Origin of the sequence: Candidatus Poriferisocius sp., assembly GCF_965204015.1 — a bacterium.
Taxonomy (GTDB): Bacteria; Actinomycetota; Acidimicrobiia; order Acidimicrobiales; family Bin134; genus Poriferisocius.
Window position 1 is genome coordinate 513,615 of sequence record NZ_OZ241965.1, and the last position, 230,686, is coordinate 744,300.

Annotated in this window: 214 protein-coding genes, 4 tRNA genes, 3 rRNA genes, 1 pseudogene and 1 riboswitch (2 of these 223 only partly in view); of the genes and pseudogenes, 63 read left to right on the forward strand and 159 right to left on the reverse strand. The window is 64.8% G+C overall.

Annotation, left to right across the window (positions count from 1 at the left end; all coding sequences use genetic code 11):
* Window positions 1–1,072: the 5' portion of a DUF1214 domain-containing protein gene (locus tag ACOGJC_RS02385; RefSeq protein ID WP_419846916.1), read on the reverse strand. Its footprint begins 44 nt before the window's first position; 1,072 of the gene's 1,116 nt are visible here — the first part of the coding sequence; the start codon lies at window positions 1,070–1,072; its stop codon lies beyond the left edge, outside the window.
* 97 nt (window positions 1,073–1,169) lie between these two features.
* On the opposite strand from ACOGJC_RS02385, the gene ACOGJC_RS02390 reads away from it, so the two are divergent.
* The 5 genes from ACOGJC_RS02390 (at window position 1,170) to ACOGJC_RS02410 (ending at window position 5,827) form a co-directional block, all read left to right on the forward strand.
* Complete coding sequence (locus ACOGJC_RS02390; RefSeq protein WP_419846917.1) at window positions 1,170–1,745, forward strand: M48 family metallopeptidase; 576 nt, start codon at window positions 1,170–1,172, stop codon at window positions 1,743–1,745.
* A gap of 86 nt (window positions 1,746–1,831) precedes the next feature.
* Entirely contained in the window at window positions 1,832–3,037 is a 1,206-nt protein-coding gene (locus ACOGJC_RS02395; RefSeq protein ID WP_419846918.1) for a DegT/DnrJ/EryC1/StrS family aminotransferase, read from the forward strand.
* Window positions 3,038–3,061: 24 nt separating this feature from the next.
* Complete coding sequence (locus ACOGJC_RS02400) at window positions 3,062–4,147, forward strand: Zn-dependent alcohol dehydrogenase (protein ID WP_419846919.1); 1,086 nt, start codon at window positions 3,062–3,064, stop codon at window positions 4,145–4,147.
* A 41-nt stretch (window positions 4,148–4,188) separates the two neighbouring features.
* Window positions 4,189–4,986, forward strand: coding sequence for an SDR family NAD(P)-dependent oxidoreductase (locus tag ACOGJC_RS02405; protein WP_419846920.1), 798 nt, complete (start codon window positions 4,189–4,191; stop codon window positions 4,984–4,986).
* A 46-nt stretch (window positions 4,987–5,032) separates the two neighbouring features.
* Complete coding sequence (locus ACOGJC_RS02410; RefSeq protein ID WP_419846921.1) at window positions 5,033–5,827, forward strand: SDR family oxidoreductase; 795 nt, start codon at window positions 5,033–5,035, stop codon at window positions 5,825–5,827.
* A gap of 10 nt (window positions 5,828–5,837) precedes the next feature.
* Here the strand turns inward: ACOGJC_RS02410 and ACOGJC_RS02415 are convergent, their stop codons facing one another.
* The gene (locus tag ACOGJC_RS02415; protein ID WP_419846922.1) at window positions 5,838–7,049 is read right to left on the reverse strand and encodes an aspartate aminotransferase family protein; all 1,212 of its coding nucleotides are present in this window, start codon (window positions 7,047–7,049) and stop codon (window positions 5,838–5,840) included.
* A gap of 62 nt (window positions 7,050–7,111) precedes the next feature.
* Between ACOGJC_RS02415 and ACOGJC_RS02420 the strand changes: the two genes are divergently transcribed.
* Window positions 7,112–8,173, forward strand: coding sequence for an LLM class F420-dependent oxidoreductase (locus ACOGJC_RS02420; protein ID WP_419846923.1), 1,062 nt, complete (start codon window positions 7,112–7,114; stop codon window positions 8,171–8,173).
* Here the strand turns inward: ACOGJC_RS02420 and ACOGJC_RS02425 are convergent.
* A complete protein-coding gene (locus ACOGJC_RS02425) occupies window positions 8,166–9,356 on the reverse strand; it encodes a cytochrome P450 (protein ID WP_419846924.1) in 1,191 nt (396 codons plus the stop codon). The two genes, ACOGJC_RS02420 and ACOGJC_RS02425, sit on opposite strands and share 8 nt — an antisense overlap.
* Before the next feature lie 52 nt (window positions 9,357–9,408).
* Here ACOGJC_RS02425 and ACOGJC_RS02430 point away from each other — a divergent pair, with 52 nt between their 5' ends.
* The gene (locus ACOGJC_RS02430; protein ID WP_419846925.1) at window positions 9,409–10,230 is read left to right on the forward strand and encodes a sugar phosphate isomerase/epimerase family protein; all 822 of its coding nucleotides are present in this window, start codon (window positions 9,409–9,411) and stop codon (window positions 10,228–10,230) included.
* Window positions 10,227–11,426 (forward strand): acyl-CoA dehydrogenase family protein, encoded by a 1,200-nt coding sequence (locus ACOGJC_RS02435; protein WP_419846926.1) that lies wholly within the window; start codon window positions 10,227–10,229, stop codon window positions 11,424–11,426. Before ACOGJC_RS02430 ends, ACOGJC_RS02435 begins: the two co-directional genes overlap by 4 nt.
* A gap of 9 nt (window positions 11,427–11,435) precedes the next feature.
* Here ACOGJC_RS02435 and ACOGJC_RS02440 read toward each other — a convergent pair whose 3' ends face one another.
* Complete coding sequence (locus ACOGJC_RS02440; protein ID WP_419846927.1) at window positions 11,436–12,251, reverse strand: alpha/beta fold hydrolase; 816 nt, start codon at window positions 12,249–12,251, stop codon at window positions 11,436–11,438.
* A gap of 62 nt (window positions 12,252–12,313) precedes the next feature.
* On the opposite strand from ACOGJC_RS02440, the gene ACOGJC_RS02445 reads away from it, so the two are divergent.
* The 3 genes from ACOGJC_RS02445 to ACOGJC_RS02455 all read left to right on the forward strand — a co-directional run bounded on the left by ACOGJC_RS02445 (window position 12,314) and on the right by ACOGJC_RS02455 (window position 16,255).
* Entirely contained in the window at window positions 12,314–13,360 is a 1,047-nt protein-coding gene (locus ACOGJC_RS02445; protein WP_419846928.1) for an ABC transporter ATP-binding protein, read from the forward strand.
* Between the two features lie 99 nt (window positions 13,361–13,459).
* Window positions 13,460–15,058 carry an ABC transporter permease gene (locus ACOGJC_RS02450; RefSeq protein WP_419846929.1) on the forward strand — a complete coding sequence of 533 codons (1,599 nt, stop codon included), beginning with the start codon at window positions 13,460–13,462 and terminating at the stop codon, window positions 15,056–15,058.
* Between the two features lie 27 nt (window positions 15,059–15,085).
* Entirely contained in the window at window positions 15,086–16,255 is a 1,170-nt protein-coding gene (locus ACOGJC_RS02455) for an epoxide hydrolase family protein (protein ID WP_419846930.1), read from the forward strand.
* A 27-nt stretch (window positions 16,256–16,282) separates the two neighbouring features.
* Here the strand turns inward: ACOGJC_RS02455 and ACOGJC_RS02460 are convergent, their stop codons facing one another.
* The 5 genes from ACOGJC_RS02460 to ACOGJC_RS02480 all read right to left on the reverse strand — a co-directional run bounded on the left by ACOGJC_RS02460 (window position 16,283) and on the right by ACOGJC_RS02480 (window position 19,468).
* Window positions 16,283–16,645, reverse strand: a complete 363-nt coding sequence (locus tag ACOGJC_RS02460; RefSeq protein ID WP_419846931.1) for a carboxymuconolactone decarboxylase family protein — start codon at window positions 16,643–16,645, stop codon at window positions 16,283–16,285.
* 21 nt (window positions 16,646–16,666) lie between these two features.
* Entirely contained in the window at window positions 16,667–16,852 is a 186-nt protein-coding gene (locus ACOGJC_RS02465; RefSeq protein ID WP_419846932.1) for a carboxymuconolactone decarboxylase family protein, read from the reverse strand.
* Window positions 16,853–16,943: 91 nt separating this feature from the next.
* Entirely contained in the window at window positions 16,944–18,461 is a 1,518-nt protein-coding gene (gene betC / locus ACOGJC_RS02470; protein WP_419846933.1) for a choline-sulfatase, read from the reverse strand.
* A 44-nt stretch (window positions 18,462–18,505) separates the two neighbouring features.
* Window positions 18,506–19,390 (reverse strand): DMT family transporter, encoded by an 885-nt coding sequence (locus tag ACOGJC_RS02475; protein WP_419846934.1) that lies wholly within the window; start codon window positions 19,388–19,390, stop codon window positions 18,506–18,508.
* A gap of 4 nt (window positions 19,391–19,394) precedes the next feature.
* Window positions 19,395–19,468, reverse strand: a tRNA-Val gene (locus ACOGJC_RS02480).
* Between the two features lie 50 nt (window positions 19,469–19,518).
* Between ACOGJC_RS02480 and ACOGJC_RS02485 the strand changes: the two genes are divergently transcribed.
* Entirely contained in the window at window positions 19,519–20,886 is a 1,368-nt protein-coding gene (locus ACOGJC_RS02485) for a protoporphyrinogen/coproporphyrinogen oxidase (RefSeq protein ID WP_419846935.1), read from the forward strand.
* A 47-nt stretch (window positions 20,887–20,933) separates the two neighbouring features.
* Here ACOGJC_RS02485 and ACOGJC_RS02490 read toward each other — a convergent pair whose 3' ends face one another.
* The 3 genes from ACOGJC_RS02490 to ACOGJC_RS02500 form a co-directional block, all read right to left on the reverse strand.
* Complete coding sequence (locus ACOGJC_RS02490) at window positions 20,934–21,701, reverse strand: hypothetical protein (protein WP_419846936.1); 768 nt, start codon at window positions 21,699–21,701, stop codon at window positions 20,934–20,936.
* 147 nt (window positions 21,702–21,848) lie between these two features.
* Complete coding sequence (locus ACOGJC_RS02495) at window positions 21,849–23,063, reverse strand: cation:proton antiporter (RefSeq protein WP_419846937.1); 1,215 nt, start codon at window positions 23,061–23,063, stop codon at window positions 21,849–21,851.
* 3 nt (window positions 23,064–23,066) lie between these two features.
* On the reverse strand, window positions 23,067–23,555 hold the full coding sequence (locus tag ACOGJC_RS02500; protein ID WP_419846938.1) for a cation:proton antiporter regulatory subunit: 489 nt from the start codon (window positions 23,553–23,555) through the stop codon (window positions 23,067–23,069).
* 171 nt (window positions 23,556–23,726) lie between these two features.
* On the opposite strand from ACOGJC_RS02500, the gene ACOGJC_RS02505 reads away from it, so the two are divergent.
* Together ACOGJC_RS02505 and ACOGJC_RS02510 are read left to right on the forward strand one after the other, a co-directional pair.
* Window positions 23,727–24,002 carry a hypothetical protein gene (locus ACOGJC_RS02505; RefSeq protein WP_419846939.1) on the forward strand — a complete coding sequence of 92 codons (276 nt, stop codon included), beginning with the start codon at window positions 23,727–23,729 and terminating at the stop codon, window positions 24,000–24,002.
* Window positions 24,002–24,289, forward strand: coding sequence for a hypothetical protein (locus ACOGJC_RS02510; RefSeq protein ID WP_419846940.1), 288 nt, complete (start codon window positions 24,002–24,004; stop codon window positions 24,287–24,289). The genes ACOGJC_RS02505 and ACOGJC_RS02510 overlap by 1 nt, the downstream gene beginning before the upstream one ends.
* A 40-nt stretch (window positions 24,290–24,329) precedes the next feature.
* Here the strand turns inward: ACOGJC_RS02510 and ACOGJC_RS02515 are convergent, their stop codons facing one another.
* Together ACOGJC_RS02515 and ACOGJC_RS02520 are read right to left on the reverse strand one after the other, a co-directional pair.
* Complete coding sequence (locus ACOGJC_RS02515) at window positions 24,330–25,067, reverse strand: maleylpyruvate isomerase family mycothiol-dependent enzyme (RefSeq protein WP_419846941.1); 738 nt, start codon at window positions 25,065–25,067, stop codon at window positions 24,330–24,332.
* 58 nt (window positions 25,068–25,125) lie between these two features.
* A complete protein-coding gene (locus ACOGJC_RS02520; RefSeq protein ID WP_419846942.1) occupies window positions 25,126–25,374 on the reverse strand; it encodes a CBU_0592 family membrane protein in 249 nt (82 codons plus the stop codon).
* Between the two features lie 143 nt (window positions 25,375–25,517).
* Here ACOGJC_RS02520 and ACOGJC_RS02525 point away from each other — a divergent pair, with 143 nt between their 5' ends.
* The 4 genes from ACOGJC_RS02525 to ACOGJC_RS02540 all read left to right on the forward strand — a co-directional run bounded on the left by ACOGJC_RS02525 (window position 25,518) and on the right by ACOGJC_RS02540 (window position 28,857).
* Entirely contained in the window at window positions 25,518–25,649 is a 132-nt protein-coding gene (locus ACOGJC_RS02525) for a hypothetical protein (RefSeq protein ID WP_419846943.1), read from the forward strand.
* 479 nt (window positions 25,650–26,128) lie between these two features.
* Entirely contained in the window at window positions 26,129–27,235 is a 1,107-nt protein-coding gene (locus ACOGJC_RS02530) for a hypothetical protein (protein WP_419846944.1), read from the forward strand.
* Window positions 27,236–27,312: 77 nt separating this feature from the next.
* A complete protein-coding gene (locus ACOGJC_RS02535) occupies window positions 27,313–27,801 on the forward strand; it encodes a hypothetical protein (protein WP_419846945.1) in 489 nt (162 codons plus the stop codon).
* 114 nt (window positions 27,802–27,915) lie between these two features.
* The gene (locus ACOGJC_RS02540) at window positions 27,916–28,857 is read left to right on the forward strand and encodes a DUF6226 family protein (RefSeq protein WP_419848182.1); all 942 of its coding nucleotides are present in this window, start codon (window positions 27,916–27,918) and stop codon (window positions 28,855–28,857) included.
* Between the two features lie 77 nt (window positions 28,858–28,934).
* Here the strand turns inward: ACOGJC_RS02540 and ACOGJC_RS02545 are convergent, their stop codons facing one another.
* On the reverse strand, window positions 28,935–29,288 hold the full coding sequence (locus ACOGJC_RS02545; RefSeq protein WP_419846946.1) for a hypothetical protein: 354 nt from the start codon (window positions 29,286–29,288) through the stop codon (window positions 28,935–28,937).
* Between the two features lie 424 nt (window positions 29,289–29,712).
* On the opposite strand from ACOGJC_RS02545, the gene ACOGJC_RS02550 reads away from it, so the two are divergent.
* From ACOGJC_RS02550 to ACOGJC_RS02570, 5 genes are all read left to right on the forward strand, one after another.
* Window positions 29,713–29,892 carry a hypothetical protein gene (locus tag ACOGJC_RS02550; protein ID WP_419846947.1) on the forward strand — a complete coding sequence of 60 codons (180 nt, stop codon included), beginning with the start codon at window positions 29,713–29,715 and terminating at the stop codon, window positions 29,890–29,892.
* On the forward strand, window positions 29,889–30,203 hold the full coding sequence (locus ACOGJC_RS02555; protein WP_419846948.1) for a hypothetical protein: 315 nt from the start codon (window positions 29,889–29,891) through the stop codon (window positions 30,201–30,203). The genes ACOGJC_RS02550 and ACOGJC_RS02555 overlap by 4 nt, the downstream gene beginning before the upstream one ends.
* An 877-nt stretch (window positions 30,204–31,080) precedes the next feature.
* On the forward strand, window positions 31,081–31,632 hold the full coding sequence (locus ACOGJC_RS02560) for a VanZ family protein (protein WP_419846949.1): 552 nt from the start codon (window positions 31,081–31,083) through the stop codon (window positions 31,630–31,632).
* Between the two features lie 279 nt (window positions 31,633–31,911).
* Window positions 31,912–32,202, forward strand: a complete 291-nt coding sequence (locus ACOGJC_RS02565) for a helix-turn-helix domain-containing protein (protein WP_419846950.1) — start codon at window positions 31,912–31,914, stop codon at window positions 32,200–32,202.
* Between the two features lie 2 nt (window positions 32,203–32,204).
* A complete protein-coding gene (locus tag ACOGJC_RS02570) occupies window positions 32,205–33,551 on the forward strand; it encodes a HipA domain-containing protein (RefSeq protein WP_419846951.1) in 1,347 nt (448 codons plus the stop codon).
* On the opposite strand, the gene ACOGJC_RS02575 is transcribed toward ACOGJC_RS02570, so the two are convergent.
* Window positions 33,552–33,625 (reverse strand) — tRNA-Cys (locus ACOGJC_RS02575).
* 28 nt (window positions 33,626–33,653) lie between these two features.
* Between ACOGJC_RS02575 and ACOGJC_RS02580 the strand changes: the two genes are divergently transcribed.
* The 3 genes from ACOGJC_RS02580 to ACOGJC_RS02590 all read left to right on the forward strand — a co-directional run bounded on the left by ACOGJC_RS02580 (window position 33,654) and on the right by ACOGJC_RS02590 (window position 35,156).
* Window positions 33,654–33,974 (forward strand): hypothetical protein, encoded by a 321-nt coding sequence (locus ACOGJC_RS02580; protein WP_419846952.1) that lies wholly within the window; start codon window positions 33,654–33,656, stop codon window positions 33,972–33,974.
* A gap of 44 nt (window positions 33,975–34,018) precedes the next feature.
* Window positions 34,019–34,627: a hypothetical protein gene (locus tag ACOGJC_RS02585; protein WP_419846953.1), complete on the forward strand. Its 609-nt coding sequence runs from the start codon at window positions 34,019–34,021 to the stop codon at window positions 34,625–34,627.
* Between the two features lie 76 nt (window positions 34,628–34,703).
* On the forward strand, window positions 34,704–35,156 hold the full coding sequence (locus tag ACOGJC_RS02590; protein ID WP_419846954.1) for an ASCH domain-containing protein: 453 nt from the start codon (window positions 34,704–34,706) through the stop codon (window positions 35,154–35,156).
* 37 nt (window positions 35,157–35,193) lie between these two features.
* Here the strand turns inward: ACOGJC_RS02590 and ACOGJC_RS02595 are convergent, their stop codons facing one another.
* Complete coding sequence (locus tag ACOGJC_RS02595; protein WP_419846955.1) at window positions 35,194–35,571, reverse strand: GNAT family N-acetyltransferase; 378 nt, start codon at window positions 35,569–35,571, stop codon at window positions 35,194–35,196.
* A 136-nt stretch (window positions 35,572–35,707) separates the two neighbouring features.
* Window positions 35,708–35,947, reverse strand: coding sequence for a DUF1778 domain-containing protein (locus ACOGJC_RS02600; RefSeq protein ID WP_419846956.1), 240 nt, complete (start codon window positions 35,945–35,947; stop codon window positions 35,708–35,710).
* 145 nt (window positions 35,948–36,092) lie between these two features.
* Between ACOGJC_RS02600 and ACOGJC_RS02605 the strand changes: the two genes are divergently transcribed.
* The 4 genes from ACOGJC_RS02605 to ACOGJC_RS02620 all read left to right on the forward strand — a co-directional run bounded on the left by ACOGJC_RS02605 (window position 36,093) and on the right by ACOGJC_RS02620 (window position 39,704).
* Window positions 36,093–36,497, forward strand: coding sequence for a hypothetical protein (locus tag ACOGJC_RS02605; protein ID WP_419846957.1), 405 nt, complete (start codon window positions 36,093–36,095; stop codon window positions 36,495–36,497).
* Window positions 36,498–36,873: 376 nt separating this feature from the next.
* Window positions 36,874–37,623: a hypothetical protein gene (locus ACOGJC_RS02610; protein WP_419846958.1), complete on the forward strand. Its 750-nt coding sequence runs from the start codon at window positions 36,874–36,876 to the stop codon at window positions 37,621–37,623.
* A 191-nt stretch (window positions 37,624–37,814) separates the two neighbouring features.
* Complete coding sequence (locus ACOGJC_RS02615; RefSeq protein ID WP_419846959.1) at window positions 37,815–38,567, forward strand: hypothetical protein; 753 nt, start codon at window positions 37,815–37,817, stop codon at window positions 38,565–38,567.
* A gap of 270 nt (window positions 38,568–38,837) precedes the next feature.
* Window positions 38,838–39,704, forward strand: a complete 867-nt coding sequence (locus ACOGJC_RS02620; protein WP_419846960.1) for an HNH endonuclease — start codon at window positions 38,838–38,840, stop codon at window positions 39,702–39,704.
* A gap of 108 nt (window positions 39,705–39,812) precedes the next feature.
* Here the strand turns inward: ACOGJC_RS02620 and ACOGJC_RS02625 are convergent, their stop codons facing one another.
* Window positions 39,813–40,274, reverse strand: coding sequence for a hypothetical protein (locus tag ACOGJC_RS02625; RefSeq protein ID WP_419846961.1), 462 nt, complete (start codon window positions 40,272–40,274; stop codon window positions 39,813–39,815).
* 173 nt (window positions 40,275–40,447) lie between these two features.
* On the opposite strand from ACOGJC_RS02625, the gene ACOGJC_RS02630 reads away from it, so the two are divergent.
* On the forward strand, window positions 40,448–40,681 hold the full coding sequence (locus ACOGJC_RS02630) for a hypothetical protein (RefSeq protein ID WP_419846962.1): 234 nt from the start codon (window positions 40,448–40,450) through the stop codon (window positions 40,679–40,681).
* A gap of 451 nt (window positions 40,682–41,132) precedes the next feature.
* Here ACOGJC_RS02630 and ACOGJC_RS02635 read toward each other — a convergent pair.
* A tRNA-Cys gene (locus ACOGJC_RS02635) sits at window positions 41,133–41,206 on the reverse strand.
* Between the two features lie 81 nt (window positions 41,207–41,287).
* On the opposite strand from ACOGJC_RS02635, the gene ACOGJC_RS02640 reads away from it, so the two are divergent.
* The 4 genes from ACOGJC_RS02640 to ACOGJC_RS02655 are packed head-to-tail and all read left to right on the forward strand — an operon-like array spanning window position 41,288 to window position 44,861.
* Entirely contained in the window at window positions 41,288–41,983 is a 696-nt protein-coding gene (locus ACOGJC_RS02640) for an alpha/beta hydrolase (protein ID WP_419846963.1), read from the forward strand.
* Between the two features lie 3 nt (window positions 41,984–41,986).
* On the forward strand, window positions 41,987–42,937 hold the full coding sequence (locus ACOGJC_RS02645) for a DUF7065 domain-containing protein (protein ID WP_419846964.1): 951 nt from the start codon (window positions 41,987–41,989) through the stop codon (window positions 42,935–42,937).
* Window positions 42,938–42,961: 24 nt separating this feature from the next.
* Entirely contained in the window at window positions 42,962–43,939 is a 978-nt protein-coding gene (locus tag ACOGJC_RS02650) for an LLM class flavin-dependent oxidoreductase (protein ID WP_419846965.1), read from the forward strand.
* Window positions 43,932–44,861, forward strand: coding sequence for a hypothetical protein (locus tag ACOGJC_RS02655; RefSeq protein WP_419846966.1), 930 nt, complete (start codon window positions 43,932–43,934; stop codon window positions 44,859–44,861). Before ACOGJC_RS02650 ends, ACOGJC_RS02655 begins: the two co-directional genes overlap by 8 nt.
* A 48-nt stretch (window positions 44,862–44,909) precedes the next feature.
* Here ACOGJC_RS02655 and ACOGJC_RS02660 read toward each other — a convergent pair.
* The 9 genes from ACOGJC_RS02660 to lgt all read right to left on the reverse strand — a co-directional run bounded on the left by ACOGJC_RS02660 (window position 44,910) and on the right by lgt (window position 51,923).
* Window positions 44,910–44,982: transfer RNA gene (locus tag ACOGJC_RS02660), tRNA-Gly, on the reverse strand.
* Between the two features lie 49 nt (window positions 44,983–45,031).
* On the reverse strand, window positions 45,032–45,634 hold the full coding sequence (locus tag ACOGJC_RS02665) for a DUF4202 domain-containing protein (RefSeq protein ID WP_419846967.1): 603 nt from the start codon (window positions 45,632–45,634) through the stop codon (window positions 45,032–45,034).
* A gap of 8 nt (window positions 45,635–45,642) precedes the next feature.
* On the reverse strand, window positions 45,643–45,870 hold the full coding sequence (locus tag ACOGJC_RS02670; RefSeq protein ID WP_419846968.1) for a hypothetical protein: 228 nt from the start codon (window positions 45,868–45,870) through the stop codon (window positions 45,643–45,645).
* Window positions 45,870–46,232, reverse strand: a complete 363-nt coding sequence (locus tag ACOGJC_RS02675) for a hypothetical protein (protein ID WP_419846969.1) — start codon at window positions 46,230–46,232, stop codon at window positions 45,870–45,872. Before ACOGJC_RS02675 ends, ACOGJC_RS02670 begins: the two co-directional genes overlap by 1 nt.
* Entirely contained in the window at window positions 46,229–47,059 is an 831-nt protein-coding gene (locus ACOGJC_RS02680; protein WP_419848183.1) for a DNA-formamidopyrimidine glycosylase family protein, read from the reverse strand. Before ACOGJC_RS02680 ends, ACOGJC_RS02675 begins: the two co-directional genes overlap by 4 nt.
* Window positions 47,056–48,291 (reverse strand): trans-sulfuration enzyme family protein, encoded by a 1,236-nt coding sequence (locus ACOGJC_RS02685; RefSeq protein ID WP_419846970.1) that lies wholly within the window; start codon window positions 48,289–48,291, stop codon window positions 47,056–47,058. Before ACOGJC_RS02685 ends, ACOGJC_RS02680 begins: the two co-directional genes overlap by 4 nt.
* Complete coding sequence (gene metX, locus ACOGJC_RS02690) at window positions 48,281–49,537, reverse strand: homoserine O-acetyltransferase MetX (protein WP_419846971.1); 1,257 nt, start codon at window positions 49,535–49,537, stop codon at window positions 48,281–48,283. The genes ACOGJC_RS02685 and metX overlap by 11 nt, the downstream gene beginning before the upstream one ends.
* Window positions 49,538–49,588: 51 nt before the next feature.
* Window positions 49,589–49,732, reverse strand: a riboswitch (SAM-I-IV-variant riboswitch).
* A gap of 52 nt (window positions 49,733–49,784) precedes the next feature.
* A complete protein-coding gene (locus tag ACOGJC_RS02695; protein ID WP_419846972.1) occupies window positions 49,785–50,951 on the reverse strand; it encodes a DEAD/DEAH box helicase in 1,167 nt (388 codons plus the stop codon).
* A gap of 63 nt (window positions 50,952–51,014) precedes the next feature.
* Entirely contained in the window at window positions 51,015–51,923 is a 909-nt protein-coding gene (gene lgt / locus ACOGJC_RS02700) for a prolipoprotein diacylglyceryl transferase (protein ID WP_419846973.1), read from the reverse strand.
* A 74-nt stretch (window positions 51,924–51,997) separates the two neighbouring features.
* Between lgt and ACOGJC_RS02705 the strand changes: the two genes are divergently transcribed.
* From ACOGJC_RS02705 to ACOGJC_RS02715, 3 genes are read left to right on the forward strand one after another with little or no spacing between them, the layout of a single operon-like run.
* Window positions 51,998–52,453, forward strand: coding sequence for a nuclear transport factor 2 family protein (locus ACOGJC_RS02705; RefSeq protein WP_419846974.1), 456 nt, complete (start codon window positions 51,998–52,000; stop codon window positions 52,451–52,453).
* A gap of 40 nt (window positions 52,454–52,493) precedes the next feature.
* Entirely contained in the window at window positions 52,494–53,279 is a 786-nt protein-coding gene (locus tag ACOGJC_RS02710) for an SDR family oxidoreductase (RefSeq protein WP_419846975.1), read from the forward strand.
* Window positions 53,280–53,304: 25 nt separating this feature from the next.
* Window positions 53,305–54,189 (forward strand): 3-keto-5-aminohexanoate cleavage protein, encoded by an 885-nt coding sequence (locus ACOGJC_RS02715; protein WP_419846976.1) that lies wholly within the window; start codon window positions 53,305–53,307, stop codon window positions 54,187–54,189.
* 12 nt (window positions 54,190–54,201) lie between these two features.
* On the opposite strand, the gene ACOGJC_RS02720 is transcribed toward ACOGJC_RS02715, so the two are convergent.
* The 3 genes from ACOGJC_RS02720 to ACOGJC_RS02730 all read right to left on the reverse strand — a co-directional run bounded on the left by ACOGJC_RS02720 (window position 54,202) and on the right by ACOGJC_RS02730 (window position 59,771).
* Window positions 54,202–55,815, reverse strand: a complete 1,614-nt coding sequence (locus tag ACOGJC_RS02720) for an alpha-amylase family glycosyl hydrolase (protein ID WP_419846977.1) — start codon at window positions 55,813–55,815, stop codon at window positions 54,202–54,204.
* 36 nt (window positions 55,816–55,851) lie between these two features.
* Window positions 55,852–56,946 carry a Zn-dependent alcohol dehydrogenase gene (locus ACOGJC_RS02725; RefSeq protein ID WP_419846978.1) on the reverse strand — a complete coding sequence of 365 codons (1,095 nt, stop codon included), beginning with the start codon at window positions 56,944–56,946 and terminating at the stop codon, window positions 55,852–55,854.
* Window positions 56,947–57,038: 92 nt separating this feature from the next.
* On the reverse strand, window positions 57,039–59,771 hold the full coding sequence (locus ACOGJC_RS02730) for a vitamin B12-dependent ribonucleotide reductase (protein WP_419846979.1): 2,733 nt from the start codon (window positions 59,769–59,771) through the stop codon (window positions 57,039–57,041).
* Between the two features lie 344 nt (window positions 59,772–60,115).
* Between ACOGJC_RS02730 and ACOGJC_RS02735 the strand changes: the two genes are divergently transcribed.
* Window positions 60,116–60,850, forward strand: a complete 735-nt coding sequence (locus ACOGJC_RS02735) for a dihydrofolate reductase family protein (RefSeq protein WP_419846980.1) — start codon at window positions 60,116–60,118, stop codon at window positions 60,848–60,850.
* Window positions 60,851–60,880: 30 nt separating this feature from the next.
* Here the strand turns inward: ACOGJC_RS02735 and ACOGJC_RS02740 are convergent, their stop codons facing one another.
* The 9 genes from ACOGJC_RS02740 to recA all read right to left on the reverse strand — a co-directional run bounded on the left by ACOGJC_RS02740 (window position 60,881) and on the right by recA (window position 70,058).
* A complete protein-coding gene (locus ACOGJC_RS02740; RefSeq protein WP_419846981.1) occupies window positions 60,881–61,183 on the reverse strand; it encodes a hypothetical protein in 303 nt (100 codons plus the stop codon).
* A 93-nt stretch (window positions 61,184–61,276) separates the two neighbouring features.
* Window positions 61,277–62,341 (reverse strand): succinyl-diaminopimelate desuccinylase, encoded by a 1,065-nt coding sequence (gene dapE, locus ACOGJC_RS02745; protein WP_419846982.1) that lies wholly within the window; start codon window positions 62,339–62,341, stop codon window positions 61,277–61,279.
* 78 nt (window positions 62,342–62,419) lie between these two features.
* Window positions 62,420–63,244, reverse strand: coding sequence for a 2,3,4,5-tetrahydropyridine-2,6-dicarboxylate N-succinyltransferase (locus ACOGJC_RS02750; protein ID WP_419846983.1), 825 nt, complete (start codon window positions 63,242–63,244; stop codon window positions 62,420–62,422).
* 49 nt (window positions 63,245–63,293) lie between these two features.
* A complete protein-coding gene (locus ACOGJC_RS02755) occupies window positions 63,294–64,418 on the reverse strand; it encodes an aminotransferase class I/II-fold pyridoxal phosphate-dependent enzyme (protein WP_419846984.1) in 1,125 nt (374 codons plus the stop codon).
* Complete coding sequence (gene hflX / locus ACOGJC_RS02760; RefSeq protein WP_419846985.1) at window positions 64,403–65,755, reverse strand: GTPase HflX; 1,353 nt, start codon at window positions 65,753–65,755, stop codon at window positions 64,403–64,405. Before hflX ends, ACOGJC_RS02755 begins: the two co-directional genes overlap by 16 nt.
* Window positions 65,748–66,551, reverse strand: coding sequence for a diaminopimelate epimerase (gene dapF, locus ACOGJC_RS02765; protein WP_419846986.1), 804 nt, complete (start codon window positions 66,549–66,551; stop codon window positions 65,748–65,750). The genes hflX and dapF overlap by 8 nt, the downstream gene beginning before the upstream one ends.
* A 50-nt stretch (window positions 66,552–66,601) precedes the next feature.
* The gene (gene miaA / locus ACOGJC_RS02770; RefSeq protein WP_419846987.1) at window positions 66,602–67,585 is read right to left on the reverse strand and encodes a tRNA (adenosine(37)-N6)-dimethylallyltransferase MiaA; all 984 of its coding nucleotides are present in this window, start codon (window positions 67,583–67,585) and stop codon (window positions 66,602–66,604) included.
* Window positions 67,552–68,964, reverse strand: a complete 1,413-nt coding sequence (gene miaB / locus ACOGJC_RS02775) for a tRNA (N6-isopentenyl adenosine(37)-C2)-methylthiotransferase MiaB (protein ID WP_419846988.1) — start codon at window positions 68,962–68,964, stop codon at window positions 67,552–67,554. The genes miaA and miaB overlap by 34 nt, the downstream gene beginning before the upstream one ends.
* A 77-nt stretch (window positions 68,965–69,041) precedes the next feature.
* Window positions 69,042–70,058, reverse strand: a complete 1,017-nt coding sequence (recA, locus tag ACOGJC_RS02780; protein WP_419848184.1) for a recombinase RecA — start codon at window positions 70,056–70,058, stop codon at window positions 69,042–69,044.
* Window positions 70,059–70,272: 214 nt separating this feature from the next.
* Between recA and msrB the strand changes: the two genes are divergently transcribed.
* A complete protein-coding gene (gene msrB, locus ACOGJC_RS02785) occupies window positions 70,273–70,683 on the forward strand; it encodes a peptide-methionine (R)-S-oxide reductase MsrB (protein WP_419846989.1) in 411 nt (136 codons plus the stop codon).
* A 1-nt stretch (window position 70,684) separates the two neighbouring features.
* Window positions 70,685–71,461: a glucose 1-dehydrogenase gene (locus ACOGJC_RS02790; RefSeq protein ID WP_419846990.1), complete on the forward strand. Its 777-nt coding sequence runs from the start codon at window positions 70,685–70,687 to the stop codon at window positions 71,459–71,461.
* A 35-nt stretch (window positions 71,462–71,496) separates the two neighbouring features.
* On the opposite strand, the gene ACOGJC_RS02795 is transcribed toward ACOGJC_RS02790, so the two are convergent.
* The 8 genes from ACOGJC_RS02795 to ACOGJC_RS02830 all read right to left on the reverse strand — a co-directional run bounded on the left by ACOGJC_RS02795 (window position 71,497) and on the right by ACOGJC_RS02830 (window position 81,432).
* Window positions 71,497–72,735, reverse strand: a complete 1,239-nt coding sequence (locus ACOGJC_RS02795) for a competence/damage-inducible protein A (RefSeq protein ID WP_419846991.1) — start codon at window positions 72,733–72,735, stop codon at window positions 71,497–71,499.
* Window positions 72,736–72,766: 31 nt separating this feature from the next.
* Window positions 72,767–73,348 carry a CDP-alcohol phosphatidyltransferase family protein gene (locus ACOGJC_RS02800; RefSeq protein WP_419846992.1) on the reverse strand — a complete coding sequence of 194 codons (582 nt, stop codon included), beginning with the start codon at window positions 73,346–73,348 and terminating at the stop codon, window positions 72,767–72,769.
* A gap of 16 nt (window positions 73,349–73,364) precedes the next feature.
* On the reverse strand, window positions 73,365–74,612 hold the full coding sequence (rimO, locus tag ACOGJC_RS02805) for a 30S ribosomal protein S12 methylthiotransferase RimO (protein WP_419846993.1): 1,248 nt from the start codon (window positions 74,610–74,612) through the stop codon (window positions 73,365–73,367).
* A gap of 10 nt (window positions 74,613–74,622) precedes the next feature.
* Window positions 74,623–75,666 (reverse strand): calcium/sodium antiporter, encoded by a 1,044-nt coding sequence (locus ACOGJC_RS02810; protein ID WP_419846994.1) that lies wholly within the window; start codon window positions 75,664–75,666, stop codon window positions 74,623–74,625.
* Between the two features lie 30 nt (window positions 75,667–75,696).
* Window positions 75,697–78,159, reverse strand: coding sequence for a DNA translocase FtsK (locus ACOGJC_RS02815; RefSeq protein ID WP_419846995.1), 2,463 nt, complete (start codon window positions 78,157–78,159; stop codon window positions 75,697–75,699).
* A gap of 74 nt (window positions 78,160–78,233) precedes the next feature.
* Window positions 78,234–79,892, reverse strand: coding sequence for a ribonuclease J (locus ACOGJC_RS02820; RefSeq protein ID WP_419846996.1), 1,659 nt, complete (start codon window positions 79,890–79,892; stop codon window positions 78,234–78,236).
* Complete coding sequence (gene dapA, locus ACOGJC_RS02825) at window positions 79,885–80,778, reverse strand: 4-hydroxy-tetrahydrodipicolinate synthase (RefSeq protein WP_419846997.1); 894 nt, start codon at window positions 80,776–80,778, stop codon at window positions 79,885–79,887. The genes ACOGJC_RS02820 and dapA overlap by 8 nt, the downstream gene beginning before the upstream one ends.
* A gap of 9 nt (window positions 80,779–80,787) precedes the next feature.
* A complete protein-coding gene (locus ACOGJC_RS02830) occupies window positions 80,788–81,432 on the reverse strand; it encodes a transcriptional regulator (RefSeq protein WP_419846998.1) in 645 nt (214 codons plus the stop codon).
* Window positions 81,433–81,674: 242 nt separating this feature from the next.
* Here ACOGJC_RS02830 and ACOGJC_RS02835 point away from each other — a divergent pair, with 242 nt between their 5' ends.
* A complete protein-coding gene (locus ACOGJC_RS02835) occupies window positions 81,675–85,187 on the forward strand; it encodes an RCC1 domain-containing protein (protein ID WP_419846999.1) in 3,513 nt (1,170 codons plus the stop codon).
* 24 nt (window positions 85,188–85,211) lie between these two features.
* On the opposite strand, the gene ACOGJC_RS02840 is transcribed toward ACOGJC_RS02835, so the two are convergent.
* From ACOGJC_RS02840 to rpsO, 4 genes are all read right to left on the reverse strand, one after another.
* Window positions 85,212–85,940 carry an SURF1 family protein gene (locus tag ACOGJC_RS02840; RefSeq protein ID WP_419847000.1) on the reverse strand — a complete coding sequence of 243 codons (729 nt, stop codon included), beginning with the start codon at window positions 85,938–85,940 and terminating at the stop codon, window positions 85,212–85,214.
* A gap of 58 nt (window positions 85,941–85,998) precedes the next feature.
* The gene (gene dapB, locus ACOGJC_RS02845; RefSeq protein WP_419847001.1) at window positions 85,999–86,769 is read right to left on the reverse strand and encodes a 4-hydroxy-tetrahydrodipicolinate reductase; all 771 of its coding nucleotides are present in this window, start codon (window positions 86,767–86,769) and stop codon (window positions 85,999–86,001) included.
* A gap of 65 nt (window positions 86,770–86,834) precedes the next feature.
* Complete coding sequence (locus tag ACOGJC_RS02850) at window positions 86,835–89,459, reverse strand: polyribonucleotide nucleotidyltransferase (protein ID WP_419847002.1); 2,625 nt, start codon at window positions 89,457–89,459, stop codon at window positions 86,835–86,837.
* Between the two features lie 160 nt (window positions 89,460–89,619).
* Window positions 89,620–89,889 carry a 30S ribosomal protein S15 gene (gene rpsO / locus ACOGJC_RS02855; RefSeq protein WP_419847003.1) on the reverse strand — a complete coding sequence of 90 codons (270 nt, stop codon included), beginning with the start codon at window positions 89,887–89,889 and terminating at the stop codon, window positions 89,620–89,622.
* A 181-nt stretch (window positions 89,890–90,070) separates the two neighbouring features.
* On the opposite strand from rpsO, the gene ACOGJC_RS02860 reads away from it, so the two are divergent.
* Window positions 90,071–90,928, forward strand: a complete 858-nt coding sequence (locus ACOGJC_RS02860; protein WP_419848185.1) for a ribokinase — start codon at window positions 90,071–90,073, stop codon at window positions 90,926–90,928.
* Between the two features lie 27 nt (window positions 90,929–90,955).
* On the opposite strand, the gene ACOGJC_RS02865 is transcribed toward ACOGJC_RS02860, so the two are convergent.
* The 23 genes and pseudogenes from ACOGJC_RS02865 to ACOGJC_RS02975 form a co-directional block, all read right to left on the reverse strand.
* Entirely contained in the window at window positions 90,956–92,065 is a 1,110-nt protein-coding gene (locus tag ACOGJC_RS02865; protein WP_419847004.1) for an LLM class flavin-dependent oxidoreductase, read from the reverse strand.
* Window positions 92,066–92,070: 5 nt separating this feature from the next.
* Window positions 92,071–93,024, reverse strand: a complete 954-nt coding sequence (locus tag ACOGJC_RS02870) for a bifunctional riboflavin kinase/FAD synthetase (RefSeq protein ID WP_419847005.1) — start codon at window positions 93,022–93,024, stop codon at window positions 92,071–92,073.
* 67 nt (window positions 93,025–93,091) lie between these two features.
* On the reverse strand, window positions 93,092–93,964 hold the full coding sequence (truB, locus tag ACOGJC_RS02875; RefSeq protein WP_419847006.1) for a tRNA pseudouridine(55) synthase TruB: 873 nt from the start codon (window positions 93,962–93,964) through the stop codon (window positions 93,092–93,094).
* A 34-nt stretch (window positions 93,965–93,998) separates the two neighbouring features.
* Window positions 93,999–94,370, reverse strand: a complete 372-nt coding sequence (gene rbfA / locus ACOGJC_RS02880; RefSeq protein WP_419847007.1) for a 30S ribosome-binding factor RbfA — start codon at window positions 94,368–94,370, stop codon at window positions 93,999–94,001.
* 2 nt (window positions 94,371–94,372) lie between these two features.
* Entirely contained in the window at window positions 94,373–94,666 is a 294-nt protein-coding gene (locus ACOGJC_RS02885) for a DUF503 domain-containing protein (RefSeq protein WP_419847008.1), read from the reverse strand.
* 8 nt (window positions 94,667–94,674) lie between these two features.
* Entirely contained in the window at window positions 94,675–96,504 is a 1,830-nt protein-coding gene (gene infB / locus ACOGJC_RS02890) for a translation initiation factor IF-2 (RefSeq protein WP_419848186.1), read from the reverse strand.
* Between the two features lie 795 nt (window positions 96,505–97,299).
* Window positions 97,300–97,464: pseudogene (locus ACOGJC_RS02895) on the reverse strand (translation initiation factor IF-2 N-terminal domain-containing protein); the annotation flags it as partial.
* A 130-nt stretch (window positions 97,465–97,594) separates the two neighbouring features.
* Entirely contained in the window at window positions 97,595–98,761 is a 1,167-nt protein-coding gene (nusA, locus tag ACOGJC_RS02900; protein ID WP_419847009.1) for a transcription termination factor NusA, read from the reverse strand.
* Window positions 98,758–99,240: a ribosome maturation factor RimP gene (rimP, locus tag ACOGJC_RS02905; protein WP_419847010.1), complete on the reverse strand. Its 483-nt coding sequence runs from the start codon at window positions 99,238–99,240 to the stop codon at window positions 98,758–98,760. The genes nusA and rimP overlap by 4 nt, the downstream gene beginning before the upstream one ends.
* A 165-nt stretch (window positions 99,241–99,405) precedes the next feature.
* Entirely contained in the window at window positions 99,406–100,854 is a 1,449-nt protein-coding gene (gene proS, locus ACOGJC_RS02910; RefSeq protein ID WP_419847011.1) for a proline--tRNA ligase, read from the reverse strand.
* Between the two features lie 2 nt (window positions 100,855–100,856).
* On the reverse strand, window positions 100,857–102,080 hold the full coding sequence (gene ispG, locus ACOGJC_RS02915; RefSeq protein WP_419847012.1) for a flavodoxin-dependent (E)-4-hydroxy-3-methylbut-2-enyl-diphosphate synthase: 1,224 nt from the start codon (window positions 102,078–102,080) through the stop codon (window positions 100,857–100,859).
* Window positions 102,081–102,140: 60 nt separating this feature from the next.
* Window positions 102,141–103,412: a M50 family metallopeptidase gene (locus tag ACOGJC_RS02920; RefSeq protein WP_419847013.1), complete on the reverse strand. Its 1,272-nt coding sequence runs from the start codon at window positions 103,410–103,412 to the stop codon at window positions 102,141–102,143.
* Window positions 103,413–103,448: 36 nt separating this feature from the next.
* A complete protein-coding gene (gene dxr, locus ACOGJC_RS02925) occupies window positions 103,449–104,642 on the reverse strand; it encodes a 1-deoxy-D-xylulose-5-phosphate reductoisomerase (protein WP_419847014.1) in 1,194 nt (397 codons plus the stop codon).
* Between the two features lie 30 nt (window positions 104,643–104,672).
* Complete coding sequence (locus ACOGJC_RS02930) at window positions 104,673–105,953, reverse strand: phosphatidate cytidylyltransferase (RefSeq protein WP_419847015.1); 1,281 nt, start codon at window positions 105,951–105,953, stop codon at window positions 104,673–104,675.
* A gap of 24 nt (window positions 105,954–105,977) precedes the next feature.
* The gene (gene frr, locus ACOGJC_RS02935; protein ID WP_419847016.1) at window positions 105,978–106,553 is read right to left on the reverse strand and encodes a ribosome recycling factor; all 576 of its coding nucleotides are present in this window, start codon (window positions 106,551–106,553) and stop codon (window positions 105,978–105,980) included.
* A 24-nt stretch (window positions 106,554–106,577) separates the two neighbouring features.
* On the reverse strand, window positions 106,578–107,321 hold the full coding sequence (gene pyrH, locus ACOGJC_RS02940) for a UMP kinase (protein ID WP_419847017.1): 744 nt from the start codon (window positions 107,319–107,321) through the stop codon (window positions 106,578–106,580).
* 2 nt (window positions 107,322–107,323) lie between these two features.
* Window positions 107,324–108,115: a translation elongation factor Ts gene (gene tsf / locus ACOGJC_RS02945; RefSeq protein WP_419847018.1), complete on the reverse strand. Its 792-nt coding sequence runs from the start codon at window positions 108,113–108,115 to the stop codon at window positions 107,324–107,326.
* Complete coding sequence (gene rpsB / locus ACOGJC_RS02950; protein WP_419847019.1) at window positions 108,112–108,999, reverse strand: 30S ribosomal protein S2; 888 nt, start codon at window positions 108,997–108,999, stop codon at window positions 108,112–108,114. Before rpsB ends, tsf begins: the two co-directional genes overlap by 4 nt.
* Before the next feature lie 138 nt (window positions 109,000–109,137).
* A complete protein-coding gene (locus ACOGJC_RS02955; protein ID WP_419847020.1) occupies window positions 109,138–109,677 on the reverse strand; it encodes a peptidoglycan DD-metalloendopeptidase family protein in 540 nt (179 codons plus the stop codon).
* A gap of 129 nt (window positions 109,678–109,806) precedes the next feature.
* A complete protein-coding gene (locus tag ACOGJC_RS02960) occupies window positions 109,807–110,715 on the reverse strand; it encodes a tyrosine-type recombinase/integrase (protein WP_419847021.1) in 909 nt (302 codons plus the stop codon).
* A 75-nt stretch (window positions 110,716–110,790) separates the two neighbouring features.
* A complete protein-coding gene (locus tag ACOGJC_RS02965) occupies window positions 110,791–111,942 on the reverse strand; it encodes a DNA-processing protein DprA (RefSeq protein WP_419847022.1) in 1,152 nt (383 codons plus the stop codon).
* The gene (locus ACOGJC_RS02970; RefSeq protein ID WP_419847023.1) at window positions 111,932–113,464 is read right to left on the reverse strand and encodes a YifB family Mg chelatase-like AAA ATPase; all 1,533 of its coding nucleotides are present in this window, start codon (window positions 113,462–113,464) and stop codon (window positions 111,932–111,934) included. The genes ACOGJC_RS02965 and ACOGJC_RS02970 overlap by 11 nt, the downstream gene beginning before the upstream one ends.
* A gap of 106 nt (window positions 113,465–113,570) precedes the next feature.
* Window positions 113,571–113,936, reverse strand: coding sequence for a c-type cytochrome (locus tag ACOGJC_RS02975; RefSeq protein WP_419847024.1), 366 nt, complete (start codon window positions 113,934–113,936; stop codon window positions 113,571–113,573).
* A 2-nt stretch (window positions 113,937–113,938) separates the two neighbouring features.
* Here ACOGJC_RS02975 and ACOGJC_RS02980 point away from each other — a divergent pair, with 2 nt between their 5' ends.
* Entirely contained in the window at window positions 113,939–114,067 is a 129-nt protein-coding gene (locus tag ACOGJC_RS02980; RefSeq protein WP_419847025.1) for a hypothetical protein, read from the forward strand.
* 7 nt (window positions 114,068–114,074) lie between these two features.
* On the opposite strand, the gene ACOGJC_RS02985 is transcribed toward ACOGJC_RS02980, so the two are convergent.
* From ACOGJC_RS02985 to ACOGJC_RS03090, 22 genes are all read right to left on the reverse strand, one after another.
* Window positions 114,075–114,419 carry a YraN family protein gene (locus ACOGJC_RS02985; protein WP_419847026.1) on the reverse strand — a complete coding sequence of 115 codons (345 nt, stop codon included), beginning with the start codon at window positions 114,417–114,419 and terminating at the stop codon, window positions 114,075–114,077.
* A 34-nt stretch (window positions 114,420–114,453) separates the two neighbouring features.
* Window positions 114,454–114,798, reverse strand: a complete 345-nt coding sequence (gene rplS / locus ACOGJC_RS02990) for a 50S ribosomal protein L19 (RefSeq protein WP_419847027.1) — start codon at window positions 114,796–114,798, stop codon at window positions 114,454–114,456.
* A 73-nt stretch (window positions 114,799–114,871) separates the two neighbouring features.
* Window positions 114,872–115,594 carry a tRNA (guanosine(37)-N1)-methyltransferase TrmD gene (gene trmD, locus ACOGJC_RS02995; protein WP_419847028.1) on the reverse strand — a complete coding sequence of 241 codons (723 nt, stop codon included), beginning with the start codon at window positions 115,592–115,594 and terminating at the stop codon, window positions 114,872–114,874.
* Window positions 115,591–116,058 (reverse strand): ribosome maturation factor RimM, encoded by a 468-nt coding sequence (rimM, locus tag ACOGJC_RS03000; RefSeq protein WP_419847029.1) that lies wholly within the window; start codon window positions 116,056–116,058, stop codon window positions 115,591–115,593. Before rimM ends, trmD begins: the two co-directional genes overlap by 4 nt.
* A gap of 19 nt (window positions 116,059–116,077) precedes the next feature.
* Window positions 116,078–116,416, reverse strand: coding sequence for a KH domain-containing protein (locus ACOGJC_RS03005; RefSeq protein WP_419847030.1), 339 nt, complete (start codon window positions 116,414–116,416; stop codon window positions 116,078–116,080).
* Window positions 116,413–116,976, reverse strand: coding sequence for a 30S ribosomal protein S16 (rpsP, locus tag ACOGJC_RS03010; protein WP_419847031.1), 564 nt, complete (start codon window positions 116,974–116,976; stop codon window positions 116,413–116,415). Before rpsP ends, ACOGJC_RS03005 begins: the two co-directional genes overlap by 4 nt.
* A 138-nt stretch (window positions 116,977–117,114) precedes the next feature.
* Window positions 117,115–118,548: a signal recognition particle protein gene (gene ffh / locus ACOGJC_RS03015; protein ID WP_419847032.1), complete on the reverse strand. Its 1,434-nt coding sequence runs from the start codon at window positions 118,546–118,548 to the stop codon at window positions 117,115–117,117.
* 71 nt (window positions 118,549–118,619) lie between these two features.
* Window positions 118,620–119,648 (reverse strand): signal recognition particle-docking protein FtsY, encoded by a 1,029-nt coding sequence (gene ftsY / locus ACOGJC_RS03020; RefSeq protein WP_419847033.1) that lies wholly within the window; start codon window positions 119,646–119,648, stop codon window positions 118,620–118,622.
* Complete coding sequence (locus ACOGJC_RS03025; protein ID WP_419847034.1) at window positions 119,648–121,069, reverse strand: S1C family serine protease; 1,422 nt, start codon at window positions 121,067–121,069, stop codon at window positions 119,648–119,650. The genes ftsY and ACOGJC_RS03025 overlap by 1 nt, the downstream gene beginning before the upstream one ends.
* 16 nt (window positions 121,070–121,085) lie before the next feature.
* Entirely contained in the window at window positions 121,086–124,580 is a 3,495-nt protein-coding gene (gene smc, locus ACOGJC_RS03030; RefSeq protein ID WP_419847035.1) for a chromosome segregation protein SMC, read from the reverse strand.
* Window positions 124,581–124,646: 66 nt separating this feature from the next.
* Window positions 124,647–125,492: an Fpg/Nei family DNA glycosylase gene (locus ACOGJC_RS03035; RefSeq protein ID WP_419847036.1), complete on the reverse strand. Its 846-nt coding sequence runs from the start codon at window positions 125,490–125,492 to the stop codon at window positions 124,647–124,649.
* 22 nt (window positions 125,493–125,514) lie between these two features.
* Window positions 125,515–126,225, reverse strand: a complete 711-nt coding sequence (rnc, locus tag ACOGJC_RS03040; RefSeq protein ID WP_419848187.1) for a ribonuclease III — start codon at window positions 126,223–126,225, stop codon at window positions 125,515–125,517.
* Window positions 126,222–126,521 carry a phosphopantetheine-binding protein gene (locus ACOGJC_RS03045; protein ID WP_419847037.1) on the reverse strand — a complete coding sequence of 100 codons (300 nt, stop codon included), beginning with the start codon at window positions 126,519–126,521 and terminating at the stop codon, window positions 126,222–126,224. Before ACOGJC_RS03045 ends, rnc begins: the two co-directional genes overlap by 4 nt.
* A gap of 100 nt (window positions 126,522–126,621) precedes the next feature.
* Window positions 126,622–127,617, reverse strand: a complete 996-nt coding sequence (plsX, locus tag ACOGJC_RS03050) for a phosphate acyltransferase PlsX (protein ID WP_419847038.1) — start codon at window positions 127,615–127,617, stop codon at window positions 126,622–126,624.
* 33 nt (window positions 127,618–127,650) lie between these two features.
* The gene (rpmF, locus tag ACOGJC_RS03055) at window positions 127,651–127,830 is read right to left on the reverse strand and encodes a 50S ribosomal protein L32 (protein WP_419847039.1); all 180 of its coding nucleotides are present in this window, start codon (window positions 127,828–127,830) and stop codon (window positions 127,651–127,653) included.
* Between the two features lie 70 nt (window positions 127,831–127,900).
* Window positions 127,901–128,398, reverse strand: coding sequence for a YceD family protein (locus ACOGJC_RS03060; RefSeq protein ID WP_419847040.1), 498 nt, complete (start codon window positions 128,396–128,398; stop codon window positions 127,901–127,903).
* A gap of 18 nt (window positions 128,399–128,416) precedes the next feature.
* Complete coding sequence (locus ACOGJC_RS03065; protein WP_419847041.1) at window positions 128,417–129,007, reverse strand: hypothetical protein; 591 nt, start codon at window positions 129,005–129,007, stop codon at window positions 128,417–128,419.
* The gene (gene coaD, locus ACOGJC_RS03070; protein WP_419847042.1) at window positions 129,000–129,479 is read right to left on the reverse strand and encodes a pantetheine-phosphate adenylyltransferase; all 480 of its coding nucleotides are present in this window, start codon (window positions 129,477–129,479) and stop codon (window positions 129,000–129,002) included. Before coaD ends, ACOGJC_RS03065 begins: the two co-directional genes overlap by 8 nt.
* A gap of 27 nt (window positions 129,480–129,506) precedes the next feature.
* On the reverse strand, window positions 129,507–130,031 hold the full coding sequence (rsmD, locus tag ACOGJC_RS03075; RefSeq protein WP_419847043.1) for a 16S rRNA (guanine(966)-N(2))-methyltransferase RsmD: 525 nt from the start codon (window positions 130,029–130,031) through the stop codon (window positions 129,507–129,509).
* Window positions 130,028–130,663 carry a GNAT family N-acetyltransferase gene (locus ACOGJC_RS03080; RefSeq protein WP_419847044.1) on the reverse strand — a complete coding sequence of 212 codons (636 nt, stop codon included), beginning with the start codon at window positions 130,661–130,663 and terminating at the stop codon, window positions 130,028–130,030. The genes rsmD and ACOGJC_RS03080 overlap by 4 nt, the downstream gene beginning before the upstream one ends.
* A 15-nt stretch (window positions 130,664–130,678) precedes the next feature.
* The gene (gene recG, locus ACOGJC_RS03085; protein WP_419847045.1) at window positions 130,679–132,820 is read right to left on the reverse strand and encodes an ATP-dependent DNA helicase RecG; all 2,142 of its coding nucleotides are present in this window, start codon (window positions 132,818–132,820) and stop codon (window positions 130,679–130,681) included.
* Window positions 132,817–134,472 carry a DAK2 domain-containing protein gene (locus tag ACOGJC_RS03090; protein ID WP_419847046.1) on the reverse strand — a complete coding sequence of 552 codons (1,656 nt, stop codon included), beginning with the start codon at window positions 134,470–134,472 and terminating at the stop codon, window positions 132,817–132,819. The genes recG and ACOGJC_RS03090 overlap by 4 nt, the downstream gene beginning before the upstream one ends.
* 131 nt (window positions 134,473–134,603) lie before the next feature.
* On the opposite strand from ACOGJC_RS03090, the gene ACOGJC_RS03095 reads away from it, so the two are divergent.
* Both ACOGJC_RS03095 and ACOGJC_RS03100 read left to right on the forward strand, forming a co-directional pair.
* Complete coding sequence (locus tag ACOGJC_RS03095) at window positions 134,604–134,852, forward strand: cold-shock protein (RefSeq protein ID WP_419847047.1); 249 nt, start codon at window positions 134,604–134,606, stop codon at window positions 134,850–134,852.
* Window positions 134,849–136,507 carry a phosphoenolpyruvate carboxykinase (ATP) gene (locus tag ACOGJC_RS03100; protein WP_419847048.1) on the forward strand — a complete coding sequence of 553 codons (1,659 nt, stop codon included), beginning with the start codon at window positions 134,849–134,851 and terminating at the stop codon, window positions 136,505–136,507. Before ACOGJC_RS03095 ends, ACOGJC_RS03100 begins: the two co-directional genes overlap by 4 nt.
* On the opposite strand, the gene galE is transcribed toward ACOGJC_RS03100, so the two are convergent.
* Window positions 136,504–137,523 (reverse strand): UDP-glucose 4-epimerase GalE, encoded by a 1,020-nt coding sequence (galE, locus tag ACOGJC_RS03105; protein ID WP_419847049.1) that lies wholly within the window; start codon window positions 137,521–137,523, stop codon window positions 136,504–136,506. The genes ACOGJC_RS03100 and galE overlap by 4 nt on opposite strands.
* A gap of 26 nt (window positions 137,524–137,549) precedes the next feature.
* Complete coding sequence (locus ACOGJC_RS03110) at window positions 137,550–139,109, reverse strand: hypothetical protein (RefSeq protein WP_419847050.1); 1,560 nt, start codon at window positions 139,107–139,109, stop codon at window positions 137,550–137,552.
* A gap of 92 nt (window positions 139,110–139,201) precedes the next feature.
* On the opposite strand from ACOGJC_RS03110, the gene ACOGJC_RS03115 reads away from it, so the two are divergent.
* Window positions 139,202–139,438, forward strand: a complete 237-nt coding sequence (locus ACOGJC_RS03115) for an Lrp/AsnC family transcriptional regulator (protein WP_419847051.1) — start codon at window positions 139,202–139,204, stop codon at window positions 139,436–139,438.
* A gap of 18 nt (window positions 139,439–139,456) precedes the next feature.
* Here ACOGJC_RS03115 and ACOGJC_RS03120 read toward each other — a convergent pair whose 3' ends face one another.
* From ACOGJC_RS03120 to ACOGJC_RS03135, 4 genes are read right to left on the reverse strand one after another with little or no spacing between them, the layout of a single operon-like run.
* Window positions 139,457–139,843, reverse strand: a complete 387-nt coding sequence (locus ACOGJC_RS03120; RefSeq protein ID WP_419847052.1) for a hypothetical protein — start codon at window positions 139,841–139,843, stop codon at window positions 139,457–139,459.
* The gene (locus ACOGJC_RS03125) at window positions 139,840–140,640 is read right to left on the reverse strand and encodes a PIG-L family deacetylase (RefSeq protein WP_419847053.1); all 801 of its coding nucleotides are present in this window, start codon (window positions 140,638–140,640) and stop codon (window positions 139,840–139,842) included. The genes ACOGJC_RS03120 and ACOGJC_RS03125 overlap by 4 nt, the downstream gene beginning before the upstream one ends.
* The gene (locus ACOGJC_RS03130) at window positions 140,640–141,776 is read right to left on the reverse strand and encodes a CaiB/BaiF CoA transferase family protein (RefSeq protein WP_419847054.1); all 1,137 of its coding nucleotides are present in this window, start codon (window positions 141,774–141,776) and stop codon (window positions 140,640–140,642) included. Before ACOGJC_RS03130 ends, ACOGJC_RS03125 begins: the two co-directional genes overlap by 1 nt.
* A 59-nt stretch (window positions 141,777–141,835) precedes the next feature.
* Window positions 141,836–142,186, reverse strand: coding sequence for a metallopeptidase family protein (locus ACOGJC_RS03135; protein WP_419847055.1), 351 nt, complete (start codon window positions 142,184–142,186; stop codon window positions 141,836–141,838).
* Window positions 142,187–142,264: 78 nt separating this feature from the next.
* Between ACOGJC_RS03135 and ACOGJC_RS03140 the strand changes: the two genes are divergently transcribed.
* Window positions 142,265–143,731 carry an ATP-dependent helicase gene (locus tag ACOGJC_RS03140; protein ID WP_419847056.1) on the forward strand — a complete coding sequence of 489 codons (1,467 nt, stop codon included), beginning with the start codon at window positions 142,265–142,267 and terminating at the stop codon, window positions 143,729–143,731.
* On the opposite strand, the gene ACOGJC_RS03145 is transcribed toward ACOGJC_RS03140, so the two are convergent.
* Complete coding sequence (locus ACOGJC_RS03145) at window positions 143,728–145,908, reverse strand: cation:proton antiporter (protein WP_419847057.1); 2,181 nt, start codon at window positions 145,906–145,908, stop codon at window positions 143,728–143,730. The two genes, ACOGJC_RS03140 and ACOGJC_RS03145, sit on opposite strands and share 4 nt — an antisense overlap.
* Window positions 145,886–146,680, reverse strand: a complete 795-nt coding sequence (locus tag ACOGJC_RS03150; RefSeq protein ID WP_419847058.1) for an exodeoxyribonuclease III — start codon at window positions 146,678–146,680, stop codon at window positions 145,886–145,888. Before ACOGJC_RS03150 ends, ACOGJC_RS03145 begins: the two co-directional genes overlap by 23 nt.
* A gap of 41 nt (window positions 146,681–146,721) precedes the next feature.
* Between ACOGJC_RS03150 and ACOGJC_RS03155 the strand changes: the two genes are divergently transcribed.
* Window positions 146,722–150,417 carry a multifunctional oxoglutarate decarboxylase/oxoglutarate dehydrogenase thiamine pyrophosphate-binding subunit/dihydrolipoyllysine-residue succinyltransferase subunit gene (locus tag ACOGJC_RS03155; protein WP_419847059.1) on the forward strand — a complete coding sequence of 1,232 codons (3,696 nt, stop codon included), beginning with the start codon at window positions 146,722–146,724 and terminating at the stop codon, window positions 150,415–150,417.
* On the opposite strand, the gene ACOGJC_RS03160 is transcribed toward ACOGJC_RS03155, so the two are convergent.
* From ACOGJC_RS03160 to ACOGJC_RS03185, 6 genes are read right to left on the reverse strand one after another with little or no spacing between them, the layout of a single operon-like run.
* Window positions 150,414–152,036 (reverse strand): SulP family inorganic anion transporter, encoded by a 1,623-nt coding sequence (locus ACOGJC_RS03160; protein ID WP_419847060.1) that lies wholly within the window; start codon window positions 152,034–152,036, stop codon window positions 150,414–150,416. The two genes, ACOGJC_RS03155 and ACOGJC_RS03160, sit on opposite strands and share 4 nt — an antisense overlap.
* Before the next feature lie 38 nt (window positions 152,037–152,074).
* Entirely contained in the window at window positions 152,075–153,277 is a 1,203-nt protein-coding gene (locus ACOGJC_RS03165) for an amidohydrolase family protein (protein WP_419847061.1), read from the reverse strand.
* A gap of 25 nt (window positions 153,278–153,302) precedes the next feature.
* Window positions 153,303–153,815 carry an HD domain-containing protein gene (locus ACOGJC_RS03170; protein WP_419847062.1) on the reverse strand — a complete coding sequence of 171 codons (513 nt, stop codon included), beginning with the start codon at window positions 153,813–153,815 and terminating at the stop codon, window positions 153,303–153,305.
* Complete coding sequence (locus ACOGJC_RS03175; protein WP_419847063.1) at window positions 153,767–154,687, reverse strand: site-specific tyrosine recombinase; 921 nt, start codon at window positions 154,685–154,687, stop codon at window positions 153,767–153,769. The genes ACOGJC_RS03170 and ACOGJC_RS03175 overlap by 49 nt, the downstream gene beginning before the upstream one ends.
* On the reverse strand, window positions 154,684–155,307 hold the full coding sequence (locus tag ACOGJC_RS03180) for an NUDIX hydrolase (RefSeq protein ID WP_419847064.1): 624 nt from the start codon (window positions 155,305–155,307) through the stop codon (window positions 154,684–154,686). The genes ACOGJC_RS03175 and ACOGJC_RS03180 overlap by 4 nt, the downstream gene beginning before the upstream one ends.
* A complete protein-coding gene (locus ACOGJC_RS03185; RefSeq protein ID WP_419847065.1) occupies window positions 155,243–156,958 on the reverse strand; it encodes a CTP synthase in 1,716 nt (571 codons plus the stop codon). Before ACOGJC_RS03185 ends, ACOGJC_RS03180 begins: the two co-directional genes overlap by 65 nt.
* 136 nt (window positions 156,959–157,094) lie before the next feature.
* Here ACOGJC_RS03185 and ACOGJC_RS03190 point away from each other — a divergent pair, with 136 nt between their 5' ends.
* From ACOGJC_RS03190 to ACOGJC_RS03215, 6 genes are all read left to right on the forward strand, one after another.
* A complete protein-coding gene (locus tag ACOGJC_RS03190) occupies window positions 157,095–160,607 on the forward strand; it encodes a helicase-related protein (RefSeq protein WP_419847066.1) in 3,513 nt (1,170 codons plus the stop codon).
* 371 nt (window positions 160,608–160,978) lie between these two features.
* Window positions 160,979–161,371, forward strand: a complete 393-nt coding sequence (locus tag ACOGJC_RS03195; protein ID WP_419847067.1) for a TA system antitoxin ParD family protein — start codon at window positions 160,979–160,981, stop codon at window positions 161,369–161,371.
* Complete coding sequence (locus ACOGJC_RS03200; protein WP_419847068.1) at window positions 161,364–161,957, forward strand: zeta toxin family protein; 594 nt, start codon at window positions 161,364–161,366, stop codon at window positions 161,955–161,957. Before ACOGJC_RS03195 ends, ACOGJC_RS03200 begins: the two co-directional genes overlap by 8 nt.
* A 194-nt stretch (window positions 161,958–162,151) precedes the next feature.
* Window positions 162,152–162,946, forward strand: coding sequence for a DUF1883 domain-containing protein (locus tag ACOGJC_RS03205; RefSeq protein ID WP_419847069.1), 795 nt, complete (start codon window positions 162,152–162,154; stop codon window positions 162,944–162,946).
* Window positions 162,947–163,162: 216 nt separating this feature from the next.
* Window positions 163,163–163,297, forward strand: a complete 135-nt coding sequence (locus ACOGJC_RS03210; RefSeq protein ID WP_419847070.1) for a hypothetical protein — start codon at window positions 163,163–163,165, stop codon at window positions 163,295–163,297.
* Between the two features lie 200 nt (window positions 163,298–163,497).
* Entirely contained in the window at window positions 163,498–164,052 is a 555-nt protein-coding gene (locus ACOGJC_RS03215) for a hypothetical protein (RefSeq protein WP_419847071.1), read from the forward strand.
* 270 nt (window positions 164,053–164,322) lie between these two features.
* Here the strand turns inward: ACOGJC_RS03215 and recN are convergent, their stop codons facing one another.
* The 13 genes from recN to tyrS all read right to left on the reverse strand — a co-directional run bounded on the left by recN (window position 164,323) and on the right by tyrS (window position 180,717).
* Complete coding sequence (gene recN, locus ACOGJC_RS03220) at window positions 164,323–165,909, reverse strand: DNA repair protein RecN (RefSeq protein WP_419847072.1); 1,587 nt, start codon at window positions 165,907–165,909, stop codon at window positions 164,323–164,325.
* 15 nt (window positions 165,910–165,924) lie between these two features.
* Window positions 165,925–166,767 carry an NAD(+)/NADH kinase gene (locus ACOGJC_RS03225; RefSeq protein WP_419847073.1) on the reverse strand — a complete coding sequence of 281 codons (843 nt, stop codon included), beginning with the start codon at window positions 166,765–166,767 and terminating at the stop codon, window positions 165,925–165,927.
* Between the two features lie 4 nt (window positions 166,768–166,771).
* On the reverse strand, window positions 166,772–167,032 hold the full coding sequence (locus tag ACOGJC_RS03230; protein ID WP_419847074.1) for a hypothetical protein: 261 nt from the start codon (window positions 167,030–167,032) through the stop codon (window positions 166,772–166,774).
* A 43-nt stretch (window positions 167,033–167,075) separates the two neighbouring features.
* Window positions 167,076–167,864, reverse strand: coding sequence for a TlyA family RNA methyltransferase (locus tag ACOGJC_RS03235; protein ID WP_419847075.1), 789 nt, complete (start codon window positions 167,862–167,864; stop codon window positions 167,076–167,078).
* A gap of 5 nt (window positions 167,865–167,869) precedes the next feature.
* The gene (locus ACOGJC_RS03240) at window positions 167,870–168,637 is read right to left on the reverse strand and encodes an HAD-IIA family hydrolase (protein WP_419847076.1); all 768 of its coding nucleotides are present in this window, start codon (window positions 168,635–168,637) and stop codon (window positions 167,870–167,872) included.
* A 14-nt stretch (window positions 168,638–168,651) separates the two neighbouring features.
* The gene (locus tag ACOGJC_RS03245; protein ID WP_419847077.1) at window positions 168,652–169,668 is read right to left on the reverse strand and encodes a 2-oxoacid:ferredoxin oxidoreductase subunit beta; all 1,017 of its coding nucleotides are present in this window, start codon (window positions 169,666–169,668) and stop codon (window positions 168,652–168,654) included.
* Window positions 169,661–171,538 carry a 2-oxoacid:acceptor oxidoreductase subunit alpha gene (locus ACOGJC_RS03250; protein WP_419847078.1) on the reverse strand — a complete coding sequence of 626 codons (1,878 nt, stop codon included), beginning with the start codon at window positions 171,536–171,538 and terminating at the stop codon, window positions 169,661–169,663. Before ACOGJC_RS03250 ends, ACOGJC_RS03245 begins: the two co-directional genes overlap by 8 nt.
* Before the next feature lie 114 nt (window positions 171,539–171,652).
* Window positions 171,653–172,702, reverse strand: coding sequence for a class I fructose-bisphosphate aldolase (locus tag ACOGJC_RS03255; RefSeq protein ID WP_419847079.1), 1,050 nt, complete (start codon window positions 172,700–172,702; stop codon window positions 171,653–171,655).
* 87 nt (window positions 172,703–172,789) lie between these two features.
* On the reverse strand, window positions 172,790–173,683 hold the full coding sequence (locus tag ACOGJC_RS03260) for a tetratricopeptide repeat protein (protein WP_419847080.1): 894 nt from the start codon (window positions 173,681–173,683) through the stop codon (window positions 172,790–172,792).
* 320 nt (window positions 173,684–174,003) lie between these two features.
* A 5S ribosomal RNA gene (rrf, locus tag ACOGJC_RS03265) occupies window positions 174,004–174,120 on the reverse strand.
* An 85-nt stretch (window positions 174,121–174,205) separates the two neighbouring features.
* A 23S ribosomal RNA gene (locus ACOGJC_RS03270) occupies window positions 174,206–177,302 on the reverse strand.
* A 235-nt stretch (window positions 177,303–177,537) separates the two neighbouring features.
* Window positions 177,538–179,053: ribosomal RNA gene (locus ACOGJC_RS03275) — 16S ribosomal RNA — on the reverse strand.
* Together the 16S, 23S and 5S rRNA genes form the textbook arrangement of a ribosomal RNA operon.
* 371 nt (window positions 179,054–179,424) lie before the next feature.
* A complete protein-coding gene (gene tyrS / locus ACOGJC_RS03280) occupies window positions 179,425–180,717 on the reverse strand; it encodes a tyrosine--tRNA ligase (protein ID WP_419848188.1) in 1,293 nt (430 codons plus the stop codon).
* 35 nt (window positions 180,718–180,752) lie between these two features.
* Here tyrS and ACOGJC_RS03285 point away from each other — a divergent pair, with 35 nt between their 5' ends.
* Window positions 180,753–181,253 (forward strand): hypothetical protein, encoded by a 501-nt coding sequence (locus ACOGJC_RS03285; RefSeq protein WP_419847081.1) that lies wholly within the window; start codon window positions 180,753–180,755, stop codon window positions 181,251–181,253.
* Here the strand turns inward: ACOGJC_RS03285 and ACOGJC_RS03290 are convergent.
* The 26 genes from ACOGJC_RS03290 to pheS all read right to left on the reverse strand — a co-directional run bounded on the left by ACOGJC_RS03290 (window position 181,250) and on the right by pheS (window position 214,535).
* A complete protein-coding gene (locus ACOGJC_RS03290; protein WP_419847082.1) occupies window positions 181,250–182,005 on the reverse strand; it encodes an ABC transporter ATP-binding protein in 756 nt (251 codons plus the stop codon). The two genes, ACOGJC_RS03285 and ACOGJC_RS03290, sit on opposite strands and share 4 nt — an antisense overlap.
* Window positions 182,002–183,900, reverse strand: coding sequence for a branched-chain amino acid ABC transporter ATP-binding protein/permease (locus ACOGJC_RS03295; RefSeq protein WP_419847083.1), 1,899 nt, complete (start codon window positions 183,898–183,900; stop codon window positions 182,002–182,004). The genes ACOGJC_RS03290 and ACOGJC_RS03295 overlap by 4 nt, the downstream gene beginning before the upstream one ends.
* The gene (locus ACOGJC_RS03300; protein ID WP_419847084.1) at window positions 183,897–186,074 is read right to left on the reverse strand and encodes an ABC transporter substrate-binding protein; all 2,178 of its coding nucleotides are present in this window, start codon (window positions 186,072–186,074) and stop codon (window positions 183,897–183,899) included. The genes ACOGJC_RS03295 and ACOGJC_RS03300 overlap by 4 nt, the downstream gene beginning before the upstream one ends.
* A gap of 32 nt (window positions 186,075–186,106) precedes the next feature.
* Window positions 186,107–186,685: an NUDIX hydrolase gene (locus tag ACOGJC_RS03305; protein ID WP_419847085.1), complete on the reverse strand. Its 579-nt coding sequence runs from the start codon at window positions 186,683–186,685 to the stop codon at window positions 186,107–186,109.
* Between the two features lie 7 nt (window positions 186,686–186,692).
* A complete protein-coding gene (locus ACOGJC_RS03310) occupies window positions 186,693–187,313 on the reverse strand; it encodes a DNA-3-methyladenine glycosylase (RefSeq protein WP_419847086.1) in 621 nt (206 codons plus the stop codon).
* A gap of 24 nt (window positions 187,314–187,337) precedes the next feature.
* Entirely contained in the window at window positions 187,338–188,402 is a 1,065-nt protein-coding gene (locus tag ACOGJC_RS03315) for an NAD(P)/FAD-dependent oxidoreductase (protein ID WP_419847087.1), read from the reverse strand.
* Between the two features lie 5 nt (window positions 188,403–188,407).
* Entirely contained in the window at window positions 188,408–189,346 is a 939-nt protein-coding gene (locus ACOGJC_RS03320; RefSeq protein WP_419847088.1) for an ABC transporter permease, read from the reverse strand.
* 4 nt (window positions 189,347–189,350) lie between these two features.
* On the reverse strand, window positions 189,351–190,892 hold the full coding sequence (locus ACOGJC_RS03325) for a sugar ABC transporter ATP-binding protein (RefSeq protein ID WP_419847089.1): 1,542 nt from the start codon (window positions 190,890–190,892) through the stop codon (window positions 189,351–189,353).
* A gap of 57 nt (window positions 190,893–190,949) precedes the next feature.
* The gene (locus ACOGJC_RS03330) at window positions 190,950–192,077 is read right to left on the reverse strand and encodes a sugar ABC transporter substrate-binding protein (RefSeq protein WP_419847090.1); all 1,128 of its coding nucleotides are present in this window, start codon (window positions 192,075–192,077) and stop codon (window positions 190,950–190,952) included.
* A gap of 103 nt (window positions 192,078–192,180) precedes the next feature.
* Complete coding sequence (locus ACOGJC_RS03335) at window positions 192,181–193,743, reverse strand: helix-turn-helix domain-containing protein (RefSeq protein WP_419847091.1); 1,563 nt, start codon at window positions 193,741–193,743, stop codon at window positions 192,181–192,183.
* Between the two features lie 102 nt (window positions 193,744–193,845).
* Window positions 193,846–194,874, reverse strand: coding sequence for a dipeptidase (locus ACOGJC_RS03340; RefSeq protein ID WP_419847092.1), 1,029 nt, complete (start codon window positions 194,872–194,874; stop codon window positions 193,846–193,848).
* Between the two features lie 43 nt (window positions 194,875–194,917).
* On the reverse strand, window positions 194,918–196,492 hold the full coding sequence (locus ACOGJC_RS03345) for a hydantoinase/oxoprolinase N-terminal domain-containing protein (protein ID WP_419847093.1): 1,575 nt from the start codon (window positions 196,490–196,492) through the stop codon (window positions 194,918–194,920).
* Complete coding sequence (locus tag ACOGJC_RS03350) at window positions 196,489–197,556, reverse strand: DUF917 domain-containing protein (protein WP_419847094.1); 1,068 nt, start codon at window positions 197,554–197,556, stop codon at window positions 196,489–196,491. Before ACOGJC_RS03350 ends, ACOGJC_RS03345 begins: the two co-directional genes overlap by 4 nt.
* A 29-nt stretch (window positions 197,557–197,585) precedes the next feature.
* Complete coding sequence (locus tag ACOGJC_RS03355; protein ID WP_419847095.1) at window positions 197,586–198,362, reverse strand: aspartate/glutamate racemase family protein; 777 nt, start codon at window positions 198,360–198,362, stop codon at window positions 197,586–197,588.
* Between the two features lie 124 nt (window positions 198,363–198,486).
* Window positions 198,487–199,440, reverse strand: a complete 954-nt coding sequence (locus ACOGJC_RS03360; RefSeq protein WP_419847096.1) for an ornithine cyclodeaminase family protein — start codon at window positions 199,438–199,440, stop codon at window positions 198,487–198,489.
* Window positions 199,437–202,643, reverse strand: coding sequence for a bifunctional proline dehydrogenase/L-glutamate gamma-semialdehyde dehydrogenase (locus tag ACOGJC_RS03365; protein ID WP_419847097.1), 3,207 nt, complete (start codon window positions 202,641–202,643; stop codon window positions 199,437–199,439). The genes ACOGJC_RS03360 and ACOGJC_RS03365 overlap by 4 nt, the downstream gene beginning before the upstream one ends.
* Window positions 202,644–202,835: 192 nt before the next feature.
* On the reverse strand, window positions 202,836–204,227 hold the full coding sequence (argH, locus tag ACOGJC_RS03370) for an argininosuccinate lyase (RefSeq protein ID WP_419847098.1): 1,392 nt from the start codon (window positions 204,225–204,227) through the stop codon (window positions 202,836–202,838).
* Entirely contained in the window at window positions 204,224–205,441 is a 1,218-nt protein-coding gene (locus ACOGJC_RS03375; RefSeq protein ID WP_419847099.1) for an argininosuccinate synthase, read from the reverse strand. Before ACOGJC_RS03375 ends, argH begins: the two co-directional genes overlap by 4 nt.
* Window positions 205,438–205,941 carry an arginine repressor gene (gene argR, locus ACOGJC_RS03380; RefSeq protein WP_419847100.1) on the reverse strand — a complete coding sequence of 168 codons (504 nt, stop codon included), beginning with the start codon at window positions 205,939–205,941 and terminating at the stop codon, window positions 205,438–205,440. Before argR ends, ACOGJC_RS03375 begins: the two co-directional genes overlap by 4 nt.
* Window positions 205,938–206,858 (reverse strand): ornithine carbamoyltransferase, encoded by a 921-nt coding sequence (gene argF / locus ACOGJC_RS03385; protein WP_419847101.1) that lies wholly within the window; start codon window positions 206,856–206,858, stop codon window positions 205,938–205,940. The genes argR and argF overlap by 4 nt, the downstream gene beginning before the upstream one ends.
* A complete protein-coding gene (locus ACOGJC_RS03390; RefSeq protein ID WP_419847102.1) occupies window positions 206,855–208,039 on the reverse strand; it encodes an acetylornithine transaminase in 1,185 nt (394 codons plus the stop codon). Before ACOGJC_RS03390 ends, argF begins: the two co-directional genes overlap by 4 nt.
* A complete protein-coding gene (gene argB / locus ACOGJC_RS03395; protein ID WP_419847103.1) occupies window positions 208,036–208,917 on the reverse strand; it encodes an acetylglutamate kinase in 882 nt (293 codons plus the stop codon). Before argB ends, ACOGJC_RS03390 begins: the two co-directional genes overlap by 4 nt.
* Window positions 208,914–210,071 carry a bifunctional glutamate N-acetyltransferase/amino-acid acetyltransferase ArgJ gene (gene argJ, locus ACOGJC_RS03400; protein WP_419847104.1) on the reverse strand — a complete coding sequence of 386 codons (1,158 nt, stop codon included), beginning with the start codon at window positions 210,069–210,071 and terminating at the stop codon, window positions 208,914–208,916. The genes argB and argJ overlap by 4 nt, the downstream gene beginning before the upstream one ends.
* Window positions 210,068–211,093 carry an N-acetyl-gamma-glutamyl-phosphate reductase gene (gene argC / locus ACOGJC_RS03405; protein WP_419847105.1) on the reverse strand — a complete coding sequence of 342 codons (1,026 nt, stop codon included), beginning with the start codon at window positions 211,091–211,093 and terminating at the stop codon, window positions 210,068–210,070. The genes argJ and argC overlap by 4 nt, the downstream gene beginning before the upstream one ends.
* A gap of 54 nt (window positions 211,094–211,147) precedes the next feature.
* On the reverse strand, window positions 211,148–213,505 hold the full coding sequence (pheT, locus tag ACOGJC_RS03410; protein WP_419847106.1) for a phenylalanine--tRNA ligase subunit beta: 2,358 nt from the start codon (window positions 213,503–213,505) through the stop codon (window positions 211,148–211,150).
* Window positions 213,506–213,539: 34 nt separating this feature from the next.
* Entirely contained in the window at window positions 213,540–214,535 is a 996-nt protein-coding gene (gene pheS / locus ACOGJC_RS03415; RefSeq protein WP_419847107.1) for a phenylalanine--tRNA ligase subunit alpha, read from the reverse strand.
* Between the two features lie 120 nt (window positions 214,536–214,655).
* Here pheS and ACOGJC_RS03420 point away from each other — a divergent pair, with 120 nt between their 5' ends.
* Window positions 214,656–216,353, forward strand: coding sequence for an N-acyl-D-amino-acid deacylase family protein (locus ACOGJC_RS03420; protein ID WP_419847108.1), 1,698 nt, complete (start codon window positions 214,656–214,658; stop codon window positions 216,351–216,353).
* Here ACOGJC_RS03420 and ACOGJC_RS03425 read toward each other — a convergent pair.
* Together ACOGJC_RS03425 and ACOGJC_RS03430 are read right to left on the reverse strand one after the other, a co-directional pair.
* Window positions 216,350–217,522, reverse strand: coding sequence for a hypothetical protein (locus ACOGJC_RS03425; RefSeq protein WP_419847109.1), 1,173 nt, complete (start codon window positions 217,520–217,522; stop codon window positions 216,350–216,352). The genes ACOGJC_RS03420 and ACOGJC_RS03425 overlap by 4 nt on opposite strands.
* 15 nt (window positions 217,523–217,537) lie before the next feature.
* On the reverse strand, window positions 217,538–217,846 hold the full coding sequence (locus tag ACOGJC_RS03430) for a hypothetical protein (RefSeq protein WP_419847110.1): 309 nt from the start codon (window positions 217,844–217,846) through the stop codon (window positions 217,538–217,540).
* A gap of 468 nt (window positions 217,847–218,314) precedes the next feature.
* Between ACOGJC_RS03430 and ACOGJC_RS03435 the strand changes: the two genes are divergently transcribed.
* The 3 genes from ACOGJC_RS03435 to ACOGJC_RS03445 all read left to right on the forward strand — a co-directional run bounded on the left by ACOGJC_RS03435 (window position 218,315) and on the right by ACOGJC_RS03445 (window position 219,747).
* Complete coding sequence (locus ACOGJC_RS03435; RefSeq protein WP_419847111.1) at window positions 218,315–218,998, forward strand: HNH endonuclease; 684 nt, start codon at window positions 218,315–218,317, stop codon at window positions 218,996–218,998.
* 122 nt (window positions 218,999–219,120) lie between these two features.
* Window positions 219,121–219,327: a DUF2191 domain-containing protein gene (locus ACOGJC_RS03440; RefSeq protein WP_419847112.1), complete on the forward strand. Its 207-nt coding sequence runs from the start codon at window positions 219,121–219,123 to the stop codon at window positions 219,325–219,327.
* Window positions 219,328–219,747, forward strand: a complete 420-nt coding sequence (locus ACOGJC_RS03445) for a PIN domain nuclease (RefSeq protein WP_419847113.1) — start codon at window positions 219,328–219,330, stop codon at window positions 219,745–219,747.
* 99 nt (window positions 219,748–219,846) lie between these two features.
* On the opposite strand, the gene ACOGJC_RS03450 is transcribed toward ACOGJC_RS03445, so the two are convergent.
* From ACOGJC_RS03450 to ACOGJC_RS03470, 5 genes are all read right to left on the reverse strand, one after another.
* On the reverse strand, window positions 219,847–224,343 hold the full coding sequence (locus ACOGJC_RS03450) for a DEAD/DEAH box helicase (RefSeq protein ID WP_419847114.1): 4,497 nt from the start codon (window positions 224,341–224,343) through the stop codon (window positions 219,847–219,849).
* Between the two features lie 136 nt (window positions 224,344–224,479).
* Window positions 224,480–224,641 carry a hypothetical protein gene (locus tag ACOGJC_RS03455; protein ID WP_419847115.1) on the reverse strand — a complete coding sequence of 54 codons (162 nt, stop codon included), beginning with the start codon at window positions 224,639–224,641 and terminating at the stop codon, window positions 224,480–224,482.
* 43 nt (window positions 224,642–224,684) lie between these two features.
* Complete coding sequence (locus ACOGJC_RS03460) at window positions 224,685–225,353, reverse strand: ribonuclease HII (RefSeq protein ID WP_419847116.1); 669 nt, start codon at window positions 225,351–225,353, stop codon at window positions 224,685–224,687.
* Window positions 225,354–225,366: 13 nt separating this feature from the next.
* Window positions 225,367–226,716, reverse strand: coding sequence for a hypothetical protein (locus ACOGJC_RS03465; protein ID WP_419847117.1), 1,350 nt, complete (start codon window positions 226,714–226,716; stop codon window positions 225,367–225,369).
* 13 nt (window positions 226,717–226,729) lie between these two features.
* Window positions 226,730–227,824, reverse strand: coding sequence for an NAD(P)H-dependent glycerol-3-phosphate dehydrogenase (locus tag ACOGJC_RS03470; protein ID WP_419847118.1), 1,095 nt, complete (start codon window positions 227,822–227,824; stop codon window positions 226,730–226,732).
* 88 nt (window positions 227,825–227,912) lie between these two features.
* On the opposite strand from ACOGJC_RS03470, the gene cofC reads away from it, so the two are divergent.
* From cofC to ACOGJC_RS03485, 3 genes are read left to right on the forward strand one after another with little or no spacing between them, the layout of a single operon-like run.
* The gene (cofC, locus tag ACOGJC_RS03475; protein WP_419847119.1) at window positions 227,913–228,488 is read left to right on the forward strand and encodes a 2-phospho-L-lactate guanylyltransferase; all 576 of its coding nucleotides are present in this window, start codon (window positions 227,913–227,915) and stop codon (window positions 228,486–228,488) included.
* On the forward strand, window positions 228,485–229,213 hold the full coding sequence (locus ACOGJC_RS03480; RefSeq protein ID WP_419847120.1) for a PIG-L deacetylase family protein: 729 nt from the start codon (window positions 228,485–228,487) through the stop codon (window positions 229,211–229,213). The genes cofC and ACOGJC_RS03480 overlap by 4 nt, the downstream gene beginning before the upstream one ends.
* A gap of 19 nt (window positions 229,214–229,232) precedes the next feature.
* Window positions 229,233–230,204, forward strand: a complete 972-nt coding sequence (locus ACOGJC_RS03485) for an NAD-dependent epimerase/dehydratase family protein (protein WP_419847121.1) — start codon at window positions 229,233–229,235, stop codon at window positions 230,202–230,204.
* Here ACOGJC_RS03485 and ACOGJC_RS03490 read toward each other — a convergent pair.
* Window positions 230,201–230,686 carry the 3' portion of an alpha/beta fold hydrolase gene (locus ACOGJC_RS03490; protein ID WP_419847122.1) on the reverse strand. The gene runs 420 nt beyond the window's last position, so only the last 486 of its 906 coding nucleotides appear in the window; the start codon falls outside the window, past its right edge; its stop codon occupies window positions 230,201–230,203. The genes ACOGJC_RS03485 and ACOGJC_RS03490 overlap by 4 nt on opposite strands.

Sequence of the window (230,686 nt, forward strand, 5' to 3'; positions counted from 1 at the left end):
GCTCCACGCCTGCGGTGGGCAGGAAGAACCGCCAGAAGATGCTGCCGGTGGGGCGGCCCTCGGTGTCCAGCCAGTTGTACACGCCGGGGTCTTCGTGGGCGATCACCATCTTGAAGGTCCCGTCGGCCTCCAGGGTGGTGTTGGCCCGATTGCGGCTGGTGATGCGGTTGCCGTAGTCGTAGGTCTGCCCCGCAGCATTCCACAGGCACACATTGCCGAATTTGCACTCCGGCCAACGCCCGGTCATCACCAGAGCCTCGTCGGGGCCGAGCACATAGCGCCCCAAGGTGTAGTAGGCGTCGAAGGCCGCGAAGCCCATGGTGCCGGGCGGCTGCGGATCGGGCAGAACGTTGGGCTCGCGGCTGACCCACGTCGGCATGGGGTAGGTGCCGGGGATGGGCTGCTGGAGAGTCTTGCCCAGCAGGTGGTTATTGACCCGGCCGATGGCCGCGGCCACCGTCTCGTCGTTCCAAAGGGTGGCCGGCCCCACCGGCGACAGACACTCGATGGTGAGGGGGATGTGGAGCGACTCGTCAGCCGCGGCCGGCTTGGGAACCTCGAAGTAGTGCCGGGTGGTGATACGGCCCGCATCGGCGGGCAGGTCTAGCCAGTTCCGGTCCCGGGGATCGCCGCCAAGGAACACCTCGTAGTTGCCGTCGGCGTCAACGTCGATGTCGTCGTCGTTGAGTACCCCGCCGGTGCCGGTGGCGTATCGGCCTTCGGATGAGCCCAGCTCGACCGTGAACGACGTGTAAACCGCTCCGGCCAAGTTGCCGGTGACCCGATAGGCCAGATCCCCGGTCACCGGGGCCTCGAAGTACACCGCATCGGCGTTGTCACCGGTGAACTTGCGGGTGGGCGACACGATCCGGCGCCACACCGGGCGCTCGGGATCGAACTCGGCGTGGGAGAACAGGGCCGACTGGAGGATGTGCAGCACCAGACGGTGGCTGTCGGCGATGTCCTGCTCACCAGACACTCCCCACTCCTCGCCGCAGAAGCGTTTGCTCACCTCGCCCAACGCATCAACCATCTCCGCCCACGCGGCCTGGGTCTTGGTCTGATCAGCCATTTCTATCTCCCCCTTTGGTTTTGGCCGGACGTTACCGCAGCCGCTTGGCTACCCCACCATCCACCAAACCGTCACTCCCCGTCGGTATGGTCGAAACGTGAATTCGGCCCTCGTGGACACAGTGATCGACACTGCGGCGGTCACTGCCGTCGAAGCAGTTCCTGCGGCGCTGCCGCCGCTGCCGATCCGCGTTATCCGCAGTCCAAGGCGTCGAAAGACGGCCGCGGCCAAGATCCTGCCCGACTGTATTGAAGTGCGGGTTCCTGCCGGGATGACCCCCGACGCCGAGGCCGAGATGGTGGCCAGCCTGGTGTCCCGCCTCGAGCGCAAGCGGGCGGCCGAGGCCGGCGGTGTGAATTTGGCCGAGCGGGCCGTCAAGCTGGCCTCCCGCTACGGCCTGCCTCATCCGGAGTCGGTCACTTGGGCCGAGCAGAACGACCGCTGGGCGTCATGCACATCGGCCCGGGGCACCATCCGCATATCCACCCGCCTGGCCCGCGTACCGGGTTGGGTGCTCGACGCGGTCATCGTCCACGAGCTGGCCCACCTCAGCGAGCCCAATCACAGTCCCGCCTTTTGGGAGCTGGCCAACCGCTACCCCCGCCAAGAACGGGCCTCCGGCTTCCTCGAAGCCATGTCCGCCGGCCACTCCGACCCCTGCCACACGGTCTGAGGCGGCCAAAGGGCTGAATCGCAACGGGCCTTGACCCGGCCCTCTGATCGCAGCCCGAGTTCGTGAGTGAGGCAGACTGAGGGCCGATGGGTGAGCGGATCTTTTATGCGGCCAGTGTGCATGATGAGGCCGAGATCGATGCGGTGGTTGAGGTATTGCGGGGAGGGGCGGGGGCGCTGTGGCCGGGGCGCAATGTCACCGCCTTTGAATGGGAGGTAGCCAAGCGGTTCGGCAAGCACCGGGGGCTCATGTGCAACTCGGGGTCCTCCGCGCTGTATCTGGCGGTGGAACTGGCCGACTTGCCGCCGGGCAGCGAGGTCATCACCGCGGCGGTGACCTTCTCCACCGACGTGGCCCCGCTGGTGCGGGCCGGACTGGTGCCGGTATTCGCCGATGTGGACCCCGACACCTACCAGGTCGACGTCGACTCCATCGAGAGCCTCATCGGCCCCGACACCAGAGCCATCTTGGCCCCCAACCTCATCGGCAACGCCCCCGACTGGGATGCCATTCGGGCCATCGCCGACCGCCACGGGCTGTTCGTGATCGAGGACAGCTGCGACGCCTTGGGGCCCACGCTGAGGGGCACGCCCACCGGCACCCGCAGCGACCTGACGGTCACCAGCTTCGCCTCCTCGCACATCATCACCTGCGCAGGCAACGGCGGGATGGTGCTGCTCGACGACGAGGACCTGCGAGACCGGGGCTTGCTGCTGCGCCGCTGGGGCCGCCGATCCGAGCTGCACTTCTACGGCTCCAAGCGCCGGGACCGGAACTTCTGGGAAGACCTCGACGGCATTCACTACGACAACCAGTTCATCTTCGACGAGCTGGCCTGGAACTTCGAGCCGTCCGAGATCGGCGCCGCCTTCGGTCGCCAACAGCTCGACAAAGTGCCCCAGAACTTCGCCCGGCGCACCCGCAGCTTCGATCTCTACACGGAGTTCTTTTCCGCCCACGCCGACCGCTTCCGCCTCCCCCGCCAGACCGAGGGGTTGGACACCGCCTGGCTGTGCTATCCGCTCACCATCGCCCCCGATGCGGGCTTCGTGCGGGCCGACCTGCAAGCCCATCTCGACGGCAACGGCGTGGACACCCGCACCGTGTGGACCGGGAACGCCACCCGCCAGCCGTTCATGGCCAGCGTCGACTTCCGCCAACCCGACAACGGCCTCCCCCACGCCGACGCCATCATGGAGCGAGGCGTAGTCCTCCCCATGAACCACTCCCTAGACGACGAAGACATCGGCTACGTGATCAGCCTGATAGAAACTTTCCTGACCACTACCTAGTTCCCAACAATCAAGGAGAACCCCATGCGCGGCGCCGTTTTGCACACCAGTCCTGGCGAGTTGGTCGTCGAGAATCTGACCGTCGACAAGCCCAATCCCAACGAGGTGCTCATCAGCACCACTCACGCCGGGCTGTGCCACTCCGACCTGCACTTCATGGACGGCCACTGGCCAGTGGCCCAGTCGATGGTGATGGGCCACGAATCGGCCGGTGTGGTGGCCGCAGTGGGCGAAGACGTGACCTATGTGAAACCCGGCGACCACGTCATCACCTGTGTGTCGATGTGGTGCGGGGTGTGCCGCACCTGCCTTCAGGGCAAGCCCTACCTGTGCCTCGACGCCGATTCCATGCGCTCGGGCCGGCCCACCCCGTCGCTGCGCTTTGACGACGGGCGAGGCTGCACCGCCTTCGCCGGACTGGGCTCGTTCGCCGAGGAGCTGCTGGTCCACGAGCGGGCAGTGGTCAAGATCCGCGACGACATGCCGTTAGACCGGGCCGCGCTTATCGGGTGCGGGGTCACCACCGGGCTGGGCGCGGTAATGCGCACCGCGGCGGTCCCCGCCGGATCCAGCGTGGTTGTGATCGGCTGCGGCGGAATCGGCCTATCGGCCGTGCAAGGGGCCCGCATTGTGGGAGCCACGCCGATCATCGCGGTGGATCTGGTGGCCTCCAAGCTGGAGATGGCCCGCACGCTGGGCGCCACCCACACGGTGGACGCCTCGGAGGTCGATCCGGTGGCCGCAGTCCACGAAATCACCGGGGGAGGCGCCGACTACTCATTTGAGGCCATTGGCCTGAGCGCCACCGCCGAGCAGGCCTGGGCCATGATCGGCATCGGCGGCACGGCCACGGTGATCGGGATGCTGCCCATGACCAGCCAGGTGACCATCCCCGGCGGCGAGATCATCTTGAGCGAGAAGAAGCTCCAGGGGTCGCTGATGGGCGGCAACCGCTTCCGCTTGGACATGCCCAAGTTCATCGACCTGTATCTGGACGGGCGACTCAAGCTGGACGAGATGGTGTCGGCCACCATCGACATCACCGAGGTGAACGATGGCTACGCCGCCATGAAGGCGGGCGAAACCCTGCGCTCGGTGATCGCCTTCTGAGCAACCCCTCCCCTGCTGCATCATCGAAAAGGAGCACGACAATGGGACAACTGGACGACCGGGTGGCGGTGGTCACCGGCGGCGGCGATGGCATAGGACACGGCATCTGTCGGCGGTTCGCGGCCGAAGGGGCCAAGCTGCTAGTCACCGACATCGACAACGACGCTTCCGAGCGGGTGGCCGGCGAGCTGCGCGAGGAATTTGGCGCCGATGCCCGGCCGATGCGAGTGGACGTGGCCGAAAAGGACGAGGTGTTGGCCATGGTGGAGGCCGCGGTCGCGAACTGGGGCCGCCTGGACGTGCTCATCAACAACGCCTGGGGCGGCGGTGAGCTGTGCCGGGTGGAGGTCAAGACCGACCAGCTCATGAACGACGCCATGCACGTGGGGCTTTATGGCCCGCTGTGGGCCATGCAGACCGCCTTCCGGGTTATGCGGGACCAGCAGTACGGGCGAATCGTGAACCTGTGCTCGCTCAACGGGGTGAATGCCCACATGGGCACGCTGGAGTACAACTGCGCCAAGGAGGCGCTGAGGACGCTCAGCCGCACCGCCGCTCGGGAGTGGGCCCCCTACGGCATCGTGGTGAACGTGATCTGCCCGGGGGCCAAGACCGCGTCAGCCCGCCGGGTGGAGCAGATGATGCCCGATCTCATCCGCAACGCCGAGGCGGCCAACCCCATGGGCCGGATGGGCGACCCCGAGGGTGACATCGCCCCGGTGGCTCTGTTCTTGTCGTCGGAAGACGCCCAGTACCTCACCGGCAACACGCTGTATGTGGACGGCGGCAGCCACATCAACGGCGCCAACTGGGCCCCCGACATGCCCGAGAGTGAATAAGTGCTGTGACATTCCGACGCCGCAGGCATCGGACCGAAGGACTGTTGTGAACAAAAACATGTCAATGGTCGGCAAGGTGGCCATCGTCACTGGGGCGGGGCCGGGGTTGGGGCGGTCGTGTGCGCTGGCCATGGCCGCGGATGGCGCTGACTTGGCCCTGGCGGCCCGCCGGGCCGAGCCGCTTGAGGCGCTGGCCGCTGAGGTGGCCGCGGCTACGGGTCGGCGGGTGCTGGCGATTCCCACCGACATCGCTCACCACGACTCGGCCGCGGCTCTGGCCGACACTGCGGCCGCTGAGTTGGGCCGAGTGGACGCGGTGGTGAATGTGGCCACCGCCGGCGGCGCCCGCGCCGCAGTGGCCGACATCGACTGGGGCGACTACCGCTACTCCTTCGAGCTAAACGTGATCGGCACCCTGGAGGTGAGCCGTCGCGCCGCCGAGCACATGAAGGCCACTGGCGGAGGCTCGATCGTTCAGATCAGCACGCTTAGCACCCATTCGGTCCCCGAGAAGATGGCCATCTACACCTCCACAAAGTCGGCCATGCACACCGCATCCATGGTTATGGCCCGTGAGCTGGGCCCCCACAACATCAGGGTGAATATCGTCACGCCGGGCTACATCACCGGCGACAATCTCGATCGGCTGTGGGGAAACATCGCCGAGCAAACCGGCAAGACCGCCCAGCAAGTATCGGACCGGGCGGCCCGGGCCGCGGCACTCAACCGCCACGTCGACCCCGAAGACATCGCCGAAGCCGTGCTGTTTCTGGCCTCCGAGCGGGGCCGGGGGGTGACCGGCCAGGAGATAATCGTGGACGCCGGCCAGGTGATCGGCTGAGCCGGCTGGTCTAGGCCTGCTCTTTGGACAGAACGTCGGCCATGGTGTCGAACAGGATCCCGATCTCGTGGTCGGTGATCACCAGGGGCGGGCACATGGCCAAGCCGGTGCCGACTGGCCGTAGCACCACTCCGGCGTCCAGAAGCCGCATCCGGGCGGCCGCGGCGTCGTAGCCCAACTCGGCGGCATATACCGCTCCGGCGCCCCGGTAGCTCTGGATGATCCCGTCAGCTTGGAGGGCGGCGAGACCCTCGGTGAGCTTCTCAGCCAGGTGCGGCACCCGCTGCACAAGCTCTTCTTTTTCCATCAGGGCCAGATTGGCCACTCCGGCGGCCATACAGGCGGGGTGCCCGGCGTAGGTGTACCCGGTGCGCAGCGTGTATCCGGGCTGCTCCAGCACATCGCATACCGCCCGGCTGGCGATCACCCCGCCCACCGGCTGGTAGCCGGAGGTGACCCCTTTGGCGAACGTCATCAGATCGGGGGTCACACCGTAGTGCTGGGCCCCGAACCATTCTCCGGTGCGGCCGAACCCACAGATCACCTCGTCGAGGATCAGCAGCGCCCCGTGCTGGTCGCACAGCCGCCTCAGCCCCTCCAGATAGCCGTCGGTCGGCGGATATACGCCCCCGGCCCCTTGCAGCGGCTCGGTAATGACGGCGGCCACCCGGCCCTCGTTGGCAGCCATGGTGGTGCTCACCGCCTCTATGTCGTCGCGGGGCACCTCGATGAAATGGGGCACCAAGTCACCCCACCCCTCCCGGTTGCCGGCGATGCCCTGGGCCGTGGTACCCCCGAAGTTGGTGCCGTGGTAGGCGTCGGTGCGCCGGATGATCACCTGACGATCGGTATCGCCCTCTAGCTGGTGGACAGCTCGGGCGATCTTCAGCGCGGAATCCACCGCCTCCGACCCCGATCCGCAGAAGAACACCCGCCCATCGGGATGGGGCGACCGCTCCACCACCATTGAGGCCAGCTCTTCGGCCGGTTCGTTGGTGAACGGGGCGAACGTCTGGTAGGCGTCCAACCGCCGCATCTGGTCAGCCACCGCGTCGATGATCTCGGCCCGGCCGTGGCCCACCTGGCAGTACCACAGGCTGGCCAGGGCATCGAGGTACCGCTTCCCCTGGTCATCCCAGAGAGTGCAGCCCTCAGCGCGCACGATGGTGATGAAGTCGTCGGCCGCGGGCGGAGTGAACCCATGCAAGAACTTGGAAGGCACCGCCGAATTCTACCCACGGCCAATTCACTTACAGGCCACCGGGAGTGGGATAGTGCGGGCATATGAAGCTGGGAATCGGTGTGGACATATGGAACCAGGCCAGGCTGGACACCTCGCTGGCCCAAGAGCAGCTGGCCAGGGTGCAGCTGGCCGAGCGACTGGGATACGACTCGGTGTGGTCGGCGGAGATCTACGGCGTGGACGCCATCACTCCCTTGGCCTGGATCGCGGCCCACACCCGCCACATCCGCCTTGGCACTGCGGTGTGCCAGGTGGCCGCCCGCCCGGCGGTGACCGCCGCCATGCAATTCGGCACCTTGGAGGCGCTGGCCGGGCCGGGGCGGGCCATCTGCGGGTTGGGACTGTCGGGCCCCCAGATCGTGGAGGGATGGTACGGCCAGCCGTGGGGCAAGCCCAATGCCCTACTGCGCGACTACGTGTCGATCATCAAAAAGGTGTTCGCCCGAGAGGGCCCGTTGTCCCATGACGGGTCACAGATCAGCTTGCCCTTTACCGGCGAGGGCGCGCTGGGCGTGGGCAAGCCGCTCAAGTCGATCCTGCACATGAACCCCGACATCCCGGTGTTCTTGGCCACCGGCGGGCCGGCCAACACCGCCCTTATGGCCGAGCTGGCCGATGGGTGGCTGCCCCTGGGCTACACACCGGGCAGCGCCCACCTCTACACCGAGGCCATCCAGAAGGGGCTCGACCGGGCCGGGCGCACCTGGGACGACATCGAGATCCAGGCCGGGGCCCGGGTTTCCATCACCGACGACGTGCAGGGGGCCATCGACGAGGCCAAGCCCCAGTTCGCCTTCCTGGTGGGGGGCTACGGCACTCGGGAGTACAACTTCCACCGCGACGCCATGGTGCGGAGGGGTTTCGGCGAGGCCGCCGAGCGCATTCAGGAGCTGTTCATGGCCGGGCGCCGGGACGAGGCGGTGGCCGCGGTGCCCGACGAGTACATCGACGACGGAGCGCTGATCGGCTCCCGCCAGCGCATCAAAGAGCGCTTCGCCCGCTGGAGCGACACCAAGGCCACCGGCCTCACCATCCGAGCCGACACAGACGAGGAGCTGGCCTACATCGCCGAACTGGCCGAGGCCCGGCCCCGGACTACCTAGGAATCAACTTGGCCGGAATGGGCAGATGCGACATCCCGCCGGGCAGCGGCGGATAGGTCACGCCCTCCACCACGAACATCTCGGCCACCCGATCGCACAGCACGTTTACCGCGCAAGTGGCCTCGATGCGGGCCAGGGTGGCACCGGGGCAGATGTGGGGACCGCCCCCGAATCCCAAGTGATCGCGGGGGTCGTCGCGGTTCAAGCGGAACACGTCGGGGTCGTCGTACACAGTCTCATCCCGGTTGGCCGATCCGATGCCCACCTCCACCCAGTCGCCAGCGTGCATCTCTACCCCGTCGAGCGCGATGTCATGGGTGCAGCGCCGGGTGGTGGCCTGCACCGGGGCGTCGTGGCGCAGCGATTCCTCCACCAGCGGGGCCACCAGATCACGGTCGGCCGATACCCGCTCGAAGAGCTCCCGGTCGCGCAGCAGCCGGTGGGCCAGGTGTACCAGCAGCGCCCGAGTGGTGTGGACCCCGGCCATGACCATGAACTGAAGCTGGGTGACGATCTCGGTGTCGCTCAGCGGCACCCCGTCGATCTCGGCGCTCATCAGCCCGATGATCACGTCGTGGGGCCGCTCGTCCCCGGCGGCGGCCGACGACCGGCGCTCGGCTAGCGCATCGCGGAAATAGTCGAGGATGGGCGGGCCGGTCGGCTTGATCCCCGGCGTGCCCGGGCGCTGCATCAGCGTCCCGTCGAACGACCATCCCATGAACTTGTCGCCTGCCTCGGGAGGAAGCCCCATGAGGTCGGCCAGCGTGGCGCTGGGGATGGGCATGGCGTAGCCCGCATGCAGGTCACCCTCCCCCGCGGCCAGCATCGGGTCGACCAGCCGGTGGCAGGTTCGGGTGACGAACTCCTCGGTGTTGCGCAACCGGTGGGGGGCGAAGTTGGAGTTGTACAGCCGGCGGATTCGCCCGTGGCGGGGCTCGGGTATCTCGCTCAGGAACAGCTCCTCGGGCGGAACCATCTCGGTGCCGGCCAGCCCAGCCATGGCGGCCAAATCGGCCACGAACGTCTCCACCTCTTTGAGGGCGGTGTCGATGTGGCGGCGGGTCGAGAGGTACCAGCCCCCCTTGGGCGATGGGCAGATGGGCTGTTCTGTGCGTATGCGGGCCAGCGTGTGAAACGGGACTCCGTCGACTTCATGAGACGGGTCGCGGGCGTCGAACTCCATGGGTGCACGGTAGTTGGGCTCTTGTCGGCCATGCCGCGTCTAGTCTCGGCCCGTGAACCATCCGCCTTATCTGTGTACCGGCACGCTGGGCCGGATCCCGTGGGAGGAAAAGGCTCGGATTGCCTCCGACGCCGGATTCGCCCGGCTGTCGATCTATGGATGGGAGCACCGCAAGCTGCACGAGCGGGGATGGGACGACGGTGCGGTGCGAGAACTGCTGGACAACCTCGATCTGCGAGTGGCCGAGTACGACGGCGTGGTGATGACCATGCGGTCCCCAGAGGGTGCCGAGGAGGCGGTTGATGCCGCCGCTGCTCTGCGGGCACGGTCGATCACCGTGTTGGAGCACTCCGATTGGACCCCCGGTGAGAACATTGCCCAGGCCGCGGCCACCTTGGCTGAAGTCAGCGACCAAGCCGCTGAGCACGGCATCCTGGCCTTAATCGAGCCGTTCGCCTGGTCGCCGCTGAATGACCACCGGGTGGCCGCTGAGATTGTCGAGCGGGCCGACCGGCCCAACGCGGGGCTGCTGCTCGACACCTGGCATCTGTGGCGGGGACCGGAGCGCGGGCGGCTGGACCCGGCCATCGACCCGGCCATGATCAAGGAAATCCAAGTGGGCGACACCGGGCCTGAGCCCGAAGGAAACCCGACGGGCGAAGAGCTCAACTACGAGTGCATTCACCGCCGCTTGATGCCCGGCGAGGGCCACGGAGACATCGCCGGGATGCTGGCCGAGTTCGCCGAGCGGGGGGTGGACGCCCCGCTCGCCGTCGAGGTGTTCTACCAATCGCTCGACGGCATGGAACCGGCTGAGGCGGCCCGCCAGTCGATGGCCTGCTTCGAGGAATTGAAAGCTAGATTGGCCTTGTGAGCACTGAAGGAATCCCCCAAGAAGTCGACGACGCCATCGACGCCTTATTGGCCGAGCACGACCCCACCACCATGTCGGTGGAGGAGTTCCGCGGCTACCAGTACGACGCTGGCCTGGCCTGGGTGCACTTCCCGGTGGGCTTCGGCGGCCTCGAGCTGGCCCCCCGTTTCCAGCGCCATATCGAGACCCGTTTGCGCAACGCCGGTGCCGGTTCTGCTGATCCCGGCATCTTTTTCTTCACCCTGGCCGGGCCAACCATCGTGACCCACGGCACCGACGAGCAGAAGCGCCGCTTTTTGCGGCCCATGTTCACCGGCGAAGAGCGCTGGTGCCAGCTGTTCTCCGAGCCGGGCGCGGGCAGCGACTTCGCCGGTCTGGCAACCCGGGCGGTGCGCGACGGCGAGGTGTGGACCCTAGACGGCCAGAAGGTGTGGAATACCCTCGCCCACCTGGCCGATCGGGGCATGCTGGTGGCCCGCAGCAACCCCGAATCCCCCAAGCACAAGGGCATGACCTACTTCGCGCTGGACATGCACGCTAAGGGAGTGGAGGTGCGGCCCCTGCGCCAGATCACCGGCGAGGCCGAGTTCAACGAGGTGTACATGACCGGCGTACAGGTGCCCGATGCCGACCGGATCGGCGGCGAGGGAGAAGGCTGGGGGGTGGCGCTCACCACGCTGATGAACGAGCGCACCGTGATCGGGGGCGGCGGTTCACCCAAGCGGGGCTCAGGCAGCATTGCCGAACTGGTGCAGGTGTGGGCTGAGTTGCCCGACGAGCAGCGCACCTCAGCCCGTTTGGACCGGGTGATGAAACTGTGGAGCCAGGCGGAGACGCTGCGGCTCACCAACATGCGGGCCTCGCAGAATCGCCGGGCCGGCAATCCCGGTCCGGAGGGCTCGGTGGCCAAGGCCATCCACGCCGAGCTGAACAAGTCCATCTTCGAGGAGTGCGTGAACCTCCAAGGGCCAGCCGGCTCGGTGGACTTCGACTACACCTTCCGCCGTCCTGACGTGGTGTCGGAAACCGGTGCCGAGAACGGCTTGGGCCACGCCTTCCTGCGGTCCCGGGCCAACTCCATCGAAGGCGGCACCACCGAGATCATGCGCAACATCCTGGGCGAGCAAATCCTCGGCCTCCCCGGCGAGCCCCGGGTGGACAAGGCCATCCCCTGGAACGAGGTCCCCCGGAACTAACTTCGGCCATTACCCCACTTCGACGGGGGAACGGCCAAACCTGCGGTCGAGCCAGCCGATTACCGTTTGAGCCACGGCTTCGGGCTGTTCAGGCAGCAGTGCGTGGCCGGCATTGGGGATGACCACTACCTCCACCCGGTCGCCGACGGCTTCGACGAGAGCGTCGGCGTTGGCCGGCACGGCCAGGCGGTCGTCGGCGGGCTGCACCGCCAGCATGGGGGCGCGGCCTCCGGCCCACCAGTCCCCCACCGGCGTGGACACGGTGGCCTTCTCCTGCTGGTGGGCCAGCTTTCCGTACCATCCGTCGGCCCACACACTGGCGTCGTTGCCCGGCGCGAAGAACGCCCGGCCCACCGCATCGAGACGGGCTTCAGGCGGGTTGCGGGGGTCGAAGATCGTCCGCAAAGCCACGGCCATCTCGTCGGTGACCGGAATGAACCCACCGCAGGCCAAAAGCACCAGGCTCTCCACCAGTTCGGGGTGATTGGTGGCGGTCATGCGGGCGATCCGGTTGCCGTAGGCGTGCCCCACAACCACTGCGGGGCCGTCGCCAAGCTCCGCAATCACCGCGGCCACATCGGCGGCCAGCGTGGCCAGGGTCTCCTCCCGGTCGGGCACCGCGCTAGCCCCGAGACCCCGAGGCTCAGGACAGGCCACCCGATAGCCGGCGGCAGCCACATCGGCGGCCAGATCGTCGAAATCGGCCGCCCCCCGGCCCAACGACGGCAGCATCACCACCAGCGGACCCTCGCCTTGGACGTGGACTTCGATCGGTCCGTATTCGGTGGGCACCATCACAATCCGGGACTGTAACCCAGAGGCCATGAGGCCGAGCAGGCCAGTACATGTAACCGGCCTCTGATATCGCCGGTTAGCCTGTCGGCCAAGTGTCAGTCGCCGATTCCGCTGCTCCGCTGCTGTCCGTCGAGGGCGTGTACAAGTCTTTCGGCGCCACCCAGGTGCTGGTCGACTTCAATCTGACGCTGCATGCCGGCGAGATGCTCTCGCTCTTGGGACCGAGCGGGTGCGGAAAGACCACGCTGCTGCGGCTCATCGCCGGCTTGGAGCAAGCCGATCAGGGCAAGGTAGTGCTGGACGGGAATCCGGTGGATGGCCACCGCTCCTGGATCCGGCCTGAGGATCGTCAGGTGGGCATGGTGTTCCAAGACTGGGCGCTGTTCCCCCACCTAGATGTGGCCGGCAATGTGGGCTACGGGGTCCCCCGACGTCAGCGAATCGCAGAGGTGGCCAAAACGCTGGAGTTGGTGAACTTGCCGGGAATGCAGGAACGCGCCCCCGACACCCTCTCGGGCGGCCAGCAGCAGCGGGTGGCGCTGGCCCGGGCCATCGCCCCCAAGCCCAAAGTGCTCTTGCTGGACGAGCCCTTCTCCAATCTGGACGCCGCTCTGCGGCGCGAGGTTCGCACCGAGGTGCGCGAGTTGCTGCGCGATGCCGACATGACCGCGGTGTTCGTGACCCACGACCGAGAAGAGGCATTGGTGCTGGGCGATCGGGTGGCGGTGATGGATGAGGGCCGCATCGTGCAGTCCGGATCGCCGTCTGAGGTCTACCACCACCCGGCCACACCCTGGGTGGCGGCGTTCGTGGGCGCGGTGTCGATGTACCCCGCGGAGGCTGCGGGCGCCACAGCCGAGACCGATTTCGGGACTGTTCCCCTCCTCGAACCTCGTCAGGGCCCGGTTGAGGTGGCGGTGAGGCCCGAGGACGTGGACTTGCGTGCGGTCGAGGGCGAGGGTGCCACCCACACCGTGGAGAACTTCGAGTTCCAGGGTGCTGATGCCGTGGTTACCGTGGCCAACCCCGATGGAATCCGTCTCCGCGTGCGAGTCAGCGGCACGCAGAGCTTCTCCTCCGGGGACCGGGTCGCCCCCTCCTACATCGGCCCGCCTGCGGTGGCTTTCGCCCGCGGCTGATCCCAACCATCAATCGACGGCAGCAAACTCCAGACTGCTTCGCAATAGGTGTAAAGCAAGCTTTACCTTTCTGGGCTCCTGTGGATAAAGTCGCTCTTTGTGCGGTCGCCGACAATCCATTCCCCGGCACTGCTGAAGGTCGTCGCCATCGTGGTGACCGTGGGATTCGCCTTTCCCGCCGGCTACTTGGTGTGGCGCAACTTCACTTTCCACAGCGATCCGCTGGGCGTGCTGTTCTCCCAGCGTACCCAGGGACCGTTGCTGCGCACACTGCGACTGGCCGTGCTGGTCTCGGCGTCCACCGCGGTATTCGGCACCGCTCTGGCCTGGTTGACCACCCGGTGCGACGTCCCGCTCAAGCGCATGTGGCAGGCACTGCTGCCCCTTCCGCTGGTGTTCCCCACGTTCATCGGCGCCGCGGCATTGATCCGGACCCTCAACCCCGGTGGTCTGCTGTCCGACTGGCTGGACAACCTGGGTCTGGTGTGGGACGTGGAGATACGGGGCCTATTCGGCGCGTGGCTGGCGCTCACGCTGTTCACCTACCCCTATGTGTACCTGCCCGTTGCCGCCCGGCTTCGGCGCCTGCCCGGGTCGGCCGAGGAGACCGCTCGATTGCTGGGCGACAGCCCGCTAACCGTCATCCGCAGAGTGGTGCTGCCTCAAACGGCGACTGCCATCAGCGCCGGCACCCTGCTGGTGTTCCTCTACGCCATCAGCGACTTCGGCGCGGTGCAACTCATGCGCTACGACACGCTGAGTCGGGCCATCTACACCACTCGGCTCAACAATCAACCAGTGTCGATGGCCCTCAGCGTGATCCTGCTGGTGCTGGCAGCGGTGGTGGTGCTGGTTGAGCGGGGCGCAACTCGGCGCTATGAGCACGCCGCCCCTGTGCGGTCGAGAAGCCCGGTGATCTATCGCCTGGGGCGGGCAAAGCCCCTCGCGGTGGCGTTCCTGGTCGGTGCGGTGGCGCTGGCCCTGTTGGGGCCAATGGCATCGCTGGCCGACTGGACCATCGACGGCATCAGGCTGGAAGCCTCCGGTGGACGGGACCTATTAGTGGGGTGGCAGGACGTGTGGTCGCCCACTTGGAACACCGCCTACGGCAGCATCTTGGCGGCGGTGGTCTCAGTGGCCGTGGTGCTGCCCGCCGCCTATCTGGTGGTGCGCCACCGGTCCCGGGTCGGCACGGTGGCCAACGCGGTCATCGTGTCGGCATTCGCACTTCCTGGGATCCTCATCGGGCTGGCGCTGTTGTTCTGGACGCTGAAAACCGACGCGGGCAGCTACCTTCGCAACACCCTGGTATTGCTGGTGTTCGCCTACATGGTGCGCTTCGGAGGCCAGACCATGCGCACCTCCCAAGTGGCGGTGGCCGCAGTGTCGACCCGGCTGACCGACGCGGCCCGCACCCTGGGAGCCAGATGGGTGCGCCGCTTCCGGTCGCTGGAGCTGCCGCTCATGGCCCCCGGGCTGTTGGCCGGAGGCGGGCTGGTGATGCTGTCGGTGATGAAGGAGCTGCCCATCACCCTGCTCATCGCCCCGTTCGACTTCCCCACCCTCACCACCAAGGCGTTCAACAGCATCGAGGAGGCATTCGTGGCCGAGGCCGGCATCTGGTCGGGCGTGCTCGTGGTGCTGTCGGCCGTGCTCACCTGGATCTTCGTCGTCCGCCGCGCGGATCATTTCGATTAGGCGAGCCTGACGTGACACGCTGCGGGAATGAGCATCGAGCCGTTTGAGATCGACGTCCCCCAAGCCGACCTAGACGACCTGCACCGGCGTCTGGCCATGACCCGGTGGCCCGACTCTGTGCGGCCCGGTTGGGAAGACGGGGGCGACGTGGTCTACATGCGGGAGCTCTGCGAGTACTGGGCCGACGGCTACGACTGGCGGGCCCGGGAGGCCTACCTCAACGCCTTTCCCCAGTTCACCGCAGCTGCGGCCGGCGAGCGAGTGCACTTCTACCATGTGCGCTCGCCGGAGCCCGACGCGCTGCCCATGGTGATGATCCACGGGTACATGGGCTCGGTGGTGGAGTTTCGGGAGATGGTGGGCCCGCTTTCCGATCCGGCCGCCCATGGCGGCGATCCGGCCGACGCCTTCCACATCGTGGTCCCGTCGCTGCCCGGCTACGGCTTCTCCGGTCCCACCACCAACCCCGGTGTGGACATGCACCGCTGTGCCGACGCCATCGCCGGGGTCATGGAGCAACTGGGGTATGAGCGCTACATCGTGCAGGGTGGCGACTGGGGGGCGCTGGTCACTCGGCGAATGGCCGAGGCCTACGGCGACCGGCTCATCGCCGCCCACTTCAACATGCTCTTCGCCCAGCCCACCGCTGAGGAAGCCGCGGATCAGGCCAAGATGATGGAAGGGGTAACCGAGGCAGAGCAGGCGGCCATGGCCCGGTCGCTGGAGGTGATCACCGGGGGCACCGGCTACATGGCCATGCTGAGCACCAAGCCCCAAACACTGGCCATGGCCCACAACGACTCCCCCGCCGGTCTAGCCGCGTGGTTCATCGAGAAGTACCAGCACTGGTGTGATCTGGACGACGGCGACCTGGAGAGCGTGTTCACCAAAGACCAGCTGCTCGACAATGTGATGCTGTATTGGATTACCGGCACCGCGGCGTCATCCGGGCGGCTGTATCTGGAGTCGGCCCGGGCCGGGACCTCGGCGGTAGATGCCTGGGCCGGCCAGGTCACCGTGCCCACCGGCCACGCCGTCTACCCCCGAGAGCTGCTGCAAACGCCGCGGGCGTGGGCCGAGCGCCGCTACAACATCGTCCACTGGGCCGTGCAGCCCAAAGGCGGCCACTTCGCCCCTTTCGAGCAGCCCAAACTGTTCACCGAAGACTTGCGGGCCTTCGGCCGCTTGTTTCGCTGACGCGCCGCCGGTCGGCGGCAGATGGGGCTAGGCGAATCGGGCGGAGCGCATGGCCAGGATGTCGTCCTCGCCCTGGCCGTTGCCCTCCATCGCTTCGAGGGCCTCTTCGGGGCCCTTCATGCGCAGCGGACACGAGACCGAAACGTCCATCACCTGGTTGATGCGTCCGAAGGCGATCCAGCAGCCGATGGACAGCGTCATGTCCACCATCAGCTCGTCGCCGTAGTGCCCGACCATGCGGTCCATGAACGCTTGGTCTATGGCCAGGTGGTCGGTGGCGTACTTCTCGCAGTACTCCAGAGCGTCCCGCTCGGCCTCGCTGTAGCCGTCGTATTCGTCCCGATTGCCGACGTGGAGGTAGTCGTCTTCGGTGAGATCATGTTGCGCCAACGACGCAACCCGGGTGTCCAGTCAAACCACGCAGTGGTTGATCTGGGCGATCCTCATCCGCAGCAGCTCCCGCAGCCGCACCGAGAGCTTGCTCTTGTTGTACACCGCCGCACTGAACGCCGATGCCGGAGCAGTGAGCTCCGGGCACATCATCCACAACCGATGGAGCTCCTCCGCGGGGCCATCGGGGATCTTGATACGGGCCATGCCTCCTCCTTGGCTGGGGTGGCCCCACAGTACCGCCCTCATCGCTCCTGTTCATGCTTGGCTTGGTGCTCGACCAGCAGACTCACAAGGTTCAGTCAAGTTCGGGGTAGCGGCTGCGGGAGCCGGCCTCGGCCCAGTCCATGTGGTCGCGCACGTATTGGTTGGCCGCGTCTTGGACCGGCGAGTAGTCCCATGAGATGCGGCTGTCGTCGCCCGTGGCGGCATGCACCAGCCGCCGGGCCCGCTGGGAAGCCAGCACACGCTCCCTAATGGCCTCGCTGTCCCAGCGCTGGGCTGTTTCGGCAGCGAATCTCGCGGCCAGCTCTGCATGGTCGGGATCGTCGGCCAGGTTGGTGAGCTCTTGCGGGTCGGCGTCCACGTCGTAGAGCAGGGCGGGGTCGGTGTCGCAATGGATGTACTTGTTGCGGCCCCGGCGGATCATGAACATGGGGTGGGAGGTCATCTCCGCGGTGTACTCGGCGAGGGCCCCATCACCGGGGTCGCTCCCCCCGGCGGCCACATTCCACAGGCTCCGCCCAGCCAGAGGGACCGCCGGCTCGACCGGAGTCCGGCCCCCGGCGGCGATGTCCAGCAGGGTGGGCGCCAGGTCGAGCAGTGAGCAGGCGTTGGGGACCGTGGTATTGGCTACCCCAGGACCGGCCATGATGAACGGCACTCGCAGTGACCGCTCGAAGAAGCTCATCTTGAACCACAGCCCCCGCTCCCCCAGCATGTCGCCGTGGTCGCTGGTGAAGATCACCACCGTGTTGTCGAGTTCTCCGATCTCCTCCAGCGCTCGGACCATCCGCCCCAGCCACGCATCGATGTAGCTGGTGTTGGCGTAGTAGCCGTGGCGGGCGTTACGGCACTGCTCCTCGGTGTAGCCGACGGTGTCGGCCTCGATGCCCCGGCGGATCCGTTGGCTGTGGGGATCGAGTGATTCGAAATCCACCGGCTCGGGCAGGTCGATGGCGTCGTGGTCGTAGTGGTCCCACCACTCGGGGCGGGCCACATAGGGATCGTGGGGGTGGATGAACGCCGCCGTGAGGAAGAACGGCCGGTCGTCGTTGTCGCGGGCCAAGTCGTAGAGCTTGCGGATGGCCGCAAACCCCACCTCCTCGTCGTAGTCGAGCTGGTAGGTGGCCAGGGCCTGGCCAGCCTCCGCCAGGCTGTCCATGCTGTGGTACCACTTGTCGATCCGCTGGTGGGGATTGGTCCAATCGGGGGTCCAGGCGAAGTCAGAGGGGTAAATCTCGGTGTTGAGCCGCTCACCGAACCCGTGGTGCTGGTCGGGCCCGATGAAGTGCATCTTTCCAGCCAGCACCGTGCGGTATCCGGCCAAATTGAGGTAGTGGGCCAGCGTGGGGATCGACGCCGGGAACTCAGCCGCGTTGTCCCACGCCCCGATGGCCGACGCCAACTGCCCCGACATCATCGAGAACCGCGACGGCGCACACAGCGGAAAATTGCAGTACGCCGCGTCGAACCGAGCTCCCCGCTCAGCCAAGGCATCCATCGCCGGTGTTTTAACCAAAGGATGGTCATAGGCACCAGTGAAATGCGGCGCCAACTGATCAGCCATCACCACCAAGATGTTCGGCTTGGCCATAGCCCGCGACGCTACTTCCCACACCCCCTCTGGGGATAGAGCCTCTAGTGGGCTGTGGCGGCTCGGGGGCGGGTGGTGGCGATGGTGCCGTAGCAGACGCCTATGAGGACGATGACCGCGCCGACGGCGGCGACCGGGCGGGGCAGTTCGTTGAAGAACGCGGCGGCCCATATCGTGCCGGCCACGGTCTCAATTGGGGTGAACAGGGCCACGTCGGCCACCGGGGCAAAGCGAGGGGCGTTGGACAGCGCCAGCCGGCCGAAGGGGTTGAACGCCAGGCCCATGGCGGCGATCGACAGGTAGGCCCGAACGTCGAGCGAGAGCGGCGATGCCCAGTACACCAGGGCCAACACCGTCATCACGCCGCCAATGGACAATCCCACCAGCCGGCTCATGTCGGGATACCGGCGCCACATGGTCAAGCTCACCGCAAGGCTCATTATGACCACGATGCCCAAGAGGTCGCCGGTAAGGGTGGGCTCCCCCACCGAACTGGACACAATTGCCCCGATGCCCGCCATGGTGATTGCGATGGCGATGGCCATCGTCCGGCTGATGCGCTCCCTCAGCCATATCCAGGCGCACACCGCGGACATCAACGGCACTGCGGCCACGATGGCCACCACGTTGGCCACTCGGGTCTGGGTGACGGCAATGACGAAGCAGAGTTGGCTGCCCCCGGTAAGCGCCCCGATGACTAGTTGCTGCCATGGGTGGCGGCGGAACGCCTCCAGCGGCCAGCAGCGGTCCACCCGATGGCTCAACCCGGTGTAGAGGGGCACGGAACAACAGGCCACCCAGAACGCCACATCAATGCCGTCGGCCTCCGAGAGCCGGATCCACAGCGAGTCGGTGGACAACAACAGCATCCCCACCCCGGCGAGCAGCCAGCCCAGCCGCCGTCGATCACTGGACTGGGCGACATCCATTCGGTGGGCCGTAAGGGACTCGAACCCCTGACCCCCTGCGCGTCATGCAGGTGCTCTAGCCAACTGAGCTAACGGCCCGGAATGTGCCAGGCTAGCAGCATCAGTAGCGAGTACGGGGAGCCGCTCGGATGAGCACGAGGCGGGTCGTCATTGTCGGCGGGGGGTTCGCGGGGCTCAGCGCGGCCTACACGCTGAAGAAGCGGGGCATCACTCCCCTCCTGCTCGAGGCTTCCGAGCGCGCGGGCGGACGCGGCAAAGGCGAGAGAGTCGAAGGGTTCTCCCTGGACATGGGGGCATTCGTCTTCACCACCACCTATGACACGGCCTTCCGCATCTGCGAGGAGCTGGGCCTCCCGCTCGTGGAGTCGACGATGATCTTCGGCCACTACCGCAATGGGAAGTGGGTCACCACGACGCCCGACCAATCGCTCCTGAATTTCATTCGGCAGCTGCCTGCCGCCTTGGCCATGGGCTTCCTCTCCCCCTCAGGTCTGCGGGCCGGCTCCAAGGTGATGCGACAGCTGTATCGCCAGGAGGAATACCTGAGTTTCGCCAGCGACAGCCGCCTCGCCGAGATCGACGACGACGAGACCTACGGCGACTACCTCAATCGACACAAGGTGCCCGAGAAGCTGAAGATCTCCCTCAGCGGCCCCCTGAAAATGGTGTTGGGCGACGCCGGGCCCGCAGGCCAAGCGCTGATGCGGGCCTATATCGGAGAAACGATGCTCAGCGGCGGCAAGGTGTACATGCCCGAGCGCGGCATCGGCTCGTTCAATACCGCGCTGGCCGACGCCTGCTCCGATGCGATACGGGTGTCGAGCCCCGTCCGGAGAATCACCGTGGCCGACGGCGCGGCGACCGGCGTCGTGGTAGACGGCGAGACCATCGAGGCCGACGCGGTGATCTGCGCCGTGCCCGGCACGCAAGTCTCTGGCCTCATCCCCGAGCTGCCCGAAGAAACCCGCCGCGCCCTCAGCACCGTTGACTACTCAACCGGCTGCCGGATGGTGATAGGCCTCGACCGCCGCCCGCTCCCTGCGGGCTGGCACGGCGCGCTCTACCCAGAGGACGACAACACCCCGCTGCTAATGGACCGGACCACCTTCCTGCCCGCCTGCGCGCCTCCAGGCCACAGCATCCTCGACCTGCTCATCGGCCTCGACCGGGCCAAAGAGCTCATCCCGCAAGACGACGAAGAGATAAAGCGCCAAATGCTGGGCGCCGCCCGCCGCAACGCCCCTCCCGGCTCCGCTCTGCCCGGCGACGACGAGGGCCTCTTCTTCCGCGTGTACCGCTGGGAGGAGGCCTTGTGCATGGGCAAACCCGGAATGCTCGCCGAGATGGCCAAGATTCCGGGGCAACTTGCCGGGCGCATCGACAACCTCTACTTGGCCGGCGACTACATGGCCATCCCCTCAGTAAACGGCGCCCTCTCCAGCGGCCACCACGCCGCCACCCAAGCCGCAGACGCGCTGGGATCCCCCGCCAACTAAGCAAGGCGACCCACCCACCCCCTGCTATAACGCGGAAGCCCTCAGTACTACGTTCCGACCTCGATCCAGAGCTGGCAGTGGTCACTGCTGCCCCATTCTTCGGGAGAGTTCATTGCCCGCACGGTGACTTCCTCGTGGAAACCGCGGGAGACGAACACGTAGTCGAGTTGGTTCTCAGCAGTCTCCGGGGACTTGCGGACCGTGTGATAGGTGGGGACGTTCTTGGTGTTCGGCTCCAGGCCATGGGGCGTGGGGCTTGCCTGTCTTCCACCGGGATACTGGGGACCCAGGAACTCCAGACCGAGGGCGGCCATTCTGTCGAACACGGTGCCGTCCCGAGCTGCCAGCGCCAGCCGGTTGTCTTCGGTAGCGCCATAGAACATGTTCAGATCACCCGCGGCCAGAATGCGGTGCGTGCTCGGGTCGGTGCTGCCAATGAACGCCGACAAGTCCGACAGGATCCTGTGCGCTGATCCGTCAGAATGCCCGACGCCCCACTTCGTGTCGGTTGACGAGTGCGGCATTACCCAGCGCGCGTACATGGAAACGACGATGAACGGCTCGGCGCCCTGGGGGTTGACCCGGGCAGCAGCAATTGTGCTCACGTCGCTGACCGGAATCTCGTCTGCCTCGGGTCTCATCATCGGACTGACTGGCTTGAACCACTCGACCTCAACCCGATCCGACAGCTTCACCACCATCGGCCATCGGTCGTATAGATCACCAGGCCGGTCTACCTTGTCGATTTCAACCTGGCTGGCAACGTCTTCTGGAACCTGACCAGCCTCCTGAAGCAGAGCGACGTCTGCTCCCATTGCTACAAGCTCACGCCACGGCGCATGACGCTTGGCGATGTTCCAGCAGACAATCTTCGTCGTCAACCCAACCCCCGAACTATGAAACCGCCAAGAGGGTAGTTCGCCACTTGCGTTCCTCGGACTAGGTGGCCGGTGCGTTGGTCCTCAGCGGCGCCTGCGAACTCCTTGCACCAGGCGAGATGTCCGCTCCCACCGGGAGCGGTGGTGCCTGGTTGGGACTCGGAGGGTTAGGGAGTCGGAGAACTGGTAGAACACGGCGCCGACCAGGGTGAGGATGATGACGTAGGTGGCGGCCAGTGCGCCGAGGTCGCTCTCGCGGGTGATGCCGAGCTCGGCGATGACGATCGAGAACTCCCCGTGGGCGATGAGGGCGGCCCCGGTACGGACCCGGCCGGGTTTGCCGATGCTGGCTCGACCTGCGGCGATCCATCCGGTGGCGAACTTGGTGGCGATGGTGACGGCGGCGATGACGACCGCGGCCACGGCGACATCGGGGACGAGGTCGAGGTCCACTTGCAGGCCGAAGAACACGAAGAAAACCGCGGCAAAGAGGTTGCGGAGCGGCAACAGCAGCCCGCGGGCATGCGAGACGATGTCACCCGACAGTGCGACGCCCACCACGAAGGCGCCCACCGCCGTAGACAGGTTGAGGCGTCCGGCGATGCCAGCGAAGAGCAGGGTGCCGCCGAGCAGGGTCAACAACAGCGCCTCGCTGGATTGGCTCAACGCCATGGCACTCAGCCGGTCGCCGAAGAAGTAGGCAGCCGCGAGCACCGCAATGACCACGAGCAGGGAGACGATAACGGTGACGGTGGTGCTGAGCAGCGAGCCGCCGAAGAGCACGCCCGACACGATGGGCAAGTAGATCACCATGGCCAGGTCTTCGATGACGAGCACGCTGAGGATCACCGACGTCTCGTGGTTGCCGATGCGGTCGAGGTCGGCGACGAGCTTCGCCACGATGCCCGACGAGGAGATATAGGTCACGCCACCGAGCAGGACGGCGACGATCGGGTCGAACCCCAGCAGCAGTCCAGCCACGAAACCGGGCGGGAAATTCAGGGCGATGTCGACGATCCCGGCCAGCGTTGACCGTCGCACGTTGTCGATCAGCTCGTGGGCGGAGAACTCGAGTCCCAGCATCAGCAGCATCAAGATGACGCCGATCTCGGCGCCCACCTCGATGAACTCCTCCGACGCGGGCAACTCGACGAGACCGCCCTCGCCGAGGGCAAATCCCACCAGCAGGTACAGCGGAAGCGCGGGCAGGCCGATCCTTCGGGCCAGGCGGGCGACGATGGCCAAGACCAGCACCACCGCCCCGAGCTCGATCACAAACAGATCGCCGCCCGTGTGCATGGGCTAGCCCGATTCGTTCAGCAGCTTGGTGGCCGCCTTCACGGCGGTCGGAACGCCGACGACCACTGCCGTACCGCCGGGTTCGAGACGGTCGGCACCGCCCGGGATGGGGATGGACCCCGAGTCGGTGACGAGCGCTACAACGCCCGCCCCGGTTTTCGCTCTCAGCTCGGCCTCGGCCAGGGTGAGCCCGGCCAGAGACGACTTCGGGTCGATAGTGATCCACGAGATCACAAGGTCCTCCAGGCGATGCACTGCGTCGTCGAGATGCTCCAGCACCGGGTTACCGCCCAGCAGCTCACCGAGGGTGTGCCCCTCGTCCTCGGTCAACACGACGCTCTCGCAGGCGCGGTCAACGTCCCGCTCGTCATAGACCACCAGATCGCGCCGCCCGGTCTGATGAACGACCACGCCGACACAGCGGCCCGCGTTCGTCTCCAGTTCGAAGCGCACCCCCACACCGGGCAAATCAGTCTCAGTCGCCTTCCCCACCGAACTCTCCTCCCAGTCGTGGACAAGCCCGCAGCAACAGCAATCTTGGCAGAACAGCGCCACCAAAGGGGCCGATCAGCTCACGGTGGTCATCATCGCCTCACTGTCACACCCTCACAGTAGAGTGCCCTCCACTATCGGCCAGTAGCGGCCCCACCCAACCCATTGTCAATGTTTGTTGACATCAACCCGATGGACCGTTACCTTGAATTGGCCGCTATCGCACCAAGCGCCCGCAAACACGGCATCAGCGACGAAGACATGACCCACGCTCTAAAGCACTACCTGTTTCCGATCGCTACAGATGACCCTGAAGTAATCATCTATGTCGGACCATCCAGAACCGCTGAACCATTGGAAATCGGTGTTCTGGATGATGACGACGGCCTTGCGGTGATACATGCGATGCCCGCCCGGCTGAAACTCTTGAAAGGAGTGTGGAACTGATGGGCAGTCAAGAAGAACGGTGGGCCGAGAAGCTGGCTGCTCTTGAGAAATGGGCGGAGGAGGTCGATCCCGCTGATCTGGAGATCATTGACTCCTCATCGCTGAAACTGGTGGGAAGGCTCGCTGACCAACGCGACGAAACCGCGAGAGAACTGGCACAAGCAGTTGCCTCCGCACGAAAGGACGGCTGGTCTTGGGCGATGATCGGCTTCATGCTCGGCGTCACCCGCCAAGCAGCCCAGCAGAGGTACGGCGCTCACGTCGCTGAACTGGCACAATCGCAATAGACCGCCAGCGCCGACGGCAAGATCGACGGCTCCAGTGGCCTCAACCGATGCGGTTGACCAACTTCTCGACGCCGTCTCCGCTCAATTCGGGGAGTGCGATAGGCCGGTTGGTGACCACCAACAAGATCGCCTCTGCCGGTCCCGACACCAACTCCCCGTCACCGGCCGACCAGTCCATATCAGTGGCCTCGAATCGAAGGCCTTCGGTGCGCTTCCTGGGCACGAAGCCGAAGGCACGGCCGCCGGAACAGAAATCGAGTGCGGCTCGCAGACCCTCAGGGTTCAGCGTTGCTGAAAGGCCGAGCGGCCGCTCGATATCGCGGGTGTGGACAAGGGCATCGGTCAACGGCGCGATGGGGCCGATAATCGGCGGGGCAATCTGCTTGCTGGCCAGTTGGCGGTACTCTGCGAGAAGTTGGCCGGGGTCTTGCGAGCCGTAGTCGCGCGCCACGACCGCGGCGTAGGCGTCGAAGCTCCTGGCCCGAAACGACCGCCACAAGAAACGGCCAGCTGAGATATCCAAGATACTGACGAGGTGCCCAACCACATCGCGCACCCGCCACTTCTCACACAACGACTGCACGTTCCACTGCTCGTCGCCCAGTCCCTCAAGAGCGCCGATCAAACGCTGGCGCTGCTCTCCAACAGCCTCAAACAAAGCCGCCCTCTCCATCGCTGAACCATACAGAAAGGCTTGGAGCACGGGATTGGATTTGAACCCGTCGATGCCGTGGCGCAGACCGAGCGCGAACGAGGTCAACAACAGCCCAGGTGTCATGAGCAGATTCGGGGCACATGCCCGCCTAGTGGCGGATCGACCACCCGGGCGCTCAGGCTTACGGGGATGCTCCCGCCCGTCGCCAGCCCGCAAGCGCGGACAAGGCCACGGCCAGCCACGCTCCTTCGAGGATCACAAACGGCACGAAGCCGATCATCGCCGAGGCGAGGCAGGCCAGCGCAGCCCCGATCGCATTCATTCCCTGATAGATCGCCGAATTCGCGGCGAGAGTCCCCTTGAGGTTGAGGGCGAACGCGACAAGAAGAAGGGAGACTCCCACCGTCGCGATAGCTGTTTCAGGATCCATGCACGTCACCTCCGTTCAAATAGGCGCACTCGGTCGGCAAAAAGGCCGGGCGACAGTTCATCGACTAGCCAGAGCCGCGGTCAGGATCGTAAGACGCCAGCGCTCCACGCGCCCGTTTTGTCGCCGCAGCCACGCCAGCCGTCGTGCAGTCGCAGGAACAAGCCACCGGGGAGGTCGCCGAGCACGACCCCGTCGTAGCCGGCTTCAGGGCAGAGTGGTTCGGACACATAGAGCTCACCGCGCATTGCCGCCGTGACCCCGCCGCTCGCGACTAGCGCGTAGTCCTTCCCGAGAACCCGTCCTAGCCGCTGCGGTTGGCCAACATCTCACCGCCGTCGCCGCTCAATTCGGGTAGTGCGATTGTCCGGTTGGTGACCGCCAACAAGATCGCCTCCGCTCATAAGGTGATGTCTGAATATTGAGCGCTATCAGGCACCGAGTCGATGCAGTTACCAACTGAACCTGAATATCCCCCCCATCGGTCACCTCGATGACTGTGGGTTGGGTGCGTTGGGCTTTGGCGATCCTGATGGCCGTCGTGGTGCTGTCAACAGGGTGTGGCAGAGGCAGCTCTGAGCGCCTGGAAACGACAGGCCAGAGCGAGGTTTCGCCACAGGCTTCTGTCGAGCCTGACACGCCTCAAGGCGAACCTGAATCGACCAGCGTCGCGCCGCGACCGGAGGAAACCGCTGTTCCGCCGGTATCGACTCCTCGGTCCGTTGAGGGGCTTGTTCTGTGCGAAGACGTTCCCGAGTTGGGGTCTCGCGTCGAGGGCAATCTCGGCAGCGGCTTGAACGTCGATGACGACGCGATGGACGTGGTCCTCGATTATCGGCGAGAGCACCAGGAGAGCCATGGGGGACTGTGGATCGACCGGGACAACGGCGGTGCGATTGTATTGGCGGTCACCGACGATCCTGAGATGCATCGCCAGGAGCTTCAAGACCGTCTGGCGGGACTGGATGCGGTCTTCGATGTGATCCAGGTCGAGTTCACCACGGCTGAGCTCGCTGAAGTCCGGGAAATTCTGACTTCATTCATGGGACCGGAATTCGGCCTCTTGGTCATGGGGACCTCAGGGTCCCAGAACCGAGTCAGCCTGGAATTCTACGACCCGCCTGAAGGTGCGCTGAAGATGTTCGCAGAGCTTGTGGATCCACGCACGGTCTGCGTCACCATCACCCGTTCCCCCGAGCTCCCCGACGGGCCGCTCGCGCTTATTCCCGATCTCGAGGCAGAAGACCCGTTGGTCACCTGCGCCGGCATTCCGCCCGTTCCCTTCTCGAAACTCAGCAATCCAGTGCCGATCGACGATGTCGACCATCCCGCAGTGGAAGCACTGCGCACGCTCGTGCAACAGCGCAGTGTGTGGGAGTTGCCCGATGGGGATTGGCAGGTGATCAACATCGACGAAGACCACGCAACGTTTGCAGTAACCGCCTCAGAGGGTTTCGGCACCGCGAGATTCGAGCGCACCTCACGAGACAACTGGGTAATCGTCGGATCGGGTACCGGCCCTCCATGCGAGCCGGTGGTTGTGCTGCCTGAAGGGCTGAACCGGGTGGCCATCCGCCTCGACCGCAACTCGCCTCCCAATCCGGAAGATGCCGCGATTCACGTCTTAGTCACCGAGGAGAGTTGCGCCAGCGGGCGAGAGATGGGCGATGCGCTGCTCGGCCCCCAAGTGATCGAAACCGACGAAGCCGTCCTAGTCGCGTTCGCCGCCGTCAGCCCCATCGGCCCAGCCGAATGCCCCGGCAACCCATCCACACCGGTCACCATCCAGCTATCCCAGCCCCTAGGCCAGCGAACCCTCTACGACGGCCTCCACGTCCCTCCGAAACCCCTAACTATGGAATAAGGGCTGGTCATCGGATCCAGAATTCTTCGGATGATGTCCCACCCAACTGCTGCACGGTTGCAGCTACTTTGAGTTGCGTGCGTTGGCTGCTCGCTGGGTTGTTGGTCATCGCCGCCGCTGGTTGCGGCAGCGCCACCAAGACTGCCCACCAGCCTGACCCCACTCCCCCGCGCGCCATCGCAGCGACCCCCACCCCGACGGCGTCATCTTCACCGACGGCAACCCAAACAGTGATCCTCGAAACGCCATCAGGGCTGGCTTGTTACACGGACGAAGTCGCCCACAACCTGTACGAATACGGCCACGGATTCAGCTCAGAGGACGACATCGAAGGTTTCCTAACGTTAGAAGAGGCCGTGTCTGACTGGTGGGACGACAGACCCGACGTGTTCAGGAACCAAGAAAACCCGCTAACGCAATCCCCGATGGGTCAGTCAACGGTCGCTTTCCGCGACGAACATGGCAACGCCCAACTGCTTCTTTACGGCGAACAAGCAAGCAACGGCGTATGGAACATCGCCAGCGCCGAATTCTGCTGGACCCCATCCAATTACATCCCTCGCTAACCGCCGGCCCGCAGCAATAGCCAGGCAAGTTCGCCGCACTGAAATCCTTGTGCGGGCTGATTCGTGCGAGGTCATGATGGTGCAGTGCGTTCTGTGGAGGAGCTTGTGGCTGCGGTGGATGCCGCATTCGTCGAGACGGGACGCGGGCTGGACGGGTGGCCCGATCCCCACCCTGATCGCATGCCCCTGGAAGAGGAGTATTCACGGGTTACGAACCCGCAAAGGTGGAGAATCTTGGCCGCCCGAGCCGAGGCCTGGTTCGCGGCTATGGCCGCAGCGGGTGTAGCCGAGATAGAAGAAACCGCCGTAACTTGGCGGGAGCAGCCGAGAATCCCTGTGGACCACACCTTCCGAGCCGTACCCCTGGCCTCGGGCGCAATCCCGCTCGTGGTCGCTTGGAACCGCATCGAAGAGGTGGACTGGCCTGCTGTCGTGCTAGGTGTCGGCAACCCCGCCGAAGTTGTGACCATTGTCCCCGACTGCGCGTGCGACGCCTGCGACTCCGGGTCCCAGGACGCCCTTAACGAACTCGACGAATACGTGCTCGGCGTAGTGACCGGCTCATATCGCAGACTCCGGCGAGGCAGGCGGGAGATCACCGTCTTCTCGAAGGACCATAGGAGCTGGTCGGGCTTCGAAAGGCGTCGATTGAAACTCTGGAAATTGCTACCAGGCCGGTTTGTGGGGGTCCCGACTGCCGCCACCCCGGAAATGATCGCCACCGGCTACTACACCACCAAGGCAAGCGACTTCCAGAGCAAGCCCAAATGGCTCCGCGCCCTTGTCAAAGCCATCGCCGACAAGCTGGTCAACGACGGCAGCAGCCCAAAGAGGCTCCGCCGCAAAAGGAGCCGCCGCAGGAAGGTTGCCAAGAAGGTGGAACAGGTCTTGGCGAATCCAAAAAGATGGCACCAACTTCAAGGCTCACCCTGGCTCAACGACAACCAGGAGCATGGAGGCGAAGTGATTGAGGGTATTGCCGAACTACCTGATCTCATCGAGGGCCCGAGCTTGACCGAAGTGCTCGCAGAGGTGAGAGACGAAGAGCGCTACTAGATGCCACAGCTACCCTGAGCTATGCGTGAACCAATACGACTTGATCGGTAGGTGCCGAGACCGACCAAGAGTAGGAGCTAGGAGTCTCGCCCGCCCTCGTCCACAGGAGGACTCTCGTGTGCCGCGTCCGTATCGCGGATGGCGTCGAGCAACTCCCGGTGCCGCAGCTCATCGACTTCCTGCTTGAGTTGTAATCGGCGGAACAATCGGAACGGAATCAGAATTACGCCCCAGACCACGTACCACAACATCACCCCGATCCATGTCACAGAAATCACCAGCACCACCACCACAGGGGCCACCGGCACAGCCCAACGTCGCTTGGGCATTCCCCCGTAAACGGCCGGGATTATGCGTTTGGCCGAACCCTCGAAGCTCAACGGGGATTCCATGATGACCTGCTCAGAAGGCAAGCGCTCCTGACTGCCCATGCCTCCAGGCTAGAGCACCAAAGCCAGCATGACCGGACCCCGTTTTTTGGTCCGCCTGACTCCCACAAACCGGGACCAACAAACAGGTGACAAATCACCTGGACAAAAAACGGGGTCCGGTCACACAGACTTGTGGCACGAGTACGGCTCAAGAGCCGGGCTGTCCTACCAAGAGTTCAAGCGGCACTTCGATGGCTTGGAAGTGGGCACGGCGCTAACGCTGGCCCAGCAACGACCATTCACGAGGAGTGTGCCTCTCCAAGACCTGCGGGCCAAGCCAAGTCGCATCCGGCCTCCCCAGAGCTTCGCCTACATCGATGCCCGGACCGGCGATCGACTTCTACGAATGGCCGCTTAACCTCCAAGGGCGGCATTCGAACCCCCAGCGGCATTGAAAGCTGCCCCGATTCCCTATACTGAGTTTGTGGCTCGCAAGATCTGGACGGTGGCGGAGTTTGAGAAGCTCACTCCTGCCGAGCAGGATGCTGAGTTCCAGGCCAGCATCGTCACCGACCTCAGCGAGGTTCCTCCCGAGTTCCTCGACCGCATCCGCAGCCGCCTCCTAAGCCGGACTTCCCCACCCAACCCTTCCAGCTCCGCTTGAGCGGCGACCGAAGAGCGGTCCGGGTCACCTCGGACTTCTTCCGTGATCTAGACAGGGCACTCCCGAGCGAGCGTGGTCCTGCTGGACAGCCTTCGGCAATCGATTTCCAGACTCTAGAGCTGCTTCGCATCGTCGAGCACTTTGCGGTGTCATTTGACGACTTACCCGAGCTGTTTCCAGATCGCGCCGACTACCGGCTTTTCATCGCGGCCGGCATGCTCGTTCCCCGATTCTCAGTGATCGGCCAACTTGCCTCCGATGGTGCCGTCGAACTCGTTCAACTTGAGATTGACCTCGACGCCCCTTGGTAGAAGCCATAGTCATTGCCGGGCTGGGTTTAGCGGGTTTTGATGTAGAAATCTCGGGCTTCGGTACTCTCTGCATGGATCAACAGACCCCGACATCCGATCTCGGCACACCATCGCAGCAACAGCCGCCCTCGTTGCCTACAACATCCGACTAGCCAGGGAATACGGGTAAGCCGAACTCGACGACACCCCCACCGAAACAGCCGCAGAACCAACCAACACCGACCCCGACAACGACACAGCACTCCCCCAACAACGACCACCACCCTGAACCCCCCTGATCACGCCCACACGATGCTGACGGCATAAACCGTCAGTATCACCGCGCCCGAAAACAACTCCACACCGCGACCAACGCCCAGCCGGGCCGCGACCAACCCTCAAGACCCCCGCCAACCACCCCAAAACCCCCCTCAACCACCCCAAAACCGCACAATCAGCCTCAAATGGCTAACTACAGACCACACAAATGGCTAAGACCCCGTAAGAGGGGTGTTCGCCACCTGATCTGACCTGGGCCTACCCGGATGGTTATCGGGGACTCCACCTAAGAGAAGGGGGGTGCTCCACCTAAGGAAGGGAGAGTAGCCGGCAGTGAAAGAGTCGGTGCAGTGGGTTCAGGATCGCCTAGGGCTGTGACCTGGGAAAATGGCTCCAATTTGAGGACCCTTTGTCCTGAAACCTGCTCGAGCTACTGAAGGCTGTTCGCGCTGGTCGGAACCCAGGAACGAAGTGATGTCCTCCACTACTTTCAGGTTGTCTAGCGAATTTCTCGAAATTTTCGGCTCGGCTTCTGGCTCCTGTTCGCACCAGCACCGATCGAGATGTGCGACGCCTATGGCTCTCGACCGTGGCTGTCTTTGCTGCATAGGCTCCTGCGGTGCGTCCCTTCACCTCGATCCGCGAGCAACGCCTATGGCTCTCGACCTTGGCTGTCGTCGCCGCGATCTACGCCACCCTCGGCCTTACCGGCCGCCTGGCCAGCACCCTGCGAGAAGCAGGACTGATGTCCGCATTCTTCGCAATCGGTATGGTGCTGACCGGAGTGGCCATCGTCGTCCAAGGGCTGCGATCGCGACCTGGAAGTGCTGAAATCGCTGTCGCTCTGGGAGTCGCGACGGTCTATTTCATGGTGTTTGTTCGCATGAGCAGTCCCGAAGAACGCACCCATCTGATCGAGTACGGCATAGTTGCACTGCTCATCCATGCAGCCCTCAACGAGCGCGCGACGCGGAGTCCGCAAATGCCTGCCCCCGCGGTCCTCGCTGTCACAATCGCGGGCGTCCTCGGCGTGCTCGACGAACTCATCCAAGCACTGCTGCCCACTCGGGTCTTTGACCCGCGCGACATTCTCTTCAATACCTTGGCGGCCATCTTGGCGGTGGGCGCAATCAAGGCCCTCCGGTGGGCAAGACAACGTGCCGGCAACTGAGGGTCAGCAAGCCTATTGGGTCTTGCAACCAGTGGACCCCTGAGGATGCAAACCAGTCAGTTGCGCCAGGAATTCGCTGCGTTGACGGCGCCAGCGTCACGATGCCGCCACCTGAGGGTCGGCGCTGCCGACAGCCTCCGCCAGTTTTAGAGAAGACTCGGTGTGTCCTGCCACTCTTTGACACTGTTCGGTGTCAAAGAGTGGCAGTAACCGTTCGGTGGCACGATGTTTTTGACACCGTTCGGTGTCCGACAGAAGGGAACCGGCTAGAATTTGCCTATGTCTGCGGATGAGAGTCCAGAAGCCGGTGTGCCGGTGTTCACTCCGTCTGATTTCGGTCACGCTATCCGGCATGTCCGCAAGGACAGGAGCCTGACCCAATCTGCGTTTGCCGCTGAACTAGGGGTGTCGCGCAAGTGGTTGTCCGAGGCGGAGAGGGGCAAGCCCGGCATTGAACTGGGCATTGCCCTCGCCGTATTGCGCGAAGCCGGCTACATGTTCGTGATGGTCAAACGGCCCGAACCTGAGTTTGATTTCGAGGCTCACCTGCAGTCGCTGACGGAGGACTAGCGGTGGAACTCGCTGTGCTGATCGGCGGGAAGGTCGCCGGTTCGCTCGACCTCTCCGAAAAACAGCCGTCGTTCGAGTACGCGCCCGCATACATCCAAGGAGGCGGGCCACCCCTGTCAATCGGAATTCCGCTGTCGAGGGCGCGTGCAGAGGGGGAGGGGCTTCGCCGGTGGCTAGAGGGCCTATTGCCCGACGACACCGACACGATCCGCGGTCTCCGGCGGGAGCACGGCCTCCAGGGCGGGGACTACCTGCGGGTGCTTGGCACCTCGATGGGGGTGGACTGCGCCGGGGCGATCCAATTCTGCCCGCCCGAGAGGATCGAGTACCTGCTCTCGGCAACCGGCGACGAAGAGCCGATAACTGAGGGGGAAATCGCAGAATGGCTGGAGCGGATACGCACCAATCCTGGCAATCGGGCCTTCCGCGCGGGCCGGGCCGATTCTGGTTTCAGCTTGGACGGGGCACAGCCGAAGGTCGCAGTGCGCCGCTCACCGGGTGGCGGGTGGATTGTGCCAGACGGGCCTAGACCCACCACCCACATCATCAAGTTGGCGAGGCAGGACAGGTTTGCGAACGAGGCCGTGACAGAGCACCTGGTCATGGAAACAGTCCGCCATATGGGAGTGACGGTAGCTCGCACCAGACCGGCCCGTTTCGAAGGTGTGGAGGTGCTGGTCGTCGATAGGTACGACCGCAGCAGCGACGGCACCTTTCGCATCCACCAGGAAGATCTCTGCCAAGCGCTCGGATACAGGCCGGACATGAAATACGAAAGTGATGGAGGCCCTGTCCCCGAAGAGATCGCCCACGAATTGCGACGGGCCGACCCGGCTAACGCCGAGGCGAACATGAGGCAGTTCAGAAACGCATTGCTCTGCCAGTGGCTCGTAGCCAGCATCGACAGCCACGCCAAGAACCACTCGGTGATGCTCCTCGGGCAAGGCACCATGCGCCTAGCCCCAATCTACGACCTCAACAGCTGGCTGCCGTACCGCAAGGACACCCCCGTGTCGATGCTCCGCATGGCCATGGGCATCGGGAGCGATGTCACCATTGGGAGCGCGGACCAGCCCGAGGCCATGAGGCTCACCGCCGAGAGGCTCGGCCTCAGCCCCCTAGAAACCGCCGAGCGGGCAGTCGAGCTTGCCACGCAGCTCCCCTGGGCACTTGACGAGGCCATTGAAGCGCTCCCCCCTCCAATGGCAGACCTGCCGGTAGTCGGAGTGCTTCGCGACGGGTTATCGGCCCGCATCCCCAAGTGCAGGGAAGTGGCCGAGTCGGCCGCCAGCCAGGCACGCCCACGGGCTGGCCGCGGAGGCAGCACCGTGGCCTCCATTGGCCCCTAGAGCGCCGGAGGGGATTTGAACCCGTGAATCATGGCTTTGCAGGCCACTCCCTTAGTCCGCTCGGGCACCGGCGCGGGTGCGGCCGCCGGAGCGGCGATCTACGTGACGGCAAAGGGTCTGGAGTGCTACAGCGAAATGTCCGCCGATGTCGATTACGGACCCGGCATGGTCGACGAGGGTGAATTCGAGGGATTCTCCACATTTGGAGAGGCCGTCTCGGACTGGTGGGAGAACGGACCCGGCAAGTGCAACAGCCCAAATGAGCCGCTAACCCTTTCCTCCATGGACGGCAGCAAGGCCGGCTTCCGCGACAAACAGGGCAACACCCAACTGCACCTCTACGGCGAACAAATCATCAACGGCCAATGGGCCATCAGCAGAGCCGAGGTCTGCCACAACCCATCGACCTACATCCCCCACTAACTGAAGGCGACAGGAGTTGACGGGTTGACGATTAGAGTGAGCGTATGGCTGATTCACTATCGGACCTGAAAACTCTCTACACGTCTGACCTTGAAGAGGAGCGGAATCGAGATCAGTTTCACTCCAGCGAGCAACTCCTGAATGAGCGCGTAGACATGTTGGTTGACGCGTTCCACGAGCGTCTATCGGACGCTCGACACGTCATCGAAGAGATCAGCGCAGATGAGGCCTGCGAACTCGGCGCTAAGGCAGCCGAAGTGGTTGTAGCCAGCGCCAGGTGGTCGCGGCTGGTCGGCGACCGAATCGACACCTCAGAAGCCTCGAGAGTCTTAGGCGTCTCCCGACAGGCCCTTTCAAAGCGACAGGCTTCTGGGTCTCTGCTGGGCCTCCCCGGACACAACACCACCTGGTATCCGACGTGGCAGCTAGACATCGAAAACGAATCGATCCGACCCGAAGTCCGTGACATCATCGGAGCGTTCCGAGACGCCCTAGGCGAAGGAGCCGACCCATTCCTGATCGCCTCATGGGCCTCCACAACCCAGCACGAAGACCTCAACGGCCTATCCCCTGCTGAGTGGCTCGCCGACGGCAAAGACATAGAACAACTCCGTCAAGCTGCCCAGCGAGCGGCGGAAAGTTCTGCCCAATGACCGACTGGTCCTGCTACTACTCGAAAAATCGACGAAGCTTGTGGCCAGGCATTCTGCCGGGAGGGTTTGAGACGAAATGACTGAGGACATTGCAAAACTCGATCAAGACCGGATGATTGTCCTGTCTCTCAAGCCAAGATTCGCTGAAGCCATCCTTGCCGGCACAAAGACGGTCGAGCTGCGCCGCACAACGCCCAAGATCGAGGTTCCGACACTGGCGCTTTTGTACGCAAGCACCCCGTTGCGAGCACTGCTCGGCACATGCATCATCACGAGCGCCAATTCGGCCCCCCTCTCAGACTTGTGGCGCGAGTTCGGCTCAAGAGCTGAGCTGTCCTTCCCCGAGTTCAAGAGCTACTTCGACGGCGTGGAAGTGGGCACGGCGTTAACGCTGACCCAGCAGCGACGTCTGACTAGGAGAGTGCCTCTCCAAGACCTAAGGGCGGAACCAATAGCCTTCCGACCTCCCCAGAGTTTCGCTTACGTCGACGCCCGGACCGGCGATCGACTTCTACGAATGGCCGCTTAGCCTCCGAGGGCGAGAACTCAAATCCCCAACCCAAAGTTCACCCGAGCAGAGTCTTGTGGATGTCCTTCATCAGGAGGACAAGGTGGAGGTCGTCAGTAGGCGATGGTTCAAACTCTGGCATTTGCCGGAGGTAGAAATCTCGGGCTTCGGTGCTTTCAGCATGGATCAACAGCCCTCGACATCCGATTTCAGCACCCAATGTCGCGGCACGAGCAATCACATCCTGCACCAGTCTGCTGCCGATTCCCCGCCTCTCGTGGCGAAGGTCCACACCGAGCCTGGCCAGTAGCGCGACCGGCTGGGAATACCGGCCCACACCACGCCTCCACCGATTGGGCAGCTCAACTGCCTTGACCGACGCCATGCACCAGGCGTAGTACGCGACCACCTCGTCCTGGCTGTGCTGGTTGACCACGAAGACCCTCGCCATATTCGCGGCAGTGGACTGACGAGCGTGCTGACGAAGCCACCCAGTCTGCTCCGATGAACGGCATTCGAAAACGTCAATCCGATGCCCTGCTGTGAGCGGTGCCGGCTGCTGATAACGCGGGTCAGTCGACAAAGAAGGGAGATGGCTTGGCCATCAGCTCCCGCAGTTCGGGAATGTCTCGGGCGGGCCGGTCATTGAGGGCTTCCCATGCCTCCCAATCTTCAGGGCTGAGCACAAATTCAGTGCGATCAGCGAACACCTGCCCAGACGCGTCCTCCGCGGAGACCGCTGCAACACCAGTGAGATTCGAGGACTCCTGGTCAGCCTGCTCATCCTGTTCCCACTGCTTTTCAGCGCCCATCGCTCCCACCTCCGATCTTGTCTGGTTCAAGGTGCAGCCACCCTACCGCCAGTCAGATTGAAGTGCAATGAATTATCACGAAAACTTGCAAATGGTGGCCCTGACAGGCTGCGCAATTCCCGGGGAGGTTCATTAATGTTGCGCGGTGGCCTTTCGAATTGAGCGGACCGACAGCACTCTTCGGATTGTGCTTACTGGATTGGACCGCATGTCCAACTTTCGCCGCATCGTCGAGATCGACCGAGCCAACATCACCGAGGCAGCTGTCATCCAGCGCCATGAGGTTGAGTCCCGCATCGACCACCGCCTAAACGGAATCGGATCCCACTCCGGTGAGCGCTATCCGGGATGGCGCCGAGTCGGGCCTCACCTCGGCCGGGACGTAATCGGCCCACAGTTCTGGGCCACGGCTCGCAGCGGGCCCGAACTGCCCCTGCTCGTGCTGGACTTGACCAATCACAAGTTCAAGAGGGCTGTACTCGAAGTGAGCGACCCCGAACTGATCGACGCACTCCTCGCATGGGGAACATCACCGGGCCGAGACTCATAGCCGTCGCGTCCAATTGCGGGCAATAGGCGAATTGCCCTCAGAGGGCTTCTAGCCACCTGATCTGACCTGGGCGCACTCGACCAATTTTCAGAGGCTCCACCTAGCGGAAGGGGGGGTGCTCCACCCAAGGAGTCAGCGTAGCCGGGAGACTTAGGTATCCAAGAGGCTTTTTCGCAGAAATACCGGCTCTACCTGCGAAAACAGCCCTGAGCCGGTGGGTTGTCCCGCAAGGCACTTTCTCAAACTGGTCTTCCCGGCGGTGCTCCGATTGGACTGGACCTAGCGAGTAGTCTCCGAACGGGTGATACCGATACGAAGCCGATGGCATCCGAGCAGGCTATGGATCGGATACGCGTCGAACGCGGGGCGGTTCGTCATGCCGATAGCCAAGTTCTTCTATGGGGACACCCACAAGTGGTATTTCCGCTCCGCCGCGGCCGTCTTCGTGGCTTCCTACGTCACCGCCGTTGCCGCCCATTTCGACGACAAGCACCGCTGGATTCTCTACCTCATCGCGTTCGGCGTGGTCACTGGGGTGTATTGGCTGTTGTACGCGCCTGCGAAATGGGTTCAAGCAGACAACTTGCAATCAGAAAGCGATTTCGTGAATCGGAACAATCGGTCACGGCTGCTAGTGGATCTAGGCGGCGGCACATACCAATATGCCGAAGAGTTGTTGCACTACAAGGTTAAGGAGATTTTGCACAGCGGCACGGTTTCGGAACATCCACATGTGCCCTCAGAAGTGCGCGTGCTGCACTTCTACTTGTTGGACGAAGGAAGGTGGTCTGAAAGAGGTCCCTATGGATACACGAAGCAATGGAAGCCACCGGGATTCTGGCGCGGGAAAAAGGAGTTCGGGACCTTCCGCGATGCAATTCACCGAGAGATTGCAGACAGCAGGACCGGCCTCCCTCTGTCCACGCGCCTAGGGGCTGCCAATAGGGATCATTGGGGGTATCAGGTTGGAGAACTTGTCAAGGCCATGCTGTATCTGGACGATCACTCCCCCAGGTGGAGAAAGAGAGCGCAAAGGTGGGATGACGGCGGCTGGGCCAGAATCGTCCTACGAAAGCCACGAACGCTTGTTTCCCGAACTTTTGGCCGAAGCCCGCGGGATGCGTAGCACCTTCGTGGTCTCCTGTTTGATCGCTCTAGCGGTCTAGCTGCCTCGCTTTCGCCGAGGTCTATCGGGAGTCCCGTTCGTGGACGGCGACGAGGCTTTTTGTATGCGGTCCCCGTTCCTGGTGCCCTTGCCGCTGTGAGGAAGCTGACCGGGCGCAACCGGCCCTCTTTGACCGGCATAGTATGTCGGCCGTGGCGCGGGCAGCACCGTCGGACCCAGTAGGCGACCCGCACTGCGGGCGCAGCGCCTCAGAGCGCATTGGCTTCACGGCGAGGGGGCAGTCGTGGGATGTCGAGTGGGGCAACCATGAGGTGTTCGGCACTCCGGCGTTCTGGGTCAACCGGACGGCGATAGAGGGATACGAGGAGCGTCTCGCAGACAGGGCCACCGGCGGCGACATCGAGTCGGTAGTCGTGTTCGGATTGCTCGGGGGTTCGGGAATAACCGCTGAGGTGGCTCGCGCAGCCCAACGCGTCGTGCTTGCTCTCCTTGCCGAAAACTCTGGTGCGACGGCAGAAGACATCGAAGAACTGCTGCGGGAGCCGCTGCCGGGTGATCTGGGCCGATACAGGTTCCCGAGGCAGCGGTCTCAGCGCATCGTCGCAGCAGTGGACCGGCTCCGCTCCGAACCCCCGCCCGACGACCCGCTCGAATTGAGTCGCTACCTGAGGGGGCTGCGAGGAGTCGGCCCCCAGACCTCTGCCCACATCGTCCGCAACCTGACCGGCAGCGCCGAGGTGGCGATTGTCGGCGTATGGCTGGTGCGGGCCTTGACCTGGGTCGGCATCTTCAAACCGGAATGGCGCGTTTCTCGACACTACGACAGATTTGAAGAAACGTTCCTCCAGTACGCAGCATACGGCAACGTCCAGCCGGGAGCATTAGACCTGTGCATCTGGGAGAAAGCCCGAAGCGTCGATCCCTCGTACTTCAGCTTGGAATAGGTCCAATGGGGGCTGGAGCGGATTGATGGCGGGATTGTCAGGCGAACCGGCGGAGCTGCCGGTGTCCCCGCAGCTACCTGTGTCTCCGGCCCATTAGGTGTTGCCCCTGGGCGCAGCACGGCAAACTAGACGATCCCAACCCCATAGGAGTTCGAGATGAACGCGATCCCCAGCAAATCCGCCGACCGGAAGGGATCGTCTGAATCTAGGGCTTGGATAGTGCGCGCTGGCCGCGAGGGGGAAAGAGTCGCGCACAACCTTGAACACGGTGTGGCGAGTATCGGTTGGGACGAGTGGGTTGCCCCTGACCTCTCATCGTTTGCGGACAGGAACGCCTATGGGGAGTACATCGAGCAGGAATTCCAGCATCACACAGTCAGTGAAAGAGCAAGCTCCCGCGATCAGGTTTGGCGTTTCTACCACGACATCAGCGTGGGCGACCTCGTGGTCATGCCATTGAAGAACCACGGCACTGCCGAGGACTGGATCGCAGTCGGCCGGGTGACCGGCACAGCAGCCTACGACCCATCCCAACCCTATGGTGCCCATCACCGCCGATCTGTGCGGTGGCTGGCATCAAGCGTTCCCAAGGCTGCTGCGCCTGACGACCTGCAAAGCTCAATCGTGTACTCGCGTAGGACCGTCACCGAGCCGAGGGCCAGCGGTGCAGCCCGAATGATCCAGGAATTGGCCGACGAGTATTTCGACGCTGCGCCAGATGATGCCCAAGACACAGAACATGACCCAGGCAACCATCAGCATTCCTCCCTGTCGGGCGACGAGGCCGGTGCATTCGACAAAGACGGCGGTTTCGTGGAAGGGGCCACCAAGTTGGTCCCAGTTGTCGTGTACGAGCGGGACCCGGAAGCCCGCCGGATTTGCGTCAAGCATCATGGCGCGAAGTGCCAGGTGTGCGGCATCGACTTCGGCGAGGAGTACGGGGACTTTGGAAACGGCTTCATCCACGTCCACCACAAGACCCCTGTGGCCCGAGCAGCCAAAGACGGCGAATACAAAGTGGACCCGAAAGACGACCTCGTGCCGGTGTGCCCCAACTGCCACGCCATGCTCCACCGCCACCCCGACAAGCCATGCACCGTAGAAACGCTGAAGGCCATCCGGGAATCACTGCAATAGACGACGACCGTCCGAGCGCCTCGCCTGCGAAGAGGAGGTTTCCCAAGAGCCAGGCACCCAGCACGCCAAGCTGCCGCACGACACTCAATGCTCAGACTGTTCTGCTAGCTAGAGCAATGGGGTTAGCAGCCAGAGGACGCCACCCGTAGCCACGGCCAACTCAAGGGCCACGGTGACCTTGACCCGCTCCAAGACCTTCTCGTTGTCTTGATTTTGGGAGGCCAACTTCGTCGCTAGTTCGATCTCCACATCCCTAGCACTTAGACCGTCTGTAACGAACTGCACGAGAGTGCCCGAGTCAGGGCCAGATTCCCATCGGTTGGCGAAGACTCCTGCGATTACCACGAAGGCGACCAAGAGCAACCCGAGGGTCAGGAGATCGCCAACCGACTCCTCGCCTGAAGGCACATCTGCTACAGCCAAAAGAGCGCCAAGCGACATGACCGCTCCGAGGATGAGCCTGGAGTTCAGTTTCCAGGACTTCAGGGAGTCATATTGCAAGTTGCATCGGTCTCGAAACACGTCCACGACGAGTGGCGCTGCGCCTGCGGTCGAGTTCCTGTCGGACATGATTTGCTCCTCTCCCGGAAGGGACACCATTTGGGCGTTGGGAGAGTAACCGGGCGCGGAACCCTCCTTAGCTCGACTGGGTCGACCAACCTCGCCATTCGGCAACAGGCCGCATCGCATAGCGAAGGGGAACACCATTAAGACAGATTGGAAGGTGCCTGCCAGTCGGGCTGGTGCCGCTGCCGCGTCGGTGCCAGCCGGTGGTGGTACGGTGCGGCATGGGCTGGCTCTACCTCTTGCCGGTGCTGTGCCTCGTCGCCGCAGTGGTGATCGACACGGCGTGGCGCAGGTTGATCCGATTTCGCTGCGATCGCTGCAACCGCCTACAGCCAGCCGCCAAGCTGTCCGAACGGGGCGGGTGGTCCGACTGGTGCGAGGACTGCGGACAAACGATCAACGCGGCCTGAGTGTGCGAAGGGGTCCGCCCCATTCATCTATGAGAGTCCTGTTCTTCGCGTCTCTTTCTTTGTGTCCGAGTTGGAACATTTCTTTCCAAAGAGACGGCAGTCAGCGCCGTCCTTTCCAGTAGTTGTCTCTGGGCTTCACTAATTCTTTGATATGGCATTTTCCCAGTAAGGGAGACATGTGACGGCAGTGCCCTCTCATCGTCCGCTGCTGCTGTTCGGGGCTTGTACTTGCAGGAACGCCATGTGTGTTTTTCGCGAGCTTCCGCGCTGGTTTCCGGTTTTTGTTCTTCCAACTCGGTCTGTGTTTTCGCCGGTTCGTAGGCGTGCTGTCGGGGGGTAAGTGTCACAGGTGGTTCCCATACTTGCCCGCTCATGTCAGCCAGAGAAGAAACCACACAGCAGAACCGAAGCGCCCATCACGGCCCTTTACACAAAAGAACTGACAGTCCTGAGCGCCGGACGGGATTTGAACCCGTGAATCATGGCTTTGCAGGCCACTCCCTTAGTCCGCTCGGGCACCGGCGCGGGTCTGGCTGTAGGAACAGCCAGCGTGGACAGTGTATGGGATCGGGCTGAGCATTCCACATGGCGTTTAGGGTGTCGGCCATGAGCGATGGCGGCGTCCGGTCCCCGTTGGAGTTGCTGGACGTGATGGGGATTGTGGAGGCGGAGACCAGTGAGGGGCTGCGCCATCTGGAGGTGTACTGCCCGGACGGGCTGTTGACGCTGCTGTGGCATGGGCCTCGGGATGCAACTGATGTTGTGGTGACCTTGGGCGGGGCCATTGGGGGGTTGCTGGGGCCGGCTCGGGCGCTGTACTTGCGGTTGGGCGAGAACTTGGGCGAGGAGGGCGTTGCGGTGATGCGGGTGCACTACCGGCGGCCGGGGATCATCGAACGGTGTCTGCTGGATGCGGCGGCGGCGGCTGATTTGGCGGCTCGGGAGCAGGGGCGGCGGTTCATCTTCATGGGGCACTCGTTTGGGGGCGCGGTGGCAGTGCAGGCTGGCGTCGCCCTTGGGGAACACACTGCGGGGGTGGTGGGGCTGGCCACCCAGTCGGCGGGGTGCGAGAACGCCGCCGCTTTGGGGGGCACTCCCCTGCTGTTGATGCACGGCGGGCAGGACCAGATTCTGCCAGTGCAGGCCAGCGAGGCGGTGCGAGCCTTGGCGGGGGGCGGCGAGCTCGTGGTGTATCCCGAGGCCGATCATGGGCTGGCCTCGGTGTCCGATGAGATCGCCACTACGCTCGCCGAGTGGATTCCGGCCCGGTTCGCCGAGCATGCCAACAGACAAGGGAGCTAATTCGTGGGAGCAGCTGAAGACGCCTTGATCGGGCCGGAGGACGACAATTTCCACCCGCCGTCGAACCACCCGTGGGAGACCGAGACGTGCTGGTATGCCTTTTGCGTGCCCGAGCGCAACCTAATGGGCTACCTCTACACCTGGATCCGCCCCAATCTGGGCATCGCCGGGGGCGGCACGCTGGTGTGGGACGACACCGCGTATCTGCCGTGGGAGGTGCCGTTCTTCGACTACAACCACAGCATCCCGCTGCCCGAGGGCCTCGACCTGCGCGACGCCACCCTGCCCACCGGGATGCGGGTGAAGGTGATCGAGCCGCTCACCAGCTACGAGCTGGGCTACCGCTACCCCTACGGCGACATGTTCGAGGCCGATCTGCGCTTCGACGCCCTCACGCCGCCCCACGTGTTCACCCGGGGCGAGCCCCCGTTCACCATTGCCAGTCACATCGACCAGCCCGGTAGGGTCACCGGGCGCATCCGCCTCCACGGCACCGACATCGACGTGGACTGCTGCGCCATGCGAGACCGGTCGTGGGGGCCCCGCTCCGACCTCCAGGGCTTCCGCATCGGATACGCCTTTGCCACCACGTCTTCCCAGAGCGCCTTTCTGTGCTACTCGCTGCCCAAACCCGACAGCGACCCCATCAACGCCGGCTACTACCTGCGCGACGGCGTGCGGGCCGACATAGTGAGCGGCGAGCGGCGGGTGGAGCGAGATCCTCAGCACGGATACGCCACCGCTTTCGAGATCGAGGCGGTCGACGAGATGGGCCGGGAGCTGCGGGCCACCGGCACGCCGGTGAGCCGCATCATCTTCAACCCCTATCCCAAGATGCTCACCTGGGTGAGCACCACCGCCTGGGACTTCGACGGCGGCACCGGCTGGGGCGAGGACCAGGACTGCTGGCGCCCCGACCAGTGGTCCGCCTACCGCCGCAGTCTTCGCCAATAGCCCGGCACCAGTAGTCTCTCCGCCATGTTCACCTGCCGATTTGAGCTGCGAGTCCCCCCGTTCGCCGATGTGACCCATGCGCAGTTGCACCGCGAGTACCTGGACATGGTGTCGTGGTGCGACGACAACGGCATCGCCACCGTCATCGTGTCGGAGCACCACGGGGCTGATGACGGGTTCATGGCCTCGCCGCTGGTGCTGGCCAGCGCCGCATTGGCCCGCACCGACAACATCATGGTGGCCATCTCGGCGCTGCTGCTGCCGTTCCACAACCCCATCCGCATCGCCGAGGACATCGCGGCCATCGACCTGATGGCGCCGGGGCGCCTATCGGTGACCATGGGGGTGGCCTACCGGGAATTCGAGTTCGACATGTTCGGCAAGGACCGCACCCGCCGGGGGCGCGACACCGAGGAGGCCATCAAGCTGATCCTGCAGTGCTGGTCGGGCGAGCCGTTCGAGCACGAGGGCCGCACCATCTGGGTCACGCCCAAACCGGTCACCGAGCCCCATCCGGTGCTGATGGTAGGCGGGTCGGTGCGGGCGTCGGCCCTGCGGGCGGCCCGGCTGGGCCTGCCGTTCTCCCCCTCCACGCCCGACCAGTCGCTGGCCGACCTCTACTACGAAGAAGCGGCCCGGCTGGGCTACGAGACCCCGTTCGCCATCGTGCCTGACGGCCCGTCGATGGTGATGGTCACCGAGGATCCCGAGCGCACTTGGGCGGCCATCGAGCGCCACGCCCTGTACGACGCCGGGCTGTACAACAGCTGGCAGTACGACGACCACCACAACCTCACCGCGGTCGACGCCGACGACGTGGCCGGGCTGGCCGCCAGTGGCCAGTGGGATGTGCTCACCCCCGAGCAGTGCGCCCAACTCGTGCGGGACAAGGGCAGCGCCATGCTGCACCCGCTGGTGGGCGGCATCGACCCGGCCATCGGCTGGGAGAGCCTGGAGCTGACCAAGAACCGGGTCATGCCGCTGCTGGCTGCCGATGGCTGAGTCCGGTGAGCGCCTGCTGAGTGCCGAGGAACTGGCAAAGCTCAGCCAGCCGCCCCGGGCTGAATTAGTTGAAGCGCTGGCAGAAAACCCCGAAGCCGCCGTCGAGGTGTTTCGGCGCATCGACCGGGCCTACCGGAACTTCATCGACGGATTCGGAGCGTGGATAGCCCAAACCCAGCGCTTCGTTGCCGACCGCTATGGGGCCGACGGATTGGCGCAGGTGGGCTCAGCCGACGACGCCTATCGTTCTGCGCTTCTGCATGGGCTGACCGACGAGGACGTCATCGGCCGTCACCGTCCCGACCGGGCCGACCGCATCGCCGGGCTCATCGAATCAGGCGACCACGAGGCAGCCTTGGCCGCCTTCGACGATTTAGCGGCCAGCTACCGCCGGATTCACGACGTGGAACGGGACCGCGTGGCATCGGTTTTGTCGCAGGTCTACCGGGCCTGGGGGCCCGACGTGCTGGAGGAAAGCATCCGCTTCGCCGGGGAGCAGACCCTGCTGGGATGGATGCCCCACGACGTGGCCCGACCGGCCGAGGTGCGGGTGCGGCAGTGGGCCGGAATGCAGAAGGGCAACTTCGCCGACATCACCGTGACCGAGACCGACGACGCCTTTGTGATCACCGTCCATCTGTGCGGCACCTGCGGCCGCCAGGTGTCGGACGGCTGCTACGGCGAAACGCTGGACCTAGCGGTGGTGGCCGAGGACCATCCCCTCACCTACGGCAAGGGCCCCGCTCCCATCTACCGCACTCACGTGTCGGTAATGCACTTCTGGGTGCCGATGGAGCGCACCGGGGTGCCGTGGCCGGTGATCCAGTGCCCCGCAGGCATGGACGCGGGACCATGCCGGATCACGCTGTTCAAAGACCCGGCGGCCACTCCGCCGGAGGCTTACGAGTTCGCCACGCGCTGACCAGCGCAAAGGCCCAGCGAAAGGGCATCGGGGCAATCAACAACTGGGAGCGGATGACCGGGCTCGAACCGGCGACCTACACCTTGGCAAGGTGTCGCTCTCCCAACTGAGCTACATCCGCAGGACGGCCCAGCATAGCAAGCCGCCATAGGGGTACTCACAGCAATAGATCAGCTGCCAGCCGCCTCCAGCAGGGCCGCGGCCCGGTCGCCCAAGTCCAGATCTTGGGCCACTCGGCGGCCGGCGGGGCTCATCTTGGCCAGGGTCTTGGCCAGGACCTCGACCATGTGGTCGTCGCCCAGCTTGTCGGCCAATGCCTCGAACTGGGTTTCGAGGAATACCAGGCACAGGGCGTCTTCGTGGGTTTGCACACGGGGGTCGGTGCTCAAGCCCTGCTTGGCCACGATGGCCGACACCTCGGCGGCAAAGTCGTCGTCATAGCCCACCGCGGTGACGATGTCGGCCACCTCGGCGGCGTGGCGCTTGCCCTGGGCGGCCCGCCACCGCAGATAGCCGGCTCGGCCTTCTGGGTAATCGGTGCGAGGAAGCGCCCAACGCCGCAGGTGGTGGGCCCGGGCGGCCACCAGTTGGGCGTCGTCGGCATCGGGGTCGAGGCGCTGCACCCACTCGGTCATCAGCTCGGCGTGGGCCTGCTCTTTGGGCCGGGACTTGCCGTCGATTTCAATGGTGAAGGGATCGTCGGCGTTGGCCGCATCGATGGCTGCCAACGCGGCGCTTAGCCGGTTGCTCGGGGCCGCAGCGTCAGAGCCCATGGCGAAGGTCAGGAGTCGGCGGGGGGACGCAAATCCACCCGCAAGACGAGAAAACCGTCCTCGATGGCCCCGGTGGCGTCGCCGATAATGGCGAAGTCCTGGAAATCCTCCTGGGCCCGGCGGATGAACAGGGTCCGCTCCTCGCCGCCCACCGGCGGCAGCGGGCGGCTTCTCACCGCCTCGGCCCGCTCCCGGAACCGGTTGATCATCGCCTCCACGTCCAATTCGTCGGCCATCAACCGAGCGTATCTTCTGGCTCTGGGCTGTCCGACGAATCGCCGGCCCCCAGTCGGGGACTGTCTCCGGTGCGCACCCAGTAGATCAGCGTTCCCAAGAGGGCTATCACAGCCACCGCGATCAACAGGGCCATCACCAGCCGAACCTCGTCGTCGGAGTCAGACGGTGACGGGGTTTCGGCCGGCTGCTCCTGGGCGACCGGTTCAGACGATCCGGAGGCCGCCGCGCCTGATCCCCATGCCGCAGTCCCCCACAGCAGCAACAGGATCAAGCCATAGACCAGCAGCCGCCTCGCAGACTGGCCATGAGCACGCACGGTGTCCAGTCTCGCGCAGTGCAGTGCCGCCGCGGGTCCGCTCACCGCTGGTGTTGGGGACAGGAGTAGGTGGTGCGCCCGCCGATGGTCCGCCGGTCCAACAGCTCGCCGTCTCGGGGGCACGATCCGCCCCGCACTCGAGCCAGATGGAGGTCGCCGGTATGCGATCCTCCCCGATCGGCCAACTCGGCAACCGTGGAGCGGATCGCTTCGGCCAGCCGCCCTTGTTCGGCCCTGCTCAGCGAGCCCGCCTCCCGGGCCGGGTCCAGACCAATGCGCCACAAGATCTCGTCCACCAGCAGATTGCCCAGTCCGGCCACTCGCCGCTGGTCGAGCAACCGAGCCTTCAGCGCGGTTCGGCTGTTCTCCAGAGCCCCAGCCAACTGATCCGCGGTCAGCGCAAAGGCGTCGGGGCCCAGCCGAGTGTCATCGGGGTCCAATTCCACGCCGCCCAGGCGCCGGGGATCGACTATGACCAGGGTCCCCCCGTCGGCGAAGCCCAGCTCGAACCGCCGCCACTCGGGAACTTCCCGGGCACTGGAATACTCCAGCTTCTCGATGACCGCGTGGTCGTCCACCACCAGCCTCCCGGTCATGCCGAACCGAAGGCCCAGCACCGCGCTGGCCTGTTCGTCGGGATCGCCGAAGTCCATCATCAGGAGCTTTCCAATCCGGCGCACTCCGACAACGGTGCAGCCGTCCAACGCCAGACCAAGCGCGGCAGCATCGGCGCCCCCTTTGATGAACCAGCTATCGGGGGCATGGACGAGGGAGACGGTGCGGCCCACGGTGGCCGCCGCGGCCCGGCGGTAGTACTCGACCTCGATGATCTCAGGCAGTGAAACCGACCTCGATGTACTCGGCGGTCTCAGGCCGTGGCTTTGTCGGCGGCGTGCAGCAGGTCGGCCACCACATCGTCGCCGTGCTCCAGGCCCACTGACACCCGGATGGTGCCCGGCCCGATGCCCGCGGCCGCCAGCTCTTGGGGCGTCAACCCGGCGTGGGTGGTGGACGCCGAGTGGGTGACCAGGGTCTCGGGTCCGCCCAGCGACGTGGCGACTTGGGCCAGCCTCACCGCCTCCACGAACCGCTCCCCCGCCTCGTGCCCCCCGGCCAGGTCGAAGGCCAACAGCCCGCCGAACATGCGCATCTGCCGCTTGGCCAGCTCGTGTTGGGGGTGGGAAGCCAGGCCGGGGTAGCGCACTGTGTCGACTCCAGGGTGGTTCGACAGCGCCTCAGCCAGCTGTTGGGCCGTTGCGCTCTGGCGCTCAAGGCGAACCCCGAGGGTGCGCAAGCCCCGCAGGCCGTTCATGGCGTCGAACGGAGCGGCGTTGGCCCCCTGCAAGATGGCGAACGCCCACAGCGAGGCGATCAGATCGGCGCTGCCCGACACCACCCCCAGAGTGGCGTCGTTGTGGCCGCCCAGGCCCTTGGTGGCCGAGTGCACGCTGAGGTCAATCCCGTAGTCCAGCGGTCGGGTGATATTCGGCGGGGCGAAGGTGGCGTCCACCGCCTTCAGCGGACCTCGGATGGCGCCCAGCTCCTCCAAATCGACCAAGTCGAGGCAGGGATTGGCCGGGGTCTCGGCGAACACCAGCATGGTCCGGCCCGGCCGCACCGCGGCCTCAAACGCCCCCGGCTCGGTGCCGTCCACAAAGGTCACGTCGATACCGAAGCGGGGGCACACCGCCTGGAGCAGGAATTGAGTGCCGGAGTAAAGCTGGCGCTGGGCCACGATGTGGTCGCCCGCCGAGCACAGCCCCAGGATCACGCAGCTCACCGCGCCCATTCCCGATGCGAAGGCCCGGGAGGCCTCAGCCCCCTCCAACTCGGCCATGGCCTCCTCGAAGGCCGCCACCGTGGGATTGCCGTTGCGGGTGTAGTAGTGGCTCTCCGACGGGTCAAGCGCCATGCGCCGGCCAGCCTCAAGCGACGGAATGCGGAACGTGGTGGTGGGGTGTAGCGATGGGGCCAGCTCCGCTCCGCCCGAGCGCCGGCCGGCCAGCACGGCCAGGGTGTCGGGGTGGGTGAACCCCGCCGGATCGGGCGCAGCCACGGCTTCTCGGCTGTTGCCCGCCTCGTCCCAACCAGCCTCAGCCGACACTGCTGCCCACCTTCTCCAAGAAGTCCTTAATGGCCTGGCCCACCGCCTCGACTTCCAACAAGAAGCCGTCGTGGCCGTGCGGGCTCTCCACCAGGGTGTACACGCACCGGCCGCCGGCTGCCACCACCGCATCGTGGAGCTCGACCTGTTGGCGGGGCGGGTACAGCGTGTCGCTGGTGATGCTCAGCGAAAGCACCGGCGAGGTGATTCGAGAGACCGCCGCGGCGATGCCGCCCCGGTCCCGGCCGATGTCGTGCAGGTCCATCACCCGGTTGAGCACCAGATAGGTGTTGGCGTCGAACCGCTTGACCAGCTTCTCCCCGTGGTAGTCGAGGTACGACTCCACCTGGAACCGGTCCCACGGGCCGTACACCGAGTGGATGTCGAACAGCTCCCGGCCGAAGCGGTCCTCGAACACCTCATCGGACCGATACGTGATCTGGGCCAGCGACCGGGCGATGGCCAACCCGGCGTGAGGGCCTTGGCCGGGCGGGTTGTCGTAGTAGTCGCCCCCCCGCCAGTTGGGGTCCAGCGCCAAGGCGGTGCGGCCCACCGCCGACCAGCCGATCTGCTGGGCGCTGGCCGCCATGCAGCCGGCCAGCGAGCACACCGACCCCACCCGGTCGGGGAACATGACCCCCCACTCGAGGGCCTGCATGGCCCCCATGGAGCCCCCCACCACTGTCAGCCACCGCCGGACGCCGAGATGGTCGGCCAGCCGGCGCTGGGAGCGCACGATGTCGCGCACCGTCACCGTGGGAAACGACGAGCCATACGGCGTGCCGGTGTCGGGGTCGGGCGATGCCGGACCGGTGGTGCCCTGGCAGCCGCCCAGCACGTTGGCGCACACCACAAACAGCTCATTGGTGTCGAGGGCTTTGCCCGGACCGACCATCTCTCCCCACCAGCCGGGGGTGGGATGGCCGTGGCCGGCGACGCCTGACACGTGGGAGTCGCCGGTCAGAGCGTGGCAGATGAGCACCGCATTGGATCCGTCGGAGGCCAGCTTCCCCCAGGTCTCGTAGGCCACGGTCACCTTCCTCAGCGCTCCACCGCCCTCCAACTCGAAGGAGTGGGGGCGCGCCAAGGTGAAGAACTGGCGGTTGCCGGGAGGGTCGCCGGGCAGCCACGCCCCGGTTACCGGCAATTCGGCGCTGTAGCCCCGGGGATGGACCGCCGGGGTCACGCTATCGGCCGGCTCCGCGGGAGGACGCTGTTCGCTACTGAGGTTCTCGTCTGTCGGCATGGTCCTCCCTTCGTCTGTCTAGGGGAGGGTCACTGTCTCCGCAGCGGTCAAGCACGGACACTTGGTTGCGCCTGGCTGAGCCAGAAGCCACATCCCCCGCCGAAGCGGGTGAGCACCTTGGGTGTCCCTCCCAGGTTGCTGGACTCCCCATCCGAGCACGCTGACTCGGGCGGCAAGCCGCTCTTGATGTATCCCACCAGGGTAGCGGAGCCCAGATATCCGGCTCAACCTTTTATGGGCCAACGGATCAGACGGGCTCAGCCACCGGATCCCATCGGTCTAGGGCATCCAGCCGATCGTCGTTGGAGAACATCTCCACGATGGGGACGTCCAACGACAGCCGGCGCTGGAGTCTCTTGACCTCGAGCTCCTCGTTCCACAGCGACAACGTGACGGCCATGCCCGTCTCCCCGGCCCGGGCGGTGCGCCCCGAGCGGTGCAGATAGGTCTTGTGGTCGGGCGGCGGGTCGTAGTGGATCACCACGTCCACATCGTCGATGTGCAGTCCCCGGGCGGCCACATCGGTGGCCACCAGCGCCTGGATATCACCGGAGGCGAACCGGGCCAACGACTGCTCCCGCGCCTTTTGGCGGAGGTCGCCGTGGATGGGCTCGGCTCGCACGTTCTCCGCTTTGAGTTTGCGGCTGAGCCGGTCGCATCCGTGGCGGGTGGCGGAGAACACCAGCGCCCGGTTGGAGGCCCGGATGATGGCCGCAGTCACCTTGACCTTGTCCATCTCATGGACGGCCACGAACCGGTGCTGCATCTCGTCCACCGTCACCTGCTTGGACTGCACCTCGTGGCGCACCGGATCGCTCTGGTAGCGCCGCACGAGGGCGTCCACCGCCCCGTCGAGGGTGGCGGAGAACAGCATGGTCTGGTGGCGGGACTCCACATGGCGCAGAATCCACTCCACCTGGGGCAAGAACCCCATGTCGGCCATGCGGTCGGCCTCGTCCACCACCACGATCTCCAGCTTGGCCACCGACACTGCTTTGCGGTCGATCAGGTCGATGAGCCGTCCGGGGGTGGCCACGATGATGTCCAGACCGGCCTCGATCCTTTTGATCTGGGCTTCGATTGGCGCCCCGCCGTAGACCGGAGCCAAATCGAGGCCACGGCACCGGGCCAGCGGGCGCAGCTCCTTGGCCACCTGCACGGCCAGCTCCCGGGTGGGAACCAGGACTAGGCCGCGCACCCAGTGGGAGTCGGCCCGGGAGAGGTTCTCCACCATGGGCAGGCCGAAGGCCAGGGTCTTGCCCGACCCGGTCTTGGCCTTGCCGCACACGTCCAGGCCGGCAAGGGCGTCGGGAATGGTAAGGGTTTGAATGGGGAACGGAGCGTGGATGCCCCGCTCCTTGAGCGAGGCCACCAGGTCTGAGGCCACGCCCAAAACGCGGAATTCTTCTGTCATCTGTGATCCGGGCTGCGAAAGGAAGCGGAATGATCGCCAGCCCGCGTCTTCAGGATACCGGGTTCAGGTCTCCAAAGAGATGTTTTCGGCGGGCTCGTCTTTCGACTCCGGCTGTTCAGGCGAGGCTTCTTCGGGCGCCAACTCGTCGGAAGACGGCTCGTCGGGAGCCTGTTCCCCGGATTGATCACTGCCGTTTCCACCCCGGCCGTAGATCAGGTAAGCCACCGAGCCGAGGATCAGGGCCAGCATCACCCAGATGTTGACCCGCACTCCGGCCAGCTCGCTGGCGAAGTCAACCCTGATGAACTCGATCCACAGCCGGCCAAGGGAGTACCCCAGCACGTACAGCCCGAACAGGCGGCCCGGCTTCAGCGTGAAGCGCTTGCCTATCCACAACAACGCTCCGACCAATGCCAGATTCCAGATGCACTCATACAAGAACGTGGGGTGGAAGGTCTCATCGTCGAGATATTGCAGCCGGCGGTGTTCGGGATCGATCTCCAGCGCCCACGGCAAGTCGGTGGGCCGCCCGTACAACTCCTGGTTGAACCAGTTTCCCCACCGTCCGATGGCCTGGCCCAGAGGCAGGGCGGGGGCCACCGAATCAGCAATATCGGACAGCGGGATGCCCTTTTGGCGGGCGTATACCCACATGACCGCCGCAGCGGCGGCAACCGCGCCGGGTATGCCCAAGCCCCCCTCCCAGATCTTCCAGACCTCGCCCCAGTTGCCCTGGTAAGTCTTCCAGTCGGTGATTACGTGATAGATCCGCGAGCCGATCAATCCGGCGATCACCGCCCACACGGTTGTCGAGCTGGCCAACTCGGGGGAATGGCCCCGCTGGATGAACCGGCGGGCGAACAGCCAGGCCGCGGCCAAGACGCCGAGGGCAATCATGAGGCCATAGGCCCGCAGTTCCAGGGAGCCGATGTCCAAGCTGTTGGAGCCGGGACTGGGAATCGATGCTGGCATCACCGCTCCACTCTGCCACGCGACGGCCCCGGTCACTTATCCCAGGCGGCGGGCGATCTGATTAGATTCTCCCCATGATCGACAGTGCGCGACAGATTGAAAACCTCATGTACACCTACGCCGAGCGGATCGACGCCGGAAACTTGGAGGGGGTGGCCGACCTGTTCGCCCACGGCCGGATCGTGGCCTCCCCCGACGCACCGGTGGAAACAGTGGTGGCCGGGCGCGACGAGGTGCTGGGGATGTACCAGGGCTCCACCCGCCTATACCCCTGCGGCACGCCCCGGACCAAGCACGTCACCACCAACGCCATCATCGATGTTGACGACGATGCCGGCACCGCGGCGGCCCGCTCTTACTACACCGTTTTCCAGCAGCTCGACGACTTCCCGCTCCAGCCCATCATCACCGGCCGCTACCACGACACATTCCACCTCATCGACGGCCAGTGGTGGTTCGACCAGCGGACCATGCTGGTGGACCAGTTGGGCGACCTCAGCCGCCACCTGCTGTTCGAACTGAAGCTGTAACCGCCGCGACGGCCTCGCCCATCACCGAAAGACAGCACCTATGACCGACTTGACCCCAACCAATTTGTTCGGCCTTGACGGCAAGATCGCCCTGGTCACCGGGGGCGGCCGAGGCATCGGAGCAATGATCGCCGAGGGCCTTTTGGGCGCCGGGGCCCGAGTGATCATCTCCTCTCGCCGACAAGAGCAGCTTGACGAGGCGGTAGCAGAGCTGTCGGCCATCGGCCCCGTGGAGGCCATCGCCGCCGACTGCTCCACCGAACAAGGCTGCGTGGGGCTGGCCGAGGCGGTCGGCGAGCGCACCGATCGGCTGGACATCCTGGTGAACAACGCCGGGGCCACCTGGGGGGCGCCGATGCAGGAGTTCCCCGACTCAGCGTGGGACAAGGTGATGAACCTCAACGTGAAGGGGGTGTTTCAACTGACGGTGGCCCTGCTCCCGCTGTTGGAGGCGGCGGCCACCCCCGAAGACCCGGCCCGGGTGATCAATCTGGGATCGGTGCAGGGGCTCCAGGCCCCCGACATCGAGAACTACTCGTACTCGGCCAGCAAGGCCGCGGTCCACCACATGACCCGGGTGCTGGCCAAGAAGCTGGGGCCCAGCCACATCACGGTCAACGCCATCGCCCCGGGGGCGTTCTACACCAAGATGATGGCCTACACCCTGGACACTTTCGGCGATGAGATCGCGGCAGCCACCGCACTGGGGCGGCTGGGTCAACCGGAGGACATGGCCGGGGCGGCCGTGTTCCTCTCGGGACGGGGCGGGTCGTATCTCACCGGAGCGGTCATCCCGGTGGACGGCGGCTACTCCACCACCCTGTAGAGAGCCTGTAGAGAGATAGCCGCCAATGTCTCCTGTGTTCATCGAGGTCCGGGCCAACGAGTACACCGGCCGAGAGGCCAACCCCAACGTCCCCTGGTCGGTCGACGAGTTGATCGCCGACGCGGTGGCCTGCGCTGAGGCCGGGGCGTCGGTCTATCACTTCCACGGCCGGGACCCCTCGACCGGGGCGCCGGTGTGGGATGCCGACACGCTGGGGGCGGTCATCGTTGGGGTGCGCGAGGCCTGCGACTTGATCCTCATGCCCACCCTGGGGGCCTCCACCGTGCCCGACCCCCACGCCCGGCTGGCCCCGGTGTTGGAACTGGCCGCCGATGCGGCCACCCGGCCCGAGCTGGCCCCCATCGACCTGGGCAGCTTCAACATCGACCCCTATGACCCGGCGACCGGCGCCTTCGGCAACCCCGACATCGTGTACATCACCCCGCTGCGGGCGCTTCGTGAGATGGTGGCCGCGTCGGCCGAGGCCGGGATGAAGCCGATGGGCGCGCTGTGGACGGTGGGATCGGCCCGGCTGCTGGCGGCGTTTCTTGACACCGGGGACATGGCCGCGCCGGCCTATGGCGAGGTGACGCTGTCGGACTCGTGGCTGTCAGGTCATCCGGCCACGGTGGACGGCATCGACGCCATGACCCGCTTTCTGCCCGACGACGGCCGGGCAGTGTGGGGCTGTTTGGCCTACGGGGCCGATCTGCGGCCCCTGGCCCCTGAGGTGATCGCCCGGGGCGGCCATCTCATCGCCGGGCTGGGCGACTATCCGTACCTGGAACTGGGAACTCCCACCAACGCCGACGTTGTGGCCGCGTTGGCCGGCTGCATCGCGGACTCAGGGGCTGAGCTGGCCACCGTCGGCAAGACTCGGGCAATGCTGGGCCTGGCTCCTGCTTCCTGAGCCTCGATCCGGTCAGGCCGCGTCCGGCACCCGGACCAGAAGCACGCCTTCGGGAGCATCGAGGCCGATGGCCGACTCGGCCACCGCCCCAGCAGACCGCTGGGAGGAGAACGCCAGCCGCCACTGCCCCGGCGGCAGCTGGAAGTCGGTGGCAATGTCGCCCACGTTGAGAGCGCACACGCAATCGCCCCGGCGGAATCCGATCACCGGTGCCGAGCGGTCGGTCAGCCACTCCATCTCGCCACCATGGAGATCGCCGAGCTCATGGCGCACGGTGAGGAGCTCCTGATACTTAGAAAGCACTGAGCCGGGGTCGTCTCGCTGGGCCGACACCGTGTCGGCGTCGGCTCGGTGCACGGGTAGCCACGGCTCGGCGCCATCGGTGAACCCGCCCGTCGGCCCCGGCGACCACGGCATCGGTGTGCGGCATCCGTCCCGGCCATCGGCGGAGTTCTGGTTCCGGATGGCCACCGGGTCCAGGCGCTGATCCAAGGGCACGTCCACATCTTCGAGACCCAGCTCATCGCCCTGGTAGAGGAATGGCAGGCCGGGCAGGGCGAACAGGAGCACGCAGTGGGCCAGCGACCGCGCCCGGCCCAGCCCGCCGCCCCCCAACCGGGTGGGCGCCCGGGGGTCGTCGTGGCTGCTGATGGCCCACGACAAGTCTCTCGGTGCGGCGTCGAGCGCATCTCTGAACGTGGACCACATGGCCGCCGGTTCCCAGGGAGTGTGCATGGGGGCGAAATAGAAGGCCCGGTGCAGCCCGTCTTGGTTGGCCACATACCGGCTCACTTGATTGGGATTGTTGTCCCTCAGGTAGACCTCTCCCAGAAGCAGGGCGTCATAGCGCTCCGCGATAGCCCTCCACCGGCGGTAGATGGCGGTGGTGCCAGATTGGTCGAGGTCGTAGCGATGGTCGTAGCAGCCGAACGCCTGACGAGGGCTCATGTCGGGGGTGACCGGAAACCGCTGCGGGTTGTCGGGCATGAGCATGTTCTTGACCAGGCCATGGGCCACGTCCACCCGGAAGCCGTCCACATCGCGATCCAGCCAAAACGTGAGCACGTCGTCGAACTCCCGCACCAGTTTGGGGTTGGACCAGTTCAAGTCGGGTTGCTCGGGCAAGAACAGATGCAGGTAGTACTGCTCGGAAGCCTCGTCGAAGGTCCAGGCCGATCCCCCGAAGTGCGAAACCCAGTTGTTGGGGGGTCCACCGCCCAAGGCCGGGTCCCGCCAGTGGTAGAAGCCCCGCATGGAGCTGTCCGGATCGGCCCGGGAGGCTTGGAACCACGGGTGCTGGTCGGAGGAGTGATTGGGAACCAGGTCGATCAGCACCCGGAGTCCCAGCCGATGGGCCTCCGCGATGCAAGCGTCGAAGTCGTCCAGCGTGCCGAACAGGGGGTCGACCCCGGTGTAGTCGGCCACGTCGTAGCCGAAGTCGCACATGGGCGACGGGTAGAAAGGGGTGATCCACACGATGCCCACCCCGAGCCAGGCCAGGTAGTCCAGCTTCTCGGTCAGGCCGGGGAAATCGCCGACCCCGTCGCCGTTGCCGTCGGCGAATGAGCGGATGTACACCTCATAGCCCACCTCGCGGTCCCACCAGCGCACGTTGTCTTGGGCCATGACCACCGAAGCCTTGCTGTTTGCTGGTGTTCTTGCTCAGTTGAAGCCGATGACGCTGCGCACCACGTCCCCGGCCTTCATGGCGGCAAAGCCGTCATTCACGTCGTCCAGCGTGATGGTGGCCGACACCATCTCGTCGAGCATCAGCCGGCCGTCGAGATAGAGGTCGACGAGACGGGGCATGTCCACCCGGAACACGTTGGATCCCATCAGCGACCCCTGGAGCCGCTTCTCGGACATGAACAGCTCCTGTCCCTCGATCTCCACCATGGTTCCCGGTGGGATCATGCCCATGACCGTGGCCGTCCCCCCGCGGCGGATCATGCCGAATGCCTGCTGGGCGGTGAGGGCCAAGCCAATGGCCTCATAGGAGTAGTCCACGCCGCCGCTGGTCAGCTCCAACACCTGCTCCACCGGGTCGCCGTCGGCGGGATTGACGGTGTGAGTGGCGCCTAAGCGCAGTGCGGTGTCGAGCTTCCGGGGCTCGAGGTCCACCGCAACGATGGTGGTAGCGCCGGAGATGCGGGCGGCTTGGATCGACGATATGCCGACCCCGCCGCAGCCGATCACCGCCACCGAGGAGCCGGGCTCTACCCCGGTGGTGCGGAACACCGCGCCGGTTCCGGTGGTGACCCCGCAGCCGATGAGCGCGGCCCGGTCCAGCGGCATGTCATCGCGCACCTTCACCACTGCGTTCTCGTGTACCAGCATCTGCTCGGCGAACGACGAGAGATTGGCGAACTGGAACACCTCCTGGCCGCCCCGGCTGAGACGGGCGGGCTCGTCCTCAGCGCGGACGCACTCGGTCCGGCTCCTCAGGCACATGTAGGGCTGGCCGCTCAGGCACAACTCGCAGCGGCCGCAGAACACCGACAAACAGCAGATGACGTGGTCGCCGGGCTGCACTTCGCGCACGTCGGGCCCCACCGCCTCCACGATGCCAGCGGCCTCGTGGCCGAGCACTACGGGACGGGGTACCACCCAGCCCTCGGTCTCCATGAAGTGCAAGTCGCTGTGGCACAGCCCCGACGCCGCCGTCTGCACCAGCACCTCGCGGCCGATTGGGGCAGCCACGGCCACCTCGTCCACCACCAAGTCTTCGTGCCCGTCCAGAAACAGCGCTGCTCTCATGAGTTCCTCCTCAGTCTGACCCAGGGCAAGCTTCGCCAAACTACCAACGGGGGGCGCCTAAATGCCGAAGCTCTTGTGACGCTATGCGCCGGTCAGGAGCAACCGGAGGTGGAGCCGCAGTCGGGGCAGGCGTGGCAGCTTCCGGCTCGGACCATGAGCACACCGCAGTCGAAGCACACGGGGGCAGCCGAGTCGCGGGGGGTTTGCCGGGTAAACGGCGACGGGGGGTCGGGCTCCACGACGTCGCCGGAAACGGTGACCGGAACCTGCTCCTCCACCCCGGGCAGGGTGGGCTGGATGCGCTCGTCGGTGGTGTAGATGGCCAGGCCATGGCGCTCCTCGGGCTCGAGGTACTCCACCGCCAGGCGGCGGAACAGGTAGTCGAGGAGGCTGGTGGCGATGCGGATGTCGGGGTCGTCGGTAATCCCGGCCGGCTCGAAGCGCATGCCGGTGAATGCATCCACATAGGCCCGCAGCGGCACCCCGTATTGCAGGCCATGGCTGATGGCCATGGCGAATGCGTCCATCACTCCGGCCAGCGTGGAGCCCTGCTTGGACACACGGATGAATATCTCACCGGGGCGGCCGTCCTCGTACTCCCCGACGGTGGCGAAGCCCTTGCATTCGGCCACCCGGAACTCAAAGGTCCGGCTGGTGCGGGACCGGGGCAGCCGGCGGCGCTCAGGCTGCGGCGATGCCGGCGCCGTCGCCGAGCCCGGGGTCTGGTCGGGCTGGGCAGCCGAGGCGTCGGAGACCGACAGGGGCTGGCCCAGCTTGCAGTTGTCCCGATAGACCGCCAGAGCCTTGACCCCCATCTGCCAGGCGTCCACCAAGAGCTGCTCGATCTCCGCCGCAGTGGTCTCCTCAGGGACGTTGACCGTCTTGCTAATTCCCCCCGAGAGCCAGGGCTGCACCGCAGCCATCATGGCCACATGACCGTTGGGAGAGATCACGTTGTCGCCCATGGAACAGGCGAATACTGGCAGATGGGCAGCATCCAGATGAGGGGCGCCCACCACCGTGCCCTGCTGGTGGACATGAGCCTCGATGTCGGCAACCTGCGCGGGGCTGTAGCCCAGCCGGTATAGCGCCCGATCCACCGTTTGGTTGACGATGGGCATGGTGCCGCCGCCCACCAACTTCTTGGTCTTGACCAGGCCCAAGTCTGGCTCGATGCCGGTGGTGTCGCAGTCCATCATGAACGAGATGGTGCCAGTGGGGGCCAGCACGGTGGCCTGCGAGTTGCGGACGCCGACCGTGTCACCCCACTCCACCGCGGCGTCCCACGCGGCTCGAGCCGCGTCCAGCACCTCTGACGGCACCGGCTCGCCTTCCAGTCGGCTCAAGGCATCGCGGTGCATCCGCAGCACCCGCCGGGTGGGCTCCTGGTTCTCGGCGAACCCCTCGAACGGTCCAAGGCGGGCGGCCATGCGGCCCGAGGTCTCATAGGCCACCCCGGTCATCAGCGCGGTGACGGATGCGGCCAGGCCTCGGCCCTCGTCTGAGTCATAGGCCAAGCCCAAGGCCATCAGCATGGCTCCCAGGTTGGCGTAGCCCAGACCCAGCTGGCGGAACCGGCGGGTAGTGGCCCCGATCTGCTCGGTGGGATAGTGCGACGGGCCGACCAAAATCTCCTGGGCGACGGTCATCACCCGAACCGCCGCGCTGAATCCCTCCACGTCAAACGTGCCGTCGTCGTCGATAAACGACAACAAGTTCAAGCTGGCCAGGTTGCAGGCCGAGTTGTCCAGGTGGAGGTACTCCGAACAGGGATTGCTGGCGGTGATGCGACCGGTGTTGGCCGCGGTGTTCCACCGGTTGATGGTGGTCTCGAACTGCACCCCGGGGTCGGCGCACTCCCAGGCGGCCTCGGCGATCTGAGCCAGCAGGCCCCGAGCCGACACCGTCTCCACCACCTCGCCGGTGGTGCGAGCTGTCAGATGCCACTTCTCGTCATCGGCCACCGCCGACATGAACTCGTCGCTTAGCCGCACGGAATTGTTGGCGTTCTGGTACTGGATGGAGTGAACGTCGGCGCCGTCGAGATCCATGTCGAATCCGGCGTCCCGCAGCGCCCGGGCCTTGCGCTCTTCGACGGCCTTGCACCAGACGAACTCCTCCACGTCGGGATGGTCGGCATCGAGCACCACCATCTTGGCCGCCCGACGGGTCTTGCCCCCCGACTTGATGGTGCCGGCCGAGGCGTCGGCGCCCCGCATGAAGCTCACCGGGCCACTGGGGGCGCCCCCGCCGCTCATGCGCTCTTGCCGGGACCGGATGCGGCTCAAATTGACACCCGCCCCCGACCCTCCTTTGAAGATGCGGCCCTCTTCCCCGTACCAGTCGAGGATCGACTCCATGGTGTCGTCCACTGACAGGATGAAACAGGCGGACGACTGCGGCACGGCGCCGGAAACCCCGAGGTTGAACCAGACCGGCGAGTTGAACGCGGCGCGCTGGCGTACCAGCAGCCAGCGGAGCTCGTCGGCAAACGCCGTGGTCTCCTCCGGCTCGGCCAGGTGCCCCGACTCGGTGCCCCACGCCACCAGCGTGTCCACCACCCGGTCGATGACCTGGCGCAATGAGGTCTCCCGCTCCGGGGTCCCCAACCCGCCCCGGAAGTACTTCTGGGTCACGATGTTGCCCGCGTTGACCGACCAGTCAACCGGGAACTCCACATTCGTCTGCTCGAAGGCGACCTCGCCGTCGGCGCCGGTGATTCGGGCATCGCGGCGATGCCATTCCACCTCGTCGTAGGGATGGACATCGACGCGGCTGAAGTAGCGGCCCAGGCCGATCCTGGTGCGATCAGATGCCAGAGCCATCAGCACTCCTCAAAGGAATGCGGCTCTGTTGGGCGCATTCCACCTTCGTATTTTATTGGAAACGGTGTCGATTGAGGCTGCGGCGTGAGCGGCCAGGTCAAAGGGGCCTCATCAAGAGGCATGCCAACCCGTCTAATCGGCGGGCTGAACCCCCCAAGGAGTCGCCTGAACCCCACTATGGTCGTCGGCGTCAGCCACCATTCCGGCCCCCCACGCCGCAGCAGAAGCTCACCGTAGAGCATGCAGCCTGTGGACAGTAAGGAGAAGAAATGGGATTCCCTGTGGATTTCAGGTGAATTTCTGGAGACGTGACGGCTGGAGTCGCCTGCTACGGTCGGCGGCAGGTGGATCAGCTGCTCCCTCGGTTTGTCTCCGACGTCAATCCGGTCGCTCTGTATGCGTCTGATCGCCGCGATCCGCACCCTGACCGCCCGTGGCTGATGCTGAACATGGTCACCTCCGCGGACGGCGCAACGTCGAGCGGCGGCGTGTCCGGGAGCTTGTCGAGTCCCGAGGACCGAGAGGTGTTCGCCGCTATCCGAGCGGTGGCCGACGTGATACTGGTCGGAGCGGAAACCGTGCGACGCGAGAGCTACGGGCCGCCGAAGATCCGCCCGGAGTTGGCTGAGGGCAGAGCGAGCCGGAGCCAAGCACCGAGACCGCGCCTGGCCGTGGTGAGCCGCTCCCTGGATCTGGACTTCGCCGCCCCGCTGTTCGACGACAATCCCTCGCCGATGCTGTTCACCGTGGCCGACCCGCCCGCTGATCGGCTGGCCCGGGCCGAAGCGGTGGCCGCAGTCCACCGCCTGGGCGCCGACCGGGTGGAGTTGGCCGAGGTCTTGCGCCAGATTGGACAAGCGGGCGCCCGGGTGGTTTTGGCCGAAGGCGGGCCCAGCCTCAACGCCCAGCTCTTGGCCGCCGGGCTGTTGGACGAGGTGTGCTGGACGATCTCGCCGACGCTGGCCGGCGGCGACTCCCCTCGGATGGCGCAGGGCGCCCCGCCCCGGCGCGATCGGCTCCGGCTGGTGCGGGTGTTGGCCCAGGACCACACTCTGTTCTTGCGCTATCTCAGTCATTGACCGACCCTCAATGCCACCGCGCCCGGCTGATCAGCGGTTGACGGAGCTGACCGGCAAGGCGGTGTCGCCCGCGATCACATAAGCCGGCACATAGGCCGGCTCTGACTGGGACAGCCCCGCGGCCGGAGCCTCGGGGGACAGCGACCAGTGGAGCTTGGCGGCCAGAAATGAGCTCGCCCACAGGAAGAGAAAAAACGCGGACACCATCAGCGCCCTTCGGAACCAGTACACCTTGGCCGGCAATCGCCGGGACACCGGCGGCTCACGGCGGTCGTTGGTCACCAACACCAATGCGGGCTCCAAAGCGGGCTGGGCCATTGGTTGATCAAACATGGGTAAAGCCATGTGACCATTGTCCAGACCGCGGTGACAGTTGGTTGGAAAACGGCTGTCTAGCTGGACGTTTGCAAATTCCAGCCCGGTATTTCACTGAGCGGTGAGCAGCGCCTCCAAGACGCGGTGGTAGGCCTCCAGCGCGGCCCTGTCCACCCGTTCCTCAGCGGTGTGGGCCAGAGTCGATTCTCCGGGCCCGAAGTTGGCCGCGGGGATGCCCCGCGCCGCGAAGAAGGCCACGTCGGTCCACCCCAGCTTGGACTTGATCTCCAGGTCGTTGTCGGCGATCAGCCGTTGCAGCACTGGGTGGCCCAGCCCCGGAGGAGCGGCCGGGGCGTGCTCGGTCACCTCAAATCGATCGTCGTCGCCCAACACGGGCGTCAACATCTCCCGCAGGATGTCCTCGGCTTCGTCGGGGCTGCGATCGGGAGCGTAGCGATAGCCCAGCGTCACCTCAGCCCGGTCGGGCACAACGTTTCCGGCCACGCCGCCCTCCACCGCCACCGCCTGAAGCGACTCCCGAAATTGGCACCCGTCTATCACCGGGGTGCGGGGTTCGTATGCCTCGGCCAGCTTGAGCACCGATCCCAGTCGGTGGATGGCATTCACTCCCATCCAGGGTCGGGCGGTATGGGCTCGGGCGCCGGCCAGCGTCACCACCGCCCGCATCGATCCTTGGCAGCCGGCCTCCACCGCTCCGCCGGTGGGCTCGCCCAGAAGGGCCACGTCGGTGGCCAGCAGGTCGGGGCGGACGTCGAACAGCTCCCGCAATCCGCTGTCGGCGACTCGCACTTCCTCGCGGGCGTAGAACAGCCACGTCACATCCACCTCTGGCTCGACCACCGCGGCGGCCAGCTCCAGCATCACCGCCAGCGCCGACTTCATATCGGCGGCTCCGAGACCCCACACCACGTCGCCGTCGATACGGGCGACGGCGTTGTTGTTGGGAGGCACTGTGTCGCTGTGGCCGCCGATCAGCACCCGCTGGGGTCGGCCCAGATCGGTCCGGGCCACCACGTTGTCTCCCACGCGTTCCACGGTGAGTCCCGACACCGCCCGCAGCCGCTCCTCGATGAGATCGGCGATTGTGCTCTCGTGGTAGGACACCGAGGCGATGTCGATCAGCTCGGCCGTTTTGGCCAGCAGATCAGCGCTCATGGCCTGCCCTGTCAACGATTTTCGCCGAACCAGACGTCGCCGACCCATTTAAGAGGCCTGCCTGTGGATAACCCATGTCTAAGTGGCCGCGCCGTGCTCGCGCAGTACATCGTTCAACTGGGCCTTGTCGTGGCGCTCGCCGGCCTCGAGATGCTTGATCACCAGCACGCAGGGCATGCCGAAGGTCCCCCCGTCGAAGGTGCGGGACCGGGTGGCCGACACCGCCACCGTCCAGTCGGGCACCACGCCGCGGCCCAGCTCCTCGCCGGTGGCCGCGTCGATGACCGGGATCGAGCCGGTGAGCACGCAGCCCGCGCCGAGCACCACGCCGTCGCCGACGCGGGCGCCATCGGCCACGATGCAGCGGCTGCCGATCAGGCAGTCGTCGCCCACGATTACCGGGGCGGCCTGAGGGGGCTCCAGCACACCGCCGATGCCCACGCCGCCGGAGAGGTGGACGTTGGCCCCGATTTGGGCGCACGAGCCCACCGTGGCCCAGGTGTCGACCATGGTGTTGGCCCCGACTCGGGCGCCGATGTTCACGTAGCTGGGCATCATGATCACGCCCCGGTCCAAGAATGATCCCCAGCGGGCCGATGCCCCGGGCACGACCCGGACCCCGGCGGCCTGATAATCGGTCTTGAGGGGGATCTTGTCGGCGTACTCGAACGGACCCAACTCCATGGTCTCCATCTCGGCCATGGAGAACAGCAGCAGGATGGCCTGCTTGAGCCATTGGTTCACCACCACTTCGCCGTTGCCGTTCACTTCGGCCACCCGGGCCTCGCCGGCGTCGAGCAGGCCGATGGCCTCGGTCACCGCGGCCCGGGCATCGGGGTCGCCCTCGGTGATCGGGGTCCGGTCATCCCACAGCGCCTCGATCCGGGCTTGCAGATCGCTCATGAGTTCAACCTCGCATTGTTCATCGTCATTTCCTCACGGTATCGCCGCATCAGGCCGCCATACGCTGTTCAAGCAGGTCGATTTGGGCGTCGGGGGCCACCGCAGCCACCCGGACGTGGCCCGCCCCTGCTGGGCCGTAGAACTCGCCCGGGCTGACCAGGGCCCCCATTTCCTCGGCCACCCGGCGGGCCAGGGTCCAGCCGTTGCCGTCAGGAGACGCCACCCACAGATACAGCCCGCCTCCGGGGAGGGCCACCTGCGGGTCATAGGCCATAAGGAGCGACCGCAGGCGGTTCAGCCGTGAGGTGTACACCGCCCGCTGGGCATCGACGTGGGTGTCGTCATTGAAGGCGGCCACCGCAGCAGCTTGCGCGGGGCCGGGAATCATCATCCCGGCGTGCTTGCGCACCTCGGACAAGTAGCCCACCAGCTCGGGATCGCCGGCATAGAACCCGGCCCGGATTCCGGCCATGTTCGACCGCTTCGACAAGGAGTGCACCGCCATCACTCCCTGGGCACCGTGATGAAGGATGCTGGCACCGGCATCGGCGCCCCAGGTGAATTCGATGTAGCACTCGTCGCTGAACACCGGCACCCGGTGATCTCTCCCCCATTGGGTAATGGCCGCCAGGTCTTCGAGTCCACCCGCAGGATTGCCGGGCGTGTTGACCCACAGGCACAGGGCACGAGCGGCATCGCTTGGATCCACCGCATCGAGGTTGAGGCACCACTGGGCGTCCACCGGCACCGCGATGGCCCGACAGCCGGCCAGTGCCGCGCCCATGGCGTACGTCGGATAGGAGATGGCCGGGTACAGCACGGTGTCGCGGCTGGGATCCCGCAGCTTCAGATAATGGGGCACCGACGCCACGAGTTCCTTGGTGCCCACACATCCGGCGATGGCGACCTCGGAAGTGTCGACGCCGAATCGGCGGGCCAGCCAGCCCATCGCCGCCTCCCGGTAGCCAGCCGAGCCCAGCGATGCCGGGTAGCCCCGCTCGGCGCCGGAGGCCGACAGCGCCTCAACCACCGCCGACGGGGGCGGGTCCGACGGCGCGCCCACCGAAAGGTCGACACAGCCACTGTTGAAGGTGTCGGCCACCTCCCGCAGCTCGTCGAGGCTGTCGTAGGGATAGGGCGGGGGAACGAAACCGGCCACTATCCAATTACCCACTCAGACAATCGAGAAGCCGACGCCTCATCAAGGCGGGCCTGGATGCGATAGCCGACATCGTCGGTGTCGGTGGCCAGCACATGGCCGGCCCGCTGCACCGCGGCCAGCACCTCACCTCGGGCATAGGGAACGTGCAGCTCGACGATGATCCCGCTGGAGCGCAGCTCGTCGGCCATGGCGGCCAGCAGCTTGTCGGTTCCCTCGCCGGTGGCCGCCGACACCATGACGGCGTCCTTGTCGGCGCCGAGGGGGATGTCGCGGCCGGCCATCAGGTCGCTCTTGTTGTACACCAGCAGCTCGGGAACCGCCCCGGCGCCGATCTCTCGCAGCACTTGTCGCACCGCGGCGATGTGGGCATCGGGGTCGGGTCCAGCGGCGTCCACCACGTGCACCAACAGGTCGGCCTCGGCCACCACACTGAGCGTTGACCGAAACGCCTCCACCAGCTGGTGGGGCAGCTTCTGGATGAAGCCGACGGTGTCGGTCAACAACACCCGCTCCCCGCCGGGCAGCTCCAGTCGGCGGGTGGCGGCGTCGAGGGTGGCGAACAGCCGGTTCTGCACCAGCACATCGGAGTCGGTGAGCCGGTTGAGCAGTCGGGACTTGCCCGCGTTGGTGTAGCCCACGATGGCCACCGCGCTCTGGGCCGACTGCCGTCGGCTCCGGCTCTGCACGTTGCGGTTCTTGGCGATGTCGCGGAGCTGGGCCTCCAGCTTGTGGATGCGGCGCTGGATGCGGCGGCGGTCCACCTCCAACTGGGTCTCGCCCGGTCCCCGGGTGCCGATCCCGCCGGCCTGCTGGCTGAACCCGCCGCCCCGGCGCAGGCGGGGCAGTCGATAGCGGAGCTGGGCCAGCTCCACCTGAGCCTGGCCCTCTTGGCTGCTGGCGTTCTGGGCGAAAATGTCCAAGATCACCGCGGTGCGGTCGATGGCCGTGCGGCCGAGGATCTTCTCCAGGTTGAACTGCTGGGCCGGGCTCAACTCGTCATCGAACACCACGGTGTCGGCGTCGACCCCCTGGCACACTTCCAATATCTCGTCGACTTTGCCCTTGCCGATGAACGTGGAGGGATCAGGCGCTTTGCGGCGTTGGACCAGACGGCCAACCTCGTCGGCGCCCGCGGTGTCGATGAGCTGGGACAGCTCGTCGAGGTCGGCCTCGGTGCGGTCTGGGTCGGCACCTCCGAGGGTGACGCCCACCAGCACGATCTTCTCCCGAAAAACCCGCTCGATGAACGCGCCCGACTCCCCGCCATGGGTTCCAAATCCGCCTCGGTGGGTCTCCGCTTCGCCGCCGTGGCCGGAGCGTCTCCGGGAGCGCCTCCCGTTGTCACCCATAGTTCACCGTCGCGATGTACTCCGCCGGACCGACCAGCACCGCGGTGTCACCCAGCTCCACGGTGACATCACCACCGGGCATCGACACCGACACCACCGGTCCGACCATTCCCCATTGGTGGGCCGCCTGGGCGGCGGCACATGCTCCGGTTCCACACGCCTCAGTCACCCCGACCCCTCGTTCCCACACCCGCATATCGATTCCGCCTGAGGTGGCGCTGATGAACTCCACATTGATTCCGCCAGCCACGCGGGAGAGCTCGGACCCGTTCCTGGCCACGTCGATCTGATGCACGTCATGGACTCCCACCACCAGATGAGGGTTGCCCACATCGGCGGTGGAGAAGTGATCAGCGAATCCGTGATTGCGGAGGTAGTCGGCGACCTCTCCCACCTCGAGGTCAGGGCCTCTACCGATCGGCCCCATGTCGACTCGAGCCTGCACCACGGTGGGATCTTCGGTCGATTCAACGCTCACGGTTCGAATCCCGGCATCGGTGCCAATGGAGAGCTCACGGTTGGAGCCGCGGTCGTCGTGTAGGACGAACGCCTGGGCGAGACACCGGATGCCGTTGCCGCTCATCTCGGCCCGGGTCGCATCGGCATTGAACAGCACCATGGTCACATCGGTGTTTGCCCCAGCATCGCCGGGCAGGCCGAAGATGAACCCGTCAGCACCCACACCGCGGGTGCGGTGGCAAGCGGCTTCGGCCAGCGCCGGGGCGTCGGCGGGCAGCGCATCGGCCAATGCGATCAAAAAGTCGTTTCCCAAGCCGTGGTGCTTGGTCAGTTGCATCGTCCCAGTCTGACAAGTTCTGCCCGCCGTTCCGCGCACCATTTGCACGTTCACTCCTGAGCAGTGTGCGTAGGCATGCGGGAGAGGGCCTCGTCAGCCAGCGACTCGGCGTCGGCATCAGCATCCAGCCAGACGATACGAGGGTCGCGCCGGAACCAGCGCTCTTGGCGGCGGGCAAACTTACGGGTGCGGGCCACAGCCAGCGCCACGGCCTCATCCAGCGACATTTCGCCGTTGAGATGCTCGAAGAGCTCCTTGTAGCCCAGGGCCTGCGACGCGGTGCGCGACAGCGGCGGGTGGCGGTCGACCAGTGCCTCCACCTCGGCCAGAAACCCGGCCTCCATCTGCTGGTGGTAGCGCTGCTCGATGCGACGGTCGATCTCGGCTCGAGACAGCGACAATCCGAATTGGGCGATGCCGCGGGGTGGGTACGTGCTCAGCCCCGGCCCGTACGAGGAAAACGGGCGGCCGCTGCCCACGGTCACCTCTAGGGCCCGGACGATCCTCCGTCGGTTGGTGGGCTCCATGCGGGCCGCGGCCACCGGATCGAGCTCAGCCAGACGGCGGTGCAGGGCTTCGGTGTCGGCCTCCTCTTCCAGGGCGGCTGCCGCCTCGGGATAACGGCCGGGAATCTCCAGATCGTCGATCACCGCCCGGTGGTAGAGCCCGGTGCCCCCCACCAGCACCGCCCTCCGGCCCCGCTCGGCAATCTCAGACCGAGCTTGGCGGGCCGCTGCTTGGAACATGGTCAGGGAGTAGTCCTCCGACGGGTCGGCCACATCGACGAGGTGGTGGGTCACCTCGGCCCGCACCGCGGCAGTGGGCTTGTCGGTGCCGATGTCCATCTCCCGGTACACCTGCATGGAGTCCACCGAGATGATCTCGGTATTGCCCAGCCGGCGGGCAATGGCCATCCCCACAGCCGACTTGCCGGTAGCGGTTACTCCGACAACAGCCAGCGCGCCCGACGCGCCACCGACTTCGGAGGACGGGACGCTGCTCAGAGCGCGGCCACCGGGATCCGGGTTCGCCACCGGGGTGGGGCAGTGACCTCGGCCAACTCGCCCCGCAGATGGTGGGCGCCCGCTGATGTGACATCGACGGCCGCGAACGTTCCCGGCTTCAGCTTCTGCGGGGAGGGGAAGTGGACCAAGCGGTTCTGGCGGGTCCGGCCGGTGAGCACTTCGGGATCTCGTTTCGACGGGCCTTCCACCACCACCTCTTCGCGACGGCCGATCCGGGCCTGATTGCCCCGGCGGCTAGAGCGCTCGACCACTGCCCGGAGCCGCTCGAAGCGGTCCCCGACCTCGTCGGGGTCGCAGAACTGGTCGGCCATGTCGGCGGCCTCGGTCCCTGGTCGAGGAGAGAAGATGAAGGTGAAGGCCGAGTCGTACTCGGCTTCGGCGGCCACCAACAGGGTCTGCTCGAAATCGTCTTCGGTTTCGCCGGGGAAGCCCACGATGATGTCGGTGGACACCGCCAGGTCGTCCACCGCGTCCCGAGCAGCCCGCAGCCGCTCCAGATACCGCTCTGCGGTGTAGCCCCGGTGCATGGCGGCCAGCACGCGGTCGCTGCCCGATTGCAGGGGCAGGTGCAGGTGCTCGCACACCGCGGGAACCTCGGCCATGGCCTCGATGGTCTCAGGCCGCAGGTCTTTGGGGTGGGGGCTGGTGAACCGGATCCGCTCGATGCCCTCCACCGCACCCACGGCCCGGAGCAAATCGGCGAACAATGGGCGTAGCGGCACCCGCTCGCCGGCCTGGCGGCGATCCCGCTGAAGATCGCGGCCGTAGGAGTTCACGTTCTGGCCCAACAGCGTGATCTCGGTGACCCCGCCCTCGACCAGATCGGCGGCCTCGCCCACCAGCAGTTCCAGCGGGCGGCTGATCTCTGCTCCCCGCACCGAGGGCACGATGCAGAATGCACACGAGTTGTCACAGCCCACCTGGATGGTCATCCACGCCGCGTAGGGGGCGTCGCGGCGCACCGGCAGCGCTGAGGGGAAGCTGTCGCGGTCGTCCTCAACCGCCTCCTCCAGGATCTCGATGACGGGCCCGTCGGCCGCCGACCCGATCAGCTCGGCGGCCCGGTGTACGTTGTGGGTGCCGAACACCACGTCCACGTGGTCGGCCCGCTCCTGGATCAGCTCCCGGTCTTTCTGAGCCAGACAGCCGGCTACCGCGATCTGCATGTCGGGACGGGCCTGCTTGAGCCGCTTGAGGTGGCCGAGCTGTCCGTAGAGCTTGTTGTCGGCGTTCTCCCGGATGCAGCAGGTGTTGAGCACGATGACGTCGGCCGACTCCATGGCGTCGGCCGAGGTCATCCCATCGGCCTCCAGCAGTCCGGCGATGCGCTCGGTGTCGTGCTCGTTCATCTGGCACCCGTAGGTGCGGATGAAATAGCTGCGGCTCACCCCGCCAGGCTACCTGTCGGCCTCCAGTGGCCCACTAACCGGTTTGTGAGCCCACAAACCGGTTTGCGGCGGGCCTCCTAGCCGGTTTGGGCGGCGGCGTCCTCGGTGGCCTCGGCAGCCTCGGCGTCATCCTCGGCTGGGGGGTTCACGGTGTTCCACACCCGGTCAGTGATCTCCACCATGATCTCGGGATGCTCGGCCAAGAACGCCTTGGCCTTCTCCCGGCCCTGGCCGAGGTGCTCACCCTCGTAGGTGAACCAGGCCCCGGACTTCTCGACAAAGCCCAAGTCGACGCCCACATCCAGCAGCGAGCCCTCCCGGCTGATGCCCTTGGAGTACATGATGTCGAACTCGGCCTGCCGAAACGGCGGGGCCACCTTGTTCTTGACCACCTTCACCCGGGTGCGGTTGCCGATCACATCCACCCCCTGCTTGAGGGACTCGATGCGGCGGATGTCGAGGCGGACCGACGAGTAGAACTTGAGCGCCCGGCCGCCCGGCGTGGTCTCGGGCGAACCGAACATCACGCCGATCTTCTCCCGAAGCTGGTTGATGAAGATGCACACCGTCTTGGACTTGTTCAAGTTGGCGGTGAGCTTGCGCAGGGCTTGGGACATGAGGCGGGCTTGCAGGCCCACATGGGTGTCGCCCATGTCACCCTCGATCTCAGCCCGGGGGGTGAGGGCGGCCACCGAGTCGATGACGATCACGTCGAGCGCACTCGACCGGATCAACATGTCAGCGATCTCCAGGGCCTGCTCGCCAGTATCGGGCTGTGAGATCAACAGCTCGTCCACGTCAACACCGATGGCTTTGGCGTAGATCGGATCGAGGGCGTGCTCGGCGTCGACGAACGCGCAAATCCCCCCGTTCCGCTGGGCCTCAGCCACCGCATGCAGCGCCAGGGTGGTCTTGCCCGAGGATTCCGGGCCGAAGATCTCCACCACCCGGCCCCGGGGCAGCCCCCCGACGCCCAGCGCCAAGTCGAGGGCCAATGCCCCAGTGGGGATGGTCTCGATGGCCATGGTGCCCTTCTCGCCCATCTTCATCACGGCGCCTTGGCCGAATTGCTTCTCGATTTGGCCGAGGGCCATCTCTAGTGCCTTATCTCGCTCCACATCTCCTCCTTAAGGTCATGGGTATCGCGGCTGCGAGTTCACGGGGGAACGTTGAGCCACACTCTAAAGACGACCAGTGACAGTTTGTCCCCGAGTAATGACATCAGCGTAGTTACGATGCCCGAATTTCACAAGCACCCCGCCGCTCCTGCCTGCCTGTTTCCCACAAAAATCCGATACGGTGAGCGGTATGTCAGAGATAGCGTTCAGCGACGAGGAACTGCGCGAGCGGCTGACCGCCGAGCAGTACCACATCACCCAGCAAGCCGGCACCGAGCGGGCCTTCACCGGTATGTACTGGGACTGCAAAGACGAGGGCGTGTACCGCTGCCGGGTGTGCGACGCAGTGCTCTTCTCCTCGGAGGCCAAATACGACTCAGGAACCGGCTGGCCGTCGTTCTACGAGGAGGTCGGCGAGGGCAAGGTAATCCGCCACGTCGACCAGAGCCACGGCATGGTCCGCACCGAGGCGGTGTGCGCCGCATGCGGCGCACACCTAGGCCACATCTTCCCCGACGGCCCCCACCCCACCGGCGAGCGCTACTGCATGAACTCGGCATCGCTTAGGCTCGACCGCGATCTCACCGGAGAGGAGAACTGAAATGGGAAGACTGGACGGCAAGGTGGCCCTCATTTCCGGGGGCGCCCGGGGCCAGGGCGAGGCCGAGGTGCGGCTGTTCGCCGCCGAGGGCGCCAAGGTGGTGTTCGGCGACGTGCTCCACGATGAGGGCGAGGCGGTAGCCGCCGATGTGGGCCCCAATGTCCACTACATCCCCTTAGACGTAACCGACGAGGGGGCGTGGCAGAAGGCGGTGGACGAAACCATCAACCGCTACGGACCGCCCAACGTCCTGGTGAACAACGCCGGGATCCTCCTGTTCGGGGTGTCGATGGTGGACACCTCCCTCGACGACTACATGCGGGTGATCAACGTCAATCAGGTGGGCGTTTTCTTGGGCATGAAGTACACAGTGCCGGCCATGATCGAGGCCGGCGGCGGGTCGATCGTGAACATCAGCTCCACCAACGGGCTGGCCGGCTACGGCGGCACCGTGGCCTACACCGCCTCCAAGTTCGCTGTCCGGGGCATGACCAAGAACGCCGCCCTGGAATTGGGCAAATACGGCATCCGGGCCAACTCCATCCACCCCGGAGGCGTGGACACCGCCATGACCGCTCCCGACACCCTGGGCGACGCCATCTCCGACGAGGACCGCGAGGCAACCTACGCCATGCTCCCCCTTGGCCGGGTGGGCCAACCCGAAGAGATCGCCCGCCTAGCCGTCTATCTCGCCTCCGACGAATCCTCCTACAGCACCGGCGCCGAGTTCGTCGCCGACGGAGGAATGCTCTGCGGAGTAGTCAATCCCGAGGTCTAGAACAAAGAGCAGGCCCCTCAATCCTCAAGAGGGGCCTATCTGCCAGCCAGAACCCTCATACGGAGGTTGTTGAGGATTGAGACGGTGGTGAACTGGCGGGTGCGCTCGCGGTCGAAGGGGAACTTGACCTTGGTGGCCTCGACCTGGCCGTTTACCAGGGTGGCCATCCAGACGGTGCCGGGGTCCTCTCCGTCTAGGGGGTCGGGGCCGGCCACGCCGGTGACAGCTATGGCGCAATCGGCTCCCAGCAGCTTGGCGGCGCCGTGGGCCATGGCGGTTACGGCCTCCTCGCTGACCACCGGGCCTTCGGGTACGTCTAGTAGGTCGAACTTCACGTCGCTGGCGTAGGACACCAGGCCTCCTCGAAACACGTCGCTGGCGCCGGGCACGGCTGTGAGGCGGGAGCCGATCAACCCGCCGGTGAGCGATTCGGCTAGCGCCAGCGTCCAGCCCCGGCTCCGCAGAGCATCAAGCACGGCGGACTCCATGGTCTCGTCGTCGACCCCGAACACGATGTCGCCGATGATGCCCCGCACGATCTGCTCCTCGTTGGCCAAGATCTCGTCCACCTCGACCTCGCTGGGGGCTTTGGCGGTGAGCCTTACCTTGAGGCCCTCCATGCCGGAGGCCAAAAAGGCGATGGTGCACTCGCCGGTTTCGTCCAGCCGCTCGATCTCCTCGTGCAGCTTCTCGGCCAGCCCCGACTCGGAGTCGCCCCAGGTGCGCAGCGTGCGGCTCTTGATCACGGCAGTGATCCCGGCCCGGAGCTTGAGGTCGGGCAGCACGCACTCCCCCACCATCTGCTGCATCTCCCAGGGCACGCCGGGCACGGCGTATACCGCCTTGCCGTTGGTCTCCACTTTGAAGCCGGGGGCGGTGCCGGGCATCACCGGCAGCACCTCGGCGCCGTCAGGCACGTCGGCCTGGCGCAGGTTGTTCTCGGGCATGGCCCGGCCCCGGCCTCCGAACACCCGGGAGATGCGCTCCACAATGTCGTCGCGTCGCACCAGCTCCACCCCCAGAGCAGCGGCGATTACGTCCCGGGTGATGTCGTCTTGGGTGGGGCCGAGCCCGCCGCACATGATCACCGAGTCGCTGCGCTCTAGGGCCTGTTCCAGCACCGCCTGCATGCGCCCGAAGTTGTCGCCCACCTTGACCTGGTGGTGCGAGTCGATGCCGGCCATCGCCAGCTGCTCGCCGATCCACGACGAGTTGGTGTCGACAATCTGGCCGAGCAACAGCTCGGTTCCAACCGCGATTACTTCACAATTCACGCAGGGAGGCTATACCGCCGCCCGCCCTCGGCTATTGGCCTGAGGCGGCAATGGCACCGGCTCGCCCGTCGGCCCAGTAGCGCCAGCCGGAATAGAGGGTGATGACCACCGCCAGCCAGATGGCCAGCGACACCGCCCAGTCGACGTCTTCCAGCGGGGGCAGGGCGGCCACCGTGAGGGCCACCCCCTGCATCAGGGTTTTGAGCTTGGCCGAGTGGCGGGCGGGAAGCGAGAGGCCATCTCGGGCCCATCGAGTGCGGGCCGCGCTCATCAGGAGCTCCCGCGCCGTGATGATCAGCACCGGCACCCAGAACAGGCGGTTCACGGCCACAAAGCACCAGGCCGCACCCAGGATCATCACCTTGTCGGCCAATGGGTCCAAGAAGGCCCCCCACCGGCTCTCGCTGCCCGACGACCGGGCCACCCAGCCGTCGTAGTAGTCGCTGGCCCCTAGCACCCAGCCCACGGCCACCACCGCCCACGACGTCCCCGCGCTGTCGGAGGCAGCCAAGATCAACACATACAGCAGGGGCGAGAGCAGTATCCGCCCCAACGTGATGAGGTTGGCGGTCAACCGCAGATCGGCCCACGTGTAGGCCCCCACTCCGCTCATGGCAACACCGCCTTGCTCACCGCGACACCGCCTCGGCCACCAAGTCGGGACCGTGGGCATCGATCACTCGCACGGTGTGGAACTGGCCGACGGCCAGATGTTCGGGCACCGAGACGATGCCGTCGATCTCCGGGGCTTCTCGATAGCTGCGGGCCATGCCGGGGGCGTCCACCAGAACTTCGACCTCCCGGCCGATGAGTTGGTCACGCTTGGCCGCGGTGATCTCGTCTTGGATCTCGGCTAGCTCCCGACGACGCTCAGCGGCCAATTCCGCAGGCACCTGATCGTCGAGGGTGGTGGCGTAGGTGCCGGCCTCGGCGGAGTAGGTGAAGAACCCGCACCAGTCCAACCCCACCTGGGCCACAAACTCCAAGAGCGCGTCGTGGTCGGCCTCGGTCTCTCCCGGATAACCCACAATGAAGTTCGACCGGAACACCGCTTCGGGCTGACGCTGGCGTATGTCGGCAATCCGAGCAGCGAAGCGATCGCCGTCGCCCCAGCGGCGCATCTTGGCCAGCAATGGCCGGGATACGTGCTGCAAAGACAGGTCGAAGTACGGCACACCGGTGGCGCAGATGGCGTCAATCAACGAGTCGGTGAGGTCGGACGGATACAGGTACAACAGGCGCACCCAGCGGACCCGGCGGCAAAGCGACTCCACCAGCGGAATGATCCCCCGCTCCCCCTGGCCCTGATCGCGACCGTAGGAAGCCAGGTCTTGAGCCACCAGCACCGCCTCTCGCACCTCGAGCGCCTCAACTTCAGACAAGATGGCCTCGGCCGAACGGGAGCGCTGGGGGCCCCGGAAGCTGGGAATGGCGCAGTACCCGCAACGCCGATCGCACCCCTCGGCGATCTTCACGTAGGCCCATGGCGCCTCAGCGGGCGGCCGGGGCAGGTTCAACAGGTCGAACTCGGGCAAATCGGTCGCCGAGGGCTTCGCCCCGATGCTGACCGGCACGCCGAAGCCGGCGACCCGATCGGCTTCGGGCAGGGCCTCGGCCAGCTCAGCGCCGTAGCGCTCCGCCATACATCCGGTGACCACCAACTCGGCATCGGCGGCGGTCGAGCGCAGCGCCAAAATCGTTTCCACCGACTCCTGGCGGGCCTCCTCAATGAAGGCACACGTGTTCACTACCACCAGATCGGCTTGGTCGGGGGCTCCGGCAGAAACCATCCCGTCGCGGACCAAAAGACCCGTGATCTTGTCGGAGTCCACCTGGTTCTTGGGACACCCCAGCGTCTCAATCCAAAACCGGCGCACCGTACCGAGATTAGGTGGAATCGAGGCCAGAACCACCAGCGCCAGCCGCCTGCTCCACCACCACCGCGGGCGCAGGATCCAAAGCCTCCTCCTCATGGTCGGAGATCAGAAACGGCAGCGACACCAGATACACGGCCAGCAACAGAGCGCCCTCCCACCACCGCTCCAAGCCGTCTCCCCGGAACATGAACAGCCAGGCGGCAACGGAGATGCCCATCATGATCCACACCGCCAACCCCGACAGGTTCCCGTCGACCAGCGGCCCGGGCCCCACCAGCGCCACCACGGCGCTCACCAGCAGGCTGTTGAACGTGTTGGATCCCAAGATGTTGCCCACTAGCAGGTCGGCCTCTCCCCGGCGGGCCGCCTGCACTCCGGTGATCAGCTCGGGCAGCGAGGTGCCGAACGCCACCAGCGAAAGCCCCACGAATCCCGAGCCCAGGCCCACCTCTTGGGCGATGTCCACCGCACCGGTCACCGCCAGCTGGGCACCGACCACGGTGGCGGCCAGCCCCAGCACGGTGCGGACCAGCTCGGCGGGCTGGCTGATCGGCTTGTCGGTATGGACGATGTCGGCGGCGCTGCCGTCGTAGGCCGGCCGCCACAAGATGGCGGTCATGGCCACCACGAAGGCCACCAGCAAAACGACGCCCTCCCAGCGCTCCAAACCATCCTGCACTAGCACCCAGAACAACCCCGCGGCGGCCACCGACACCACGCCCTCCCGCCACAGCGTGCTGTTGGCCACCCGGATGTAGCGGCCCCCCACGGCCACCGCCGCCACCAGGGCGGAGAAGCCCAGCACCAAGCTCAAGTTGGCCACGTTGGAGCCGACGATGTTGCCCACCCCCAAATCGACGTTGCCGTCGGCGGCGGCCAGGCCCGACACCAGCATCTCGGGAGCGCTGGTGCCGAAGCCTATGACCAGCGCCCCGATCACGATCGGCGAGATTCCCCGGGCGAAGGCCAGCCGGGATGCCCCGATCACCAGTTGGTCGGCACCCACCGCCAACACAAGTAAGCCTCCAGCCAGGAGCACCGCTGCTAACGCCACAGGAGGAGACTACCGACGCTCAGTCAGAATTCATGAAGGGAGTTCTTCGGGGGCCATCAACACCTCACGGGCCTTGGACCCCTCAGATGGCCCCACCACGCCCCGCTGCTCCATCAGATCCATCAGCCGCCCGGCACGGGCGAATCCCACCCGGAGCTTGCGCTGAAGCATCGACGTGGAGCCGAGCTGGCTCTCCACCACCAGCCTCATGGCCTGCACCAAGAGCTCGTCATCATCGTCGCCGCCACCGGCCGCGGCCGCCGACGGGGCGGGAGCCAGTGGATCGTCGTCGCCGTCTCCCCCGTCAGAGGTCACCTGTGTCGGCGTGCTGCTGTTTCCCATGGCGGCGGCCTGACGCCGCCAGGCGGCCACCACGCTGCGGACCTCGGCCTCGGTCACCCATGCGCCCTGGATGCGCTGGGCTGAGGTGGAAGTGGGGCTGAGCAGCAGCATGTCGCCCCGACCCACCAGGCGCTCCGCCCCCTGCTGGTCGAGGATCACCCGGCTGTCGGTTTGGCTGGACACCGAGAAGGCCAGCCGGGCCGGTATGTTTGCCTTGATCACACCGGTGATCACGTTGATGGACGGCCTCTGGGTGGCGATCACCAGGTGGATTCCCACCGCCCGGGCCTTCTGGGCGATCCGGCAGATGGAATCCTCCACGTCGCGGGGAGCCACCATCATCAGATCGGACAACTCGTCCACCACCACCAGGATGAGCGGCATCCGCTCCTTGGGCTCGGAGTCGTCGATCCCCAGTCGGCGGTCATTTTCGAAGACTCCCTGATCGCAGGCCTCGTTGTAGCCGTCGATATCGCGGACGCCCACCGAGGCCAGCACTTCATAGCGGCGGTCCATTTCCCGGCACGCCCAGGCCAAAGCGTTGGCCGCTTTCTTGGGATCGGTGACCGGCTGGGTGAGCAGATGGGGCACATGCTCGTACTGGGCCATCTCCACCATCTTGGGGTCGACCAGGATCATGCGCACCTGGTCGGGGGTGGAGCGCATGAGCACTGAGGTGATCATCGAGTTGATGCACGACGACTTGCCCGCCCCGGTGGCCCCGGCGATGAGGATGTGGGGCATTCGAGACAGGTCCATCATCACCGGCTTGGCGTTGATGTCCCTCCCGATGGCTACCTCCAGGGGATGGGTGGCCTTGCCGGCTTCGGCCGACGCCAGAATCCCGCCCAGCGATACCACTTGGCGGTCGCGGTTGGGCACCTCCACGCCGATGGCCTGACGCCCGGGGATAGGGGCCAGAATGCGGACATCAGGCGAGGCCATGGCATAGGCGATGTCCTTGCTGAGGCTGGTGATCCGGCTGACCTTGACCCCCGCGGCCAACTCCAGCTCATAGCGGGTCACGGTGGGGCCTATGACCATTCCCACCAGCTTGGTGTCCACATCGTGGGCCGCCAGGGCCTGCTCTAGGGCGGCGCCCTTGCGTGATGCCTCCTCCTGGTTGATCTGCCGGGGGTCAGACCCGGTGAGAAGATCGAGCGAGGGGAGCTTCCATTTCGACGACTTGGGCTTCGATGACCGGGATTTCTTGCCGGAGACGACAGTCGGTGCCTGCCAATCGGGCTCGGAATCCGAAGACGATGGCTCGGGCGCTGGCTCGGGCGCCGGCGGCGATGGTGGGGCGCTTGACGCCGGCTCGGGTTCGGGGAGCGGGGCGGGGATCACCACTACATCGGCGGCGGACAGCTCCGACTTTTCAGGACCCGGGACCTGCTCTGCAGGCGGATTCGGCGTTGGTGCATTGGCAGTGAACGAGCAGATAATCCGGCTCAGCGCGGCTTTGACTTTGGCGCCGTCCACCTTGCGGGCCCAAGCCCGCAATGACACCCGAGTGAGCACCACCGCGCCCAGCAGTCCGAATGCACCCATCACCAAGCTGGCGCCCCACCCGCCCATGGCGGCAGTCAGAGGGCCCCCTATAGCGAGGCCCAGCGCCCCGCCCGCGCCCGACAAATCGTCAAAGTCGGCGATGCCGGGGCGGCCCAGCGTTATGTGCAACAGGCTGGTGATCGAAAGCAACAGCAATGCGGTGCCGATCCCCAAGCGCACGGCCAGCACCAGCTCAGACCGGGCCGGATTGCTCTCCGCATCGAAGACCGCGCCGTCTTGAGCGCCTTCGTCGGGGGCATTTCCCGGCCGGGGGCCCCGCAGCAGCATGACCCCGATCCCCACCAGCGCGATGGGCGCCACTGCCCGCACCGAGCCGATCAGCGCTCCGGCGGCAATTCGCAGCCCCGCGCCGAACGGGCCGGCCACATCCGCCCAGATACCGCAGGCAGCCACCAGTCCGGCGAGAATGAAGCCCACCGCGATGATGTCGCCGCGGTGGGTGGCCCAGACCGCGGCCGACGCCTGCCTCAGCTTGCTGTCAGACTTGGACTCGGCCTTGGAACGAGCAGCGGTCTTGGCCTTGGCACCGGTCTTCGCGCTGGGCTTGGAAACGGGTTTACGAGCGGTTCGAGCAGCCACAACAACCACAAACGTACCACTGGCAACACCAGCAACCAACGGTTTGCCCCAAGAGAATCGGCAGGGCGCGGCGCTTATACCTCGATGATGATGGGGACGATCATTGGGCGGCGGCCGGTGTTGTGGTTGACGAACTGGCCTGCGGCCCGCCGCACCGCCCGCTCCAGCCCATCGGTTTCCCCGGAGGCCAAGTGGCCTTCCACCACAGCGGCCACTTCTTCAGAGCCGGCCAGCTCGAGATCCTCGACTTTGTCGGCCCCGACCCAACCCTTGCTCTCCAAGCGGGGACGAGCCAGCAAACGGCCCTTGGCGCGGCTCAATACCACCACCACATTCACCACTCCTTGGCCGCCGAGGATGGACCGCTCGCGAAACAGTTCCTGCCCGCTCTCGATCAGCCGCCCGTTCACGTAGTAGTAGTCGCCGGAGGTGACCTGCCCTCGGTTGACCAGTCCGTGGTCGCTCAACTCCACCTGTTGGCCGTCGCGGGCCAACACCACCCGATCGGGGGGCATGCCCATCCCGGTGGCCAGCGCGGCGTGGGCCGCGAGGTGGCGGCTCTCACCGTGGACCGGCACGAAGTACTCGGGGTCGGCCACGGTGTGCAGAGTGCGCAGTTCGTCCTGCTTGCCGTGGCCGGTGGTATGGACATCCAGTTGGCCGCTGTGGACCACATCTGCCCCCCGGCGCACCAGATTGTTGATCATGCGGGCCACCCGGGCCTCATTGCCGGGTATCGGACTGGAGCTCAGCACCACAGTGTCTTCGGGGCCGATGTTGATCCAGCGGCTGTCGCCGGTGGCGGCCATAGCCAGGGCCGAGCGGGTTTCCCCCTGAGAGCCGGTGGCCACCACGCACACCTGCCCAGGTGGAAAACGCTCGCACTCGGACACGTCGATCACCGAGTGGTCGGGCAGCCGAAGCAGGCCCAGCTCCCGGGCCAGGGCGAAGTTGCGCTTCATGGACAGCCCTAGCGTGGCCACCTTGCGCCCCGAGTCCACCGCGGCGTCCGCCACCTGCTGTACCCGGTGGATGTGGCTGGCGAACGCGGCCACTACCAGTCGTCGATCGGGATGGGCGGCGAATACTCCTCGCAGCACCTCTCCAACCTCGGTCTCCGACCGGGAGCTGCCGGGTATCTCCGAGTTGGTGGAGTCGCACAGCAGCAGCCGCACCCCCTCGTCGTGGGCGATGGACCCGATGCGGGCCAGATCGGTGCGCCGACCGTCAACCGGGTTCAGGTCCAGCTTGAAGTCGCTGGAATGCAGGATCACCCCCTGAGGAGTTCGGATGGCGGAGATGAGCCCGGAGGGAACCGAGTGGGTGACCGGTATGAACTCGCAGTCGAACGATCCGATGCGATGGCGATCGTGGTCGCCGATAGGGATGAGGGACGTACGGTCGATCGCATCCCGCTCCTCGAGGCGGTGGCGGATCAACCCCAAGGTGAACGGCGAGGCGTATACCGGAAACGACAGCCAGTCCAGCGCATGAGACAGCGCGCCGATGTGGTCCTCGTGACCGTGGGTGCAGATACAGCCCACAATGCGATCAGCCCGGTCGCGCAAATACTCCAAGTCGGGCAGCACGAAATCGGCGCCGGGCATGTCCTCGTCGGGGAACAGCACCCCGCAGTCCAACAGAAGCACCTCGCCACCGCATTCAATGGCCGCGCAGTTTCTCCCGATGTCGCCCAGCCCGCCTAGAAAGGTGATCTGAACCGATTCAGGCATGGGCTCCCAGTCGGGTGCCGGCCAACACGCTGGCCGCGGCCTCGGCCAGGTCGTCGGGCTCGACGTCCAGGGGCGGTCGGCACCGCCCGACGGACAGCCCGATGAGTCGCATCATGGCCTTGGCGGGAATGGGATTGGGCGCAGCCAGCCCGGTCTCAAAGTCATACGACGGGATGAGGCCGGCATTTATCCGACGGGCCGCCGCGATGTCGCCGGCCTCAAAGGCCGCAATCATCTCGGCGTGCTCGGCACCGCTCCAGTGGGCGGCCACGCTGATGAACCCCACCGCACCGACAGCCAGCAACGCCAGGTTGAGGCTGTCATCGCCGCTGTACACCTCGAAGCCGTCTGGAGCTTGGGCGATGAGCTTGGCCGTCTCGGCCGGATCGCCGGCCGCATCCTTGAGGCCGACCACGTTGTCCACCCCATGGGCGAGATCCAGCAGCGTCGCGGTGTCTACCTTGCGCCCGGTGCGAACAGGAATGTCGTAGATGACCACCGGAAGGCTGGTGGCCGCGGCCACTGTCTGGAAGTGGCGGGCCAGACCGGCTTGAGAGGGTCGGTTGTAATACGGAGCCACCAGCAAAACGCCGTCGGCCCCAGCCTCGGTGGCCCGCTCGGTCAGCTCAACCGCCGCGGCCGTGTCGTTGCTGCCGGTCCCGGCCACCACAGGGACATCCACGGCCGAGGCGACGGCGGCGATGAGATCGATCTGCTCGTCGTGGGTAAGCGTCGGCGCCTCGCCGGTGGTTCCCGCCACAACGAGGCCGTCGTTTCCGTTATCGGCCAGCCACCGGGCCAACTGGGCGGCCGCGTCCAAGTCGAGCGAGCCATCATCGCCAAATGGAGTGACCATGGCGGTCAACACCCTGCCGAATTGAGCCATGGACCCTCCTTACGCTTCGGCGGCCATCTCGGCCGCCCGGTCGATGCCCAGAGTCGCCAGGAGATCCTCGTGCAACTCGAACCACACCTCATGGTAGGAATCCAAAGACGGCTTCGTAAACCAGTCGAGGTCGCCGCCCACCACCCGATTCAGGGCGTTGTCGAGCCGCCCGCCGTAGTGGCCGAAGCGGTCTAAAACCTCGGACAGCTGAGCGACGACGGGCTGGACACGCCGATTGATCTCGGCCAGGCGGCCTATGACTTCGTTGTCGTAGTCCGGGTCGGAGTGGTCGTTCAGCGTCTGGTCACCCCGCACCTGGAAGTCGGTGCAGGCCGTCTTCAACTCGGGATCCAAGACCAGAAACGAGCGGTACAACCCATGAATCTGGGACCGCGCCCCGGATGCCTCCACCTCCGCGGCTACCAGCCGCTCGCCCTCGACCCGGCCCGCGCCCAGCAGCATCCACCCCTTGGCCCGGCTGCCGTCCCGATAGCGCACCCACCCCTGCTCGGCCAGCTGTTGCAGCGCCGCGCCCGCCTGCTCAGTCGACACCCCCGCAGCCTGGGCAATTGCCCCCTCATCGGCCATGCCCTTGGTCCGCAGAGCATGCAGCGCCCGCATCACCAGATCATCTGCCCCCGGCAAACGGCTCACTAGCCCACCCTACTCCAGCCCCCCTCCACAGCTATCCCCATATTCCACCAGCGAGCCGCTCTCCCCCGCCGTTGACACCCCAATAGGCATTTTCGAGCCGGCTGGCGGGTCGGTAGCGTGGTGAAGATGACGGCGGGGGTCCCACAGGTGTCCAGGCAGGAATCGGGGCCTGATGCCGCGGCGAATATGTCGGCGGGGCTCCCAAGCTGGGCCGACAATTGACCGGGCCGGCGCGGGGCGTGATGCAGAAGCTGCTTGCCGCGGTCCTCGCCGTGCTGTTGGCATCGTCTGGAGTGGCCGCTATAGCGGCCAGCCCCGCGGCCGCCAACACCGCGGCCGATAGATGCTCAGCGGTCCACCAATTCGGGGCGACCCCGGTTCCGGTGGCCAAAACCGCCGACGGAACCACCGTGCTGGCCCATGTCGAGTGGGGCTACGACCCGTCAATCGGCTGCTATCTGGTGCTCGATCAAAACGCCATCACCACGCTTCGAGCCGATGCCATCGCCTTCACCCTCCCGACTGGGCCCGTCGACGCCATATCCCAGCGGTGCTCGGCGGTCCACCGCTTCGGGGCGACCCCGGTCCCGGTGGCCAAGACGGCCGATGGAACCGGCATATTGGCCTACATCAGATGGCTGCCCAACGACACCGGGGCCTGCTATCTGGTGCTCGACAACCAGGCAACAACCCTGCTGCGAACCAAAATTGCCGAATCCCAGCCCGAGTCCGAGCTTCTCGTCCAGCAGAACCCCTTGTCGGTCGGCACCTGGCACTCGTGCGCCATCCGGGAAATCGGCACCGTCGACTGCTGGGGCAACAACTGGGCCGGACAACTCAATGCCCCCAGCGGCCGGTTCACCGCCGTCGCCGCGGGAAGCGCCCACACCTGCGCCCTGCAAGCCAACGGCACCATCACCTGCTGGGGCAGCAACACCAGCCGGACGAACGCCCCCAGCGGCCAGGCCGATGCCCCCCGGGGCCGGTTCACCGCCGTTGCCGCCGGCGCCTGGCACTCGTGCGCCATCCGAGAAGACAGCAGCGCCCAATGCTGGGGCCTCAACGACAACGGCCAAGCCTCACCACCCAACGGCCGGTTCACAGCCATCACCGCGGGAAGCGCCCACACCTGCGGCCTGCAAGCCGACGGCACCATCACCTGCTGGGGATCTGACTTCTACGGGCAAGCCTCCCCACCCAACGGCCGGTTCACCGCCATCACCGCCGGCTGGGCTCACACCTGCGCCCTTCAATTCGACGGCACCACCACTTGCTGGGGCCATAACTGGGCCCGACAACTGACCGCACCCGCCATCCAGTTCACCGCCATCACCGCGGGCTGGGCCCACACCTGCGGCCTGCAATTCGACGGCACCATCACCTGCTGGGGCCACAACAACAGCGGGCAGACAGCCACCCCCAGCGAACAGTTCACCGCCATCGCCGCTGGCGGCTACCACACCTGCGGGATCCGCCCAGACGGCATCACCCAATGCTGGGGCAACAACTTCTACGGCCAGCTAGACGCTCCGGTGATTCCCGAGAACCAGTACAGCCCAATCGCCGTCGGCGCCGAACACTCGTGCCGCATCCTGAACACCGGCACCCTTCAATGCTGGGGCAACAACACCTACGGGCAGGCGAGCGCCCCCAGCGGCCAGTTCACCGCCATCGCGGCGGGCAGTTGGCACACCTGCGGACTCCACCAAAACGGCGCCGCCCAATGCTGGGGCAACAACGACGACAACCAAACCGACGCCCCCGACGGCCGATTCACCGCCATCGCGGCGGGCAGCGCCCACACCTGCGCCCTCCGAGACGACAACACCGCCCAATGCTGGGGATCCGACTACTACGGCCAAGCCACCGCCCCCGACACCCGATTCACCGCCATCGCGGCGGGCAGTTGGCACACCTGCGGACTCCACCAAAACGGCGCCGCCCAATGCTGGGGCAACAACGACGACAACCAAACCGACGCCCCCGACGGCCGATTCACCGCCATCGCGGCGGGCAGCGCCCACACCTGCGCCCTCCGAGACGACAACACCGCCCAATGCTGGGGATCCGACTACTACGGCCAAGCCACCGCCCCCGACACCCGATTCACCGCCATCGCGGCGGGCAGTTGGCACACCTGCGGACTCCACCAAAACGGCGCCGCCCAATGCTGGGGCAACAACGACGACAACCAAACGAACGCCCCCGACGGCCGATTCACCGCCATCGCGGCGGGCAGCGCCCACACCTGCGCCCTCCGAGACGACAACACCGCCCAATGCTGGGGCGAATTCACGCCCCCGCGCGGACCCGAGCCCAACACCCCGCGCATCCCCGTTTCTGCCGGACAAACCCACTCTTGCCATCTGCGGGCCGACCAGACCGTTTTGTGCTGGGGATCTGATCTCTACGGTCAGCTCCAAGCTCCCGCCGGCCCGATCCTGGCCATTTCGGCTGGCGGTTACCACTCCTGTGCCCTTCGAGGCGATGGCACGATTGCGTGCTGGGGCAACGACAGCGACGGGCAGTCGACAGCACCGGAGGGCCAATTCACGGCGGTGGCCGCCGGCACCTGGCATTCGTGCGGACTCAGCAGCAACGGCGCCGTCGAATGCTGGGGCCGAGACGACGATGGCCAGGCTGACCCGCCCAGCGGGAAGTTCACCGCGGTGTCGGCCGGATGGGCCCACTCCTGCGGCATCCGAGAAAACCGGGCCGTCGAATGCTGGGGCAACGACTGGGCCGGACAGCTCGACACCCCCGACGGCCAGTTCACCGCGGTGTCGGCGGGATGGGCCCACTCCTGCGGTATCCGAGAAGACCGCGCCGTCGAATGCTGGGGCGACCGGCGGGGCGACCGGCTGAGCGCGCCGAGCGGGCCCTTCCTGGCCGTGTCGGCCGGTGAGCTGCATTCCTGCGGCATCCGAGAAAACGGCGCCGTCGAATGCTGGGGCGCCAACGACGACAGCCAAGCCGACGCCCCCGACGGCCACTTCACGGCTGTTTCTGCCGGAACCTGGCATTCATGCGGGTTGAGAACCAATCAGACCGTGGAATGCTGGGGAAGGTACGTGAGGCCGATCCAGGGAAATGTGGATGTGCATGTCCACTATTGCGCCGCACAGAATGCGAACTACACAGAAGCAGATCTACTCTACGAAATAGACAGACTCAACAGGACTGTAGCCACGTTTTATGCCGAACAGTCATCCAACATGGTGAAACTGAACTTTGTGCTGGGCGATATCGTCTCCCCCAATATCGATTGGGAAAATCTGTTCATTGGTGATTGGTACAAGGAAGATAAGAACCCGTGCTGGCCTGAAGTACGAAACTTCAACCACCAACACAACCTGATAATGGTAGACATCTCTCCGGGCAATGGGGCATACGGATTAGCACCGATACCTGGCAACTGGGCCATCTCAGCTACCGTCGAAAAGTACTTTTCCGCCTTGCCGGATTGTACTTTTGAAGATTCAACCGACCGTGTGCGTGAACAAACCAGAGACAACAGTTGTCGCACAACGGCCTACGTCCAATTTTTCTCCATCGTCGCCCATGAGCTGGGTCACTCCCTGTTTGGTTTCGGACATCCCCGTGACTGCTCAATCATGGACAACATCCGTATGCCAACTTGCGAAAACGAGCAAACCATCGAAACCAGTGGAATAGGGTGCATGGATCGTCGGCAACTGGGCTGGCCGGAACCCGACAATTGCCCTAGCACGTTGGTCAGCACCTCTGAAGGCTGAACGCCTCCACGGGCCTCCCCGCCGTCAGCTCCGTGACGTGTTGCGGCGCAGGATCAGGGGGTAGCCGATGGCGGCGATGGTGGCGAACACAAACCACTGCACGGCATAGGCCAAATGCGAACCCTCGCCGAGGTCGGGGGGCGGGACGGGAATGGGCAGGTCGCCCGCAGACGGACTCTGGGATTGGAGCTGCACGTAGACCGGGAGCAGGTTGGCGTCGAGTTGCTGGGCGAGACGGGCCAGATCGGGACGGGCCATTTCGGCCAGCACGCCGCCAGCCGGATCGGCCTGTTGTAGTCCCGCGGCGGTGACCGTGGCCCGCAGCAGTCCGCTCACCTCCACCTGCCCGCCGGGAGGCGCAAAGTCCGCCGGGGAAGCGCCCGTACCCACCCCGTGGGGAATCCAACCCCGGTTGACCGCCACCGCAGCGCCGGAATCAAGCCGCAACGGGGTGAGCACCCAATACCCGGCCGAACCCTGGTGGGTGCGGTTGCGAATCAGCACCTGTTCGGCCAGCAGGTAGACGCCGGTGGCCCGGACCGGGCGGAACTCGATCTCGCCTCCCCGCTGGTAGGGGTCGTTGGCCCCCACCAAGGCCTGGATCTCGACTACAGCCATCTCACTGCGGCTGGTGATGACGCTGTTGCGATCCCGGCGCTCCGACAGTCGATGGAGCTGCCAGAAGCCCGCGGTCACCATGGCGGCCACCGCCAGCAATACCACGATGTGAAGCAGCAGGCGCCGGGGCGACATCACTGGGCTTGGTGACTAGATGTCCAGCAGGGCATTGACTGGACTCAGCGACGCACCACTAGATGTCCAGCAGGGCATCTAGGCCGACGATGAGCCCAGAGCGACCTGAGGCGGCCTTCACTGCGGCCAGCACACCGGGCATGAACGAGGACCGGTCGGTGGAGTCCTGGCGGATGGTGAGCGTCTGGCCCTCGGCACCGAGGATCACCTCGTGGTGGGCCACCATCCCTCTCATCCGCACCGCATGCACTCGGATGCCGGCGGGACCCTCCGCCCCCCGCACACCAGCCAGCATCTCGTGCTCAGTGGGATCGGGGGCCCACGTGTCCGACGCGGCGGCCATCTTCTCCACAGTTAGCCGGGCCGTGCCCGAGGGGGCGTCGATCTTGGCGTCGTGGTGCAATTCGATTACCTCAGCGGTGTCGAAGTAGGGGGCGGCCAGCTCGGCAAACCTCATCATCAACACCGCGCTGATGGCGAAATTGGGGGCAATGATGCAGGCCCGATCAGCACTGGTGAACGCGGCGTCGAACTTCACCAGGTCTTCATCGGTGAACCCGGTCGTTCCCACAACGGCGTGCATTCGCTGCTCTGCCAGCCAGATCAGGTTGTCGCGGGCGGCCTCCGCAATGGTGAAATCCACCACCACATCAGCCTGGGCATCGGCCAGAGCTTGGCGGTCGCCAACCGCGACGGCCCCTCCTGAAGCAGCGCCCACCCGATGAGGGTCGACGGCAGCCACGAGCTCCAAATCAGGGTCATCAGCCACCGCCTGGCAAACGGTGGCCCCCATCCGGCCCCCCGCCCCGAACACCCCTACCCGTAGCATGAACGAGACGTTATAGGCCCGGCCGGGGCATTACGGCTTCGAAAACGGGCCAGCCGAGGGCCGGATTAGCGCGAAGAGCGGTCCCGGTCGCGGCCGCGGCCCCCTCCGCCTCGACGGTGAGAACCCCCGCTCGGTCCGAGATCACCGAACTCGTCGCGCAGCTGGGCTTCGAAATCAGCCTCAAAGGAAGCCGCCTCGGCAGGCCCTTCCCAGTCACCGCGGCCCCGACCACCCCGGTCGTCGGAACGGCGGTTGTCACGGTCCCGACGGTCATCCCGACGACCCCGGCTGTCATCGCGGTCCCGGCGGTCTCGACGGTCGTCACGGTCCCTGCGGTCATCACGGTCCCTGCGGCCATCTCGGTCCCTACTGCCCCGATCATCAGAACGGCGATTGTCGCGGTCCCGGCGGTCTCGACGGTCGTCACGGTCTCGGCGGTCGTCACGGTCCCTGCGGTCACCTCGGTCCCGGCTGGCCCGATCCTCAGACCGGCGTTCCGAGCCGCTATCGCTGCTGCTGTCGTCGCCGGTCAGCTTGAGGCTTATCTTGCCGTTGGGATCGATGTCCTCCACGACAACCTCTAGATCATCGCCCAATGCAACGACATCCTCGACCCGATCGATCCGACGGCCTCGGCCGAGCTTGGATATGTGCACCAAACCGTCGCGGCCCGGAAGGATGTTCACAAAGGCCCCGAACGACGTAATGTTCACCACTTTCCCGCTGTACACCTCACCAACATCGGCGGTGGGGGGGTCAAGGATCAAGCGGATCTGACGCTCAGCCTCGTCGACGCAGTCTCGGTCGGGCGAGGAGATGGTGACGATGCCGGCGTCCTGGGCGTCGTCCACGTTTACCTCGGCCCCGGTCTCGGCCTGGATGGTGTTGATGACCTTGCCCTTGGGCCCGATGACCTCGCCAATCTTGTCCAGCGGAATCTCGAACTTGATGATCTTGGGAGCAGTGGGGCGAACATCGTCCCGGGGGGCGTCGATGGCCCCCGCCATGACCTCCAAGATCTTGAGCCGAGCATCGCGGGCCTGATTGAGCGCACCGGCGAGCACATCGGCGGGCAGCCCGTCGATCTTGGTGTCGAGCTGGAGGGCGGTCACGAAGTCGGCCGTGCCCGCCACCTTGAAGTCCATGTCGCCAAAGGCATCCTCAGCGCCCAAGATGTCGGTGAGCGTGGTGTATTGGCCCTCGTGGAACACCAGTCCCATGGCGATGCCGGCCACCGGCGCCTTGATGGGCACGCCCGCGTCCATGAGCGACAGGGTTGACGAGCACACCGAGCCCATCGAGGTGGACCCGTTGGAGGAGAGCACCTCCGATACCAGGCGCAAGGTGTACGGGAAATCGTCCATTGAGGGGATCACCGGGACCAAGGCCTTCTCGGCCAGCGCCCCGTGTCCGATCTCCCGGCGCTTCGGGCCCCGCATGAAGCCGGTCTCGCCGGTGGAGTACGGCGGGAAGTTGTAGTGGTGGATGTAGCGCTTCTTGTCGATGGGGTCGATCCCGTCGATCATCTGGTCCATCCGAGCCGTGCCCAGGGTGGTGATGTTCAGCACCTGGGTCTCTCCCCGCTCAAACAGCCCGGAGCCATGAGCGGTTTCCACAACCCCAACTTCAGATCCGAGGGGCCGGAGATCTGCCGCCCCCCGCCCGTCGATGCGCACGCCGTCTTGCACGATCCGGGTGCGAACGATGCTCTTGGTGAGCGAGCGAACAGCCGCAGAGATCTGCTTGTCAGCCCCTTCGACTTCGGCGAACCGCTCGGCCAGCGCCTCGGCGATCTCCTCTTTGGCGTTGGTCTCGGCCTCTTGGCGCTCAGCCTTGTCGGCGATGGACATGGCCGCAGCCAGTTTGTCGGTGCCCGCCTCGGCCACCGCAGCCTCGATTTCGGGGGTGTAGTCCACCTGGAGCTCGTACTCCATGGGGGGCTTGACCCCGGCGGTGGCGATCAGACGGCGCTGGAGGCCCACCGCTTCTTTGATCCACTCCTTGGACCGCTCCAGTCCCTCAGCGAGGGCGGTTTCGTCCACTTTGGGGGTTCCGTTGCTGTAGAGCTCCCAGCCGGCCTCGGTTCCGTTGGCCTCCACCATCATGATGGCCACGTCGCCGTCATCCAAGACGCGGCCGGCCACCACCATTTCGAAGGTGGAATCGGCGCCTTCGGCATAGGTGGGATGGGGAATCCACTCCCCATCAGCACTGTGGGCCACTCGTACCGCGCCGATCGGGCCGGCGAACGGTATGCCCGAGATGCTGAGGGCGGCCGATGCCCCGTTGATGGCGATCACGTCGTAGGGGTTCTCCTGGTCGGCCCCCAAGACCGTTCCCACAACGTGGATCTCGTTGCGGAACCCGTCAGGAAACGAGGGCCGCAGCGGTCGGTCGATCAGTCGACAGGTCAAGATGGCCGATTCGGGGGCCCGACCTTCCCGCCGGAAGAACGAACCGGGGATCTTGCCCGCGGCATACATCCGCTCTTCGATGTCGACGGTGAGGGGGAAGAAATCCGCGCCCTCTCGTACACGACGGGCTGCCGTCGCGGTCACCAAGATGGTGGTGTCGCCCATGCGGGCCACAACGGCCCCGTCGGCCTGGCCGGCCAGACGACCTGTCTCAAAGGACAGGGTTTTGTCTTCCGCGCCGCTTACCGCGGCTGAAACGGTGATGGCTTCCGCCATTTCTTCTCCTCTCCGGACCACGCGAGGCCCGAGCGGGCCGAAATGGAGCCAGTTCCCAGTTGGAGAGGCCCAGCGCAACTCGGCCCCTTCAACTGGCAGCTGGCCTCTCGTGTGGCCCGCTTATGTATTTTCTCTATGTCGCCAGGGCGATGCCCGCTTCTCAGCGGCGAAGTCCAAGTTCGGCGATGATGCCGCGGTAGCGCTCCACATCATTGTCCTTGACGTAATCGAGCAGCCGTCGCCGGCGGCCCACCATCATCAACAAGCCTCGCCTGCTGTGGTGGTCCTTGACATGCACCTTCAAGTGCTCGGTGAGGTGGTTGATCCGCTCTGTGAGCAGAGCAATCTGCACCTCGGGCGAGCCTGTATCGGTGTCATGCAGGCGGTGCTTCTCAATGGTCGCGGTTTTGGGCGCTAGTGTCTCGGCCATCCCTACTCAGTGTGTCCGTCGGTCAGAAAACGGGCTACTGCACTGCACCATATTGTCTGAGGCTGTGCTCGTGCCCGGGGGACCTGTTCAAACTACCACCCCAATGACCAAAACACCTACCTGAGAGCATTTAGGCCTGAGAGCATTTAGGCCTGAGAGCATTTGAGGGATACTGGTGTCGATGAAGGTTGTGTCCTTCGGAAGCCTCAACTACGACCTGTCCATCTGGCTCGATCGGCTGCCCGGCCCCGACGAAACGCTGAAAGCCCAACGAATGGAGGCGTTCTCCGGAGGCAAAGGTGCTAACCAAGCCACGGCCGCGGCTCGACTGGGGGCCGAAACGCACATGGTGGGCTGCGTGGGCGACGACGACCGGGGCCGCTGGCTGCTTGACGTGCTAGACGACAGCGGCGTGGACACCGGACTCGTCCGCATCGTTGAGGAACCCACGGGCACGGCAGTGCCGCTCATCTCCCCAGCGGATGTCTCCATCGTCATCGTGGCCGGGGCCAACGCCAGCACGGGAGTGGCCGACGCGGTTGCCGCTGCGCAGGTGATCGCCGCGGCCGACGTGCTCCTCTTGCAAGGCGAGGTGGGCGCTGCGGGCGCCAGAAGGGCAGCCCAGGCCGCCCGATCGGGGGGCACCACCGTTGTGTTCAACCCGGCTCCTGTGGATCCTTTTCTCGTAGAGGCCGTCATACCGCTCACCGACGTCTTGGTGGTGAATAGGGCCGAGCAATCCCAGATTGATGCGATCGGCCCCGAAACCGGCCATTGCGACACCGTCGTCACTTTGGGCGGCCGAGGAGCCCAGGTCGACGATGTAGTGATTCCCTCCTACCCCGCGAAAGTGGTCGATCCCACCGGCGCGGGCGATGCCTTCTGCGGCGCCTTGGGTGTCGCCCTGGGCGAGGGACGCCCCCTTATCGAAGCCGTCCGCTTTGCCAACGCGGCCGGCTCTCTGGCGGTGGCCACGCCCGGCGCCCAGCCCTCCATGCCCACTCGAGCCGCGGTGGACGCTCTGCTCGCTATCCCTTGAGGGCGGGATCAACCGGTGAGGACGCGGTCAGCCCCTGAGAGCGGGCAGGACGTGGGTGGCGGTGAGGCGGATGCTCTCCATCACCTTGTCGTGGGGGATGGCGTAAGGGTTCATCATGCACAAGAGCAGGTCGACGCCGAGATCAGCGAAGCCCTGGCAGAGCTCGATGCACTGGTCGGGATCGCCAGCGACGGCCACGCCCTGTTCCACCAAATCCTCGATGTTGAAGGTGGTGTCCCAGTCGGCGTCCGCGGTCATGCCGGGCAGATACCGCAGATAGTTCCAGTCGCCGAGTTCGGCCCCCTCTTCCTGGAGCATCTCGGCCACGCTGCCCACCAGCTTGAACGCCACGGTGGGGTACCACCAGAACGACTCCCGGGCGTTTTCGTAAGCCTCGGCGGTGGTGGGAGCGCAGTGGAACATGGCGAAGGTGGCCACCCGGTCGTTCACGAACCCGCCCACCGGATTCTGGCAAGCCGCCACCGCCTCGCGATAAAGGTTGACCCGGAGCTCCAGTTCCTCGAGTGACACCCCGGCGCTGAACGACAGCAAGCCCATGCCCATCTCCCCCACTAGTTGGTGGGTTTCTCGGCTGCCCGTTGCCGCCCACATGGGGGGATGGGGCTTTTGCACCGGCTTGGGCAGCACCCGGCGGCGGGGCATCGACCAGTGCTGGCCTTCGAATTCATACTCGTCGTTCGACCAGCAACCCGCGATGTGCCCAACCGCCTCGGCCCACATCGCCCGGGTCTCCCGGGGGTCGATCCCAAACCCCTCAAGTTCGGCCCGGGTCGTCGAGCGGCCGGTGCCGAACTCCACCCGCCCCCCGCTGACCAGATCCAGCGTGGCGGCCGACTCGGCACTGCGGACCGGATGGTTGTAGGGGTCAGGCGCCAAGCGCACGCCATAACCCAGCCGAATCTGCTCGGTGAGGGCGGCCACTGCTCCGTAGAGCACCTCAGGATTGGAGCTGTGCGACATCTCTTCCAAGAAGTGATGCTCGACCGTCCAGAAACTGTGATACCCAAGCTGGTCGGCCAGCACGGCCTGCTGGATCAGCTCTTGATAGCGAAGCTCTTCGCTGTCGTGGTGCCAGGGCCGGGGGACGGGGATCTCCGAGAAGAGAGCGAGCTCCATGTCGGCTAGCGGGATGGTTCCGCAGTCAAGATCTCCCGACTGAGGGCAACGTCAATGCGGAGTTGCTTCACCAGGGAATCGATGCCGTCGAAGCGGTGTTCGCTTCTCAGCAGCTCCACGAACTCAACCCTGGCCTCCTCGCCGTACAGATCTCCCTCGAAGTCGAGGAGATGCGCCTCCAACAGCGATTGCTGAGCGTGCTCATAGAACGTGGGTCGTCGGCCGATGTTGATGGCCGCCATGTGACGGGATCCGTCGGGACGGGTGTACCAGCCGGCGTACACCGCATCGGCGGGCCAGGCCATGACCATAGAAACCGGGATGTTGGCGGTGGGGAACCCGATGGTCATCCCCCGCCGATCGCCCAAGACCACCTTGCCCCTGATCTCGTGGTAGCGCCCCAGCATGGCCGCCGCGGTGCGAACATCGCCACCGGCCAACGCTCGGCGCACCGCAGTGGAGGAAACCGGCTCGGGCCACTTCTCGTCATGGTGCAAAAGCGTCACCGCGTGGACGGCGAAGCCCATCTCCTGGCCGAAATCTCTCAAGGTGTCGATGTTCCCCAACCGAGCCCGCCCGAAGTGGAAGTCCTCCCCCACCACCACGCTTCGTACTTTCAACCGGTCCACAAAGACCTCGCGCACGAAGTCCTCAGGCAATGTGTGGGCCCGATCGGGGGAGAACTCAATCAGGTACACGTATTCGATGCCCGCCGCCTCGAGCAGCTCCAGCTTCTGATCGAGCGAGTTGAGCAGCTTGGGAGCGTTCTCGGGCCGCAAGACCAGCGCCGGATGGCGGTCGAACGTGACCACGGCGGGCGCCACGCCCAGCCGTTCTGCCTCCGAAAGGAGTTGATGGATGACAGCCTGGTGCCCGACGTGGACACCGTCGTACACCCCGATGCTGGCTGCGGTCTCTTCACTGCCGTCTAGGCGGCCAAAGTCTTCGATGACCTGCACCGGGTTGCACGGTAGCGGCCACAGCCTCGAACTGGACAATCCCGGTCGGCCCGACGTCGCCAGCGAACTACCAGGGGATGACCACCGCCGGTTTGACCAGGCCGGGCGTATGGGGCTCATAGACGGCTAAGAGCTGGCCCTGGGACCCAAGCACCGCCCATGGGCCGTTGTTCTCCACGCTCAGGTCTTCGGCCGCCATCACCTGTCCGCTTCCCACCCTTCGCTCAATCGACTCGTCCACCGACACCGCGGCGTAGTCGCGAAGGGCCTCGGCCATCGGCAACAGCGCGGGAGAGGTAACCGGTCGGGCCTCGTCGATCGAAAACGAGCCGATGGCCAAGCGGCGCAAAGCCCGCAAGTGCCCTCCTCCCCCCAGAGCTGTGCCGATATCAGCGGCCAGCGAGCGGATATATGTCCCCGAGGAGCAGCTCACCTCGATCCGGTAAGTCCCGGCGTCGGGGTCCACCGGCCCGACTTTCAGCTCATGGACGGTGACCGGGCGGGGTTCCCGCTCCACCTCCACCCCCTCGCGGGCCAACTCGTGCAGACGGCGTCCACCCACCTTCACGGCCGACACCATCGGCGGAACCTGCATGATGTCGCCCACAAACCCGGAGGCGGCTTCAGCCACCTGCTCTGGGGTGACTGCGGACATGTCGAACACCCCGGTGACCTCTCCGGCCGCATCCAGCGTGGTGGTCTCGGTGCCCAGCACTAGCTCGCCCACATATTTCTTGGGCAGCGGAGTGAGAAACCGCAGCAGCCGGGTGGCCCGTCCCACCCCCAAGATCAACACCCCGGTTGCGTCGGGGTCGAGGGTCCCGGCGTGGCCCACCTTGCGGGTGCCGAAGACTCCCCGGGCCTTGGCCACCACATCGTGGGAAGTCCACCCCGCTTCTTTGTCGATGACCGCCAGCCCGTCGACAGAACTCCTGCTCATTGATCGAAGACCGCCAGCCCGTCGGCCTGAATCACTATTCGTCCTCGTCGGCCAGATCACGCAAGATCTGATCAACCCGCTCACCGGCTGAAATGGAGGGATCGAGGGCGAACACAAGATCGGGCACCCGTCGAACCGCCGAGGAGCGGGCCACCGCCTGCTTGAGTTGGAGTCGGTGCTCTTCCAAAGCCTCCAACGCGGCCGGTGCTTCCTCGGCGTCCAACGCGCTCACGTACACCGTGGCCCGGCTCAGCTCGGCGCTGGTCTCCACCCCGGTGACGCTGACCAGGTCCAACCGCTCGTCATCCAAATGGGCCAACTCGGAGGCCAAGATCTCTCTCAGCAGCTCGCCGAGCCGAGCTGACCGTGAGTAGTGGGTGGGGCGGGACGCCCGGCGGCGAGCCATGCCTATTCCTCGGTGTTGAGCCAGTGCGAAGAGGAGCCCACCACCTCGATCTCGGGCATCGACCACATATACCGGTCCACCTCATCGGCCAGGGTCCGACACTGGCCAGGCTGGCCCGACACCACTGCCACGCCCACCTCGGCTCTCTGCCATAGATCGTTGTGGCCGGTCTCTGCCACCGAGACTCCGAATCGATGGGCTAGACCCGATAGCACCGGCTTCAGTGCCGAGCGGCGCTCCTTCAGCGACTGACAACCCGGGATGTGCAAGTCATAGACCACGGCGAGAACGTGCATCAGCCTGATCAGACTCGAGCGACTTCCCGCTCCTCAAAGGTCTCGATGATGTCGCCCTGTTTGAGATCTTGGAAGTCGGACAGACCGATACCGCACTCGTAACCAGACTGCACTTCGCGCACATCATCCTTGAAGCGCTTGAGAGACGACACCGTGCCTCGCCAGATGACGGCGCCATCCCGCAAGAACCGGACTTTGGAGCCCCGGGTGATGGCTCCGTTGAGCACGTAGCAACCGGCCACAGCCCCCACCCGGGGGATTCGGAACACCTCTCGCACCTCGGCATCGCCGGTGACAACCTCGGTGAACTCCGGAGCCAGCATGCCCACCATGGCGTTCTCCACGTCCTCGATCAGGTTGTAGATGATCTCATAGGTGCGGATTTCCACCTTCTCCAGTTCGGCCAGCTCTCGGGCCTTGCGATCAGGTCGGACATTGAAGCCGATGATGGTGGCATTGGAGGCGGCGGCCAGCTGGATGTCGTTGGCGGTCACCCCGCCCACTCCTCGATGGACGAAGGCCAGCTTCACCTCTTCGCGCCCCAAACGCTGGAGGCTGTCCACCACCGCCTCGAGTGACCCGTTCACGTCGGCCTTGACGATGAGGTTCAACGTGGCGGTTTGGCCGGCCTGGATCTGGCTGAAGATGTCTTCCAAGCGCGCCCCGCCTGCGGTGGCCGCGGCATCCCGGCCCAGGCTGGCAATCCGCTGGGAATGCTCCCGCGTCTGGGCAACCTTGGCCGCCACCTTCTCGTTGGGTGCTACAACGAAGGCATCACCGGCATTGGCCACGTCGGACAGCCCCAGTACCTGTACCGGTTTCGATGGATTGGCCTCCAAGATCTGGTTGCCCCGATCATCGAGCAATGCCCTGACACGACCCCAAGAGGCACCGGCAACCACTGGATCCCCTCGCTTGAGGGTGCCCTGCTGAACCAAGAGGGTGGCTACCGGGCCCCGGCCAATGTCCAAATTGGACTCCAGGACCACACCCCGGGCCCGCCCCTCCGAGTCGGCCCGCAGATCCTCCACTTCGGCCACCACCGCAAGCTGCTCGAGCAAATCGTCGATACCCAGGTTCTGGAGGGCGGAGACCTCCACCATGATGGTGTCGCCCCCCCACTGCTCAGGCACCAGCTCATGCTCGGAAAGCTGCTGCATGGCCCGATTGGGATCGGCATTGTTGCGGTCGATCTTGTTGACCGCAACCACGATGGGCACTTCGGCGGCCCGGGCGTGATTGATGGCCTCCAGGGTCTGGGGCATCACCCCGTCATCGGCCGCCACCACCAGAATCACAATGTCGGTGGCATCGGCACCCCGAGCCCGCATCGCGGTGAACGCCGCGTGGCCTGGCGTATCGATAAAGGTCAGGAGCCGGCCATCTTTCTCAACCTGGTAAGCCCCGATGTGCTGGGTTATGCCCCCAGCCTCGCCCTCGGCCACATTGGCGCTGCGGATCTGATCCAACAGCTTGGTCTTCCCGTGGTCAACATGTCCCATAACGGTGATGACCGGTGGCCGGACCGGGTAATCCTCTTCGAGATCGTCTTCTTCGAGGTCGGCCTCAAGCAGCTTGAGCAGCTCGTTCTCCTGTTCTTCACCAGGATCCACCAAGCGGATTTCGGCACCGATCTCCGCCGCAAAGAGCTCGATCATGTCGTCGGTGAGCGATTGCGTAGCCGTGACCATCTCGCCTTGCTGCATGAGAAACCGGACCACATCGGCGGCCGTCTGGTTCAACTTGGGCCCCACTTCCAACGGTGTGGAAGATCGCTCGATCACCACCACCCCAGTGGGCGCAGCCGCATCCGTTGGGGTGTAGTCCGGGATATTCATGGGCTGGAGGTCTTCGGCCACCCGGCGACGACGCCGACTCTTGCGACGCCTCTGCTGAGGACGCTGAGGACCGCCCCGACCTCGCCCTCCCGGGCCTCCAGCACCGCTGGGAGGAGCACCTAGTGCACCGGCGGGGCCGCGTGTTCCTATTGGTGCAGGAGGTCGGCCCGGTGCACTCGTGCTTGGCCCCTGAGAACCACCCGCTGGTCGGACCGGACCGCGAGGACCTCTACGAGGACTGGGGGCCGGGCCCCGACCACCCCGCCCAGGGGGCGGCGGAATGGGCTTGCCCGAAGAAGAGACCGGTGGCTGGCCCGGAGGGGGTGGAATGGGCTTGCCCGAGGGGGAGAGCGGCGGACTGGTGGGGGGGGCAGAAGCGGCCGGCATCTCGGCTGCGGGCATCTCGGCCGCGGGCGCCTCGGCGGCGGGCGTCTCGGCCGCGGGTCGTGGTGCTGGCCGGGGTGGCGCTGGGGGGGCCTCGGGCATTGAAGGCTCTGACGGAGGCGCAACGGGGCGAGGCCGAGGGTGCATCCCCCCACTGGAGGTCACCACTCGTGCCGGTTTCGGCTCGGGCTCGGGTTCAGGCTCCTCCGCAACCGGCTCCGGCTCAGGCTCAGGCTCGGGCTCCTCCGCAACCGGCTCCGGCTCAGGCTCAGGCTCGGGCTCCTCCGCAACCGGCTCCGGCTCAGGCTCAGGCTCGGGCTCCTCCGCAACCGGCTCCGGCTCGGGCTCAGGCTCGGGAGGGCGAATCAGGCCGTCACGATGGGCCCGCCGGCGGACGCGGTCCGCCTGAGCATCCACGATGCTCGATGAGTGGCTGTTGACGCCGATCCCCAACTGCACACAGAGATCAAGCGTTTCCTTGTTCGTGAGGCCGAGCTCACGAGCAAGCTCGTAAACCCGAATTTTTGCCGGCAAAAAGCTCTTTCTTGGTCTGTCCGCGAAGCGCGGCCAACCCATTTGGGTCGGATTTTCATTTTCTCACGCCCAGCCATCAGATTTCGAAGTCAATCCAAGGCATGGGCAACTACTTCAGAGAAGGCGAATGATCTGGCGCCCCTCCACCTCCTCAAGCGGAGCGCCCTCGTGGCTACTGCTCCGGGGAAGGAACGCTCTCCGGAGCCTCCTCCACCTCCTCAGCCGGGGCTATTTCGCTGCCTTCCGCAGCCCACTCCTCGGCCGATAGCTCGGGGCCCCCCTCGGCGGGTCGCCACACTTGCTCACCAGTTGCCTCGTCTACCACCCATTCGCCCTCAGCCCACTCCATTTCCTCGTAAGCGGCTTCTTGGGCCAACTGGGTCTCGCTCTTGATGTCGATCCGCCACCCGGTCAGCCGAGCGGAAAGCCGGGCATTCTGACCTTCTTTGCCGATGGCCAGCGAAAGCTGATAGTCGGGCACCACCACCTCGGCCACACCGGTTTCCTCATCGATGTTGACCTCTTTGATCTTGGCCGGAGACAGCGCCTTGGCCACAAAGTCAGCCGGGTCGTCGGCGAAGGGAACGATGTCGATCTTCTCCCCCCGAAGCTCGTTGACCACCATGCGCACTCGAGCACCCCGAGCACCCACACAAGCTCCCACCGGGTCCACATTCGAATCGTTGGACGACACTGCGATTTTGGTGCGATGACCCGGCTCCCGAGCACAGGCTTTGATCTCCACCACACCATCGGCAATCTCGGGCACTTCCAACTCGAACAGCCGCCTGATCAGTCCGGGATGGGTGCGGCTGACCACAATCTGGGGTCCCTTGGCCGTCTTCCGCACCTCCACGATGTAGGCCTTGAGCCGGCTGTTGGCATCCGGACGCTCGAAGGGCACCTGCTCAGCTTGGGGCAAAAGGGCCTCTACCCGTCCCAAGTCCAACAGGGTGTAGCGGGCATCGTTCTGCTGGATGATTCCGGTGACGATGTCGCCCTCCCGGCCGGCGTACTCCTCGTATTTCAGCTCCCGCTCCACCTCGCGGATCCGCTGCATCATGACCTGTTTGGCTGTCTGCGCGGCGATGCGGCCAAAGCCATCCGGCGTGACGTCGAACGGCTCCCCCACCGGCTCCCCGTACTCATCCAGCTTCTGGGCGAACACCTGGATGTCGGCGGTCTCGGGATTGATGGTGACCCAGGCGTATTCCTCGCTGTTGGGCATCCGCTTGTAGGCCGACTCAAGGGCGTCGGCCAGCGCGGCCAGCAGAGCATCCACGGAGATGCCTTTGTCGGCGGCCAGCGCTTGGAGGGCTTCTAACATGTCAGGGTTCATCGGCTGCTCTTCTCCTTCAGTTTCTTCTCCGCCATCGGACCCCACTCAAAAACGGTCTTGGCCTTGCCAATATCGCCATAGGCCACTCGACGGGGAGCCCCGTCTTGGTCGACGGTTACCCCGTCGTCGTCGCTGTCCATCAGCACACCCTGGATCCGGCGCACGCCATCGATGTGGGGCCCGAGTTTGATGCTCACCGTCTCACCCACGGCCCGGGCGTAGTGCTCGGGCCGGCGCAGCGGGCGTTCCAAGCCCGGACTGGAGATCTCCAGGGTGTATCGGCCCTGGATCAGGTCCTGATCGTCCAGCAAGCGGCCGGCCACCTTGGAGACGTCGGCCACCTCGTCCAAGCTGACCCCGCCCGGCTTGTCCACGATGATGCGCAGCATCCCGCCGCCGTACGTCAGGTCGTATACCTCCAAGCCCCTCCCCTGGAAAACAGGGGCAAGCAAGCCGTGCACGTCGTCTGCCACTGACATCTTGCTCACCCCTTTCCCAGGCTGGCGCTGGACCGTTTCTTGTCGCCCCCCAAAGTCAGAAGGCGTGGGCCCCAGCCCACGCCTCACCCGGCAAAAGAGATCGACGATATGTCTCCAAGCTTACCCGGTTGAAGCCGCTATGTCGTTACAGAGACGAAGCGTTTCTCAGTAGCTGCGGCCGCAGACAGCGATCAGATCGGACTCCTCGCCGCTCTGGGGCAGGGATCCGTCGGGACGCTGCAAACACCGCACGGTGACCGCTTCTTCGGCGAGCGTGGCCTCGCCCTCCGGGCCGAGTTTCGCCCACGGAATGCGAGCAAATCCGGTGGCTGCCGCCTCCCGCACCTCGGCCACGGTGGCTGCATCGACGATCTGCGAGTCCCGCCAAGCGGTGGCGCCCGCCAGAATTCGCTCTTGAACGTCGTCCAGCAGCGATTCCACCTGCTTGGGCGCCCCCGAGAGGCCGACCGTCTGCTTTGCGGCCTGCCCATTGCCCTGCCTTTCACCCTGCTTTTCGTCGCCAATCCGGGAGACCAGGGTGGCCTGATCCTGCTCGAGGTCCCGCGGTCCGATCTCCACCCGGACGGGCACGCCCTTCAGCTCCCAATCGGTGGCTCTGCGGCCGAACCCGGTCCCCGTCCGGTCGTCCACCTTGGCCCGAACTCCGGCCGCGGTGAGCGCTTCGGCCAGCTTGTGGCAGGCATCCACAACCCCGTCGGCCTCGCGAACCGCGATAACTGCGACCTGTATGGGCGCCAATCGGGGCGGAACCACCAAACCCTGGTCGTCGCCGTGGGCCATGATCAGCCCGCCCACCATGCGAGACGACACCCCCCAGGAGGTCTGCCACACATGGGCCTGGTTTCCCTCGGCATCCAGGTAGGTGATGTCGAACATGGTGGCGAAGCTCTGGCCCAGCTCGTGGGATGTCCCCATCTGGAGGGCCTTGCCGTCGCGCATCATCCCTTCGAGGCACATGGAGTTGATGGCCCCGGGGAACCGCTCGGCCTCGGTCTTGTACCCGATGAGCACCGGGATGGCCAGCACCGACTCCATGAAGTCTCGATACACTTCGTGGAGGATCATGGCGGCGTAGTCGCGGGCTTCTTGGCGGGTGGCGTGGGCGGTGTGCCCCTCCTGCCACAAAAACTCGGTGGTCCGCAGGAATATCCGGGGGCGCATCTCCCAGCGGACCACGTTGGCCCATTGGTTGATCAGCAGCGGCAGGTCGCGATGGCTCTGCACCCATTTGGAGAAGTAGGCGTTGATGATGGTCTCGCTGGTCGGACGCACCACTACCGGTTCGGCCAGTTCTCGGCCCCCACCCTGGGTGACCACGGCCAACTCGGGGCTGAAGCCCTCCACGTGGTCGGACTCCCGGTTCAAGTAGCTCTCGGGAATAAAGAGCGGAAAGTAGGCATTGTCGGCCCCGGCCGCCTTGATGCGCTGATCCACTTCAGCTTGCATGCGCTCCCAAAGGGCATAGCCGTAGGGGCGGATCACCATGGTCCCCCGCACCGGTCCGTTGTCGGCCAATTCTGCTTTGTTGAGAATGTCCTGGTACCAGCGGGGGAAGTCCTCGTGCTGCGGGGTGAGCACCCCTTGTTTGGCCATCCTCACCCTCTCTTGCGAATCAATTCGATCTTCTCACTTGCCTGATTGGCATCGTCGCCCTGCTCGGCCAGCAGACGGCTCCGGTCGCGTTCCGCCTCCCGGGCGGCGGCCACCGTATCGGCTTTGGCCAAAGCGGCCTCGGCCCCATGCTCGTGGATCAACTCGGCCCACTCCACCAGTGAGTCCACCATGTTCTCCTCGGCCACGACGGCAACGTTGCGGCCCTTCACAAACAGGTGGCCCCGCTTGTTGCCCGCCGCAATGCCGATATCGGCGTCGCGGGCCTCGCCGGGTCCATTCACCACACAGCCCATGACGGCCACCTGAAGGGGGATCTCCCGGTCGCCGAACGCCTCTAGGGCCTGTTCGGCCACGGCATACACGTCGATCTCGGCCCGACCGCAGCTCGGACAGGCGATGAGGTCGACGTTCTTGCGCTCCCGCAGGCCCAGCGATTCCAGAAGCTGGCGGCCGGCCTTAGCCTCTTGCACCGGGTCGGCGGTGAGGCTGTAGCGGATGGTGTCGCCGATGCCCTCGGCCAACAGCGTGCCGATGCCCACGGTGGACTTGATCAACCCCACCGGAGGCGGCCCCGCCTCGGTCACCCCCAAGTGCAGGGGGTGGTCGGTGACCTCGCTCAGCTGGCGGTAGGCCTCGATCATCAGGGGCACACTGGACGCCTTGACCGAGATCTTGACGTCGTCGAAGTCCACATCCGCGAAGTAGTCGAGCTCCATCTGGGCCGACTCGACCATGGCCTCGGGCGTAACCCGGTCGCCGTACTTGCGATACAGATCAGGGTGCAGCGATCCCCCGTTCACCCCGATGCGGATGGGGACCCCCCGGTCCCGGCACTCCGAGGCCACCGCCTGGATGTGCTCGGGCTTGCGGATGTTGCCCGGATTCAGCCTCAGGCACTGGACTCCGGCATCCAATGCGGCCAGCGCCATGCGGTACTGGTGGTGGATGTCGGCCACGATGGGCACGGGAGAGCGAGGCACGATCTGGGCCAGTCCTTCAGCGGCCTCGATCTCGTTACAGGTGCAGCGCACGATGTCGGCACCGGCTGCGGCCAGGGCGTAGATCTGCTGAAGCGTGCCCTCCACATCCGCGGTGCGGGTGGTAGTCATCGACTGGACGGTTATGGGCGCACCGCCGCCCACGGCCACATCCCCCACAAAGATCCGCCGAGTTGGGCGGCGCTCGAAGGCTGCCTGGACTTCCACGATCTCAGCTTCGCATGTCTGGCCCACAAGAGGCGTATTTCCCCACGGCCATCACAACCCTCAACTCGGTACCTCCACGGGATCAGTGAAGTCCAGATAAACCGACCCGATGAAGACAAAGCCCAGAATCAAGATCACGGCGTAGGCCACCGGCACCATCTTGGAGACGTCGGCGGTGTATCGACGACCTCGCCAAGACCGGAGGCGTTCGTAAGTGGCTATCACCACATGGCCTCCGTCGAAGGGAAGAAGCGGAATCAGGTTGAAGACCCCGATGAACACGTTCAACAGGGCCAAGAACAGCAGCAAGTTCCCATAGCCGTTCTCCGTGAGATCAGCGCCGATTCGAAGGGCGCCGAAGATCGAGATCACGCGGTCCTGATTGTCGGCGGGCACCCCAGTGGCGATGCCGCTGTCGGAGGGAGCAGCGCCTTGTTGGACAGGCTGATCGGCCACATCACGGAAGAAGTTGTTGAGCCCGCTGGGCGAGAAGAACCTGCCGATACCCAGAACGGACTCTTTGACCAGGAAGCCGAACTCGTCCAACGTCTCGGGAACCGCCTCGAGGTAGCCGACCTCCACGGTTTGGCGTGACTGGGCCGTCCCCGAGGCGATGCCGACATACCCCCGGCTGGCGTCTTCTGGATGGGCGCCGAGCGTCAGCACGCGCACCAGCACATCGCCGCCGCGTTGGACCCCCAGGATCGCCGGCGATCCCGGTTCGGGCAGGGCCTCCGCCATGTCAACCATGGTGGTCACCGGGCTGCCATTGACCGAGACAATGCGATCTCCCGGCATCAAGCCGGCTCGGTCCGCAGGCGTGCCCGGCATCACCCCGGTCACCGTCCAATCAGGGGAGGGAACGGTCTCAGTCCTTCCCCCCACCACCAGAAACGAGAAGATCAGAACCAGCGCCAATAGGAAATGGACGGTCGATCCGGCCACCGCCACTGACATTCGCCGCCAGTAGGGTTTGCTGCGATAGGTGCGGTGCTCATCGGCCGGGGGCACCTCCTCGAGATTGTTCATCCCTATGATCCGCACGTAGGCACCGACGGGGATCGCCTTGAGGCCGTAGACCGTCTCTCCTCGGCGCATCGACCACAGCCGCGGTCCGAATCCCAAGAAGAACTCGGTGACCTTCATACCCGCGGCCCGGGCAGTGACGTAGTGGCCCATCTCGTGCAAAAAGATCATGCCGATGACGGCCAACACCACAATCAGCATCGGCAGCCCCCAAGCCACCTGCACCAATACGAGCAGGGCCGCCACCAGCGCCAGTCCTCCCCAGCGATCTCGGGAGGCCTGCATCCTGGCAAGCGGAGTGTTCAAAGACCCCTCACTCCGAGAGTGACGCGAGGGCATCTATCAACCGCGGGCGTACTGGTAATCGATGACCTGTTCGGCTGCTGATCGGGCCCTGCCGTCGATCTCCATGACCGCCTCCAGGGAGTCGGCCTCGGTGCCGTCGTGGTCGCCGAGGACCGTCTCCAAAACCTCTGGGATTGCCGTCCATCGTATCCGCTCATCGAGAAAAGCCTGCACGGCCACTTCGTTGGCCGCGTTCAACAAGGCGGGTGCGGTCTCGCCCATGCGACCGGCGGCGTAGGCCAGCTCCAGGCAGGGAAACGCCTCGGTGTCGGGGGGCTCGAAATCCAGCCGGCTCAACTCGGCCCAGTCGATGCGGCCAAACGGGGTGGCGATGCGGTCGGGGTAGGCCATGGCATAGCCGATGCACAATCGCATGTCGGGCAGCGAGAGCTGGGCGATAGTGGCGCCGTCGGTGTACTCCACCATGGAGTGGACCACCGACTGGGGATGGACCACTACCTCGATGCGGTCATAGCCCATTCCGAAGAGCTCGTTGGCCTCGATCACCTCCAAGCCCTTGTTCATCAGGGTGGAAGAGTCCACCGTGATCTTGGGCCCCATGCTCCAGGTGGGATGGGCCAGCGCATGCTCCACCGTCACATCGGCCAGCTCGTTGCGAGTCCGGCCCCGAAACGGCCCTCCGCTGGCGGTGAGCACGATGCGGTGGACGCGTTTCATTCCCGTTTCAGAGGCCATGCCCGCTTCGGAAGTAAACACGTCGTTGGCCCGCAGGCATTGGTGGACGGCGCAGTGCTCACTGTCCACCGGGAGCAGCTCGGCACCAGGAGTCCGGCGGGCCCTCTGAACGACCGGCCCAGCGGCGATCAGCGACTCCTTGTTGGCCAGGGCCAGCCGCCGGCCAGCCTCCAGGGCCGCCAGTGTCACCGGCAGCCCGGCAAACCCGACCACCCCGTTGACCACCACATCTCCCATAGCGGCAGCCTCGGCGAGAGCCGCTGGGCCGCTGGCCACCTCGACCCCCGGCAGCGCGTCGCGGACCTCGGGAACTTTGTCGGCTGCGCCCACCACCACAAGACGAGGGCGAAACTCCCGGGCTTGGGCAATCACCTGGTCGATCGAGCGGCCTGCCCCCAAGGCCACCACATCCCAAACACCGGGCTCGGCCCGCACCACATCCAAAGTCTGAACGCCGATCGAGCCTGAAGAGCCAAGCAGCGACAGAGAAATCATGATCTCATGGCGTTGGGATCGCCCGAAGGCTCAAATGATTTCGAGCATGAGGGCAGTGAAATACGTGGCCGGCAACACGAGCAGCAGGGCATCGATGCGGTCCAGCATCCCACCATGGCCGGGGAGCAAAGAACCCATGTCCTTGACCCCCAGATCCCGCTTGATGGCCGATTCCATAAGGTCGGCCAACGGAGCCACAACGGCAACCACGATGCCCAAGACGACGCCGTCGGAGCGAGATCCAGATCCGTCCCCGAAGGGGCCGATCTCCAGAATGGAGATGAACACCAAGGCGGCTGCGATGGTGGCGATGGTGCCGCCGATAAGGCCCTCAACCGTCTTGTTGGGGCTGGCCTTTGACAGCGGGGTGCGACCCGCCGCCCGTCCGACGGCGAAGGCGCCGACGTCATGGGCCACGGTCAAGATCACCGCGCTCAGCACAAACTCGCGGCCGTCGGGCATGTCCAAGAGCAGCCCGCCGAAAGCCCCGGCCACCCCGATGTAGACAATCCCAAACAGGGTGACCCCGAGGTTGGCCAACGGGCGGTCGCGCCCCACTCCCCCCACGTACCACAGGCCTGCGCCGAACAGGGCGAACACCAACACCAGCACGATGCCGTCGGCTCCTCGCCAATAGGCAGCCAGCGGCATAGCCACCACTGCGACAAAGCCCAACAGCGCGGGCGGCTGGTAACCAGCGTGCCGCAAGCTGGTGAACCATTCGGCCGCGGCCAGCAGCAGGGCGATGGTGAGGACGGCGAGGGTGGCCTCCTCTCCGCCAGCGATAGCCCCGAGGACGATGCCGCCCAGCACCAAGCCCACCACGATGGCGGTAATCGTGTTGCCCTCACGAGGCGGAACTCGCGATTCGGTCATCGGAGATGGCGGTGGGGCCAACAGCGTCTCCGAGGTCGCGCCGATGCCGGGCATATCGGTAGTTTCCTGAACGTCCAGGGACAGGACTTCGTCCACCCGGTCAACCGACGGGAACTCCACTGCCTCGGTGGGCTCGGGATCCTCGAAGACGCTTGCGCTCTCGGATTGATGGCTGACTGAGGCCATCTCCGGCTGGTCTTCGGATGGGGAATCATCGGTGTCTTCGCGCCATCGAGGGGCGGCGTCCGCCAGGGTGTCCCAGTCGTCCTCGGCGGCCTCTTCATCAGCCGCTGACTCACCCCAGTGAGGCAGGCCGGATTCTTCCTCGTCCTCATCGAATAAAGAGGTCAGATCGTCCAGGAACATGGCCTGCTCGTCGTCCGGCGACCCTTCGGAGGGATCATTCGGTCTTTGGAAAGGATTGTCGTCGTCCACTGGCCCCTCCGGGTGTTTGGCAGATTAGATCTCGAGCAACTCTTGCTCTTTGACGCCCAATGCGTCGTTGATGAGCTGCTCATGGTCGTGGGTTAGATGGTCGAGTTCTTTCTCGGCCCGGGCGGCGATGTCCTCGGACACATCGCCCCCCTTGCTGAGCTGGTCAATCTCGTGACGACTGCTGCGCCGGGTGTTCCGAATGGCCACTCGTCCATCTTCGGCCATCTGCTTGACCAATCTGACCAATTCGCGACGGCGCTCTTCAGTCAGCGGTGGAAAGGTGAGGCGCACCACGTTGCCGTCATTGCTGGGATTGAGCCCGAGGTCAGCCTGGATGATGGCCCGCTCAATCGCTGAAATGGAACCCTTGTCAAAGGGGGAGATCACCAGAAGCTGTGCCTCGGGAACACTGAAGCTGGCGAGCTGCTGAAGCGGCACTTCGGTGCCGTAGTAGTCCACCAGAAATCTCTCGAACAGCGCAGGAGAAGCTCGGCCAGTCCTGACGGTGGCGAACTGCTGGCGAGTGTGATGGACAGCGGAGTCCATGCGGCCTCCGGCCTCGGCCACCACCAAGTCGGTCAAGTCATCGCCGGTCGTCATTCCAGCAGCATTCCCAGGGATCCCTCACGACACCAGAGTACCGATCGGCTGGCCATCGAGTATGGCAAGGACGTTTCCCGGTGCCATGAGATCAAACACCACAATAGGCAATTCGTTGTCCATGCACAGCGAAACGGCGGTGCTGTCCATGGCCTTCAAACCCTGGGACAGCACATCCAGGTATCGGACCTCGTCCAATTTCTCGGCACCAGGATCAATCCGAGGATCGGCGGTGTAGACCCCGTCTGTGCCGCTATGGGTGCCTTTCAGCAGAACGCCAGCCTCTATCTCCACCGCCCGCAATGCCGCCGCAGTGTCGGTGGTGAAGAACGGGTTGCCGGTTCCGGCGGCAAAAATAACCACCCGGCCCTTTTCCAAGTGGCGGATGGCCCGTCTCCGGATGTACGGCTCGGCTACTTGGGCCATGCCGATGGCGGTTTGCACTCGGGTGGGCTGACCTAGCCGCTCAAGGGTGTCTTGAAGGGCCAGGGCGTTGATGACCGTGGCCAGCATCCCCATGTAGTCGGCTTGGGCCCGGTCCATGCCCGAGCCCGCTCCGGTCATCCCTCGCCAGATGTTGCCCCCGCCCACCACGACGGCCACGTCGACATCGAACTCCGACCTGACCTTGACAATCTCCGACGCAATCTGAACGGCGATCTCTCCGTCGATGCCGTAGCCGGCCTCTCCAGCAAAGGCCTCTCCGGAGAGCTTCAAGACGATCCGGTCCCACCGTCCCGATCGTTTGGATTCGCCGCCGTCGACCACCGCTAACTGCCGATGGCCGCCAGCTCGAACCGGATGACGGCACCGTCTCCCAACCGGGACTGCACGGTCTCCTTCTCTCCGAACATGCCCTGCTCCAGCAGCACTCGCTCGGCGTACCACGCCCGCAGGCGGCCGGTGACGATCTTGTCCCAGGCCTGTTCTGGCTTGCCCTCGGCCTTGGTCATCTCCGTCAGCGAAATCCGCTCCCGCTCCACTTCTTCGGGATCGACATCGTCGCGGTGCAGAACCGAAGGCTTGGCAAAGGCGATGTGGAGGGCGATCTCGTGGGCCAGTTCTTGGCTCATGCCGCGGGCCTCGACCACCACCGCGCTGGTCCCTCGGCCATCTTGGGTGTGGAGGTAGGTGTCCAGGATGTTGCCTTCGCCAGCCTGGATCTTTACGACCTTGCCCAACCGGACATTCTCCTTCTTGGCCAGGCTCAGATCCTCGATGTCCCCCTTGCGGGCTTCGACCGAGTCTTCGCCCTCAGCGAGCACGAGTTGGACCAACTCGTCGGCCAAAGCGGTGAAATCGTCAGCCTTGGCGGAGAAGTCAGTCTCGCAGCGAAGTTCCACGATGGCGGCGGCATCGCCGTCTACGGCCAGCGCCACCGCTCCCTGGTCGCTAGCCCGATCAGCCCGAGCAGCGGCCTTGGCCATGCCCTTTTCGCGCAGCCACTGGGTGGCAGCTTCCATGTCGCCATCATTCTCAGTGAGGGCGCGCTTGCAGTCCATCATCCCGGCACCAGTGGCCTGACGTAGGGCTTTGACGTCTTGGGCGGTAAATGAACTCACACTTGCTCCTGGGGTTCGGCTGGCTCGGCCTCTTCGGCAACCTGCTCCTGAGATTCGGTTTCCTCGGCGGCAGCGGGCAGATCGGCGGTTGGTGCCGGGGTCGGCTCTTCTTCCACCGCCGCCTCCGCCGTTGCTGGCGGCCCAACATCGGGCTGGGCCGCAACTTCGATCTGGGCCTTGGCGGCGGCATTGCCCTGAGCGATGAACCGGCCCTCGAGAACGGCATCGCTGATGATCCGACACATCAACTCACCAGAGCGGATGGCATCGTCGTTGCCGGGAATCACGTATTGGATCACATCGGGATCGCAATTCGTGTCCACCACTGCGATCACCGGCAGCTTCAGCTTGTTGGCCTCTGCGACGGCGATGTGCTCCTTTTTGGTGTCAAGCACGAACACCGCATCGGGCGGTCGGGTCAAGTCCCGGATGCCGTTGAGATTGCGCTCCAGCTTCACCAGCTCCCGGGTGATGAGAAGGGCCTCTTTCTTGGGCATGACGTCCAACTCGCCGGAACTCCGCATCCGCTGGAACTCCTTCATCTTGCCCATGCGCTTGGAGATGGTCTCGAAGTTGGTCAGCAGACCGCCCAGCCAGCGCTCGTTCACATAGGGCATGCCCACACGCTCTGCGTAGCTCTGGACGCTGTCTTGAGCCTGCTTCTTGGTGCCCACGAACAGAACCTGTCCGCCTCTGGCCACAAGATCGCGCACAAAGGTATAGGCCGACTCGATGTAAGCCAGCGTTTGGGTGAGATCGATGATGTAGATGCCGTTGCGCTCTCCGAAGATGAACCGCTGCATCTTCGGATTCCATCGGCGGGTCTGGTGTCCGAAGTGGACCCCGGCATCGAGCAGCTGACGCATGGTCACGACAGGCGCCATGGTGATTCTCCTCTCCCAACGGTTCAGCGAAACCCGGGGTCAGCACCTGACGGCGACCGTGGGATGCCCCGGGCGGTGATTTTTCTTCGGCCGGGAACTGCTTCCTGGCCGGGTCAAACGATAGCCGCTACACGTCCATTAGCCATAGGCAGAAAGCCGACTTCGACCATGAGGGTCGCGGTGGGATACCAGCCGCACATGGCCGGTGGTCAGCACCGACCCCGGATCGAGATAGTCGTCGCCTGCCCTCACACTGAAGAAGAACCGCGCCGAAGCGGTGCCCAACAACTGTCCAGCCACCAACCAGTCGCCCTCCGCGACGGCGATCCAGCCCAGATATCCGTAAGAGGTGCGCAGCCCATCGCGGTGCAGCACGGTGACAAACCGGTTGTGGACCACAGTGCCGGCGAACACCACCTCGCCGTCCGCGGAAGCCCACACTGGCTGGCCGGGCTCGGGATCGTACTCAAAGCCTCTATTGCCCGGTGCCCCCACGTGGGCCGGAGGCCGAAAGTGGTCTACCACCTCGGCATCAATTGGGGGCCGGTACTCCTCCGGCGCCTCGCCTTGCAGAACAGAATCGCCCTCAAGCGGCGGCGCCTGCTCGGGCACCGTCGGACTGGCTAGAAAGACCAGCCCGGCCACGGCCGCCCAACCGATCCGCAATCCCCACACCATGGTTTTTCCTCATGGGCTTCGAGATGAAGGGGGGAAGTGGCAATCAGGCTATCAAGCACCTCGGCGGAGGGGGAAGCGACTGTCGGTCAATCAAGCACCTCGGCGGAGGGGGAAGCGACGGCGGGTCAATCAAGCCCGAGGATGGCTGTTTTTCATCACGTTGCGGAGCCGTTCCCGACTGACGTGGGTGTATATCTGGGTGGATCCCAGATCGGCGTGGCCCAGTAGCTCCTGTACATGCCGTAAGTCGGCCCCACCGTCGAGCAGGTGAGTGGCGAAGGTGTGGCGCAAGGCATGGGGGTTGGTCTGAACGCTGGCCCGGCGATCCACCAGCCGGCGAACAGCCTGGGCATTCATCGGGCGGCCCCGCAGGTTCACGAACACCGCGTCTTCGGCCACCGACGGGTCGGCCATCTCTTCTCGGCCGTCGGTTATCCACTCCGACAAGGCGGCCGCGGCCGGCTCGCTCAGCGGCACAATGCGCTGTTTCGACCCCTTGCCGTTGACCGTGAGCCGCCGACGCTCCCAGTCGATATCCCCGGCGCGGATGGCGCACACCTCGCTGACCCGCAGGCCACTGCCGTACAGCAGCTCCAACACTGCGATGTCCCGTTGGCAACGAGCCCGGCCGTCGTCGGCCACCGCCGCCCGCGGCTGGTCCAACAGGATGCCCAATTCCTCTGAACGCAGCACTCGGGGCAGTCGGCGCTCCCGTATCGGCACCATGGTGCCGACCGTGGGGTCGGCGGAAACCCGGCCGGTGCGCTCTGCCCATCGGAAGTAGCGACGCAGCGACGACGCCTTCCGAGCCACCGTCTTGCGGGCATAGCCCTGTGCGCTCAGATGGGCCAGGTACCTCCGGATGGCACGGAGGTCGACTTCTTCTGGACCCGTTTCCCGGGCCGAGGCCCGAGAAGCGCCCCCGCCTGATTGCCCAAGCCAGTCGGCGAACGCGGCTACCTCTCGGCAGTACATCGCCGCGGTGTCTTCGCTGACCGAGACAGCCGATGCCGCAAAGGCTTCCAGATCCCATCCCATCTGCGTTTAAGACTACCGATGAGGGCTACAGCCCCAACGCCAATCTCATCGGGGCCAGCCTCATCGGGGCCAACCTCATCGGGGATGGCCCACCCGCTCGATCCAGCGTCCTGAGACCGCCACCCAACCGGCAGCCCGCAGCCCTTCCACCGCTCCGGCCACCTGGGACATCTCCAGCCCGGTGCGCGCCCGGATCTGTTCGGCGTCGGCGGGCTGCCAGCCCAGCGCTTCCAATACCTGATGACCGACAACGCCAGGGCTCGGGCGCGGGTCAAGCGGTCTTGCCTCCGCGCCGGAAATGCCCAGAGCCAACAGCACATCTTCGGCCCCGCGACAAGGTGCGCATCCGTCGGCCAGGAGATCGAAACAGCCATCTGATGCCGAGCTGCGAACCGGGCCGGGTACAGCCAAGACCGCCCTGTCTCGGGCAGCCGCCTCGGCCACGGTGTGCATGGCCCCTCCCGAAGCGTGAGATTCCACCACCACAAGGACATCAGCCAAGGCCGCGATAATGCGGTTGCGGGCCGGGAACCTCCACCGCTCGGGAGGCGCCCCCAACGGGGCCTCTCCCAGCAACACTCCTTGATCGGCCACCGCCTGCCACAAAGCCCGATTGCGCTGGGGGTAAACCCTGTCCATCCCATTGCCCACAACCGCAATGGGGGGTGCGCCCCGTGCTTCGATGGCGCCGGCATGGGCGGCGGCATCGATGCCCAGAGCCAGGCCCGACACCACGCCCACCCCGGCCGTCGACAAGTCACGGCCCAACTCGAACGCCAGATCGCTGCCGTAGCGGGTACACCGACGAGTGCCGACTATGGCGACCCGGGGGCCGCCAACAACCTCGGGATCCCCTTTATGGAACACCACTGCCGGGGGATCCAGGTCGTCCGCCAGCGCGGGCAGATATCCGGGAGTGCCCAGCGCAGCCACACCCACGCCATGCTCTCGGTGCCGAGACCAGAGTCCGACCACATCGAGGACGGCCGCATACCTGCACCATTGCTCATAGCGATCCCGCCTTCCGGCCACTTGGACCAGCTCAGGGCAAGCCGGCCCCAAAAGACGGGTCCAAATCTCGGCCGGTCCGTCGAGGGCGAGCATCGCCCTCAGACGGGCCGGCCCGACCGCGGGCAACGAGGCCAAGGCGACCAACCACGCTTCCACCGGCAGCTCTTCGGCTTCTTCGCAGGAAACCGGGGTCAACCTTGTTGGATCACCGAGCATTGGCCACGCTCCAGGGATCATGGGCCACGGTGACCGGCTCGGTACGCATGAACAGCGCTTGGGCGACGACTTCCCCGGTCAGCGGGGGTTCCTCCCCGGCCAAGTCGGTCAACGTCAGAGCCACCCGTCGTATTCGCTGGAAGCCCCTAGCGGTGAGCCGACCGTCGGCGATGGCCTTGCTCAGCAGATCTTTGGCATCTGGGTCCAGCGGCGCCAGTTCATCCAGATCGCTGTCCCGCAATTCGCTGTTGGCCGCCACTCCCCGTTGGCGAGCGGCTGCTCGTGCCTGGTCCACCCTGTCTTTGACTTCGGCCGAGGACTCCCCGGCGGGAGCATCGAACAGATCGCTGACCTCGGGACGTCCGACATGGATTCTCAGGTCGAACCGATCCAGCAGAGGGCCGCTCAGCCGCCGGGCATAGCGCAGACGGGCCAAGGGAGTGCACCGGCACATCCCCGGCTGTCCGAGCTCTCCACACGGGCACGGGTTCATCGCCCCAACCAACAGGAATCGAGCAGGAAACGACGCCACAGCCGCCGCTCGGTTGACCCGGATGATTCCCTCTTCGAGGGGCTGGCGCAGCGAGTCCAGGGCTTGGGGAGCGAACTCGCCCATCTCGTCCAGGAACAGCACCCCGCCGTGAGCGCAGCTGACCGCACCGGGACGCAGCGTGCGACTCCCGCCGCCCACCAGAGCGATCATCGAAGCCGAGTGATGGGGCGCTTGCCACGGGGCCTGGCGAACCAAACCGGAGGAGGGCAGATCCAGTCCGGCGGCCGAGTGAACCATGGTGGCTTCAATGGCGGTGCCCTCATCCAATGGCGGGAGAAGTCCAGGGAGCCGCCGGGCCAGCATGGTTTTTCCCGCACCCGGCGGGCCGATCATCAGCAAGTGATGCCCTCCGGCTGCGGCCACCTCCAAACCCAAGCGAGCCATGTGCTGACCTCTCACATCGGCCAGATCCACGGCCTCTTCCCACTGTCTCCCCGATTCCGACGCGGGCAAGTCGGGCCAGGGTTCCTCGCCTCGAAGCGCGGCGATCAACTCCCGAAGCGTTTCCGGCGCCCGGATCTGGGGCCCGTTTGCCAGTGCTGCCTCGGCGGCGCTCTCCGGGGCCACCACAACTGCATTGCTGTTCAGACAGCGCACTTGGGGGAGCACTCCGGGTACCGCCCGGAGACGGCCATCAAGCCCCAGTTCGGCCAAAAAGGCCGTATCAGCCGCCAAATCAGCACGAAGCTGGTCATCGGCGACCAACACGCCGATGGCGATGGCCAAGTCGAGCCCTGGACCCTCCTTGCGTATGCCTGAGGGCGCCAGATTCACGGTGATGCGGCCCGGGGGCCATTGGACGCCGCTGGACAACAGGGCGGCCCGAACCCGGTCGCGGGCCTCTCGACAGGCGGCATCGGGCAGGCCCACCACGGTAAAAGTGGGCAGACCCACCGAGACGTGGACCTCCACCGACACTGGGTGTCCGGTGATGCCGGCAAGGACGGAGGCAGGGATGGTGGCAAGCACGGTTGGCGCTTTCCCGAGGATGATTCCTCGTGCCTGGAGGGTGGCCATCACGCTGACCACGAGCGTGGGCTAGACCATAGCGATAGGCAGTGACAACTGCCCCCCGTCAGAGAACCTCGTTGATGTAGCGGAGCACGGCGTCGATCTCGCCCGCCGACAACAGCCCTCCGAAGGCCGGCATGCGGTCTCTCCCCTCAGCCACGACCGCAGCGGCATCGGCGAGATCGGGATACGCCTCCACCAGCCGGCCCCGATTCAACCGGGGGCCATTGCCGGTCCCGCTGCCATCGCCGTCGTGACACGATGAGCACCGGTCGATGTACACCGACCGACCGGCCACCAGCGCCGGATCCGGAGTTCCGTCGGGTCCGGGCCCCACCTCGGGGGAAGATGCCGACCCGCAACCCGCCGCGATGGCTAGCAGCAAAGCCAGTGCCGCCAGCCAATGGGCAATAGCTTTCCCTCTGGCCACCAGTGGGAACATACTGGGATATCGGCTTTGACCCCACACGGAAGCATCGGCGCACCCGGTTCGACTACTGGTATGTGGCCGTCGGTCTGCTGGTCTGCGTGGGGCTGATCCTGTGGGCCCTGCTGGGCTAGTGGCCACCTAGAACGCGGCCTCAAGCACCCGCAGATCTCGGCCCACGACCTCGGCAACATCAAATCGAAGCCGCACTGCTCCCGTGCGCTCCTGCTCAGACAGCCACTGAGCGGCCAACCGGCGTATTCGCCGCTGCTTCTGCCAACCAACCGCTTCGGCTGGCGAACCGAAGGCGTTCGAAGACCGGGTCTTGACTTCGCACACGACAACCACAGGCCCACGCCGCACGATCACATCCAACTCGCCGCGGCTGCACCGCCAGTTGCGTTCAAGAATCTCGAACCCATGGCGGAGATACCACCGCACCACACGGTCTTCTCCCCAACGGCCCAGCGCCTGCTTGTATGCCATGCCCCCACCGTACGCATGGGGAGTGACAGTTGGGCTAGAAGCGCTTTTCCTTGACCCGGGCGGCCCGGCCGATGCGGTCGCGCAGGTAATAGAGCTTGGCCCGGCGCACATCGCCGCGGGCGCCGACATCGATCTTGGCGATGATGGGCGAATGGACAGGAAAAGTACGCTCCACTCCCACTCCGAAGCTCACCTTGCGAACGGTGAAGGATTCCCGGATCCCGCTGCCCTGGCGGCGGATAACCACACCCTCAAAGATCTGAACCCGCTCGCGGTTGCCCTCAACAACCCGGACGTGCACCTTGACGGTGTCGCCGGAACTGAAATCAGGAATGTCGGATCGTCTGGTTTCGCGATCAACGATGTCGGTGGGATTCATGGCACGCCTCGTGTGAGTACTTCAGCGCCCAACTCAGGCTTTGGGGCGCGACGAACAATCATACTCGCCTTGATCAGGCGAGGCCGAACTCTTCCAAGAGCGCTTTCTCGTTTTCGGTCAAACCACCGCGGGCGTCGATGAGGTCCGGTCGCAGGGCTTTTGTTCGGGCCAGCGACTGGGCCTTTCGCCAGCGATCCACCCGACCGTGGTCTCCCGACCGCAGCACTTCGGGGACCGGCCAGCCCCGGAATTCGGCAGGCCGGGTGTAGTGGGGATACTCCAGCAGCCCATCGCTGAACGAGTCATCGGCGGCCGAGAGCTCGTTGCCCAGCACACCGGGAATCAGCCGGCCCACCGCCTCGATGACCGCCATCGCGCCCACCTCTCCGCCAGCCAGCACAAAATCGCCCAGTGACAGCTCACCGTCGACCAGGTGGTCCCTCACTCTCTGATCCACTCCTTCGTAGCGACCACACAGCAGCGAGAACCCGTCTCCGCTGGCCAACTCCTGGGCCACCGCTTGATCGAATCGACGACCAGCCGGCCCCAGCAGAAGCAAGGGTCGAGGCGGATCGGCCTGTTCGACCGAATTGAACAAAGGCTCCGGCATCATGACCATGCCCGCACCTCCGCCGAACGGGGCGTCGTCAACCGAACGGTGGGGGTCTCCCGCGCCCTGCCTAAGGTCGTGAACCCGCACCTCGAGGCGGCCCTGCTCCACCGCCCTCCCGATCACCCCGAAATCCAAGAACACCTCGAACATCGAGGGAAAGATGGTGAAGATATCGACTCTCATGAGTCGTCGAACAGGCCCGCGGGGACATCCACAATCAATCGATCTCCCGTGTGCTCCAGCAAGAAGGTAAGGGGCACCAGGGCCCCGGACTCCAAGACCAGCAAGTCGCTGGCCGGATTGGCTTGTACGGCTTCAACCCGGCCCCGCTCTGTGCCGTCGTTTTCGCACACCATCATGCCGATCAGGTCATGGACCCACAGCTCATCGGGGTCGACAATGGGCTCGGCTTTCAGCGCCTGGCCTCTCAGGGATTCGGCGGCCTGTCGATCCCGGACCTCGGCGAATTGCACAATCCAGCGATGCTGAAATGGTCGGGCTCCTGCCACGGTGAACTCTCCGGGATCAGCGCAGAGCACTGATCCCGCTTCCAGCCGCTCAGCACGGTTGGTCCACAGCGTGACCACGACCTCGCCCCGGATCCCATGAGCCCGGTCGATGCGGCCAACCTCGAGCAGAGGAGGCACGCTCGGCGCTTTCGGACGTTTAGTCGACGAACTCGACGTCGACGAAGCTTCCGTCTTTGCTGGCTGCGGCCCGCACAATGGTGCGGATGGAGTTGGCCACTCGACCGCGGCGGCCGATGACCCGTCCCATGTCGCCTTCGGCCACGGTTACCTCCAGCGCCACCGTACCCTGCCGTTCGACCACCTCAACCTCAACCTCATCGGGATTCTCCACCACCGACTTCACCAGGTATTCCAGAACATTGCGGGCGGTTGGCACTCCGATGGTGTTGATGTCGCCCTGCTCGTCGAACTCGTCGTCGTCGTAGCCATCGTCGTCGAATTCCTCGTCCTCAACTCTCAAGTCGGTGTCGCTCACGATTCCCCGCCCTCGGCTTTCTCGGTGTCTTGCTCCGCAGCATCGTCTGTTTCGGTTGCTGCGTCCGCAGCCTCGTCGGTCTCGGTTGCGGCGTCCGCAGCTTCCTCAGAATCAGTCGCGGCGTCCTCGGCCTCGTCAGTCTCGGTCGCGTCCTCGGCTTCCTCGCCGGCATCGGTTGCGGCGTCCGCAGCTTCCTCGCCCGCTTCCCCCGATTCCGGCCCGGCAGTGGCGTCACTCGGTTCGGCTGAAGCGGCCGTGGTCACTATCGCAGGGCGCTGATCAGCCACCTGCGCTGGCCCTTCAACACCGGTGAACTCCGCCCACGCCCCGGAGATAACCAGGAGCTTCTGCACCCGCTCGCTCGGCTGGGCGCCATGGCGCAGCCAGTGCAGCGCCCGCTCGTTGTCGATCTCCACCAGCGACGGCTCTTGGCGGGGGTTGTAGGTACCCACGATCTCAATGAACCGCCCATTGCGGGCCTTGCGGGAATCAGCGGCCACGACGCGATAGGTGGGCTGCTTCTTCTTGCCCATCCGCATCAGCCGGAGTCTTACTGCCACGAGCCAGTCAGCCCTTCTGTCTTCTTGGATCCATTAGGCATCCTGAGCCCAATTGGCCCCTCATCAGTGCCCGTGCAGGCACGAACCGGCGCCGGCCGCCGGAATAGGGAAACTCTACCCGTCGAAAATCCCTGTGGGCTACCTCAGGGAGGAGAGATCGAATTCGCCGTCCTCCAAGCCCGGCAAGGTCAACTTGGACTTGCCCGACTTCTTCTGCTGGCTGCCCGGCGGGGTCACCCGACTCCCCTTGCGGCCCTTCTTGGGCTTCTTTCGGCCCGAACCTGGCCCCTTGCCACCGCCCATCTTCTTCATCATCCGCTGGACCTCGCTGAACTGCCGCAGAAGCTGGGAGACTTCAGAAGGACGGGTTCCCGAGCCGGCGGCGATCCGCTGACGGCGAGAGCCGTCGATGACGCGGGGGGTAGCCCGCTCTTGGGGGGTCATCGAGCAGATGATGGCCTCCACCTGGGCGATTCGCTCGTCCTCTATCTCGGCTTTGCGCAACTCGGGGGGAGCCCCGGGGAGCATCCCCACCAGGTTTTGGAGCGAGCCCATCTTCTTGAGCTGGCGCATCTGCTCTAGGAAGTCCTCCAGCGTGAACTCGCCTTCCAGCAGCTTGGCCGCGGTCGCCTCCGCCTCGGCCTCCTCGTACACCTGCTCGGCCTTCTCGATCAGCGTGAGCACATCGCCCATGCCGAGGATCCGGCTGGCCACCCGGTCGGGGTGGAACAACTCGAACTCGTCGATCTTCTCGCCGGTCGAGGAGAAGGCGATGGGCCGACCCACCACCTCTTTCACCGACAGCGCCGCGCCTCCCCGGGCGTCCCCGTCCACCTTGGTGAGGATCACGCCGTCGAGTTCGAGAACGGCATGGAACGTCTCGGCGGTGGTCACCGCGTCTTGGCCGGTCATGGCGTCGACCACCAAGAAGGTGTAGTGGGGTTCGATGGCGTCGGATATCCGCCCGACCTGATCCATCATCTCGTCGTCGATGGCCAATCGCCCGGCGGTGTCGCAGATCACCACATCCCGGTTGGAGGCCAAGGCCTCGGCCACACCCCGTCGGGCCACTGCGACCGGATCGGAAGGCTCGCTGAACACCGGAACCCCGATGCCCTCACCGAGGGTGCGGAGCTGCTCGACCGCCGCCGGCCGCTGCAAGTCGGCCCCCACCAGCATCGGGTTGCGGCCTTGTTGTTTGAACCAGGAGGCCAGCTTGGCCGCGTTGGTGGTCTTGCCCGAGCCCTGGAGCCCGGCCAGCAGCACCACCGTGGGGGGTTTGGCTGGATGGGTAATCTCCAGGGACTCGCCGCCCAGGGTGGCGATCAGTTCCTCGTGGACGAACTTGATCACCTGCTGAACGGGGTTCAGCGCCCTGTGGACCTCGGCCCCCACGCACCGCTGGCGAACCCTCTCCTGGAAGCCGCGGACCACATGGAGGTTGACGTCGGCCTCTAGCAGGGCTAGGCGAATTTCCCGCAGCACCTCGTCGACATCGCTCTCCCGCAGCGTCCCCAAGCCCCGCAGGCGCTTGAATATGCCCTCGAACCGGTTGCTCAGCGTGTCGAACATGGGCTGCCCAGACTACGCGCTAGCGGTACGGATTAGACATCCGACAGAAAGGGAACCGCTAGGAGGGCCCTCTAGGAGAGCAAAGCCTCGACGAATTCAACGGCGTCAAATTCGACCAAGTCTCCGACACCCTCCCCCAGGCCCACCAGCTTTACCGGGACATCCAGCTCATTCTGCACGGCCATCACGATGCCGCCCTTGGCCGACCCGTCGAGCTTGGTAAGCACGACACCGGTCAGCTCAGCCGTCTCGGTGAACCGGCGGGCTTGGGTCAAGCCGTTCTGACCGGTACTGGCGTCGATCACCAGCAAAACCTCGGTGACGCGGCCCGGCCCTTTGCCGGCCACCCGATAGATCTTGGCCAGCTCATCCATCAGGTTGGTGCGAGTGTGCAGGCGTCCGGCGGTATCGGCCATGACCAATGGCACCCCCGTGGCTGAAGCGTGCTCGATGGCGTCGTAGACCACCGAGCTGGGATCGGCGCCCTCAGCCCCCCGCACCAGCTCGGCACCAGACCGGTCGGCCCACTGGCCAAGCTGCTCGACGGCTGCGGCTCGAAAAGTATCCCCCGCCGCCAGCACGACCTTGCGGCCGCCCTGCGCCTCTCGGGCGGCCAGCTTGCCGATAGTGGTGGTCTTGCCCGCGCCGTTCACCCCCACAAAGAGCCACACCGCAGGGTCGCCATCGGCCCGCAGTTCCAGATCCCTGCCTCCCAGGTCTTCGACCATCTGGGCCTTGAGCAGGGCTACCAGCGCGTCGGCGTCGGTGACCTTCTCCTCCTTGGCCCGCTCCTTCAGCCGATCAAGCAGCGCGGTGGTAGCCCCCATCCCGGCGTCGGCCAGAATCAACGCCTCCTCCAGCTCCTCCCAAGTGGCATCGTCCACCCCCCGGGAGACCACCGACGACAAGAAGCCGGTAAACGCCCCTCGAGCCGAGGACAATCGGTTTCGAAAACTGGCCCGCTCGATTTCCGACTCAGGCTCGGTTTCCGACTCAGGCTCTGGCTCGACAGCAGGCTCAGGCTCCAATGCAGGCTCGGACTCGAAAGCAGGCTCGGCAATGGCCGGTTCGCTCCTCTTCGGCCTTCGGCGAAGCGCCATTATTCCTCAGGCTCTTCAACGGGCAGAGAGCCGATCACCACGGTGAGCGTGATGGGCTCGCCGTCGCGCACCACCCCCAGCTCCACCTCGGTCCCCGGTGCCCGGAACTGAACCTTGGCGGCCAGCTCGGTGAACGTCGACACCACCTCATCGTCGATGAGAACGATCAAGTCCCCTGCCATCAACCCGGCACGGTCAGCGGGAGTGTCGTCATGCACCTCAATGACGAGGGCGCCCGGTTGGCCCATCTCGGGATCGGTTCCCGAAACGCCGAGAAACCCCAACTCGGTGCTTTCCCCCGCCAAGATGCGCTGGGCGATGTTCAGGGCGATATCGGATGGTATGGCGAAGCCCAAACCGATGTTGCCAACAATCGAGCCGTCCGTCTGAATGAGGGTGTTCATGCCGATGACCTGCCCGAAGCGGTTGGCCAAAGCGCCTCCTGAATTGCCGGGATTGATGGGAGCATCGGTTTGGATCATCTCCACGAAGGCGCTCTCACCGGTTCCCTCTCTGACCGCCCGGCCTACGGCGCTGACAATCCCCGAGGTCACCGACTGCTGCAAACCGAACGGACTGCCCACCGCCACGGCAAGCTGTCCCACCTCAACGGTGGACCGGTCGGCGAACACCGCCGGGGTGAGCGCGATATCGGCGTCAACCTTCACCAGTGCCACATCGATAGCCGGTGCGGAGCCCACCACAATTCCCTCCGCCCGGGTGCCGTCCGCAAACTGAACCCTCACCTCCTCGGCTTCACCCACCACATGGGCGTTGGTGAGGATGTGGCCCGACACGTCGTAGATGATTCCCGAACCCTGCCCGACGATCAGCGGCCGATCCTCAAGGCCTTCAGGCAATTCCTCCGGGGGCTCCAGTTCACTTTCGGGAGGCATCTCGCCCTCCGGACCCAATTCGGGCAGATCTAAATCGGGAAACTCAGCTATTTGTTCTTCAGTGGCAACCGCCTCGATGAGAACCACCGAGGGGATAACCGCTCGGGCCACCTCCACAACGGGGTCGACGGGTACGACCGACTCGGTGGACTGCTCCGATGGCACTTGATCCGCGGGCGGCACCACCAGCGGGGCCTGAATAGTGGGCGGCTGGCCCGAAGGGGCGCTCACCACCTGCGGCCCCGAGATCACCACCACCTCAGGGGGAGGGGTGTCCTGGTTGAAGAAGATGCTCCCCACCCCGATTCCTATTCCCACCAGGCCGAACACCGCCAGCAGCACCGATGCCACCAGCATCGTCACCGCGGGATTGCGGGATCGGTACGGCGGATCGTCTGGCGGTATCGAGGCAACCACTTCCACGGCGCGGGGCACGGGCAAGTTGCTGGATTGGTCGGCTGGGCCTTCCAGTTCCCACCCCAAGGGATCCCACTCCGACCGCGGATCGTCGGGCTCGTTGCTCATCGTGTGCGCTGAGTCCTCAGCTCTGTTGGAGAAGTACCTTCGATTCCGAGGCTACCACCACTTTTTCGGAAAGCACCTTGGAGCTTCCCCCCGGCTTCATCGACACGCCGTAGAGGCAGTCGGCGGCCTCCATGGTGCGCTTTTGATGGCTCACAATCAGAAGCTGGGCATCGGCCCGGAACTCATCGATGAGCTGGAGGAACCGGTGCAGGTTCACGTCGTCGAGCGCGGCCTCCACCTCGTCCATGACATAGAACGGCGAGGGCCGGCTCCGGAAAACCGCAAACAGAAAAGCGAGCGCGGTGAGCGAGCGCTCCCCGCCCGACAAGAGGCTCAGGCGCCGGATGTTCTTGCCCGATGGTCGGGCCTCGATCTCCACCCCGGTGTCCAGCAGGGCATCAGGCTGGGTGAGCCGCAGCTTGCCCTCGCCGCCGGGGAACAGCGTCTGGAACAGTCCGGCGAAGTTGCGCTCAACATCGGCGAAGGCGGCCGAGAACACACTCACGATTTCCTCGTCGATCTTGCGGATCACTTTGCGGAGGTCACGGCGGCTCTGGCGGATGTCGTCGATCTGGCCCTGGGTGAAGTCGTGGCGCTCCAACAGCGCCTCGTACTCCTCCAGCGCCAACGGGTTCACCGGCCCCATGATGCGCAGCTCTTGCTCCAATGCCCTTATCCGGTCGACGGGCGCCACGCCCGGCTCCAAGGGCGGGCAATCGGTGGCCACCGCTTCACCGGGTTCGCAGTCCAACTCCCGACGGCACCGGTCAACCGAGGCTTCCAGCCTGACTCCCGCCTCGGCCAACTCGATCTCCACGCTGCGGTCCTTCTCCTGGCACTGCCCCAGCCGGGCCTCGGCCTGAGCCCGCTGGCCTCGCAGATCCTCTAGCTCCCGCACGGCTGCCGCGGCCGCTTCTGACTCCTCGGCCCGCCGACGGCGCAGATCTTCTAGCTGCCCCCCCACCGCTTCGAGCCCGTCGGCCACCCAGCCGGCCAACTCGCCGATGACGGCCAGCCGGGTATCGAGGGCCTCTCGACGAGAGGTGGCCTCAACGCGGGCTTCCGCCATCCGGCTCAGCCGGCGTTCGATGTCGCCGCGCTGCGCGGTCAGCAAGCGGCGTCGCTCATCCAACCCCGCCGACTTCACTTGGAGCTCGGAGCGAAGGCTGCTCACCGCCTGCGACTGCCGGGACAGCTCGTCGCGGGCTCGATTCATGCTCTCGGCCCGCTCAGCCTGCTCCGCTTCCTGGGCTTCGAGCTGAGGCAGCTCTTGGCCCAGCTCGTCGGCCCGTCGGTGGTCCTCAGCGATCTTGTCCTCCAACTCGCCTCGACGAGGCCCAAGCGCGGCGATCTCCACCTCGGCGTCGCGCAGCTTCCGTTCGGCGGCATTGGCCCTACTCCTAACACCGGCCACTGCCCCAGACTGGGTCTGAACTCCTTGTCGGGCTTGGTCGGTGGCCTGCACGGCCAGCTCGAGCCGGCTATCAGCCGAACTCAGTTCCTGCTTCACGGCATCGACTTGGTGATCTGCCCGAGCCGACTCCCGCTCAGCCTCCTCGAGCAATCCCTTTGTGGCCCCCGAATGGCGCACGCCTACCCGCCAGCCCGACGGGGAGAACCGGTCGCCCCGGCGAGTGACAACCACAGCGGACGGATCGGCAACCGCCGCGGCGACCGCCTCCTCAGCGGTGTCCACCACCCCGACCCCCCCGACCAAGACATCCAAAAGGCCATCCACACCCACCGTCGAAGACCGCACATGTGAGCGAAGGGGTGTGCCAATAACCGGAGCAGACGGTGAACTGCCCAACGCGCCCAGGGCCAACACTGCACCGCCCACGTTGTCGGCCTCCAGCGTGGCGATGGCCCGCATAGCCACCTCGGTGTCGGTGGCCACCACCGCGGCCACCGCTTCGCCGGCCGCGGCCTCAAATGCCGCCTCCCATCCTCGGTCGATGTCCACAACCTCTAACAGGGTGCCGACGACGCCCTCGATGCCAGCCAGCCGTTGGGCGCCGGACAGGTCGCGGGCCTCGTCCAGGGCCAACGACAGCGCCTCTCGCCGAGCCCCCCACGCTTGCTGATCGCCCACGGCATCAGCCAGAGCCGCCCTCGACCGTTCTCGGGCCTCCCGAGCCTCCTCGCATTCCTGCTCGGCAGCCGCGAGCTCCTGTTGTTTTATCTCTTGAGCCGCCTCGGCATCAGCGGCCTCGACCCATGATCGGTCCAACTCCCCAGCGAGTTCCTGGCGACGCGACTCCAATTCCTCCAGACTCCGCCCCAGCCGGTCCGCCTCGGCCCGATCCCGCTGGATCGATGCCTCCAGCGCCCTCATCTCGCCTCTCAACCGGGGGGCATCCGACCCGGTAGCCGGCAGATCTTGGCCCCCCCACTCATCGTCGAACGACAGCCGGAGCTTCTCCAACTGCTGCTCGGCATCGGCAACCGCGGCGGTATCAGGCCCCAGGGCCACCGCCTCGGCATCCACTTCGGTCAGCTCTTTGCCCAATCGGTCTGACTCGGCTTCCAGCGTGGCCACAACGTCTTCGTCCACTCCGGCGCTGCGGTCGCGCTGCACCCGCAGAGTTCGCTCCGACAACAGTGCGTCCAGCCCCCGTAGGCGCTCGTTGAGCCCTTCGAACCGCATCAGCGCATTGCTGATGTCCTGCCCATCGGCGGCCGACAGCCGGGCTTCGGCCACGGCCACGTCTCGATCCAGGGCCTCAGCTTGCACCGTTAGCCGCTGTATCTCTTGGCGATTGGCCGCCTGGTCCTGGGTCAGCTGGCCAACCCGGTGGCGAAACTGCCTTATCTCCTGCCCGGCCAGGTACCGGCGAAGGGCGCTCAGCTCCGCCAGTAGACCGCCGTGGCGGCGGGCGGCCTCGGCTTGGCGCTCCAGCGGCCGAAGCTGGCGGCGGATCTCCCGCACCACGTCGGACAGCCGGGTGAGGTTGGCCTCGGTCGCCGCCAACCGCCGCTCGGACTTTTCCTTGCGGCGGCGATACTTCAGCACGCCGGCAGCCTCCTCGATTACCGCCCGGCGATCCTCGGGCCGGGCGCTCAACACCCCCTCGATCTGGCGCTGGGACACGATCACATGCTGTTGGCGGCCAACACCGGTATCGCTGAGCAGCTCTTGGATGTCGAGGAGACGACAAGGCACACCGTTGATGGCGTAGGTGCTGTCCCCGCTGCGGAACAGCGTGCGGGTGATGGTTACCTCTTCGAACTCGATGGGCAGTAGGCGGGCGGTGTTGTCGATGCTCAGCGACACCTCCGCTCGACCCAAGCCCGGCCGGGCGGTGGTTCCCGCGAAGATGACATCGTCCATCTTGGCCGAGCGCACCGCAGTGGGGGCCTGAGCGCCCAATGCCCAGGCCACCGCATCCACCACGTTGGATTTGCCGCTCCCATTGGGACCCACAATCACCGTCACACCCGGCTCAAAGACCAGCGTGGTGGAGTCGGCAAAGGATTTGAACCCTTTGAGGGTCAACGCCTTCAAAAACACTCATTCGACCCTACCCAGCGGCGGGCCGCGATTTGTGGAACTAGCGGACCGGAGGCCGGTCGCCGGTCAGATCTGGCACTGCTCGCAGTAGTACGTCCAGCGGCGGCGGAAGCGGTACTTCTGAATGGGGCGGTGGCAGCGGGGACAGGGACGCCCGTTCCTTCCCGCCTGCTTGAACACGTTTAGGTACTCCTCGTACCCCCCGGGCTGGCCGTGGACATCCAAGTAGTGCCCGTCTTCCAGCGTGGCGCCTCGATGCTTGGCCGCGTCATGCAGGGTCTCCACCATCGCCCGGTGCAACCGGCGGACTTCCTGGGGCCCCAACGAGTTGGTCAGGCGGTCGTACCGCAACCCGGCCGTGAACAGAATCTCGTCGGAGTACATCTCGCCCAGTCCGACCACCACCCGGTCATCGGTCAGCACCGCCTTCAGCTTGGCGTCTTGGGCCAGGAGAATCTGGCCAAACATCCGCCACGGCACCGGCTGATCAAGAGGGTCGATGCCCATCCTCTCAAGCTCGGGGACTTCCTCCACCAACTTCTCGGTGTTGGCCAGGAACAGCTCGGCATCACCAACCCCGTCGACCAACCGAAGCTGACCGCTCTTGGTGAATGTGATGGACAGCACGGTGTTGGGCTCGGTCTGGTCTCTGTTGGCATGACGCCGCAACTGGCCGCCGGTTCCCAGATGGGCCACGATCACATCCTCGCTGTCCAAGCTCATGATCAAGTACAGGCCGCGACGGCGCACACCGGTGATCTTCGCCTTCTCCAGGCGGCCGGCGAATTTCTTCGCCCCGCCTGATCGCTTCGTCACCCGGGTGTCCATGACTTCCACCGACTTGATGCGGAGGCTGGACAGCTCTCTGTCCAAGTCGCGGCGGATGGTCTCGATCTCCGGCAAGGCGATCATCGAATGGCTCCTGTCAGTGGGGTCATGGGGCAGTTCCCGTCGTCGCGACCGTCAGAGTCTGCCAAGCTGAGGCCGCCGCCGCCTGCTCAGCCTGCTTCTTCGATCGGCCCTCGCCTCGACCGCTTTCTTTGCCGTCGACATGCACGACAGCCAAAAACCGCTTCTCGTGGTCGGGACCTTTCTCGGTGAGACGGTACTCGGGCGCGTGCTGCCGGTTTCGGGCGCAGTACTCCTGGAGCCGGGTCTTGAAGTCCCGTATGCCGGGACCCTGGGCCGCAACGGCAATCCGCTCGGACAGCCACCCTCCGACCAACTCAACCAGCACCTCCCAGGGAGCATCCAGGTAGACGGCGCCGATCACCGCCTCCATGGCGTCGGAGAGGATCGATGGCTTTTCCCGACCGCCGGACCCGTCTTCACCGCGTCCCAACCGCAGGGCCTCCCCCAACCGCAGCTCAACGGCCAGATCGGCCAGCGCCTCGGCTCGGACGACCTCGGCACGCAGCGGGGCCAGCTGCCCTTCGGCCATCTCGGGGTAGGCGGCATATATGTGGTCGGTCACCACCAGAGCCAGCACGGCGTCACCCAAGAACTCCAGCCGCTCGTTGGACGATGCTCCCTCGTGGTCGGCGCACCATGAGCGATGAGTCAATGCCTCCACAAGCAGACTGGGCTGCGCGAATGCGTAGCCGAGGCGCTCGGCCAGAGCGGCGAGGTTGGGATCGGCAGTCAGGAGCTTCGGCTCAGCCGGCCGTGGACATAGTCGACGGCGTCGCGCACCGTCTTGAGATCTTCCAAGTCCTCGTCGTCGATGCTGAACCCCACCGTCCTCTCGCTCAACTCCTCTTCCAGGGTTTCCACCAGCTCGATAAGGGCAAGAGAATCGGCGTCGAGGTCATCGGCAAACGCCTGGCCTTCCGTAATGCGGTCGGGGGAGATCTCCAAAATGTCGGCCAGGCACTCTCGCACGAGCAACAAGACTCCCTCGCGGTCCAGCGGGCTCTGTTCGACATGGGTTTCAGATGGCACGGCTTCTCCGGGGCTGTTCAGCAAACGGCGCCCGAAAAGTATACGCCAGCTTCTTCCCTTTCCCGCCCACTGGACGCACAGATGATTGGGTCAGAAGCGCCTATTCGGTGCGCAAAACCCGGCGCAGAGAGCTCACGGTGTCGCGTTCGGCCAGCTCGTGGGCCACCTGTACCGCGTTGGCCAGCGCCTTCGGGGAGGAAGCTCCGTGGCTGATAATGCTGACGCCGTTCACACCGAGAAGGATGGCGCCACCCACCGAGTCGGGACTGAACTCGTCGTAGAGCGGGGCGAGCGCCGGGGCCAAGAGCCTGGCCCCCTCCCGAGCCTCTTCGGAGGACTCGAACGCCCCCATCAGGGCGCCGATCAACTGCTTGGCCACCCCTTCGGCGGTCTTCAGGGCCACATTTCCGGTGAAGCCGTCAGTGACGATCACATCCACCAGGTCTTCCAGCAGGTCCCGCCCCTCCACATTGCCGGCGAACACCGCGCCGGTCCGAGTCTGCCAATCCCCATCACCCAAGAGATCGAATGCCTGCTTGACCAGGGGCGAGCCCTTGCCGGCCTCTTCCCCATTGGACAAGAGTCCTACCCGGGGCTGTTGAACCCCCCACCGGTCGCGGCAATACACCGCCCCCATCTGGGCAAATTGCACCAGCCACTCGGCGGTGCACTCCGTGTTGGCCCCCGAATCCAACATCACGTTGGGCCAAGCCCGACCGGGAACAATGATCGGAGTGGCAATAGCCGGACGGGCCACTCCCCGGATTCGCCCCATCCTCAACAGCGAGGCCGCCATGGCCGCTCCGGTATTGCCGGCGCTGACCATGGCCGAGGCCCGTCCGTCGCGCACCGCTTCGGCCGCCCTTACCACCGAGGAGTCCTTCATTTTCCGCACGCTGGCCGCTGCCTCGGCACCCATGGCGATCACCTGCGACGCGGGAACCACCTCGAAGTCACGGGCGTCGGCCAGCTGGTCGGGTTGGCCCACCAGCAAGATGGGAATGCCCCGCTCGGCGGCGAGGCGGGCCCCGGCAAGCACCGACTGGGGGGCATCGTCACCCCCCATCGCGTCTACTGCAACCGGAAGCGATGCCAAAGGGCGCCCTTCGAAGGGTCCGGACAGGGCGGCTTATGCCACCTCAACGGCTTCACGCCCTGCGTACCAGCCGCATACATGGCACACTCGGTGCGGCCGCTTGACCGCCCCGCACCGGGGGCAGGTGCTCAATGACGGCGCGGATACCCGCCAAGCCGATGCCCGACGGCTACGGCCCTTGGCTTTGGATGTTTTCTTCTTGGGTACAGCCATCGAACAGACCTACTTGTGGAGGAAGAATGCCGCGCCACGAACGAAGCCGGCGCGGGCGCAGCCCGTAATTCTACTGGCCGGTGCGCAGCGCGTCTAACGCAGCCCAGCGGGGATCTTTCGGGCGGTCTTCTGGGGAGGGCTCAGGCTGATTCATCGGATAGTCATCGGGGGCCGGACCGGCGCAATCCTCTGAGCACAGCGGAGCGATCGGCAGAGCGAGAACCAGGCAGTCGCGCACCATCGGGGTCAGGTCCACCTCGCCGTCTTGTATTGGGTAGGTCTCGTCATCAGCTGGTGCACTACCGAACATCTCCCGCAGATCCTGCTGCACCGTCTGCTCAATGGGCTCCAAGCACCTCCGGCACGACCCGCGCCACCCGGCGGCCAGCGAGCCGGTTACCTCCAGTCCACTGACCACCGATTCCAGATGTAGCTGGAGATCGACCGGCCCGTAGACCGCAGCATCTGAGGTGGCCAATCCGTCGACTTCAACCTGCATCGAGAGCTCGCGATGAGCTCCGGGACGGCGCAGCATTTCCGCCACCGGCACGAGCAGCTCGCTCGACATAACGCCTCCTCCCGGGGCTCAGCCCACGGTGTCTTGATCGAAGAAGCCGTCGTCGGGCTCCGGTTCAGGATCGGGGCCATAGGCCCGAACGAGATCGGCCAGCGGATCGCCTTGAAGCCGGGTCCGGGCCTCTTTCACCGTGTTCAGAATCCGCTCGAGGGCGTTCTCAAAGCTCCCCAACTTGGTGTCGCAGTAGTCTTCGGTCTCGAGACGCAGCCGGCGAGCCGTGGCTTCGGCTTCCTCCACCATGCGCCGGGCCCGCTGCTCGGCCGCCTTGACCACCTCCGTGCGCTGCACCATGGCCTCGGCCTGTGATCGAGCGGCCACCAGTATCTCGTCGCCCTCCCGATGGACCCTCTTCAAGAAGTCCTCTCGCTCCTTCAACAGCCAGCGGGCGGCCCGCATCTCCTCGGGCAGCCGGTCGAGGCAGTTCTGAAGCAACTCCAGGACCTCATCTTTGTTGATCATGGAGGATGCCGAGAGCGGCATGGGACGGGCCGCGTCCACCAGCTCTATGGCCCGCCGCAGCAGCAGGTCGAACTCGGGATCTACGAATGTCCCGGTGGCCGAGTAGTGAGTTGCCGTGGTGTTGGGATCGGGGTCAGTCATCTCGATACCTCTCGATAAGTCGTTTGGCCACCGGTGGGGGAACCATGGAGTCAATCTGCTGCCCGAAGCGGGCCAACTCGCGGATCAGCTTGGAGGCCAAGAATGAGTGCTTGCTGGCTGAGGGGATGAACAGGGTGTGCACCCCGGAAATGGCCTGGTTCATCTGGGCCATCTGAAGCTCGTTCTCGAAGTCGGAAACCGCTCGGAGACCCTTCACGATGAAATCGACCCCTTCATCTTGGGCCAGGTCCACCACCAGCTTGGCGAACATGGTGGTCCGCACGTTGGGCAGGTGGGCAAAAGACTCCTCCAACATCGCCTCGCGCTCTTCTAACTCGAACAAAGGGGCCTTCTGGGGATTGCGCACCGCCGCCACGATCACTTCTTCGAACAGACGCGCCGCGGTCTCCACGATCTCCATGTGTCCGTTGTGTATGGGGTCGAACGATCCGGGGAACAGGACTCGCGTCACTGAGGATTCTCCTGAGGTCTGTGGTTGCTATCGCCGACAGGCAATCACCACAACGGTACCCGCGTAGCGCTGCTGTTTGATGACATCCCAATCGGGTCCGGGAACCACCGCCTGATTGGACTCTGCCATTACGGTGTCCGCGGGAATTCTGGACAGCAATTCTGGCCACGCATTGAACCGATAGGGCGGATCGCACAACGCCACGTCGTAGTCGCCATCCAGCCGGGGCAGTTCCGCCATGACGTCGCCGGCCACCACCCGGCAGCGGTCGTTGAACCCGACCGCGTCGATGTTGGCCCGCAACGCGGTCAGCGCCGCCGGCGCCGACTCCACAAACGTGACCGAGGCCGCGCCCCGCGACAGAGCTTCCAACCCCAGCGCCCCTGAACCGGCGTACAGGTCCAGCATGTCGGCGCCCACCAGACAGCCTTGGCTGTGCAGCGAGTTGAACACCGCCTCCCGGACTCTGCTGGTGGAAGGACGCACATCCATGCCTTCTGGTGAGCTCAACCGACGGCCCCGGGCCTCCCCAGCGATGATCCGCAGCGTCATGGCTGCTCAGGTGGGTGGGGTTCTCGAGCCATGGGGGTGATGAGTACCCCGTCGCCCAATGTGAACTCGCCGAGCGACTCGAATCCGTGACGACGGTAGAAGCCCACGTTGGCCGGGTTGCTCGACTCCAGATAGGCCAACTCGCCGGTCCGGTCGCACCGTTCCAGCATCGGCGCCAGCACCTTGCCGCCCAAGCCCTTGCTCTGCTGGTCGGGCGACGTGCCCAACACCGCCAAGTACCAGTGGGGCTCGGACAGGCGGGCCTGCTGCATCTGTCCCAGAGCCTCCATGCGAGATGGGGCCAGATCGCCCAGTAAATCCGTCATCATGGCCATGAAGTCCGCTTGCCAATCTGACACCTGGTTGGAGTCGTCTCGTGAGCCAGTCGAAACGGGCTCCTCGTTGCGGGGTGGCTGCCAATAGGCGACACAGCCATCGGCCCGAGTGCCGTGCAACTCCGACCCGGCGGCCATGTGGTCCAACATGAACTCCCACCAGTGCTTGAGGGAGGCCCTGCGGGCAGCATCGTCGGGGAACACCCATTTCATGAGCGGATCCTGTTCGAAAGCATCAGCCCAGATGCTCGCGATCTGCTCTTTGCGCTCCAAGCCCATTCTTACGATCTCCAACACGATTACTCCCGGGTGTCAGCTCTTCATCAGGTAGTCGGCATCATCATCGCCCAGCAACAGCTCAACCTCAGCACGCAATTCCGAATGCCGTTGCAGGTCGGGGTCGTCATCCAGCATCTCCCCCGCCGCCTGCCGGGCCCCCACCACCCATTCCTTGTCCCGGCGCAGAGAGGCAAGCTGCAAGTCGTTCCGGCCCTTTTGGCGCTCGCCCAAGATGGTGCCCTCCCCCCGCAATTCCAGATCGGCCTCGGCCAACTCGAACCCGTCGGTGGTCTCCACCAGAGCCCGAAGCCGCTCGGCGGCAATTCCCACCGCGTCAGCGGCCAGCAGGCAGCAGGTGGACTCCTGGTCGCCCCGGCCCACACGTCCTCGGAGCTGGTGAAGCTGGGCTATCCCGAACCGATCAGCGTCCACGATCACCATGACGGTGGCATTGGGCACATCCACCCCCACTTCGATCACGGTGGTGGCCACCAGCACGTCGATGGCCCCGCTCCGGAACAGTTCCATCACCGACTCCTTCTCCGCCGGCGTGAGCTGACCGTGGAGCAGCCCGATCCGCAGCCCGGCCAGCTCCTCGGCTTGCAGGCGCTCGTACGTCTCGGTGACCGACCGGGCTTCGATGGTGTCGGACTCCTCGATCAGCGGACACACCACATAGGCCTGGCGGCCATTCCCCACCTCGGCTCTGACCTGCTCCCAAACCTCGGCTTCTTCGGCCGAGGTTCGGGGCCACCGGGTGGCGATCGGCGTGCGCCCTGGGGGCATCTCATCCAGCGTCGACACATCCAGATCGCCGTACACCGTCATGGCCGCGGTGCGGGGAATGGGGGTGGCCGTCATGACCAGCACATCGGGAGATGTGGCCTGAGACCCCTTGGCCCGCAGTGCGGCCCGCTGCTCGACGCCGAAGCGGTGCTGCTCGTCCACCACCACCACCCCGAGAGAGGCGAAGTCCACCCCCTCCTGGATGAGGGCATGGGTGCCGATCACGATGTCGGTCTCCCCCGAAGCCAGCGAGTCGTGGAGCCGAGCCCTCTCGGCGCCCGGGGTTTGATTGGCGAGCAGCGCCACCCGCAGGGGCCGCTCGGCCAACAGCGAATCGGACGCCGGCACGGCCAGGTCGTCGAGCAGAGAGCGAACTCCCAGGTAGTGCTGGGTGGCCAGCACCTCGGTGGGGGCCATCAGCGCGCCCTGGTGGCCTCCCTGCACCGCGGTGAGCATGGCCGCCACCGCGACCACGGTCTTGCCCGCCCCCACATCGCCCTGCAAGAGGCGGTGCATGGGCACCGGGCGGGCCATGTCGGCGGTCACCTCGCCGATCACCCGGCGCTGGGCGCCGGTCAAGGGGAACCCCAGCGAGCTGGTGAACCGCTCGACAAGCTCGCCGCTGGTGTCGTGACTGATTCCGACCGCAGCCCGTTCCACGGCCCGCTTCCGCATGATCAGCTTGAGCTGGAGCCGAAGCAGCTCATCGAACACCAGCCGATTCCGGGCGGTGTACTGGGCGTCCATGGACTCCGGGCGATGGATGCCGTCGATGGCCTCATGGCGTCCGATCAAGTTGTGATATCGCCGCAGCGACTCGGGGACCGGATCGCTGATACCCCGAGATTCTGAGCGCCGCAACGCCTCGTCCACCCACCGCCTGATCTCCCGGGTCTGGAGTCCGGCCTTGCCCGACTGGGGGTAGACCGGCACGATGCGCCCGGTCTCGTCGCCCACCAGATCCACGATGGGATTGGTCATCTGGTTCTGGCCCCGATAACGGTCCAGCTTGCCGAACACCACCACCTCCTGGCCTTGAGAGAGCTGGCGATCCCGCCACGGCTGGTTGAAGAAGACCAGTCGCAAGCGCCCGGTATGGTCGCTGATCGTGACCGCGACCATCGAGCGGCTCCCTCGGAGCTTCTTCGAGAACACGCTGTCCACCTGGGCCATCACCATGGCCTCGACGCCGTCTTCGAGATCGCTGATAGCCGCTTGGTTGGTCCGGTCGATGTAGCGGCGGGGGTAGTAGGTCAACAGATCCAGCACCGATTCCACATCAACCGAGGCCAGAGCCTTGGCCTTGGCGGTACCCACTCCGCCCAGCACCTCCACGTCCATCTTGTGGAAGTCGGCCATGGTGAGCGCAGGCCGGTGGGTGTCGGTCATTCCACCCCGAAGTAGAACGGATAAAGCGGTTGGCCTCCCTCGTGGACCTCCAACTCAACCTCGGGACGATTATCAGCCAACCATGCGGTCACTTCCTCGACATCGGCAGTTGTGGCATCGGCACCTGCGATGACCGTCACCAGTTCGTGGCCGTCGTCGATGAGCTCGGCCACCAGCGCGGTGGCCGCCTGAGCTGCGCTTGGGGCCACCACCCGCAACCCGCCGCGATCAAGTCCCAGCCACTGGCCGGCCGCTATGGATCCCAACTCGCTCTCGGTGTCTCGCACCGCTTGGGTTACTTCGCCGGTCACCACGTCTTCGGCTGCTTCAGCCATGGCCGATTGATTCTCATCGGCACCGGCCGACGGGTCGTAGGCCATCAACGCGGCCAGCCCTTCGGCGATCCCCCGGGTGGGAACGACCCGCACCACCGAATCGGTGCAGTCGTCCACTCGCTCGGCTACCGGCACGATGTTCTTGTTGTTGGGCAGAAGCACGATCTCGTCGGCGTCAAGCTGCTCAACGGCCTGCACGAAGTGCTCGGTGGAGGGGTTCATGGTCTGGCCCCCGGCGATGATGGCCCGCACCCCCAACGACTCGAAGAGCCGGCGCACGCCCGCTCCCACCGACACGGCCACCACCCCGGTGGTTACCGGATCCCCCGGCACGGTGGTGACCGTTCCGCCGATCTCGGCCTCGACCAACGACTCGACATGCTCGACTTGCTCGAACAAATCGGTCACCCGAATGTCGAACGGCCGGCCGACGCCGATACCCGCCTCGATACTGCCGCCGATGTCGTTGCTGTGGATGTGGCAGTTCCACAGACTGTCGCCACCCACCACCACGATGGAGTCGCCCAGGGCTTCCCAAGCCGCCCGAAACTCCCCGATGCGGTCATCCTCGGCCTCCAAGAAGAACATCACCTCATAGCGGGTGCCGTCGGCGTCGTCGACACCGTGGGCATCGTCGGCCCCGGCCACCGCCGCACCCACCCCCGCGGTTGGGTCCACCGGCGGCGGGTCGGGCAGCGGGCGGCCATCGACCGCAGTGGCCATGGCGTCCAGGAGCAGCAAGAACCCCGCTCCCCCGGCATCCACCACATTGGCCCGGGCCAACTGGGGCAGCAGCTCCGGCGTGCGCTCCAGCGAGGCCCGCCCGGCCTGCTGACACCCCTCGACCAACGAGATGAGCTCATCAACGCCCTGCTCCACCGCTTCGGCCGCCGCGGTCGCCACGTCGCGCACCACGGTCAGGATGGTTCCCTCCACCGGGGCCGACACCGCTTCGTCGGCCGCAGCCGACGCCTTTTTCAGTGCGCTGGCCAACACCGGGGGATCCACGTGGCCCGCGACAGCCACCGAATCAGCCATCCCCCGCAAAATCTGCGACAGGATCACCCCGGAGTTGCCCCGGGCCCCCATGAGCGATCCGTGGCTTATGGCGCCGCACACCTCGGCCATCCCCTCACCGGCGGCGGACACCTCGGCCACCACCGTCTCCAAAGTCAGCGCCATGTTGGTGCCGGTGTCGCCGTCGGGAACCGGGTACACGTTGAGCTGGTTGATGACATCGCGATGCATGCCGAGGGCGTCTCGGAACCACTCCATCGTGGCCCGCAATCCCTCAGCTCCAAGACGGTCTGCCGTCATGCCCCGCGATGCTACTTAGTAGTCACCGCTCGACTCGCGAACCATGATCCAGTGAACAGTGCCCGACTCGCGAACCACCATGACCAGCCATTACCCTGCACTAACCCCGATCACTGTCAGAAAGAGTCCCCGTGCAGGGTGTGATCAAGGCTTATGACCCATCAACCGGCATTGGCGTGGTGGTTCGCGACACCGACTTGGCCGAATTCGATTTGGCTCCCGATGCGCTGGAGGGGTCGGTGTTCCGGATGCTGCGCCAAGGCCAGCGAGTGCTGTTCGACGTGGAGGGGAATGAGGCCACCCGCCTGCGGTTGGGCTCGGAAGTGGACATGGGCACGCCGTCGTTCCTCACTCCAACCGGTGATCCGGAGCAAGCGTGACAACTCCGGTCGCCGACCAGCTCCGTGTCCGCTTTGGCCTCGATTCGGTGGACGTTCGGGCCGGGCTGACCCAAGAAGAGCTGTTTGAGGCGGCCATCGCCGGGGACCGGGGCCGCACCCGCACCGACGGCGGCGAAAACGACCAGAAGGCGTTCGCCACCGCCCTGGGCTCAGATGGTCCGCTGATCTTCTATTCCGATCCCACCTGCACCGGCCGTCCCGTGCAGGACACCTTCGCGGTGGCCTGGCCCGAGGTGGTGGATGATGTCTGGTGGAAGGCGGACTTCAACCAGTTCGACGCCGACCGCTTCCCGGCCCTGCTCGAGCGGGTTCTCGCCCACCTCAACACCAAGCAGGCCACCCTGTACACCGCCGACGTGTTCTGCGGCTGGGATCCGGAGTTCGCCATCCCCTACCGGCTGGTCAGCGAGTACGCCACCCACGCCTTTTTCGCCAACATCATGTTCCCCAAGGGCGTGCGCGACGACGCCGATCGCGAATCGGTCGGTTGGACCATGATCAACGTGCCCAGCTTCCGGTGCGATCCCGACCGCGACGGCACCCGCACCGATCGGGCCGTGATCATGGACTTGCGCAACCGGCTGGGGCTGGTGCTGGGACGGGCCGACTACTGCGGCGTGGTCAAAAAGACCATGTTCACGGTGATGAACTTCGTGCTGCCCGACGCCAAGCAGCTCACCATGCACTGCTCGGCCAACGTGGGCCACGACGGTAACAGCGCCATCTTGTTCGGCCTCTCGGGAACCGGGAAGACCACCCTGTCGGCCGACCCCGACCGCAGCCTGATCGGCGATGACGAGCATGTGTGGACCGAATCGGGAATCGCCAATTTCGAAGACGGCTGCTACGCCAAGCTCATCGACCTGAACAAGCAGGCCGAGCCGGTGATTGCCGCCGCTTTGTCGATGGGGGGCACCCTGATCGAAAACGTGCCTCCCCTGCCCGGGAGGGAGCTGGCCGACACCGATCCCCAGGAGCTCGACCTCACCGACGACTCCATCACCGAGAACACTCGATTCGCCTACCCGCTGGACTGCAATCCCGATGTGGCCTCCGGCGCCAAGGGACCCCACCCCCGCACCATTGTGCTGTTGACCGCCGACGCGTTTGGCGTGCTGCCCCCGGTGGCGCTCCTCGACCGAGATGAGGTGATGTACCACTTCGTGATGGGGTTCACCTCCAAGCTGGCCGGCACCGAGGTGGGTGTGGTGGAGCCCCAAGCCACCTTCAGCGCCTGCTTCGGAGCGCCGTTCATGTCGCACAAGCCGTCGGTGTACGCCGAGCTGTTGGCCCACCGCATGGATGCCCATTCGGCTCGCTGCATCCTGTTGAACACCGGCTGGTCGGGCGGGCCTTACGGCGTGGGAGACCGCATGTCCATCGCCCACACCCGGGCGCTGCTCGACGCCGCCCTCGACGGCGAGCTCGACGCTACCGACACCGTCAAGCTCCCCATACTGGGGCTTAGAATCCCGGTGTCGTGCCCCGGAGTGCCCAACGAGGTGTTGAATCCCCGCAATACATGGAGCGATCCCGACGCCTACGACGAGGCCGCCGTTCGCCTGCGCGACCTGTTTCGCCAGAACTACGAGGAGCAGGACTACGCCTCACTGGGCATAAAGGGGATGCTCTAACTTCGATACCCCTGCGGATGGGCCGACTGCCAGGCCCAGGCGTCTCGACACATTTCAGCCAGAGTCCGAGAAGCCGACCAGCCCAGCTCCGAACGAGCTTTTGTGGGATCAGCCCACAACTCCGGAACATCGCCGGCGCGTCGCTCGAGCTCTTCGTACGGCAAGGAATGGCCGGTGGCCTCCCGCATGGCGGCGATCACTTCTCGCACCGAGGCGGCCCGACCGGTGCCCAGGTTGTAGGTGTGAACCTGCCCGGCTGATGACTCCAGGTTTTCCAAGGCAACCAAGTGACCTTCGGCCAAGTCCATCACGTGGATGTAGTCGCGCAACGCGGTGCCGTCGGGAGTGGGATAGTCGGTGCCATAGAGCGGCAGATTGGCGCGGCGTCCCACCGCTACTTGGAGCAGATAGGGCATCAGATTCCCGGGCACCCCTTCGGGGTCTTCCCCAATCAACCCGCTGGGATGGGCCCCTACCGGGTTGAAGTAGCGGAGCAGGGCCGCCGACCAGCGGGGGTCGGCCCGAACCACGTCGGCGACCATCTGCTCGATCACCAGCTTGGTGGAGCCGTAGGGGTTGGCCGGTCGGGTTGGCGCCGTTTCCGGGACCGGCAATGTGTCGGGCAGCCCATAGACCGTGGCCGATGAGGAGAACACGATTCGACGCACCCCGCAGCTCTCCATAACGGCCAAGAGCACGGCGGTCGACCCCACGTTGTGCCGGTAGTACCCAAGCGGATCGGCCACCGACTCGGGCACGGACTTGAGCCCGGCAAAGTGCAGCACCGCGTCGGGGCGCACCTCGGCCATCACCTTCTCCACCGCGGCCTCGTCCCGACAGTCGGCCACGTCGAGGCGAGGGCGGCGGCCGGCTATCTCGGCCACCGCGTCAATAGCCGCCGCCGAGGAGTTGGCCAGGCTGTCCAGCACCGCCACCTCGTATCCGGCCTCCAGCAGGGTGACACAGGTGTGGCTGCCGATGTAGCCCGCCCCCCCGGTCACCAGCACCGTCGCCATAGTGGGCACGGTAATCTACGAAATGCCTACCCCGGACCTCTCAGAATGCGGGTCTTGCCGTACATCGAGCCGAACAGCAGACGGCCGTCATCGTCCACCGTCACCCCCGCACCGATGGTGTTGAACTTGGAGCCTCCCAACACGTAGTGGAACCGCGACTCCCCGGTGGCCCAATCGGCCGCCTCGATCGTCCAGCGGCCGTCGCGCACCCCACAGGTGTAGACCAGCCCGCTCTCCTCGGCCACGAAGGGAACCGAGTTGGGTGAGGAGATGTCGAGGTTGACCCACGCCTCCTTCAGCTCTCGGGCCACCGGATCCCACTCGTACTTGTGGAGGCCGTGGGGCTGGTACTCCGGCTTGTGGCCCAGCATGAAGCACAGCATCCGGGCGGCCTGGGCGGGAAAGCCGTCGGGGATGGTGGCCGGCTCGTTGTTGACGGTCATGGCGCCGTAGCCCGACACGGTGATCGACTGCTCGGTCTTGATCTCGGCCAGATCGGGGTTGCCCATGTTGGCCGGCCCGATGCCGGCGATGCGCCGATCGGGCGCGTTGGGCAGTTGCTCCCAGTCTTCGGGAATCTCGTCTCGCCACAACAGGGTGATGTTGACCACCTCGTCGCCGTCGCCGATCACCACGAATCTGTCCTCGTCAGGGCCGAAGCCCATCAGCGAGGGCGTGGTTCCCGACCCGCAACCGTCCCCGTTGCGGTAGGGCACCGTCCAGCAGCCGTGGGCGGGGTCGTCGGTCAGCTCGGAGCCCGTCCAGCGCAGCTTGTGGTGGTGGTCGTTGGACGACACGTAAATGCCGTTGTCGCTGTCCACGCAGATGCTGGTGCGGACCCAGCCGTACCCCGTATTGCCCCGCTCGGCTGCCCGCCGGGCACAGTACTCCGCGGCGGTCTCGGCCCCTCCGGGGAGCTGGAGCGCGTGGTAAGCGGTGAAGTCGCGCTCGAGCACGACAACCCAGCCGTGATCGGTGGACATCACCAGCTTGCCGTCGAAGGTCATGTTCATCCCTACGAAGAAGCCCTCGATGTGGTCAGGCTTGTTCCACCGGTCCCGCTCCACGATGGGCGACGCCGTATCGGACGGATCGGTCTCCACGTAGGCCACCGCGTGGTCCTTGCGGCCGAGGAACAGGGTGTGGTCGCAGTCCAGCAGTGCATAGACCCCGTCGATGCCGGTCATGAACTTCATGGACATCTCGATGGCGTGTTCGACAGCCTCCCAGCCGTCCTTTTCGTCAAAACCTCGGAGATATTCCTCCAACTCTGCGACGGGGGTGCGCCCCTCCCCCCCGACGATCTCGTGGTCGGCCAGCATCTCAAGGGTCTCGTAGTCGAGCTTGGCGATGTTCTGGCGGCCGTTGCTCCACACCACCCGGCGGCCGTCGGGATAGGGCCCCGAGGTCAAGTGGCCGAAATGGCCCGGGCCGAGCCAGGCGTACTGGAGGTCGGCCGCCTCGTCGAGCGTCTCGGTGGGGCCCTCTGGCCCTCGCCAGGGCACGTTGTCCTGCTGGTCGCACCGTCCATGGGCGATGCCGTAGGAGGATCGGGCCAGATAGGGATTGGCATGGGCGCGGTTCATAGGCCTACATCATTGCGCCGCGTCCAGCCCGCCATCCCACCGGAGCCGATCTTTGGTTACGATGCGGGATAACCAACCGGAGGTGTAGTCACGTGGGTGTCAGCTCTTATGTTCTGATCCAAACCGAAATGGACAAGGCCCGTCAGGTGGCCGAGGCCATCCGCGAGATCGACGGCGTGGTGATCTCTGAGATCATGACCGGCCCGTACGACGTGATCGCCAAGGCCGAGGCCGAGTCCATGGACCAGCTGGGCCGCTTGGTCGTGAGCCAGATCCAGATGGTGGACGGCATTACCCGAACCCTCACCTGCCCGGTCGTAAACCTCTGAATCAGCCCCGATTCTCAGTCAGCTGAGGATCATGGCCCGGATGGCCAGGCCGGCCAGAAAGAAGCTGCCGCCGGCATAGAGAAGCTCGCGTCGGTGGGCGAGCTGCATTCGATAGGCGTAAGTGATGGCCACCGCGGCGATGGCCGCGAAGCCGTAGAGGCGATGGAGGTCGCCCGGATCGACCCCCGAGCGGTTTTCCAGCACCACGCCCACGATCACCTGGGCGAAGATGGTGCATTGGGCCGCGGTGATGAACGCCCACAGCGGCCAGCCCCGCAGCCCGGGGCGGAAGTGGGCACCCAGGGCCCACCCCCCGGCCGCGGCATTGGCCAGCATCACCACCCAGGAGAACCAGTCATGGAAGCCGGCCAGTTGCGTGGCGGCGAGAACCGAGGCGGTGCTCACCTGAACAAGTCGGTGGCGAAGTCGCCTGTGCGGGGCGGTCCGGGAGCCACGAACCACTCGGTGCTGAACGCGTCGGCGAACTGCTCGTCGGTCATGGTGCCGAAGAACGACTCGGCGGTGATCTGGCTGGTGTGGGCCAACATGGCGGCTCGCTTGCGCTCCAGATAGGCGCTCACGTCTACTGCGTGGGTGATGTCGGCTTCCTCGGTGCCGAAATCGTCGCCTTCGAACCGCTCCAGTTGCTCGGCGTCCATCTCCTCCAACGCCTCGGCAAACGACTCCACCTCGGCCATCTGGCGCTTGATCTGAGTGCGGTTCATGGTGACGTAGAACACCTTTTCGACCCCGGCCTGGCGGGCTGCTTCCACCCCCACCCGGTGTACTTGGATGTGGTCGGGGTGGCCGTAGCCGCCGTGATCGTCGTACACGGTGAGCACGTCGGCGGACTCCTCGGCCAAGATCCCGGCCACCCGATTCACCGCCTCGTCGAAATCGGCCTGCCAGAAACAGGCCGGGTTGTCGTTGGCCTCGTCGCCGGCCATGCCCGAGTCTTCGTAGCCCAAGAACTCCACCCGGTGGGCGCCGATGATCTCGGCGGCGTCATAGGTCTCTTCTGCTCGCCGCTCGCCCAGCGATTCGCCCGGGCTCAGCGCGTCGGGAGCCACCTCGCCCTGCTCTCCCCTGGTGGCCACCACCAGCACCACCCGGTGGCCCTCGTCGGCCGCCTTCATCATGGTGCCCGAGGTGGCGATGGCCTCATCGTCGGGATGGGCGTGGAAGTTCACCATGGTGCCCACTATTTGACGGCCCCCGATTCTTGTAGCGCGGCCACCCCAGCGATGTCGAAACCCCAGTCGGCCAGCGCTTCGGCAGTGTGCTCACCCGGATGGGGGGCAGGACGGGCAACCTGGGGCGGCGTGCGGCTGAACCGAGGTGCCGGGCCGGGCTGGGGAATTCCCCCCACTTCGACGAACGTGCCCCGAGCGGTGTTGTGGGGATGCTCCGGAGCCTCGGCCAGGCTGAGCACCGGCGCGAAGCAGACGTCGGAGCCGTCGAGGATCTCGCACCACTCATCTCGGGTCTTGGCCTTGACCGCCTCGGTCAACCGGACCCGCATCTCCGGCCAGGTGGAGCGGTCGTTCTGGTCTATCCCTTCGGCATCGATGCCCAGCTTGTCCACCATCTCGGCGAAGAACTGCGGCTCCAGCGAGCCCAGCGAGATGTACTCGCCGTCGGCGCACTCGTAGACGTCGTAGAACCAGGCCCCGGTGTCCAGCAGGTTGGTGCCCCGCGACCCCCACGCTCCCAGGCCGTGCATGCCGTAGATCATGGTGATGAGCAGGGCCGAGCCCTCCACCATGGAGGCGTCCACCACCTGGCCCCGGCCCGAGGTGCGGGACTCCAGCATTCCGGCCACCATCCCGAGGGCGAGCAGCATCCCTCCTCCGCCGAAGTCGCCGGCCAGGTTCACCGGCGGCACCGGCGCCTCTCCGGCCCGACCGATGGCCCCCAGCACCCCCGACAGGGCGATGTAGTTGATGTCGTGGCCAGCCATCGACGCATACGGACCGTCTTGACCCCACCCGGTCATGCGCCCGTACACCAGCCCCGGATTGCGGGCCAGGCATTCGTCGGGGCCGATACCCAAGCGCTCGGCAACGCCGGGGCGGAATCCCTCGATCAGTCCGTCGGCGCCCTCCACCAGCTTCAGCACGGTCGCCACTCCGTCAGGATGCTTGAGGTCGACGCCCACACTGCGGCGCCCTCGGTTGAGCACGTCGAAATGGGGGGTGTCGGGAATCTCGTCGCGGACCCGGTCGGCGCGGTCGATTCGCACCACATCGGCCCCCAGATCGGCCAGCATCATGGCGGCGAACGGCCCCGGCCCGATGCCGGCGATCTCCACCACGCGAATGCCATTGAGCGGTCCCATGCTGCCTCCTGAGCTCTCCACCGCTCGGACAGTACCCGCGTTTTCCCCGACTTCCCTGATCAGGCCCAGCCCAACTCGTCGAGGCGGTCGTCTTCAATGCCGAAGTGGTGGGCCACCTCGTGGATGACGGTCACGCGCACCTCCTCCACTACCTCGGCCTCGCTGGCGCACCCCTCGCAGATCGGCAGCCGATAGATGTAGATGCGGTCGGGCAGCACCATCTCTCCCCCGCCGTAATCGACCCGATCGGTAAGCGGGATTCCGTCGTACAGCCCCCAGATATCCGGGTCGTCCCCCTCGTCCTCCACCAGCACCACCACGTTCTCCATCATCTCGGCCAGATCATCGGGAATGGTGTCCAGCGCTCGCCCCACCAGCTCCTCAAACCGCTCCTGCGACACCGCAACCATGGGCGCCATCCTCCCACGGAGCGCGAAGCCTCTAGCCAAGCTGACGGGAATTGTCGCAGGCGTCTGTACCTTGGTGAGGTGACCAGGTTGGAGGGGCTCTTGGAGGGGCTGAACGAGCGGCAGCGGGCGGCGGTGGAGGCGCCGGCGACTCCGCTGTGCATCCGGGCAGGGGCGGGCACGGGCAAGACCAGGGTGCTCACCCGCCGAATCGCCCACCAGGCTGACATCGGAGCCATCGACCCCAAGCGCACGCTGGCTCTCACATTCACCCGCAAGGCGGCCGACGAACTGCGAGACCGCCTGGCTGGGCTGGGGTTGAGCGGCTCGGTGAACGCGGGCACCTTCCACAGTGCGGCGTTCGCCCAACTGCGCACCCGTTGGGCCGAGCGAGGGGTCCGGCCCCCCGAGCTAGTCAAAGACAAGCGAGGCTTGGTGGCCCGGGCGGCAAAGCGGGCCGGTATGCGGCTGGCCAAGGCCGAGGTGCAGGATGCGATGACCGAGATCGAATGGGCCAAGGCCCGCCGCATCGCCCCCGACGGCTACCCCGCTGCGGCGGCCAGCCTTCGCCGGCGGCCTGCTTTGGATCACGCCAGGATCGTCGACCTGTACCAGCGATACGAGGCTGAGAAGACCAAGCGGCGGGTGGTGGACTTCGACGACCTGCTGATTCTGGCGCTGCGGGATCTGTCCGACGACGCCGACTACGCCGAAGCCCGCCGGTGGACGTACCGGCATGTGTTCGTCGACGAGTTCCAAGACGTGAACCGGCTCCAGTTCGACCTGTTGCGGGCTTGGCTGGGGGATCGCAACGACCTCTGCGCAGTGGGCGATCCCAACCAGGCCATCTACAGCTGGAACGGCGCTGACTCGGGCTATATCGAGAAGTTCGCCGACTGGTTCGACGGAGCCGAAGTGCTCGATCTGGTGGACAACTACCGCTCCACCCCCCAGATTCTGGCCGCGGGCCGGGCGGTGCTGACTTCGGAGACGACCCCACTGATCTCTCACAACCTCGACGGTCCCCGGCCGACGGCGAACACCCACGTTGACGACTTCGACGAGGCTGTGTCTATTGCCAGAGCCCTGCGCGACGCCAAGGGCCCCGAGACGGCTTGGTCTTCAATGGCCGTGCTGGCCCGCACGAATGCCCAGACCGCCAAACTGGCGACCGCCCTGCACCAGGCAGAGATCCCCTATCGGGTTCGCGTCGACGCCCATCGCACCGAAGACGACGACGGTGCCAGCCCCACCGACGGAGCCGACCCGCCCACCGGGGCCGACGCGGTCGACGTCGCCACCTTCCACGCCGCCAAGGGGCTGGAGTGGCCCATCGTCCACTTGGCCGGAATGGAGCAGGGCCTAGTGCCCATCAGCCGGGCTCAGACACCGGCCAAGATCGCCGAGGAGCGGCGGCTGCTCTACGTGGCCATCACCAGGGCCCAGCGAGAGCTGCATTGCCACTGGGCTTCGCAACGGGCTTTTGGGGAGCGGACCGCCGACCGCTCCCCCTCCCCTTATCTCAACAACATCCTTAGTGCGCCCTAGAGGTCGAACGGGATAAGCACCACCACCACAGTGGCGTCGCAGTCTCGGAGCACTTGCTCTACGCGGTGGCCCAGGAACGGCCGGTCACCGACGCGGCGGAGGTTGGCGCCCATGACCACCAGATCGGCTTCTATGTCTCGGGACAGCTTCAATATCTCGTCGGCTGGCGAAGTGCCGTCCATGACGACCGTCCGCGTTGTTGCCCCCAGTTCAGTGGCGAGCGTCTCGGCTTGGGCTACCACCTGCACGCCGACGACAGAGCCGGTGCGGGCCATGATCCGGCGGCTGAACAGCGACGGTAGCCCGGCGGGTTCGCTCCGAACGGTGTTGACGTGGGTGAGGTGCAGTTCGGTGCCGAGTTGGGCGCTGAGGTTGAAGGCCACCTCCTGGGCGGCCCGCGACACCGGGCTGCCGGTCACCGGCACCACCGCCCGGCTGTACGCCCCCGGCAGAGGCCGGTCGAGGTTTCTCGCCCGGCGCACCACCACCACCGGGATCGGGCTCTCCGACAAAACCCCGTCCACCAATGGCGAAATCACCTGCATGGTGTCGGCGTAATCCTGAGCACCCAGTCCGATGACGCCGAATCCCAGCCGACTTTCGTCGATGATGGCCCGCACCGGGTCGTCGTGGCGCACCCGGCGGTGCTCCAAGGCCCGGTCGTGCAGCACGTTGCGCAGTGGCGTGATGTCTATCTCGGCATCACGGTCGGCCACCGTGAGCACGGTGGCCCCGGCCTCGATCGGCCAGGCGAAGTGCAGAACCTGGGCGGCAGCGATGGACTCCGGGCCGCCCCGGCTGGGCAGCAGGAGCCGAGAGGTTCGCACCACCAGATTGCGGCTCAGCGCCTGCTCCCGGCCCAACCGCTCCTGCTCGTCGGGAGTGCCCTGCCAGTTGTTCACCACCCCTCGCAGCGTGGCCGAGGCAAAGAGCGAGGTGAGCACCGGCACCAACACGATCACCGAAAAGGCAGTGGGGCTGAACACCCCGACGCTCAACCCCACCGTGGCGATAACGATCTCCAGCGTCCCCCGGGCGTTCAGTCCAGCACCCAAGGCCAGTCCCGCCCGGTGAGTGCGGCCAGCAAGTCGGGCACCGCCGTAAGCCCCGGCAAACTTGAAGACGATAGCCACCGCGAGCACGATCAAGGCCCACCAAAGGGCCTCGGCGTTGTTCAACAAACGGAGATCTACCTGCAAGCCGGCGGTGGCGAAGAAAACCGGCGCGAACAGAGCGTTAGTCAGACCCTCCAGGTGGTGAATAACGTCCTCGTGCTGGAACCGGGACCGGTGCAGCACCACCCCGGCAACAAACGCCCCCAACACCGCCTCCACCTTCAGCCACTCAGTGGCCACTCCGAATCCCAGCATGGTCACTATGGCCACGGCCAGTGCTGCGGCCAGGCTGCCCCCGGTACGCCGCACCTGCCGCAACAGCAGATCCACCAGCCGCTGGCCCACAGTCAGGGCCAACACCCCGAAGGCCGCAATCCCCCCCAGCGTGGCCAACACCTGTCCAGCCGACACTCCGCCTGAGGTGGCCAAGCCGGTGAACACGCCCAACAAGATCCAGCCAACCACATCGTTGGCCATACCCGCGGCCACGGTGATCTGGCCGAAGTCCCGGCGCATCAGGCCCAGTTCGCTAAGGATCTTGGCTACAACCGCCAAAGACGACACGGCGAGCGCCAGGGCCACGAACAGCGTGAACGTGAGCCGTTCGGCATCCTCGCCCAAGAAAAGTGAGGGCAGCAGCAAGCCGACAACGATGCCCCCGATCAACGGCACCACCAGGCTTCCGGTGGTGACCAGAAGGGCTGGCCGCCCCAATTTGGAAATGAGCCCCAAGTCGGTCTCGAACCCGGTCACCACCAACAGCAGAGCCACCCCTACCCAGCTGACCGCGGCCAGCAGGGTCCATTGCGCGCCTTGGCCGATCTCCGGCAAGAACCACTCGAAGCCCGACTTCCACACCACCCCGAACACCGACGGCCCCAACACCAGACCGGCCAGAAGCGCTCCCACCACCGAGGGCATCCCCACTTTTCTCATCACCAAACCGAAGAGATGGGAAACAGCCACCAGCACCAAGATGTTCACCCAAAAGACCAGGAGGTCGAACCCTCCCGTTTCGGCGGCAAAGACCATGACGGACTCAGTCGCCCCCGGCGGCTTCATCCCAGTCGAAGTCCACCACCACCGGGGCGTGGTCCGACGGCTTCTCCCCCTTGCGGGCGTTGCGGTCCATGAGTGCAGTGGTCACCCGTTGGGCCAGCGGTTCGGTGGCCATCACCATGTCGATGCGCATCCCCTGGCGCTTGTGGAACCGTCCGGCTTGGTAGTCCCAGAAGGTGTAGAGGCCGTCGTCGGCCCACCGCCGGCGGAACACGTCCACCAGTCCCCAGTCCTCGACCGCGCCAAACGCGTCGCGCTCGGGCTGGCTCACGTGGGTGAGGCCCTCGAAGGCAGCGATGTCCCAGACGTCGTTGTCGGCCGGGGCCACGTTGAAATCGCCGGCCACCACCACCGGAGCGCCGGAATCGGCGTTGGCCTCCAGATGGGACCGGAGCCGGCCCAGCCAATCGAGCTTGTAGTGGTAGTGATCGTGGCCCAGCTCCCGCCCGTTGGGGATGTAGGCGCTGGCCACCCGCACTCCCCCACACGTGGCCCACACGATGCGGGCGTCGGGGTCGGCTTCTCGGCTGTCGGCGAAGCCATTGCCGGGGTCATCCAGCCCCACCCTGCTCAAGATGGCCACTCCGTTCCACCTCCCCTGGCCGTGATGGGCCCACTCGTAGCCCATGGCCTCAAAGGCCAGGCCGGGAAAGGCCTCGTCGGCCATTTTGGTCTCCTGCATGCACAGCACATCGGGGTCGGCCAGCTCCAGCCACTCTTGAACTCTGGGCATGCGGGCGTTCAGCGAATTCACATTCCAAGTGGCCAACCGCACCAGGAGAACCCTAGTGCTTCAGAAGTCCATAGACTTTCCCCATGGCTCCCGAAGCCGAGCAGATCGTCGGTCAGAACGCCTGGCTAGTGGATGAGATGCACCGCCAGTACCTGGCCGACCCAAAGTCGGTCAGCGAGAGCTGGCAAGACTTCTTCTCCGACTACCGCCCCGACCGAGTGCTGCCCGACCAGGCCGCCCCATCGGAGATCCTCCCGCCCGCCCCCGAGCCGGACGAGACCCCGGAGCCCTCGCCCGGCGCTCCGCTGCGAGGGGCGGCCGCCCGCATCGCCCGCAACATGGAGGCCAGCCTGGCCGTCCCCACCGCCACCAGCTTCCGGGAAATTCCGGCCAAGCTGCTCGACGTCAACCGCCGGATCATCAACGGCTATCTGGGGCGCACCGATGGGCGCAAGGTGTCGTACACCCACTTGATCGCCTACGCCGTAGTGCAAGCCATCGCGCACCACATGCCGGTGATGAACTCCACCTTCGTGGATGCCGACAACGGCCCCCGGGTGGTGCGCCATCCCCACATCGGCCTGGGCATCGCCGTAGACGTGGAGAAGGCCGACGGGTCGCGCTCCCTTCTGGTGCCGTGTTTGCCCGAGGCCGACACGCTGGACTTCCCCAACTTCGTCGAGCTCTACGACACCATGATCCGCAAGGTGCGGAGCAATGACTTGAGCCCCGACGACTTCGCGGGCGTCACCGTCAGCATCACCAACCCCGGCACCATCGGCACGGTGCAGTCGGTGCCCCGGCTCATGCCCGGCCAAGGGGTCATCGTGGGCGTGGGCACCATCGACTACCCCACGGCCTATCAGGCCGCCGACTCCCGCACGCTGGCCGATCTGGGGGTGTCGAAGGTGATCACCCTGTCGTCCACCTACGATCACCGCATCATCCAGGGCGCCGAGTCGGGGATGTTCCTGGGCGCGGTCCACGAGCTCTTGCTGGGCAAGCACGCCTTCTACGAGGACATATTCCGGGAGGTGGGCGTGCCTTACGAGGCGGTGCGCTGGCGGCCCGACATCTTGCCCCTCGATCGGGAACAGGCGGTGATCACCAAGCAGGTGCAGGTGAACGCGCTCATCAACATGCACCGGGTGCGGGGCCACCTGATCGCCGACCTCGACCCGCTGTCGGCCAACGAGCCCGAGATGCACGCCGAGCTCGACCCGGCCACCTACGGCCTGACCATCTGGGACCTCGATCGGGAGTTCCTCACCACCGGGCTGGGCGGCATCGACATGGGCCAGCCCGACGGCAAGATGCCGCTGGGAGAGATCCTGCACGTGCTCCGCAACGCCTACTGCCGGACAGTGGGCGTGGAGTACATGCATATCCAGGATCCCGACGAGAAGCAGTGGATCCAGGAGCAGGTGGAAGGGACAGGCGCCCCGGTGGGACTGGGAGAGAAGCTACACATTCTGGATCGGTTGAACGCGGCGGAAGCCCTAGAGCGATTCTTGGACACCAAGTACGTGGGCCAGAAGCGCTTCGGGATCGAGGGGGCCGAGAGCGCCATCGTGGTGCTCGACGCGGTGCTGGGCAAAGCCGCCGACCTTGGCATGGCCTCGGCGATCATGGGCATGGCCCACCGGGGGCGCCTCAACGTGCTGGTGAACATCGTGGGCAAGGACTACGCCCAGCTCTTCGGCGAGTTCGAGGGGAACCTGGACGAGTCGTCCACCCAGGGGTCGGGCGATGTGAAGTACCACCTGGGGATGACCTCGGAGTTCGAGAGCATGGCCGGAAACCGCATCCCGGTGGAGCTGGCCGCCAATCCCTCGCACCTGGAAGCGGTGAACCCGGTGGTGGAGGGCATGGTCCGAGCCCGCTTGGACCACATCGGCAACGACCAGGGCGAGCACAGCCCGGTCAGCGGGCTGGTGCGGGGCCAGGCGGCCAGCGAGGAGAACCGCTACCCGGTGCTGCCCCTTTTGGTACACGGCGACGCGGCCTTCGCCGGCCAGGGGGTGGTGAGCGAGACGTTGAATCTGTCGCTGATCCAGGGGTACCTGACCGGGGGCACGGTGCATTTGGTTATCAACAACCAGGTGGGGTTCACCACCACCGCCGAGGCGGCCCGCTCCAGCTACTACTGCACCGACGTGGCCAAGATGATCCAGGCCCCCATCTTCCACGTCAACGGCGACGATCCCGAAGCCTGCGCCCGAGTGGCCCTGTTGGCGCTGGCCTACCGCAACCACTTCCACAAAGACGTTGTGATCGACATGTGGTGCTACCGCCGACAGGGGCACAACGAGGCCGACGACCCCAGCTACACCCAGCCGGAGATGTACCGGCGGATCGAGGGCCACCGCTCGGTGCGAAAGCGGTACGTGGAGTCGCTGGTCAAGCGGGGGGACATCACCCTGGAAGAGGCCGAGCGGGCCATGGACGAATTCCGGGCCAAGCTCCAAAAGGCGCTGGAGGAAACCCGGGACCGCACTTCCGATGATTCACCGGGAGAAACCGTTGGATCTGCGAATGCCGCCAGCAGGGACCTTCTGCTTTCGATTTCGGAAGGGCTGGCCGACCCCACACCCCATGTTGCGCCCCCAGTGGACACCGGCGTGTCGGAAAGGCAGATCAGGAGGGTGTTCGACGTGCTCACCTCGGTGCCCGACGGGTTTGTGCTCCACCCCAAGCTGGCCCGCCAGTTCGAGGCCCGAGACAAAATGATGGCCGAGGGCATGGTGGACTGGGGGCTGGCCGAGGCGCTGGCCTTCGGCACCCTGCTTGATGAGGGAACATCGATCCGCCTGGCCGGCCAGGACTCTCGCCGGGGCACGTTCTCCCATCGCCACAGCACCCTGGTGTGCAACCAAACGGCCCGGGAGCACTGCCCGCTGGCCGAGTTGGCCCGCGGCGGGACCAAGTTGTGGGTGTACGACTCGCTGCTGTCGGAATATGCCGCGTTGGGTTTCGAATACGGCTACTCGGTGGGCGACACCAGTGCGCTGGTGCTCTGGGAGGCCCAATTCGGCGACTTCGTCAATGGTGCGCAGATCATCATCGACCAGTTCGTCATGTCGGCCGAGGACAAGTGGAACCAGCGCTCGGGGCTGGTGATGCTTCTTCCCCATGGTTTCGAGGGTCAGGGGCCGGAGCACTCCTCGGGGCGGATCGAGCGGTTTTTGCAGTCAGTGGCCGAGAACAACATCCGAGTGGCCAACCTGTCGACTGCTGCTCAGTACTTCCATCTGCTCCGAGATCAAGCGAAGCGCTCGAAGCGCAAGCCGCTGGTGCTGTTCACCCCCAAATCGCTGCTGCGCCACCGAGACGCCCGGTCACCGGTGGGCGATTTGACCGATGGCTGGTTCTCCCCGGTGCTGTCTGATCCCGGCGATGTCGATCCCCGGCAAGTCACTGGTGTTGTGCTGGCCAGCGGCAAGATCAGCCATGAGGCCATTGCGGCGCGAGACCGGCTGGGCGCCCCCGCCGCGGTGGTGCGAGTGGAGCAGCTCTACCCTTGGCCGGCGAGCGCCCTGGCCGAAGCGCTCGGCCACTACCCTCAAGTGGAGAAGATCGTCTGGCTCCAAGAGGAGCCCCAGAACATGGGGCCGTGGAACTATGTGAAGGGCCACCTCCACGAGGCGTTCGCAGACCGATGCGACATCGTTCGGGCCAGCCGCAGCGAGTCGTCCAGCCCGGCTACCGGCAGCGCCGCCGTTCACACCCAGGAGCAGGCCGAGCTCATTGCCGGAACCTTTGACCTGCTGGATTCCTAGTCCTCGAGAAGCCGCCTGGCCGCCTCTCGGGCTTCGTCCAGATCTTCGACGATCTGGTCTTGGGGAACCCGCTGGAGAGCGTCGAGGGACCACAGGGTCCGTGCGGGCAAACCTGAGAGGGACATCACAATGCACTCGGTGTCCTGGTCGATGGCTACGTCGATGAGCTGCTCAAGAACCAACGCCGCGCTGTCGTCCATGTAGATGGTCTCGGAGAAGTCAAAGATCACCACCTCATGGTCCCGGATGTCCACGCTGACGGTGTTGGTGATCTTGTTGGACGACGCCACCGAGAAGCTGCCCCGGAAGGCAACCATGCCGACTCGGGCGGCGTGGGGATCTGCCTCTGCTTCAGATGGCGTGATCTCGCCTTCGAAGAACACCTGGTCCAAGATCGGCACAGAGACCACGTTGTCCATCTCCAGGCGCTCGAACTGCCGAGAGCGGGTCATGCCGGCGATGATCAGCCCGATGGCCACCGCGGTGATCAAGTCGACGAACACCGTCAGGCCGAACGTGGCGAACATGATGAACAGGTGCTCTCGGTGCAGGCGGGTGACCCGGGTCAAGAACCGCCAGTCCATGATGTCCCAGCCCACCTTCATCAAGATGCCGGCCAGAGCGGCATGGGGAATCTCCTCCACGTACGCTCCCAGGCCGAGAACCAGGGCCAGCAAGATCAAGGCTCGCAGCACGCCAGAGACCCGACTGTGGCCGCCGGCCCGGATATTGACCACTGTGCCCATGGTCGCCCCAGCCCCCGGCGTTCCACCGATGAATCCGACCATCATGTTGCCGATGCCCTGGCCGATCAGCTCTCGATTGGGCTGATGGCTGGTGCGGGTCATCGAATCGGCCACCAGCGAGGTGAGCAGGCTGTCGATCGAGCCCAACAGCGCGATGGTCAGCGCCGGTTGCACAGCCCGGGCCAGTACATCGCCCGATAGTTCGGGCAGCTCGAAGTCGGGCAATCCGGTGGGCACATCTCCGATCACGGGGGTGTTGTCCAGCCACAGCAAGCTGAGCAGCGTCCCGATGACCAACGCCATCAGCATTGAAGGAACGAAGGCCCGGAGGCGGAGGGGCCAGAAAATGCAGACGCCCAGCGAGACTGCGGCGATGGCCAGCGAACTGAAGTTGACATCGCCGAACACATCGGGCCAGGAGCGAACCGCGTCGATTGGCCCACCGAGCTCCACTTCTGCCCCCAAGAAGGGCAGGGTCTGCACCAAGATGATGATCACCCCGATCCCGGACATGAACCCCGACACCACCGAGTACGGCGTGTACACCACGAAACGGCCGATTCGCAGCAACCCCAGGCAGATCTGCAACAAGCCCGCCATGATGACGATGGTGAACGCCTCTTCGAGGCTCTCGGCATGGCTGGTTACCACCACCGCCATGGCCAGCGCCATCGGGCCGGTGGGCCCGGAGATCTGAGCCCGGGTGCCCCCGAAGACCGCGGCGAACAGACCCAGACCGATCGCCCCGTACATGCCCGCCATCGGTCCCAGCCCGGATGCCACGCCGAACGCCAATGCCGTGGGGAGCCCGACCACCGCAGCGGTGATGCCCCCGAACGAGTCTTCGCGAAAGCTGTGCAGGTTGTAGCGCATACACCAGGCCATTTAGGCCTAGCTGAGCTTAGGCCATTTCAGTCAATGTCAAGATTGAGAAGTCGGGCGGCGTTGCCCCGCACCAGCTTGTGGACCACGTCGGGGGGCAGGTGGCCCATCATGTCCTCGGCCACCTTTTTGGTGTGGGGCCACGTGGTGTCGGTGTGGGGATAGTCGGTCTCGAAGGTCACGTTGTCGACCCCCACCTCGTCCAGTGACTTCAACCCGTGGTTGTCGCGGAAGAAGCAGCCGTAGATCTGCCGGTAGTAGTAGGTGGACGGCGGCTCGGGGACGATGTCTCGCACTCCGCCCCAGGCCCGGTGCTCCGACCAGACGTCGTCGCAGCGTTCCAAGATGTAGGGGATCCACCCGATCTGGCCCTCGGAGTAGGCCAGCTTGAGCTCGGGAAACCGCACCAGCACCCCGGAGAACAAAAAGTCGCTCATCGACGCGATTGCGTTGTTGAAGCTGAGCGAGGCCGCCACCGCCGGCGGGGCGTCGGGTGAGGCGGCTGGCATGACCGACGAGGAGCCGATGTGCATGCACACCGCGGTGTTGGTTTCTTGGCAGGCGGCGAAGAACGGATCCCAATAGTCGGTGTGGATGCTGGGCAGGCCCAGATTGGGGGCGATTTCTGAGAAGCACACCGCATGGCAACCTCGGGCCGCGTTGCGCTCCACCTCGGCCTTGGCCAACTCCACATCCCACAGCGGGATGATGGCCAGCGGGATGAGCGCCCCGTTGGAGTCGCCGCACCACTCTTCGATCATGAAGTCGTTGTAGGCCTGTACGCAGGCCAGGGCCAGCTCCTTGTCTTCGGCTTCCAAGAAGGTCTGTCCGCAGAACCGGGGAAATGTGGGGAACGACAGCGACGCCTCCACGTGGTTCATCTCCATGTCTTCCACCCGGGCCTTGGGGTCGTAGCACCCCGGGCGCATCTCGTCGAAGGTGATGGGCACCGCTTCCATATCGTCGCGGTCGAAGCCCACCGCGGCCACGTGGCGCTTGTTGGGATAGACGAGATCCTCGTAGAACCAGACGTCGCCCCACGGCCCGTCTTCTACATCCAGCTCGTAGGTGTACATCTTGGGCCCGCCGGTATAGGTGATGGGCCCCACCCGGCGGCGTTCGACCCGCGGCCCTCGCTCCTTGAAGCGCTCGGGCAGCCAGCTCTGCCATAGGTGGGCGGGCTCTACCAAGTGGTCGTCCACGCTGATGATCTTGGGAATCTCGGTGCGCACGGCTGAAAGCCTACTGGCCAGGTGTTCAGTCTGCGGCAGCCAGAGCAGCGGCTACTTCAGGAAGCAGGGAGGATTTGGCAAGGGGGAGGTGGTGTTCCGCCGCCCACACCACCGTCAGTTTGGTGCTGCCTGCCTCCCGCAGCATCGCCGCACCCAGACGGGGATGGTCTTGGTAATCGGCCCACCGACCCCGAAGGCCTCGGGGATACACCTTCCCCATCAGGGTGGCGCCCACCCGGGCCCGGGTTCCCAGTCCGGCCTGGATTTTGCCCACGTCGTGGAGGGCCGCGGCCATCCGCTGGGCATCGTCGGCCAGCGCGGGGCATCGGGCCGAGCGCAGGGCGTGGCTGCGGTCAGCCGCACTCATCTGCCGGTAGAGCTCCGCCTCGGCGCCGGTGAGCAATCCCAGCAGCCAGGCCTCTTCTGCGGGATCGGGCCCTCGATCGACGATCGACTGGAAGAAGCGCCGAACCAGGTGGGCACCGGTGATCACCGGTTGAGCACCGCCCGGGGATGAGCGGCCCGATAGGCCTCCCACAGCTTCTCCTTGGAGACCATGGTGTAGACCTGCGTGGTGCTGATGGAGGCGTGGCCCAATAGTTCCTGCACCGCACGGATGTCGGCCCCGTGGTCCAGCATGTGGGAGGCACAGGAGTGGCGAAAAACATGGGGTGAGACTTTGGCGCCCAGCCCCACCTGCTGGGCCCTTTTCTTCGCCATCCCCCAGGCCCCTTGGCGCGACAGGCGGCGTCCCCGTTGATTGAGCCATACCGCTTCTTGATCGTGCCGAGATGCCCAGCGCTCGGGCTCCATCTCTCCCCTTCCCGCGGGGACCAGCCAGGCGGCCAGCGCCTCTTGAGCGCATCGGCCGAGGGGCAGGATCCGCTCCTTTTGGCCCTTGCCCACAACCCGCACGGTGGATTCGCCCATGTCCAGATCGTTCAGCGACATCCCCACGAGCTCGCTGATTCGCATCCCGGTGCCGTAGAGCACTTCCAACATGGCCCGATCTCGGCGAGACACCCGGTCGACGCCGTTCACCGTGTCCAAGATGGTGTCCACTTCGGCCTCGCTGAGCGCCTTCGGCACGCTGGTGGGCACTCTGGGGAGTTCTATATGGGAACAGGGATCGTCGTTGCGTAAACCATCCACCACCAGAAACTGGTGAAACGTCCGCACTGCGGTCATGGTGCGCTTCACCGATGCCGGCGCCATTCCCCGGGTTTGCAGCTGGCGCAAATGGGCCAAGATGTCTTCCTCGCGGGCCGTTTCGGGGGTGCGGCCCCGGGCGGTCAAAACCTCGCAGTAGCCGCTCAGATCTCGGCGGTAGGCCTCACAGGTGCGGGGGGCGCGGCCCCTCTCCAGCACCAGCCAATCCAAGAACTCCTCAACACCGATTCGTGCGCTCACCCCAAACGCTCGCGGGCCAGCATCAGGCCGACGATGGACTTGGCGTCGGCCAGCTCGCCGGAGGCCACGAGATCGGGCACGTCGGCCAGCTTTATGCGCTCGATGGCCATGTGCTCCTCTTCGATGCCGTGGGGATGGCGGTTGGTGTCGGCCAGTTCGGTGGCCAGATAGCAATGGGTGACCTCGTCGCAGAACCCCGGTGAGTTGTGGAAGACGGCCAATAGCTCAAGATGGCCGGCTTGCTTGCCGATCTCTTCTTCCAGCTCCCGCCGGGCGGTGAATTCGGGGGGCTCATCCTGGCTGTCCAGCTTCCCGGCGGGGATTTCCAGCAACTCCCGATTCACCGCTGCTCGGTACTGGCGGATCATGATTACCTCTTCGCCGTCGAGGGGCACGATCACCGCAACACCGGGGTGGCGGATTATTTCCCGCTCATAGATCGAACCGTCGGGGGCCTTGATCTCGGCAACGCTCAGCGACACCACCCGTCCCTGCCATGCCTGGCGTTCTCCGACCGGCGTGAAGCCGCCCTCATCGGCCACCGTGGCGCGACCTCTAACGGTGAGCGGCGGGCGAGGCGTCGGCCACTGCCTCGACCTGTTCTGGGGCTTGTCCGTCATCGGCCCCAGATATGGACAAATCGCATTGATCAGCCATCAAGCTGCTCTCCCGACGGTCCAGCGCGGCTTTCACCAAGCCGCAGAACAGCGGGGCAGGCCGATCGGGGCGGCTCTTGAATTCGGGATGGGCCTGGGTTCCCACCCACCAGGGGTGGCTTTCCAGTTCGATGAACTCCACTAGGAGTCCATCGGGTGATTCCCCGGCCAGCACGAAGTCGGTGCCCTCGAAGCGGCTGCGGAGCTTGGGATTGAACTCATAGCGGTGGCGGTGGCGCTCCGACACCACTTCGGCGCCGTATACCTCGGCAACTTTGGTACCTGGTCGAAGCTTGGCCATGCACGCCCCCAGCCGCATGGTGCCGCCCTTGTCGGTGATGCCGCGCTGGGATTCCATCAGATCGATGACCGGCCACGGCGTGCTGGGATCGAACTCGCTGGAGTGGGCGTTGGCCAGGCCCAAGACGTTGCGGGCGTAGTCGATGGTCATCACCTGAAGACCCAGGCACAGGCCCAGGCAGGGGATGCGGTTCTCCCGAGCGTAGGAGGCGGCATTGACCTTGCCCTCGATTCCCCGCTCGCCGAACCCGCCGGGGATCACAATGCCGTCCAGCCCGCTCATCAGGCTGTCGATCATCAGGCCCTCCACGCTCTCGGCCTGAATCCACTCGATCTCCACCGACGCCCCGTGATGGATGGCCGCGTGGTTCAGTGCCTCCACCACCGACAGATAGGCGTCTTGGAGCGTCACGTATTTGCCGATGAGGCCGATGCGCACGGTGCGCTGGGCCAAGGAGATCCGCTGATTCAGCATCTGCCAGTCGGTCAGATCAGGTTCGGGAACATCGAGGCGCAAGATGTCGCACACCACGCCGTCGAGGCCCTCGTCGTGAAGCACCAGGGGGATCTCATAGATGCTGTCGGCGTCGGCCGCGTTGACTACTGCCGAAACATCAACGTCGCACAGGCTGGAGATCTTGCGCTTCAACTCGTCGGAGATGGTCGATTCGCTGCGGCACACGATTGCATCGGGCTGAACACCCCGGCTGCGGAGCTCGGTAACCGAGTGCTGGGTGGGCTTGGTCTTCTGCTCGCCCGTCGGGCCGATGAAGGGCACCAGGGTGACGTGGATGTAGCAGACGTTGCCCCGCCCCACATCCAGGCGCACCTGGCGGATGGCCTCCAAGAAGGGGAGGATCTCGATGTCGCCGACGGTGCCGCCGATCTCGGTGATGACCACGTCCACATCGTCGGACACCAGGCTGGAGATGCGATTCTTGATCTCGTTGGTGACGTGGGGGATCACCTGCACGGTCTTGCCCAAGTACTCACCCTGGCGCTCTGATGCGATGACCGAGGAGTAGATGGAGCCGGTGGTGGCGTTGGAGAGCTTGGTGAGACTCTCGTCGATGAAGCGCTCGTAGTGGCCGAGATCAAGATCGGTCTCGCCGCCGTCGTCGGTAACGAACACCTCTCCGTGCTCGAAGGGGTTCATGGTGCCGGGGTCCACATTGATGTACGGGTCCAGCTTCTGCATGGTCACCCGGAGTCCCCGTTGCTTGAGCAAACGCCCCAGTGATGCGGCGGTGAGTCCCTTACCCAGCGAACTCGCCACACCACCAGTCACAAAGATGTGTTTGGTCACGCCTGCCAAGCTTAGCGGGGACCAGCGACGACTGGTGGACCCGTCAGATCTATCCCGGCGGATTCTTCTCTGACCAGAGGGTTAGTCTTGACCGCCGAGGAGGTGGCAAGTGGTTCGCTTAAGTGATTTGCGGTCGGGATTGCGCGTGAGCGGTCTAGACCCCGACGGACCTGCCGAAATTGAGAGGGTCGAGCTAGAAGCGCCGGGCCTGGTGACCCAAGATGGTGACGAGCCGCTGCGCATCGTCTACAAGACATCCAGTGGCAGATTCGGCGAGAAGGTTCTGTTCCATGCTCACGATCTGGGCATCGTTGAAGACGAAGGCTGGACATTCGACAGCGACCCGCAGCAGTTTCTGCTGGCGGCCGAGGCTCTGCGTATCCAGCGGGCGCATTTATTTGATCCTTTTCAAGCCACGAGAGCCAGCGACATAGAGCCACTTCCCCATCAAGTGGATGCCGTCTACAACCACATGCTGCCCCGCCAGCCACTGCGATTCCTGCTAGCTGACGATCCAGGAGCTGGCAAAACCATCATGGCCGGTCTGCTGATGAAGGAACTGATGCTGCGCGGCGACTTGGACCGCTGCCTGGTAGTAGTACCTGGAAGTCTGTCTTTGCAATGGCAGGACGAGTTGCTTTACAAGTTTGGCTTGGAATTCGAATTGTTCGACCGCAATATGGTCGATCGCAATCCGGCTGCCGACCCTCTGGGCAGACACCCTCTGCTTATTGCCCGAATGGATATGCTGGCTCGCAACGAAGCTCTGCAAGACCTGTTGGACAACAGCGAATGGGATTTGCTGGTTGTAGACGAAGCGCACAAGATGTCGGCAAAGGCTGTCGGCCGGGACGCAAAGAAGACGAAGCGCTACCGCCTGGGTGAGCGATTAGGGCCGTCGACCCGAAACTTCCTCCTAATGACTGCAACCCCTCATAACGGATACGAAGGAGACTTCCAGCTATTTATGGCCCTGCTAGACAGCGACCGCTTCGCTGGCGAATGGCAACGGGGAAACCACAACAGCAACCGACCAGACGACCTCATGCGGCGCATGATCAAGGAGGACATGAAGCGTTTGGACGGCACACCTCTGTTCCCCGAACGCAGGGCCGATAGCGCGAAGTACAACCTTACCGAGACAGAGATGCAACTGTATGAGGCCGTTACCCAGTACGTAAGCAAGGGGATGAACCGAGCCGAACGCCTCCAAGCAAAGAAGGACGGTCGCCACTACAACGCAGTTGGATTTGCTCTCACTCTACTTCAGCGCCGCTTGGCATCTTCCCCCTTAGCCGTATTGCGGTCGTTAGGGCGCCGACGTGAGCGGCTCACCGGACGCCTAAAGCAGGTCTCTGCCTCCACAGAACTTCTGGACGAGGGCCCGAACGAAGGACTGTCCTCGTATGGCATGGACGATATGGGTCCTGATTTGGACGACTTCATGGAATTCGTCGATGAGGAGCTTGACAGCAGCCAGCGAGAGCGATTGGAGGGTGAGGTATTTTTGGATGAGGCCTCATTCGCGCAGACAGTCGAAGAGCTACGTTTCGAAATTGATGAGCTTAAGGACCTAGAGCAACAGGCCAGGGAAGTCTACGAGTCAGGTATCGACCGAAAGTGGGAACAACTGGCCCTGATGCTGCAAGAGGACGAAGCCATGAGGGATCTGAAATCCCATCAACTGAAGAAGCTCATTGTGTTCACCGAGCATCGCGACACCCTGGATTGCCTAGTGGACAAATTGAGTCTCTTGTTGGAAAAGCAGGGTGAAGTAGTGCGCATCCACGGCGGTATCCCGATGGAAGAACGTCGTCAGATTCAGGATCAATTCACCCACGATCCCAATGTGGTAGTGCTGGTTGCCACCGATGCTGCTGGGGAAGGCATCAACCTCCAGTGTGCCCACTTGATGGTGAATTACGACTTGCCCTGGAATCCCAACCGCATCGAGCAGCGCTTCGGGCGTATCCATCGCATTGGGCAAACAGAGGTGTGCCGAATGTGGAACATGGTGGCCCTGGGTACACGTGAGGGGGATGTCTTCGATCGACTCTTCGACAAGTTGGAGAATCAGCGCAAAGACTTGGGGGGCAAGGTGTTTGACGTCTTGGGTGAAGCGTTCGCAAACACTCCACTTCGCGACCTCATCATCAGGGCTATCAAAGTGGAGAATCCCCAGCTGGAGCAGAACCTCCTCGCGACGGAGATCGACGACGCCGTGATCACACAAACGAAGGAAATCATCAAGAGGCAGTCCTTGTTACACAACAGTGCTTTGGACGAAGCGGCCTGCGAGGAATTGCGAGACGACATGGACCGCGCTGCTGGTTACCGGCTCCAGCCCAGCTACATACGACGCTTCTTTCTCAGAGCCTTCAAGGACCTGGACGGGGATGTTGTAAAATGTGAAGGCCAGAGATTCAAGGTAAATCGGGTACCTCCTTCGATTGTGAAACGTAGCCAATACGGACACGGTCAAGTCCAGAAAAGGTACGAGCGCATCTGTTTCGATCGACAAGAGGTGACAGAGCCCGGTAAGCCGCCTGCCGCGTTGTTAGCTCCGGGCCACCCCTTACTGGACGCAGTCATCGGCGGTGTCAATGATCGATACGGCTCGCTGTTGCAGAAAGGGACCGTACTCATTGATCCGGATGACCATGGAACTGAGCCGCGTCTCCTGGTGTTTCTGGAACATGAAATTCGTGATGCCACCATCACACCTGCTGGACAACCGCGGGTTGTATCCCGGCGATTCGAATACGTGGAGGTTGCGCGCGGAGGGGGGCCGGCAGATGCCGGGCGGCACCCCTATTTGGACTGCCGAGCACCCGAACCGGAGGAACAAGAACTGTTGGCGGAGCTGGTACGGCGGGAAACCAGTGAAGCCTGGCTAACACAACGGGCACTGGATGCCGCCAAGCGGTACGCCTTGGAGAATAATGCCCACCAGCATCTCGATGAGATCAAGGGTCAAGTTGAAGAACAGGTTGATCACATCTGGAATGCTGTTCTGGATCGGCAATTTGAAGAGATGACATATCAAGGTAAGCAGAAAGAAAAGTTCCTGAGAAAGGGCCTCCATGGGCAAGCAGAGCAGGCTAAACGTCGTGGTGAGGAGGCCAAGGAGCGGATTCAGCGGCGAAATAGAGAATTGGAGCGTCAAAAACATCTCTCCCTCGGTCCCCTTGGCGAACTTGGCATAGCTCTCGTGGTACCCGCAGGTCTGGTCACTCAACTACGGGGGGAGACTCCGACCGATCACGCAAAAGACACACAACGGGTCGAGCGTCTGGCGATTGATGCCGTGCTGGAGGCTGAGCGAAGTATGGGGCGAACTCCCCGAGAGATGCCCCACAACAACAAGGGCTACGACATTGAGACCCGGGTAGGTAATGACCCACTGCTGTTCATCGAGGTCAAGGGCCGGGTAGCCGGAGCAAAACACTTCGGTATCACCGCGTCAGAGGTTCTGTTCGCGCTAAACACCGCCGAACAGCACATTTTGGCCCTGGTGGAGGTATGCGAGGACGACACCACCACCGTCCGATACTTGCACGACCCCTTCACCGAACGATTGGCAGAACCCGGCTTCGGGGAGCACCGCCGGGAATTGCGCTGGAAAGACTACTGGGAACTGGCCGGAGCGCCGGCGTAAGGACAGGCCATTTGCGTCACGTATTTCGGCTCTCCGCGGTGAAGCGGTGACGTCGGGTTCTGGTTTTTGTGACTGGTTGAGTTTGGCGAGGTCCTTGTCCGGCTGCAAGCAGGATTCTAAGTCGGTACTTGTGAAGCTTGGTGAGGTCCAAGGGCGCTCGCCGTGCTCCAGCGCCTGTTCTCCAAATTCACCCACCAGACCCTCACCGGAGAAATCGAGTTGCCCAAGGCTTCCAAAGTGGCCGTCAGCGTTCCCGGCCAGTTCCCCGAGCCCCGGTCCTGGCCAGCAGAGGTCGAGGGAGGGTCAAGCCGCCCCCCTGCTCCACTGCGACTGGCGTAGCGGACTGCTACGATGTGATTGGAGGTTCTGCTATGGCTTTGAGCATCCCCATCCGCATCGACAACGACATCTATTTATCGGCCAAGGCAGTCGCCGAAGTGATGGACCGCAGCGCGGCGCAGCAGGTGGCGCACTGGGCGCGGCTCGGACGCGAGTTGGAGGAGGAGCGGGGCGCGGCGCACCAGCGGATCGCTGCGGTGTTAGCCGGGGAGATGCACTACGACGATCTCGATGACCCCCGCGACAGGGCGATCGTGCGGGCTGTGTGGGCAGACCAGACGAAGCAGTGGCGGGAGAGCCTCGACCTAGAGGCGCAGTTCGTCTCCGAGGGACGCCCGTATGTAGCCGCCGGTGACGACGGCGAGCCTGTCGTGCGCCGCCCGGCCGCCGCGGCGGAGCCTGCCGCGGTAAGCGATGGTGGCTGAAAGACAAGCCGGCGAGCCAGCCCTAGTGGTTGTGGCCGGACCGAATGGGGCGGGCAAGACCACGTTCGCCGCGGCGCTCGCCGCGCGCACCGGGTTGGAGTTTGTAAACGCCGATGAGATCGCCGCTGAGCGGTGGCCGGGGGAGGAGGAGACCCGCGCCTATGAGGCGGCCGAGGCAGCTGCGTCGCGGCGGACCGAGTTAATCAACGGGCGGCGCTCATTCATCGCGGAAACGGTGTTCTCGCACCGGTCGAAAGTCGATCTAGTCCGATCCGCCGCAGAGGCTGGGTACGCGGTGGGGTTGCACGCGGTAATGGTGCCAGAGGAATTCGCGGTGTTGCGGGTAACGAACCGTGTTGAGATCGGCGGACACAGCGTTCCGGAAGGGAAGGTGCGGGAGAGGTACCGGCGGCTGTGGGCGCTCGTCGCGGAGGCCACTGAATTCTGCGAGGAGGCACTGTTCTACGACAACACGTCGCCCTCAGAGCCGTTCCGGCTCGTCGCCGAGTTCCGTTTCGGAGCCGCGGTGGGCCCAGCCAGCTGGCCTAGCTGGGCACCGGCCGAGATTGTCGCCCTCAGCACCTGACCATAAATCGCATTACAGCTTGACCGAGACGGAGACGGGCGGGGCTGCATGTCCTAGCTACTTGACGAGAGGGGTGAAGTGGTGAGTCTCTTAGCAAGCGACCGATTGCATTGCTATGCCCAGAGTCGTCGGGTGGAATCAAGGCCCGCCTAGGCTTTGCTGCTGTTGTCACCCCTGCTGGGTATCTTTTGTCCGTGTCAGATTTCCTACACTCAGACCTGGGGTTTCGAGCGAGCGGCGACTTGCTAGAAGTATCTCTCAGTAACGCTGCAAACGTCAGATTGCTTGACTCCCACAACTTCAGCCAGTACCAGCGGGGCTTGCAGCACAAATATTACGGCGGTCTAGCCCGCGAGACCCCCGTCCGCATCCCTATCCCTCACGCTGGTATCTGGCACGCTGTCGTTGATATGCAGGGTCTTGCTGGTTCGACCAGGGCCGGTTTCCAAGTGATTCCCCGCTCGGCGCTTGAACCCTTGCCGCCTATACCTAGAGCCATGCCTACCCGGCCCACGATCACCGACGTAATCAGCAACGCTTCTGAGATGGAGGAGGCAACTTCGGAAAAGAAGTTCGACATCTTCATCTCCCATGCAACCGAGGACAAGGAAGCGATTGCAGGTCCACTCGCGCTCTCCCTCAGAGAAAGAGATGTCAGTGTTTGGTACGACGACTTCGAACTGCGAGTCGGCGACAGCCTTCGCAGGAGCATTGATCGCGGAATCGCCCAAAGCAGATTCGGGCTTGTCATCTTGTCCAAGGCATTCTTCAACAAGGACTGGCCGCAGTATGAACTCGACGGCCTCGTCACAAAGGCAAACAGCGACAGACAAATCTTGCTCCCCATCTGGCATGAGATATCCAAAGATGAGGTCATTCAACGCAGCCCATCGCTAGCAGACAAAGTGGCCTTACGCACTTCAGTCCACAGCATTGACGAGATCGCCGACCAAATTGCTGGTGTCATAGCTGACCGTCTCAACCGATAGCCAATACTGCCCAAGGTGAGTATCCATCCTCTGGCAGGTCACCTCGATTAGGAGGTAACCAAGAAAGTGATGGATCTAGACAGGCCGTCTAAGAGGTCTAGGCGGCGCTTCAGCAAGGAGTTCAAGGGGGACGTGGTGGCGTTGATTTTCGACGGGCAGCGCGCCGATCCTGGGGTTTGGTAGGACGCGGCTGCACAGGTCGATTTCATATGGGCGATGGCGCCACTCGTCTGCATCAACATCGTGCTGGCCAACCACATGAGCTACAGCTTGTGGCCGGGCGCTGTGACGCCCGCCGACGACATGAACCGACTCTCCCGCAGCACGGAGATAGCCTGCGGCCTGAATTAGCGGCCAGCTAAGGAATGAAAGGAAGGCAGATGAATTCCAGCGAAGGCACCAGCAGCGGAATAGATGGCGGTCGCCTTCAGGGGATCGCCAGAGCGGTGGACAGGCTCGACCAAACCGTTGCCGCCGCTCCGCCCTGCCAGACGACACGGAGAGTGGGCGGCAGGCCAGGGACGTGCTGCGAACGACCCTACGCAACAGGGATGTACGGCAAACTCGCCATGGCAGTGATGCTGGTAGCGCTGGCGTTACCAGCCTGCACTTCCACCCCGTCCGATCCCTCGCAGACAGTGGATAGTTTCAAGCGGTGCTTGCTTGCCGAAGGAGAATTCAGCCACTTCTCAGAGAGACTGGAGCGAGAGCAAACCAACATGGAAGACGATCTGGATTTCAAGGCAACGGGCGATCCATCTGTGCGCTTGCACTCCGTAACGAGGGCGGCCAAGTACGCGGCAGGCGGCATCGGCATCGGCGACCTAATCGCTGAACGATGCCCTGGCGAACTGGCCGACCGGTTCACCGAGAACCGCAATCGACTCATTGGGCTCTTGGAGGGCCTCCAGGCAGCCTGTCGCACAATGATGGACGGGCCGCACCCGCCCGCCTTTGACCCTAAGCCATGCACGACTCCCACCGAGGAACTGACCCGCTGGAGGGCGTGCTATGCGATACACAAATACGGCGAGTTCGAAACCGAGTTCGCACGAGGGGGATTCTGCGCTGGGCGCAACGAGCTAGGGCGCTCCCCCGAAGCCTAGAGCGCGCTGTTGACGACGAAGACGCGCAGTGCTGCTCGACGATGCCCTTCTGCCCTTAATCGGCACTACGCGAAACAGTGAAGATATGTGCGGGCCGGGCCGTCAGCGTCTGACAAGCCCATATAGCAAAAGTACACAGCAAAAATGGAACTACTGTCACCCAGGCGACCATCGTGGGTGGCGTTCGGTTTATGACCTAAGCGCCGGTGTTGGATACCCCTTCTTTATGCCCCGATTGTGTGATGTTCCGCAATGAAGCTCATGGGGTTCTTACATTGTGCTGCGGGATTGGGACATCTCGAGGAGTTCGGAGGCATGGCGGCGGGCGCTCTCGCTGTCGGGCGACCCGGAGAGCATGCGGGACAGCTCGACCACCCGGTTGTCACCTTCCAAAGGCTCGGCCGTCACCGTGGTGGCAGCCCCATCGTCGTGTTTGGCAATTCTCACCTGCTGGTCGGCGCAGGCCGCTACCTGGGGCAAATGGGTTACCACCAGCACTTGGTGATCGGCGGTCAAGCGGGAAAGCGCCCGGCCCACCGTCTGGGCCACCTGGCCGCCGATGCCGGCATCCACTTCGTCGAATACCAGCACCGGGGGGCCGGCACTGACCACCAGGCGCAGAGCCAGCATGACCCGAGCCAGCTCTCCCCCCGATGCGACCGACGTGAGCGGAAGGCCGGGCGCGCCGCTGTTGGCGGCCAGCAGGATGTCTACGTCGTCTCCGGGGTCGTCGCCTACCTCTACTTGCACCTCGGCTCGGGCCATGGCCAGCTCTCGCAGATTGGCCGTCACCTCTTCGCCCAGTGCCTGGGCCGCCTGTCGTCGGGCCGCGCCCACTGTGGCCCCGGCTTCGGCCACCACGGTGGTGCGGCGATCGAGTTCCCCATCCAGGTCTTTGGCCAAGCGGTCGAAATCCTCCAGTTCGGCGAGGCGGGAGGAGAGATCGCGGTGGAATTCCATGACCTCGGCCACGGTCTCCCCATACTTGCGGCGAAGATCCACCAACAGCTCCCGGCGCTGGCGGACCTCGGCCAACCGGACTGGATTCTCATCGATGGACTCCCCAGCCCGGCGCAGCTCGGTCGAAAGATCCGCTGCCTCGGCAACCAAGTTGACCAAGCGCTCATGCTCGCTCTCCAACGGCGGTCGGCTATCCAACGCAGCCGCGATCTGGGCCAGTCCAGCCCCCACATCGCCATCGGCGCCCAAGGCCCTAGCCGACTGCCGGGCCGCGTCTCGACTGGCCGCGGCATCGGCTAATACCGCCTCTTCGGCTTTGAGACCTTCCTCCTCGTCGGGGTTCTCCAGACCGGCCTCATCCAATTCGCCTAGCTGGAATCGGCATAGCTCAATCTCCCGCGCTCGGGATCGCTCGTCGCCACCCAACTCGGCTCGTCGCCGATTCAGATCGGCCAGCGCGGCCCGAGCCTCCATCAGCGGCACCAAGTCCACATCGCCGAATCGATCCAGCGCGGCCCGCTGATGGACACGGCGCAGCAGCGACTGGTGGTCGTGCTGCCCGTGCAGATCCACCAGCTCTGCACCCAGTTCGGCCAGAGTGGCCGCCGATGCCAGCCGCCCGTCGACGTAGGCCCGAGCCCGACCGTCAGCGGGCACCACCCGCCGAAGCACGACCTCATCTCCCTGGTGGTCGAACCGGCCCTCCACCGTGGCCTCGTCAGCACCGAACCGCACTAGCGCAGAATCGGCTCGTCCGCCCAAGAGCAAGTCCACTGCCGTCACCACCAGGGTTTTCCCCGCCCCTGTCTCCCCAGTCAACGCAGTCATGCCCGGTTCCAAGACCAAATTGAGCCGCTCGATCACCCCTAGGTTCTCTACCGCTAGCTCAGTGAGCACGGAGCTCTTTCCCTGTCACCGATCGGCCAAGCCGAAGGAGGACTTGAGTGCTTGGTGGAACCCCCGTTGACCCAGGGTGACCAATCGGGCCGGATGATCGGACACCGAGACAGTCAGCTTGCCACCTTCGCCTAACTCCCCCAATGAGCGGCCGTCCACCGCAACCGCAGCAGAGCGATCGCCCAACACTTCGATCACCAATTCGCTGGAGGGAAGCAGAACCAGGCTGCGGTCGAACAAGGTGTGGGGGGCAACTGGCGTCAGGATCAGCGCGTGCATGGTCGGGGCCAGAATCGGTCCACCGGCCGACAGCGAATAGGCGGTGGAGCCGGTCGGCGTAGCCGCAATTAGCCCATCGGCGGCGTAACTGGTGAAGAAGTCACCGTCGATGTGAACAGCCAGGTTCACGGTGCGTCCGCTGTCAACCTTCTCAACGATGGCCTCGTTGAGGGCGCTCACCTCCGTGCCGTCGTCAAGACGACAGCTCAGTCGGATGCGCTCTTCGATCTGATAGTCACCCGCAAGGAAGCGCTCGACCGCGTCAGAGGCGGCATCCGGCTCGATCCCAGTGAGGTAGCCCAACGAGCCATAGTTGACTCCGAGCACGGGCACCCCATCATCGGCCACCGCGGTCACGGCTCGGAGCATGGAGCCGTCTCCCCCCAAGCTCACCGCCAAGTCCAGCTTCTCGCCAATATCGTCGTCCTGATGGGCAAGGTCAGTGCGTCCCACCGCTTCAGCCGATTCGAGAGCTAGACGGATCTGATGACCGTCACGGTCCAACCGGTCTATGAGTTCAGCCGCCAACTTCAAGGCTTCCGGCCGGTCAGCGTGAACAAAGAGGGCAATTGCAGCCATAGAGCTATGACGCAACCGGCTGGATGCCGTTCGGGGAGAAGCTAGTGCCAGCTGCTATCACCTCGTCGATCACAATGGAACCCACTTCGCTGGCGGGAACATCAAAATATGCGGCTATGGCATCCCTAGCGGCTTCCTCCACGTCATGAAGGCGGCGAGCTTGAGAGAAAACCCAATCCAACTCCCTCACCTGGATACCCCACCATTCGTCACCCTCGCGGGCAACCACCTTGAACGTGCTGTTTGGGGTTGGAATGTCAGCCATTGCTGCTCCCGGACGACTCCTGCGCTCGTCTCAATATACCTCTCTAAACTTGGGCCACCACTTGGGCGGAATCCACTGATGAGGGCGGGCCACCGCGCTCCAAGTGCAGGAAGAACTCCGTGTTTCCCTGCGCACCCTTAAGCACCGAGGGGGCAGCCCCCTGAGCCGGGACGCCGAATTCTGAGGCTGCCACTAATACCCGATCGATTGCAGCCCGCCATTGCTCGGGGTCTCGGATAACGCCGCGACCCTTGTTGACCAATTTGCGTCCCACCTCGAACTGGGGCTTAGCCAGAACCACTACTGGCGCTCCCGTGGCCGCCAACTCAGCCAGACTGCCCATGACCGAAGTCAACGAAATGAAGGACACATCGGCGGTCACCAGGTCGAACGGCGCCCCTATTTCGGCAGGATCGATTTCGCGAACATCGGTGCGTTCGTAGAGGGTCACCCGGCGGTCTTCGGCCAGGCGCTCGTGCATTTGGGCTCGGCCCACGTCGATAGCCACGACTTCGGCTGCACCTCGCTGCAACAGGCAGTCGGTGAATCCCCCGGTGGACGATCCCACGTCGCAGCAGCGCAATCCCGCCACATCCAATCCGAAGGCGGCCAGCGCACCCTCCAGCTTCTCGCCGCCCCGGCTCACATAGCGGGCTGGCGGGCCCGATAGCTCCAAGGCATCGCCGGGCAGCACTAGGCGGGCCGCTTTCTGGGCGACTGCTCCGTTCACGGTGACCTGGCCAGAGACCACTGCCTCCCGGGCCCGGTCCCGGCTCGTGACCAAGCCGCGGCGGACCAACTCTGTGTCCAGCCTCCGGCGCGATCCCTTCATCCCACCTATTCAAATCCCATCTGATCGACCAGTGCGGCCAAATCGGTGGCGCAGTGCTGCGGCTCTGGGGACACCGGCAGATCGTCGGGTCCGGTCACCCCGCTCAGCACGAGGGCGAACTCATAGGCCAGCGCCTCAGCGAATAGGCCGTCGGAGTCGGGGCGGTCCCCCACCACCACGCCGGCGTCGCCGATTCTGCTGCGCACGCAATCCACTATGGGCTGGTTGGGCTTGCCTGCCATTGTGGGTGCCGCCTCGGCGGCAGTCGCCACCGCGGCCAAAAGAGACCCGCCCCCCGGCTCCAGTCCGCGCTCAGTGGGGTAGCTGGGGTCGTGGTTGGTGCCGATCAGGCGAGCGCCACCGCGAACTGCCCGCATGGCCCGACTGAGGGTGTCGTAGTTGAAGCCTGGGTCCATGCCCACTACGACCGCGTCAGCAGGGCCCGATGAGCAGACCTCGGCACCGGCTAACTCCACCGCCTCGTCGATGCCGGGACCCCCCACCACCAGCACCCGCTCTCCTGGGTGGATCAGCTGGGCCGCCGCAGTGGCCGAGGTGATCACCGATCCGGTGGCGTCGATCCCGCAGTCGGCCAGTTTGGCCTCCTGGTCGGCCACCGTTAGCGCAGACATGTTGGTGACGAACACGACGGGGTCGCCTGATTGTTGCAAGCGCCCGACGGCCCTAGCCGCACCGGGCACCGGGGTTCCGCCCACCCAGATCACTCCGTCCAGATCGAGTACCCAACCCCCAGGGGCGGCACGCTCTGTCATGGAATGGACGTTGCTCAGGAGACTTCCCAGGTGGGCCGGGAATGCAAGAGGGCCTCGAGGTCGCCAGGGCCGGACTGCTCTTGGGCCATGGCGAGCTGCTTGCTGGCCTCGCCGGCGTATTCCGAGCGCTCGACGGCCCGATACACCCCGATGGGGGTGGGCTCGAACGGACCGGCTGAGAGCCTCGACAGGGCGAAGGCCAGGCTGGGATCCTGGCGGGCCTCGTCGTGCACCAGCAGGGCCGACTCGCCGACGTCGGCCACGTCGACCACCTCGGCACTCCCCTGCGGGTTGATAACCACGCCCTTCTCGTTGTTCTCGCCGAAGCGGATGGGCTTGCCGTGCTCAAGGTGAATGAGCATGGAGGCCCGCTTGTCCTTCTTGGTGATGGCTCCGAATGCCCCGTCGTTGAACACGTTGCAGTTCTGGAAGACCTCCACGAAAGAGGCGCCGGGGAAATCGTGGGCCCGCCGGAACATTTCCATCATGTGCTGGCGGTCCATGTCGTGGGTGCGGGCCACAAAGCTGGCCTCGGCCCCGATGGCCACTGATACCGGATTGAACGGCTCGTCGATGCTGCCCGCCGGGGTCGACTTGGTGACCTTGCCGATCTCGCTGGTGGGCGAGTACTGGCCCTTGGTCAACCCGTAGATCTGGTTGTTGAACAACAGGATGTTGAGGTTCACGTTGCGTCGCAGGGCGTGCAGCAGGTGATTGCCGCCGATGGACAGCATGTCGCCATCGCCGCCCACCACCCACACATGCAGCTCCGGGCGGGCCATGGCCAGTCCGGTGGCCAGGGCGGGGGCCCGCCCGTGGATGCCGTGCATTCCGTAGGTGTTCATGTAGTAGGGGAACCGGGCTGCGCAGCCGATTCCCGAGACGAACACGGTGTCCTCTCGGCGAACATCGAGCTCGGGCATGAGGATCTGCACCGCGGTGAGAATCGAGTAGTCACCGCAGCCGGGGCACCAGCGGACCTCTTGATCGCTGGTCCAGTCGGCCTTGGTGGTTGTGGGCACGTCAGTCATCAAGGACTCCGTTGATGTGGCGGTGAAGTTCAGCGGCGGTGAAGGGAACCCCCTCCACCTTGGCGACCGATTGGGCATCGACCAGGAACTCGGCCCGGATGATGCGGCAGAACTGGCCCAGGTTCATCTCCGGGACCAGCACCTTGGGGTAGCGGCGGACGATGTCGCCCAAGTCTTTGGGCAGCGGGTTCAGGTGGGTGACGTGGGCATGGGCCACCTTGCGACCCTCGGCCCGGGCTCGCATGACCGCGCTGGTGATGGCACCCCAAGTAGAGCCCCAGCCCAACACCAGCAAGTCGGCATCGTCGGTGTCGCCGTCCAGCATGGTGGGTGCGATGTCGTTGGCTATATGGGCAACCCGTTCCTCGCGCAGCTTCACCATGTAGCCGTGGTTGTCGGGCTCGTAGTTGATGTTGCCGGTGCCGTCTTCTTTCTCAATGCCGCCGATGCGGTGGGTGAGGCCGGGCGTGCCGGGCACCGCCCAGGGGCGGGCCATGGTCTCGGGGTCGCGCAGGTAGGGCCAGAACACCTCGGTGCCGTCTTCCTCGGTGTGGTTGGGCCCCGTGGCGAACTCCACCGTGAGGTCGGGCAGAGTCGACACGTCGGGCAGAAGCCAGGGCTCGCTGCCGTTGGCCAGATAGCCGTCGGACAGCAAGATCACCGGTGTGCGGTACTTCAGGGCGATGCGGGCCGCCTCGATAGCGGCAAAGAAGCACTGCGACGGGGAGTAGGCGGCCACGATGGGCACCGGCGACTCGCCGTGGCGGCCGTACATGGCCTGCATGAGGTCGGCGCTCTCGGTCTTGGTGGGCAGCCCGGTGGACGGCCCGCCCCGCTGGATATTGATCACCAGCAGGGGAAGCTCGAGGCTGACAGCCAGGCCGATGGTCTCGCCCTTGAGGGCGATGCCCGGACCGCTGGTGGTGGTAATTCCCAGATGGCCGCCGAAGGATGCCCCCAAAGCGGCGCACACCGCGGCGATCTCGTCCTCGGCCTGGAGGGTTCGCACGCCAAAGTTCTTGCGCTGGCTCAACTCGTGGAGGATGTCGCTAGCCGGGGTGATGGGATACGAACCCAAGAACAGGGGGACCTTGGCCTGCTGGCTGGCGGCGATCAGGCCCCACGACAGGGCGGTGTTCCCGTTCACGTTGGTGTAGGTCCCCGGGTCGAGCGCGGCCGGTTTCACCTCATAGGTGAAGTCGAACAGCTCGGCGGTCTCGCCAAAGGCCATCCCCGCCTTGAACGCTGCGGTGTTGGCGTCGGCGATCAACTGCTGGCGCTTGAACTTGGCCGAGATCCAATCCAAGGTGGGCTGGGCCGGTCGGCTGTAGAGCCACGACAGCAGGCCAAGCGCGAAGAAGTTCTTCGACCTCTCGGCGTCGCGGGGCTTCACCCCCAAGTCCTTGCAGACCTCCTTGGTGATAGTGGTCATCGGGACCTTGAACAGGGTGTAATTGTCCAGGCTGCCGTCATCCAGCGGGTCGCTCTCATAGCCGGCCTTGGTCAGGTTGCGCTCCACGAAGGCGTCTTGGTTGACGATGATGGTCCCGCCGAACTCCAGGTGGACCAGCTCCTTGCGCAGGGCGGCGGGGTTCATGGCCACCAGCACGTTGGGCGCGTCGCCCGGGGTGGTGATGTCGTGGTCGGACACCTGCACTTGGAAAGCCGACACCCCGGCAAGCGTTCCCTGCGGCGCCCGGATCTCGGCGGGAAACTCCGGCAGCGTGGCCAGATCGTTGCCGAAGAGCGCGCTGGCACTGGTGAAGCGGTCTCCAGTGAGCTGCATTCCATCGCCGGAGTCGCCCGCAAAGCGAACCACCAGACGGCTCAGCTCCTGCGTCCCGACGGTACGCGGCACGGTGTCAGTCACGGAATCCTCCTTGATCCCAGATGGCCCCTCGCTTAAGCGACGCCGAACTCCGAGGTTACCCAGTGAGCCGCCACAAGTGGCACATCCTCACCCAAAAGCAGACCGGCTGCCTGGCTAGGCGACGGTGACTGAGTCGGAGAGGTAGACGTCTTGGATGGCGTTGAGGAGCTCTACGCCCTCGGCTACGGGGCGTTGGAAGGCCTTGCGGCCGCTGATGAGGCCGAGGCCGCCAGCGCGCTTGTTTATGACCGCGGTGCGCACGGCTTCGGCCAGATCGCTGGCGCCTGACGATGCGCCGCCAGAGTTGATGAGGCCGATGCGGCCCATGTAGCAATTGGCCACCTGCCAGCGGGTGAGATCGATGGGGTGGTCGGTGGTGAGCTCGTCATAAACCAGCTTGTGGGTCTTGCCGAACCCGAGAGCGTTGTAGCCGCCGTTGTTCTCGGGAAGCTTCTGCTTGATGATGTCGGCCTCGATGGTCACCCCGATGTGGTTGGCCTGGGCGGTGAGGTCGGCCGCCGCGTGGTAGTCGGTGCCCTCCACCTTGAATTCGGAGTTCCGGAGGTAGCACCACAGCACGGTGAACATTCCGAGCTGGTGGGCCCGGTGGAAGGCCTCGGCCACCTCCTGAATCTGGCGGGTGGCCTCTTCTGAGCCGAAATAGATGGTCGCCCCAACGCCGGCAGCACCCAGGTCGTAGGCCTGCTCCACCGATCCGAACATCACCTGGTCGAACTTGTTGGGATACGTCAGAAGCTCATTGTGGTTGAGCTTGACGATGAACGGGATCCGGTGGGCAAATCGCCGGGAGGTGGCCCCCAGCACGCCGAAGGTGGAGGCCACTGCGTTGCAGCCTCCCTCGATGGCCAACTCCACGATGCCGGCGGGATCGAAGTAGCGGGGATTGGGAGCAAACGACGCCGCTCCCGAGTGCTCGATGCCCTGGTCCACCGGCAGGATTGAGACGTAGCCGGTGCCGCCCAACCGGCCGTGGTCGAACAGCGACTGGAGGTTGCGCAGCACCTGGGGAGACCGGTCGGTCCCCGCCATGACCCGGTCGACGAAATCAGGGCCGGGGAGGCTCAAATCCTCACGGGGAATGGTCTTGGATTCATGCGACAGGAGCGATTCAGCCTCGTCGCCCAACAGTCCTTGGATGTCCATGGTCGCCTACTCCTTCGAACCATGTGCGGATAATTCTCACCTTACCGGCGAGCAGAAACGACAAGGGGTATCCCCAGGGGTTTTTCGCTACCGGAGAGCGTCCAATCGCTCCGCCACATCCACATAGAGCTCATCTTGGTCTATCAACCAACCGAACAGCTGACGAGCCCTGGGTACTTCCCCCGCCCGCTCGCACAGATCAGCAAGGGCATAGGCCTGGCGAAGGTGGTGCTCTTTGGCTCGGCGGGGCAATTGGAAGTTCTTGGATAGCACCTCCACTGCCTCAGTGAGCTTCCCCTGGTCGCCGAGAGCGCCGGCGGCCACAATGCGGCCCTCGGCGAGCACCGCCGAGCTCTCCTGGGAGGCTTGCAGCTCGGCCCAAATCAGCTCTACATCGGTCCACCGACGCTGAGCCCGGTAGCAGTCGGCCAGAACCGGATGGAGATCCGTTCGCCCGGTGAGCTCTCGCAGAGCCTCCAGGTCTCGGGCGGCCAACTCCCAGCGGCCCAGCCGGTAATGCGTCAAACCAGCCAGCTCCCTCACCTCGGGGACCTTGGGCGCCTCTTTGGCCATGCCGTCCAATGACCGCCAGGCCCTGCGGTAGTCCTCTTGCTCATAGGCCTCCTCGGCCCGCACGAGCCGCTGGCGAAGCGTCGCCGCCATGCGCTGGCCGACGGCCTCCTCCAACTTTTGGGCCTTGGATGAAGAGCCGCTCTCCGACAATGGTGTGCGCCGCCGGCCCCGTGATCGCTTGTCGGGCTTTTTGGCCGGGGCGTCGCGGAGATTGCCGCGCTCCACCGCCTCTTGAGCCTCTGATCGGAGCTGCTTGGTGCGGGCCTGCCGGGCCGCTCGTCGCTCGGCCCTCAAGCGGGCTTCTTCGGCCTCCTCAGGCGTCTGTTCAACCTCCGGCGGGGCTTTGTCGACGACGGGCAGGGGTTCTTCGTGGATCTTGGCCGCTCCCCTGCGGGCCACCGAGCCCATGTGCCGAGGCCCCTTGGGCGGTGGCGGCTTTTCCTGTCGCCGATCTTGGGACGAGGGTGGCCTCCCCTTTCGGCCGTCTTGAGACCGTGGGTGTTTCCCCTTTCGGCCGTCTTGCGGTCTCCCCCTTCGGCCGTCTTGGGACGAGTGTGGCTTCCCCCTCCGGCCGTCCTGAGACGCAGACTGGCGAGGAGGCCTCCGGCGGTTGGGAGGCTTGCGGGCAGGACCTCCACCGGAAGACACCGCATGAGTCTACCGAGACAGCCCCGTTGCCAGCGGTTAAACGAAGATGGGGAGCCTCTCGGCTCCCCATCTGTTGCGAAATCCGGCGGCGACCTACTCTCCCAGGGCGTCTCCACCCAAGTACCATCGGCGCTGGTGGGCTTAACTTCCGTGTTCGGAATGGGAACGGGTGTGACCCCACCGCCATCGCCACCGAAACCTATATGTTCTTGTCAAAGAGGCAGTGCTTCAAGAACTCCACAGCGAGCACGAACATCCGGTTCAAAATCAGGTTATTGATGTAGAACCAAGCCCTCGGCCGATTAGTACCGGTCAGCTGAACATGTCGCCATGCGTACACTTCCGGCCTATCAACGTGGTGTTCTGCCACGGGCCTTACCCGGTTTACCCGGTGGGTGATCTCATCTTGGAACAGGCTTCCCACTTAGATGCTTTCAGCGGTTATCCTTTCCGCAGGTCGCTAACCAGCCATGCCCTTGGCAGGACAACTGGCACACGAGAGCTGCGTCCGTCCCGGTCCTCTCGTACTAGGGACAGCCTTCCTCAAATCACCTTCGGCTACAGAGGATAGGGACCGAACTGTCTCACGACGTTCTAAACCCAGCTCGCGTACCGCTTTAATGGGCGAACAGCCCAACCCTTGGGACCTGCTTCAGCCCCAGGATGCGATGAGCCGACATCGAGGTGCCAAACCTTCCCGTCGATATGGACTCTTGGGGAAGATGAGCCTGTTATCCCCGGGGTACCTTTTATCCGTTGAGCGACGGCGCTTCCACACGCAACCGCCGGATCACTATGCCCAACTTTCGTTTCTGCTCGACCCGTCGGTCTCGCAGTCAAGCTCCCTTGTGCCATTACACTCGACGCCTGATTGCCAACCAGGCTGAGGGAACCTTTGGGCGCCTCCGTTACTCTTTGGGAGGCGACCGCCCCAGTCAAACTACCCACCTGACACTGTCCTCAACCCGGATAACGGGCCTAAGTTAGATGCCCAGCATGAGCAGAGTGGTATTTCAAGGTTGACTCCACACAAACTAGCGTCCATGCTTCCCAGTCTCCCACCTATCCTACACAACACATACCAAACACCAATATCAAGCTGTAGTAAAGGTCCACGGGGTCTTTCCGTCCTTCTGTAGCTAACGAGCATCTTTACTCGTACTTCAATTTCGCTGGGTCTATGGTTGAGACAGTGGGAAAGTCGTTACGCCATTCGTGCAGGTCGGAACTTACCCGACAAGGAATTTCGCTACCTTAGGACCGTTATAGTTACGGCCGCCGTTTACTGGGGCTTAGGTTCAGAGCTTTGCCTTACGGCTAACCCCTCCCCGTAACCTTCCAGCACCGGGCAGGCGTCACAGCGTATACCGCGTCTTACGACTTCGCACGCTGCTGTGTTTTTAGTAAACAGTCGCTTTCCCCTGGTTTGTGCCACCCTGTCAAGCTCCGGGCGCGAGGCCCTTCACTTTACTGGGGTCATCCTTATCCCAAAGTTACGGATGTAATTTGCCGAGTTCCTTAACCATAGTTCTCCCAATCGCCTTGGTATTCTCTACCTGCCCACCTGTGTTGGTTTGGGGTACGGGCGCCGTGAAAGCTCGCTAGCGGCTTTTCTTGGCAGTACAGGATCAGTGACTTCACCTCATGCGGTTCGGTATCACGCCTCAGGCTTTATGGGGACCGGACTTACCTGGGCCCCACCCTACACGCTTACCCCAGGAACTACCGTCGCCTGGGTTCACCTACCTCTCTGCGTCCCCGCGTTGCTGGCCGCTCCGGTGTGGGTCGGTTTCTTCTGTCCCTTTGCGGGACAGACATCCCCTTAGCAACACCGGTTAAGCCTGGACGCGTTCACAGCGGTACCGGAATATCAACCGGTTGTGCATCGACTACGCCTGTCGGCCTCGCCTTAGCTCCCGACTCACCCTGGGAGGATTAGCCTTCCCCAGGAACCCTTGGGCTTTCGGCGGAAAGGTTTCTCACCCCTCTCTCGCTACTCATACCAACATTCTCACTCGGACTCGGTCCACGTCAGCTCACGCTGCCGCTTCACTCCAAGCCCGACGCTCCGCTACCACTCCTGCCTAATGGCAGAAATCCGCAACTTCGGTTTCTAGCTTTAGCCCCGTTACATTGTCCGCGCAGGATCACTCGACCAGTGAGCTGTTACGCACTCTTTCAAGGATGGCTGCTTCTAAGCCAACCTCTTGGCTGTCTGTGCAATCCCACATCGTTTACCACTTAGCTAGAAATTAGGGACCTTAGTTGGCGGTCTGGGCTGTTTCCCTTTCGACCCCGAAGCTCATCCCCCGGGGTCTCACTGCCGTGCTCTAGAACCATGGCATTCGGAGTTTGGCTGAGTTCGGTAAGCTTGTCGGCCCCCTAGCCCATCCAGTGCTCTACCTCCATGGTTGAACGCACAACGCTGCACCTAAATGCATTTCGCGGAGAACCAGCTATCTCCGGGTTTGTTTGGCCTTTCACCCCTATCCACAGGTCATCCGCCCAGTTTTCAACCTAGGTCGGTTCGCGCCTCCACGGAGTCTTACCCCCGCTTCACACTGCCCATGGATAGATCACCCGGCTTCGGGTCTACGGCATGCGACTGTACGCCCAGTTATGACTCGCTTTCGCTCCGACTTCCCTTCACAGGTTAATCTCGCCACATACCGTAACTCGTTGGCTCATTCTTCAAAAGGCACGCCATCGCGATCTCAGATTGACGATCCGAAGATCATCGGGTTGAGACGACGCTCTGACTGCTTGTAAACCAACGGTTTCAGGTACTATTTCACTCCCCTCCCGGGGTACTTTTCACCTTTCCCTCACGGTACTAGTTCACTATCGGTTGCCTACATATACTTAGCCTTACGAGGTGGTCCTCGCAGATTCACGCCGAATTACACGGCAACGGCGCTACTCGGGGACACTCAGCGAAGTGTGCAGCAGTTTCGTGTACGGGGCTCTTACCCCCTGCGGCTCGCCTTTCCAGAACGATTCCACTACCACGCACATTTGTAACTTCGTGGAGGATCTGGCGCTCCTCCTCTGAGGCCCCACAACACCGAACCGGCAACGCCACCAGGCTATTCCACCGGCACGGTTTAGGCTTTTCCCATTTCGCTCGCCGCTACTAAGGGAATCGCGGTTGCTTTCCTTTCCTACAGGTTACTTAGATGTTTCAGTTCACCTGGTTCCCTCTACCAGTGCTATGTGTTCACACCGGAGTGATACCCCTTTACAGGTATCAGGTTTCCCCATTCGGACATCCCCGGATCGAAGCTCAGTCGGCAGCTCCCCGAGGCTTATCGCAGCCTCTCACGTCCTTCATCGGTCGTAGGCACCAAGGCATCCACCGTTGGCTCTTCGTAGCTTGGAAGATTCATACATCGAAGAACTCTAATTTCGATCAGATGCTCGTGCTCGCTATGCAGTTCTCAAAGAGCACAGGAGGATGCCGAATAAACAGTTAGACCGTTAAGGCAGAGCCTCGAGCGTGAAAATCACACTCCCTCAAAACGGAAGAGAGGACAAAAGAAACCAGTGCATCAACTGGGAGTGTCCGAACTTGATTCCACCATTAAGCGGTATCAAGTGGAAACGGAACTCCTTAGAAAGGAGGTGATCCAGCCGCACCTTCCGGTACGGCTACCTTGTTACGACTTCACCCCAATCGCCAACCCCACCTTCGGCAGCTCCCCCTCATAAGAGTTAGGCCACTGACTTCGGGTGTTGCCGACTTTCGTGGTGTGACGGGCGGTGTGTACAAGGCCCGGGAACGTATTCACCCCGGCGTTGCTGATCCGGGATTACTAGCGACTCCGACTTCATGGAGTCGAGTTGCAGACTCCAATCCGAACTGAGACCGGTTTTCAGGGATTCGCTTCACCTCGCGGTGTCGCTGCCCGTTGTGCCGGCCATTGTAGCATGTTTGCAGCCCTGGATATAAGGGGCATGATGACTTGACGTCGTCCCCACCTTCCTCCGAGTTGACCCCGGCGGTCTCCTACGAGTCCCCACCTTTACGTGCTGGCAACATAGGACGAGGGTTGCGCTCGTTGCGGGACTTAACCCAACATCTCACGACACGAGCTGACGACAGCCATGCACCACCTGTGTACAGCCCCGAAGGACACCATATCTCTATGGCTTTTCCGTACATGTCAAACCCAGGTAAGGTTCTTCGCGTTGCCTCGAATTAAGCAACATGCTCCGCCGCTTGTGCGGGCCCCCGTCAATTCCTTTGAGTTTTAGCCTTGCGGCCGTACTCCCCAGGCGGGGCACTTAATGCGTTAGCTACGGCACGGAACCCGTTGATAAGGCCCCACACCTAGTGCCCAACGTTTACGGCGTGGACTACCAGGGTATCTAATCCTGTTTGCTACCCACGCTTTCGCTCCTCAGCGTCAGTACCGGCCCAGAGTGCTGCCTTCGCCGTCGGTGTTCCTCCTGATATCTGCGCATTTCACCGCTACACCAGGAATTCCACACTCCTCTACCGGACTCTAGTCATAGCAGTATCGGATGCAGTCTTAGGGTTGAGCCCTAACCTTTCACATCTGACTTACCAAACCGCCTACGAGCTCTTTACGCCCAATAATTCCGGACAACGCTCGCCCCCTACGTGTTACCGCGGCTGCTGGCACGTAGTTGGCCGGGGCTTCTTCTGCAGGTACCGTCAATTTCGTCCCTGCTGAAAGGGGTTTACAACCCGAGAGCCTTCATCCCCCACGCGGCGTTGCTGCGTCAGGCTTTCGCCCATTGCGCAAGATTCCCCACTGCTGCCTCCCGCAGGAGTCTGGGCCGTGTCTCAGTCCCAGTGTGGCTGATCGTCCTCTCAGACCAGCTACCCGTCAATGCCTTGGTGAGCCGTTACCTCACCAACAAGCTGATAGGCCGCGAGACCCTCCCGAAGCGCCGGAGCATTTCCTCTGCCGATCATGCGATCAGCGGAGGGCATCTGGTATTAGCCACAGTTTCCCGTGGTTGTCCCAGTCTTCGGGGCAGGTTCCTCACGTGTTACGCACCCGTTCGCCACTTGGTCATTGCCCGAAGGCGACCTCGTTCGACTTGCATGTGTTAGGCACGCCGCCAGCGTTCGTCCTGAGCCAGGATCAAACTCTCCGTCAACATCTCCAGCAGCTCCTCCCCGAGGGGATTCACCGCCTTCGATCAAGTGCTCGTCTCACTAATTGCCTCGGCGAGACGAAGCGATTCCGGAAAGTCAAAAGGGTCGAAACCCTTCCTGACTTGGTTTCCTTGGAATTGTGTTAGGTCGACGACTTGAACGCGAGGTGCGCCAAGACGTCGCCCGCACTGGCTTTTCCGTCCTCTCTTCCGTTTTCAAGGAGCGTGAGGCGGTGACCCTGACGGGAGAACCGCATCGGTCCAGACGAGCCGAACCGTGCTCTGCCCCTGCGGGCAGCCCGAGAGCTACCCGTTTCAGAGGCGGGTTGTAACGCTACCGGCCTCGACCAGCAACGTCAACTCAATCAGGGGTTTTACCGTGATGCAACCCGCAACAGGTGGTGGCGGCGCTTGCCCCGGCGAAGTAGCAGGTAGCGGCCGTGCAACAGGCGCTCGGATGCCACCACAGCATCTTCACCGGAAACCCGCTCATTGTTCACGTACACCGACCCCTCGGCCAGCCCCCGACGGGCATCGCCTTTGGAGGAGGCCAGCCCGGTTGAGGCCAGCAGCTCCACCAGATCAAAGCTGTTCGAAGCGGGGTCGAACCCGCCTTCGGCGGTGAGGGAGATGTTGGAGGTCGGCACCTCGTTTGCGACCGTTTCAAAGGCCGCCTCGTCCATATCGTCCACCGGGGAGCCGAACAAGATTCGGGCCACTTCCTCAGCGGCCGCGGCCGCGGCCCGACCGTGTACCAAAGAGGTGACCTCATTCGCCAAGATCCGCTGGGCCTCCCGACGACCGGGATCGCCCTGATGGGCCTCGACGGCCTCGGCGATCTCGGCCACCGGCAGCAAGGTGAACTGAAGCAGGCTGCGCTCCACATCTTCGTCGGGCACTTGTACGAAGTACTGATGAAAGCGATAGGGGCTGGTGCGGTCGGCGTCGAGCCACACTGCCCCCTCGGCGGTCTTGCCGAACTTGGCCCCGTCCGACCGGGTGAGCAGTGGCCAAGTGAGGCCGTGGGCCTGGGCGCCGGAGCGGCGGCGGATGAGGTCGACCCCAGCGGTGATGTTGCCCCACTGGTCGGAGCCGCCGATCTGGAGCTCGCAGTCGTGGTGGGAGTGCAACCACCAGAAGTCATAAGCCTGTAGGAGCATGTAGGTGAACTCGGTGAAAGAGATACCGGTCTCGCTCTCCATGCGGCTGCGCACCGAGTGCTTGGCCGCCATCTGGTTCACGGTGGCGTGCTTGCCGGTGTCGCGGAGAAACTCGATGAGGGTGAGCTCGCGTGTCCAGTCGTAGTTGTTGACCAGCTCGGCATCCCCGTCGAAATCCAGCAGCTTCTCAAGCTGACCTCTGATGCCCGACAAGTTGGCGGCCAGCGTGTCGTCGTCCAGCAAGTTGCGCTCATCGGAGCGCCCGCTGGGATCGCCCACCATGCCGGTGGCTCCGCCTACCAGGGCGATGGGCCGGTGGCCAGCCTCTTGGAACCGTCGCAGCACCAGAACCCCGATCAGGTTGCCCAAGTGCAGGGAGCTGGCCGTAGGGTCGATGCCGTGATACACGCTGATCGGGCCGCCGCTCAGTCTTCGGGCCAGCAGATCCCGATCGGTGGTGTCTTGCACCAGGCCGCGGGATTCGAGTTCTTCAAGCACCGAGCGAATGCTACGGGAGTCGACGGCCAAGGGAGAATGAGTACGTGACGGGCAGGCGACTCGGCTTGTCGATTGGCATCGCGGTGGTGGTGCTGTTCGCCGTGTTTTGGATCGGGGCCACCATCTGGTTCTTCGGTGATGAGAACCCCGACCGCCTGCAAGACCGGGAATGGGTGGCCGATGCCGAGGTCCGATGCGCCGAAGCCAGAGACGACCTCGACCAGCTTCCGGCCGCCCGCGATGCCGTGGATCTGGCCGACCGGGCCGACCAGATCGAAGCCTCGACCGCAGTGCTGGCCGACATGACGACCGACCTGGCCGCGTCGGCTCCTGAAGGCGATGACGGTGAGCTGGTGGGGTTGTGGCTGGGTAGCTGGGAGACCTATCTCAACGACCGTCTGGCCCACGCCGAGGCCCTCCGGGGCGGAGAAGACCGCCAGTTCCGGGTGAGTGTGGAGCGGGGAGAAGGGGTTGACGCCCTGTTGGACGCCTTCGCCGACCGCAACCGCATGCCCTCCTGCGGCGACCCGCTGGATATCGGCTAGGCGACTTCGCCGCGGACTCCCAGAAAGGCCCGCCGGACATCGGGGTCGGCCAACAGGTCTTTGGAGAGGCCCTGATAGGTGGCGATTCCCTGCTCGATGACGTAGCCGCGGTTGCTGGCCTCTAGGCCTTGGCGGGCGTTCTGCTCGATCATCAGCACGGTCAGCGAGATTTCCTGGTTCAGCCGCCGGATTGTCTCGAACACCTCCGCGGTCACCAGGGGGGAGAGGCCGGCCGACGGCTCGTCCATCAGCACCAGCCGCGGCTCCCACATCAGCGAGCGGCCGATCTCGATCATTCGCTGCTCGCCGCCCGAAAGCGTGCCGGCCGCCTGGCGGGATCGGGCAGCCAGCTTGGGGAACAGGTCGCACACGAACTCGATGCGTTCGCGAATCCGGGTCTTGTCCCGGCACTGGTACATACCCAGCTCCAGATTCTCGTGCACGGTCATCTGGGCGAAGGTGCTGCGCAGTTGGGGCACGATGGCGATGCCCGCAGTGGAGAGCGCGTCCTGGGGGGCGATGTTGGTGATGTCGGCACCATCGCACACCACGTTTCCGGCCCGTACCGGCACCAGGCCGTACACCGCCTTGAACACCGTGGACTTGCCGGCGCCATTCGGGCCGATGACGCAGACAATCTCGCCTTGATGGACTTCGAGGTCGATGCCGCGGATGATGTCGTGCCCGGCGACGTAGCCGGCTCGCACCGACCGCAGCTCCAGCAGCGATCCCCCTGGCTGGGCCGGGCTCACGGGCTCTCCGCCTCTCCCGCGCGGCCGCCGTCTTCGGGTGGGTCTTGGTGGCCTTGAGCTCCGAAGTAGGCCTCGATCACCGCGGGTTCCTCCATCACTTGGCGAGGAGTGCCCTCGGCCAGCTTGCGGCCGGAGTCGAGCACCACGACCCGCTCACAGAGATGGGCCACGAACTGGACGTTGTGCTCGACCATCAGAAACGACACGCCCTGTTCGGCGTTGATGGACATCAAGCGGTCCTTGATGTCTTCCACCAGAGTCGGATTGATGCCCGAAGTGGCCTCGTCGAGCAGAACCAGGGTCGGATCGCTCATGAGCGCCATGCCGATTTCCAGCAGGCGCCGCTGGCCGCCGGAGAGGGTGCCGGCGGCCTCGTCGGCCATCGGGGCCAGCATCAGGAATTCCATGAGCTGCTCCGCCTTGGCCCGGGTCGCAGTGTCGGTTCGCCGGAACAGCCCGCGGAGGCCGATCTCGCCCCACTGCACGCTGAGTTCCATGTTCTCGCGTACCGTGAGGTCGCGGTACACCCGGATGACCTGGAATGTGCGGGCCACGCCCATCCGAGCGACCTGATAGGGCGACAGCCGGGTGATGTCGGTGGTCCCGAGGCGAATCGACCCGTTGTCGAGGCCGTGCACTCTGCTGAGGCAGTCGAATAGCGTGGTCTTGCCGCTGCCGTTGGGGCCGATAAGCCCGACCATCTCACCGGAGAAGACCTCGATGTCGACCCCGTCGACCGCGGTGAGCCCTCCAAAGCGCTTGACGATGCCATTTGCCTCCACGACCCGTGTGCGTTCACCGGACGGAATGGTGCGGGCTCGGGCCGGCTCAGCCGAGCGGATCGGCGGGGCAGGGCCGCTATCCGATAGGACATCGTCCTCCGTCTGTGGAGCCGACTCGGCCGCCCCCCAGCGCCACAACTTGCGCAGCGAAACCGCCCGGGGGTCGAAGAGGCCGACGATCCCTTTGGGCAAGAACAGCACGATCACGATCAACAGCACGCCCTGGGCAACGAGGTGGTAGTCGAGCAGGTTGGTCCACAGCACTTCGCGCAGCCAGTACAGCCCCACCGAGCCGAGGATCGGACCGATCACCGTGCCGAGTCCGCCGAGGAGGGTGCCCATGATGGCATCGATGGTGCGAGTCTCGATGAAGGCGATGTCGGGGTCGACGAAGGTGTTCTGGTAGGCCCACAGGCCCCCGAAGAGTCCGGTGGACGCGCCGGCGAAGCTGAACACGACCACCTTGAGCCGAGTGGTGGCAATCCCCCGCATCTGAGCGCCCAATTCGTCCTCTCGGATCGCCACCAACGCGGCGCCGAAGCGGGTTCGGCGCAGCCACCACGTCAACCCGATCAGCCCCACCACCAGCACCAGTTCCAGGTAGTAGAACAGTTGGCGGTTCAGGTAAGGAGGCAGGGTGAGGCCGACGCCTCCGCCGGTCAGCCCACCCCAGGTCCTGACGATCTCACGCATGGCCACGAACGTGCCCAGCATGGCGATGGAGAAATACGGACCCTTGAGGTGCATCGTGAACCGGCCGATCAATGCGGCCAGCGCCCCCGCGATAACCATTCCCAGCAGGATGGCTGGGATCGGCGGCCAGCCGATGCCCAGGCCGTTGGATTGCAGCGACATCAGGATCGCCGTGATGTAGGCGCCGATTCCGAACCACACGGCGTGGCCGAAGTCCACGTAGCCGATGAACCCGCCAGTGAGGTTCCAGTTGATGGCCACCGCTACGCCGGTGAACATCAGCGTGAACGTGAACAGGGTGGAGTCGCTGGTGCCTCCGGCCAGAGGGAGCACGATCAGCCAGGCGAGCGCGGCGACCGCGGCGATCCGCACCACCAAGCGCCCCCCGGGGCCGCCTAGCCATTGCCGCCGCAGGTTCATGACGCGGTGGCGTCCACCGGACGCAGTCCTTTGAAGATGCCCTGGGGTCGGAGCACCAGCGCGGCCACCAAGATGACGAAGGAGGCCACCACGGCCAGGTTCGTGCCCACGCCCTCCACGTACAGCGCCAAGACGGCCTCAACAAGGCCGAGCAGCATGGCCCCGCCCAGCGCTCCCCGAATCGAGCCCAGCCCGGCCATGGCGGTGATGGCGAACGCCTTGAGCGTCAGCGGCGGCCCCTGGAAGGGCTGAACGGCCAACACCGGGCTCACCATCGCCCCGGCCGCGCCGGTGATGCCGATGCAGATGGCGAACGTGATCAGGTACACCTTGCCCACGTCGATCCCGACGATGCCGGCGGCTTCCCGGTTCTGCGCCGCCGCTCGGATGCCCTTGCCCAGCCGGGTGCGGGTCAAAAGCAGGCTCAGACAGCCCAACACGCCCAGCGCGATCACCAGGATCCAGAATTTGGTGACCGGCACCGTCAGGGTGTCGGTCACCCGCCAACTCCCGTCGAGTGAGGTGCTGGACCGTCGGAAGTCGGCCGAGAAGATGAGCTTCATGGCGTTCTGCAAGATGATCGCCAAGCCGAACATGACCAGCAGCGACACCAGATGGGGCCGGTTGATGACGTGGTTGACCAGGCCCTTCTGCACTATGTAGCCAAGGGCCATCATCAAGATGAACACCGACGGGACCGAGACGAAGGGATCGATTCCCCACAGGTCGTTCCCCAGCCACGCCAGATAGGCACCGACCATCACAAACTCGCCGTGGGCGATGTTGATGACCCCCATCACCCCCCAGATGATGGAGAAGCCCAGCACCAGCACGGCATACATGCCGCCCAGGGCGATGCCGTTGACGATGGCCTGGGGAAGCTGGCCCAGATCTGATACTTGGCCCACGGGTCCGGCTGATCCCATCGCGCCGTCGCCCAAGGGATATCGAAGGCCGGCAGTGGCGGCGGCGTCGGGGGCGACGATGACGATCTCGCCGCCTTGCACTTGCACCGTGCCCATCGGCTTGGCCGTGTTGACGCCCCGCCCATCAAAGCTGATCGGGCCGTAGAACGTTTCGGCCGTCAAGTCCCTCAGGGCGCCGCGGACGTCGTCGGTCTCGGTGGAGTCGGCGGCTTCGATGGCGAGGTGCAGGGCAAGGGCGGCCGCGGTGGCGCTGGCGGCCTGGTACACGGGCGGCTCCCCCCAGAGGCTTTCGTAGTAGGCGGCGTAGTCGGCGGCGGTGCCGAAGTAGATGCCCTCGTAGGCCATAGTGGATTCCCACTGGGTGGGCCCGAGCACGCCGTCGATGTCGGCGCCGAGTTCCTCGATGAGCTTGGGATTGGACGGGCCGACCGTGATGAGCATGCCGTCGGGTTGGAAGCCCAGTTCTTTGGCCGAGTTCACGAACAGGACTGCGTCGTTGTAGTGACCGCCGCCGACGAAGATGTCGGGACCGAGGTTGCGGAACTTGGTCATGATGGCCGAGACATCCTGGATGTCTTTGGGGTAGGTCTCGGAAGCCAAGACCTCGATGCCATTGGCCTTGAGGTGGCGAGCGGCGCCACTGGCCACCGCGGTGGCAAACGAGGTGTCCTCGTAGGCGATCACCGCGGTGGTAGCCCCCCGGTCGGCGAGGGCCTCGATGCCGGAGCGGGTGTAATCGCTGGCGATGGTGGCCACCAGGAACAGGTTTTGGAAGCCCCGTTCGAACATCGTGTCGGAGGTGCCGTTCCCCTCCACCATCAAGACGTTGTTGGCCTCAGCAATGGCGCTGGTCCCGGTGGTGAGACCGCTGGAGTACGGACCGAGGAGGAAGTCCACCTTGTCCTCGTCGATGAGGCGTTGGACCAAGTTGCCCGCGGTGTCGGCGTCGGACTCGTCGTCGTAGTACACGATCTCGGCCCGGTAGCGCCCGGCACCGATGCGGATGCCGCCGTAGACGTCGTTGACCCAGCGCACCCACGTGTCATAACCCTGGCGGGAGTCCTTGCCCTCCACCGCGTATTTGCCGGTTTCGCTCAGCGCGGCTCCCAGCTTGACGGTTCCCGCGAAGGCCCCATCGGCCGTTCCCGACGACCCGTCGCCGGTTGGCGAACTGCCCCGAACACAACCGGCCGTGAAGAAGAGGCAGACAAGCAGAATGACACCGAGCGCCAGGCCGTGCCGTCGCATCGCCTGCGACCGTATCTGATCGCCGTGCGCCCCTAGGGGCGCGGGAGCCTTTCGAGGGCCTCGCCACCGAGCTCAGCCAGGCGCACCAACCCGGAGTCACAGCCAAGGGCAGCCACACCGTCCAGCGGCACCCAGCGCAAGCCTCGGGACTCGTGGTTGCCCTGTGGCTGGGCATCGGCGGGAGCCTGCACTAGGAAGCGCACGTCGAAGTGCAGATGGGCATCCTCGCCAGGGGGATCCACTTCGTGGATGTCGAGGTGCAGGGGCTGTGGCCAGATGCGAAGGTTTTCGATGCCGGTTTCCTCGGTTGCCTCCCGCAGCGCCACTGCGGCCAGGTTGGCATCGCCATCGGCATGGCCTCCCGGCTGAAGCCAGCGGCCGAACTTGGCGTGGAGCATCAACAGCGTGTTGGCCCCGGTACTGTCCACCACCAGGGCCGAGCCGGTGAGGTGCCCGGGCCGACACGTTCTCACACAGGCATCGGGATGGCCGTCGATCAGCGCTCGATATCGGTCGCCCAGCTCGTCATCGAATTCGGCCAACTGCTCTCGGGCTACCGCCAGGTCATCGGCGAAGGCCAAGGCCGCGTCGCCAGTGCTCAGCCAGGTCATCTCCTCATCAGCCTTTGCGGGATAGGTCGGGACAGCCGGAAACGTACCAGCGCCACGGAAGGTCGGCCCCGGCGCTGAGGCCGATGCGGACCGAGCAGCCCGGATCAAGCGGCGGCGCGGTCCCGTCGTCGAGCACCTCGATCCCTGCGTCGGCGGTTAACAGGTCGGCGCCATTGGCGGCTCCGTCGATCCCCAGTGCGGCAGTGAGTTTGGCCGGCCCGCTGCACAGATCCCGATCCCGGCGCGCCGCCGGGCGCCGTGCCCACATTTGGTCAACGCCGGCCAGCGGGGTCAGCGCCCGCAGCAGCACCGCGGCGCACTCCCCCTCTTTGCCGCACACCACGTTGGCGCACCAGTGCATGCCGTAGGTGAAGTACACGTATAGCCGCCCCGGTGGGCCGAACATGACCTCGGTCCGAGGGGTCATTCCCCGATAGCCATGGCTGCCCGGGTCGTCGGAACCCGCATAAGCCTCCGCTTCCACGATCCGGCCGCGACATTCCCCAGCAACGAGCACCTTATTCAGCAAGTCCGGGGCCACCTCCCGCGGATCTCGGGCATAGAACCCCCGCTCAAGCCTCATCGCCGACACGATAAGGGAGAGCTGGTCTGAAGATGTGGGACTCATCCTGAAACCCGCTGCCAATTGGAGCTACCAATCCGACGAGAACAATCCCTGGACTATCTCAGCCACCCTTTGGCCGGCCCCAGGTGCAGTCTGCACTCCTGTGCCCCCCAAGCCCGCGCACCAGATGAAGGTGGCATCGTCCTGGTGGGGTCGGATCACCGGGCGACGATCGGCGGCAAAGACGCGAAGGCCCGCCCATGCCCGGCGCACACTTCTGATCTGAAGCGTGGTGTGAACGTTGATCCGGTCGATGGTGTAGGCCACATCAATTTCTTCGGGACGAGGATCCCCTGGAGCAACCGGAGTCTCATCGGCCGGGGAGCAAAGCATGAGGCCGCCGACATCGGGCTTGAAGTAGAAGGAATTGTCCGCGGACACCACCATGGCCATGTCTTGTTGGCCGGTCGAAACCGGCGAAACAAATGCCGTCCGTTTCAGCGCTCGGAAGCCCACCGGCGCTAACCCCGATCGCTCGGCCAGCTCATCGGCCCACGCCCCCGCCGCGTTGACCACCACCCGAGCTCTGATCTCTGCTCCCCCCTCCATCAGCCAGTACCCCCTTTGGCGGCGAAGGCTGGCGGCCTCTGAAGCAAGCAGCACTTCAGCTCCGTGGTGGGTGGCACCGCGCACCAGGGCACGCAATAGACCGTCGACATCGATGTCGTATACGCCGGCCTGCCAAGCAACAGCGTCAATCGCCTCTGGACGCAAGACCGGACACATCGCTAGCGCTGCCTCGTAGTCAATTGGCACCGTGCCAGGGAGATCATGGTTTGCCCCTTCGGGTTCGCGCGGATAGATCCAGAGCAACTCGCGAGGAGCCAGCAATGGGTGCTCGGCCATCCCTTCGGCGGAGGATGCAAAAAATGGTCTTCCGGCTTCAGTCAGCTCGTCGTTTTCCTGCCCTCCATAACCAGGCAACAGCGTGGCCGCCGAGCGACTAGTGCTATGAGTGCCCAATTCCGTCTCCCGCTCCACCAACACGGTGCCGAGCCCTTCTCGAGCAAGGTGATATGCGCACGACGCGCCCGCGATTCCGCCGCCGATGACGGCAACATCAACCGTTCGATCCTGCCGTTGCGACCTCATTGGGCCTATTGCGGTCGGCGCTGCGTCCAGGAGTCGATGGCCACCGCGCCAAGTATCACGCCTCCTTGGATGACCCGCTGCCAGATCGGATCGACTTGGTGCAGGTTGAAACCGTTCACCATCAAAGCGATAAAGAACGCCCCCGCAACGGTGCGCCATACCGCGCCTTCACCCCCAGCAATCGATGTACCGCCGACAACCACCGCTGCGATAACCCCGAACACGAAGCTGAAGTCATCAGAGGGCAATGCGGACAGTGTCCGTGATGACGACACCACTCCGGCCAGCCCTGCTGCGGCCCCGGCGAGCCCAAATGCAATCGTCTTGACTCGGGCAACGGGAACACCGGCCAAACGGGCGGCTTCGGCATTCCCTCCGGTGGCATAGACATGGCGGCCGAATCGAGTGCGGCTCAGCAACAACCAGGCCACAGCCACCACCCCGAACGCGATCCAAGTAGCGGTGGTCAGTCCCCAGAAACGGGTTCGGGCAATCGCTGGGTAGGCATCGGTGGAGGCCCGTAGGACGCTTCGATCACTGATCAAGAACCCAGCGCCAAAGACCATGAATGAAGTCGCCAGGGTGGCAATAAAGGAGTTGACCTTCAATGTGGTCACAATCAGTCCATTGGCCACTCCAACGCCCAGCCCAACGGCCACCCCGACGAGGACAGCCAGGAGAGCGTTACCGGTGGCATTCTCAACTTGGAGAGCAAACAGCGGCGCCACAACGAACACCGAGGCCACCGAAAGGTCGAATCCACCGGCAATCATTGTGATAGTGGCAAACGAAGCTGCTATCAGCAGCGCTGACTGCTGATCCAAGACATTGCGGAAGTTGGCTTGGCTGAGAAAGCTGTCGGTAGTGGCGGCCAGAAATGCAAACAAGGCAACCGTGACAATCGCAATGCCGTAGCGACGCAGAACATGCACGACCTGAGTCACCGGATCACACCTGTTCTGAATCCGGTGTGGGAGGGAGACTGCTTAGGTGCTCTGTACCAAACGCCGCATTGAGGATGTTGGTCTCGGTCAATTCCTCCCCCGTGAATTCGGCCACGATCTGGCCTAGGCGCATGACCAGCACGCGATGACTCATCTCCACGACATCCTCAAGCTCCGACGACACCAGCAGCACGGCAGCACCCGATCGGGCTAGTTGGCCGATTACGTCGTAGATGGCTCGCTTCGATCCGACATCGACCCCCCTGGTTGGTTCATCGGCAATGAAAAGCTGAGGCTGGCCCAGCATGGCTCGGGCAAAGAGAACCTTTTGCTGGTTGCCGCCGGAGAGAGTGTTCACTGGCACAGACAAGCCCTCGGCTTTGACGCCAGCCTCTTGGATGGCCTGGCCAGCTGCTGCTTCCTCTTGTTTGACCCGAATCCCGAGTCGACCAATAAATCTCCGAAGATGGGGCAATGTGGTGTTGTCCCTTACCGAGAGCCCCACTACTAGGCCTTGATCCCGGCGGGATTCAGGAATGAGCGAGACCCCTTTGGAGAGTCCATCGGCCACAGTTCCCAACAGGCGGCTTCCCGATACTTCAACAGTGCCGGTACTGGCACGAGTAGCGCCGTACACCGCATGGGCCACCTCGCTTCGACCAGCCCCGACAAGTCCAGCCAACCCCAGGATCTCTCCCTTCTTGATGCTGAAGGAAACACCGGAGAACTCGCCAGCCCGACCGAGGCCTTTCACTCCCAGTACGACCGGTTCATCATCGCTCGGTTGGGGTGGTTTGGGGGGATACGCGTCCCCGATAGAACGGCCTGTCATGCCCTCAACTAGGGACTCATACGTCTCCTCGGCCGCAGGAGCAGTGCGGACCACGCAGCCGTCACGCATCACCGTGACCGTGTCTGATACCGACAAGACCTCATTGAGAAAATGCGACACGTAAACGACGGCTACTCCCCTGTTGGCCAGCTCCCGGACTGTGCGGCGTAACTCGACCGCCTCGTGGCTAGCCAATCGAGCAGTGGGCTCGTCGAAAACGACTAGTCGGGACCGCCGCCCCAGGGCTCGCAGGATTTCGACTTTCTGCTGATCGGCCACCGAGAGCGAGCCGACGTTCTCATCCAGGGGGACTTGAAGTCCATGCTGGGCGACCAGCGATTCCACTCTCTTGCGGTTGCCTCGATCGCTTACAAAGGGACCGATGCACTCCTCCGATCCCAGGACGATATTGTCCACCGCTCTCATGGCGGGAAGCAACGAAAGTTCCTGTGCCACACCTACTAATCCATAGGAGGCGGCCTCATCAGGTCCGCTCAGCTTTGTTGGCGAACCGTTGAGAATGAGCTGGCCCTGGTCAGGGGCATGAATCCCGAGGAGAATACGGCCGAGGGTGGACTTGCCCGCGCCGTTCTCTCCAACAAGCCCGTGTACCCGACCGGGGTGGAAAGCCACCGACACGTCAGATAGGGCCCGGGTGGCGCCGAAGCGCTTGCTGACGTTTCGCACGCTTACCAACGCTTCGTCACCACTCATGGGCTTGCTCTTCTAATTCTGCCCCCGCTGCTTTGAGTTCAGGGCAAGGCCGATCGATCAGCCTGCCCACTGCGGGGTGAACAATGCCACGTTATCGGCGGTCATCAGTCCATTGTCAGGAAGGTCGACCAACGGGTCCACTCCGCCGAAATCGGGGCCGCCGGTAAGGGCGGACACCAAGGCCTCCATAGCGATCCGACCCTCATCGCCCGGTGCGCCGAAGACGCCCGCGAACCAGCGTCCGCTGGCGATGCCGTCGATTGCCGGCTCGGAGCCGCCCAGGCCGATGAGCTTGACCTGGTCCAGCTTGCCCTCATCGTTTAGCGCGATCTCTGCCCCCTGCACCGACTGGTCGGCACCCACGAGGACGTTGAAGTCGGGTTCAACTTGCAAGATGTCCTGGGTGACGTTTATGCCCTCTTCGGGGCCGAGGTACTTGCCCTCGCCCTCCGCGACAATGGATATAGCCGGATAGTCGGCAATCACCTCGTCGAACCCGGCTCGCAGCGCTTCGTCCAACGGCACCCCCTTGATGCCGTAGAAATAGACCACCTTGCACGGGTCCAAGTCGGCGCAAGCCCGCACGGCCAGCTCGCCGAGCCGTTTGCCATTTTGGAACGGAGCGGCGATGACACTGGCGCTCACCCCGGGCACCTGCGGATCTGAGGTGGTGAAGTCCTCACCCACCACCTGGTTGAGGATGACCACTTCCATGCCCGCAGCTAGCGCAGCCTCGATGTCTGGAGCCGAGGCGATGCCGTTGATCGACACCAGGATGACGCCGTCGTAGATTCCCGCGGCAATGGCATCCTGGAACTGGGTTGTCTGCTTGCTGGGATCGAACTGGGCGTCGAACTCGGTGATCTCGACGTTGTTGGCTGCGGCCACGGCCTCCATCTCGTTGCGTGAAGACAGGAGCCAGGTGTTTGCCGAGCTGGCTGACAGATAGGCGACGCGGAGGGGCTCATCTTCGACGGTCGGCTCTGGAGCCGGAGTGGGCTCAGGAGCGGTCGTAGCCTCCGGCGCGGTCGTGGCCGTTGGGGCCGGGGTAGCCTCCGGCGCGGCCGTGACCTCCGGCACAGCCTGGTCGTCATCATCGTTGCCGCAAGCTGTCGCGCCCATGGCAATAACAACCACGAGGGCTAGCCAGATGAATGGGCGTCCAAATCGGGACAATGCTGCCATCGGACATCTCCTTCTGCTGATGCACGCCCGACTTTCGTCAGGGCAGCAGAACCTTAAATCCGCCCGTCAAATGAGGAGATAGACAGGTTGAATATATTTCTGCTTACAGAAGTGCATCTTGCACAGCTCGGTCCGGCTGCCGGTTAACCCGGAGCATTCGACAAGCCAATTGCAGAGAAAGACGGGTCTCAGGATCTTCCAAGTCCACCCCCAAGACTTCAACGATGCGGCGAATCCGGTTGGTCACGGTATTGCGATGAACCAGCAGCCGCTGGGCAGCGTCGGTGTTCGAGCAACTGGCGTCCAGATAGACCTCAAGCGTTCGCAACAGCTCCTGGCCAGTGTCCAGTTCGAGCACGGGCTCGAGGATCGAGCGGGCATAGCGTGCAAAATCCTCGGAGCTGAACCAGCCCATCAACACCCGCTGCACCCCCAGTTGGTCAATATGGGCGGCGGCAGAGGGCGCGTCGGATCGGGCGTTGGCGATAAGCGCCGCCTCATGGGCTTCGGTCAGCGACGAGCGCAGGCCGCGCAGGTCGGGAGAGGGTCGGCCGATTCCCGCATGGGCCTGCAATCCCGAATGCACGCTCACAAACTCTGCCAAGACGTCGCCGAGCCGCTGCACCAGTGAGGCATAACCTTCCACTGCGGGCTCGGCAGGCTCAGTTACCCATCCGCTCCACCCGTCGTTGCGCTCTACCAGAGGGCCGTCAAGGCCTGCGTCCCGAAGCCGCTCCTGCATCTCAGCCTGAAGGTCGATGATGCGGGCGGAGTCAGCACCCTGGAGCTTGATGTACAGGCCTGTATTCCACCCTGCTGAGCTCCATCCCATGGCCAGCATCTGCTTCTGGAGATCGCGCTCGTGAAGATCGCTCGTGGCCAGTAACTCGTTGAGCACGGCGATGCGACGGCGGGCATCCCCCTCCGCCCGCACTCGTACCGAAGCCAACATGGCAGTGAGATACCAAGCCCCGATCTGAAGCAGAGATCGAAGCAGCTGCTGACCGCCATCTGACCCCTCGCTCTCCCCCAGCAGCCAATAGTCGGTGCCCTCGCCGGGTACGAGCACGATCTCGGTGCTGTGCAGGGCCGCTTCAGCCGCGTGGTCCACTAAGTAGACTCCATCGGACGAGAGTCGTCGGTCGCCGACCTCAATGGGGTCGCCAGCCACCATGCTCCGGTCTCGGCCGATTAGGCAAACCCGGGCGGCGCTGAGATCGGCAACCGCGTCAAGCACGCTCTCCACCGTGTCGAGGCGGCGCTGGCCTAGCAAGGCCAGAAGTGAGTCCACCGCCGCCGCCTGCTCGATATCGGCTGCCCAGAGTTGGGACCGCAGCCGGTGCGTGAGGGACATGGCATCGGTGTCGGCCAGCGCGAGCAATGGCACACCGAACCGGTTCGCCAGCCGCTGCACCCCCATGCCGAGGTCAAACCCGGGGTTGGTAATGATGAGCGCGACCGCTCCCGCCTCGGCGATGGCCCTTATGGCCATGTCGATCTGGTAGCGATGCTCGCCGATGGCCGACGCGTCGAACACCACGACCTCCCCAGGCCGAGGCGGTGCCTCCTCTCTGAGACGCATGCACAACACAGCATCGACGACCACGGCGTCCAATCCGGCTTCCCCAGCCAGCAGCTCGGCATCACCAAGCGGGGGCGAAGCCACCAGCTCCCTAACCCGTATGGGACGCTCACCGCCCATTTCTCTCCCTAACCCTTATGAGACGCTCGGCGCCTATTTCTCGATGCTACCGACCGCTCTGCGTGCCTACTGACTATGCGCGGGCTGACAAGGCAGGTTGGCCCGGAAGAAGTCCAACATGTTCTCACTGGCGATGTGGACGGCCTGTTCAGACCCCAACCTGCTGATGAGCGGGCGGGCCAAGTTGGGATAGTCAGCCGGCGCTTTGAGGTCGGCAATCATCGGAAGGTTCTCTGGGTTCACGAGCAGCTGGCGACCTAGGACAGGGTCGACCATGCGGAATAGGTCGTAGATGAAGTCAGCGCCGATGGCCACCCTGCGCCCCCCGATGACCGCAGCAGCGTGCTCAAGGTGATCTATGAACCGGTCGACAGTCGGATTGGACGGGGAGACGAAAGCCCCGAAGGCGTTGACCGCCACGAAACCACCGGAGTCAGCCACCAGGCCGATCTGATCGTCGGTGAGGTTGCGGGGATGATCGCATAGCGCGCGACATGAGGAGTGGGTGGCCACGAAGGGCCGAGTGGCTACCTCGGAAAGATGGGCCACACCCGGTGCCGATAGATGACTGATATCCACCACCATGCCCAGCCGGTTCATCTCTTGAACGGCCTCGACGCCCAGCGATGAGAGCCGTCCGCCGGTGTCGGTCTCTCCGATGCCGTCAGCCATCATGGTGCGCCGATTCCAGGTAAGCGACGCCATGCGTACCCCGAGGTTCCAGAAGGTCTCGATGATCGACAGCGATGAGCCGATGGGCTCAGCCCCTTCCAAGGCGATCAACAGGGCGATGCGACCACTGGCGATGATCTGATCAATATCGGCGGCGCATTCCACGATAGCCACGTCATCGATATGGCGATCAGCGATCTCCCTGGCCAGCGAGATGATCTCCAAGGTTCGCCGCAAGGCAGCCTCACCGATGAACTGCTCCTCGGTGAAGATGGGCAGCACCTGGAATACCACCCCACCCGCCCGCAGCCCAGCCAGCCAGTCTTCCCCGAAGGGATCGGCAACACCCCGCTCGCGCCGGTGCATGCAGCCCAGCAAGAGGTCGTTGTGCGAATCAGCGATGGGCAGAAGCGGCGTCACCATCGTAAATACCCTTGTTGGGCCACCTCCCCGTTTCGGAGACCGCTCAAGCCAGGGGCCCGACGGCCTTCACCAGAACCCGGCATCCACCGCCCGGCACATAGGTCATTGGAACCTCGGTGATGGCGGTGATGCGTATCTGGGCGGGGTCGGCACCGGCTCGCACTGCGGCGTTGGCAGCCAGATCACGGGCGTCGTCGAGGCAGTGCTCGCGGCTGGACACGTCGTAGCTGTACACCCGGTCTACGGTTCCAGATGCTTCGGCAATTCCAGCTCCATAGGCGTTTGCCACCGCATAACTCTCAGGACGGAGCACTTCGGACACCCCCGGCACCCGCTCAGCGATCAAGTGGGCGCCGCCGCCGACGGCCAAAAGGGGAAGCTCAGTCCGGCTCGACTTCATCCGGTCGCTCATTATGGACACCTGCTCGTCCACCCACGCCAGCGCATCGCTGAGGAGCTGGGCGTCGATGTCGGCCACCAGGTTGGGGTCGCCAAACCCGTGAAGTCGACCAGCAGCCAGCGAGATATCAGAAAGAGTGAGGGTGCCGCCACCGACGCAAACCGCCTCGGTGGCCACGGCATAGCCCACTGAATCGGGGCCAATGGCCAATTCAGTACCGTTGTCGGCCCCAGCGTCTCGGACCACGGTGCCGCCTCCTAGCCCGATGGAGAGCAAGTCGGGCATGCGGAAGTTGGTCCGCACCCCTCCAACCTCCACCGCGGCGGTGGACTCACGGGGGAACCCATCCACCAGAATCCCCGCATCCGCGGAGGTACCACCTACATCGATGACGATGGCGTCGTTAACTCCGGCCAGGGCGCATGCCCCCCGCATCGAATTGGTGGGTCCCGATCCTAAAGTGAGCACCGGAAAGCGCCCAGCCTCCACCGCGGTAAGAAGGGTGCCGTCGTTCTGCGTCAGGTAAGCATCAACTGCCAGGTCGTGTCCGGCCAGGGCGTCCTCGAACCCGCGAATAACCCGGGAGGCCACGCTCAACAGGGCGGCATTGAGAACGGTGGCGTTCTCCCGCTCCAAGAGTCCCAGCGAGCCCACTTGGTGGCTCAGCGACACGGGATACCCCCCGCCCAGTTCTTGATGGATGATCTCAAGGGCTCGCAGCTCGTGCTCGCTAGTGGCCGGACTGAACGCGGCGGACACTGCAATGGCCTGACACCCCTGAGAGGTTGCCAGGACCGCGAACTTGCGAACGGCGTCCTCGTCCAAGGGGGCGATCTCTGCGCCCGTGTACTCGTTCCCTCCCTCGACGATGGCCGATGCTCCGATCACCAGTTTGCGAATATCGTCTGGCCAAGCCGCACCAGGCCTCACCCCAAGAGAAGACGGTGCAGCCAACCGAAGCACCCCGACCGTGTCGAGGTCTTGACGTTGGATGATGGCATTGGTGGGATGGGTGGTTCCCAGCATGGCCTTGCCTACCAAGCCCTTGTCCACATCGTGCAGCACCTTTTCCAGCGATTCTCGGATGCCGTCAATGGGCTCTGGAGTGGTGGCCACCTTGACTGCGCTCAGCACTCCGCCGTCTGAGTCAATCACCACAGCGTCGGTATTGGTGCCCCCAACGTCGATGCCGATGCGGAACTCTGGGCCGCTGGTCATGCGGACAGCTCCACAAAGTCGATCTCATAGCCAAAGGCACTGGGACCGACGAGTTCCAGCATTCCGTCTTGATGCCACTCCGGGGCGCACGGCATACCGATAACTACCACCCGATTGCCGTAGGCCAGCGCCTCGGTGGTGATGGGGTCAAAGGTCTCGCAGTCAAGCAGACAAATGAGGTTGGGTGTGGTGATAACCGGCTGGCCGTCGTGAAAGGCGATCAAGTTCTCGTTCTGCACTTCAATGCGCATGGTGCTGTCCGACCCCTCCAAGTCTTCGAGGATCACCGTGGAACGAGCGAAACCATCAGTAGTCCGCCGGTCCAAGTCCACCACCTTTCCTGTGAAGAACTCCCGAGATCCGGACTCGCCGAGGAAACGCCCCCACGCCCCCTCCTCACCGTCTTTGACCGCCTGGAGCAAGGTTCCCATTTCGGTGCAATAGGTGAGCGAGTCCTGAATGCCATGCTCTGCCACCTGGCCGGCCGTCAGGGGATAGCAGCTAATGGCATTGGCCAGCCCGAGCTGGATGACCGCGGTGCGGGCCAGCGTCTCGGCAATATGGTTGGTGGTGGTCTCGAACACGCACTGGTTGCCCTTCTCGTCGGCCACCGACAGCGGGCCAGCGGGGAGGCCGGCCAGGGTGAACACCGTCATCTCAATCTGGGGGAACGCCCGGCGCATCGAGTCGGCGTTGACGATGGGCAGGCCCATCTCGGCCGCAGTAGCGATTGGGAACAAGGTATTGCAACCGCCCACCTCGATGGGCATGATCGCGGCTGGCGCCTTTCCCAGGTATGAGGCCAAGGCCTGCACGCTGGCAACGAACTCAGTGCCCGCGGGGATCTTCTCCAAGATCACTGTTGGAGCACCGATGACTGCGGTGGTGAGCACCAGGGCATCGGAGGGGAGATCCCTGGCGCTCACCACCTCCACCGCGCCATACGTCGTCAGCGCTTGGCCCGCAACCAGCTTGGCGATGTAGGGGTCGCCTCCCCCGCCGGTTCCCAGCAGAGTGGCACCCAGGCATAGCGCCTCGATGTCGTCAGCCTTCAACACGTCCATGGGGGCTCCATCACCTCTATTGCCAGTGATCATGGCCGTGGGTCGAGGTCAAGCACTGGGACTACTAGAGGAATCCACTCGGCCTCCCGAGGAGGAACCGGGTCGTAACCCCCGGCCCGGCTGGTCTTCCAGCCGTGGTCGTTGCCGATGGCAGCCAAGAACTCCGCGTATCGCAAAGGGGCGGTGACCGCATCGATCACCGGCACGCCGACTTGGGCTTGTACCTGACGGTAGAAGCCAAACTCGATAGTGCAGCCCAACACAATCGCATCTGCCCGGTCTGCGGCGACAGCCTGTTCGGACTCGGCCAGGATGCGTTTCTGGGTGGCCGCGGGATCGGCTTGGAACTCGTCCACGCTCATATCGAGCACTCGGAACGAGGCCAGATGATCGGCATACCCGTACTTGACCACGTTCTCATGCATCTCTGGAATCCATTTCTTGCGACCCACCAGAATCGAGAACTGATCGCTAACGCTGGCCGCGGTGTGCAAGCAGGCTTCAGCCGGCGCAGTGACTGCCATCGAGCCAGCCAGCTCCCGGGCACCCCGCAGGAAGGGATCGTAAAAGCACCCGATGATCGCGGCGTCATAGCGCTGTTGCTCAACGGCCCAGCGGATGACCCCCATTGTCGGGCCGGCCACCACCGCCTCCAAGGCGTTCCACTCCAAGTGCTGGGGGCCAACACTGGGAAGGGAGCAAACGTCCACTCGGGTATTTGGCGCGGCCTCCCGCCGCAGCTCCTCTCCGATGGGCGCGTCGTAGTCGCTCGTGCCTACGGGATTGATCCACAGAATCCGTGTCATGTGCTGCCCTTTGCTACCCGGATACGCGAGCCAGGCGGTGGTTCTGGGGAGAATGTAGGGGCGAACGCCGTCGCTTCTTGTGGGCAGCTTGCATAAGCATTGCTTGTCAAATATGCGTTTCGCTTTATGTGAAGGGCTGACGGTCGGCCTGGCGCAGGGCCAAACGGGCGGCCGCGAGGTCAGCCAGAGCGAAACCGGCCGACTTGAACACAGTGACCTCCTCGGGGGTGCGCCGGCCAGGATTGCGACCGGTCACTAGCGAACGGAGGTCGGCGATGATCGACTCTTCGGCGATTGCGCCATCAGCGAGCGGTTGGGCCAGGTCGCCTGACTGGACTGCACCGGGCACGGTGTCCACAAACAGGGTGGCCTGCGTGATGGCGGTATCGTCGACCTCGCGCATGTCCGGCCGGAAGCCCCCAACCAAGTCGAGATGGGTGCCTGGTGCCAACCGCTCACCGAGAACCACGGGGCTGGTCGCGCCTGTGGCACAAGAAATGAGGTCGGCCCGCCCGATGGCCTCGTCTACGTCGAGAGTCGCTGTGGCGGGAAACCCCTCAGCGGACAACAGCCCAGCCACCTCACCGGCAGCGGCGGGATTGCGACCCCAAATCTGGATCGCGTCGAAGCGGCGAACCTCGCTGTGGGCTCGAGCCATGTTGGGCGCGAGCTGGCCGGTGCCGATCACCAACAGACGGGTGGCGTCGGGGCGAGCCAAGTGCCTGGCCGCCAGGGCGGACACCGCTGCGGTGCGGCGAACTGTGAGCTCATCACCGTCGAGTACCGCTCGCAGTTTGCCGTTTTGTCCATCAAAACAGAGATAGGCCGCGTGGATGGTGGGCGACGAGGTGCCAGCGTTGGAAGGGAAATAAGTAGCCGCCTTGACCCCAACGATTTCACGGTTGATCCAACTTGGCATCAAGAGGAGAGAGGCTGGCTCTTCACCTGGCCGATCCATCGTGAGGACTTGTCGGTCGGGTGCAACCACGTCATCGTCGGCAATGATGTCGGCGATGGCTTCAATCAACTCATCCCAGGCCGTGGCAGACCGAATCTGATCTGAGTCAAGAAATCTCATTGCCACACATTTCCGTAGCGGTGGATAGTTCGACTGATCGCCTGCTCGCGTAGGTAGTACAGCAATTCAACTCGCCCGTCACCGGTGACCGGACTGTCAACAAAGTGGATGCCGGCTTCCTGCGCCGCCACCCGCAAGCCCTCATCCGGCGACCCGACCGAACGAATTCTCTGCACTCCCAGGGAGCCGAGCCGAGCGCCAAACGCCTCTCCTGTTTCATCTGAGGCCAAGGAGTCAACGATCTCTACGCCGCACCGTCGGGCAGCGGCCCGGATTCGGGCCACATCGCGCCCGGCGGCATCAGCCTCTACTCTCAGCCCCACCCGGCTCAAAGGCCGATACCGCAGGATGTTGGACTCACAGAACAAGCCTGTGGGGTCGTGCTCGACGGAGAATTCGGTGCGCCATGCTGCTTCGTCACTGGCTTGGGCCCGGTGGAGCCATTCTTCGTCAGTCAGTTCATCGTCTAAGGGAGTCCAAGTGCCGAGTTGGCTGACATAGTTCGGCCCCCCTGCTTTGGCTCCCGGTCCGACGCACGAGTGCTTCCACCCCCCAAATGGCTGGCGCGCCACGATCGCTCCGGTGGTGGAGCGATTCACATAGGCGTTGCCTACCTCCACCGCTTCGACCCACCGGCTGACCTCGGCCGGGTCCAGCGAGTGGATGCCGCCGGTCAATCCGAAGGACGTGCTGTTCTGAATGGCGATGGCGTGGTCGAGGGATTCGGCGCGTATCAGCCCGAGTACTGGCCCGAAGCACTCAGTCTCTGCAAACCATGAACCCGGGACTACCCCGAGCCTGACCCCGGGAGTCCAGAGGCAGGAGTCGAGTTGCCGGGGCTTCACTAGCCACTCTTCGCCGGGGTCGAGCTGCGTGAGCGCCCGCAATAGCTTACCTTGAGCCTTCCCGATGATCGGCCCCATCATGGTGCCGATCCGGGTGCTGGAACCGACCGACATGGTGGTGACCGCGTCAATAAGTTGGCGTCGCAGCCGCGGCGACTCGTATATATCGGCGACGCAGATAGCCAAGCTCGCCGCCGAGCATTTCTGGCCTGAATGACCGAACGCCGATGTCACTAGGTCGGCCACTGCCAAGTCGATGTCGGCGCTCGTAGTGATGACGACGGCGTTCTTTCCCGATGTCTCGGCGAACAGCCGTAGCCGCGGCTTCCAAGCCTGGAACATCTTGGCTGTCTCGAGGGCGCCCGTGAGGATCACCGCGTCAACTCCGGGATGGGTAACAAGGTGCTGGCCGATCTCATCGTCGGGAGTGCGGACGAATTGGACCAAGTCTCGGGGCACGCCGGCTTGCCAGCAGCATTGCGCAATGAGTTCGGCGCATGCGGGCGTTTCGGGTGCTGGCTTCAGGATCGCCGCGTTGCCCGCAGCCAGCGCGGCCAGGACCCCGCCAGCGGGGATCGCAACGGGGAAGTTCCATGGCGGGACGACCAGCACAACACCGAATGGCTCGAATCGAGCGGCCTCCGAATGGGTGAGGGCCAAGGCGCGGTCCCCGTACCAGCGGGCAAAATCGATCGCCTCCGACACTTCGGGATCGGCTTGATCAAGGGTCTTGTGACCTTCATTCACCATTGCAGCAACGAAGTCACCCCGCCTCCTGCCAATCTCGTCTGCCACGCGCCAAAGGACTTCGCGCCGATCGGCAGGCGGCAGCTGCATCCAGCGGCGCTGCGCGCCAATCGCCAACACGACCGCTTGATCTACTTCCTCAACGGAGTCGGTGACTTGGGTCTCGGGTCCGCCCCATGTCCGGTTGAGCAGATTCAGAGCCCAAGCCCTATTGCCTTCCAGGGCAGGATCGGTATCTGGCTCGTTGGAGAACTCGCTTCGGGGATCGACCACAGCTGGCAACCCTCGGCGATCCTGTTGTCGGCGTGGGGCATCCGAAACTGAGAGACGCTCGGCAACCGCAGTGCGGAACTTGGCCGCTTCTAACTCGAAGTCAGTGCTTCTGCGGTCGAGATCGAGCAATTTGTGGATGAAGTTCTCTGGAGAAGCGTTCTCCTGAAGGCGTCGAAACAGATAGCTGATTGCGACGTCGAAGTCTTGTTCCGCGACAACCGGTAAGTAGAGCAGAACCTCCTTGCCCTCACCTAGCAGCAGCCGCGCCAGCGCTGGGGCCATCCCCTCGAGCATTTCGAAGCCAACGCAGTGGCTGACCCCTCGGCGGCTGGCAAGCAGGTCGGCCCAAGCGAGATCAAACAGGTTATGGCTGGCAACCCCTACTCGAACCGAGGCGGTGTGCTCAGGCGTCAGCACCCAGTCGAGACAGCGCTTGAAGTTGGCATCGGTTTCTGCTTTCGAAAGGAAGGGTGTCTGAGGCCAGCCGCGCATAGCCGCGTCAACCTTCTCCATCCCAAGGTTGGCTCCCTTCACCAGCCGAACTCTGATTGGGCTCCGGGGGCGCCACTCGTTCCGGCCTCCAGCTTGATGGTTGCACCAGGCAACGAGGGCTTGGAGCGCAGGGAGGGCATCCGGTAGGTACGCCTGCAATGCAATACCCGCGTTTACTGTGTGGAACTCTGGCATTTCGAGCACCCTTTGGAAGGCAGCGAGCGTCAGTTCCAGGTCGTTGTACTCCTCCATGTCCAGATTGATGAACTTCGGAGGCGACGCGGCTTCCGCAGCTCGAAACAGAGGGAGAAGGCCCTCGACCACCCGTGACAACGAGCCGTCGAAATCCCAGTGGTTGATCTGCGCCACAACCGACGACACCTTGATCGACACGTAGTCCACTTCCGGCTGCTTGAGTAGGTTCATGACCTTTTCACGGCGGCGTTCGGCTTCAGCATTGCCCAAGACAGCCTCCCCGAGCAGGTTCACGTTCAACGAGAACCCCTCCGATTTTCTTCTTCGAAGGTGCGCGCTCAACCGATCTAGGTCGGAGTCAACGACGAGGTGGCCGATCAACCCCTTCATCCGACGCTCGGCCAGTGGCATAACGAGACCTGGCAGCCGCAGGCCGATTCGGGCCCCTAGACGAACAAGCAGCCTGTCGAATGGGGATAGGAATGATGGCAGCCCCATCTCATGTACTAGCGAGGCGAACTGCCTCGCCGCAGTAGAGCGATCCTCGGGGCGAATCACCCTGTCTACAAACCGCGCCGCGAATGCAACTCCAGACCCGTCGGCCACCATTTCGGAGAGTCGCCTTGCGGTGCTGCGCTCCGCTTTCGACATCGGCTGCTCACCCGCGATCAACCAGCGGCCGACACGCTCTACCGCTTCATCGACCAGCAGATCTCGTTTGTTGGAGTCGTGCTCCACATCCCCGCAGTGTGCTTCGATATTCTCATTGTGCTCAGGGGAGCACCGGACTGTCAGGTGCCACTTGCACAATTACGTGGCCGGATAAGAGCACACGGCTAAAGATCAGGACTGCGACTGGTTGAAGCGGGCGGCGTCGGCTTTGAGGCGGGCGCGGAATTGTTCGAGTTGTGCGGCTACTGGTTCGGGGCCGGCACCGCCGGGGGTGGTGCGGCGGGTGACGGGGACGCCGGGGGCCAGCAGTTCGGCGGCGGCGGCGCCGAGGCGGGGGTCGGCCCGTACCAGATCGGCCAGGGAGGCCTCGCCCTCCAAGCTGTGGCGCACGAGGTCGCCGACCACTACGTGGGCGTCGCGAAACGGCATCCCTTGGGCTACTAGATGCTCGGCCAGGTCGGTGGCCGCTGATGTGGGGGCGTCGGCGGCTGCGGCCATGGCCTCGGTGTTGAAGGCGATGGAGGATAGAAGCCCGGTCATGGCCCGCACGCCGAGGTGCACCTGGTCGACGGTGTCGAACAGGGGCTCCTTGTCTTCTTGCAGGTCGCGGTTATAGGCCATCGGCAACCCCTTGAGGGTGGCTAGCAGCCCGGTGAGGTTGCCGATGAGCCGGCCGGCTTTGGCCCGGGCCAACTCGGCGATATCGGGGTTCTTCTTCTGGGGCAGCATGGAGCTGCCGGTGGCGTAGGCGTCGTCGAGGGTGGCGAAACCGGTCTCCTCTGAGGTCCAGAACACGATCTCCTCGCCGAGCCGGGACAGGTGGATGGCCACCATGGTCAGCGCAAACAGGGCTTCGGCTACGAAATCCCGGTCGGACACTGCGTCCATGGAGTTGTCGAACCGGGCGGCAAAGCCCAACTCGGCCGCAGTTATATCGGGGTCCAAGGGCAGTGAGGAGCCAGCCACCGCCCCCGCCCCCAGAGGGCTGACGTCCAGTCGGGCGCGGGCGTCGGCCAATCGGTCAACATCCCGGGCCAGCGCCCAGCCGTGGGCCAGCAGATGGTGGGCCAGCAACACCGGCTGGGCCCGCTGGAGATGGGTGTAGCCCGGCAGATAGGCGTCGCCTGCAGCTACGGCCCGCTCGAGCAGCACCTGCTGGAGGGCGATCACGTCGGCGGCGATGGCGGCCAGCTCCCGCTTGGCGAACAGCCGCAGGTCGGCGGCCACTTGGTCGTTGCGGCTGCGGCCGGTGTGGAGCTTGGCCCCGGCAGGTCCGGCCAGCTCGGTGACGCGGCGCTCGACAGCGGTGTGGATGTCCTCGTCTTCGGGCGCGAAGGCGAATTCACCAGAGGCCAGCTCCTGCTCGGTCTGGTCGAGCGCCGCCAGCACTTCGGCCACCTCGGCGTCGGTGAGCAAGCCGACTCGGCCCAGCATCCGGACGTGGGCCCGCGACCCGGCAATGTCGTCGGGTGCCAGCCTCTCGTCGAAGCCGATGCTGGCGGTGTAGGCCATCAACTCGTCGGCGGGATCGCCGTCGAACCTGCCGTGCCAAAGCGTGCTCATGACGGGCCTGCCCGTTGGGCCAGGGTGCGCAGCCGCAGGGCGTGGAGCTTGATGAATCCCTCGGCGTCGGCCTGCTGGTAGGCGCCTTGGTCTTCTTCGAAGGTGACCACGGCCTCGTCGAACAGGCTGTCGTCGGAGCGCCGCCCGGTCACGGTCACGTTGCCCCGGTACAGCTTGAGCCGGACCGTGCCGTTCACCCGGGCCTGGGAGTGGTCGATGGCCGTTTGGAGCATCTGGCGCTCGGGACTCCACCAGTAGCCGTTGTAGATGAGTTGGGCGTAGCGGGGCATGAGCTCGTCTTTGAGGTGGGCCACCTCGCGGTCGAGGGTGAGGCTCTCCATGGCCCGGTGGGCCTTGAGCATGATGGTGCCACCGGGGGTCTCGTAGCAGCCCCGCGACTTCATGCCCACGTAGCGGTTCTCCACCAAGTCGAGCCGACCGATGCCGTTAGCCCCGCCGACGCGGTTCAGCTCGGCCAGGACTGCGGCCGGACTGAGGGGCTGGCCATCGATGGCGGTGATGTCGCCGCCCTGGAAGGTGAGCTCGATCTCGGTCGGGGTGTCGGGGGCCTTCTCCGGTGACACCGACCAGCGCCACATCTCTTCGGGAGGCTCGAACCACGGATCCTCCAGCGGACCGCCCTCGTAGGAGATGTGGAGCAGGTTGGCGTCCATGGAGAACGGTGAGCCGCCCTCACGCTCGGCTTCGATGGGGATGCCGTGCTCCCCGGCGTAAGCCACCAGCTTCTCCCGGGAGCCCAAGTCCCAGATGCGCCATGGGGCCACCACCGAGATGTCGGGGTTCAGGGCGTAGGCCCCCAGCTCGAAGCGAACCTGGTCGTTGCCCTTGCCGGTGGCCCCGTGGGACACGGCGTCGGCGCCGACCTCGGCCGCGATCTCCACGAGCCTTTTGGCGATGAGCGGGCGGGCGATGGAGGTACCCAGCAGGTATTCCCCCTCGTAGATGGCATTGGCCCGGAACATGGGGAACACGAAGTCGGCGGTGAACTCCTCCCGCAGATCCTCGATGTAGATCTCCTTCACGCCCATGGCCTCGGCTTTGGCCCGGGCCGGTTCCAGCTCCTCGCCTTGGCCTAGGTCGGCAGTGAAGGTGACCACCTCGCAGCCGTAGGTGTCCTGCAACCAGCGAAGGATCACCGAGGTGTCCAAACCGCCGGAGTAGGCCAGCACGATCTTGTTCAGTTTCTGGTTCACGAGCTCTCCTCAAAAGGGGCGGATTCTGCCGGGTCGGTGAGTCCGGCTAAGGAGCGGAAAAGGTCGGCCAATGCACCGCCACCGGCCCCTTCGGTGGCCACCACCAGCACAGTGTCGTCGCCGGCGACTGTTCCCAGCACTTGGTCTACCGCGGAGCGGTCGATGGCCGAGCCGACCACGTGGGCCGACCCCGGCGGGGTGTTCAGCACCACCAGGTTCCCGGAGCTGCCCACGGCCACCACCCACTCCCCCAGCACCCGCCGGAGGTGATCGTCGGGGGCGACCTGCTCGGAGGGCAGCTCGGGGATGGCATAGACCGACCCGCCGCCGGTGGGGACTTTGACCGCGCCGAGATCGTCGAGGTCGCGCGACACGGTGGCCTGAGTTACCGCTACTCCCTGAGCGGTCAAGAGGTCCACCAGATGATCCTGGCTGGACACCGACTCCTGCCGAAGGATTTGCGCGATCCGGTGCTGGCGCTGGTTCTTGCCCAATTTCATGACACTCCCAACAGCCAGGCCAACAGGCCGCGGGCGGCATGCATCCGGTTCTCGGCCTGTTGCCAAATCCTGCTCTGAGGGCCGTAGAGGACCTCTTCGCTGGCCTCCTGTCCGGGGTTGGCGGGCAGGCAGTGCAGGAAGATGGTATCGGCATCGGCTTGGCCCATAAGAGCCTCGCTCACCGAGTAGCGGCCGGCGAAAGCGTCGATTTTCTCGGAGGCCTGGGCCTCCTCGCCCATGGACACCCAGACGTCGGTGTACACCACATGCGCGCCGGCAACTGCCTCAATCGGCTCGTCGACCACCTCGGCGGCGATGCCAGTGGCAGCGATGCGATCCAGGTCGACACTGTCGAATTGGTAGCCAGGAGGCCCGGAGATCACGAACTGGGCGCCGGCCAAACCGGCGCCGATGGCCAGCGACCGGGACACGTTGTTGGCGTCGCCCACGAAGGCGATGCGGCAGCCGCTGATCTCGCCGAACTCCTGTTTGACGGTCAGCAGGTCGGCCAGCGCCTGCAAGGGGTGGGCCTGGTCGCTCAGCATGTTGACCACCGGGACCGAGCTGACCGTGGCCATGCGCCTGAGAAGGCTATGGGACTTCACCCTGGCACCGATGGCCGCATGGAAGCAGGCCAGGGTCCGGGCAACGTCTTCGGCGGACTCCCGCTGGTCGATTCCCACCTCGGCAGCGGCAACCGACACCGGATGGCCGCCGAGCTGCACCACCGCCATCTCCATGGAGTGCCGGGTGCGAGCCGATGGCTTCTCAAACAGCAGGGCCATGCCCTTGCCCTCCAGCGCCTTGGGAGGATTGGGATCGCTGGACAAGTCCAGAACTTGGAGCAGTTCGTCGGCACTGAGGTCGTCGACTTCGAGAATGTGGCGGATGCTGGCAGGAGGAGTTGTCGAGCTCATAGCCTCAACACCTTGTCGAGCACGGCCACGCCATGGGCGATCTCGTCATCGCTGATGATGAGGGGTGGCGCGATCCGCAATGAAGTAGCGCCAGCGGTGCCCAGCACCAGGCCCGCGGCCATTCCGGCGGTAACCACCTCGGCAGCAGGCCGCTCCTCAGCTAGTTCAACGCCCAGCAACAGGCCCCGACCTCGCACGCTGGTCACCCCGTCGAGCGCCTCCACGGCGGACCGCATTGTCTCCCCGGCGGCCGCGGCCTTTGCCGGCAGATCCAGTTCCTCCATCACTCCCAGCGTGGCCTTGGCGGCCGACGCCGCCAACGGCTGACCGCCGAAGGTGGTGGCGTGGTCGCCGGGCTTGAAGGCGGCGGCGGCCTCTTCCCGGGCCCAGCAGGCCCCAATGGGCATGCCGTTGCCCAGTGCCTTGGCGATGGTCACCACGTCGGGCTGGACCCCATCGTGGTGGTGGGCGAACCAGCGCCCGGTGCGGGCCAAGCCGGTCTGCACCTCGTCGAGCATGAATAGCAGGCTCCGGTCGTCGCACAGGTCGCGCACCGCTTGGAGATAGCCGTCGGACGGGACGTTGATGCCCCCCTCACCTTGAATGGGCTCTAACAGCACCGCCGCGGTGGTGTCGTCTATGGCCTTCTCCATCTCGGCGATGTCGTCCCAGGGCACATGGCGGAATCCCTCGGGCAGGGGCTGGAAGGCCTCGTGCTTCTCGGCTTGGCCGGTAGCGTGCAGCGTGGCCAGCGTCCGCCCGTGGAATGAGCGGCCCGCGCTGATCACGGTGTAGCGGCCAGGTCCGCCCCATTTGCGGGCCAGCTTGATGGCGCACTCGTTGGATTCAGCACCGCTGTTGGCGAAAAACACCTGGCCGGGCTCCCCGCCGATCAGGCGGTCGATGGTGCGGGCCACGTGCATCTGGGGCTCGGTGGCGTACAGGTTGGACACGTGGCACAGGGTGCGGGCCTGCTCGGCCACTGCCTCGGCCACCTTGGGGTGGGCATGGCCGAGGCTGCACACCGCGATGCCGCTCAAGAAGTCCAGGTAGCGGGTGCCATCGCGGTCCCATAGCCAGCACCCCTCTCCCCGCACGAACATGACCGGGGGCGGGCCATAGGTGGGCATGAGCGGGCAGGGCCCGGTATCAGCTCCCACCGCGTCGGTGTGGGTGGTCATGGAGAGTTCTCCTGTTCTTGATCGGGATCGGGGCAGACCATGGTGCCCACGCCGGCATCGGTGAACAGCTCCAGCAACAGGACATGGGGGGTTGTTCCGTTCACCATGTGGGCCGATGCCACGCCGCGGCGCACCGCATCGACGGCCGCCTCGGCCTTGGGGATCATGCCCCCAGCCAGCTCACCGGCGGAGATCATGGCCTCCAGAGCCGCAGGAGTGGTTTCGCTGATGAGAGTGGCCGGATCGTCGGGATCGGCGTACAGGCCCTCTACATCGGTGAGGAAAACTGCTTTGGCCGCTCCCAGGGCGCCGGCCAGGGTGCCCGCCACGGTGTCGGCGTTGATGTTCAGGGCTTGGCCGGTGGCGTCGGCCCCGATGGTTGACACCACCGGGATGAGATCTTCGTCGAGCAGGCGGTCGATGATGGTGGTGTTCACCGCATCCACGGTTCCCACAAAGCCCAGGCCGGGATGGCGGACCCGGGCTTGGAGCAATCCGGCGTCTTCGCCCGACACCCCCACGGCCAGCGGTCCGTGGACGTTGATGGCCGACACGATGTCGCGGTTGACCCGGCCCACCAGCACCATGCGGGCGATGTCCAGGGTCTCGGCGTCGGTGACCCGGAGGCCGTCCACAAACGTGGCCTCCAGGCCGAGTCGCTCCATCATCTCGCCAATCTGGGGGCCGCCGCCGTGAACCACCACTGGGCGGATGCCCACCGAGTGCATCAGCACGATGTCGGCCGCGAATCTGGCCAGGTGGTCGTTGTCCATGGCGCTGCCGCCGTACTTCACCACCACAGTGGCCCCCGAGAACCGCTGAATGTAGGGCAGGGCTTGGGTGAGCACCGCGGCGGTGGATTCAGGAGTGAGGCTCATGACGTTCCCATGTTCTCGTCGATGTAAGCGTGGGTGAGGTCGGTGGTGATGATCCGGGCCGAACCGTCGCCCATACCGAGGTCCACGTGCAGGTCGAGCCGACGACCGGTCATGTACTGGGCCAGTTCGGGAGGATGGGCTGGCTCACCGTGGTCGTACACCACATGGGGTCCGTAGGCGATGGTCAGCTTGGTGTGGTCGAAGGCCACCCCGGCGGCGCCCATCTCCGAGGCGATGCGACCCCAGTAGGGGTCTTGGCCGTACCAGGAGCACTTCACGAGCTGGCAGTTGGCGGTGTCCCGAGCGGCCTTGGCCGCCTCAGCATCGGATGCCGCTCCGGTGACCCGGAGGAACACCGTCTTGGTGGAGCCCTCCGCATCGTCGGCCATCTGGAGGGCCAGGCTTTCGCAGACGTCGGCGATGGCCTGGGTAAGTGCATCGGAATCGACCGGGCCGGCCTGGCCGTTGGCCAAGATCAGCACGGTGTCGTTGGTAGATTCGGCGCCGTCCACGGTGAGGGTATTGAACGTGTCCGCCACACCGGCTCTGAGGGCGTGTTGGAGGGTGTCGGGATCGGCGGCCGCATCGGTGACCAGCACCGCCAGCATGGTGGCCATGTTGGGTTCCAGCATGGCGGCGCCTTTGGCGATGCCCCCGACGGTGAAGCCGTCGCCGGCGACAACCACCTGTTTGGGAACGGTATCGGTGGTCATGATGGCCTCGGCCGCTTGGGGTCCGCCCTCGGCCGTTTGGGCGGCGGCCGCGGCGGCGATCCCGGCCGATACTGCGTCCATGGGCAGGGCGTAGCCGATCAGCCCGGTAGAGCACACCAGCACTTCCTCGGGGGCCACTCCCAGGGCGGCGGCGGTCTCCTTGCACATCTGGTGCGCGTCGGTCATTCCCTGCGCCCCAGTGGCCGCGTTGGCGTTGCCGCTGTTGAGGACCACCGCGGCGGCCTTTCCCCCCGTGGCCTCCAGATGCTCCCGGCACACCAGCACCGGGGCCGCAGTCATCTTGTTGGAGGTGAACACCCCGGCCGCGCTAACGGCGGCACCATCGGCGGTAACCACAATGGCGAGGTCGGGCTTGCCGCTGGGCTTGATGCCGCAGGTCACCCCTGCGGCGGTGAACCCGGGGACTTCGGTCACGCTCATGGATACACCCCCACTGCGGTCAATCCCGCGGTTTCGTCAAGTCCGCTGATGATGTTGGCGCACTGGATTGCCTGTCCCGCCGCTCCCTTCACCAGATTGTCGATGGCGCATAACGCCACCACGGTTTGCGTGCGTGCGTCGTAGCGGACGGTGAGATGGGCGGCATTAGATCCCTGCGTGGCCTTGGTAGAAGGCGGACGCTCGGACACGACGATGAACGGCTCGTCGGCGTAGAACTCAGCCAGCCCCGCGAGCACTGCATCGCTGGAGGTCTCCCCCGTCGGCTTGGCGTAACAGGTGGCCAAAATCCCCCGATTCATCGGCGCCAGGTGAGGGGTGAACAGCACCGATGCGCCCGAGGCTTGCTCGATCTCCGGAGTGTGGCGGTGGTCGAGCAGCCCATAGGCGGTGAAGTCCTCGTCGACTGCACAGAACGTGGTGTGAGCCTTGGGGGGCCGGCCCGCGCCAGAAACACCACTGGCCGCGTCCACGATGACCCCATCGGTCTGGATGAGGCCCAAGCGGACCAAAGGAGCCACCGCCAGCGCCGCAGCAGTGGGATAGCAGCCCGGCACGGCCACTGCGTTCGTGCCGGCCAACTCATCCCTGAACAGCTCAGGCAGGCCGTAGGCGAACTGGCCGAGAAGCTCGGGAGCAAGATGAGACTCCCCGTACCACTGCTGGTATTCCCCGGCGTCGTTCAGCCGGAAGTCGGCGGCCAAATCGACGGCGATCTTGCCCCGATCCAGAATGTCGGCAGCCATAGCCATGGACTGGCCATGGGGCAGCGCTAAAAGTGCCAACGCCACGTCATCCAGCAGAGCGGGGTCGTATTTCACAAACTCCTGGTCGGCACCGATGGCGGCCAGGTGAGGATAGAGATCAGCGACTGGCTGCCCCGCCTGGGTGTCGCCGGTCACAAAACGCACGTCGAAGGCTGGATGCTGAGTCAGCAACCGCATCAACTCCGCGCCGACATACCCCGACGCGCCGATGATCCCAATGGGGATCTGCTTGTCCATGGACACAATTATGCATAACTATGAATAAGTATTCAAGTCAATTGCAGCAGAAGTTCAGCCGCGGAGGGAGGCGTTGTGGACTGCTGTGACGGCGTCGATACAGGATTGGCGGGCTTTGGCCACCTCGGCGTCGTTGAGGGTGCGGTCGGGGGCTTCGAAGCGGAGGGTGAAGGCCAGACTGCGGTGGCCTTCGCCGAGTTGGTCGGAGCGGAACACGTCGAACAGGGCGACGGAGGCCAGCAGCTCGCCTCCGGCCTCGGCGATGGTGGCGGACACCTCGTCGGCCGACACCTCGTCGGGAACGGTAAAGGCCAGATCCACGTCGCTGGACGGATAGCGGCTGGGGGCTCGATACGGGGCCAGCCCCCGATCGGTTTCCAATAGAGCGCCGAGGTCGACTTCCAGCCAGGCCACCCGCTCGTCTATCTCATAGGCGTCCAGCACCTGCGGGTCGATCTCGCCCAGCGATCCGACCAGCTGGCCATCGGCCAGGACTTGGCCAGAGCGTCCCGGATGAAGCCCGTCAACTGGGCCGTTGACCACGCCGGGGCGGGCAACCGTCAGATGGCGGGTCAGGCGGCGCCACAGCGTGGTGGCTGCGGTGGCCTCTTGGCCAGCCAGGATCACGGCGAGGTGCTCATGCTCGTCGGGGAGATCCCCTCCCCCGCCGGGATTCACCCGGCCGATCTCGAACAGCGACACCCCCGTGGTGCGCCGAGCGGCGTTGTAGGCCACGGCCTTCAACAGGCCAGGACGCAGCGAGGTCCGCATGATGGACTCCTCGGCCACCAGCGGGTTGGTCACGGTGATGCCGTCGTCGCCGAGGCCGGCTCGGGCCAGATCGCCGGGCGCTAGGAAGGGCAGAGGCATGGCCTCGCTGATCCCCATGCCGGTGAGCAGTGCCCGGACCCGGCGGCGGTCGTGCTGTTGGGGAGAAAGCTCGCCGGCCTGCTCGGTCACCGGCACAGTGCGGGCGATTTTGGAGTAGCCGTGGAGCCGGCCCACTTCCTCGATCACATCGATCTCGGTGGACGAATCCAGCCGCCACGACGGGATGGTGACATCGAAATCCTGGCCGTCGCCTCCGGTCTCGCAGGCGAACCCGATGGGCTCGAGCAAGCTTGTCATCTCGGTGGTGCTCAGGCCGGATCCCAAGATGGAGTTGACCCGCTGGGACCGGACCCGGACGGTGATGGGCTCAGGGCGATTGCCAGCGGCATCGATCATGCCAAGGGCTGTAGTGCCCCCGAGCGCGGCGGCCAGTTCGGCGAAGCGGTCCAAGGCCAGGGGAATGATCTCGGGGTCGGCCCCCCGCTCGAATCGAGCCGATGCCTCGCTGCGCAGGCCGAGTCGGCGGGCAGTGCGGGCAATGGTCATGGGATCCCACCACGCGGCCTCCAGCAAGACTGACTGGGTATCAGCGGAAATCTCGGTGGAGGCGCCGCCCATGACCCCGGCCAGGCCGATGGCCTCGTCGTCGCGGTTGACGATCACCCCGTCGTAGGTAGTGAGAGCTCGCGCCGTGCCGTCCAAAGTGATCAACTCTTCGCCCCGATGGGCCATGCGAACCCCCAGCTCCCCGCCGGGCACCAGGTCGAGGTCGTAGGTGTGGTTGGGCTGGCCCAACTCGAACATCACATAGTTGGAAAGGTCGACCACCGCGTTGATGGGCCGCTGCCCCACGGCCAACAGGCGGTTGGCCATCCATCGGGGCGACGCTCCTGAGGGCACATTGTCGAGCACTCGCACCCCGAAGCGGCGACAAAAGTCGGGGGCGGCGATACTCACCGACGCCCGGTCGGCCGCGGGCGTTCCGGTCTCATCGACCTCGGGGGCCGCGACTGAGAAGGGCAATCCCAGGCGAGCGGCCAGATCGCGGGCCACGCCTATCACCGACATGGCGTCGGGGCGGTTGGGGTTCACCTCCAGATCGAACAACACGTCGGGGTGGATACCCAGCGCCTCGGCCAGGGGGACTCCCAGAGACAGGCCCCGTTCCAAGATCAAGATGCCCTCGTGATCGTCGCCCATGCCGATCTCGGCCCCCGAGCACAGCATTCCGTTGCTCCACTGGCCCCGCATCTTGCGGCGGGCGATCTCTATCCCGTTGGGCATGGTTGTGCCCACAGTGGCCAGCGGCACCAGGTCGCCCACCGCCATGTTGAATGCCCCGCAGCACACTTGGAGGGCCTCGCCGTCGCCGGCGTCCACATCCACCAGGTGAATGCGGTCGGCATCGGGGTGGGGCCGGGTGGCTAATACCTCGGCGGTCACGATGCCGTCCAGCCCCCGCCCCACATGGGAAAGCTCTTCAACGGCCAATCCAAGGTCGGACAGGACCTCAGCCAGATCTTCGGGCTCGCCGTCGATGTCGGGGGCGAACTCCCGCAGCCAGCTCAACAGCACCTTCACCGCGCTACCGCCTCAAGCATCGGAATGCGGGCCATCAGAACTGCCCCAAGAAGCGGATGTCGTTGGTCCACAGCTCGCGCAGGTCGTCTATGCCGAACCGGATGAGGGCCAGGCGGTCGATGCCGAAGCCGAAGGCGAACCCCTGCCACTGCTCGGGGTCGATCCCACAAGCCTCGAACACGTTGGGGTGCACCATGCCGCAGCCCCCCAGTTCCAGCCAGGTGCCGTCGGGGCGCTGGATGTCGAACTCAGCCGACGGCTCGGTGAACGGGAAGTAGGAGGGCCGCAGCCGAGAGGAGAAACCGGGGCCGAAGTAGGCGGCGGTGAACGCTTCGATGGTCCCGGCCAGATCGCCCAGGGTGGTGTGGCGGTCCACCACCAGCCCCTCGATCTGATGGAACACCGGCATATGGGTGGCATCGGCTGTGTCCTGGCGGAAACACCGGCCGGGGGCCACCACGTAGATGGGGGGCTCCTGGTTCTCCATCACCCGGGCCTGCACCGGGGAGGTGTGGGTGCGCAACAGGGTGGTGCCCGGCTCGCCGTAGTCCACGTACAGGGTGTCGTACATGTCGCGGGCCGGGTGCCCGAGGGGAAAGTTGAGGGCGCCGAAGTTGTACCACTCGCTCTCGATCTCGGGTCCTTCGGCTACCCGATAGCCCATGCCGACGAACACGTCCTCCAGCTCCTGCCAGGTCTGGGTGATCACGTGGAGGTGGCCGCTGGCGGGCTGCTCGGTGACCTCGGTGAGATCGAGTCGCTCGGCGGCCAGTTGCTCGGCCCGGGCGGCAGCCGACAGCTCGGCCTCGCGGGCGCTCAGGATCTCGTCGATAGATGCCTTGGCGGCGTTCAAGGCCTGTCCGGCTTGCTTGCGGGCGTCGGGCTCCATGTCGCCCAACGCCTTGCGGGCTGCCACCAGAGGAGAGCGCTTGCCGGCCATCGCGGTCCGTACCGCGCTCAGTTCCTCGAGGGTGGTCGCGGCCGCCGCCTGCCGTTCGGCCTCGACCACCAATTGTTCCGGCTCAGCCATCGGACTCCACTATGGCAACCCTTGTCCTTCAACACCGCATCAATTGGGCTTTGTGCGGTCTGCCAATTCTCCCTCAGAGCCGAGTCGGGTTTGGGTCAATTTTCCTCCTAAGGTTCTGGCATGGATTCAGGAGATTTGCTGGTTCGCGGGGGGACGGTGGTGGACGGCACCGGCGCACCCTCCTATGAGGCTGACGTGCGGGTGCGCTCCGGAGTGATCGCCGAGGTGGGACCGGGACTGCGGCCCGACGGCGAGCAGGAAGTCGACGCCGGCGGCGCATTGGTGACACCGGGGTTCATCGAGCCCCACACCCACTACGACGGATCGCTGTGGTGGGATCCCCACATCGACCCCATGCCCTCGCACGGCACCACCAGCGTGGTGCTGGCCAACTGCGGACTGGGCCTGGCCCCGCTTCGGGAAGCCGATCGCAACCAGCTCATCGAGTTGATGTGCTTTATCGAGGACCTGCCGACCGACGCCTTCGAGACAGCCATCCCGTGGACGTGGGAGACGTGGCCGGAGTACCAGGCCGCCAATGACGAGCACCCGACGGCACTCAATGTGGCCGCTTTCTTTCCCCACCAGACCCTGCGGATGTGGGTCATGGGCGCCGAGGCGTGGGAGCGGGCCGCCACCGAGGCCGAGCGGGCCGAGATGGCCCGGATGCTCGACGAGGGGCTGGGTGCCGGAGCCTTTGGGCTGTCGACCTCGCTCATGGACCTAGACCGCCACAACCGGCTGGTGCCCAGCCGTATGGCCGACGACCAGGAGTGGGGCGACCTGCTCGACGTGGTGGCCGCCCATCCCGGCGCCACCTTCCAGTTCGTGCCCCGGGCATTCGAGTTCGAGCACTTCCCCGGCGACATGGAGCGCATGGCCGCGCTGTGCCGGGATCGGGGTATCCGGGCCAACTGGGGCGGATTCTTTGCCCAAGAGAACCGGGCCAAGGAGCGCCAGATCTCGCTGGACTTGGTCGATCAGCTCAACGCCGAGGGGGGCCAGATCGCCACGCTGTACTCAGTGCGGCCCAGCTATGTGAACTTGCACTTCGAGCGTTCGATCATGTGGAGCGGGGTGGAAGCGTGGCACGAGCTGTGCAACGTGGATGGCGACGAGGCCAAGATGGCCATGCTGCGAGACGAAGACTGGCGAGAGCGGGCCCGCCACGACTGGGACGCCTGCACCTACACTCTGGCCCCCATCAACCGCCCCCACATGATCCTGCTGGCCTCCGACGAGCCCCGCAACGCCGAGTGGGCTGGACGCTCCATCGCCGATCTGGCCGATGCCCGGGGCGTGCACCTGTCGGACGCGGTGGCCGACTGGCTGCTGGACAACAACATGGGCACCCATCTCAAGACCCAGCCCCAGCCGGTGGACAATGAGACGCTGGCCGCCATGGCCCGCTCGCCGCTGACGGTGAACGGGGCATCGGATGCCGGGGCGCACATCCAGATGTTCGTCGGGGCAGGCGACGCCACCTTCTTCTTGACCGAGATGGTGCGCGAGCTCGGGCTGCTCACGATCGAGGAGGCGGTGCACTCGGTGACCGGCAAGCAGGCTGCATTCTTCGGCATTTCCGGCCGGGGTGCCGTGGCCGAGGGCATGGCTGCCGATTTGGCCGTGTTCGCCCTCGACGAAATCGATCTGGGTGACGAGGTCCGAGTCGACGACCTCCCCACCGGCAGCTGGCGCTACAGCCGCAAGCCGGCCGGCTATCGGGCCACCGTGGTCAACGGCGTACCCACCTGGGCAGGCGACCGGTCAACCGGAGCGCTGCCCGGGGAGTTTCTGCGCAACGGGGCAGTTGGCTAACCGTCTTCCTGCTCGGCCTCGCGGCTGAGTTCGGCTAAGTACAGAGCCCGAGTGGCCAGAACTTCGCGGGCCTCATTGGCCATGTCATCGTAGAAGTGTTCCCGGTAGGCCTTGTCGACAATGGTCGACACTGCGAACTGGAGGGCAGACAGCGTAGCGATGAATCCCGAAACCGCCAGCAGCTCCCAAGTGAGCACCAGCTCATTGCCGAACAAGCCGAAGCGGGCCAGGGGATCCAGCCCGTCCGATGCCACCCACGACACGATGGTGGCCTCCCTCACCGTCAGTAAGCCGAAGCCCACATAGAACGCCCCGATCACCACGCCAACAAGCAACACCCGCACCGCCTGGGCCACAAACATCAGCAGTCCCAAATTCACGCGGTCCATGCGGTCGAGCGGCGGAATGGCAGATATGGGCAAGTCCGTGGGCGGGGTCGCCGGCGCCAGCGGCGAATCACAGCCGTCGACTAACTGGCCCACCTGCTCCCAGTTGTCGAAGCGAGCCAACCCCACCAGCTCGGAGGGCACCCGAACCGCCACTGAGCCGAAGGCAATGAGTCCGAATACCCCCAGCACGATGGCGTAGAAGGGCCACGTGAAGTCGTGGGCCACTTGCCACACCTCGGCGTTCAGGAACAAAAAGGCGCTGAACACCAGAAGCAGCGGCAGAATCCGCCCGACCAACCGACCGATCAGGGCGATCTGGCTTAGGGAGTAGCCTCCGGCCCAGAACAGCATGGGTAGCAAGCCGAAGCTCACCACCACGTAGGTCCCAATGAGCAAGGCGACATTGATCAGTGCCAGACCCGCGGTGTCAGACAACCGGTCTTCAGAGAACAAGGCGGGCAGCACCGGTGGAACCAGCACGAACACGGCCAGTTCGATGGCACCCACCCGATCGGGAAGCTGGAACAGCCGACGGCCTCTTAGCCGATTGACCCCCGCCACTGCCCCCAGTGCGATGCCCGCGCCCGCCCAGAACACGCCGAATTGCGCCCAACCGTCGAATCGGTCGCCGAAGGAGGCGAAAATCTCGACCAGAAACACCAGGGCCAAGAACGGAACGGCCCGGGTAAACACACCAGTGGTGGCCCGGTAGTCGTGGATGACGTGGGGAACGCCCCGGTAGATGAACCAGCGTTCGGCGGCTTCTCGACGAGAGGTCATCGCCTCTGCCGCCCGTCAGTCCCCTTCGGGAATGGTGGGCACCTCGACGCCGGGGCCGTAGTAGATGAACAGGTTGGCGATCAGATCCTCGATGCCGTCCCGGGTGCCGCCCTTGGCCAGATCCACGGTGATGATGTTGCTGTTCACATGGATGGCGTCGATCCCACCCCGGTCGAACAAACGGCGAGCCAGTTCGTCCACCGGCCGCTCCCCGGCCACTTCCCGCCCAGCGGAGTAGTGCTCATGGCCGGTGCCGGTGATGCTCCGGTTGATCTCATAGCGGATCACTCCCGGACGGCTCGTCGCCCTCTCCACAACAGTCACCGGCTGTCCCATACGCCCCGAGATCGTACCCGCTTGGCGCAGCCGGACGGTCAATCAGAACGGCAGACCGAATACAACCTCTCAGCCCGGCGGCGCGTCGATTGCGAGAAAATGGAAGTGATGCGCAGCGAACCCACTCATCGCCGCTTGCTTCTGACGATTGCCACCATCGCGGCTGCTGCCCTTTTGTCAGGTTGCGTCTCAGCTGACCGAGAAGAGCCAATCGCTGAGGGAACTCCCACGACGTTGCCCACCCCAACCCCCACTTCTCCGGACCCAACCCCGACGCCCACCAGCCAACCCACACCCGACCCAACGCCACCATCCACCAGCCAACCCACACCCAGCCCAACGCCACCATCCACCAGCCAACCCACACCCGACCCAACCCCACCGCCCACCAGCCAACCCACACCCAGCCCAACGCCACCATCCACCAGCCAACCCACACCTGACCCAACCCCGACGTTGGCTGCCTCACCTTCCCCGCAGCCCCAGTCCACTTGGGAAGCCACCTCAACAACACCTGCTCCAGCTGCGCCGCAGTCCTCAGGATGGATCACTCTGGCCGAACTCCTCACCCTGGTCACTATCGCCACCGAACAGTCAGAGGGATACAACCGAGACGATTGGAATCACTGGATCGATGCCGACGGCGACGGCCTCGACACCAGGCAAGAAGTCCTCGCCGAAGAGGCGCTGGTTGATCCGTTGGTTGAAGGAGGAAGGATACGAGAGGGCCAGTGGTACAGCCACTACGACGGAGAGGAAATCACCGTGGCCAGACAGCTCGATGTCGACCACGTAGTGGCCTTGGCCGAAGCTCATCAATCAGGGGGTTGGGCTTGGGACGCTCTCACCAGACAGCTTTACGCCAACGACTTGTCGCTTCCTGAGCACCTCATCGCCGTATCCGCGGGCACGAATAGGAGCAAGGGAGCCAGAGACCCAGCCGAATGGCTCCCTCCCGATTCCGAAGCCCTATGCACCTACTTGGCTTGGTGGACCACCATCAAATACCGATGGCAGCTGACCATGGACCAAGCCGAGTACAACACCATCCTCCATCACGCCACCAACGACTGCGCCGACACCCAAATCGACCTAACCGCCGCCCAATCAGGGATCATTCGAGCCGATACGCGTGGTTAGCGCCAGTGAAGCCAGCCCTGAGTTCTCAAGACTCCAAATGACCAGGGTGGTTCCGCAAATGAAGTCGGAGCCGTTGGAATGGAGTTCAGCGGGAATGCCCGCCGTGTTGATATCCTTAGTCTGTGGCTAAGACATCTGTTTTTGTAGATAAAGATATCGCCCAGCAGGCCGCGGAGATCTTGGGGACGAAAACGTTGCGCGAGACCATTCATGCCTCCCTCCTGGAGATCATCAACGCCAAGCGGCGCCTTGAGCTGATCGGTCTGCTCAGCCAACCCGAGCGCTTCGATTTCGATGCCGCTGAAAACGCTTGGGGCGGAGACGAGTAGTTGCCGCGAACCACTTTTCTGGCTGACACCAGCGCTTTTTCCCGTCTGGCAAAGCCCATCGTCGCCTCAGCTGCTGCCCCCCTGATCGCCGAAGGGCGCATTACCGTGTGCGCCCCGGTAATCTTCGAACTCGGATTCAGTGCCCAAGGCCCTGCCGATCATCAAGAGCTCATGGAAGTGCTGACCGCGTTTCCCCATACTCCCACCACAGACGCCGACCACCGGCGAGCAATCGAAGTGCAGGGCCTTTTGGCTCAATCTGGTCAGCACCGGTCGCTTTCACTGGTGGACGCCCTTGTCGCGGCAATTGCCGAGGCCCGGCAACTCACCGTGCTCCACTACGACGCCGACTTCGAGCGTGTCGCCGCCATCACCGGCCAACCCCACGAATGGATCGTGAGGCGCGGCACTGCCGACTGATCCCTCAGAACGGCAGGGGCGAGCCGGGGCTGGTGCGGAGGTGGGGCCAGCCGTAGGTGTCCAAAAGGGCACAGGAGCGGTGAGTCTGCCGTGAATGCGTTATCTGTCCCAGAGCCAGTCCAACTCTGAGAAGGCGAGCGCATCGCCAAAACCTTCGATGTTGTCGCGGACGTTCAGTATCAGGCAGCGCTCGTCGCCCCCATTCTTCGGGCCTCGGAGACCCCGTCCGATCATCTGGAAATAGAGGTTGGGGCTGTACACCGGCCTAGCGACGATGATGGCGCGAGTCTTGGGGGCGTCGAAGCCCTCGCGGAACACGGCGTAGTTGACAAGCGCCTTTATCTCCCCACTTCGGAACTCCTCGACCACCCGTCGGCGTGTAGCTGGTTCGGTCGTTCCGCTCACGGGCCGGGAAGTGATCCCACTCCGGTTGAGAAGCGCGGCCAAGGTCTGCGCGTGCTCCACTGAAGTGGCAAAGATTAACGTCGGCCATCCGGGCTCGATGTGTTTCTCGTACGCCTCGATGATGTGTCTTGTGCGGTCCGTGTTGGCAGCGATTCGATCCTCTACGCTCTGAGGCAGCCAGCCTCTCCAGGATCCCCCCCGCTCAGACTCCGGCACGAATTTTCGCAACTCGTCCCAGTCGCTGTCACTCAGTTCAAATGTCCCTCCCTCAATCAACTCGTGATCAGCGCGGGCCAGCACTCCACCGTCCTGCAGCTCTCGGATGACCTCCTGCGGATCATCGCTGCTGAACGCTCCTCTATCCAACCGTTTCTCCCCGTAACGTCTCGCCAGCCACCTCGTTTCAGCTTCATCATGACCGCGGTAGGGAGTGGCGGTGAGACCTAGCAGACGGGGCTCCTCCTCGCCCTGTTGATACGTCAATCCGATCTCTCTCATTACCGAGGTAGATGTTGGCGCGATCGACCGGTGGGCCTCGTCAAAAATCACTATCTTGAAGTTCTTCAGAAACTCATATTCCTCGCTCCGGCGTGCGAGTCGCGAGTAGAGCGTCTGAACCGAGGCAACAACCACATGCAACTCGCTGGTGGGCAGGGGCGCGGGCTGTGCTCCCCACAGCCTCGAGATTCTCAACTGCTTTGCCTCAATCCCTTCACTTCTCCACACTCCTTCCCATGCCTCCACAGCTTGTTCGCACAGTTCGTCGCGGTCGGCAACCCAAAGAACTCCGCTCGGAAAGTCGTCATCGCGGATGGCTTCGACCACTGCCTGCACCGCAACACGAGTTTTACCCGAGCCGGTCGGCATGCTGATCATCCCGCGCTGACCGGCACTCTCGTTCTGGCCTGGGAGAAGCATCGCTCGTAGATTTGCTGCGACCGTCCTCTGGTAGGGGTGCAACTCTGGGAGCGATTGGGGCCCCACAACCTCCATGAACGGCGAACGGTGCCTTTTCCGCTCTCCAGCCCACTCGTCGGAAAACCCCAACGAGTGAACAAACTCCAACTCGATTCGCCTCCCAGCCCACTGCCGCGGCGGATTAAGGTGGCCCAGACTCGCTTTGAATTGTCTGAGGGCATCGGTGTGGTAAGTCGCGATCGCTGCTTCCGCTATATCGAGCCCTGTCAAGGGCCCCTGCTCTTCCTCCAGCACAGCCAAAAGCGAGCGCGGGAGTCCTGAACGCAGGCAACCTTCGCCTACAGCCGCGAGTAGGCGCTCTGCGTCGGTAGAACACTGGCGAACCTCTCTGCGCCGGGCTTCTACTTCAGCCGGGGTTCTGCGCTGCAGGATGGCCTTTATGTCTGAATCTAGAAGCCTAAGTTCTAGTGAGTCCGACACGAGCTTTAGCGCTCTGTACTCATCGTCGTCAACGCCAATCGCGAGATAGATGTTGGGAGCTTGGAAAGAGCAGTCAGTTTTGTGGCCAATGACATCGATTCGCTCGCAGGACACAAGACAACTCTCAACCAGATCAGGCGAAAGCCAGCCTTCCAGCCCCGGCCATATGTCAATCAGTGGAACCGGCTCCCCCTCGCCGAAGATCTCCGGAGATGGTTCGGAGAGGTCGAAGGTTTCCTTGATCTTGTCGGCACTCGGGTGTCGCAATAGCGTATGCAGAGCAGCCAGATTCTCTGGCTCAGGTCCGAGGGCATCGGCAAGCGGCACTATTCCGCCTTGGGTTTGAATTCGTCCATGCTCTCTGAGCAATTGAATCTGGAGCGACTCAAAAGGTGCTTTCGGGTACTTGTCCTGAGTCTTGTGCCACATCAGCCAAGGGCCGTAACAGGCCTCTATTCCTAGCAGAGAATCTGTGTAGAGTGCCTTTCCTACCTCGGATAGGACAGGGAACACGTCTAGGGGCCCTACCTTCCCATAACTCAAGAATTCCAAAAGTTCACTACGCGGCCTGCTCGGCAAGTCACCTCGTCTTCGATATTTTTCCCTCTGCTTCTCTTGGTACCGCTTAAACACGCGCTCAGTGTTCAGCTCATACGCGTTGGTCGGTGCATCTACAACTCCTAGCTCCTGAAGCAATTCGCAATCAGGCTGATGAAAGACAACGTCAACTGTCACCCCGCCATCACGACTTCCATCGCCAGGGACAATTTTGCCTGGCATCAAGACCAAGTGGAGTTTGTTCCAATGGCCGGCACAGGTTCGAACATGCAGCAGCCTCTGCCATCGAGGATACTTCTTGACTATTGCGACAGCTTCACTCGTATCCAGAGCCCGGGATGTCTTCCAGAACGACTCGAGAAGATCAGGATCTATATGTTGACGGTACTGGCACGCGACTATCTGCTCCATTACCTTCTTGAACCGAATCTCAGGTGATGGCTGTTTCAGCCCCAGTTCCTTAAGCACTGCAAGGGTGTTCGCATCGTTCACCAAGTCAGGATGAACGATAGACATGGCTTCATTTGCACCGATAGCAGTCGGTGAATCGTAGGGCAGGAAGACCTCTTCTGGATCGGGTGGCTGCCAGCCTCCCGCAGCTGTCAGCACTACCCTGCCAAGGCGCTCGTGGGTTCGTACATCCTCTGCGATAAGCGCAATGGTCTGAATTGCTGCGATCGAGGCTCGAACCAAACTCTCTTGATCTGCTGGGTCCGTGGATTCCACAAGAGCTTCTATCCAAGCAGCGAGACTGGACCGTGGCGGCTTGTAGCCCCATTGTTCTAAGCCTTCGGGATGATGTAGACGATCAATCCTGGCCAGCCGGTCGCGTGTCAACGCGCTGTGGTGGAGCCAGTCCACGGGCCGCTCTGGATGGGATGCCCAGCTCTCAAGGGCGACCTTGCTTTCTTGAGCAGCAGGCTTGAGTTCCTGTGGAGGGTATGACAGCTCCCCCCGAAAACGCAATCGTCCTTCCTGATCTGGAACGATCTCACGGTTATGAAGGAAGCCAAAGAGGGCCCGTCGGAGAAAGTCCGCGTGAGGATTGTCCCCTCTCTCGATACGACGAGGTAGAGCATCCAAGTGGCGGGCAGGATCGTCGGCGCCCGCTAGCTTTGGCAGCTCATCAGCGATCAACTCCGCCGCTGACTCAATCAGATCGTCGTTGTATGGACCTGGAAGAAGGTTCTGGCGATCCGCATTGGTTTTCCAAGGTGCGTTCAAAATGCCGGGAACGAGACTCGCCGTGAGGGTGGGAAAGTGTGCCCAGAACTCATTAAATCTCTCCGACCGATCAAGTGGCGCGGCCCACCAGATGGGTACCTGATTGCGATCATCGCCGGGATACGGATCAGCTCGGGCCTCATCCGACAACTCATGAGACCGCTTGAACAACATCCACCGACTCGTCTCGTCTCCATCGCTGAGGATGCACTCATCGCCAGCCCTTTTCAATTCCACCACGCGGCTCAGCTCCTCTGAACCGCCAGCGATCACCAGCCTCTCGACATGAGGTACAAAGAGAATGAACTCAGAGGGGAATTTCTTGATCTGCTCTCGAAGGTCCCGATGCGCTCCGTTTATGAGCGGCAATCGAACAATGTTTACTGCCCAGCCCATTAATTCACGGAGGATTTCGTCCTGCTCCCAGCACTCGATCGGGTGGATGGGCTCGGGAAGACGCAGAACCGGACAAGAACTTGCCCCTGGCACCGCTTCCAATATCAGGTTGCGAGCACGTCTGCGATCAAACCGGAATGAGCCCGACCTGCTGAAGAACTCGGGCGAGTTGCTAACACCCAGAACGGCCTTGAAGCCGAGACCAAAGGTGCCGATCTGCTCGCTGCCTCGCTTGGGAGACATGTGGGAGAACATCAGCGCCCGCACGCCTTTGTGGTCGATCGGATAGCCGTTGTCGGCGCAATAGAGGCAGTTCTCTGTCAGACGGACCTCAATGCGCCCCCTATCAGAGACTCGGGTCGGGCCTCCACCCTTCTGAACAGATTCGGGAGGCACCAGCGCATCCGAGCCGTTCTGGATCAATTCGTATAGCTGACGATGTTGGTAGCCACCCTGCGCTGTGTCCTGCTCAAGCTTGGCGTGCTCCTCCACATAATTCGGCTGTTGACAGTACGAATTGAAAGTCCTGTCTGATTCCCTGGCGATATATCTGCCCAGATCGCCGTCGGGCCCAGCCCATCCATCCTGCAGGGAATATGTCTCGTCGTGTTTCATCCGGCTGCCCACTCTAGAGGGTGTCTGAAGGGCGGGCACCTAGCGAGATCCAGGATCTTGCGCCTCCCTCAACCCGAGCGACTATCCAACTACGGCATGGAAGTGGTGCAGAGGAACGAGATTCGATTACTGGGAGCTAGGAGGCGGCTTCTGGCTTCCGCTTCCGGCGTCGCCAGAAGAACAGTTCCTCCGGGAAGATACCTTGGGCAGCAGTGACGCTCTCGAATTTGATGATGTCTTCGAAAACGTCCTGCTCTTCGGCCTCGGTATCTTTGTCCGTCGGCTCCATAGTGGTCATGCTAGCTCGCTAATCGTAAGGAGCAGTGTGGCGAGTCCTGCGATCAGAACGGCAGGGGCGAGCCGGGGCTGGTGCGGAGGTGGGACCAGCCGTGGGTGTCCATGAAGGCCCAGGAGCGGCGGTGCAGGGGGGTGGGGCCTTGGGCGGTTAGGGCGGCTTTGTGGCGGGGACAGGGGTAGCCCTTGTTGCTATCGAAGTTGTAGTCGGGGTAGTCGCGGGCCGCGGCCCTCATCATGCGGTCGCGGGTGACTTTGGCCAGGATGGACGCAGCGGCGATGGACAGGCAGGTGGCGTCGCCTTTGACGAGCGCTCGGGTCTTGCCGTTGCCTACGAAATCCCAGCGGCCGTCGACCAGCACGGCATCGGCCTCGGGACCCAGGCCGTCCAGCGCCCGTCGGGCGGCCAGCCGCTGGGCGGCTGACATGCCCAACTCGTCGCACTCGTCGTTGCTGGCGTGGCCTGCGGACCAGGCCACGCACCAGTCGGCGATCCGGTCGAACAGCCCCTCTCGTTCGGCTTCGGTCAAGAGCTTGGAGTCCCGCACTCGGTAGACCCTCCGATCGGTGGGCAGCACCGCGGCCACCAAGGTCAAAGGCCCGGCCCACGCCCCCTTGCCCACCTCGTCCATGCCCACAACCACCTGGTGGCCCTCGGCCCACAGAAGGCGCTCAACCGCCAACGTGGGGGCAGCCGACTTGAGTGCGGCCCGCATCTCTTCAAGGTAGCTATTGGGGTGCGGCCAACAGCGTTTCTCCGGTCGGTTCCTGGCTTGACCAGATCTCGTCCAGGGCGGGGGCTCGCACTGTGACCGGAGTCTGGCCGGAGCGGGAGTCGAGCTCCCACAGCAGGGCGGGGCGGGGGCCGTGCCAGCGGATGGCATACGACATCAGGCCGAACCGGGTGGGCAGGTCGTAGACGGCCAGGGGACCGCCCCGCCAGCCAGCACGGAAGCCGGGTGCCAAATCCAGAATGTCACCGTGGTCGGCCACGAGCTCGGCCCGCAACCCTTCACTAGAGGGCTCCGTAGAGGGAAGGTTGAGACCCCGCAGGTCTTGAGCGGCCCGATCTTGGCCTGCGGCGATCAGGAGGCGCTCGACCGGCTCCACCGGCACAGCTGCGCGAATGCGGGCGGCAGCCTCAACCGCCTCGGCCACGGCCTCAACGAATCGGACGGCGGCCTCTTGGTCGCCTGTCAGGTCATGGTGGACGGTAAAGGCCTTCAACCGCTCGGTTGGCGCCTCGGTGGTCCAGCGGGCGGCGATCTCGTCCAGCACCAGTTCGGCATCGTCGTGGTAGCCGTGATGGTCGAGTCGCACCGACAGTTCGCAGAGTTCGGCAGCGTCTAGGGTCTCCATACGGCCGGTGCGCCCCAGCCATCGGCGGCGATTGCGGTCGATGCGCCGAGCCAAGCCCTCATCGGGCACTTCGATTCGGGCACCTCGGTCCAGGTGGGCCTGCCAACCCCGCACCACCGCCTCGGCATCAGGCAGGTCGGATGGTGCCGGCACCGCGCCCCGACCCAGCGATGCGCTTACCGCTATCCGGGCGGTATGGGGCAACGGCCACACCGCGGCGGCCACGTCGCGGCCCTTGCCGTCCAACCCTGTCGTAGCCCCGCCTTCAACCTCAAGCAGGGCCTCCACCTCGTCAGGCCCGACCACAGCACCCGCTGGCGGACGATCCCACGACAGCTTCGGCTGTCCCCCGACGGCTACCCCGGTCTGGTCCACTGTCAGCACCGCCCCCGGGGCCCGCACCACCAGTGCGACTGCGAAAGCAGTAGCGGCCTCGTTGCCGACCTCCACCACCGCCACCGCAGGCCCCCCGCCGGCGGCCACCGCCCAGACCCGTTGCACCGCGTCTCCGTCGGGCACTTTCATGCGGGTTTCCACTACCGCACCGGCCCCCACATCGTTCTGGCGCACGGCGGCCTCCTGCGACGCCCGGTGCCAGCGATCTGAGGCCCCTACCCACCAGTCCAGCGTCCATTCGCCGGAACCGGGGCGGACCAACCCCCGGGCATCTACCTCTCCCCATCCGGGCGCGCCCAAGACATCAAGGGACTTGTTGGCCATCAACACCGTCTCATCAAGAAGACCGCGTCACGAACCGCCAGAGCCGGCGCAGCGGCGACCCCTTGGAATCCGCCTTCTCCGGCCACAATCGGCGGAAACGCGACGCCCTGGTCGCCTCTGGCTCGGGGCGGGTTTGGCGCCCCATCAGCACCATCGATGCCTCGGCCGCGGTCCGCGTGCCCTTGATCACCGCATGCACCTCGGTGCTGATGGGCATCTCCACGCTGTGCTCGGCGGCCAATTCCACCACTACCCCCGCGGTGAACACCCCTTCGGCCACCTGGTCCATCTCGGCCACCACCGCTTTGGCCTTGCGGCCTCGTCCGAGCTGCTCGCCCACATGGCGGTTGCGACTCTGGGGGCTTATGCACGTGGCCAGCAGGTCGCCCATCCCAGCCAGACCAGCGAAGGTGTCGGCTCGACCGCCCATGGCAGTACCCAGACGGCCCATCTCTGCCAGCCCCCTGGTAATCACCGCTGCTCGGGTGTTGTCCCCCGCACCGAGGCCGTCGACCATGCCCGAAGCCAGGGCGATCACGTTCTTGAGGGTGCCGCCCAGCTCGCAGCCGATCACGTCGTCATTGGTGTAGACCCGGAAGCGATCGGTTGTGAACACCCCCTGGAGGGCGGTGGCCACGGTGTCGTCCGCCATGGCCATCACCGATGTGGCCGCGTGTCCGGCCAGGATCTCCTTGGCCAGGTTGGGGCCGGTGAGGGTGCCCGCGGGGTGGGCCGGCGCCACCTGGTTGATGATCTCGGTCATGCGTTGGCGGGTGCCCCGCTCTAGCCCCTTGGTGAGGCTCACCACCGGTACCCACGGCCGCAGATGAGGGGCCACCTTCTCCAAGACTTGTCGGAACGCGGACGACGGAATCCCCATAACCACCACCTCGGCCTCCGCCACGGCCTGCTCCAAGTCGGTGGTGGCCCGCAGACGGGGATGCAGCTCGAAGCCGTCCAGATAACGGGGATTGACGTGGCGCTCGTTCACGGCGGTGGCCGTCTTCGGATCGCGGCACCACAACACTGTGGGCTCGTTGTGCGCGGCCAGATGGGCAACCGTGGTGCCCCACGAGCCTCCGCCGATGACCGCGACCCTGTTCGACATAGGCATTGAGCGTAGACGGGTCAGTACCAAAACAGGCCAGTGGTACTGCGTATGGGCCACCTGAGCCGATAGCCGTAGACTCCTGCGGGTGAGCCCAGGGCCGACGGTGGCGGTGTTGATCCCGGTGAAGGCGTTCGCGGAAGCCAAGCACCGGCTGGCGCCTGCTCTGGGGGCCGAGGAACGGGCCGCTTTGGCCCGCGACATGGCCACCCACGTGGTTCAGTCGGCCGTGCCGCTGCCGGTGGCCGTGGTGTGCGACGACGACGGTGTGCGGGATTGGGCCGACTCCGTCGGGGCCGAGGTGGTGTGGCGTCCCGGCACCGGGCTGAACGGCGCGGTGCGTAGCGGGGTGGACCACCTGCGAGACGCCGGATACCACCGGGTGATCGTGGCCCACGGAGACCTTCCGCTGGCCGGATCGCTGGCACCGCTGGGCGACTGGCCGGGCATCACTCTGGTGCCCGACCGCCGCAACGACGGCACCAACGTGATCGCCCTGCCCAGCGACTGCCCGTTTGAGTTTTCCTACGGTCGAGGCTCGTTTGCCCGTCACATGGCCGAGGCTCAGCGGCTGGGCCGCAGCCTGCGCATCCTGCGCGACCCCGCCTTCGGACTCGACATCGACCTTCCCGCCGACCTCAACGAACTGGCCGTGAGGGCGTGAAGTCGCACGACCTGGCCATCCCCGAGCGGGCACTGGCCATCGGCGCCCACCCCGACGACATCGAGCTGAACGCCGGAGCAACCCTGGCGAAATGGGCTGCCCGCGGCTGCGAGGTGAGTCTGCTGGTGTGTACCGACGGCTCCAAGGGAACCTGGGATCCCAATGCCGACCTGGACAAGCTGGTGGTGGTGCGCCAAGACGAGCAGCGCGAGTCGGCCCGGCGGCTTGGTGCTTCCGACGAGGTGGTGTTCTTGGGCTGGGTCGACGGGGAACTGGAGTCTGGTCCAGAACCCCGCCGACAGGTGGCCTCGTGGATCCGGACCCTGCGCCCCACCGTGGTGCTAGGCCACGACCCGTGGCGACGATGGCGGCTCCATCCCGATCATCGCCACGCCGGCTGGCTCACGGTCGACGGCATCGTGGCGGCTCGCGACCCCCATTTCTTCCCCGAACTGGGCCTGGCCCCCCACCGCCCCGACGCCCTTTTGCTGTTCGAGGCCGACGAGCCCGACCACGCTGAGGACGCCGCTGGCTTCGAGTCGGCCAAGGCACGGGCCGTCGAGGCCTTCGTCAGCCAATATGAGACCACCCTGGACCTGCCCCCTAACCCCAGCCACGCCGACCTGGCCCGATTCCACGCGTGGGTGGCCGACAGGCTGGCCCAGGCAGGCGCAGAAGCTGGATTGGCTTCCGCCGAGCTGTTCAAGCTGATCGACGACCTCTAGAAGCTGCTAAGGAGTTCCCATGCTGCAAGACCAGAAGATCCTCATAACCGGCATGACCGGCCAGATCGCCCTCCCCATGGCCGCCTATCTGGCCGAGCACAACGAGGTATGGGGAATCGCCCGATTCAGCGCCGAAGGCAGCCGGGAGATGGTGGAGGCCGCCGGGGTTCACACTGAGGTTGCGGACGTGGCTGACGGGGACTTCTCGATGCTGCCCGACGACTTCGACTACCTGGTCCACATGGCGGCCTTCCAGGGGCAGGGCCTGGACTACGACTGGGCCATTCAGGTGAACGCCGAGGGAACCGGCCTGCTCATGGCCCACTGCCACAAGGCCAAGGCCGCCCTTATCGCCTCCACCTGCTCGGTGTACCACCCCCACCCCGACCCGTGGCACCTCTACACCGAGACCGACCGCATCGGCGACTGCCACGCGGTCCACGCCCCCACCTACTCGATGTCGAAGATCGGCGGAGAGGCGGTGGCCCGGACCATGGCCCGAGCGCTGAACTTGCCCACCACCGTTGCTCGCATCAACGCCAGCTACGGGCCCAACGGCGGGCTGCCGGTGTACCACATGGACTGGCTGATGAACGATCTCCCAATCCGGCTGCGGGCCCCAGCGCCATCGCCGTACTCCCCCATCCACCAGGATGACATGAACGCCCAAGTGGAGCCGCTGCTGGCCGCGGCGTCGGTCCCGGCCACGGTGGTCAACTGGGGCGGCGACGAGCACGTCAAAGCCGAGGATTGGGTGATGCATCTGGGCGAGCTCTCCGGGAAGATGCCCGAGGTCGTCTACGACACCTTCCCCGGCTCACAACCCGGGGCGGGGGCCGACCCGGCCAAGCGGATTTCACTCACCGGTCCGTGCCAGGTGAGCTGGCGTGACGGTCTGACTGGGGTCTACGAAGCCCGCTATCCCGGCGGCCAGCCCGCCCCCGGCATCGGCGGCGCCGAGCGCCTCACCGCCGCCTACGGCAACGACTAGCCCAGGCGAGAGGCCAGCAAGCGGGCCAGCTCCCGCGGCTGGTCGCCCTGGATGCTGTGGCCGGCGTCGGCAACTACCACCACCTCAGCTTCGGGCTGACGGCGCAGTAGCTCCTCAACGTCCTCGTCGCCCACCACGCCTGAATCTGCCCCCCGATACAGCACCACCGGGCACTCCAGCGCATCCACCGCGGTCCACAGATCGGAGAACTCGGGGCTGCCGCTGCTTGGTTTAGCCGGATCGTCCATCTTCCAGTCTCGGACCGGGTCCCAACGCCAAGTCCAACTTCCGTCATCCTGCTCGAAGGCGTTGTGGATGATGCCCCGCCGTAGCGACGATTCAGTGCGAGTGGGGTTGAACTCCATGGTCCGACCCAAGATGTCGTCGAAGCTCTCAAAGGTCTGGGGTCCGGAGATGAACTCCACGATGGGCTCAGCTTTGGCGTGGTCCGTGCCGGGCGTCACGTCCACCACCGCCAGCGA

Bases quoted from the DNA above. Each gene is read 5' to 3' on its own strand.
- rpmF (WP_419847039.1), bottom strand. From the start codon at position 127,830: ATGGCTGTACCCAAGAAGAAAACATCCAAAGCCAAGGGCCGTAGCCGT.
- ACOGJC_RS03450 (WP_419847114.1), bottom strand. From the start codon at position 224,343: ATGAAACACGACGAGACATATTCCCTGCAGGATGGATGGGCTGGGCCC.
- ACOGJC_RS03235 (WP_419847075.1), bottom strand. From the start codon at position 167,864: ATGAAGGGATCGCGCCGGAGGCTGGACACAGAGTTGGTCCGCCGCGGC.
- ACOGJC_RS03230 (WP_419847074.1), bottom strand. From the start codon at position 167,032: ATGGCTGACATTCCAACCCCAAACAGCACGTTCAAGGTGGTTGCCCGC.
- ACOGJC_RS02725 (WP_419846978.1), bottom strand. From the start codon at position 56,946: ATGAGAGCAGCGCTGTTTCTGGACGGGCACGAAGACTTGGTGGTGGAC.
- ACOGJC_RS02670 (WP_419846968.1), bottom strand. From the start codon at position 45,870: ATGGCCGACGAATTGGACGTGGAGGCGATGATCAACCGGTTCCGGGAG.
- recG (WP_419847045.1), bottom strand. From the start codon at position 132,820: ATGACCGACACCCACCGGCCTGCGCTCACCATGGCCGACTTCCACAAG.
- ACOGJC_RS02475 (WP_419846934.1), bottom strand. From the start codon at position 19,390: ATGGATGTCGCCCAGTCCAGTGATCGACGGCGGCTGGGCTGGCTGCTC.
- rsmD (WP_419847043.1), bottom strand. From the start codon at position 130,031: ATGACGCTGCGGATCATCGCTGGGGAGGCCCGGGGCCGTCGGTTGAGC.
- argF (WP_419847101.1), bottom strand. From the start codon at position 206,858: ATGAGCTCGACAACTCCTCCTGCCAGCATCCGCCACATTCTCGAAGTC.
- ACOGJC_RS02865 (WP_419847004.1), bottom strand. From the start codon at position 92,065: ATGGAGCTCGCTCTCTTCTCGGAGATCCCCGTCCCCCGGCCCTGGCAC.
- rpsO (WP_419847003.1), bottom strand. From the start codon at position 89,889: ATGGCCGAGACACTAGCGCCCAAAACCGCGACCATTGAGAAGCACCGC.
- ACOGJC_RS03065 (WP_419847041.1), bottom strand. From the start codon at position 129,007: ATGACTGACCCCGATCCCAACACCACGGCAACTCACTACTCGGCCACC.
- ACOGJC_RS02590 (WP_419846954.1), top strand. From the start codon at position 34,704: ATGACTGAGGACATTGCAAAACTCGATCAAGACCGGATGATTGTCCTG.
- ACOGJC_RS03420 (WP_419847108.1), top strand. From the start codon at position 214,656: ATGGATTCAGGAGATTTGCTGGTTCGCGGGGGGACGGTGGTGGACGGC.
- hflX (WP_419846985.1), bottom strand. From the start codon at position 65,755: ATGGGTGACAACGGGAGGCGCTCCCGGAGACGCTCCGGCCACGGCGGC.
- rpsB (WP_419847019.1), bottom strand. From the start codon at position 108,999: ATGGCGCCTGTCGTGACCATGCGTCAGCTGCTCGATGCCGGGGTCCAC.
- ACOGJC_RS03300 (WP_419847084.1), bottom strand. From the start codon at position 186,074: ATGCGACGGCACGGCCTGGCGCTCGGTGTCATTCTGCTTGTCTGCCTC.
- ACOGJC_RS02565 (WP_419846950.1), top strand. From the start codon at position 31,912: ATGTCTGCGGATGAGAGTCCAGAAGCCGGTGTGCCGGTGTTCACTCCG.
- lgt (WP_419846973.1), bottom strand. From the start codon at position 51,923: ATGCCAGCATCGATTCCCAGTCCCGGCTCCAACAGCTTGGACATCGGC.
- ACOGJC_RS02740 (WP_419846981.1), bottom strand. From the start codon at position 61,183: ATGTTTGATCAACCAATGGCCCAGCCCGCTTTGGAGCCCGCATTGGTG.
- ACOGJC_RS02495 (WP_419846937.1), bottom strand. From the start codon at position 23,063: ATGCACACGGGCGGCGATCTGTTTGTGATCGAGCTCGGGGCGGTGGTG.
- ACOGJC_RS02960 (WP_419847021.1), bottom strand. From the start codon at position 110,715: ATGGGATGGGATCTGGAAGCCTTTGCGGCATCGGCTGTCTCGGTCAGC.
- ACOGJC_RS03215 (WP_419847071.1), top strand. From the start codon at position 163,498: ATGTACGGCAAACTCGCCATGGCAGTGATGCTGGTAGCGCTGGCGTTA.
- ACOGJC_RS03255 (WP_419847079.1), bottom strand. From the start codon at position 172,702: ATGGACATCCAAGGACTGTTGGGCGACGAGGCTGAATCGCTCCTGTCG.
- recA (WP_419848184.1), bottom strand. From the start codon at position 70,058: ATGGCCCTCGGCCAAATCGAGAAGCAATTCGGCCAAGGCGCCGTGATG.
- ACOGJC_RS02705 (WP_419846974.1), top strand. From the start codon at position 51,998: ATGATCGACAGTGCGCGACAGATTGAAAACCTCATGTACACCTACGCC.
- proS (WP_419847011.1), bottom strand. From the start codon at position 100,854: ATGGCCAAACAAGGGGTGCTCACCCCGCAGCACGAGGACTTCCCCCGC.
- ACOGJC_RS03090 (WP_419847046.1), bottom strand. From the start codon at position 134,472: ATGACGGCAGACCGTCTTGGAGCTGAGGGATTGCGGGCCACGATGGAG.
- ACOGJC_RS02405 (WP_419846920.1), top strand. From the start codon at position 4,189: ATGGGACAACTGGACGACCGGGTGGCGGTGGTCACCGGCGGCGGCGAT.
- dapA (WP_419846997.1), bottom strand. From the start codon at position 80,778: ATGGCTCAATTCGGCAGGGTGTTGACCGCCATGGTCACTCCATTTGGC.
- ACOGJC_RS03145 (WP_419847057.1), bottom strand. From the start codon at position 145,908: ATGAAGCCGCCGGGGGCGACTGAGTCCGTCATGGTCTTTGCCGCCGAA.
- frr (WP_419847016.1), bottom strand. From the start codon at position 106,553: ATGACGACCGGCGATGACTTGACCGACTTGGTGGTGGCCGAGGCCGGA.
- nusA (WP_419847009.1), bottom strand. From the start codon at position 98,761: ATGAACCCTGACATGTTAGAAGCCCTCCAAGCGCTGGCCGCCGACAAA.
- pheS (WP_419847107.1), bottom strand. From the start codon at position 214,535: ATGGCTGAGCCGGAACAATTGGTGGTCGAGGCCGAACGGCAGGCGGCG.
- ACOGJC_RS03160 (WP_419847060.1), bottom strand. From the start codon at position 152,036: ATGCGCTACAACCTGCACAGCTTTCGCGAAGACTCGTTCGGGGGCATC.
- rbfA (WP_419847007.1), bottom strand. From the start codon at position 94,370: ATGGCTCGCCGCCGGGCGTCCCGCCCCACCCACTACTCACGGTCAGCT.
- ACOGJC_RS02730 (WP_419846979.1), bottom strand. From the start codon at position 59,771: ATGGCTCTGGCATCTGATCGCACCAGGATCGGCCTGGGCCGCTACTTC.
- argC (WP_419847105.1), bottom strand. From the start codon at position 211,093: ATGGACAAGCAGATCCCCATTGGGATCATCGGCGCGTCGGGGTATGTC.
- ACOGJC_RS02800 (WP_419846992.1), bottom strand. From the start codon at position 73,348: ATGAGCGGAGTGGGGGCCTACACGTGGGCCGATCTGCGGTTGACCGCC.
- ACOGJC_RS03485 (WP_419847121.1), top strand. From the start codon at position 229,233: ATGCTGCAAGACCAGAAGATCCTCATAACCGGCATGACCGGCCAGATC.
- ffh (WP_419847032.1), bottom strand. From the start codon at position 118,548: ATGTTCGACACGCTGAGCAACCGGTTCGAGGGCATATTCAAGCGCCTG.
- ACOGJC_RS02610 (WP_419846958.1), top strand. From the start codon at position 36,874: ATGCCGATAGCCAAGTTCTTCTATGGGGACACCCACAAGTGGTATTTC.
- ACOGJC_RS02655 (WP_419846966.1), top strand. From the start codon at position 43,932: ATGGCTGAGTCCGGTGAGCGCCTGCTGAGTGCCGAGGAACTGGCAAAG.
- infB (WP_419848186.1), bottom strand. From the start codon at position 96,504: ATGAATATCCCGGACTACACCCCAACGGATGCGGCTGCGCCCACTGGG.
- argJ (WP_419847104.1), bottom strand. From the start codon at position 210,071: ATGAGCGTGACCGAAGTCCCCGGGTTCACCGCCGCAGGGGTGACCTGC.
- argR (WP_419847100.1), bottom strand. From the start codon at position 205,941: ATGAAATTGGGCAAGAACCAGCGCCAGCACCGGATCGCGCAAATCCTT.
- ACOGJC_RS03465 (WP_419847117.1), bottom strand. From the start codon at position 226,716: ATGGCCAACAAGTCCCTTGATGTCTTGGGCGCGCCCGGATGGGGAGAG.
- ACOGJC_RS02545 (WP_419846946.1), bottom strand. From the start codon at position 29,288: ATGGGCAGTCAGGAGCGCTTGCCTTCTGAGCAGGTCATCATGGAATCC.
- dapB (WP_419847001.1), bottom strand. From the start codon at position 86,769: ATGCTACGGGTAGGGGTGTTCGGGGCGGGGGGCCGGATGGGGGCCACC.
- ACOGJC_RS02665 (WP_419846967.1), bottom strand. From the start codon at position 45,634: ATGGGCTCTGACGCTGCGGCCCCGAGCAACCGGCTAAGCGCCGCGTTG.
- ACOGJC_RS02650 (WP_419846965.1), top strand. From the start codon at position 42,962: ATGTTCACCTGCCGATTTGAGCTGCGAGTCCCCCCGTTCGCCGATGTG.
- ftsY (WP_419847033.1), bottom strand. From the start codon at position 119,648: ATGGCGCTTCGCCGAAGGCCGAAGAGGAGCGAACCGGCCATTGCCGAG.
- ACOGJC_RS02420 (WP_419846923.1), top strand. From the start codon at position 7,112: ATGAAGCTGGGAATCGGTGTGGACATATGGAACCAGGCCAGGCTGGAC.
- ACOGJC_RS03315 (WP_419847087.1), bottom strand. From the start codon at position 188,402: ATGAGGTCGCAACGGCAGGATCGAACGGTTGATGTTGCCGTCATCGGC.
- ACOGJC_RS03210 (WP_419847070.1), top strand. From the start codon at position 163,163: ATGGCGCCACTCGTCTGCATCAACATCGTGCTGGCCAACCACATGAGC.
- ACOGJC_RS03060 (WP_419847040.1), bottom strand. From the start codon at position 128,398: ATGTCGAGCGAGCTGCTCGTGCCGGTGGCGGAAATGCTGCGCCGTCCC.
- rimP (WP_419847010.1), bottom strand. From the start codon at position 99,240: ATGTCAGTGGCAGACGACGTGCACGGCTTGCTTGCCCCTGTTTTCCAG.
- ACOGJC_RS03460 (WP_419847116.1), bottom strand. From the start codon at position 225,353: ATGCGGGCCGCACTCAAGTCGGCTGCCCCCACGTTGGCGGTTGAGCGC.
- ACOGJC_RS02505 (WP_419846939.1), top strand. From the start codon at position 23,727: ATGTTTGTTGACATCAACCCGATGGACCGTTACCTTGAATTGGCCGCT.
- dxr (WP_419847014.1), bottom strand. From the start codon at position 104,642: ATGATTTCTCTGTCGCTGCTTGGCTCTTCAGGCTCGATCGGCGTTCAG.
- ACOGJC_RS03455 (WP_419847115.1), bottom strand. From the start codon at position 224,641: ATGACCACTATGGAGCCGACGGACAAAGATACCGAGGCCGAAGAGCAG.
- ACOGJC_RS02710 (WP_419846975.1), top strand. From the start codon at position 52,494: ATGACCGACTTGACCCCAACCAATTTGTTCGGCCTTGACGGCAAGATC.
- ACOGJC_RS02515 (WP_419846941.1), bottom strand. From the start codon at position 25,067: ATGACACCTGGGCTGTTGTTGACCTCGTTCGCGCTCGGTCTGCGCCAC.
- ACOGJC_RS02485 (WP_419846935.1), top strand. From the start codon at position 19,519: ATGAGCACGAGGCGGGTCGTCATTGTCGGCGGGGGGTTCGCGGGGCTC.
- ACOGJC_RS02820 (WP_419846996.1), bottom strand. From the start codon at position 79,892: ATGCCTGAATCGGTTCAGATCACCTTTCTAGGCGGGCTGGGCGACATC.
- ACOGJC_RS02720 (WP_419846977.1), bottom strand. From the start codon at position 55,815: ATGGCCCAAGACAACGTGCGCTGGTGGGACCGCGAGGTGGGCTATGAG.
- ACOGJC_RS03295 (WP_419847083.1), bottom strand. From the start codon at position 183,900: ATGAACCTGCGGCGGCAATGGCTAGGCGGCCCCGGGGGGCGCTTGGTG.
- ACOGJC_RS03110 (WP_419847050.1), bottom strand. From the start codon at position 139,109: ATGAACCGCGCCCATGCCAATCCCTATCTGGCCCGATCCTCCTACGGC.
- ACOGJC_RS03310 (WP_419847086.1), bottom strand. From the start codon at position 187,313: ATGAGTCCCACATCTTCAGACCAGCTCTCCCTTATCGTGTCGGCGATG.
- ACOGJC_RS03470 (WP_419847118.1), bottom strand. From the start codon at position 227,824: ATGTCGAACAGGGTCGCGGTCATCGGCGGAGGCTCGTGGGGCACCACG.
- ACOGJC_RS02985 (WP_419847026.1), bottom strand. From the start codon at position 114,419: ATGGCATACAAGCAGGCGCTGGGCCGTTGGGGAGAAGACCGTGTGGTG.
- ACOGJC_RS02490 (WP_419846936.1), bottom strand. From the start codon at position 21,701: ATGGGAGCAGACGTCGCTCTGCTTCAGGAGGCTGGTCAGGTTCCAGAA.
- ACOGJC_RS02400 (WP_419846919.1), top strand. From the start codon at position 3,062: ATGCGCGGCGCCGTTTTGCACACCAGTCCTGGCGAGTTGGTCGTCGAG.
- truB (WP_419847006.1), bottom strand. From the start codon at position 93,964: ATGAGCAGGAGTTCTGTCGACGGGCTGGCGGTCATCGACAAAGAAGCG.
- ACOGJC_RS02885 (WP_419847008.1), bottom strand. From the start codon at position 94,666: ATGCACGTTCTCGCCGTGGTCTATGACTTGCACATCCCGGGTTGTCAG.
- ACOGJC_RS03195 (WP_419847067.1), top strand. From the start codon at position 160,979: ATGGCTTTGAGCATCCCCATCCGCATCGACAACGACATCTATTTATCG.
- ACOGJC_RS02465 (WP_419846932.1), bottom strand. From the start codon at position 16,852: ATGGCCCGTATCAAGATCCCCGATGGCCCCGCGGAGGAGCTCCATCGG.
- ACOGJC_RS02840 (WP_419847000.1), bottom strand. From the start codon at position 85,940: ATGTCGCCCCGGCGCCTGCTGCTTCACATCGTGGTATTGCTGGCGGTG.
- ACOGJC_RS03390 (WP_419847102.1), bottom strand. From the start codon at position 208,039: ATGACCACCCACACCGACGCGGTGGGAGCTGATACCGGGCCCTGCCCG.
- metX (WP_419846971.1), bottom strand. From the start codon at position 49,537: ATGCCGACAGACGAGAACCTCAGTAGCGAACAGCGTCCTCCCGCGGAG.
- ACOGJC_RS02715 (WP_419846976.1), top strand. From the start codon at position 53,305: ATGTCTCCTGTGTTCATCGAGGTCCGGGCCAACGAGTACACCGGCCGA.
- trmD (WP_419847028.1), bottom strand. From the start codon at position 115,594: ATGAGAGTCGATATCTTCACCATCTTTCCCTCGATGTTCGAGGTGTTC.
- ACOGJC_RS02625 (WP_419846961.1), bottom strand. From the start codon at position 40,274: ATGTCCGACAGGAACTCGACCGCAGGCGCAGCGCCACTCGTCGTGGAC.
- ACOGJC_RS03360 (WP_419847096.1), bottom strand. From the start codon at position 199,440: ATGAGATTTCTTGACTCAGATCAGATTCGGTCTGCCACGGCCTGGGAT.
- ACOGJC_RS02425 (WP_419846924.1), bottom strand. From the start codon at position 9,356: ATGGAGTTCGACGCCCGCGACCCGTCTCATGAAGTCGACGGAGTCCCG.
- ACOGJC_RS03330 (WP_419847090.1), bottom strand. From the start codon at position 192,077: ATGGCAGCATTGTCCCGATTTGGACGCCCATTCATCTGGCTAGCCCTC.
- ACOGJC_RS03155 (WP_419847059.1), top strand. From the start codon at position 146,722: ATGGCTCCCGAAGCCGAGCAGATCGTCGGTCAGAACGCCTGGCTAGTG.
- ACOGJC_RS02600 (WP_419846956.1), bottom strand. From the start codon at position 35,947: ATGGGCGCTGAAAAGCAGTGGGAACAGGATGAGCAGGCTGACCAGGAG.
- ACOGJC_RS03305 (WP_419847085.1), bottom strand. From the start codon at position 186,685: ATGACCTGGCTGAGCACTGGCGACGCGGCCTTGGCCTTCGCCGATGAC.
- ACOGJC_RS03225 (WP_419847073.1), bottom strand. From the start codon at position 166,767: ATGGCTGCAATTGCCCTCTTTGTTCACGCTGACCGGCCGGAAGCCTTG.
- ACOGJC_RS03245 (WP_419847077.1), bottom strand. From the start codon at position 169,668: ATGACTGACGTGCCCACAACCACCAAGGCCGACTGGACCAGCGATCAA.
- ACOGJC_RS03260 (WP_419847080.1), bottom strand. From the start codon at position 173,683: ATGGGCTCGGTGGCCCGCAGGGGAGCGGCCAAGATCCACGAAGAACCC.
- ACOGJC_RS03350 (WP_419847094.1), bottom strand. From the start codon at position 197,556: ATGGACGTGTTGAAGGCTGACGACATCGAGGCGCTATGCCTGGGTGCC.
- ACOGJC_RS03135 (WP_419847055.1), bottom strand. From the start codon at position 142,186: ATGGTTGCGGTGTCGCAGGAGCGGTTTGAGGAGCTGGTGGGGCGAGCG.
- dapE (WP_419846982.1), bottom strand. From the start codon at position 62,341: ATGAGCGCTGATCTGCTGGCCAAAACGGCCGAGCTGATCGACATCGCC.
- ACOGJC_RS03425 (WP_419847109.1), bottom strand. From the start codon at position 217,522: ATGACCTCTCGTCGAGAAGCCGCCGAACGCTGGTTCATCTACCGGGGC.
- ACOGJC_RS03130 (WP_419847054.1), bottom strand. From the start codon at position 141,776: ATGGGACCGCTCAATGGCATTCGCGTGGTGGAGATCGCCGGCATCGGG.
- ACOGJC_RS02860 (WP_419848185.1), top strand. From the start codon at position 90,071: ATGAAGGTTGTGTCCTTCGGAAGCCTCAACTACGACCTGTCCATCTGG.
- ACOGJC_RS02440 (WP_419846927.1), bottom strand. From the start codon at position 12,251: ATGGCCTCTGGGTTACAGTCCCGGATTGTGATGGTGCCCACCGAATAC.
- ACOGJC_RS02965 (WP_419847022.1), bottom strand. From the start codon at position 111,942: ATGCTCGGTGATCCAACAAGGTTGACCCCGGTTTCCTGCGAAGAAGCC.
- rplS (WP_419847027.1), bottom strand. From the start codon at position 114,798: ATGAATCCCACCGACATCGTTGATCGCGAAACCAGACGATCCGACATT.
- ACOGJC_RS03365 (WP_419847097.1), bottom strand. From the start codon at position 202,643: ATGTCGAAAGCGGAGCGCAGCACCGCAAGGCGACTCTCCGAAATGGTG.
- ACOGJC_RS03025 (WP_419847034.1), bottom strand. From the start codon at position 121,069: ATGAGCAACGAGCCCGACGATCCGCGGTCGGAGTGGGATCCCTTGGGG.
- argB (WP_419847103.1), bottom strand. From the start codon at position 208,917: ATGAGCCTCACTCCTGAATCCACCGCCGCGGTGCTCACCCAAGCCCTG.
- ACOGJC_RS02585 (WP_419846953.1), top strand. From the start codon at position 34,019: ATGGCTGATTCACTATCGGACCTGAAAACTCTCTACACGTCTGACCTT.
- ACOGJC_RS03240 (WP_419847076.1), bottom strand. From the start codon at position 168,637: ATGACAGAGCGTGCCGCCCCTGGGGGTTGGGTACTCGATCTGGACGGA.
- galE (WP_419847049.1), bottom strand. From the start codon at position 137,523: ATGGCGACGGTGCTGGTGACCGGGGGGGCGGGCTACATCGGCAGCCAC.
- ACOGJC_RS02640 (WP_419846963.1), top strand. From the start codon at position 41,288: ATGAGCGATGGCGGCGTCCGGTCCCCGTTGGAGTTGCTGGACGTGATG.
- dapF (WP_419846986.1), bottom strand. From the start codon at position 66,551: ATGCAACTGACCAAGCACCACGGCTTGGGAAACGACTTTTTGATCGCA.
- ACOGJC_RS02520 (WP_419846942.1), bottom strand. From the start codon at position 25,374: ATGGATCCTGAAACAGCTATCGCGACGGTGGGAGTCTCCCTTCTTCTT.
- ACOGJC_RS03180 (WP_419847064.1), bottom strand. From the start codon at position 155,307: ATGACGGACAAGCCCCAGAACAGGTCGAGGCAGTGGCCGACGCCTCGC.
- ACOGJC_RS03035 (WP_419847036.1), bottom strand. From the start codon at position 125,492: ATGATCGCCTTGCCGGAGATCGAGACCATCCGCCGCGACTTGGACAGA.
- ACOGJC_RS03340 (WP_419847092.1), bottom strand. From the start codon at position 194,874: ATGGTGACGCCGCTTCTGCCCATCGCTGATTCGCACAACGACCTCTTG.
- ACOGJC_RS02750 (WP_419846983.1), bottom strand. From the start codon at position 63,244: ATGAGCGATCTGCAAGCCCGGATCGAGGCGCTGTGGGATGACCGGACC.
- argH (WP_419847098.1), bottom strand. From the start codon at position 204,227: ATGAGCACGCTTTGGCACGGCAGGTTCGACGGCGATCCCGCCGACGAG.
- ACOGJC_RS03345 (WP_419847093.1), bottom strand. From the start codon at position 196,492: ATGACCAGCGGCCCAGAGTTCCGCATCGGCATCGACGTTGGGGGCACC.
- ACOGJC_RS02955 (WP_419847020.1), bottom strand. From the start codon at position 109,677: ATGGTGTGGGGATTGCGGATCGGTTGGGCGGCCGTGGCCGGGCTGGTC.
- ACOGJC_RS03325 (WP_419847089.1), bottom strand. From the start codon at position 190,892: ATGAGTGGTGACGAAGCGTTGGTAAGCGTGCGAAACGTCAGCAAGCGC.
- betC (WP_419846933.1), bottom strand. From the start codon at position 18,461: ATGGCCAAGCCGAACATCTTGGTGGTGATGGCTGATCAGTTGGCGCCG.
- ACOGJC_RS03355 (WP_419847095.1), bottom strand. From the start codon at position 198,362: ATGACACGGATTCTGTGGATCAATCCCGTAGGCACGAGCGACTACGAC.
- ACOGJC_RS02695 (WP_419846972.1), bottom strand. From the start codon at position 50,951: ATGACAGAAGAATTCCGCGTTTTGGGCGTGGCCTCAGACCTGGTGGCC.
- ACOGJC_RS02835 (WP_419846999.1), top strand. From the start codon at position 81,675: ATGCAGAAGCTGCTTGCCGCGGTCCTCGCCGTGCTGTTGGCATCGTCT.
- ACOGJC_RS02395 (WP_419846918.1), top strand. From the start codon at position 1,832: ATGGGTGAGCGGATCTTTTATGCGGCCAGTGTGCATGATGAGGCCGAG.
- ACOGJC_RS02850 (WP_419847002.1), bottom strand. From the start codon at position 89,459: ATGGCGGAAGCCATCACCGTTTCAGCCGCGGTAAGCGGCGCGGAAGAC.
- msrB (WP_419846989.1), top strand. From the start codon at position 70,273: ATGTCAGAGATAGCGTTCAGCGACGAGGAACTGCGCGAGCGGCTGACC.
- ACOGJC_RS02455 (WP_419846930.1), top strand. From the start codon at position 15,086: ATGAGCATCGAGCCGTTTGAGATCGACGTCCCCCAAGCCGACCTAGAC.
- ACOGJC_RS02510 (WP_419846940.1), top strand. From the start codon at position 24,002: ATGGGCAGTCAAGAAGAACGGTGGGCCGAGAAGCTGGCTGCTCTTGAG.
- ACOGJC_RS02790 (WP_419846990.1), top strand. From the start codon at position 70,685: ATGGGAAGACTGGACGGCAAGGTGGCCCTCATTTCCGGGGGCGCCCGG.